We start from the raw sequence: 228526 nt of genomic DNA on the forward strand, positions 1-228526 counted from the left end.
CAAGCTCTACCAGGTCGAGCTGACCCACTTCGAGAAGATCGAGGGCATCCCCATGACCCTCGACGGCAAGGCCCGCCGGCTCGCCGCGATGATCCGGGAGAACCTCGGCCAGGCCATGCAGGGCCTCGCCGTCGTCCCGCTGCTCGCCGGTTACGACCCCAAGGCGCCGGAGGGCACGCGCGGCCGCATCTTCAGCTTCGACGTGGCCGGCGGCCTCTACGAGAAGCGCGCCTTCCACGCCGAGGGCAGCGGCTCGCCGTACGCCGGCGGCGCCCTGAAGAAGCTGTACCGTCCCGGCCTCACCCGCCGCGAGGCCGCCCTGACCGCACTCCAGGCGCTCTACGACGCGGCCGACGACGACTCGGCGACCGGCGGCCCCGACCTCAACCGCCGTATCTTCCCGCTGGTCTCGGTCATCACGGAGGACGGTTTCGAACGGCTGCCGGAGACCGAGACGGCGGAGCTGACCCGGGAGATGGTCGACCAGCGCCGCACCCGCCCCGACGGACCCGGCGCGACGTCCTGACTCACGGGGCGGTCACCGGTCTCTCCGGTAGGTCGTCCCGGGTCCACGTGTCCGGAACCCACCGGGCCGCCACGCACGCGCAGAGCGCCAGCCACCCGGCCGCGAACAGCCAGCCGCCGATCACGTCGGTGCACCAGTGCACACCCAGGAAGACCCGGGTGGCCCCGACGGCCAGTGCCCAGCAGGCGACGGCCGCGCACCACGGTGTGCGGCCGTGCGGGGCCCTCGTCCAGACCGCGAGGATCACGAGGCCGGCGGCCAGTGCGGCCGTGGTGGTGTGGCCGGAGGGGAACGACCAGCCGGAGGCCGAGGTCTGCCAGTCGGCCTGCGGCGGCCGGGGCCTGGCGACCAGCTCCATCACGGCCTGACGGAGTGTCTGGCCCAGGGCGAGGCAACCCACGCCGAGGAGCGCGGCGACCAGCCGCTGCCGCCGGGTGCGGCCCGCGACCACCCCGGCCGCCACGACCAGGGCGTACGGCACGACCCCGGTGCCGGTCGCGGTGATCCCCCGGGCCACGGCTACCGCCACGTCGGGACGATGACCGAGGGACCAGGCCAGCAGCGTGCGGTCCGGGGCGAGCGGGACGCCATGCCGGCCGGTCACGACCAGAGCCAGCACCGCGAACGCCGCCCAGGCCCCGAACGCGATACTTCCCGCGAACTCCGCGGTCCTCTTGTGGTCCATGACGCCGACGACGGCCCTCCCGTTGCGGTGACTACGAAGATGTAGACGGTCTACCCGAATGTAGACGATTGCCGTCCCGCCGGTGTTCCCGCCTGTCTGTGTCCGTGTCCGGTCACGGGCTTTGCCGCACCATTGCCAGTTCATGACCGGCTGACTACATGGGTGTAGTCATCATGGTCGGCGGAGTAAGGCATGCCTTCACTAAGTTCGAGCCAAGGGGCGGGGACGGGCCTGCCGGGGAGGGCTGCGGCGGATGTGGGACGACGCGTTTCCTAGTTTCCTGATCGGGCTGAGGGAAGGTCTCGAGGCCGGGCTGATCGTCTCGATCCTCGTCGCCACGCTGGTGCGGGCCGGGGCCAGGAACCGGCTGCCGCAGGTGTGGACGGGTGTCCTGGCCGCGATCGCGCTGGCGATGAGCTTCGGCGCGGTGCTCACCTTCACCGCCGCCTCCCTCTCCGCCACCGCTCAGGAGGCGTTCGGCGGCACCCTCAGCGTGGTCGCGGTCGCCTTCGTCACCGCGATGGTGTTCTGGATGCGCCGCTCGGCCCGCTCCCTCGCCGGCGAGATCAAGGAGAAGGTCACCGGCGCCCTGGCCATGGGCTCGGGCGTGCTGATCCTGACCTCGTTCCTCGCGGTCGGCCGTGAGGGCCTGGAGACCGCGCTGTTCCTGTGGACCACCGCCCGGGCGGCCGGGGAGTCCGCGGGCCCCCTGGCCGGCGCCGGGATCGGCCTGGTCCTGGCAGCCGGCCTCTGCTGGGGCCTGTACCGGCGCGTGCTGAAGATCAACCTCACCCGGTTCTTCACCTACACGGGCGCGGTCCTGATCGTGATCGCCGCCGGCGTCCTCGGCTACGGGCTGCGCGATCTCCAGGAGGGCGGCGTCCTTGCGGGCGACACCGCGTACGCCTTCGACCTCGGCGCCCACGTCGACGCCGGCTCCTGGTACAGCACCCTCCTCCAGGGCGTCCTCAACATCACCCCGGCGATGACCTGGCTCCAGGTGATCGGATACGCCGGCTATCTCGCCGTGGTGATGACCCTGTTCGTACGCGGAGTGCGCGGAGTGCGTGCCGGTGCGCCGAAGCCGGCCGCCGCCACGTCCGCACCGCGGCCGGCCGTCGCCGAGCCGGAGGCCGCCCCCGAGCCGGTGGCCGATACGCCGGCGCCCACGCCCGCCACCCAGCTTCCGGAGCCGGAGCCGGAGCCGGTGCCGGCCGCCCGCGAGCCCGAGCCGCAGCCCGCCACGGGCGCGCGGCGCCGCCCCGCCTGGGTGGTGCCCGTCGCCGTGGTCGCCGTCCCGGCCGTCGTGGCCGGGCTCGTGGTCGCCTTCGCCCGGCCCAAGCCCACCAGCGGCGAGACCGTCGCCGTCTCCGAGACCGAGTGCGGCAAGGGCTTCACCGCGCCCAAGCCGGGCCGGCAGACCTTCCAGATGCAGAACACCGGCGGCAAGACCTCCGAGGTGTATCTGATCGACCCGAGCACCAACGCGGTCTACGGCGAGGTCGAGGGCCTCGCCCCCGGCACCACCCGGGACCTGGTCGCCACGGTCGCCGGCGGCACCTACGCCTGGCGCTGTGTCCCCTCCGGCGGCAAGGCCGTCACCTCCGCGTCGGTCACCGTCAGCGGTGGCGGAGGCAGCACCAAAGCGGTCGTACCGGTCTCCGAGAACGACCTCGCGGCGCCGCTGAAGGCCTACAAGGCGTATGTCGGACAGGGCCTGGCCACCCTCGTCGCGCAGACCCGCACGCTCGACGCCGACATCGCGGGCAACCATCTCGACAGGGCCCGCACCGACTGGCTGACCGCCCACCTCACCTACTCCTCCCTCGGTGCCGCCTACGGCACCTTCGAGGACTTCGACAAGAAGATCAACGGCCGTGCCGACGGCCTCCCCGGCGGGGTGGCCGACAAGGACTTCGCCGGGTTCCACCGGGTCGAGTACGGGCTGTGGCACGGGCAGACCGCGGAGCAGCTGAAGGCTCCGGCGCAGGCGCTCGCGGACGCGGCGGCCGGGCTCCAGAAGGCGTTCCCCACCCAGGACTTCGACCCGGGCGACCTGCCGCTGCGCGCCCACGAGATCCTGGAGAACACCCTCCAGTTCGAGCTGACCGCCGACACCGACGAGGGCAGCGGCACCAACCTCGCCACCGCGAACGCCAACCTCGCCGGCACCCGCGAACTGCTCACCGTACTGCGCCCGCTGCTCACCACCCGGGCGCCGAAGCTGCTGCCGGCCGTCGACGCGGACATCACCCGCCTCCAGCAGCTCCTGGACGCCGAGCACCAGGGCACGACCTGGACCCCGGTCGAGCAGCTCGACACCGTCACCCGGCAGCGGATCGCCGGAGCCACCGGACAGCTCCTGGAGGACCTCGCCCCGGTGCCGGACCTCCTGGAGATCAGGAAGTCCGCCTGATGAACGCCGCACCACACCCGCACCCGCACGACGAAGGGAACCCTCCGATGTCCGCTGCCGACACCCCGTCCTGCCCGATGGGCACGGGCCGCCGCTCCTTCGTGCGGACGGCGCTGGGCGCCGGGGCCGCCGGCGCGGTCCTGGCCGGCGGCGGCTTCGCGCTCAGCCAGGCCGGCGGCACCGCCGAGGCCCAGGCCGCCGACGCGAGCAGCACCACGATGGTCCCCTTCCACGGCACCCACCAGGCCGGCATCCTCACCCCGGCCCCGGCCGCCGCCACCTTCGTCTCCTTCGACGTCATCGCCGACAGCCGGCAGGAGCTCGCCGACCTGCTGAAGACGATCACCGCACGGGCCCGCTTCCTCACCTCCGGCGGTACCCCCGACGACCTGGGCGTCGGCGCGCCGCCCGCCGACAACGGCATCCTCGGCCCCGAGGTCCCCTCCGACGCGCTGACCGTCACCGTCGGCGTCGGCGCCTCCCTGTTCGACGACCGCTACGGCCTGGCGAAGGCGAAGCCGGCCCGGCTGACGCCGATGCGGACCTTCCCCAACGACAACCTGAAGGCAGCCGAGTGCCACGGCGACCTCTCGCTGCAGATCTGCGCCAACAGCACGGACACCGTGCTGCACGCCCTGCGGGACATCGCCAGGCACACCCGGGGCGGCATGCAGATCAGGTGGCGGATCGACGGTTTCCAGAACGCCCCGCGGCCCACCGGCGCCCAGCGCAACCTGCTCGGCTTCAAGGACGGCATCGCCAACCCGGACGTCACCTCGGCCCGGGAGACCAGCCGGCTGATCTGGGTCGGCGAGGGACAGGGCGAGCCGGCCTGGACGGTGGGCGGCAGCTACCAGGTGGTCCGGATCATCCGGATGCTCGTGGAGTTCTGGGACCGGGTCTCGCTCAGCGAGCAGGAGCTGATGTTCGGCCGCCGCAAGGACACCGGCGCCCCCCTGGACGGCGCCAAGGAGACCGACATCCCGAACTACGCCAAGGACCCGAGGGGCAACGCCATCCCGCTGGACGCCCACATCCGGCTCGCCAACCCGCGCACCGCCAGGACCGACAGCACCCGCATCCTGCGCCGCGGCTACAACTACGACCGGGGCGTCGACAGCGTCGGCAACCTCGACATGGGCCTGGTCTTCTGCTGCTACAACCAGGACGTCCAGCGCCAGTTCGAGGCCACCCAGACCCGGCTGATCGACGAGCCCCTAGTCGACTACATCTCCCCGACCGGCGGCGGCTACTTCTTCGCGCTGCCGGGCGTGAAGAACGCCGAGGACTGGCTGGGGAGCGGACTGCTGGCGGCCTGAGCTCGACCGCCCCCCCTGGCCTTTACCTTCTCATGACGTTCTCTTGGTGAAGCCCTGGTATAGGCGCTACTGCGAACGATGTGCAAGTACGGGAGGATGGCACAAGGCTGCCGACGGCAGCTGCCCATCGCTCGACCGAAGGATGTCACCTCCCGATGACGGCTGCCCCTGGTTCCGCTCCGTCCCTCCCCGCCCAGGCCGAGACCAAGCGCTCGGCCTGGCACCGTGTCCGGGGCTCCATGACACGCCAGGAGTGGATCAGAGTCGGTGGGATGGCCGGATTCGTGCTGGCCCTGCACGTCATCGGCTGGGGGACGCTGGTCGGGATCATCGCGCCGCAGCACTTCAGCGTGGGCACCGAGTCGTTCGGCATAGGCATCGGCGTGACCGCGTACACGCTGGGCATGCGGCACGCCTTCGACGCCGACCACATCGCGGCCATCGACAACACCACCCGCAAGCTGATGGGGGAGGGGCAGCGCCCGCTGTCCGTGGGCTTCTGGTTCTCCCTCGGCCACTCCAGCATCGTCTTCGGCCTCTCCCTGCTGCTCTCGTTCGGCATGAAGGCCCTGGCCGGCCCCGTCGAGGACGACGGCTCGCACCTGCACGAGGTCACCGGCCTGATCGGTACGACGGTCTCCGGCACCTTCCTCTACCTCATCGCCGGCATCAACCTGGTCATCCTGGCGGGCATCTGGAAGGTGTTCCGGCAGATGCGCTCCGGCGCCTACGACGAGGCCGCACTGGAGACCCAGCTCAACAACCGCGGCTTCATGAACCGCTTCCTCGGCCGGGTCACCGGCTCGATCCGCAAGCCCTGGCAGATGTACCCGCTCGGCCTGCTGTTCGGCCTCGGCTTCGACACCGCCACCGAGATCGCCCTGCTGGTCCTGGCCGGCTCCGGCGCCGCCTCCGGCCTGCCCTGGTACGCCATCCTCACCCTGCCGGTGCTCTTCGCGGCCGGGATGTCGCTGCTCGACACCATCGACGGCTCGTTCATGAACTTCGCCTACGAGTGGGCCTTCTCCAAGCCGGTCCGCAAGGTCTACTACAACCTCACCATCACCGGCCTGTCCGTGGCCGTCGCGCTGATCATCGGCACCGTGGAACTCCTCGGTCTGCTCGCCGACAAGATGGACCTGCACGGCGTCTTCTGGGACTGGGTTTCCGGCCTCGACCTCAACACCGTCGGCTTTGTCATCGTCGGCCTCTTCTTCGCCACCTGGGCGATCGCGCTGGTGGTGTGGAAGGCGGGCCGCATCGAGGAGAAGTGGACGGCGGGGCTGAGCCCCCGGACCGCCGAGCAGACCGAGGGCTGAGCGCGCCCGCTGGAAGTGCCGCGACGTGCCGTCCTGCGACGGCGGCGCCGTCGTGGCCGGTCGCGCAGTTCCTCCCCCAGTCTTCGGCCGGGGGTACTCCCAGCGCCCCTTACGGGGCGCTCGTCAGCCGCGTACTTTCAGATCCGCCCGCCACTTGATGATCTGCTTCTCCGCGTCGCCCGTGTACGACCACGGGGTACGGGTCGCCCGCCGCCCCTGGAGCCGCAGCAGCTCCACCGCGAGGTCCGTGACGCCCGCCTGACAGGCCGCGTGCGTCAGGTAGTTGAGGTCGCGCAGCTCGCCCGGGGCGACCGGGCCCTCGGCGCGCTGGGCGATCCAGCGCTCCCAGGTGCGCCGTACGTCGCTGACCGCGCCGTCGTGCTTCCAGTGCTGGCTGAGCGCGACCGCGTTCTGCTGTCCCTGCGCCGCGTCCAGGGCATACCGGAACTCCTCGACGCGGGCGTACTGCACCAGGACGGGCAGCGCGCAGCCCGGCGGGGCGACCCCGGCCGCGTCCCGGGCGAAGTCGTACATCAGGCCGTGCGTACCGTGCCAGCGTGCCGAGTAGTAGTGGAGCACCTGGAGATGGCCCTCCACGTTGTACGGGTCGCGCCGGTGCAACTCGTCCCACCAGCGGGCGAGTTCCTGCCGGCGCACCCCGGTCGGATACAGCCGGGCCACCGAGATCAGGGAGACCCAGGGGGTCGGGTCCTGGGGGTACGCGTCGGCGGCGGCCAGGCAGGCCAGCACGGCGGTGTCGATCCGGGCCCGGTCGATCGGGACACCCCGGCCCGCCGAGATGGCCAGGGTGAACGCCCGGGCCGTCTCGGTCGCCGCCCGCAGCACCAGCGCGTCGGCGCCGTGCGGCTCGGTGGCCAGCCAGGACTCGGCCGTCGAGTTGCCCGCGCAGGCCTGCGCCAGCAGCCGTACCCGGTGTCCCCGGGCCAGCCAGTGGGGGCCGGTGGCCCGGAGCAGGTCCCGCAGGCCCTGCCAGCGGCCGATGACGATGTCCTGACGGGCCGAGGTGAGGGATTCGTCCCCGCAGTCCGGGTCGAAGTCGGGGGCGAAACGGTCGCGCGCCATCGGACTCGTACCTCAGAAGTCGGTGGGGAGGCCTTCGTAAGCCTGGGCGTGCACGGTGACTGGGTCGTCGGGCACGTAGTCGGCCTCGACCGTGCGGGTGGCGTCCAGCTTGGCCGGCCGGTAGTAGTCGCTGCCCTGCTTCCAGTACCAGAGCATCGGGACCAGGCCGACGGCCAGCCCGCCGATGCCGATCGCGATGGCCGCGGTGCTCAGTTCGCCGAGCGACTCGACGAAGATCCAGAACATGAACACCGCGCCGAGCAGCGGCCACAGCCCGCCGAGCAGGAAGTTGCCCGCCGACTTGAACAGCATCTTGCGGTAGGCCACGACCACCGCGAGGCCCGCGAGACCGTAGTAGACGGCGATCTGCAGGCCGATCGCCGAGATGGCGTCGTAGAGGATCTCGCCCACCGAGCCCAGCGCGTTGGAGGCGATGAACAGGGTCAGCGCCACCGCGCCGACCACGCCGATCGCCACGTGCGGGGTGTTCCAGGTGCGGTGCACCCGTCCCAGCGCGGTCGGCATCGTCCGGTCGCGGCCCATCGCGAACAGCGAGCGGGTGACCTGGATGAGCGTCGTCTCCAGGGTGGCGATGGTGGACAGCATCACGGCGGCGATGAGCAGTTTGCCGCCCCAGCCCGGCCAGATCTCCTCGCCCAGCACGCCGAGCACGTTGGCCTTGTTCGCATCGATCTGGTCCGAGGAGAGGATGACGTTCGAGGCGATGGTGAAGACCTCGAACAGGGCGAAGACGATGCCGACGCCGATCAGGCCCGCGAGGCCGGTGGTGCGGCGGGAGTTGCGGGTCTCCTCGCTGAGGTTGCTGGTGACGTCCCAGCCCCAGTAGTAGAACGCGGCGATGAGTGCGCCCGAGGCGAAGCCGGAGACGCCGTCGAAGTGGGAGAAGCCGAGCCAGGACCAGTCGAAGCTGCGGGCGTTGCCGGTGTGGAAGAGGGCCAGCACCGCGAAGAGCAGCAGGATCGCCAGTTCGATGCCGGACATCACCAGCTGGGCGCGGACGGTGAGGCGGGCGCCGCCGAGCACCACCGCCAGCATGATCAGGAACCAGGCGGCGCCGACCACCGTGGACAGGGCCACGTTGCCGGCGAGGCCCGAGTCGAACAGGGACAGCGTCATCGACCCGGCGGGCAGCGAGCCGGCCACCATGAAGATGGTCGCGGACACCACCAGCGCCCAGCCGCTGACGAAGCCGAGGAACGGGTGCAGGGTGCGCCCCACCCAGGAGTAGCTGGCGCCCGCGTTCACGTCGATCCGGCCGAGGTAGCTGAAGGCGAGCGCGATGCCCAGCATCGGTATCGCGCACCACAGCAGGGCGGCCGGACTGGCCAGCCCCACCGCCCCGACCAGCACCGCGGTGGTCGCGGCCAGCGAGTACGCCGGTGCGCTGCCCGCGACGGCCATGACCACGGTGTCGAGCGTGCCGAGGGCGTTGGCCTGGAGCCCTCTGCCCCTGTTGTTGCTCATGGTTGTGCTGCTTTCCGGTCGTGCAGGGCGCACGGGAGTGCAGGCCCGCGGTGGTACGGGTGGGGGGTGCACGACCCGCCCCGCACCCGGTGAGGGATGGCCTCGGGCAGGGGGCCGGTCGGAAAGAGAAAGGGGTGGTGAGGGCCGCATGCCCAGAGTCGGCGAACGGTCACACCGCGTGTGTGGGTGTGACTATAGCGGCACTCTTTGACCTTTCAAGCTGACCGACCGGTAATCACATATGCCACTTGAGGCCGACAAGTCTCACGCCGGAAGCAGTGGTTCCGTGAGCCCCTCAGTCCCCCAGCCGGTCGAGCTGCCGCAGCTTGTTGGTGGCGTCGAGGGCCGCGACCTTGTACGACTCCGCGAGCGTCGGGTAGTTGAACACGGCGTCCACCAGGTAGTCGACCGTGCCGCCGCAGCCCATCACCGACTGACCGATATGGATCAGTTCTGTCGCTCCGGTACCGAAGCAGTGCACACCGAGCAGCCGCCGGTCCTCGGGAGAGACCAGGAGCTTGAGCATGCCGTGCGAGTCGCCGATGATCTGGCCCCGGGCCAGCTCCCGGTAGCGGGCCACCCCGACCTCGAACGGCACACTGTCCCCGGTGAGTTGGTCCTCGGTCCGGCCGACGAAGCTGATCTCCGGGATCGTGTAGATGCCGATGGGCTGGAGGTTGTCCATCTGCCCGACCGGTTCCCCGTAGGCGTGGTACGCGGCGACCCGTCCCTGTTCCATCGAGGTCGCGGCGAGCGCCGGGAAGCCGATGACGTCGCCGACGGCGTAGATGTGCGGTACCTCGGTGCGGAAGTGCTCGTCCACCTTGATCCGGCCGCGCCGGTCCGCGGACAGGCCCGCCTTGTCCAGGTCGAGTCCGTCGGTCAGGCCCTGGCGGCCCGCCGAGTACATCACCGTGTCCGCCGGTATCTTCTTGCCGCTCTCCAGCACGGTCAGCGTGCCCCGCGGATGCCGCTCGACGGCGGCGACGGTCTCCCCGAACCGGAAGGTGACGGCCAGGTCCCGCAGGTGGTACTTGAGCGACTCGACGACCTCGACGTCGCACATGTCGAGCATGGCCGCGCGCTTCTCGACCACCGTGACCTTGCTGCCGAGCGCGGCGAACATGCTGGCGTACTCCATGCCGATGACACCGGCACCGACGATGACCATGGAGCGCGGCACCCGCTCCAGTGACAGCACGTTGTCCGAGTCCATGATGGTACGGCCGTCGAACTCGACGCTGTCCGGCCGGGCCGGCCGGGTGCCGGTGGCGATGATGATGTGCTCGGCGCTCAACAGCCGCTCGTTGCCGGTCGGTTCGCGCAGGGCGACGGTGTGCGGGTCGACGAACCGGCCGACGCCGGAGCAGAGGGTGACGTGGTTGCGGGAGAGCTGGTTGCGGATAACGTCCACCTCGCGGCTGACCACGTGCTGGGTGCGCGCGGTCAGGTCGGCGACGGTGATCTCCTCCTTCAGCCGGTAGCTCTGGCCGTACAGGTCGCGCTGGGTCAGGCCGGTCAGGTAGAGGACCGCCTCGCGCAGGGTCTTGGAGGGGATGGTCCCGGTGTGGATGGAGACACCGCCGACCATGTCGGGGCTGTCCACGACGGCGACCCGGCGGCCGAGCTTGGCCGCGGCGATGGCGGCCTTCTGACCGCCGGGTCCGGAACCGATGACGAGCATGTCGAAGTCGGGCACCCTGCGAAGTCTGTCAGCAGCCGCCCCCGCTTCGAAAGGGTGAACGGGCAACCTTCGCGTGAAATCCGGTACGGACCAGGCCCGTTGCGCGCCTCACGGGGCCCGGGGGCCGCCGCCGTCAGGGCAGGAGCCGCTCGATGCAGTTCGGTCCCTCGCGCTCCATCTTCTTCCTGGCCCATTCCAGCGTGGCCGGGGTGACGTCCCGGCCGGACGCCATCACCAGGTCTTCGGGCGCCACCCCGGTGCCGGGGGCGCTGTGCAGCAGGGAGTCCGGGGTGGCGCGGTCGTCGGACGGCCGGGACGCTTCGGGTTCTGAGGTCGACATGGTCCCTCCTTCGCGGAGCGGGGTGCACACTCTCACGATTGCCTGCCCGGCCGCACCCCGCATCCCGGGAGGCAATTCGCCCCTTTCAAGCTGTAAGGTGACCGTACATCCGTACCGGGGAGGCCGTCACGATGGCCGAGCAGCTGTTGTACCAGAATGCGCCCGGGAGCCCCCGCTACCTGCCGATCGCCGAGCACGGACTGATCGGCGACCTGCGCAGCGTGGCCCTGGTCGGCAGCAACGGCACGATCGACTGGTACTGCAGCCCGTCCTTCGACGCCCCCAGCGTCTTCGCCGCCGTCCTGGACGCCGAACGCGGCGGCTTCTTCGCGCTGGCCGCCGCCGTACCGGCCCGCACCAAGCAGTTCTACTTCCCCGACACCAACGTGCTGATCACCCGGTTCTACACCGACGAGGGCGTCGGCGAGGTCCAGGACTTCATGCCGGTGGCGGGCGAGTCGGCCGAGTGCGCGCGGCACCGGTTGATCCGCCGGGTGCTGTGCGTGCGCGGCACCGTGCCCTTCCGGGTCCGGGTGGCCCCCCGCTTCAACTACGGCGCCGACCCGCACACCCTGCGCACGCTCGGTGACACCGCGCTGTTCGAGTCCGCGGACATGTCCCTGCTGCTCACCTCCACGGTGGCCCTGGAGAGCGACGGCCCGGACGCCTGCGCCGACTTCAAGGTCTCCGAGGGCGAGTCCGCCGTCTTCGCCCTCGACCAGGCCGGCGAGGACATCGCCCCCCGCGGCTGCGCCCGTGCCGAGGCCGAGCGGCAGTTCGAGACCACGGTCTGCTACTGGCGGCGCTGGCTCCACCAGTCCCGCTACCGGGGCCGCTGGCGCGAGATGGTGCACCGCTCCGCGCTCACCCTGAAGCTGCTCACCTACGCCCCCACCGGCGCCATCGTCGCCGCGCCCACCACCAGCCTGCCCGAGCAGGTCGGCGGCGAACGCAACTGGGACTACCGCTACGTCTGGATCCGCGACGCCGCCTTCGCCGTCTACGCCCTGCTGCGGCTCGGCTTCAGCAGCGAGGCCGCCGCCTTCATGAAGTTCGTGACCACCTACATCAGCCCAGGCGACGGCTTCGCCTCCGGCCCGCTGCAGATCATGTACGGCATCGACGGCCGCTCCGACCTGCCCGAACGCGAGCTGACCCACCTGGAGGGCCACTGCGGCTCCGCCCCGGTCCGGGTCGGCAACGGCGCGGCCGGCCAGCTCCAGCTCGACATCTACGGCGCCCTCATCGACTCGATCTACCTCTACGACAAGTGGGCCGAGCCCATCTCCAGCGCCCAGTGGGACGACGTCACCCGACTCGTGGGCTGGGTGTGCGACCACTGGGACCAGCCCGACGAGGGCGTCTGGGAGACCCGGGGCGGCCGGAAGAACTTCCTCTACTCGCGGCTGATGTGCTGGGTCGCCATCGAGCGGGCGATCCGCCTCGCCAACCGGCGCGGCCTGCCCGCCGACCTGCCCCGCTGGCTGCAGTGCCGCGACACCATCTACCGCTGGATCATGGATCGCGGCTGGTCCGAGCGGCGCGGCGCCTTCGTCCAGCACGAGGGCGGGGACGTCCTCGACGCCTCGCTCCTGATGATGCCCCTGGCCAAGTTCATCGCCCCGACCGACCCCAAGTGGCTGTCCACCCTGGACGCCCTCACCGAGGACCTGGTCTCCGACTCCCTCGTCTACCGCTACGACCCGCAGGCCAGCCCCGACGGGCTCCGCGGCGACGAGGGCACCTTCTCCATCTGCTCCTTCTGGTACGTGGAGGCCCTGGTGCGCGCCGGGCGCGTGGACGAGGCCCGGCTCGCCTTCGAGAAGATGCTCACCTACGCCAACCATCTCGGGCTGTACGCCGAGGAGATCGGCCGCACCGGCGAGCAGCAGGGCAACTTCCCGCAGGCGTTCACCCATCTCTCCCTCATCAGCGCCGCCTTCAACCTGGACCGCGCGCTCGGCTGAGGGTCACGGCAGCGGCTGCTCCGCCCAGATGACCTTCCCGGCGGGCGTGTAGCGGGTACCCCAGCGCTCGGCCAGCTGCGCGACCAGGAACAGGCCCCGGCCGCCCTCGTCGGTGCTCGCCGCGTACCGCAGGTGCGGGGAGGTGGTGCTGCCGTCGGAGACCTCGCAGATCAGCGTCCGGTCGCGCAGCAGCCGTACCCCGATCGGTGCTCGGCCGTGCCGGATGGCGTTGGTGACCAGCTCGCTGAGGATCAGCTCGGTGGTGAACGACAGCTCGTCCAGGTCCCAGTCGGCCAGCTGACGGGTCACCTTGGACCGCACCTCGGAGACGGCCGCCGGATCGGACGGCACCTGCCATGCGGCGATCCGGTCCGCGCCGAGCGCCCGGGTCCGGGCGACGATCAGCGCCACGTCGTCGCTGGGCCGGGCCGGCAGCCGCTCCAGGACCGCCGCGCAGGTCTCCTCCGGGGTGCCGCCGGCCGCCGACTCCAGGGCGCCGGCGAGCAGTTCGAGCCCCTCGTCGATGTCCCGCTGCCTGTCCTCCACCAGCCCGTCGGTGTACAGGACCAGGCTGCTGCCCGCCGGCAGCTCCAGCTCGGCCGTCTCGAAGGGCAGCCCGCCCACGCCCAGCGGCGGACCGGCCGGCACGTCCGCGAACTCCACGCCGCCGTCCGGGCCGACCAGCGCGGGCGGCGGATGACCGGCCCGGGCCACCGTGCAGCGCCGCGACACCGGGTCGTAGATCGCGTACAGACAGGTAGCCCCGGTGATCGTGGCCGCGGTGTCCGCCTCGTCCGCGGGGATCTCGTCCTGGTCGATGCGGCCCACCAACTCGTCCAGCAGGCCCAGCAGTTCGTCCGGTTGCAGGTCCAGCGCCGTGAAGTTGTGCACCGCGGTGCGCAGCCGCCCCATGGTCGCCGCCGCGTGCAGCCCGTGCCCCACCACGTCACCGACCACCAGCGCCACCCGGGCCCCGGACAGCGGCAGCACGTCGAACCAGTCCCCGCCCACGCCCGACTGGGCCGGCAGATAGCGGTAGGCGATGTCCAGGGCGCTCTGCGCGGGCAGGCTGCGTGGCAGCAGACTGCGCTGCAGGGTGACCGCCATGCTGTGCTCACGCGTGTAGCGGCGGGCGTTGTCGATGGAGACGGCCGCGCGGGCCACCAGCTCCTCCGCGAGGGCCAGCTCCTCGGTGTCGAAGGGGGCGAGCTTCTCCGAGCGGCAGAAGTTGGCCAGGCCCAGCACCATGTTCCCGGCCCGCAGCGGCACCGTGATCAGCGAGTGGATGCCGAACTCCAGGATCCGGCCGGTCAGCTCCACGTCCTGGACCCGCCAGCCGGGCGAGTCCCGCAGCCGCGGCTCGACGACCGACTCGCCGGTCTGCAGACTCCGGCCCTGCGGCGAGGACGGCACGAACTGGAACCGCTCGCCGACCGGGTACAGCGGGGCGTCCTTGCGGATGCCGGTGAACGCCACCCGGCGCAGCGCGTCCCCGGGCTTCGGCTCCTCGCCCTTGAGGACCGCCTCGTACAGGTCGACGGTGGCGTAGTCCGCGAACCGCGGCACGGCCAGCTCGGCGAGCTCCTCGGCGGTACGGGTGACGTCCAGGCTGGTGCCGATGCCCACCCCCGCGTCGTACAGCATGTTCAGGCGCTCGCGGGCCACCTCGGCGCGACCGGAGAGGGCGCGCAGCTCGGTGGAGTCGCGCAGGGTGACGACGCTGCCGGGCGGCCGGCCGCGCACCTCGATGGCGCGCTGGTTGACGGCCAGCAGCCGGTCCTTGACCAGGTGCACCTCGTCGGTGGCGACGCGCCCCGAGGCGATCAGCGTCGCCGTCTCCGCGTCCAGGCCGAGGTCCAGGATCCGGCGGCCCTCGGCATCCGCGGGCAGGTCCAGCAGTCGCTGCGCCTCGTCGTTGGCGAGCATCAGCCGGTCGTCGCCGCCGACGATCAGGACACCCTCCCGCACGGAGTGCAGCACCGCGTCGTGGTGCTCGTACATCCGGGTCATCTCGTCCGGGCCGAGACCGTGCGTCTGGCGCAGCAGCCGCCGGCTGACCAGCGCGGTGCCCGCCGTCGCCAGGGCCAGCGCCGCGGCGGCCGCGGTCAGCAGCAGCGGCAGCTGCTGGTGGGCCGTGCCGCCCACGTGCGCGGTGGTGATGCCGGCCGACACCAGGCCCACCACCGTGCCGTTCGCGTCCCGGACCGGGACCACGGCCTGCACCAGCTCCCCGATGGTGCCGTGGACCTCCTCGGTGACGGCCCCGCCGGCCAGCGCGGGCCCGATGTTCCCGACGAACTTCTTGCCGATGCGGTCCGGCTTGGGGTGTGTGTACCGGATCCCGTCGGTGTTCATGACGACGATGAAGTCCACGCCCGTCGCCTTGCGGGCCGCCTCCGCGCGCGGCTGGAGCGCCGTCGTCGGGTCGGGCAGCCGCAGCGCCGCCGCCGTGCCGGGGGCATCGGCGAAGGTCTGGGCGACGGCCAGGGACCGGTTGCGGGCCTCCGTGCTGCTGTTGTGCCGTTCCTGGAGCACCAGGGCCACCAGGGCCGACACGATCAGCAGCAGCACGATCACCACTTGCAGGAAGAAGACCTGTCCGGCCACGCTGCGTCCGCTCAGCGCCGACCACAGCCGTCCGGACCGGATACGCCCCGGCCCGCTCGGCTCCCGCTCCCGCTGGGCGAGCGGCGCGCGCGGAGTCCCGGAACGGGACGGCCGAGTGTCGGACCGGCCGGGCTGACGGACCATGAGCCCATGTCTACACTGCCGGGCCCCGCGAGGCGAGAGCGTGCCCGGAGGTAACCGGGGCGATACCCCGTTGTGTCCCGATCACGCCCGGCCCGCGGGCCCCGGACGGCGGGTGGCCAGGAGCAGCGCCACGTCGTCGGGGCGGTCGGTGGCGTGCCGGGCCATCGCGGTGAGCCGGTCGGCCACCCCGGTGAGGGTACGGCCGCCGCGCCGCCCCGGCGCCGCCCCGGCCTCGGCCAGGGCCGCCCCCAGCGCCGCGATGCCGTCGTCGATGTCGGCGCCCGGCCGCTCCACCAGCCCGTCCGTGTACAGGGCGAGGATCGCGTCCGGCGCCAGCTCCAGCTCGGTCACCGGATACCGGGCCCGCGGGTCCACGCCCAGCACGACACCGCCGGGGACCTCCAGGACACGGGTGCGGCCGTCCGGGGCGCGCAGCAGGGGCGGCGGATGACCGGCCCGGGCGATCCGGGCGCGCCCGGTGGCGGGGTCCAGACGCAGGTAGCAGCAGCTCGCGAACTGGCCCGGGTCGAGGTCGATGAGCAGCCGGTTGGTGCCGCTCAGCACCTCGTCGGGCGGCCGGTCGCTGAGCGCGAACGCCCGGACCGCGCTGCGCAGTTGCCCCATGGTGGCGGCCGCCTGCACGCCGTGCCCCTGGACGTCGCCGATGACCAGGGCGAGGCCGTCGCCCGCCCCGACGACGTCGTACCAGTCGCCGCCCACGTCCATGCCCTGGGTGCCCGGCAGATACCGGCCCGCGGTCTCCACCTGCGGGTGCGCCGACAGCCTCCGGGGCAGCAGTGCCTGCTGGAGTCCGCGGGCGAGCGCGGCCTCGCTGTCGTAGCGCCGGGCCTTCTCCATCGCGTGCGCGATCAGGCCCGCGAGCGCCATGAGGACGGTGCGCTCCTCGGTGCTGAAGCCGCGCTCGGCCTCGAAGCCGAGGATGCAGGTGCCGACCGGGCGCCCCGAGGCGATCAGCGGCAGGAAGGCACGGGCGCCCACGTCGGCGTCCAGGGCGAGGCCCGGGTAGGTGTCCGCCAGCCGCCGCATCGACTCGAAGAACAGCGGCTTGCCGGTGGTGAGAGCCTCGACGCCGGGGATGTGGGCGTCCAGGCCGACCCCGTCGAACGGGGCGAGGAAGCCCGGCGGGAAGCCGTTCTCCCAGGCCAGGTAGAAATGCCGGTCCTGGAGCAGGTAGATGGCCAGCCGACGGCCGCCGAACGCGGGGAGCAGCTCCTGCGTCACCACCGCGGAGACCTGCCGGGCGGTCACCGCGTCGGTCAGCGCGATCGCCAGGGCGATCGGCCGGTACAGCGGCGCCATGGAGGGACCGCCGGGCCGCCCGAGCAGGGCCGCCGTGCCCGGCTCGGCCGCCGGGGGCAGGTGCACGGACGGGTCGATCCGGTTGGCCGGGACGACCGTGCAGGTGACCAGGTCCGCTCCCGGGTGCACGGACAGGGCGAGGAAGTCGCCGTCGGCGGCGTCCCCGCGCCTGACCTGGAAGTGCACCGGGCCGCTGGCGAGCAGCGCACCACGCCAGTGGTCGTCGTACGGCGGCCCGCCCAGCCACGGCATCGCCTCCCAGACGGACCGGCCGAGCAGCTCGGAGCGTGTCCGGCCGGCCAGCCGGACGACCGCCGGGTTGGCGTAGCGGACGACCCCGGAGCGGTCCAGGCAGAAGACGCCCTCGGGGAGCAGATCGGCCGCTCCGTCCGCGGCGGCGGACGGGCCCGGGTCGACGACGATCCCGGAGACCAGCGACGGGTCGACGGCGCCGGGCGGCGGCCACAGCTCCAGCAGCAGCGGGGCGCCGTCCGCGGCCCGCACCCGCAGCGGGGCGTGCGGCGGCTTGCCGGCCGCGGTCTCGTGCAGCGCGGTCAGCACGTCGCCCGCGTCGTCGGGCGTCACGGCCACGGCCAGCTCGGCGCCGGTACCGGGGAAGTCCCCCGGCGCCATGCCGAGCAGGGCGTGCAGCCGGTCGTCCGCGTGCACCGCCGAGGTGGCCGGATCCCAGGTGAATCGGCCCACCCGGGCCGCCCCGGGCCGGGGCGCGGGCGGCCGTACGCACACCGGCTCGCCCTCCCAGGCGACCGCCGCGTCGCCCTCCTCGGCCACCAGTTCGCGCAGCCCGGTCCCCAGCCGCTCGGCCAGCCGGGACAGCCGGTCCAGGTCCGGCAGCTCGTCCACGGTGTCCGCGGTACCGGGAAGCAGCACGGTGAGCACCCCGAAGGACGGCTCCGTCCCGGGCACGGGCGTGTACACCGAACCGAACTGGAACGGCAGGCCCGCCGCGAACTGGGGATAGCGGCGCACCATCTCGGTGGCGTTGGGGAGCACCACCCGCGTCCCGAGCCGGTAGGCGTCCGCGACCGGGAACGGCCGGTCCACGTGCAGCCGCCACCAGGGTCTGAACAGCGGCCCGGGGAGTCCCACCAGCGTGGCCAGCCGCAGCAGCCCGGGGGTGCCGGAGCGCAGGTACACCCCGGCGACGTGGGCGCCCGCCGCGCCCAGGGCGCCGGTCGAGGCCTCGACCAGCAGCGCGGTCAGCCGCTCACGCGCCCGGCCCACGTGCTCGCCGCTCCCGTTCATCGGGTCCTGCCTCGTCCGCGCACCGCCGGGTGGGTGACACAGCAAGAATGCGTCACGACGGCCCGAAAACGCACCCCCGCGACACGATCCGCTCGGCGCCCCGCCGGCACCGCCCGGGCCGTCACGGCGGACGCCCGTCAGGTGGACGGCGGCGGGTCAGAGCTCCGGCTCCTCCGCAGCCGGCAGGGCCGCGCGCATCGAGCGCAGGGCCAGCAGGAGGACGCCGATGTCGTCCAGGTAGATCGGGTCGGGCAGCAGGTCGGTGGGGAGCACCAGATACAGAACGGCGCCCCAGAACACCCAGCGCGAGCCGGTCGGCAGCCCGGCCCGGCGCAGGGTGCGCCGGGTGCGGACCAGCCGTACGAGCACGGCGACGGCGCCGGCCAGCAGAGCCGCGGCGACGATCGCGCAGATCACGAGCACGGTCGTGGTGGTGTCCATGGCTGTCCTGTCGTCCGGCCCCGATCCGGCCCGGGGTCTCTCACTGGTCCGTCTTCCCGGTTTCGTCCTCGGGCATGGCCGCGGGTTCGGCGCTCTCCTTCGGGGTCCGCAGCCCCTTGAAGGCGCGGGTCAACTGCTGGAAGGGAGAGGCGGGTTGGGGTGCCGGGGCGGCCGGGGCGGGGTTGTCGCGGAGAGCGGCGAGCGCCTCGTCGGCCCGCTCGGCGGCCTCCCGGTACAGGTCGCGGGACCTGGTCATGGCCTCCAGCGCCTCGGCGTACTGCGCGACCCGCCCCCGTTCGCGGGCCAGCTCCTCCTCCAGGGTCATCAGGGTCCAGTTGTCCCGCAGATCGGCCAGCGCCTCCTCGGCGCCCTGCGGCGCGGGCTTCGGAAGCGCGGCGAACCGGCGCACGGCGGCGATCAGTTCGGTGGGCTCCGAGCCGTCCAGGAAGACGCTGCGCACCGCGTACCCCTGCGCGTCGTAGCCCGACGGCGCCGGGTCCGGGGGCAGCAGCACGGCGCCGCCCCGCGGGACCTCGACACCGAGGTCGCGCAGCGCCCAGTTGACGGCACGGAACTGCTGGGGCGCGGCCCGGTGCTCCACGACGCGGTGCGCGAGGCCCGGCGGCAGCTGCCGGACCAGCGGCAGCCGGCCGAGCGCGTCGGGGGTCATCGCCTCGTGCACGACGAGGTTGACGCACCAGGCGTCCTTCGCCGCGTCCCGCAGCACGCGGCGCATGTCCTTGTCGTCGGCGGGCAGCGGGTTGACCGTGCGGAGTCTGACCCCGGCCACGACCGGGTGGTAGTCCCAGGCGGCCTCGCCGCCGTCACCGGCCTCCTCGCCGTCGGGCCAGAACATCGCCGCCGGGGAGGGCCAGGCCTCGTCCCAGGGGCGGTCGGCCTCGGCGACCAGCTGCCACTCCCGGCCCGCCTGCCGGCCCTGCGGGTCGACGGCGAGGGCCAGCCGGGCGCGCACCGTCACGGTGCCGTCGTCGACGCGCCAGCGGGCCTCGAGGACGCGCCGGGCGGAGTTCTCGGGCACGGCGGGTTCCGCGAAGTCGTCGAGGGCACCGGACTCCTTGCGGCTGCGCAGGATCCTGCGGATCACCTCCTCGGAGTCCGGACCCGTGTGACGGCCGCGGGCGGCCCAGACGGTCGGCGGAAGGACGGCACGGTCGGTGGCGGAGTTCGACATGGGCCAATCTGCTGGTGGGAGAGGAGTGCGTGCTCCAGTATCGCCGCCCGGGAGCGTGTCTCATAGGGCGGGGCCGCCCGCGCGCGTCGAGTGCGCCCCGCACCCGGGGTGCGAACCGAGTGCGCCATACGACGCCGGTTCACCCGTGCCCGTGTTCCGGCCCGCCCCGCACAATGGTGCGGCGAACGGGGCCCGCCCGCCCATCCGCTAGGGGCGGGCCCCGTTCACGCCGCCCGGCCGCGTGGGAGAGGGGCCGGCGGCGCTCCGCCCGGCCCCTCCCTCAGTGCTCACGTATCAGCGCTGCGTCATGCGCCACTCTCGCGGAGCATGTCCTCGCGCTCCACGAGCTTGACGCGCTCGCGGCCCTGCGGCTCGCCCAGCGCCTTCTCGGCGGCGTCCAGCCTGTACCAGCCCTCCCAGGTGGTGAAGCGGACGTCGCGCTCGGCGAGGAAGGCGTCCACGGCCTCCGGCGCGGGCGCCTCGGGGGTGTGCAGGCGACCGTTGGCGTAGTCGTCCAGCAGGTTGGACACCGTCTCGTTGGCGTCGCCCTTGGTATGGCCGATGAGGCCGACCGGGCCGCGCCGGATCCAGCCGGTGACGTAGGTCGACCGGAGGTGGCTGCCGGACTCCTCGATGACCCGGCCGCCCTCGTCCGGGACGGTGCCCGACTCGATGTCCCAGGGCAGCTTGGGCAGCTTGTCGGAGAGGTAGCCGACCGCGCGGTAGACCGCGGTGACGTCCCAGTCCTTGAACTCGCCGGTGCCCTTGACGTTTCCGGTGCCGTCGAGGGCGGTGCGCTCGGTGCGCAGCCCGGTGACCCTGCCGTCCTCGCCGAGGATCTCGGCCGGGGACTCGAAGAAGTGCAGGAAGAGCTTGTGCGGGCGGTCGCCGACGTCGCGGATCGCCCAGTTCTCCAGGGTCTTGGCGACCATGTCGGCCTGCTTGTTGCCGCGCCGGGTCTCGATCGAGCCCTTGTCGTAGTCGATGTCCTCGGGATCGACGATGACCTCGATGTTGGGGGAGTGGTCCAGCTCCCGCAGCTCCATCGGGGAGAACTTCGCCTGCGCCGGGCCGCGGCGGCCGAAGACGTGTACTTCGAGGGCCTTGTTGGCCTTGAGGCCCTCGTGGACGTTCGGCGGGATCTCCGTCGGGAGCAGTTCGTCGGCGGTCTTGGCGAGGATGCGGGCCACGTCGAGGGCCACGTTGCCGACGCCGAGGACGGCGACCTTCTCCGCCTCCAGCGGCCAGGTGCGCGGCACGTCCGGGTGGCCGTCGTACCAGGAGACGAAGTCGGCGGCGCCGTAGGAGCCGTCCAGTTCGATGCCGGGTATCCGCAGCTCGCGGTCGGCGGTCGCGCCCGTCGAGAAGATCACCGCGTCGTAGAAGGAACGCAGGTCGTCGAGGCTGATGTCGGTCGGGTAGTCCACGTTGCCGAAGAGGCGGATCTGCGGCTTGTCGAGCACCTGGTGCAGGGCCGTGATGATGCCCTTGATGCGCGGGTGGTCGGGGGCGACGCCGTAGCGGATCAGGCCGAACGGGGCGGGCATCCGCTCGAAGAGGTCGATGGACACGCCGGGCTCGGCGGCCACCGTGGACTTGAGCAGGGCGTCGGCGGCGTAGATCCCGGCGGGGCCGGCTCCGACGATGGCTACCCGCAGGGGGCGCGGCATGATCAGGTTCCCTTCGAGTGAGGACAAGCGATCTCGAACGGGAAGCCTAAGCTAAGGCAGTCCTAAGTTAGTACGCGGGTCCGCTCTATGACCTCATAAGCCGATCTTATGACGTGTATCGGGTCCGGCTTATGGCTTCCGGGACGTCATGGCGGCCTCCCGGTGCTTGGCGGGTGCCCGGCGCATGCACCAACCTGTCCTCTGCGGCGCACCGAGGCGCGGTGGCCGGAGGGCGAGGGGTGAGAGCGTGGAGGCACGCGGGGAGACGGCCGTCGCGGTGACCGGCGGCAGCGGATTCGTCGGGAGCCATCTGGTGCGGCGGCTGCTGGAGCGAGGGTACGGGGTCCGGGCGACGGTCCGCCGCGCGTCCGACGCGGCGAAGGTACGGCCCCTGTGGGAGCTGCAGGAGGCCTTCCCCGGCCGACTCACCCTGTTCGAGGCGGACCTGCTGGCGGACGGGTCCTTCGACGAGGCGTTCCGCGGCTGCGCGACCGTCTTCCACGTCGCCTCGCCGTTCCTGATGCCGGAACGGATCAAGGACGGTCAACGGGACCTGGTGGACCCGGCGTTGCTCGGCACCCGCAACGTGCTCGGCAGCGTGGAGCGCACGCCGGAGGTGGAGACCCTGGTCTTCACCTCCACCGTGGGCGCGATCTTCGGCGACTACGCAGACGTCCGCGCGATGGCGGGCGAGGTCCTGACGGAGAAGTACTTCAACACCACCAGCACGGTGGCGAACAACCCCTACCACTACGCCAAGACGGTCGCCGAGCGGGCCGCCTGGGACGCCGAGGCCGCCCAGGACCGCTGGCGCATGGTCTCGATCAACCCCGGCCTGATCCTGGGCCCTTCCCTCACGCCCGCCTCCGAGTCCGGCAGCCTCTTCCTGCTCGACGAGCTGTTCAAGGGCTACTTCTGCTACGGCGCCCCGGACTTCAGCTTCACCACCGCGGACGTCCGCGACGTGGCCGACGCGCACATCGCGGCGGCGGAGAACCCCGCGGCCAGGGGGCGTTACATCGTGGCCCACGAGACGATGACGTCCTTCCACGAGATGTCCCGGATCATCCGCAGCCGCCACCCCTGGGACCCCCGCCTGCCACGCACCGCGCTTCCGCACGGGCCGGTACGGGTCCTGGGCCCGCTCTTCGGCCTCACCCAGGACTACATACGCAAGCACCTCGGCATCCGCTTCCGCGTCGACAACGGCCGCAGCGTCCACGAACTGGGCCTTGCCTACCGGCCCGTCGAGGAGACCCTCCTGGACCACCACGAGAGCTGGCGCACCCGGCGGCGGAGGGTCTGACCCCGACGGCCAGGGGGTCAGGCCGGGCGGATCACCCGGTGGATCGCCGACTCCCCGGCGTTGTAGATCGACTCCTCGCGGATGAGCGCCCCGGGACTCGGCGCGTGCACCATCGCGCCGCCGCCCGCGTAGATCCCGACGTGGCTGTCGTCGTCGAAGAAGAAGACCAGGTCGCCGGGCTCGATCGCGGCCAGCGTGATCGGGGTGCCGGCCAGGGTCTGTTCCGGCGCGGTGCGCGGCAGCGTGACGCCGGCGGCGCGCCAGGCGGCCTGGGTCAGGCTGGAGCAGTCGTACGCCCCCGGCCCGGTCGCCCCCCAGACGCACGGCCGGCCGATCTGCTCCCGCGCGAACGCCAGCGCCTTCATGGCCTTGCCCGGCTCGGCCGTGACGCCCGGCTGGAGGAAGACCCCGGGTTCGGCGTAGGCGCCCGGTGCGGGCGCGGCTGCGGTGGCCACCGGGGCGGGGACCTGCGGGGGTGCGGTCGGCAGGGGGGTGGTGGGGAGCGGGGCGGTGACGACCGGGGCCGGGGCGGCCGTGGGCATCGCCATGGTGGGCGCGGCCATCATCATCGCCTCGGGCGGCGCGGTCATGGCCGTCGGCACCGCGGCCGTCGCCGGTGCGGGGGGTGCCGTCATGGGTGCCGCCATCGGTGCCGGCATGGGCGTCGGCATCGCGGCGGCGGGCATGGCCATGGGGGCCGCCATGGGTGCCCCCATCGGCGTTGGCATCGCGGCGGCGGGGTCTGCCGTCGCCGTGGGCATGGCCGTGGTGGCGGCGTAGGCGTAGGCACCGTCGGCGGGCTGCATGCCGGCCGCGTAGGCGCCGGACATGTCGGCGGCGGGTGCCGCGGCGAAGGGGGCGGCCGGCGGCATGGCGGCCACGGGCGGCACGGGGGCGGCGGCCGCTGCGCTGTACGCGCCGACGGCGTAGGCGGTGTCGGGGGTGGCCAGGGGGACGTCGCTGTAGGCGGCGGCCGGAGGCAGATCGGTGTAGGCGGCGGCCGCGTTCGGCGACATGACCCGGAATCCGCCGGCGTCCATCGGGGCCGGGGCGGGAGCGGCAGCGGGAACCGCGGGCGCCGCGGTCGGGAAGGCGCTCGTGCTCATGGGGTCCGCGGTCGGGAAGACGCTCGTGCTCATGGGGTCCGCGGTCGGGAAGGCGCCGCTGTTCGCGGGGGTGGCGGTCGGGAAGGCGCTCGTGCTCATGGGGTCCGTGGTCGGGAAGGCGCCCGCGTCGGCCGCGGTCGGCATCGGGAACGAGCCCGTGGCGCCCGGCGTCATGATGCGGAAGGAGCCGGAGTCCCCCGGGGACGGGGCCGGAGCCTGGGCGGCGCCCGCGTCCATGGGGGGCGCGGTCTGGTAGGTCCCGCCGCCCGAGCCGCCGGGGGTCATGATGCGGAAGCCGCTCGAGTCCGCCGGGGCCTGAGTCGGGGTGCTGTCGGCGCCGCCGGGGGTCATGATGCGGAAGCCGCTCGAGTCCGCCGGGGCCCGGGTCGGGGTGCTGTCGGTACCGCCCGGGGTCATGATGCGGAAGGTACCGGTGTCCGACGGGGACACGATCGGGATGCCGCCCGTCTCGGTCACCGCCGGGAGCGCGCGCGTGGCGGCGAGGGAGTCGGTGCGGGCGGAGCCGCTGCCGGTGCGCTGGTTCGGTATGCCGGCGGCCGGAGCCTGCCACTGCTGCGCCGGGGCCTCGGGCGTGGGCCAGGGGCTGGGTGCCGGCGGAGCGGCCTGGGCGACCGGCATCGGGGCCGGGGCGGGTTCGAGGGCGGCGACCGCCCGCTGCCCGGTGCGCTGGGACAGCATCTCGCGGGCCTTGGCGAGCTTGAGCTGGTTCTTGGTCTTGGAGGTACCCGGCGTAGGCCGCTGCGGCGCGGCGGCGGGCAGCGTCCTGGGCCCACCCATAGTCCCCGCGGGCAGCGCCGCCGCGGGCCCCGCCGTCAACTCCAGCTTCGGGCGCGCCGGCAGCTCACGGACGACCTCGATCTCGCTCTGCGCGGACGGCCCCGCGGTCAGCTCCAGCCGGGCCGGGCCCGAGTCCTCCAGCTGGCCGAGCAGGTCGGCGGCCATGGCGCTGACGGGCCGGCGCGGGCCGGGCCGGCTGGGCAGCCGGTCGGTGGGCAGCGCGGCCGGAACGCTCGGCCCCAGCTTCGAGCGCGCTCCCTCGAACCACTCCCGGGCGATGTTGTCGAGGCCCGGGTCGTCGCGACGGGGCCGTTTGAACAGCGGGACACCACGTGAGCGCGAGCCCCCGCTCATCGCACGGGTGGCGTTGTAGTTCCCGGTGGCGTTCTCAGCCTGGTCGTAGAGGCTGTCGATCCGCTGTCGAACCTCGTCACGGCTCTCGGGCGCCATTGAGGGGTCGTGCTCCTTCCGTACTCCGCCTACCGGGTTAGCTGTCGGGTTCGGGCGCGGTGAAGTCCGGAAGGCATGCCCTACGGCCTCTGCCCTTGCGGACGGTCGGCCGATTCACCCCAGTGGTTCGGTTGGGTCCCCGGCTCCGGATCCGCCCCTGCGGGGCACCGGACTCGGCGGAGGCCGCGCGGCCCGACGGGATTCGCCGGGGGGAGCCGAGCGGCTTGCCCGTCAACTTAGCCAACTTGTGTCACTCGTGTGAAGGTTGAAGTGGCTATTGTCCGATACGTATTTGTGATGTTCGTCTTAGCGTTCGGAACTCGACCGTACGGAACGGCATTTCGCGCGCATCCATTGCATTCGCAGGGTCACCGGGGCGTTGCCGTCGGTCGCGTTCACCCTGCTCCCGGGCACGCGCTTTCTGTGAGGTCACCGTGAATTCGTGGGTCTGTTGAACACGATGGCGCCGTGGGCCGTATAGGGCGGGGGATTTCCATGCCCGGCCGCCTACGACACGCAGGGGAACGACCTTGAGACGCAACAGGCGCAGACGCCCGACCGGCGCACAGCGCGCGACCTTTGCAGCGGTCGCCCTGATGCTCGGCGGCGGAGGACTGGTCGCGGTGAACGTCTACGCCTCGGCCACCGAGGGCGGCGGGGACCAGCAGGGCCAGGTCGCCACCGGCCAGGTGCTCTCCGCTCCCACGGTCTACTGCCCCGACGTCGGCAGCCGGCTGACGGCGGTGCCCGACGCGGCCCGGGCCGACGTCGACCGCGAACTCGCCCAGCTGGACCAGCAGATCGCGGCCGCCTACCAGCAACTCACCCAGTCCGCGGCGGCAATCGAGCAGAACCCCGGCCTCGCCGACGAGACGATCATGAATCCGCTGAAGGAGAAGCGGTCCGAGTCGATCCAGCGCATCTCCGACGCCATCGCCCGCGAGGGCGACCGCCCGCAGGGCCTCGACGACCTCGCCGCCTGCACCCTCCGCTCCTCGAACCAGGGCGACGGGCAGTCGGCCACGCCCCAGGGCAGTGCCACGCCGAGCCAGAGCGGCCAGGGCAGCGCGGCGCCGAGCCAGGGCACCGGTGCGGTCGGCCAGGGCGGCAACGGCCCGGTCGCCTCCGACTACGCGGACATCACCTCCGTCCAGCCGAACGTCGCGACCCCGGCCGAGCAACCCGGCGGCTCCACCGGCACCTTCAGCTCCAGCTGCGGCGTCAACGCGAACGGCCTGTTCAACTCGGACAACGTGATCGTCGCGCCCGGTGTCTCCAACGGCGCCCACCACTTCCACGACTACATCGGCAACCAGTCCAACAACGCCTTCGCCAGCGACCAGGACCTCGCGAACGCCGACACCAGCTGCGCGGACCAGGGCGACAAGTCCACGTACTACTGGCCCGTGCTGCGGCTGCAGAACGGCAAGCAGGAGCGGGACGCCGACAAGCCGGGCGGCGGCACCGAGGGCAACGCGGGGCAGATCGTCACGGCGAAGGAGGTCACGCTGACCTTCGAGGGCAACCCGACCTCCAAGGTCACCGAGATGCCCCGGCTGCTGCGCATCATCACCGGCGACGCCAAGGCGTTCGTCAACGGCCCGGCCAACGCCAACGCCTCCTGGAGCTGCACCGGTTACGAGGACCGGCAGCTCAAGGACAAGTACCCGCTCTGCCCCTCCGGCAGTGACGTCGTGCGCACGTTCAGGTTCCAGAGCTGCTGGGACGGCCGGAACATCGACAGCGCCAACCACCGCACCCACGTGGCGTTCGAGGCTCCCGACGGCAGCTGCCCGGCCGGTTTCCAGGCCATCCCGCAGCTGGTGCAGCGCATCGTCTACGACGTGGACGCTCCGAGCCTCCAGGACGGCGGCCGTACGGTCCCGCTGTTCGCGGTGGACTCGTTCCCCGAGCAGCTGCACAAGCCGGTCACCGACCACGGCGACTTCATCAACGTCTTCGACGAGAGCCTGATGCGGAAGATGGTCGACTGCATCAACTCCGGTCGCAAGTGCGGTGCGGGGGCCGACGAGCAGCCGCCGTCCCAGAGCGCGGAGCCGAGCGGGACCGCGAGCCCGGTCACCCCGCCGGCCGAGACGCAGAGCGCCGAGCCGTCCGCGCCGGCGACCGATCAGCCGTCCTCCGGCCGGCCGTCCCCCGATCAGCCGTCGTCCGAGCCCCCGGCCGACACCCCGGCCACGGAGACCGCCACCGCCACCGCCACCGCCACCGCCACCGCGCCCGGCTCCGGCTCCGGCGGCACCGGGCTGCCGAGGGTCTACGCGACCGCGTCGCCGAAGAAGACGTCGACCACCAAGTCGTCGGGCGGCGGTGTGATCAGCGAGCCGACGCAGCGGCCCGACACCGAGGCCCCGGCCGGCAGCACCGCCGCGCCGACCGGCACGGCGGCCGCCGTACCGGCCGGCCAGGAGACACCGGCCACCGGTTCGCAGACCGAGCCCCAGGCCGTCCAGGGCGGTCTCGCCGAGACCGGCGCCCACCTGTGGCCCGCGGTCTTCGGCGGGCTGCTGCTGGCCGCCGGGGCCGCGCTGCTGTGGCGCACCAAGCGGAACTCGGTCTGACCCTTCTCACCTGCTGCGCAGTCTGTCCTGGGCGGGCTCGGACGTGGGGAGCATCTCGTCGTGCTCCGCGCTGTCGAGTCCGCCCAGGCGCGTTACTGCGGGGGCCGTGCGGGCCTGTTGACCGACCGTCATATTACTGAACCGTAACCTGACGACTGCTACCGCCGGTAATGTGCGGCTCGTTACCGTCGGGTAAACCGCACCTGCCCCGTCGGCCGCTCCGGGGACGTCCGTTGCACCTCCCACGTCCAGCACGTCCAGGAGGTTCCCCATGCCTGTCCGCGTTCGCCTGCTGGCCACCGCCGTCGCCGCTGCCGCCTGCCTCTGTCTGCAGACCCTGCAGGCCACGGCCTCCCGGGCGGAGGTCTCCCGGGGCGTCACCATCCCCGCCTTCTACGACCCGCCGGCAGCCCTGCCCACGGCCGACGGCGCCCTCGTGCGCACCGAACCCCTCCCGCTGGCCCTGAGCCTGCCGAGCCTGTCCGGCCCGCTGCCGGGCACCGCGACCCGGCTGATGTACAAGTCCACCGACTCGGCGGGCGACCCCGTCGCCGTCACCGGCGCCTACATCGAACCCAGCGCCCCCTGGCTCGGCCCCGGCGCCCGCCCGCTGGTCGCGCTGGCCCCCGGCACCATGGGGCAGGGCGACCAGTGCGCCGCCTCCATGGGCCTGCAGTACCCGCTGCTCCTCAACGGCCGGACGGTGTCGGTAGGTTACGAGGACCTGTCGATCTACCGGTTGCTCGCCGAAGGCGTCGCGGTCGTCGTCACCGACTACGTAGGACTCGGCGCCACGGACCGGCTCCACACCTACGTCAACCGGCTCGACGGCGCCCACGCCGTCCTCGACGCCGTGCGCGCCGCCCGGAACCTGACCGGTGCCTCGGTCACCGCGGCCTCGCGGGTGGGCCTGTTCGGGTACAGCCAGGGCGGCGGCGCGACCGCCGCGGCCGCCGAGCTCCAGCCCGCCTACGCCCCGGACATCACCCTCTCCGGCACCTACGCCGGGGCGCCGCCCGCCGACCTCACCGCCGTCACCGCGGCCATCGACGGCAGCGACCTGGCCGGCGCCCTCGGCTGGGCGGTCAACGGCTTCGTCCAGGCCGACCCGGCGCTCCGGCCCATCGTCGACGCCCACCTCGGCGCGGCGGGCCGGGCGGCCCTCGCCGACCTGTCGACGATGTGCGTCGGCGACGCGCTCCTCGCGTACGGCTCCCAGCACAGCACCGCCTGGACGAACGACGGGAGCTCCATCTCCGAGGTCATCGGCGAGGAGCCCGCCCTCCAGGCCTTCCTGGGCGATCAGCGCATCGGCAGGACCGCGCCCGCGAGCCCGGTCCGGCTGGCGACCGGTGTCAGCGACGACCTCGTCCCGCACGCACAGGCCCGGCGGCTCGCCGTGGACTGGTGCGACGAGGGTGCGGACGTCACCTATGTGCCGGTCATCCTGCCGGGCGCGGGCCGCGCCCTGCTGAACCACCTCGAACCGCTGCTCACCGACCAGGGGGACGCCATCACCTGGCTCACGGCCCGGCTGTCCGGCGTACCGGCAGGCTCCAACTGCTGGAGCCTGCCGGTACAGCCATGAACGGAAAGCCCTGACGTGCGGTGCCCGCCGCCGTCGCAGTCGGCGCCCACCGCACGTCAGGGTGCTGGTGTGACCTTGCTGATCGTCCACCACACCGTTCCTGTGGACTGAGCAGGGGTGAGCCCACTCAGCCGCACGCCCCAAACGGTCTTGGGCGCACTGGTCCCCGGCGTACTCGACCCCGGGGCAGCGACACGGATCCTGTCCGTGGTCCGATCCCGGGAGGCCGGCTCCCTCCGTGACCTGGGTGTATGACTGCGGCCAGAGGCGACGGGGAGGCCTCGAACCATCACTCCGGTGGAGCGGGGGCCCCGTACGCCGACGCCGTACCCGACGTCCCAGATCACGCGATCACCGTAGCCCGAATGGCCCAGGCAACCGCAAGGCTGGGAGCTAGTCATCACGCGATCGAGTTAAACCGTCCTGGTTTCCCTTCGGCGACCAATGGGCGACTCCCTGCCCGGGCGGCACGGCAGCCCCACCGGCGCCTACGCGCACGGGGCACTGGCCACCGGACCGGCACAGCACGGCCGTACCGGCGGACACGTCACCCGGACGGACGAAGGTGCGGGCGCCGGATCGAGGGCCCACGATGGGAGCAGGCCATGTCGTCGATCCGAGGGAGCGCCGGATGGCAGCGCAGCGCCGTGCCTGCGGGCCGCCCGCGGAGGAGATGCTGCGGGAGTGCGCCCGTGACGTGGTGGCCGTCGCCGAGGGCATCCGCGAGGTCTCCGCACGGACCAGCTCCGTCCTGTTCGCCCCGGCGCTGACGGGTTCCGCGCGCCGCCGCCCGCGCACCGGCCTGGCCGCCCGCTGGGCGCTGCTGCGGACGCTCACCAACCGGCACGGCCTCGGCGGCTCGGCGATCGTCGCGCCGGACGGCGTCGGCCATCTGCTCGGCGCGGCGGGGGAGGCGCTGGGCCGGGAGAGCCTGGCCGCGCTGGTGGCGGTCACCTCGCTGCGGCTCAGGATCGCCGCCGTACTCGTCGACCACCCCGAGTTCGGGCACGACCCGGGCATGCGCCGGCTGACGGACGCCGTCACCGCCGACCGAGACCCGGAGGCGGCCGTCCGCGCGCTGCGGGCCCTCCTCAAGGACCGGGGCGCCCAGCGCTCCCTGTCCGCCCTCGCCCCGATCCTGGCGGAACTCCTCGCCGTCCGTGGCCTGCTGGACGAGGACCCGCTGAGCGACGAGACCGCCTGGGCGCTGGCCGCGGGCCGGGAGCTGACCGCCGGTCCGGTCACCGGCTTCGACGCCTCCCACCTCTCGGTCACGGACAAGGGGGAGGGCGCCGCCCAGGCCGTCGAACTGTCCGCCCAGGAGGCCCGGTCCCTCGTCACCGAGGGGTCCTTCCTCGGCTTCCTGCGCAACATCGACGCGCTCGCCGGCGAGGCCCGCGTCCTCGTCCAGGAGGTACGCGGCCCCGACGGCGTGCTCCGGTACGTCGTCCAGGCACCCGGCACGGCCCCCGGCCGCCCCCGCGACGACTCCCCGCAGGACTTCGCCGGCGCCTGGCGCAACCTGTTCCTGACCGACTCGCCGTACACCCGCTCGATCCTGCTGGCGATCCGGGACCACGGCATCCCGCGCGGCGCCGACCTCGCGCTGGTCGGGCACGGCGAGGGCGGGATCGCGCTGCTGAACCTCGCGCAGGACGACGAGTTCTGCCGCGCCTACCGGGTCACCCACGTGGTCGCCGTCGGCGCGCAGGCCGACGACCGCAGGCCCGCCGACCCGCGCACCTGGGTCGCCGGCATCACCAACCGGTACGACATCGTCCCGGCCCTGGACGGCCCCGTCGCCCCCCATCCCAACCGGTACCGGGTCGACTACACCGGCCCCACCCGCGAGTTCCCGCTCTGCCACCTGCTCCGCGTGTACATCGACCACCTGGAGACGGTGATCCCGCAGGCCCGGGCCGACGTCGACCGAGCCCTCGCCCCCTACCGCGGGCCGGTCGAGAGGACCCGTGTCTACCGGCTCAGGGACCGCGGCCGCCCGCCCGAGGGCTACCCGTTCCTGGCCGTCCCCACCACCAGCCTCGCCACGTCGGCGGGCCCGGTCGACGTGCCGGTGCGCTACTACGACTCCTCCGCCGCGCACCTGTGCTTCCCGGTCGACACCGATGTGGCCCGCAGTCTGCTGCCCGACGTCGCCTGGATGGTCCCCACCCGGCTCGGCCGCCGCGCCCTCGCCGTGCTCTCCCTCTACGAGCACCGCTGCACCACCATCGGCCCCTACACCGAGCTCGGCCTGTCGGTGCTGGTCGACGACCTGTGGCGGCCGCACGCGTACGACCTCGCCGCGGACCTGCTGCGCCGTGCCGACCTGCGCCGCACCGGGCGTTACGTGGTCGCGCTCGCCGTCGGCACCGAGGAGGCGCGGGCGGTGGCCGAGGAGGTCTGGGCCCAGCCGGCCGTGGGCGGATCCGCCGACGTGGAGCTGCAGGGGCGGGAACTGCGGGTACACGCACCCGAGTTGGGTGTCTCGGTGGAGGGCCGCCCAGGGCCCGGAGCCCGCTGTCCCGAGGCGGACTGGGTGCTCTACGGGCGCCGGGGCGAGAGCACCGTTCGCACCCTGGTCCGTGCCCACGGCAGGCCGCGCATCCATGCCCGCCCCCGGCTGCGGCTGCGGCTCGACGGCGCCCACGGACCGCTCGCCCGGCACCTCCAGATCCTCGAACTCGACGCCGTACGGCCCGGGTTCGTCCTGTCCAGTCCCCGGTTCACGGCCTACAGAAGCGCCGGCGCGGTACTGCCGCGCTAGGCATCCCTCCGAGTGCAGGGGAGCCCCATGGCGACCGAATCCCGTCCTGTCACCGCCGCCCCCGAACTCCTCGCGTACGTGGACGGCCTGAGGGTCGACGCGGACCGGATGGACGGCTACGCCCAACGGCTGCGCGGTGTCGCCGAAACGCTGAGCGGCTGCGCCGGGGCCCCGGAGTGGAGCAACGCCGCCCTGGAGCGCCAGGCGACGGCCTGCGTGACCGCGGCGATACAACTGCGGGCGGCCGCGGCCGCGCTGCTGGCGCACGCGGCGGTGTGAACGGCGGCCCTCGAGCGATGACGCGGCGCGGCCGGGACGATCGCGTCCCGGCCGCATCGTGGCGTCAGAAGGTCAGCCGGCCGGAGCGGTGTGGGGTTGTTCCGGGGCCGGGCTTGGGGCGGGTGCGGGTCCAGGACGGGTCGGCGGCGGGGTCAGGAGTGGGGGGACGGTCCATGGGGCGGGGGGCCTCCTGAGGAGCGGGGGGTGGTGAGCGGTGCGTCCGGTGCCGTCGACAGCTCGGCCCAGACGACGCGGGCGGAGGGCCGTCCCTCCGGCGCGGCCGTGACGCCCCAGTCGAGACTGAGCGCGTCGACGAGGAACAGGCCGCGCCCGTTCTGCTCGTCGGGTCTGGCCCGCCGGGGTGCCGGGAGCGTGATGCTCCCGTTCTGGTCCTCGACCTCGATGCGGATCCGGTCGGCGTCGGCGTGCACCCGGCAGACGATCCGCCGGCCGGCCGAGTGCACGATCGCGTTGGTGACCAGTTCCGAGGTCACCAGGACCGCGTTGTCGCGGGCCTCCTCGCACACGCCCCACGAGCCGAGCAGGTCGCCCACGCTCCGGCGTGCGTTGCCCACCGCACGCGGCGTCGGCGCCAGGTCGAAGACCCGGCTGAGCGGGGCGGGCCGGTCCCCGGAGGCGAACCGGTCGAGGCCTTGCGGCCCAGGGAGTCGACCGAGGCGTTCGCCTCCGGGTGGTCCGGGGATGCCCGTCGCGTCCGACGGGCGGTACGGGCCCTCGGCGGCGGCCGCCAGGGCCGGCCGGTGCAGGCCGGGTATGTGGTCCTCCGGCAGTCGGTCGAGCGGCTGGGGGAGAGAGGGCGGGGCCATCGCCGTGCGCCTTTCGTCCGGCTTCGCAGCGTGGGGCTGAGCGGTCGCGTCCGCCCCGGGCCGCTCGGGGGCAGACGACGACCCGTGCCTGGGCGGCGCCGGGCCGCAGCTCAGTCTCCCCCAACTGGACTGCTTCGCCTGCTCCTTGGTCGGCCGGAGCAGTTGAGTCCACTCTGGCATCTGCCAACATCGCCTCGCAACCGGCAAGTTGAAAATTGCAAGAAGCGAAGTGCATGCTGCTCCCGACAGGAAGTGATCGAACGCGTCCGTGATCGATCACGGGTACGTGAGACGGTGACCCTGGAACCTGGTGTGAGGGGGTAGGGCGTGACCTCGGAGACCGACTGGGGCGGAGCCCCTTCCGTCCTGCGCATGATCCTCGGCCGGCAGCTGGAGGAGATGCGGACCCGGGCCGGCCTGACCTATGAGCAGGCGGCCGCCGCGATCGGGGTCAGCCACTCCACGATCCGCCGGATGGAGGCCGCCAAGGTGGCCCGGCTCCGGCTGGCCGACGCCGAGAAACTCCTGCAGGTCTACGGCGTGACGGACTGCCAGGAGGTCGACACCTTCCTGCAGTCGGTGCGCGAGGCCAACAAGCGCGGCTGGTGGCACACCTACCGCGATGTGATGCCGGACTGGTTCGCCGCCTATCTCAGCCTGGAGCAGGCGGCGTTGCAGATCCGCGCCTACGAGAACCAGTTCGTGCACGGCCTGTTGCAGACCCGCCGGTACGCCGCCGCCCTGCTCGGCGCCGGCAACCCGCACGCGCCGGGCGAGGCGACCGAACGCATGGTTGCGCTGCGCATGCGCCGCCAGGAGCTGATCACCCGGCCGGCCCCGCCGCGGCTGTGGGTCGTGATGGACGAGACCGTACTGCGCTGGCCGGTCGGCGGCGCCGAGGTGATGCGCGCCCAGATCGACCATCTCATCGAGATCAACCGGCTCCCCAACGTCACCTTGCAGATCATGCCGTTCGCCAACGGCCCGCACCCCGCCATGCGCGCGGGTGCGTACCACCTCTTCCGTTTCAAGGCCCCCGAACTGCCCGACATCGTCTATCTCAACGGTCTGGTGGGCGCCGTCTACCTGGACAAGAGCGACGACGTCGTGGTCTATCGCGAGGCCCTGGACCGGTTGGGCGCGCAGGCAGCGCCCGCCAGAAAGACCGAGGCCCTCCTCGGTGCGATTCGCAAGGAGCTCTAAGTGCACCACCCCATACGCAACGGCATCCCGTCCCGGCAACTCGGCGCGCGCGGCTGGTCCAAGCCGTGGAGCGACGACGCCGGCGGCGCCTGCGTCGAAGTGAAGAAGCTCGCCGACGGCCGGGTCGCGGTCCGCCAGTCGACCGACCCCGACGGACCGGCGCTGGTCTTCACACCCCGTGAGATGACGAGTTTCCTGTCCGGTGTGAAGGCGGGTGACGCCGACTTCCTGATGTGATCGGATCTCCCGGAACTTCCTTGCTATAGCTGATCGTTCAACCAACCCGCCCCACCTGACGCACCACCGCGCAGCCCCCGAACACCCCCGCATCCCTCACCTGAATGGGAGACACGGCGTTGCCAGACAACGGATGGCCGGCCGACCGCATCGACACCGAGAACGCGCACTCCGCGCGGATCTACGACTACATCCTGGGCGGCAAGGACTACTACCCCGCCGACCAGGAGGCGGGTGACGCGATGTCCCGGGAGTGGCCCGCGCTCCCGATCCACATGCGCGCCAACCGCGACTGGATGAACCGCGCCGTGCGCTGGCTCGCCGAAGAGGCGGGGATGCGCCAGTTCCTGGACGTCGGGACCGGCATCCCCACCTCCCCGAACCTCCACGAGATAGCCCAGGCGGTGTCCCCGGACTCCCGGGTCGTCTACGTGGACAACGACCCCATCGTCCTCACCCTGTCCCAGGGCCTGCTCTCCAGCACGCCCGAGGGCCGGACGGCGTACATCGAGGCCGACTTCCGTGACCTGACGGACCTCTTCGACGCCCCCGAGCTGCGCGAGACCCTCGACCTGGACAAGCCGGTCGCCCTCACGGTGATCGCCATCGTCCACTTCATGCTCGACGAGGACGACGCCGTGGGTGTCGTACGGCGCCTGCTCGAACCGCTGCCGTCCGGCAGCTACCTGGCGATGTCCATCGGCACCGCCGAGTTCGCGCCCGACGAGGTGGGCCGGGTCGCCCGCGAGTACGCGGCCCGCAACATGCCGATGCGGCTGCGCACCATCGACGAGGCCCACGAGTTCTTCGAGGGCCTGGAGCTGGTCGAGCCGGGCATCGTCCAGGTGCACAAGTGGCACCCGGACGGCACCGGCGAACAGGGCATCCGCGACGAGGACATCGCGATGTACGGAGCGGTCGCCCGCAAGCCGTAGCACGGGTTCCGTGCCGGGGCCCGGCTCACCTTCCCGGCCCCGGCACGGTCGTCTCACCCCGAGGACAGCGCCCTGCTCAGGCGTTCGGGTCGAAGGAGATCCCGGACGGCATGGAGTACCCCAGGTTGGCGTTGAACGAGCCGTCCTTGATCTTGATGGTGGCGTCGCCGAAGTCCGCGTTCATCAGCTTGTCGCGGTAGCCCGCCGGGTAGCCGTCCCAGCCCACCAGGCGCGGGAAGAACCAGCCGCCGGTCACGTTCTCCGGCGGGTCGTCGTTGGAGTTGGCGAACCTGAAGTCGTGGGTGGACAGACCGTCCTTGTGGTACACGATCTTCGGGTGGGTGCCGTCGAACCGGATCGCCGAGGCCGGCTGCACCAGGTAGCTGCTGTGCTGGGACACCGAGACGTACTGCACCTGGTTGTTCTGTATCCAGACGATCACGTGTTCCCAGTCGTGCCGGTGCCCGATGGCCAACGGGCCGTACGTCGCCTGGTCCTTCTCGAAGTAGCTGGCGTACATCACCGCGCACCAGCCGTTGTTGCACTTCTCGCGCGAGTAGGTGTTGGCGTTGGCGAGCTCCGCGTAGTCGTGGCAGTGGCCGTTGACGTCACCGCCGAGCGCGAGACCGGGGTTGATGGTGCCGTCGGCGCCGATGGCCGCGGTGGCGTAGCAGCCGTCGCCGTCGTAGTCGTAGGCCGGGGAGAACGTCTGTTCCAGGCCGTCGGCGTTCTGCGGCAGCAGCGTCAGGACGTCGGCGTGCGCGGTGGCGGGCACGGCGACGACCAGCGCGAGCGCGCCGAGAGCGGCGGCGAGGGCCTGGCGGAGCGGCCGTCTGCGGGTGGGGGATTGCAGTTCGGTCATGGGGACTCCCTGTCGGTGAAAGGCGAAGCGGAGTCTCGCAGTCAGCTCCTGCCGACGACCACCCTTACGACTTAACTTTGACCCAAAGACAATTGAACAGCTCGCCCAACTTGGTTGCTGTCAGAGGCTGTTGACCTGCTGTGAGTTCCTCGGATGCGGTTGCCGCAGGGCCTTGCCGAGGTCAGGCTGCTCGTCGGTTCGTCCGCCCCCCACCACCCGAGAGGGAACCCCGTGAGCGACACAGACGTGCCTTCGGCCCCGTGGAACCGGCGCGGCTTCCTCGGTGCCGCCGCCGTGGCCGGGCTGCTCGGCACGCTGCCCACACCGGCCGAGGCGAAGACCGCGGCCGCCACGGCGATATCCACGGAGTCCGGCCAGGTCACCGGAGTCCAGGGCGGTCTGCGGGGCGTCACCGTCTACAAGGGCATCCCGTACGCCGCCACCACCGCCGGCGCCAACCGCTGGCGCCCGCCGCAGCCGGCCCCCTCCTGGGACGGGGTCCGTGCCGCCGACTCCTGGGGCCCCGCCTGCCCGCAGCCGGTCACGGGCATCCCCGGCGACCAGGTGCCCGAGCTCGGCGAGGACTGCCTGAACCTCAACGTCTGGACGGCGGCGACGGGTTCGGGGGACAACCGCCCCGTCCTGGTCTGGCTGTACGGCGGCGATCAGGCACTGTGGTCCGGCCAGGAGATCTACGACGGCTCTCTGCTCGCCTCCAAAGGCGTGGTCGTCGTCACTCTCGACTACCGGGTCGGCCCGCTCGGCGGTCTCGCCCACCCCGAGCTGAGCGCCGAGTCCGCGTACGGCGGCTCCGGCAACTGGGGGATCCTGGACGTCGTCGCGGCGCTGGAGTGGGTCCAGCGGAACATCGCCGCGTTCGGCGGCGACCCGGACCGGGTCACCCTGGCGGGCTGGGGACAGGGCGCGTCCATCGTGCACATCCTGCTCGCGTCCCGGCAGGCCAGGGGCCTCTACCACCGCGCGCTGCTCTCCTCGGGCGTCCGGTACACGAAGGACCCGGCCCTCGCCCGAGGGGCCGGCCGCTACCGGGCCCTCGCCGCCGCCGAGGCCGACGGCACCGACTTCGCGACCCGGTCGGGAGCCGCCGATCTCGCGGACCTGCGCGCGCTGGACGCCGACGACATCGTCAGCCGCGCCGCCGCCGACCCCTCCGCCGACTTCGGCCACGTCCTCGACGGACACGTCCTGCCCGACACCTACACCGCCGTCCTCAAGGCCTGCGCCGAGACCGACGTACCCGTCCTGACCGGCGTCTGCAAGGACGCGAACGGCGCCTCGCCCGACCTGAAGCTGACCCTCGACGCGTTCCAGGCCCACGCCCGGTCCGAGTTCGGTCCGCTGGGACTCGCGGACACCTTCCTGGACCTCTACCCGGCCGACAGCGACACGGCTGCCGCCCAGCAGTTCAGCGCCTACGCCCGGGACGAGGAACGCGTCTCCGCCTTCCTGTGGGCGACCCAGTTCAAGGACACGGCCGCCAACTCCAGCGCCGTCCACACCTACTTCTGGACCCGCGTCCCGCCCGGGTACGACGACACCAACCCGGTCGTCGGCACCACCGCGACCGGCGCCTTCGAGGGCTCCGACGTCTACTACCTGCTCGGCTACCTCTACAACACCGACCGCCCCTGGACCTCCAAGGACTACGACACCGCCGACACCACCGCCTCCTACGTCGCCCGCTTCGCCGCCACCGGCGACCCGAACGGCGGCTCACTGGCCAACTGGCCGGCCCTCGCCACCGACACCCCGCAGACCATGGAACTCGGCGGGAACCCCGGCACGCTCGCGGTGGCCGACAGCGACGCGAAGCTCACTTTCCTGAGGACGTATCTGGAGTCGCAGACCACGGAGTACTGAGGTCCCGGTTCCGAGGTTCCCGCTACGCCCGTGCGGAGCCCTGGGCCGAATGGTGAGCCGAGCCGTGGCCGAGGACGCGGTTGTGGTGACGGCGGTGCGCGGTCGGGGTGCGGTGCAGGGCGATCAGCGCCGCGTCGTCGCCGAGGTGTCCGCCCGCATGCCCCAGCAGGTCGCGCCGGATGTGGTGCATCAGCGCCTCCGGAGCGGCATCGGTCCACTGCGCGACCCGCTCGGCGAGCGGGTAGAAGCGGCCCTGCGCGTCCCGGGCCTCGACGACACCGTCGGTGTAGAGCAGCAGGGTGTCACCGGGCTCGAACGAGAACACGTCCACGGTGTGCTCGGTGCCGTCCGCCCCGTGTACACCCAGCGGCGGCGACGGGTGCAGGCTCGGCACGGTGACCGCGTGCCCCGGGCTCAGCAGCAGGGGCGGCGGATGGCCGCTGCTGCTCATCCGGGTGACCGGGTCCTCGTCGGGGATCTCGACCAGCAGTGCGGTGGCGAACCGCTCGCCCGCCTCCTCCGGGGGCTCCAGGTCGGCCGCGTACCGCTGCACGCTCTGCTCCAGGGCGGCCGCCAGGTCCGGCAGGGTGACATGCCGGTGGGCGGACTCCCGGAAGGCGCTCAGCAGCAGCGCCGCCTCGCCGATCGCGGACAGCCCCTTGCCCCGCACGTCGCCGATCATGACCCGGACCTCTTGGTCGCAGCGGGTCGCCGCGTACAGGTCGCCGCCGATCTGCGCCTCGTCCTCGGCGGCCAGGTACAGCGAGGCGATCCGCAGCGGGCCGATGTGCTCGGGCAGCGGCCACATCAGGACGTGCTGCGCGGCCTCGGCGACCGTGCGCACCTGGGCCAGCTGGGCACGGCGCCGCTCGCGGACCGCGCTGTAGACCACCACCATCACCGAGAGCAGCGCCAGGGTGACGATCTGCACGAGGTGGTTCGCGGTGGTCAGCCCGCCGTGGAACATGGCGATCACCACCTGGGCGATCACCGCCAGCGCCCCGACCAGCGCGGTCGCCCGGGGTCCTGCGAAGGACGGGGTGAGCGCCGGGGCGATGACCAGGGCCGGGCCCAGATGGATGTCCTGCGGCGCGCGGAGGTCCGCCACCGCGATCACCACGATGAGCAGGACCGGGAGCAGCAGCAGCGCGTGCGACGACTGCCATGACCGCCGCAGCCCCGTCGCACAGCCCTGCAGCTTGCCCATGCCACCAGCGTGCGCCACCGCCGGGGGACCGGCCACCGCGAACCGGACGGCCCGCCGGCGGTTTCACGGCACCCCGGAGGCTCCCGGCCTGCTACAGGTTCACGGACCGCATCCCGGCCTCGTCGTAGCGCTCGCCCGCCGCCCGGGGCACCTCGGCCTCGATCCGGGCCAGGTCCTCCTTGGTGAGCTCCACGTCGACCGCGCCCGCGTTCTGCTCCAGGTAGCCGACGCGCTTGGTGCCCGGGATCGGGACGATGCCGTCGCCCTGGGCCAGCACCCAGGCGAGGGCCAGCTGGGCCGGGGTCACGTCCTTCTCCGCGGCGATCTCCTTCACCTTGGCGGCCAGCCGCTGGTTCGCCTCCAGGTTGTCTCCGGTGAAGCGGGGACCGGTGCGGCGCCAGTCGCCCGCGTCGAGGTCGTCGGGGGAGGAGAACCGGCCGGCGAGGAAGCCGCGGCCCAGCGGCGAGTACGGGACGAACCCGATGCCCAGCTCCCGGCAGGCGGGCAGTACCTCGTCCTCCGGGTCCCGGGTCCACAGCGAGTACTCGGTCTGCACGGCCGCGATCGGGTGCACGGCGTCGGCCCGCCGGATCGTCTCGGCGCTCGCCTCGCTCAGCCCGATGTGCCGCACCTTGCCCTCGGCGACCAGCTCGGCCAGGGCGCCGACCGTCTCCTCGATCGGTACGTTCGGGTCGACGCGGTGCTGGTAGTACAGGTCGATGTAGTCGGTGCCCAGACGCCGCAGCGAGCCGTGGATCGAGCTGCGGACGTGCTCGGCCGAGCCGTCCTGCGGGCCGATGCTGCTCATGTCGCCGGGGACGGCGTGGTCCATCCGGTAGTTGAACTTCGTGGCGATCACGTACTCGTCCCGGTGCCCCCGGATCGCCTCGCCGACCAGCGACTCGTTGGTGAGCGGTCCGTAGAGCTGCGCGGTGTCGAGGAAGGTGACGCCGAGTTCCCGCGCGCGGTGGATGGTCCGCACGCCCTCGTCCTCGTCGGCGGTGCCGTAGAAGGCGGACATGCCCATGCACCCGAGGCCGATGCTGCTCACCCGAAGATCCCGCAGATTGCGCTGTCGCATGTGATTCCCAGCCTTTCCCGCTGACTCGTTCTCCTCCTGGACGCTACGACTTCAAGAGCACTCGAAGTCAAACGGGCGCCGCCGATCCGGTACACCTGGACCCGGAGCCCGTACCCGGTACCCCGTACCCGTCGCCGAGACCGTCCGCGGAGGCCGCATGCTGCTGCGCCAGCTCGAATACCTCGTCGCGCTCGCCCGGGAGCGGCACTTCGGCCGGGCGGCGACCGCCTGCCATGTCTCGCAGCCCTCGCTGTCCGCGGCGATACGACGGCTCGAACACGACCTGGGGGTCCCGGTCGTGCGCCGGGGCCGCCGCTACGAGGGCCTCACCCCCGAGGGCGAGGTCGTGCTGGCCTGGGCGCACCGCATCCTCGCCGAGGAGGACGCGCTCCGCCAGGAACTGTCGGCGCTGCGGGACGGCCTCACCGGCACCCTGCGCCTCGGCATCGTCCCCACCGCCGTCCCCGTCGCCTCCCTCCTCACCGGCCCCTTCTGCGACCGGCATCCGCACGCCCGGGTGGCCATGGAGTCCCTGTCGTCGGCCGACATCCGGCGCGGCCTCGCCGGATTCGAGCTGGACGCGGCCATGACCTACCTGGACGACGACGAACTGCGCCAGGTCCGCCGTTTCCCGCTCTACGAGGAGCGGTACGTCCTGCTCACTCCGGTCGGCGGGCCCCTCGGCGACGCGGCCACGGCCACCTGGTCGCAGGCCGCCGCCCTCCCGCTGTGCCTGCTCGGTCGGCGGATGCGCAACCGGCGCATCATCGACGAGTGCTTCGCCGCCGACGGCGCCGCCCCCGTCCCGGCCGTCGAGTCCGACAGCGTGGCCGGGCTCTACGCCCACCTCCCCGGCGGCCGCTGGTCCAGCGTGATCTCGCACGCGTGGCTGCACATGTTCGGCGTTCCGGAGGGCATGCGCGTGGTCCCGCTCGAGGGCCCGGCCCACGGCCCCCGGGTCGGACTCGTCGTCGCCCGCAGCGAACCCCAGTCCGTGCTCGCCGGCGCCCTGGTGAAGGTCGCCCGGGAGGCGGGGCTGAGGGACGCCCTGGACAGTCGGCTGCACGCCGTCCTGGACGGCCGCGGCCGGTGATAGAAGCGGGCTATCACGGCATAGCAACGTTCGCTTTGACCTGCGCAGTTGTTCCCGAGGATCGTGAAAGGCGCCCATCCGCAACGGAGTTGAGGAGCCGCCACCATGGCCAAGGTGCTCTGCGTCCTGTACGACGACCCGACCGACGGATACCCCACCGGCTACGCCCGCGACGGCATCCCCGTCATCGACCACTACCCGGGCGGCCAGACCACCCCCACCCCCGAGGCGATCGACTTCACCCCCGGCCACCTCCTCGGCAGCGTCTCCGGCGAACTCGGCCTGCGCTCCTTCCTGGAGAAGGACGGGCACACCCTCGTCGTCACCTCCGACAAGGACCGCGCGGGCTCGGTCTTCGACCGTGAGCTGGCCGACGCGGACGTCGTCATCTCGCAGCCGTTCTGGCCCGCGTACCTCACCCCGGAGCGGATCGCCGCCGCGAAGAACCTCAAACTGGCGATCACCGCGGGCATCGGCTCCGACCACGTCGACCTCGACGCCGCCATCGCGCACGGGGTGACGGTCGCCGAGGTGACGTACTGCAACAGCATCAGCGTCGCCGAACACGTCGTGATGATGATCCTCGGGCTGGTCCGCAACTACCTGCCCTCGCACCAGGTGGTGCTCGACGGCGGCTGGAACATCGCCGACTGCGTGAGCCGGTCGTACGACCTGGAGGGCATGCACGTCGGAACCGTCGCCGCGGGCCGGATCGGCACCGCGGTGCTGCGCCGCCTCGCGCCCTTCGACGTCAAGCTGCACTACACCGACCGCACCCGGCTGCCCGAAGCCGTCGAGCGCGAGCTGAACCTGACCTTCCACGAGAGCGCGGCCGCCATGGCCCCGCACTGCGACGTCGTGACCGTCAACGCACCCCTGCACCCGGAGACCGAGGGCCTGTTCGGCGACGAGCTGCTCGGCACGATGAAGCGCGGCGCGTATCTCATCAACACCGCCCGGGCCCTCATCGCCGACCGGGACGCCGTCGACCGGGCGCTGCGCAGCGGGCAGCTGGCCGGGTACGCGGGCGACGTCTGGTACCCGCAGCCCGCGCCCGCCGACCACCCCTGGCGCACCATGCCGCACCAGGGGATGACCCCGCACATCTCCGGCTCCAGCCTCTCCGCGCAGGCCCGCTACGCCGCCGGCACCCGGGAGATCCTGGAGTCCTGGCTGGCCGGCCGGCCGATCCGCGACGAGTACCTGATCGTCGACGGCGGGAGGCTGGCCGGCACGGGAGCCAGGTCCTACTCCGTCAACACCCGTTAGGGGTTCAGCCGGACCGGCAGCTCGAAGAGGTCGTTCTGGGTGACCACCGGCTTGTTGCGCAGCTCGGACGCCGGTACCGCGAGGTCCAGGCCGGGGAAGCGGTCGTAGAGCGCGGGCAGCGCCACGCCCGCTTCCAGCCGGGAGAGCGCCGCACCCGGGCAGACGTGCGGGCCGTGCCCGAAGGAGATGTGCCGGTTCGGCGACTCCCGGGTGACGTCGAACTCCCCGGCACTCGGCCCGTGCGCGTTCTCGTCACGGCCGATCGCGGCGTACGACACGATGAGCGCGTCGCCCGCCGGGAGCACCTTGTCGCCGACCGGCACGTCCTCGGTGGCGAAACGGATCAGCACGTGCGAGGTCGGGGTGGACCAGCGCAGGGTCTCCTCGACCACCGCCGACCAGTCCACCTCGCCGGAGAGCACCTTGGCGCGCTGGTCGGGGTGGGTGGAGAGGTTGACCACCGCGTTGACGATCAGGGAGATCGTGGTCTCGTGCCCGGCCGCCACCATCAGCTGGAGGGTGGAGACGATCTCCTCGTCGGTGAGGTGGTCGCCGTCCTCGGAGGCCAGGATCAGCGCGCTGGTGAGGTCGTCGCCGGGCTCGGCCCGTTTGGCGGCGACCGTCGACGCCATGATCCCCGCCAGCTCGGTGAGGGTCGCGATGACCTCCGCGGGCGGCGTCTGGGTCGAGAAGAACTTCTCGAACAGCTCCTTCAGCCGCGGCAGTTCGGCCTCGTCGATGCCCATCAGGTCGGCGACCACGAACATGGGCAGCGGGTAGGCGAAGGCCGCCTTGAGGTCGACGCTCTCCTCGTCGGCCGGGAGGGCGTCGAGCAGGTCCTGGGTCAGCTTCTGGATCCGCTCCCGCATCTGCTCCACCCGGCGCGGGGTTAGCGCCTGCGCGACCAGCGTGCGCATCCTGCGGTGGTCGGCGCCGTCCACGGTCAGCATCGAACGGCCGGGGTTGGCGAGGCCGATCAGCGGCCAGTCCGGCGCGATCTCCCCGCGCTGCCAGGCACCCCACACGTTGATGTCCTTGACCAGGCGCGGGTCGGTGAGCAGCGCCTTGGCCTCGGCGTGCCGGGTGACCGCCCAGACGGGCACCCCACCGGGCAGCTCCACGGCCGCGAGCGGACCGGCGGCGCGCAGCCGCGCGCTCTCGCCGTCGAGGTCGGTGACGAAGGGGTCGAGGGCGATCCGGGCTTGTCCGGTACCGGTCGTCATCGTGACGTGCCTCCCAGGGCAGGGTCGGGTAACTGCGCCATGCGGTGTGCTGCGCCTGTCTCTCGGTGCGGAGGTGCGGATCAGAGGGCGGGTACGGGCGTGAACCTGACGGGCAGTTCGGTCAGCCCCCGCAGCCACGGCGAGGGCCGTCGGGTGAGGGACTCGGCGGGCACCGCGAGGTCGATGTCGGGGAGCCGGTCGAGGACGACCTCGATGCCGGTCCGCGCGACCACCTCGGCGACCTCCTGGGCGGGGAACGGGCAGCGGTGCTCGCCGTGCCCGAAGGAGAAGTGCGCGTTGTTGCCGCCGGTCAGCGCGGAGGCGTCGGTGCGCACCTGCGGATCGGAGTTGGCGCCCTGCAGGCCGAGGATCAGCAGGTCGCCGGCGCGGATCCGGCGGCCGCCCAGCTGGGTGTCGCGGGACGCCCAGCGGCCGGCGATGTTCTGGCTGGGGGTGTCCTCCCAGAGCACCTCGTTCATCGCCTCGGCGACACTGTTGCGGCCGCCGAACAGCGAGGCGGCGAACCGGTCGTCGGTGAGCATCAGGCGCAGCGAGTTGCCGATCCAGTCGGCGGTCGGCTGGTGCCCGGCCGCCATCATGACCATCAGGTCCTGCATGATCTCTTCGTCGGTGAACCCGCTCTTGTCCTGGAGCATCCGCGACACCACGTCGTCGGCCGGGTCCGCCTTCCGGTCGGCCAGCAACTGCGCCATGGACGTGGCCAGATGCTGCTGCCCGGCGATCGCCCGCTCACGCCCGTCGATCATGTCGTTGAGTGCGGTGACCAGGCCGGGGCCGTCCTCGTCGGGGAAGCCGTACAGCCGCGCGAGCACCCGCACCGGCAGCAGCATCGCGTACTGGCCGATCAGGTCCGCCTCGCCGCTCGTGCACAGCCCGTCGATCAGCTCGTCCGCGAACCGCTCGGCGTGCCCGCGCAGTTCGAACGGGTCGACGGCCTCCAGCGCGTCGCTGATCATCCCGGCCCGCTCGCGGTGCCGTTCGCCGACGGTGTACAGGATCGACGGCTGCTTGCGGCCGATCATCGGCAGCAGCGGCCAGTCGTCGGGGATCGTGTCCCACCGGTTCCACAGGTCGGAGTCCCGGCTGAACAGCACCGGGTCCCCGGTCACCTGGTGCAGCTCGCGGTACCCGACCACGAGCCAGGCCGGCACGTCCCCGTCGAGCACGACGGGGGTGACGGCGCCGTGGTCGCGCCGCATCTCGCGGTACAGACGCGCCGGTTCGGTCTGGAACCGGGGGCCGCCGAGCGGCACGGCTTCGGGGGTCACACGAACTCCTGTCGGGGCAGGTCCGCCGGTGCGGACGGGCCGGCGTACCGGTTCTTGACGTGCTGGACGAGCGTGATCAGCACCTGCTTGCCGGACTCCCGGGAACGGGCGTCGCAGTTGACCAGCGGGACGTGCGGGTCCAGGTCGAGGGCGTGCCGGACGTCCTGGGGCGTGTGCACGGGGCCGCCGAAGTCGTTGCAGGCCACGATGAACGGGGTGCCGTGCTTCTCCAGCCGGTCGATGGCGTACCAGGAGTCGCCGATCCGCCGGGTGTCGACGAGCACGACCGCGCCGAGCGTGCCGGAGAACAGCCGGTCCCACAGGAACCAGAACCGCTCCTGCCCCGGCGCCCCGAACAGGTAGAGCACGTTGCGCGCGTCCAGGGTGATCCGGCCGAAGTCGAAGGCGACGGTGGTCGCGGACTTGCCGCGCACCTCCCGGATGTCGTCGACCCCCTCGCCTGCCTGGGTCATCGTCTCCTCGGTGTTGAGGGGACGTATCTCGCTGACCGAGCGGACCAGGGTGGTCTTGCCGACGCCGAAACCGCCCACGACCACGATCTTGAAGCCGTGGTCGGCGGAGGCACCCAACGGGGTGCGCGCGTCAGAGGTTGCGGAGTCCAACGAGCACCTGCTCCAGGATGTCGGGGTCGGTGATGGCCGGCCGGTGCGGATGGCGGGCGCTGACCCGGCCGGCCGCCTGCAGATCGCCCAGCAGGATCTTGGTGATGCTCACCGGAAGCCTCAGCTCCGCGGCGAGCTCCACCACCGAGGTCGGGAACTCGGCCAGGCGCAGGATCGCCGCGTGCTCCGACTGCATGCCGGGCGTCGGCTCCGACTCGGCGACGACCAGGGTGACCAGGTCGAAGGGGCTGTCGGGGCCGGTGCCGCTGCGGCCGCCGGTGATGGTGTACAGGCGGTCGGGCGCGTCGTCCCTGCCCGGGCGGCTCATGACGTACGGGGCTGCGCGGTCAGGTGCTCGCCGAGCTGCTCGACCAGTTCGCTCATGTTGTGCCCGACCAGGCCGGGGTCGGCGTCCTCGCTGGTCACCACGGCCAGATGGGCGCCCTCGCCGGCCTCCACGATGAACAGCACGCCCCCGTAGAACTCGGTCATCGCGGACCGCACGCCGCCGCTGCCGTCGCCGAACTCGACGGACGCCCCGTGCGACAGCGACTGGATGCCGGCGGCGATCGCCGCGAGCTGGTCGGCCTGGTCGACGGAGAGCTCCGGGGTACGGCAGAGCTTCAGCCCGTCACGGGAGAGCACCAGGGCGTGCCGCGCGCCGGGGGTGCGCTCCAGGAGGCCCTCGATGAGCCAGGTGAGCTTGTCATCGGCGGTGGTCCTGCCGGTCATGAAGTGGGGTCGCCTTCCGGGTACGCGTGCGGGTGGGAGGTGAGCTCTGGGCCGGACTCCGGGTGGGGCGCGGGGACCGGGTCGTGCGCGGGGGTGGGGGCGTACGGGGCGGCCGGCTCGTCGGCGGGGCCGGCGGTCTCGGCGGAGTCCGAGTCGTGAGAGGCCGGGCGGACGGCCTGCCGGAAGCTGTTGAAGCGGGCGGCACGGACCTGGGCGTCCGCGGCGCGGGGCGCGGGGCGCGGCTCCGCCGGCTGGGGCGCCGATCGCCGCTCGGCCTCGGCGAGGGTCCGGCCCCGGCGCCGCCTGGGCAGCCCGGTGGGCCCTTCCTCGTCCTCGTCCGGTTCGGCGGCGGACTCGTGCACGGGTACGGGGTCCGCCGCGACCGGCACCGGCTCGGCCGGCTCGGTCTGCGTCGCCGCCGCGGGCTCGTCGGTGACCGGGCGGGTCAGCAGGTCCTGCGGGACCAGCATCAGCACCCCGGTGCCGCCCCGCGCCGACGGCCGGAACGACACCTTCAGGCCGTACTTGCGGGCCAGCCGGCCCACCACCGCGAGCCCGAGCCGGGTGCCGGTGAGACCGCCCAGCTCGATGGTGTCGCCCGCGACCGCCCGCTCGGCGCGGCGCAGTTGCACGTCGCCCATCACCAGCCCGCTGTCCTCCACGGACACGATGACCCCGGCCGGCACCTCCTCCACGTACACGTGGACCTCGGCCGTGGGGGGCGAGAAGTTGGCCGCGTTGTCGAAGAGTTCGGCCAGCGCATGCATGACACCCTCGGCGGCGTGTCCGGCGACGGCCGTCTCGCTCACCGAGTGCACCCGTATCCGGCGGTAGCCGCTGATTCGTCCCATCGCGCCGCGCAGGATCGACTCCATGCTGATCGGACGTGCCCAGCGGCGGCCGGAACGCGCCCCGGTGAGTACGGCGATGGAGTCGGCGAGCCGGCCCGCCTGGGCGGTTCGGTGGTCGAGGTGGAGCAGATCGGCGAGCACGTCCTCCTCGGTGTGCCGGTCCTCCATGGCCCGCAGGTCGGCGAGGGTGGCGGTGGCCAGGGCCTGCATCCGCCCGGCCGCGTTGCCGGCGGCGGATACCGCCGCGGCCCGTTCCCGCTGGGCGCGCTCCAGTTCGGCGGTGAGCCGGGCGTTCTCCTGCTGGTACCAGTCCAGTTCCTGGCCGCTGTCCTGGTGGATCCGCGCCCGCTCTTGCTCGAAGGAGTCCGCGAACTCGCTGCGCTGCTGGGCCAGTTCGTCGATCAGCCGCTGCTGTTCCAGGCGCGCTTCCTCGGTGGTCCTGGCCTGCTGATGGAGCAGCCGCCCGATGTCCTGGCTCACCGTCTCCAGCCGGCGCCGGGCGGCTCGGGCGGTCCGTGCCGCGTGCACGGCCCAGGTCACCGCCGCACACAGCAGCAGTGCGGCCGCGCTCGCGCCGAGGGCGAGGGGGGTGCGGACCGAGGCCGGCGCGGCGGTCACCGCGGCGACGACCGCGAGAGCCGACACCACGCCGGTCAGCGCGAAGGTCGGAACGAGCGTACGGAGGGAAGGTCGTTCGCCGGGATGCGTGGGCGCGGTCATCGGTCCGGTCTGGTCCTCGGAGCAGGTAGGGATGTGTGTCCGGTGAAGGAGCTGTGACGCTCGGTGCTGAACTGGGCGTCACTATACGAGAGTTCGTGATCGAAACAGAACGGTTCCGGTCTCATTGCAGAAAACCGGCTACCGGGAAGATGACATGCTGTGCTTCGGCTGTGAACGATCTTGTGCGTCACCGCGTCCGAAGGCGTCCGCCACCACCGCGGCTGCCGCCCTGACCAGCGGGGAGTCGGACTCGGCGGCCGCGGCGGCGTGGGTGGAGAGAACGGCGACGACGACCGGCGCACGGCCGGGGGGCCAGGCGACCGCGACATCGTTGGCGGTGCCGTACCCGCCCGTTCCGGTTTTGTCGCCGACCGTCCAGTCTCCGGGCAGCCCGGCGCGGGTCCGCTCGCCGCCGGTGGTGTTGGCGAGCAGCCAGCCCGTGAGCCGCCGTCGGTCGGCGCCGTCCAGGGCGTGACCGACCGTCAGCTTCGCATAGGTCGTCGCGATGGCCAGGGGAGTGGTGGTGTCGGTGACCCGCCCCGGTTCCGCCGAGTTCAGCTCCGGCTCCCACCGGTCCAGGCGCGTCACCCCGTCCCCGAGCGAACGGCACGTCCTCGTCACCGCCACCGGCCCGCCCAGTTGCTCCAGCAACAGGTTCGCCGCGGTGTTGTCGCTGTAGGAGATCGCCGCTCCGCACAACTCCGCGACCGTCATTCCCGCGGCGAGATTCTCCGGCTTTCCGGTGACCGGAGCACCGCCGGCCCGCTCGACATCGCTCTCGTCGTAGTGGACGACCTCGTCGAGCACGTCCTCGTCGAGGTCGCGCAGCACGGCGGCCACCGCGACCGTCTTGAACACCGAGCACATCGGGAACAGCTCACCGGATCGGTACCCGAGCCGGGCCCCCGAGCCGGTGTCCCAGGCGAACACCCCGAGCCGGGCCCCGTGTTCGCGCTCCAGGGCGCGCAGTCCCGTGGTCGCCTCCGGCGCGGGCGCGGTGGTCACCGCCACCCCCAGGGCCGAGGCCAGCACCATGCGACGCGACGGTTTCCGCATTACCGCTCCTTTACCGGGACGACGGTCAGGGGGACGCAATCGCGGGCGTCCGGGTTCAGCCGTGGACCGGTGATAAATCCGACGCCGATATCCGACCACCCGTAGCTCCCGCATCGTCGCAAATGATCCAAACGTCTATACGATGGCGCGTGGAACGGCCCGTGCGCGGAGAACCTCTTGGAGGGCGCAGGCCGACGACGGGGACGGTGTCGAGGGGGCGATGCCTTTCATGAAAGGCGACTGGAGCCGGGTGGCCGCTCGGGCGGTCCGGTTCGTGCGGCGCACGCTGCGCGACGAAGGGCACGCCATCGTGGTGGAGCCGGTACGGCAGTTGGTGCGGCGCGGACTGTCCGGGCTCGTGCTGGCGTTCGTGGCCGCGTTCGGCGTCATCTTCTTCCACGGCATCGCCCAGCACCCCTTCGGCCGGCGGCTGGTGTGGCACCTCGGCGGCGTCACCGCCGACCTGCCCCTGTGGCTCTCCCTGCTGCGCACCCCGGTCTCGCTCTACGTCCCGGCGCTCGACCTGCCGGTCTGGGCGGGCATCACCCAGCTCTTCCTCGCCTTCGCCCTCGCCGAACTCACCCTCGGCCGCGCCCGCACCCTCGCCGTCGCCTACCTCACCACCCTGGCCGGCACCATGTCCGCCCGGGTGATGGTCGCGCTGGGCCCCGGCTGGTGGGGTTTCGGCCTGCCCCCGGAGGTCGGCCGGATCCTCGACACGGGCCCGTCCGCCGCCGTGGTGGGCCTCTTCACCTACCTGGCGGTGGTCCGGCGCGCCCCCGTCGTCTTCACCCTCACCGGCGGCTCGATGGTGTGGGAGTCCATCGCCGTACCGAACCTGGCCGGCCGCGAGCACCTGATCGCCGTGACCACCGCGATCGCCCTCGGCCTGCTGCACGGTCGCCGGCTGCCGTTCTCCGCCCGCCTGGCGGAACGCCTCGAGGCCACACCGTCGCCGCCCCGGTCCGACCCACCGGTGCCCCGCCCGGGCCCACCGCGCCACCCCGTACCGTCCTTCCGGCTGCCCTGAGATTCCCAACCCTCCCGGCTTCCCCGAAATCCCATATGTCACGCAGCCGCCCGCCGAACTGCTCAACCACGTCAATGTGATGGTTTTCGCACTTCAGCCGGTCCGGCCAACCCCTAATGTTGCGCGGGCTACGGCAGGGCGCGGCTGACACCATGGTGTTCGTCGCCGGCAGGCTGAAGGGATCCAGGGATGTTCCGCAAGGTGCTGGTCGCCAACCGTGGAGAGATCGCCATCCGCGCTTTCCGCGCGGGCTATGAGCTGGGTGCGCGCACGGTCGCCGTGTTCCCGCACGAGGACCGCAACTCGTTGCACCGGCTGAAGGCCGACGAGGCCTACGAGATCGGGGAACCCGGGCATCCGGTGCGGGCCTATCTGTCCGTCGAGGAGATCGTGGGCGCGGCCCGCCGGGCCGGGGCCGACGCCGTCTACCCCGGCTACGGCTTCCTCTCCGAGAACCCCGAACTCGCCCGCGCCTGCGAGGAGGCGGGCATCACGTTCGTCGGGCCGAGCGCCCAGACGCTGGAGCTGACCGGCAACAAGGCACGCGCGGTCGCCGCCGCCCGCGCCGCCGGCGTACCGGTGCTCGGGTCCTCCCAGCCCTCCAACGACATCGACGAACTGGTCCGTGCCGCCGACGAGATCGGCTTCCCGGTCTTCGTGAAGGCCGTCGCCGGCGGCGGCGGCCGCGGCATGCGCCGGGTCGAGGAGCCGGCCGCGCTGCGCGAGTCCATCGAGCAGGCCTCCCGGGAGGCGGCCTCCGCGTTCGGCGACCCGACCGTCTTCCTGGAGAAGGCCGTCGTCGACCCCCGCCACATCGAGGTGCAGATCCTCGCCGACGGCGAGGGCAACGTCATCCACCTCTTCGAGCGCGACTGCTCGCTCCAGCGCCGCCACCAGAAGGTCATCGAGCTGGCCCCCGCGCCCAACCTCGACCCGGAGCTGCGCGACCGCATCTGCGCCGACGCCGTCCGCTTCGCCCGCGAGATCGGCTACCGCAACGCCGGCACCGTCGAGTTCCTCCTCGACCGCGACGGCAACCACGTCTTCATCGAGATGAACCCGCGCATCCAGGTCGAGCACACGGTGACCGAAGAGGTCACCGACGTCGACCTGGTCCAGGCCCAGATGCGCATCGCCTCCGGCGAGACCCTCGCCGACCTCGGGCTCTCCCAGGAGACGGTGAAGCTGCACGGCGCCGCCCTCCAGTGCCGTATCACCACCGAGGACCCCGCCAACGGCTTCCGCCCCGACACCGGCCGGATCAGCGCCTACCGCTCCCCGGGCGGCTCCGGCATCCGCCTGGACGGCGGAACCACCCACGCGGGTACGGAGATCAGCGCGCACTTCGACTCGATGCTGGTGAAGCTCACCTGCCGGGGCCGGGACTTCAAGGCCGCCATCGGCCGGGCCCGGCGTGCCGTCGCCGAGTTCCGCATCCGCGGTGTCGCCACCAACATCCCCTTCCTCCAGGCCGTCCTGGACGACCCGGACTTCCAGGCGGGCCGGATCACCACCTCGTTCATCGAGCAGCGCCCGCACCTGCTCACCGCCCGCACCTCGGCCGACCGCGGCACCAAGCTGCTCACCTACCTGGCGGACGTCACCGTCAACAGGCCGCACGGCGACCGCCCCCACCTGATCGAGCCGACCACCAAGCTGCCCCCGCTGCCGGCCGGCGAGCCGCCCGCGGGTTCCCGGCAGCGGCTGGTCGAACTCGGCCCCGAGGGGTTCGCCCGCGCCCTGCGCGAGTCGCCCACCATCGGCATCACCGACACGACCTTCCGCGACGCCCACCAGTCCCTGCTCGCCACCCGCGTGCGCACCAAGGACCTCCTCGCCGTCGCCCCGGTCGTCGCCCGCACCCTGCCCGAACTGCTCTCCCTGGAGTGCTGGGGCGGCGCCACCTACGACGTCGCGCTCCGCTTCCTCGCCGAGGACCCCTGGGAGCGGCTCGCCGCCCTGCGCGAGGCCGTCCCCAACATCTGCCTCCAGATGCTGCTGCGCGGCCGCAACACCGTCGGCTACACCCCCTACCCGACCGAGGTGACCGACTCCTTCGTGCAGGAGGCCGCCGCCACCGGCATCGACATCTTCCGCGTCTTCGACGCCCTCAACGACGTCAACCAGATGCGCCCCGCCATCCAGGCCGTACGCGAGACGGGCACCGCGATCGCCGAGGTCGCCCTGTGCTACACCGCCGACCTGTCCGACCCGGACGAGCGCCTCTACACCCTCGACTACTACCTGCGGCTCGCCGAGCAGATCGTCGAGGCCGGTGCGCACATCCTCGCCGTCAAGGACATGGCGGGCCTGCTGCGCGCCCCGGCCGCCGCGAAGCTCGTCTCGGCGCTGCGCAGCGAGTTCGACCTCCCGGTCCACCTGCACACCCACGACACCGCGGGCGGCCAGCTCGCCACCTACCTCGCCGCGATCCAGGCGGGCGCGGACGCGGTGGACGGCGCGGTGGCCTCCATGGCCGGCACGACCTCGCAGCCCTCCCTGTCGGCGATCGTGGCCGCGACCGACTACTCGGAGCGTCCCACGGGCCTCGACCTGCGGGCGATCGAGGACCTGGAGCCGTACTGGGAGAGCGTCCGCAAGGTCTACGCCCCCTTCGAGGCGGGCCTCGCCTCGCCGACCGGCCGTGTCTACCACCACGAGATCCCCGGCGGCCAGCTCTCCAACCTGCGCACCCAGGCCGTCGCGCTCGGTCTCGGCGACCGCTTCGAGGACATCGAGGCGATGTACGAGGCCGCCGACCGCATCCTCGGCCGGCTGGTCAAGGTGACCCCCTCCTCCAAGGTGGTCGGCGACCTCGCCCTGCACCTGGTCGGCGCCGGGGTGCAGCCGGAGGACTTCGAGGCGACCCCCGACAGGTTCGACATCCCCGACTCGGTCATCGGCTTCCTCCGCGGCGAGCTGGGCACCCCGCCCGGCGGCTGGCCCGAGCCGTTCCGCACCAAGGCCCTGAAGGGCCGCGCCGCCGCCAGGCCGGCGCCCGAGCTGACCGCAGAGGACCGCGAGGGCCTGGCCAAGGAGCCCCGTGCGACCCTCAACCGGCTGCTGTTCCCGGCCCCGACCCGCGAGTTCGAGACCCACCGCCAGACGTACGGCGACACCAGCGTCCTCGACAGCAAGGACTTCTTCTACGGGCTGCGCCCGGGCAAGGAGTACTCGGTCGACCTGGAGCCCGGCGTCCGGCTGCTCATCGAGCTCCAGGCCGTCGGTGAGGCGGACGAGCGCGGCCTGCGCACGGTGATGTCGAGCCTCAACGGGCAACTGCGGCCGATCCAGATCCGCGACCGGGCGGCGGCCTCCGACATCCCGGCCACCGAGAAGGCGGACCGCGCCAACCCCGGCCACGTCGCGGCTCCGTTCGCCGGAGTCGTCACCCTCGCCGTGGACGAGGGCGCCGAGATCGAGGCGGGTGCCACGGTGGCCACGATCGAGGCCATGAAGATGGAGGCCACCATCACCGCCCCGAAGGCCGGCCGGGTCTCCCGGCTCGCCATCAACCGCATCCAGCAGGTGGAGGGCGGCGACCTGCTGGTCGAGATCGCCTGAGCCCGGACGGCCCCAGAGGGCGGGGGAGGGCCGGCCGGTGCCGGCCCTCCCCGGCTAGGAGCGGGAGAAGTGCGCGCGCAGCCGGGCCTTGACGAGGTTCGGGTCGCGCTGGGTGAAGTAGGCGGCGCTCGCCACGAACACGTCACGGCCGCGTACCGCCAGCGAGGTCGGGTTGGACAGCCCCTCCTGCACCGTCAGGACGCTGCTGTGGCTGCCGTCGGGGCCGACCAGCGCGACCTCGTTGGACGGGTTCAGCGCGGCGAGCACGACGTCCGAGTGCCCGGGGAAGACGAAGTCGTCGACCCCGGTGAGGCCGGTCGCCCTCGTCTGCGTCGGCCCTGCCGAGCCGTCGGCGCCGACCGGGATGCGCAGCAGCGTGCCCCGGTCGGTGTTGGTCACCCACACCGCGTCCTTGTGGACCTTGATCCCGTTGGCGCCGAAGCCGGTGGCCGACGAGAGCCCCGCGAGCGCGGTGCCCGTGGCCCAGGCCGTGGGCGTGCCGCCGGACCGCGGGACGCGCCACACCGTGCCCAGCGCCGAGTCGGCGGCGTAGAGCACGCCGTGCTTCTCGTCGAGGGCCAGCCCGTTGGGCAGGCCGTCCGCCGGCAGCTGGGCGATCTGCTCGGGCTTGCCGCCGCCCGCCGGGATGCGCCAGACGCCGGTCCGGTCGGTGCCGGTGGCGTAGTTGACGTACAGCGTGCCGTCGTGCGCGCGGGCCAGGCCGTGCGTGACCGCGGTGTTCACGAGGGGGGTCCGGGGGTTCTTCTCGTCGGGCAGGGTGGCGAGGACACGGACCCGGCGCTCCCGGGTGACCTTGACGACCTGCCGGGCGAACGCGAAGGACATGTCGACCGTGCCGCCCTGCTCGGCGACGACGCTCTCGGGCGTCTGCCCGTGGGCCAGGTCGAAATGGGCGACGGTGTGGGGGAGGGAGAGGACCGGCTCGTCGCTCGCGGCCGGAACCGCCGCGAGCAGACCGATCGCGACCGCGGCCGGGGCGACGACGGCCCGGCGGGGGAATCGGGGCATGTGACCTCTTTCGACGGGAGCGCAAGGCTCCGGCGTACCGGTCACACCAACATGACGCTTCCCCGTCCCCCGGCCGCGGCAGCCGTGGCCGCGACGTCGCCCGCCCGGCGCACGGCGTGGCCCCGCATGCCGCGCAGCCGGGTGACGGCCCCGCTCAGTTCCACATGGGGTAGTTCATGACCTGCGTGTATCCCTCCGGCCTGGCGCCGGAGTAGGTCAGGTTCATCTGCGTGAAGTGCTGCACGTTCGGGTGCTTCGTCCAGGCCGTCGGGCGGTAGAGCCGTACGGTCACCGGGTATTTGTGGAACTTTCCCGCCGCGCAGTACGGCTTGCAGTCGTTCACCAGGTTCACGCCCTGGGCGACCGCCGTGCTGTCGTTCCACTGGGTCCAGTGCATGCCGGTCAGGATGCTGTTGCCGTCGCCGCAGGCCAGCAGGAAGTCGGTCGGCCGGAACCGCTGGTGCCAGAGGCAGTCGACGAGCACGGGGTGCTGGACCGTCGCCGGCGACGCGGACGGTGTCGGCGGCGTCGCGGACGCCGTCGTCATGCCTGCCGTGAGCAGCAGGGCCGCCCCGAGTCCCATCGCCGTTCCCACCACTGGTCTGCGCATGTTCGCTCCCACCCGTTCCGCCGTACGTGTTCCCTTCGACGCTACGACCGTCCTGCGAGATGTACCACTTGCGGCGTATTCGCCATTCCGTTCATGTCATGGTCGCCGGTGGAGCGGGAGGCGATCTGGGTGAGCAGGCCGAGCGCCAGGAAGACCCAGATCAGGACCTTGGCGGCGGTGTCCAGGACCAGGGGCCGGGTGGCGGAGCGCACCTCCTCCTTCGCGGCAGGCTCGTCGCCGAGGAGCCCCTTCGGGTAGACGGGCGACAGCATGCTGGTGTAGGCGCCGAACCGCATACGGTAGCGGGCGACCGCGGCCGTCGCCCCGAAGACCGGCCCGGGCAGTCGACCCAGCACGATCCCGATGATCCAGAAGATCCAGCAGACCGCGAACCAGCCGGTCGCCGCGAGGTTGGCGATGATCGCCGCCGGGATCATCAGGATCAGCCGGAACAGCACCGCGAGCCGGTTCAGGGTGGTGGGCCGCAGCTCGATCTGCACCGGGTGGTCGGGTGCGGTGAGGGCGAACGGCGGATACCGGTCCACCAGGAGCATGGAGCTGGCCGCGACCCGGGTCTCGTAGGCGAGGTACCTGCCGAGGAACGAGGCGATGGAGTCGGGCAGCCGGCCCAGCACGAGGGCCGCGAACCAGCCGGCCACCGTGGCGAAGAAAGCCGCGATGCCGAGGAAGACGAGCACGACGTACTGTGGGACCAGCAGCGGCCAGCGCAGCAGCACCGTCCAGCGGCGCTGCCGGGCCGGCGCCGGGATGTCGAGCGCCGGCCGCCATTCGGGGCCGTCCGCCGTGGCGGGAGGACGTGGTCCCCAGCTCTGCGTCATGAGTCCTCCCGGCGTCCGGCCGCGGCGCGGATGGCCTCTCCATCGTGCGGCGGAACTACGGTCCCCGCCAGGGTGGACCGGGCGAACTCAGCCGTGTTTGACGGTCAGGCCGTAGAACGCGACCCGGGCGCCGTTGGTCGTGCTGTCGGAGGACGACTGGTTGTAGGAGCCCGCCTTGAAGTACTGCCTGTACTGGTTGAAGGAGGACGGAATGGCGTAGTGGGTCGTGGTGCCGTTGACGGTCAGGTCGATGGTGTTCCCGCCGGACACCGCGATGGTGTACGTCCAGGTCTTGCCGATCGACACATGGCCCACGCCGTGGGAGGTCTGGCCACCGTCCGGGGAGTTCTCGGTGCCGAGCACGATGTCGCCGTTGGAGTGGTAGTAGAGCTCCAGCAGCGGCTTGGTGGAGGAGCCGCCGGTGCCGAGATGGATCTGGCCCACGCAGACGTTCTTGGTCACCGAGACCACCCGCAGGGTCGCGCTCATCTTGTGGCTGCCGCTCAGCGACCAGTTCGCGGCGCTGCCGTCCCGGTTCATCTCGCGCAGTTCGGAGCGGGCGTAGTTGGAGTTCGGGGTGGTGACGCCCTTCTCGGGCGCCCAGAAGGTCATCGCCCCGTCACGGGTGTCGGTGTAGAAGTACGCGTCCTGGTAGCCGTTCGCGCCCTGCAGCCGGGACGAGGGGATGGTGGTCGGTGAACCGGGGGAGCCGACCGGCTCCTGGAGCTGCCATATGGACAGGTCGAAGTTGCCGCCGGGCGCGACGTTCGGGTCCGCCGCCTCCGCGCCGCCGCCGAACAGGATGGTGAGGGCGAGGGCGAGGCCCGTGGCGGTGGGCGCCGCGAGCATCCGGGAACGGTTCACGTGGGGGGTCCTTTCGTCAGAGGGCTGCGCCCGGAGCTCACCCACGTTCGTTCACGTGCGTGAACTCTGGACGCATACATAACCGCCGATGACCCGTGAAGCTAAAGGTCCGGACCAGTCCCGTCAAGGGGTTCAGCAGGCGCCCTCGTCCTGCCAGGGACCCCACTCCGAGGCGCCGGGCACCTCGTTCTGGGTCCACCACTTGGCCTTCCAGTTGTGGCTGTTGTACGAGACCTCGTTCCCGGCCGTGTACACCGCGGTCGAGCTCCAGGCGGTCTTGCACGAGGTGGGCGTGGGTGTCGGGGTCGGGGTGGGGGTGGGCGTGGTGGTCGGCGGGGTGACTCCGGCGAACTTCACCGAGTACTTGGCGAAGTCCCAGTCGCCCTGCGCCACGCTGGAGCAGGTCCCGGACGTGGTGCCGTTGTTGTCGACCGGGGTGCACTGGCGGTCCCGGTTCAGGGACCAGAACGTGAAGCGGTCCATGTTGTGGCTCGTCGCGTAGTCGAGCACGGTCTGGAAGTCGGCCTGGGTGAAGTACTCGCCGGTGTCGCTGCGGCCGTTCATGCCGGAGAAGCCCTCGTGGGCGTAGGCGGTCGCCTGGTCCCAGCCGAAGGTCGACTGCAGGATCGAGTTGAAGTTGGTGAGCGCGCTGGTCTGCGAGGCCGCGCCGCTGAAACCGCCGTCGAACGGCATGATGGAGAAGTTGTTGGGCGTGAACCCCTGCGACTTCGCCTCCAGCAGCATCTGCTTGCCGAACCAGCCGGTCCCGTCCGCCGTACCGGCCGTCGTCACCGACACGTACAGGCCCGGGTTGTTCTGCTGGAGTATCTTCGCGGCGCCGATCTCGTTCTTGATCGCCGCGGTGTTCTCGTACTCCGGCTCCTCCAGGTCGAAGTCGATGGCGTGCAGCCCGTACTTGGTGATGACCTGCTGGTAGGCCGCCGCGGTGGAGGCCGCGTCCGCGCAGGTCTGCCCCAGCTTGGTGCCGCCGTAGCCGCCGATGGAGACGGAGACGTCACCGCCCTTGGCTCGGATCGTGTTGATCACCGACTGGACGGCGGTGTCCGAGGAGACCGCCGACGTGCCGCCCCAGGTGGGCGAGCAGCCGCCGCCGTTGGGGGCCAGGACGAACGCCAGCTGAAAGGCCTTGAGGCCGGTGGCGTCCATGATGGCGGCCGCGCCCGGCGGGTTGTTGTCCAGCGGCATCAGGTAGGGGGCGGCCGCGTACCACCGGTTGCTCAGCGCGGTGGTCGCGCTCGAGGCGTTGCTCGCGACGAGCGCGGTGGTGCCGGCGGCGAGGGTGACGGCGGCCGCCGCGCCCAGACATGCGCGAAGGGGTCTCACTGGTGCCTCCAGGGGGCCGGGGAGGTGGGGTGTCCCAGCTTCCGGAGGTGTCGCGGTCACGTCAATGAATTGGACTGGACCAAAGCTCACTTTGGACTAGACCATACCATTTCTTTACCTGTTGGTGCGGAGCAGTTCCAGCGTCCCGAACCGCACCTTCACGCCGGGCGACCAGAGCACGCTGACCGGCGGCCCGGACATCGCGGGCAGACCCGCCGCCTCCACCAACTCATCGTCCAGATGCAGGAGTTCGGCCCGATGCAACGGCCAGGGGGCATGCTCGTTGGGGAGGTGCGCGGTACGGCCGTGCCAGGTTGCGTGCAGCCCCCAGCGCGCGGTCAGGAAGTGCTCCAGCGGCGAGGGCTCGGTGATCGGTGGCCCAATCCGCACGACCGCCCGGCTCGCGGCCGCCGGGCGCCGCCGCCGGCAGGTGTAGGTGACCACATCGCCCTCCCGGCGCAGCCGCATCGCGGACCAGATGTACGGCAGCCGGAACCCCAGCCGGCCCACCAGTACGGGGAGCAGCCGGGTCGCGTCCAGGGACCTGAACACCACCCCGCGCCGCCCGTGCTCGTCCACCGAGTACAGCCTCACGTTCGTCTCGCAGAAGGTGCCCAGATACGGCAGCCCCGGCCCCGGCCCGAACCCCGTGCCCCGCATCAGGAACGGGACGAGCCCGACGTAGGTGACCCCGTCCAGGGTGTCAGGCCGGGTGCCTGCGGGCAGCAGCGCAGCCACCTTCTCCGGCTCCACCGGCCAGTGCAGGAAGGTCAGTTGGTGCCACCCCTGCACCATCGTCGGCCACCGTACGGGCCGCGGGGTGGACGGGGTTGTGGGCTCGGTCGCCGCTGTCTCCATGGCACCGGTGATAGCACGCCAGTGCGATCCGATGCGATCCGACGAAGCGTTCCGGGAGAGCGGGGTGGCGCCGGTCCGGCCGGCGCACTTCAACGGCGACGGCCCGCTGATCAGGACTTCCGCGCCGCTCGGCCCGCCCACCCGGGTAAACTGTGGGCGACACGCAGGCCTTGAGAAGGAGGAGCCGGGATGCCGCCGCACAGCTCCTCCGCGGCCGGGGTCCCGGGCGACGCCGACGGACCCGGCGAGCCGTCGCCCGTCCGGCAGGCGCTCTCGGACAGCGTGTACGAGAGCATCAAGGCGATGGTCATGGACCACGAGATCGCCCCCGGCGCCCGCGTCGGCATCGACGCGCTCTCCCGCACCCTCGGCGTCTCGCCCACCCCGGTCCGGGAAGCGCTCGCGCGGCTGGAGTCCGACGGCCTTGTGGTCAAGCGCGCCCTGTCCGGATACCGGGCCACGGAACTGCTGACCCGTCAGGGCATCGCGGAACTCTTCGAGATGCGGCTGCTGCTGGAGCCGAGGGCCGCCGGCCTGGCCGCCGTCAACGCCACCGAGGAACAACTCGACGGTCTGGAACGGATCGTGGAGGAGATGCAGGGCCAGCCCAGCCCCGACGGACGGTACGCGTCCTACCGCGACTTCGCCGCCCTCGACCAGCGCTTCCACGAGGCGATCGGCCAGGCCGCGCACCGGCCGCTGCTGGCGGATGCGGTGGAACGCCTCCACGCCCACCTGCACATCTTCCGGCTCGGCGACGTCGCAGGCGCCGGCGGCCCGACCGTCGCCGAGCACGAGCGGATCGTGCGGGCGGTGCTCCGCCGCAACCCCGAGCGGGCGGCGGAGGCGATGACCGAGCACCTCACCCGCAGCATGGAGCGCCAGCTCCGGGACGACGGCGCGGACGACCACGGCGACTCCGCGCCGGCTACTCCATGAGGAACACCTCTTCCGCCGCGGCCCACCACGCACCCGGGGCCGCCTCCGGAACCGGCGTCTGACAGGGCGCGGTGCGCCACCACCACTCCCGGGTCGCCTCGTCGGCGGCCATCAGCGCCAGGTCGGCCGCCAGGTCGTCGCCGTGGTACTCGAAATAGGCGAACAGCCGGTCGCCGAGGAGATGGATCGAGCAGTCGGCGATGTGACAGCGCCGGAGCCGGTCCAGGACCGGCTCCGGTACCGCGCGGTGCAACTCGCGGTACTCGTCGAGGAGCGCGTGCACACTGCGCGGCCTTCGTGCCCCGGCTCATCGACGCGGCCCGCGCCCAGCGGAGTAGCCGTCGACGGTCCGGGTGCCGACGAGCCGGTACTGGGCGCCCAGGGTGGCCGGCGGGCACCTGCACCGGACGCGGCTGGCGAGGGTGTGGGCGAGCAGGACCCGACGTCCGGTGGGGATGCCGGACAGCTCGGCGGCGGCCGGGTTCGCCCCGGTGAGGAGCAGCTCCCTGCCGATGCGGGTGCAGCCGTACAGGAAGCCGAGACCGAGCATGGCCAGCACGGTGAACTGGGCCAGCTGCGGGACGGCCGGCGAGCCGCAGACCCGACCGACGCAGATGTCGGCCAGCGAAGAGGACCGCAGGGCGTCGATCCCGGCCGGCCGGCTGGTGAAGGCGGCGTCCGCGGTGAGGGCCGAGTACATGAGGGAGACCAGGCCCAGCAGGGCGAAGTCCATCGCAAGCGTGACGACGAAGGAGCTCACCCCGGTACGGGCGATCAACCAGCCCGTCACCGCGCCGATCGCCGCGCCCGCGACCAGGCAGAGCAACAGCCCGGCCTGCAGGGGCAGATGGAGCTTGTCGTAGCCGAGGCCCGCGAACATGGCGCCGAAGGCCGCCATCCGCCCGACCGCGAGGTTCATGTGCCCCACGGACAGGGCGGCCATCTGCGCGAGCGCCACCACGGTCAGCGTGGCCACGTCCCGCAGCAGCGGGAAGAGGACGAGGCGTTGGTCGAGGAAGGCGGGTCGCAGCGCGCCGAACAGGACGCTCAGCGCGATGACCAGGACCAGCAGACCGAGCCGCTGGTCGACCCAGAACGGCATCCGGTGACCGGCCGCCTTCTCCTCCGGGACGGTCGCCGGCCGGCGGACGGAGGTCGTCATGCCACCCTCCGGTCGTCGAGCGCGTCCGGGTCCCAGTCGATGCCGATGCCCGGCACGTCCGGGGCCACGGCCAGGCCGTCGCGGATGGCCAGCTCGGTCCGGGTCACCGCCCGCAGTTGCGGGATGTACTCGACGAAGCTGCCGTTGGGCACCGCGGCGGCGAGGCTGACGTGCAGTTCCATCAGGAAGTGCGGGCAGACCGGCACGTTGTGGCTCTCCGCCAGGTGCGCGACCTTCAGCCACGGGGTGATGCCGCCGATCCGGGCCGCGTCGACCTGCACGACGGAGGCGGCACCCGTCTCCAGGTAGCCGCGGAATTGCGTGAGCGAGTACATGGACTCGCCGACCGCCACCGGGATCCGGGTCGCCCGCGCGAGCCGGGCGTGGCCGCTGATGTCGTCCGCGGGCAGCGGCTCCTCCAGCCAGTACGGGTCGTAGGGCTCCAGCGCGGCCGCGAGCCGGAGCGCCGAGGACGCCGTCTGGGACTGGTTGGCGTCGGTCATGACGTGCAGCGCGGGACCGACCGCCTCGCGTACGGCGCGCAGCCGCTCCGCGTCCTCGGCGGGATGCGGCCTGCCCACCTTGATCTTGACGCCGGCCCAGCCCGCCTCCTGGGCCCGCAGGGCGCCCTTGACCAGTTCCTCGGTGCTCAGATGCAGCCAGCCGCCCTCGGTGTCGTAGACCGGCACCTCCTGGCGGTGCCCGCCGGCCAGCCGCCACAGCGGTTCCCCGGCCCGCTTGCAGCGCACGTCCCACAGGGCGGTGTCCACGGCGGCGAGGGCGAGGGAGGTGATGGCGCCGGTGGTGGTGGCCCGGGTCAGGGCGAACAGCCGCTGCCAGAGCGCTTCGACGTTGCGGGCGTCCTGTCCGGCGAGGGCGGGCAGCAGATGGTCCTGCAGCAGGGCCAGCACGGACGTGCCGCCGGTGCCGATCGTGTACGCGTAGCCGGTGCCCGCGAGACCGTCCGCCGTCGCCAGGTCGACCAGGACCGTCTCCTGTTTCACGAAGGACTGCACCGCGTCGGTGCGGTCCGTCTCGACGGCGATGTCGACCAGCCGGGCGGTCGCGGCCGTGATGATGCTCATCGATGTCCGTTCTCTCTCGGGCTCTTCGGGTTCTTGGTGCTCTCAGGTCTCTTCGCGCTCTTTCCAGGCGGTCAGCCGCACGAGAGGTACTCGTCGGCGAACTCCGTCCTCAGCTGCCTGGTCTTCTCCTGCCGGGTCTTGTCGTAGTCGGCGACGTTCGCCCTGGTGACGACGAACGAACCCGAGTCGACCTCCACCCCGGGATCGCGCATGGTGCACTGCTTCGTCTGGAGCAGCGCGAGCGCCCAGGTGCCGATCTCGGCCTGTCCCGTGGGGTTCTGCACGACGGTCGCCGTGACCGTGCCCAGCCTGATGCCGCTCAGGATCTTGGCGTCGTCGTCGATGGCGATGACCTTCGCCTTCGAGCCGGACGACTTCACGGCGTCGGCGGCGGCGACCGCCGGGTTGTAGGCGGTGGCGACGATGCCCGTGATCTGGCCGCCCTTGGCCGCCATGAGGTCGGACACGGCCTTCTGGGCGGTCTGCAGGTCCGTGTCGATGTCGGTGATGGTCTGCAGGAGCTTCACCTTGCCACCGGACTCCCTGACGGCCCGGGCCACGCCCTTGATCCGCAACTGGGTGTTGGCGTCCACGTTGTTGCCGGTCAGATGGACCAGGGTGCCCTTGCCGTCCATGGCGTCGATGGCGGCCTTCGCGGCCTTGTAGGCGGCGAGTTCGACGTCCGTGGAGAGGCAGAAGTCGGCCTCGTCCTGGTCGCCGGCCGGACAGGAGCCGAGAGACGCCACCGGGAAGCCCTGCGACCTGAGGTCGGCGAAGGTGGTGTTGATGTCGGTGGGGGAGACACCGAACACGCCGAAGGCGTTGTAGCCGCGGGCCGCGAGCGTGGACAGCAGGTTGTTCTGCTTCTGCTGGTCCCACTCCGCCGTCTCGTCGAAGGTGACGTCGCCGAGGCCGTAGGTCTTCTTCGCGGCGGCCCCCGCCGTCTTCCACGGCTGGAAGTACGGATGGGCGCCGCCGGGCACGAGGGCCACCTTGGTCCCCGACCCGTCGGCCAGGTCGGCGCCATCGCCGGTGCGTCCGGCCGCCGAGGTCTGCCCGGAGGCGGGGGCGGGTGCGTTGCGGTAGGTGCAGGCAGCGGTTCCCGCGGCGAGCAGTGTCGCCGTGAGAACCCCGGACAGGACGGATCTGGTCGGGAAGTGCATCGCCCACCCCTGCGAGATCAGATAGGAAATCAATGCGGCGATCGTGAGGCAGGGGGATGCGTGCGTCAAGGTCTGCGGCAAGAACGGTTGTTATCTGCGGAGATTCGGAGGGTGGTGCATCCGGAGCCTTAGAGGACTTTGAAAATCCTATAGGAAATGCGCCAGCTGCTCATATGGTCGGCCGGGCCGCTCGCCGCCGTCCAACTCCACCCGTTCGTACGGCAGTTCGCCCGCGATCCGGTCGCGCCCGACTCTGGTCGCCCCCTCCCACATGGGAGAATCCCAGTGCAGGCGCAAACCTCATCGACCTCGCCGACCTCAAGCGGCAGATCGAGGCCCGCGACCGCGAGATCGACAACCCGTACACCAAGGACGTCCAGGTCCAGGGCATCCGCAACGCCCTCGGTCACATCGGCGACTCGCTCAGCCGTACGGCGCCGATCCACCGGATCCTGGACACGGGCGCCGGCCCGCTGATCGCCGTCCGGCTGAACATCCTCACCCGCGCGGCGGGGTGCCCGGCCACCGCTCGCTGGAGGGCACCTTCCTCGGCGGCTGCCTCTTCTCCGGCCGTGCGGAGGGCCGCGCGGCGGCCGCGGCGACGGCGACCTGACGCAGTCGACCGGCCGGCGATCGGACGGCAACCTGACGGAAAGGACCGGGAAAGTCCGAGTCACCCACTCCCAACCTGCCCCGACAGTGGCACCCTTGACAGCGTGCGTACTGTTTCGCGACGTTTGAGCGACACCTCCGGACCGGCGACCCGGTCGCCGGTCCGGGAACGAAGGTGTACAGCGGGGAACAGGAGCTGTTCGTAGAAGCGGCAGAACGCGGAATACGCGTTATGGGGGGGAGCGGTCGCCCATGCGATCCAGAGGCCAGTGCAGTCATGCGTCACACACCTCGTCAGCCGAAGGGCGGTTGATCTGAGGTGGACATCACGATCCACAGACCCGGCGAGCTGACCCAGTCGCTCCGCCGGGCCTGGCATCACGCCATGGACGAGTCGCCGGAGTACGCCAACCCCTTTCTGGCCCCGGAGTTCACGATCGGCGTCGGCCGACACCGGGCCGGCGTACGGGTGGCGGTCCTGCGGGAGGGCGGGGAACCGGTCGGCTTCTTCCCGTACGAGCGCAACGCCCTCGGCGTCGGCCGGGCCGTCGGCCTCGGTCTCTCCGACTGCCAGGCGCTGGTGCACCGGCCCGGAGTCACCTGGGACGCCCAGGAGCTGCTGAGCGCCTGCGGGATGTCCATCTTCGAGTTCGACCACCTGGTCGCCGAGCAGAGACCTTTCGCCCCCCATGTCACCGGCACCTTCGCCTCGCCGGTGATCGACGTGAAGCCCGGCGACGGCGGTTATCCCGAGTGGCTGCGCGCCACCTACCCGGGCCTGGCGAAGACCACGCTGAAGAAGGAACGGCGCCTCGGCCGCGACATCGGCGACCTGCGCTTCGAGTTCGACGAACGCGACCCCGCGGCCCTGCGCACCCTGATGCGCTGGAAGTCCGCGCAGTACCGGCGGACCGGACGCATGGACCGCTTCGCCCGCCCCTGGATCGTCGACCTCGTGGACCACCTCTTCCACGTGCGCGAGGAACACTTCACCGGCGTGCTGTCCGTCCTCTACGCCGGCGACCGGCCGGTGGCCGCGCACTTCGGCCCGCGCTCGGGCACCGTACTCGCCGCCTGGTTCACCGCCTACGACCCCGACCTGCACTACTACTCGCCGGGGCTGATGATGCATCTGCGCACGGCCGAGGCGGCGGCGCGCGGCGGCGTCACCCTCGTCGACCTCGGGCGCGGCGACAAGGAGTACAAGGACTGGCTCAAGACCCGCGAACTGCGGGTGGGCGAGGGCTTCGCCACCCGCACCCACCCGGTGGCCGCGGCGCACCGCCTGTGGCGCCGGCCGGTCCGCGGGCTGCGCAACACCGTCCTCGCCCATCCCCAGCTGCGCGACCCCGCGGACCGGCTGCTCAAGACGGTCGGCACGCTGCGCGCGTCCCGCCGCGCGGACGGCCTGCGCAAGGAGTGAACCGAGCCGCCGCCCCGGCCACGGGCCGGACCGCCCCGGCCGGACCGTGGCCGGGGCGGCGACGGCCGACCGTGCCCGGCCGCTCGCCGTCCATGCGCACTATGATCCTGTCAAGGTAAAAACGTAGGGGTTTGTCCTGGTAAGGATGTGGCCTCGGCCGGAGTGATCCATGCCCCGCAAGCGCGCAACGGACGACGATGAACTGCTGGCCAGACTCAGGTCGCTCACCGCCCAGGCGCGCGAGCGGGCCGAGTACCAGCGGTCGCAGGTCGAGCTGGCCATCGCCCTCCAGCGCGGCATGCTGCCCCGCGACCTGCCCGACACCCCCCGCTTCCACCTGGCCGTCCGGTACGCCCCCGCCTGCTACGGGCTCAACGTGGGCGGCGACTGGTACGACGCCTTCACGCTGCGCGACGGTCACATCGGCCTGTCCATAGGCGACGTCCAGGGCCACAACATCGAGGCGGCCGCCTTCATGGGCCAGGTCCGGGCGGCCCTGCGGGCGCTCGCCTCGATGACCGGCGAGCCGGGCGAACTGCTCGCCCGCACCAACGACCTCCTGGTGTCCCTGGGCAGCGACCTCTTCGCGACCTGCACCTTCATGCGGCTCGACCCGGAGACCGGGGTGCTGGAGAGCGCCCGGGCCGGTCACGTCCCGTTCGTGTGGGCCACCGCCGACGGAAAGTCCGGGCTGGGGGAGGACGAGGGCGGACCGCCGATGGGCATCGAGCCGGGCATCGAGTACCCGGTGGTCCGGTACCGGCTCATCACCGGCGGCATGGTCGTGCTGCTCACGGACGGGGTGGTGGAGGGCCCGTCGATGCCCATCGAGGAGGGGCTCGACCAGGTGGTACGGCTCGCGGGCGTCGCCGCCGTCGCCGGCCTCGATGCGCACTCCCTGGCCGCCGCCGTGATCAAGGGCGCGGAACGGGTGGGCCACGAGGACGACGCGGCCGTGCTGGTCATGGGCCACGACGACCCGGCTTCCACGTCGTAGCCCTCGGGCAGCGGCGGCTTCCACGCCGTAGCCTCCGGGCACCGGCGCACGCGTCGGATCGGCCGTGGGCGGCTCCCGCCTCGCCGAGACGGCCGCCTCGGTGTGTGATGGCTGGTGTGGTGGGTAACCAGGAGCTGCGCCGGCCGGCCTTCCTCGCCCTCCGGACGCTGGCCGTCGCCACCTGCTACTACGCGGCAGGACGGCTCGGCCTGCTGTGCCGGCTCACCGTCGAGGGCGCCGTCTTCACCCCCATCTACCCGCCGACCGGCGTGGCGCTGGCGTGTCTGCTGGTCTTCGGCCTGGGCTGCTGGCCGGGCATCACACTCGGCGCCTTCTTCCTCGTGCTGTCGCTCGGCACGCCCGGGCCCGACGTCGTGGGCATACTGTTCGGCAACACGGCCGGGCCGGTGTGCGCCTGCGTGCTGTTGCGCCGGGCCGGCTTCCGCACCGACCTGAGCCGGCTGCGCGACGGTCTCGCCCTGGTGTTCCTCGGAGCGCTGGCCGCCATGGTGGTCAGCTCCACCGCCGACGTGGTCACGCTGATCCTGGTCGGCAAGCTCGACGCGACCCACTTCTGGCCGATCTGGCTGGCGTGGTGGGTGGGCGATGCGATGGGTGTCCTGATCGTCACCCCGCTCCTGCTGGTGCTGTTCGAGGCCCGTCGGCCCCCGTCCCTGGCGCGCTGGAAGGAGAGCCTGGCCCTCGCGGTGGTCGTGGCCGTCCTGGTCCCGCTGACCACGCTCAGCTCCCTGAGCGCGCTGTTCCTCGCCTATCCGCTGCTGATCTGGGTCGCACTGCGGTTCCGGCTGGCGGGGAGCGTGCTGTGCGCCCTGTTCACGTCGGTCGTGGCCGCGGTCGCCGCTACGAACGGGGTCGGCGCGTTCGCCCACCTGTCGGCCGTCGAGGTGATGCTGAAGCTGCAGCTGTTCAACGGTTCGCTGGCCCTCACCGCACTGCTGCTGTCGGCCGTCATCACCGAGCAGCACAACACCCGGCGCTCCGTCGCGGAGGCCTGCAAGGAACTGGCCGAGGCTCTGGAACATCTCAGCGCGCACGACTCCCCGGCCGGGCGCGCTCCGCCCCGGACGGCGGAACCGCGGCGCGAGCGCGGCGCCCGGTGACCGACCGGACGGGGGACCGGGCGAGCCGCCCGGTCCCCCGTGGAAAGGTGCCGGTCCGGGATCAGACGGTGCCGCTCGCCGTGATCTCGACCTTGGCCTTGGGGGCGCCGCTCTGGGAGCCGTAGCTCTCGATCTTGTCGACGATGTCCTGGCCCTCGACGACCTCACCGAAGACCACGTGCTTGCCGTCCAGCCAGGACGTCACGACGGTGGTGACGAAGAACTGCGAGCCGTTGGTGTTCCTGCCCGCGTTGGCCATGCTCAGCAGGTACGGACGGTCGTGCTTGAGCTTGAAGTTCTCGTCCTTGAACTTCTCGCCGTAGATGCTCTTGCCGCCGGTGCCGTCACCGCGGGTGAAGTCACCGCCCTGGAGCATGAACTGGGGGATGATCCGGTGGAAGCCGGAACCGGCGTACCCGAAGCCGTGCTGTCCGGTGGCGAGCTCACGGAAGTTGCGGGCCGTCTCGGGCACCACGTCGTCGAACAGGTTGAACACGATCCGGCCGGCCGGCTCGTTGTTGATCGAGATGTCGAAATAAACGTTGTCGCTCATGCAGGTCAACCTATCGCGAACCGTCCCCCGGTCCCTCCCGTGGGGCCGCAGAGCCCCGGGTGTCGGGGCGCGGGCGCTGCTCAGGGCCCCAGCAGAGTGTCCAGGAGCTCCCGGCCGAGAGCCCAGTCGCCGAGCCCGCTCGCGGAGTTGAGGTGCCCGTGCGCCCCGACGGAGTGCCTGCGCGCACCCCAGCCGGCGGCCAGTGCGGCGGAGGCCGCGGTGCCGCCGTACGGGTCGTCGTCGCTCGCCACCACCAGGGCCGGGCCGGGCAGTGGGCGGGCGGTCAGCTCCTGGAAGGTCGGCGCGGCCGCACCGGGGAACGCCGGTCCCCGGGGATCGGGCGGCGCGACCAGGAACGCCGGGACCCGGCCGGGCCGTGCCCGCGCCAGCCACTCGGCGGCCGCCCAGCAGCCGAGGCTGTGCGCCACCAGCGCCACCCGGCCGTCCCGCGCGACGGCGACCTCGTACGCGGCCTGCACCGCGGCGACCCAGTCCCGCAGTTCGGGCCGGGACCAGGAGCCCGGCGCGATCCGCACCGCCGTGTCGCCCCACGCCTGCTCCCACCGGCTCTGCCAGTGCCTGTCGTCCGACCCGTCGATCCCGGGGATGATGACGTACGCGACCACCGCCGACCGTCCTTTCCGTCGTGACCCCGCGTCCGCCGGGTCCGTCCTGCGGGCGATTCTGGACGGACCAGCGGCGGCGGCACGGCCCGGCAAGTGATCCAGAGGAAAGTGGGGACGACGACGATGGAATCACTCGACGAGATCGACCGGGCCATCCTGGAACTGCTCCAGACCGAGGGCCGGCTCACCGGAGCCGAGGTCGGACGGCGGGTCGGACTCTCCCAGCCGGCGGCGGGCGCCCGTATCCAGAGGCTGGAGAAGAGCGGTGTCATCACCGGCTACCGGGCCGTCGTCGCCCCCGCCGCGCTCGGGCTGAACATCCACGCCGTGGTCCGGCTGCGCACCACGCACGCACAGCTGCCGATGGCGCTCGCCCTCGCCGCCCGGACCCCGGAGGTCGTCTCGACGCTCCGGGTGACCGGCGAGGACTGCCTGCTCTTCGACGTGTACTGCACCCACGCCGAACGCCTCGAGGAGGTCGTGGACTCCCTGGCCCGCCACGGCCCGGTCACCACGTCCCTCGTCCTGCGCGGCTACCCGCCCAAGCCGCTGCCGACGAACCCCTAGCCACGAACCCCGGCCACGAACCCCTGGCTGAGAGCCCCCAGCTACGAACCGGTCGCCACGAACTCGTGGTGGCGCCGCTCCAGCCGGTTGAGCACCGCCTCGGCCATGGCCGCCTCGCCCTTGGCGTTGGGGTGGGCCGGGGCCGCCGGGGAGGTCGGCTGGAGGGGCTCGATCCAGCGGTCGGCGGGGGCCTTGCACATGTCGTGGCCGACGGTCGGGCCGTAGGTGTCCACGTACCGGGCGCCGTTCCAGGCGGCGACCAAGCGCAGCATGAGGTTCAGCCGCTTGCCGGTGTCCCGGAGGTAGGGGAAGTCCTTGGCCGCGAAGGGCACCGTCGGGTAGCAGCCGCTGCCGTCGTCGGGCAGCAGGTCGGGGTAGCCGACGACCAGGATCCGGGCGTGCGGGGCGCGGGCGCGGATCGCCCGCAGCACCTTGTCGACCTTGGGCGCGGTCTGCGCGATGTCGAGTACCAGCTGGTCGGTGCCGGACGCGTTGTAGTACTGCTGGCAGGGGTTGCCCGTCAGGTCCTTGGAGCTCAGGGCCGCGCAGGTGCCGATGATCGAGCTGAACCCGATGTCGTTGCCGCCGATCTGGACGGTCACCAGGTCGGTGCCGCGCTGTACGGCGTCGAGCTGGGGGCCGTTGGTGCCCTGCGCCTTCCACATCTCGGCGGTCGTCGCACCGGAACAGCTCACGTCCTTGAACGCGCTCACGTGCCGGGCCGCCGCCACCAGCGAGGGGTAGTTGTGGTCGGAGCGGGCGCAGTTGGCGTCCACCTGCGTCGGGATGACCGGGCCCGATGTGTAGGAGTCGCCGAGCGCCACATAACTGGTGCCGCGGTCGTCGCCGGAGCCGTGGCCGCTGCCGTGCGCCGCGGCCGGAGTCGTGGACGCGGCCACCAGGGCGCAGCCGCCCAGCGCCGCCGCCACCGTGGCCTTCCGCCGGTGCCGCCTCGCCGAACCGTCGGACGGGATGCCGTGCGCCATGAGATCCCCCCTGGAACCAGGACGCGCACGGAACCGGTCCCGACGGGCGGCCCGCACGCGTGTGTCGGGGGTCTGTATACCGCCCGGTAGGAGTCCGTAGCCAGAGGTCGGACGCAACGAACTGGATCGAGTAACCCGCCCTGCCCGCAAGGGCATCCGGTCCGGGCAACGGCCCGGTGGCACTCCAGCGATTGAAGATGGAAACCGATCGGTTTACGATGGGTGGCAACCGAGGGAAACCGATCGGTTTCCGATCTCCGTGCGCGTCTGGAGTGTGAGTGTCATGACCGCGATCAAGGATTCCGTCGTCCTCGTCACCGGCGGCAGCCGAGGCGTCGGAAAGGCGCTGGTGGAGGAGCTGTACGCGCGCGGCGCCGGCAAGGTCTACGCCACCGCCCGCGACCCCCGTACCGTCACCCACCCGGACGCCGTGGCGCTGGCCCTGGAGGTGACCGACCCCGACTCGGTGGCCGCGGCCGCCGAGCGGGCGCAGGACGTCACCGTCCTGATCAACAACGCCGGCGTCGCCTCCGGGACCCGCTTCCTGACCTCACCGCTGGAGGACATCCGCAAGGAGTTCGAGACCAACTTCTACGGTCCGCTGCTGCTCACCCGTGCCTTCGTCCCGGTCATCGAGCGCAACGGCGGCGGGCACATCCTGAACGTGCACTCGGTCCTGTCCTGGATCGCCGAGGGCGGCGCCTACAGCGCCTCCAAGGCGGCCCTGTGGTCGCAGACCAACAGCCTGCGCCTGGCGCTCCAGCCGCGCGGTATCGGCGTCACCGGCCTGCACATGGGGTACGTCGACACCGACATGGCGGCCCACGTCGAGGGGGCCAAGGCGAAGCCCGAGGACATCGCCGCGGCCGCCCTCGACGGGATCGAGTCGGACGCCTGGGAGGTGCTCGGCGACGAACTCACCCGCTCGGTCAAGGCCGGCCTGTCGGGCGACCCTGCCGACCTGTACCGGCAGCTCGGCCGGTGACCAGGGCCCCGCATCCGAACGGCACCGCCCCCTTCCGTCCGGCTCCCAGCGGGCGGGCAGTTCGGCAGGGGCTCCGGGCCGGTCGTTGAAAATTCCGCTGTCGGAAGGGTTGTCGCCTGGTTGCCTCACCACTTAAATCAAATCCTGAACTAAGCAGTGGGGTGCGCCGGTTGGAGGTGCCCCCTGCCGACCTCAGGGAGCCGCTGATGAGACTGAGATCCTTGGGCGTAGCGCTCGCCGCCATGGCAGCGCTGCTGGCCCTCCCCGTCGCGCACGCGCCGGCGGCGCAGGCCGCGGACACGCCGTTGTCCCAGGGCAGGACGGCCACCGCCTCCTCGGAGGAGAACGCCGGGACCGCCGCCGGGAACGCGGTGGACGGCAACACCGGCACCCGCTGGTCGTCCGCCTTCACCGACGACCAGTGGCTCCAGGTCGACCTCGGCGCCACCGCCCAGGTCAACCAGGTCGTCCTCAACTGGGAGACCGCCTACGGCAAGGACTACAAGGTCCAGATCTCCTCGGACGGCAGCAACTGGACCGACCTGCAGTCCGTGACCGGCGGCGACGGCGGCACCGACACCCTGTCCGTGTCCGGGCAGGGCCGCTACGTCCGGATGCTGGGCGTGCACCGTGCCACCCAGTGGGGCTACTCGCTCTGGGAGTTCCAGGTCTACGGCACCACCACCGGCACGCCCCCGGTCCAGGGCGGCGGCGACCTCGGCCCCAACGTGATCGTCGTCGACCCGTCCACACCGAACCTCCAGGCGAAGTTCGACTCCGTCTTCGCCCAGCAGGAGTCGGCGCAGTTCGGCACCGGCCGTTACCAGTTCCTGCTCAAGCCGGGCACCTACAACGGCATCAACGCCCAGATCGGCTTCTACACCTCGATCTCCGGGCTGGGCCTCAACCCCGACGACACCCAGATCAACGGTGACGTCACGGTCGACGCCGGCTGGTTCAACGGCAACGCCACCCAGAACTTCTGGCGTTCCGCGGAGAACCTCGCCATCACGCCGTCGAACGGCACCGACCGGTGGGCCGTGGCTCAGGCGGCTCCCTTCCGTCGGATCCACGTCAAGGGCGGCCTCAACCTCGCCCCGAACGGCTACGGCTGGGCCTCCGGCGGCTACATCGCCGACTCGAAGATCGACGGCACGGTCGGTCCGTACTCCCAGCAGCAGTGGTACACCCGCGACAGCTCGGTCGGCGGCTGGACCAACGGCGTCTGGAACATGACGTTCTCCGGCGTCCAGGGCGCACCCGCGACCGACTTCGCCACCGGCTCCTACACCACGCTGGACACCACCCCGGTCTCGCGCGAGAAGCCGTTCCTCTACCTGGACGGCAGTGCCTACAAGGTCTTCGTCCCGGCCAAGCGCACCAACGCCCGGGGCGTCTCCTGGCCGGCCGACGCGGGCACCTCGATCCCGCTGGACCAGTTCTACGTCGTCAAGCCCGGCGCCACCGCCGCCACCATCAACCAGGCCCTCGCCCAGGGCCTCAACCTCCTCTTCACACCGGGCATCTACCACCTCGACCAGACCGTCAACGTCACCCGCGCCAACACCGTGGTCCTCGGCCTCGGCCTTGCCACCCTGGTCCCGGACAACGGCGTCGACGCCATGCACGTGGCCGACGTCGACGGCGTCAAGCTCGCCGGGTTCCTCATCGACGCGGGCACCGTCAACTCCGACACCCTGCTGCGCATCGGCGACCCCGGCTCCACCGCCGACCACTCCGCCAACCCCACCACCATGCAGGACGTGTTCGTCCGCATCGGCGGCGCCGGACCCGGACTCGCCACCAACTCCGTGGTCGTCAACAGCAACAACGTGATCATCGACCACACCTGGCTCTGGCGCGCCGACCACGGCAGCGGCGTCGGCTGGACCACCAACCGCGCCGACTACGGCCTCAGAGTCAACGGCAACGACGTCCTGGCCACCGGCCTGTTCGTCGAGCACTTCAACAAGTACGACGTCTACTGGAACGGCGAACGCGGCCGCACGATCTTCTTCCAGAACGAGAAGGCGTACGACGCCCCGAACGCCGCCGCCATCACCCACGACGGCGTCGTCGGCTACGCGGCCTACAAGGTCGCCGACACCGTGACCACCCACGAGGCGTGGGGCCTGGGCAGCTACTGCAACTACACGGCCGATCCGTCGATCGTGCAGTCCAACGGCTTCCAGGTGCCGACCGGTTCGGGGATCAAGATGCACGACCTGCTGGTGATCTCCCTGGGCGGCATGGGGCAGTACGCCCACGTCGTCAACACCACCGGATCACCGACGTCGGGGACCAGCACGACCCCGTCGAAGGTGGTTCAGTTCCCGTAGCCGGCCAGGCCGGACCCGGCTGAGCGCTGCGCGGGAAGTGTCGCGAGATGCCGTCAGTCACTGCGGCGCCGTCGTGGCCGGTCGCGCGGTTCCTCCCCCAGCCTTCGGCCGGGTACCCCCAGCGCCCCCTTCGGGTCGCTGCCGTGCCGGACGCCGTAGCAGCAGCCGTCGTGCGGGCCGCTCCACGCCCTCGTAGAGGAGCCAGGACAGGCCCAGCGCCACGGTGAACGCGACGGCGGTGACGGTGGTGCCGGTGAGCAGGTGGAAACGCGGGCGGGTGCCGAGCAGATGGGTGCCCGCCCGCAGCACCAGCAGATGGACCATGTAGAACGCGAACGACAGTTCGCCGAGGCGGACCAGCCACCGGCGCCGCCACAGTGACGGCAGGCCGTGCAGGTCCGCGACGGCCGCCGCCGGGATGAGCAGCGCGAAGCCCGTGATCGTGCAGGCGGTGGCCGCGTACTCGGCGGTGACCTGCGGGACCAGGAAGTAGCCGATGATCGCGAGCGCCAGCGAGGCTTCCAGGCCCGGTCCGCGCCAGCGGCCGAGCAGCACAAGGCGTGCGGTGGCCGCCCCCAGCACGAACTCCGGCAGCCGGGCGGCCGGGAACGAACTGATCGGCTGCGCCCACCAGTGGTGCGCGTCCGTCCAGGCCAGCGCCAGCACCGTCAGCAGGGCCAGTGCGGCCAGCGCAGTGGCGCCCCGCCCGCCCAGACGGCGCAGCAGCAGCGCCAGCAGCGGGAACGCGGCATAGAAGAACGCCTCGCAGGCCAGCGACCAGCTGACCGGGTCCAGTGTCTGCCACCACGGCCGCCACCAGGAGTGCACCAGGAACACGTCGGCCAGGCCCTGCAGCAGGGTCGGCCGCGGCTGACGGGGCAGCGTGCACACCATCGCCAGTGCCATGGCGACGGTGACCAGGTGCACCGGGTAGACCCGGGCGACCCGCCGCCACCAGAAGAGCGTCGCCCGGTCGCCCGGCCGCGCGGACCACATCAGGACGAACCCGGAGAGGACGAAGAAGAATGAGACTCCCGAGGCGCCGGCTTCGAACCCCCAGGACATGATGCGGCCGCCGGTGCCGCCGAAATAGCGGAAGTTGTGCACGTGCAGCCCGAAGACCAGCAGCGCGGCCATCCATCTCAGTCCGGTCAGGGAGGGCAGCGAAGGGGCGGGGGCGGACGGCAGGGTGCGGGCGGGTGGCGCGGCGGCCGGAGCGGTCGGAGGGGCCTGGGTCGCCGTCGTCATCGAGTCACCTGCCGGGGGGTTCGCGCGTGGAGCATGAAACGGAGCGTTGCCCGTTCCACACCGTTCATTCCGGCCTCGTACGAAACATCACACCAACGCCGACGCGCAGCCTCGGCCATCCGGGCCGTCGCTCCCGCCATGCCCCGCACCCGCCGGAGTGGCGTCTTGACCCGCACCTTTGGGGAGCGGGCGGTACGCCGGAAGACGGGGGCACGGACGGATGACACCGGCCGCCGCCGCGTTGACGGTGCGGTTCGGCAGCGCCCGAGGGGGCGCTGGGGGTACCCCCGGCCGAAGGCGGGGGGAGGAACTGCGCGACCGGCGACGACGGCGCCGCGGAAGGCCGACGGCAGGAGGCGGCACCTCGTGCGGAGCGCTCAGCGGGTGGCCGCCGTGGCGACGGCGCTCGGCCGGTCCGCGGACGGGATGTCCCGGACCGTGGCGGACGGGGTGGTCGACGGGACCGCTGACGATCCCCGGCCGGGAGCCTGTGTGGTCCCTCGTCGTGTGGGCGCGAGACTGGGGCTCGGACGGGGCGTGACCGGGGCCGGGGATCCCGACGCGTGGTGCGGGGCGGTGGGACTGACGATCGGCGGCGCGAGGGGGACCTGGGGGGAGTGCGGCGCGGCAGGCGCCGTCAGGTGCAGCGACAGGGCGACGCAGACGGCGACGGCACAGGTCACCCCGGCTCCGGCCGCCGCGCGGACCGTGCGGCGGCGGCTCGCGGCGCGCCGGATCTCCTCGTAACGGCCCGGCGGCGGACCGAGGTGCGCGGCCGGCGGCCGCAGGATGACCGTGAGGGGGTCGTCGGGGCCGTCGAACTCGGGCTCGTCGTCAAAGCGTGTGGTCAAGGCTTCTCCTCAGATGACCGCGGAGCAGTTCTCGGGCCGCGTGCAGGTCGGCCTTGACGGTTCCTTCCTTGCGCCCGGTCAGCTCGGACACCTCCCGGATCGGCATGTCAGCGTAGTAGTGCAGGAGGATCGGCACCCGCAGCCGCTCGGGCAGCGACTGCACCAGCAGCCGTACCGACGGATCCGCCGGCTCGGTGTGCGGACGGATCGCGGCCTCCGTGCCGGCCCGGCGCACCGCCCGGCGCTCGCGCTCCAGCTTGCGCCAGTGGTCCCGGACGAGGTTGGCCGCGGTGACGTAGAGGAAGCCGCGCGGCTCCTCCACCTTCGTCCACCGGGCCCACAGCCGGGTGAAGGCCTCCGAGGCGATCTCGTGCGCCGTCTCGTCGTCGTCGACCAGACGGCGGCACCAGCCGGCCAGGCGCGGGTACAGGGCGGCGAACAGCTCGGAGGCCGCCGTGTCACGGGACCGTTTCAACGTTCTCCAGGGTCGAGGGGGCTCGCTCGTCGGGCTCGTCGGGGAGGATGCGGGACCGGTGGCGTGCGTTCCACCGGTCCCGCTGCCGTTCCGGCGGGTCAGCGTTTCGTGCCGGTCAGCGAGGCGAAGACGATCACGTTGTCGAGGTAGCCGTCGCCGCCGCGCGGACCGCCGCAGGTGATCAGCCGCAGCGCCGGGCGGTCCACGTCCCCGTACACGTCCTGCGTCGGGAACGCGGCCTTGGCGACCGTACGCACCTCGTCGACGGTGAACACCGCCGATCTGCCGTTCTCCAGGCGCGCCACGGCCTGCTCGCCCCGGCGCAGCTCCGCGAGCCGGCGGAACACCCCGTCCCCGTAGGCGCCGACCGTGACATGGCCGAGGATCACCGACGGACCGGTCTGCCCCGGGGTGGGGGAGTAGCGGTACCAGCCCGCCCGGTCGTGCGCGGTGACCGGCGGCACCTGCACCGTGCCGTCGGCGGCGAGGCCGAGCCGCAGCAGCGGGGTGTCGACCCCGATCGCCGGGATGCGCAGCCGGACCGGCGTGGACCGGCCGAGCGCGGTGGGCGTGCCGGAGGCGGTCGTGGCCGTGGCCGTGGACGGGGGCGGCGAGGACGCCGGCCGCCGGTGGGCGGCCGGGGCCGTCCCGTCCGGTGTCCGGGCCGCGCAGCCCGCCAGCAGGGAGGCCGTCGCGGCGGTGACGAAGGCGCGCCTGGAGAGCGGGGTCATGCCCCGGTCGCCCGGCGGCGACGGACGGTGAACACCACCGCGCCCGCGGCGAGCGCGGCCGCCGCACCCCCGCCGATCAGCGCGCTGTCGGAGCCGGAACCGGAGGACGGCTCCGTCACGCCGGTGTCGGGCGCACCCTTCGGCACCGCCGCGACCTGGCGCGAGTCCCGCGTCGGCGCGGGGGTCGAGGCGCGGGTGGGCTCGGCGGACGGGACGGCGGACGGCTCGGCGGAAGCCGCGGCGGAGGGGGCCACGGTGGGGACCGGGCTGGGGGTGGTGCTGTCGGCGAACGCGGGCACGGTGCCCGCCAGGACGGCGGTGCAGGCGAGTGCCGTGGCGCTCAGGACAGTTCGGCGCATGAGGACGCTCTCTTTCGTCGGCCCGCCGTGGTCGGGGCGGGCTGAGTTACGGATCGAGCGGAGAGACGACCCGGCACCGGGGCGGGTTGTAAAGAGATGGCAAAGCCGTGCGGCGGGAGGCGGCCGCTCGGGCGTCGGCCGGTTCGCCACCAGACTTGAGTGGTTTGTTTTCTTGAATCACTCGTGTTTATGGCGGTAGGTTGGCGCCATGACCGCATCCCAGCCCCCGACGACCGCCGATGAGCTGCGCGGTGCCGGCCTGCGGGTGACGGCCGCCCGCGTCGCGCTGCTGGAGACCGTCCGCCACGGCGACCATCTCGACGTCGAGGCGATCGCCTCGGGTGTCCGCGAGCGGGTCGGCCACATATCGCTTCAAGCCGTGTACGACGCGCTGCACGCGCTCACCACGGCACGACTCATACGCCGTATCGAACCGGCCGGCAGCCCGGCCCGGTTCGAGGGGCGCGTCGGCGACAACCACCACCACGTCCTGTGCCGGTCGTGCGGTGCCGTCGCCGACGTCGACTGTGCGGTCGGCGACGCTCCGTGCCTGACCGCTTCGGACGACCACGGCTTCGCGATCGACGAGGCCGAGGTCATCTACTGGGGCCTGTGCCCCGCCTGTTCCACCGTCAGTAGTTCCTGAGTACGTCCAGTAGTTCCTGAGTACGTCGATCCGCCCCTTCCGGAAGGATTTCCCCCATGTCTGAGGCCCAGGAGAACGCGGGCAAGTGCCCGGTCGCGCACGACCGCGCGCCGCACCCCACCCAGGGCGGCGGCAACCGCCAGTGGTGGCCCGAGGGGCTCAACCTGAAGATCCTTGCCAAGAACCCTGCCGTCGCCAACCCGCTCGACGAGGGTTTCGACTACGCCGAGGCGTTCCAGAACCTCGACCTCGCCGCCGTGAAACGTGACATCGCGGAGGTCCTCACCACCTCCCAGGACTGGTGGCCGGCCGACTTCGGCAACTACGGCCCGCTGATGATCCGCATGGCCTGGCACAGCGCGGGCACCTACCGCATCTCCGACGGCCGCGGCGGCGCCGGCGCCGGTCAGCAGCGCTTCGCGCCGCTCAACAGCTGGCCGGACAACGGCAACCTGGACAAGGCGCGCCGTCTGCTGTGGCCGGTCAAGAAGAAGTACGGCCAGGCCATCTCCTGGGCCGACCTCATGATCCTCACCGGAAACGTGGCCCTGGAGTCGATGGGCTTCGAGACCTTCGGCTTCGGCGGCGGCCGCGAGGACGTCTGGGAGCCGGAGGACGACGTCTACTGGGGCCCCGAGAAGGTCTGGCTGGACGACCAGCGCTACACCGGTGACCGTGACCTGGAGAGCCCGCTCGGCGCCGTCCAGATGGGCCTCATCTACGTCAACCCGGAGGGCCCCAACGGCAACCCGGACCCGATCGCCGCGGCCCGCGACATCCGCGAGACGTTCCGCCGGATGGCGATGAACGACGAGGAGACCGTCGCCCTCATCGCCGGCGGCCACACCTTCGGCAAGACCCACGGCGCAGGACCGGCCGAGAACGTGGGCGCCGAGCCCGAGGGCGCCCCGATCGAGCAGCAGGGCCTCGGCTGGAGGAGCACCTACGGCACCGGCAAGGGCGGCGACGCGATCACCAGCGGCCTGGAGGTCACCTGGACCACCAAGCCCACCCAGTGGAGCAACGACTTCTTCGGCATCCTCTTCGGCTACGAGTGGGAGCTGACCGAGTCCCCGGCCGGCGCCAAGCAGTGGGTCGCCAAGGACGCCGAGGCGATCATCCCCGACGCGCACGACCCGTCGAAGAAGCGTCTGCCCACGATGCTCACCACCGACCTGTCGCTGCGCTTCGACCCGATCTACGAGCCGATCGCGCGCCGCTTCCACGAGAACCCCGACCAGTTCGCGGACGCCTTCGCCCGCGCCTGGTTCAAGCTGACCCACCGCGACATGGGCCCGAAGTCCCTGTACCTCGGCCCGGAGGTCCCGGCGGAGACGCTGATCTGGCAGGACCCGCTGCCCGAGGCCGAGGGCGAGGCCATCGACGCCGCCGACGTCACGGCCCTCAAGGCCAAGCTCCTCGACTCGGGCCTGACGGTCTCGCAGCTGGTCAAGGCCGCGTGGGCGTCGGCCTCGACGTTCCGGGGCAGCGACAAGCGCGGCGGCGCCAACGGCGCCCGCATCCGCCTGGAGCCGCAGCGCGGCTGGGAGGTCAACGACCCGGACGAGCTCGCCCAGGTCCTGCGCGTCCTGGAGGGCGTCCAGCGCGACTTCAACACCGGTGCCAAGAAGGTCTCCCTGGCCGACCTGATCGTCCTCGGCGGTGCCGCCGCGGTGGAGAAGGCCGCCAAGGACGGCGGCGTCGACATCGAGGTGCCCTTCGCCCCGGGCCGGGTCGACGCGACCGACGAGCACACGGACGCCGAGTCCTTCGCGGCCCTGGAGCCGGCCTCGGACGGCTTCCGCAACTACCTCGGCAAGGGCAACCGCCTCCCCGCCGAGTACCTGCTCCTCGACCGTGCCAACCTGCTCGGCCTGAGCGCCCCCGAGCTGACCGTCCTCGTCGGCGGTCTGCGCGTCCTCGGCGCCAACCAGGGCGGCTCGAAGCACGGCGTCCTCACCGAGACGCCGGGCGTGCTGACCAACGACTTCTTCGTCAACCTGCTCGACATGGGCACGACCTGGAAGTCCACCTCCGAGGACCAGTCCACCTTCGAGGGCCGCGACGCGAGCGGCGCGGTCAAGTGGACCGGCACCCGTGCCGACCTGGTCTTCGGCTCCAACTCCGAGCTGCGCGCCGTCGCCGAGGTCTACGCGAGCGACGACGCCAAGGAGAAGTTCGTGAAGGACTTCGTCGCCGCCTGGACGAAGGTCGCGAACGCGGACCGGTTCGACCTGGTCTGACCGACCGGGACCCGATGCCCGGGCCGGCTCCTCGTGAGCCGGTCCGGGCATCGCCGTCTTTACGGCTCCTTGGTCAACTCCCCACCGGTACACGTGCGTAGCGTGCTGCACATGAGTCGTTCTTTACCCCACCATGACCTCGACTCCCGTTGTTCACGCGACCTTCGCAGACTCTGCACGTCCTGAGCCATCCCCCGTACCGGTCGCCCGCGGGAGTTCCGAACATGAGCCACGGTCACAGCCACGACCACGGTCACGGTCACCACCACCATCACCACCACGGGGACGGCGACGCCGCCTCGTCGCTGCCGCCCGCCCTCGATCTGTCCGTCCCCGACGCGGAGCTGACCCCCGGTCAGCTCTCGCGCCGCGCCATGCTGCGCCGCACCGGCCTGCTCGGCGCCGGCCTCGCGGCGGGCAGTGTCCTCGCCGGTGCGGGCCAGGCCGCCGCGGCGGTCTCCGCCGCCCACTCCCGGAACGGCCGTTCCGGCGGCTACCTGTGGCTGGCCGGCGACCACCACATCCACACCCAGTACAGCTCCGACGCCAAGTACCGGGTCATCGACCACGTCCGGCAGGCCAACGCGCACGGCCTGGACTGGATGGTCATCACCGACCACGGCAGCGAGACCCACGCCAAGATCGGTGTCGAGAAGGTCAACCCGGACATCGTCGCCGCCCGCGACCAGATCGACGACACGCTGGTCTTCCAGGGCCTGGAGTGGAACATCCCCGCCGCCGAGCACGGCACGGTCTTCGTCCACCCCGGCAAGAACGAGGTCGCCGTCCTCAAGGAGTTCGAGAACTCCTTCGACGGCTCGGTGAAGGGCGCCTCCTCGAGCAGCCCCGCCAACGAGGCGCTGGCCATCTCCGGGCTCGACTTCCTCGCCGAGCAGGTGCAGCGCCGCAACGTCAGGGACGCGCTGTTCCTCGCCAACCACCCGGCCCGCAAGGGCATCGACTCGCCGCACGAGATCCGCGCCTGGCGCGACGCCCAGCCGTCGATCGCCGTCGGCTTCGAGGGCGCCCCCGGCCACCAGGCGGGCGGCCTGCCCAAGCCGAACGGCCCCGGCTCGGCCCGCGGCATCTACGACAACAGCCCGAGCGCCGACTCCTTCGCCGGCTACCCGCTGGAGAGCTACCGCACCTGGGGCGGCTTCGACTGGATGACCGCCACCGTCGGCGGCCTGTGGGACAGCCTGCTCGCCGAGGGCAAGCCCTGGTGGATCACCGCCAACTCCGACTCCCACAACGTCTACGCCGACACCGCGGTGCGCGGCCCGAACAGCGACTTCAACGCCAACGGCCGCTACGAGGACCCGGTCTACGGCACCGGTATCAGCCTCACCGACACCGACTTCTGGCCCGGCCAGTACTCCCGCACCCACGTCGGCGCCTCGTCCTTCTCCTACAAGTCGGTCATGGACGGCATCCGGGCCGGCCGCGTCTGGGTCGACCACGGCGGCCTGATCAGCGGCCTCGACGCCCGGCTGCGCTCCGGCTCCCAGTCGGTGACCCTCGGCGACGTGCTGCACGTCCGCAAGGGCAGCAAGGTCGACCTGGTCATCGAGATCAGCCTCGCGGGCGGCCCCAACTGGGCCCAGTTCGTGCCGACGCTGGCCCGGGTCGACGTCATCCAGGGCGATGTCACCGGCAAGGTGAGCGACAAGGACACCTTCGCCACGCCCGCCACCAAGGTCGTGAAGTCCTTCGAGGTCAACAAGGCGACCGGCTCGGTCAAGCTGACATACTCCCTCGGCCGCCTCGACAAGCCGGTCTACGTCCGGCTGCGCGGCACCGACGGCAACCGCTCCGCGGTCGGCTTCAACGGTGCCGCCGTGGACCCGGCCGGCCCGGCCATCGACGTCCTCGGCGACGCCGACCCGTGGAAGGACCTGTGGTTCTACTCCAACCCGATGTGGGTCCTGCCCGCATGACCTCCCCGCACCACGCGTCCGGCGTCCACCCCGTCATCGGGGTGGACGCCGGTACGGCGACCCTGCGCGAGGCCGACCACCTGATCCACCGGCTGCCGGCCCCATTGGTGTTCGCTGAGGACGTGTTCGCCTGCACCCACCTGTTCCGCACCGACGAGCGCCGGGGCACGACGGTCTCGCTGGCCGTCCCGCGCGCGGACGTCGACGCGGTGTGGCGGGAGTTGATCGAGGCGCTGCCGGAGGGCACCGGCCTCGCCCTGGCCGACCGCACCCACGGCCCCGACGACGCGGTGGACGCCGCCCGGCTGGCCGCCGCCGCGCCCCCCGCCTCCGGCAGGGCCGTGGTCTACCCCGGAGTGGCGCACCTGACCGGCACCGTCACCGTCGCGGACCTGCTCGACCGCACCGCCATCCAGCACCTCGTCGTACTCGGCGCACCCGGCGTCCAACCTCCGCCCACCGCCGAGGTGCTGACCCAGGACCACGTACGCCCGGAGTGGCGCGACGGCGTGCTCACCCTCACTCTGGTCCCGGCCGCGGGCGGCCTGCTGGCCCCCTTCGAGGTCCCCAACCCCACCCCGTGCTGCGCGGACCACATCTGACGCGAGGGTAACCCCTTAGTGACATGGCCTGGTCAAATCTGTCAGGCTTCCGACTCGCACCACTTCGTCATGCGTGAGGCCGCCACCGGCGCACCCCGGCCGGACCGGCGGCCACCGAGCAGGCCGGGACCCCGGCCTCCGCAAAGGAGTTTCGTGTGAGATCGACCCCCCACAAGGCCCTCGCCACCAGCGCGTTGGCCATCGCGGCACTCGCCGCTGCCCTGCTCCCCGGCAGTACGGCGTCGGCCGCCGGCCAGGCGGCCTGCACCCCCGCCCAGGTCGTCACCAACGGCGGCTTCGAAAGCGGCACGTCACCCTGGAGCCAGTCCTCGACCAGCGTGATCACCAACCGCTCCGGCCAGTCCGCCCACGGCGGCTCCAGTTTCGCCTGGCTGGACGGCACCGGCGGCACCCACACCGACACGCTCTCCCAGAGCGTCAGCATCCCCTCCGGATGCGCCGCGACGCTCACCTTCTGGCTGCACGTCGACACCGCCGAGACGACCTCGTCCACGGCGTACGACAAACTCACGGCGAAGATCGGCAGCACCACGCTGGCGACCTGGTCCAACCTGGACAAGAACACCGGGTACGTGAAGAAGTCGTTCGACGTGTCCTCGTTCGCCGGGCAGACCGTGACCGTCGCCTTCACCGGCACCGAGGACTCCAGCCTCCAGACCAGCTTCGTCCTGGACGACGTCGCCCTCGACACCTCGGCCACCACCACTCCGGGCGACAGCACCCGCACCCCGGCCTCACCGTCGTACACCGTGAGCCTGACCAGCAACTCCACCGGCACCGGCTGGACCGGCCACGAGAGCGTGACCTTCACCAACGCCTCCGCGACCGCGCTCAGCGAGGTCTACCTCAGGCTGTGGGACAACTACCACGGCACCTGCTCGGCCCCGCCGATCACCGTCAGCAACGTCACCGGCGGCACCGCGGGCGCGCTCTCGGTCGCCTGCACGGCGCTGGAGGTCGCCCTGCCGACACCGCTGGCGCAGGGCCAGAGCACCACGATCGGCTTCGACCTGGGCATCACCGTCCCCAGCGGCGCCGACCGCTTCGGCTACGACGGCTCCTTCAGCATGATCGGCAACGCCCTGCCGGTCCTCGCGGTCCAGGACGGATCCGGCTGGCACCTGGACCCGTACACCAACAACGGCGAGTCCTTCTACTCCCTCGCCGCCGACTTCAAGGTGACCCTGGACCACCCCAGCAGCCTGCTGGTCCCGGCGACCGGCACCTCCGTCGACACCCCCGGCTCCAGCGGCCGTACCGTCACCACCGCCACGGCCTCCAAGGTCCGTGACTTCGCCTGGGCCGCCGGGCCGTTCACCAAGATCTCCGGCACCTCCCCGGGCGGGGTACCGATCAACATCTACTCGGTGTCGGGCATCAGCTCCTCCAGCGCCCAGTCCATGCTCACCACCGCGAAGTCGGCGGTCGACGCCCACGCCGGCCGCTTCGGGGCCTACCCGTACGGCGAGCTGGACGCGGTCATCGACAACAACTTCTGGTTCGGCGGCATGGAGTACCCCGGCTTCGTCCTCGACCTCGTCAGCACCACCGCCCTCACCCACGAGATCGGCCACCAGTGGTGGTACGGCATCGTCGGCGACGACGAGTACAACAGCCCGTGGCTGGACGAGGCGTTCACCGACTACGCCACCGACCTGGCGCAGGGCCTGTCCGGCACCAACTGCTGGAACAGCGTCTCCTGGGCCTCGTCGGCGGAGAAGATCACCAACTCGATGGCCTACTGGGACGCCCACTCGTCCCGCTACTCCACCGTCGTCTACGGCTACGGCAAGTGCGCGCTGCACGACCTGCGCCGCCTGATCGGCGACACCGCCATGACCAACCTCCTCAAGAGCTACGCCAGTTCGCACTGGTACGGCGTCTCGACCACCGCCGAGTTCAAGGCGGCGGCCCAGGCGGCCACCAGCACGGACCTGACGTCGTTCTGGACCACGCACCGCATCGACGGCTGACACCCGTCCGGAAGGGGCGGGGAATTTCCCAACGGGCAAGGTGCAGCTCAGGGGATCTTTCCCGCTCCGTGCGTACACCGCCGTCCTGCGTCGCAGCGAGATCGTCGTGAGTCCCGAGCGACCGGCGATGCTCGGCGACGCCGTCTTCGCGATCGCCATCACCCTGCCGGCCCTCGACATCACCGTGCCCGAAGGTCTGCAGGAGTCGGAAGTCCCGCATTCCGCGCCCTGCACCGGACGACGGCACCGGCCGCGGTGGAGGAGCAGCAGCCGTGAGCCTGCTCGGGTCGGGTGATCAGGGGATGGCCAGTTCGGCCCAGATGGTCTTCCCGGTCCCGGTGTAGCGGGTGCCCCAGCGCTGTGACATCTGGGCGACGAGGAACAGGCCGCGGCCGCCCTCGTCGTCCCGGCGGGCCCGCCGCAGGTGCGGTGCCGTGTGCGCGTTGTCGGAGACCTCGCACAGCAGGCTGCGGTCCTTGATCAGCCTCAGCATCACCGGGCCGGTGGCGTACCGGATGCTGTTGGTCACCAGCTCGCTCACCACCAGCTCCGCGGTGAACGCCAGCTCGGACAGGCCCCAGGTCTCCAGCTGACGCTCGGTGTCCGTGCGCGCCCGCGCCACCATCGCCGGGTCGGGCGGCAGCTCCAGGTCCGCCACCTGGCCGGCGCCCAGCCGCCGGGTGCGGACCAGCAGCAGCGTGGCGTCGTCCGCCTGCGGTCCGGGCGGCAGCGTCGACAGCGCCCGGTCGCACAGCTCCTCCAGCGGGCACCGCTGCCAGGTGAGCACATGGGCGAGGCGGTCGATGCCGCTGTCGATGTCGGTGCGCCGGTCCTCGACCACGCCGTCGGTGAAGAACGCCACCACACTGCCGTTGGACAGGCTCAGCTCGACGTTCTCGTAGGGCAGGCTGCCCAGCCCCAGGGGCGGCCCCGGCGCCAGCGCGGAGAGCGCCACCGAGCCGGTCGCGTCGGCCACGATCGGCGGCGGATGACCCGCGCTCGCCCAGACACAGCGGCCGCTCACCGGGTCGTAGATCGCGTACAGGCAGGTCACCCCGAGCGCCTCGTCGCCCAGCCCGTCGTCCGCGTGCGGTTCGGAGTCCTGCGCGACCAGGCCGTCAAGGCGGGTGAGCAGCTCCGCCGGGTCGAGGTCCAGCAGGGCCAGGGTCCGTACGGTGGCGCGCAGCCTGCCCATGGTCGCGGCCGCGTGCACCCCGTGGCCGACCACGTCGCCGACGGTCAGCCCCACCCGGGCCCCGGACAGCGGGATCAGGTCGAACCAGTCGCCGCCCACGCCCACCCGGCTGTCGGCGGGCAGATAGCGGTACGCCACGTCGACCGCGCTCTGCTCGGGCAGGTGCTGCGGCAGCAGGCTCCGCTGCAGCACCAGGGCCGCGGCGTGCTGGCTGGTGTACCGGCGGGCGTTGTCGATGCCGACGGCGGCGCGCTCGGTCAGCTCCACGGCGAGCGTCTGCTCCTCGGGCCCGAAAGGGTCGGGGTTGCTGCTGCGCCGGAACGTCGCGAGGCCGAGGACCGCGTCCCGCGCGAGCAGCGGGACGAACAGGCTGGAGCGCCGGTCGGCCGGTGCCGGCCCGTTCGGTGACCCGGTCGGGGCGGCGTCGACGACGGGGCGGCTGGTGGCCAGGCTCAGTGCCTGCGGCGAGGACGGCGGATAGGAGACGGGACTGGTCCGGAACTCCTCCGGGGTCCGGCCGTGCATCCGCAGCAGACTGTGCCCCGGCGCCGAACCCGTCGGCGGCTGCCGGCCCTCGATCACCGCAGGCGGGAGGTCCACCAGCACCTCGTCGGCCAGCTGCGGCACCGCCACGTCGGCGAGCTCCGCGGCTGTGCGGCGCACGTCCAGCGAGGCGCCGATGCGCTTGCCCGCCCGCACGAGCAGCGACAGCCGTTCCTGGGCGCGGTAGCGGTCGGTGATGTCCAGGGACTCCTCGAACAGCCCCAGCGGCTCGCCGCGGGCGTCCACCAGCCGGTGGTACGAGCAGGACCAGACGTGCTCGCGCCCCGGGTCGGCGGGGGCCCGGCCCCGATAGTGCATGCCCATGATCGGTTCGCCCGTCGTGAGCACGTGCTCCATGATCTGGTCCTCGTCGGGAGGATGGTGGCGGGAGATGAACTCTCCCTCGGGAAAGAGGGCCGCGGCCGGCCGGCCGACGTACTGGGCGACCCCCGCGAGCTCCAGATCGGTGGAGACGTTCCCCCAGACGACCCGCATGTCGGTGTCGAAGATGGTCAGGCCCACGGAGGACTCGGTGGCCAGCCCCTGCAACATGGCCAGCTGCGACTCCCAGCAGCGCAGCGCCTCCAGCTCCGCCGCGACCACGACGGTCGCCGCCACGCCCTGGGACGTGAGCGGGCTGAAGGTCACGGCCGCGCGGAGGGTACGCCCGTCCCGGCACGCCAGGTCCAGGACCGTGCTGCGGGGCCGGTGCGCCGTGCAGAGCGAGGAGGGCCGCGGTCTCGGATCCGCGTCCGCCGCCAGCAGCACGGCCGCCGGCCGGCCGAGCACGTCCTCGGCGGGATGTCCGAGGAGGCGCTGGGCCGAGGGGCCCCACCCCGAGATGCGGCCTTCGGCGTCCAGCACCGCGGCCGCGGCCTTGGTGAGGTCCAGGGGACTGTGGAATTCGACGTCGGCCGCGTTCGGAAAACGATCCATGGGCACCGCTTCCCTCCGTGCTCCCTCAGCATCCCGTGCCGCACGACGGACGACAACCGCACGCAGCCGTCGCCGCTGCCCGGTACCCGGCGGACGCCGACGGCCGACGGACATCGCCGCACGCTCACGCTCCCCGGCGGGGAGGCGCCGGCACCGTCATGACCGGTTCCGCACGGACTCGCGCCGGCCCCGGATCGCCGGTCCCCGGAGCGCCGGGTGCGGGACCGCCGGCCCCCGGACCGCCGGCCCCCAGACCGCCGGCCCCCGTTCCGCCGGCCCCCGTTCCGCCGGCCCCCGGACCCCCGGACCCCGGACCCCCGGACCCCCGGCCCCCCGGCCCCCGGACCGCCGGGTGCCGGCGCGAGCACCGTCGCGGGGTCAGCCCGTGTGGCCCTCGCCGTGTCCGCCGTGGGCCGCGCCGTGGTCGAACTTCATCGCCTCCTCGGGCATGACCACGAAGGGCCGCATCATGCCCATGTCCTCGTGTTCGAGGAGATGGCAGTGGTACATGAAGCGGCCGTACGCGCCGTCGAACCTCCCCATCACGCGCAGGACCTGACCGCCCGGCACCCGGAAGACGTCCTTGTGGCCGAGCTCGTTCGGCGCCAGCGGAAGCTGTGTCGCCGGGTCGAACGCGATCGGCTTGCCGGTGCCGCCCACCGCCGGGTCGAAACCGGAGACGTCGTAGGCGTCGCGGCCCAGCAGCTGGAAGTCGGCCAGGTGGATGTGCATCGGGTGCACGATCGGCGCCAGGTTGAGGAAGCTCCACTGCTCGTAGGAGCCCTCGGCGATGGTGAACCCCAGCGCGTCGTTGAAGGTCCGGGATGTGCGCCGGTAGGTCTTCGTCGTGCCGTCCGCCCCGGTCAGCTGGATGACGCCGTCGGCCGGGACCTGGACGGAGCCGGGGTCGGTGACCTCCGTCATCTCCCAGATCTCCGGGTGGCCGCCGGCGCCCTTGGTGGCCGGCGGGGTGAGCACGATCAGGCGGTGGCCGTGCGGGATGTCGTGCGTGAGCCGTCGGAAGGAGCCGGAGAGCACCTCGGGCAGCTCGAACCCGTCCGTCGTACCGCCGCAGCCGACCCGGAACTCCATGACGGCGGGATACCGCACGTCACCCGCCGGGTCGGGCACGCCCGGCGGCTGGTTGCGGCCCTTGTTGACCAGGCGCAGCTTCCTGCCCTCCAGGCCCCGGAAGTCGGCGAGCAGGTCGAACCGCTCGGCAGGGGCCACGGTGAGCGTCGGCAGCGCCGCGTCGAAGTCGACCGGGACCGGGCGGGGCAGCAGCCCGCCGTCGCTGCCGATCTGGTGCAGCACGCCCGGGACCGGGTTGCCGTCCTCGTCGACGAGGACGAGTTCGTAGATGCGCGCGTTGGACGCGTTGACCAGCCGGAACCGGTACCAGCCGTCGGTCACCTCGGCGTACGGCCAGATGCGGCCGTTGACCGTGGTGTACGGGCCGGTGAACGGGGTGGTGACCGGCTTGCCCGTCTCCGGGTTCCGCTGCTGGACGATGACGGTCTTGTGCAGCAGCCGGCCGTTCAGGCGGCCGTCCTCGTCGGTGTCCAGGTTCCGGTCGGCGAGCAGCAGCGGGATCTCCCGCTCCCCGCACGGCAGCCCGAGGGCGTCCTCCTCGTCGTCACGGACCAGGTAGGTGCCGTACAGGCCGGTGTGCACGTTCCACCGCGTCACGTTCATGGCGTGGTCGTGGTACCACCACTGCACCGCCTGGTGGTCGTTGGGGTACTCCGAGAGCTGGGCGTCGCCGGAGCCGACGGCGTTGTCCGCCCAGCCGTCGTTGCCCCCGCCGGTCTGGGCTCCGTGCAGGTGGGTCACGGTCCAGGCGGGCAGGGCGGCGACGTCCTTGTCGGGTTCGGCGCCCTCGCGGCCGGGCTCGGTGTTCGGCTGGGGACGGCCGTCCGTGCGCAGCGGCACCTGCACCGAAGTGACCGGATACTCACTGCCCTTGGGGATCCGGTTGGTCCAGGCGATGCGGACGCGCTGCCCGCGGCGGACCTCGACGGTCGGGCCCGGCACCTGCCCGTCGTACCCCCACATCAGGGTCGGCGGGAGCTGCGGGTGCAGGCGGACCCAGGTCGGGCGGAGCGCGATCTCCGTCTCGCGCAGGACGTCGCCGGTGCCGGGCCGCAGGACGGGCGGGACCGGCAACGGTGCCACGTACGGCGCCAGTTCCTCCGCCGTCGGCGCCGTTTCCCCCGCGCCGCTTTCGGTGATCCTGTCGATGATGTCGGTCAAGGTCGAACACCCCCGTGTGTTCTGTGACTCTTGTGTGTTCTGCTATGTTCTGCGGTTCTTTTCCCCTCACTCCACAGGACTCCCGAGGCCCGGACGACGTTCCAGGAATGCACCCTTCCGCCTGAAAGGGTGAATATTTCCGGCCACCCGCGTGCGGACGCGGAAACGCCGCTCGGCACGGTCCGGGGAGGAGGACCGTGCCGAGCGGGTCAGGGCGGGGGTGGCGTCAGGCGGCGGTGCGCTGCCTGCGGCGGAGCGTCAGGTACGTGCCCGTGGCGCCGGCGGCCACCAGAGCGCCCGCGCCGAGGCTGACCGGCAGGGCCGGGAACTGGCCGGAGCCGGTCGCCGCGGCCGTGTCCACCATCGCGGGGCCCGGGGTGATGTGGGTGCTCACCGCGGAGACGTGGCGGATCGGGCCGATGTGCTTGACGGAGCCGTCCGAGTTCAGCAGCACCTGCTTGTTGTTCGGGTGCCGGAAGTCGAACATGTTCGTCAGCGAGCCCGCGGTGGCGTCGAAGGAGTGGTCGCCGACGCGGCCGGTGTGCCAGTTGTCCTCGATGAAGCGGGTGATCGAGGACTGGTCGGTCTGGGTGTGGTCGACCTTGTTCACCTTGCTGTACGGCGAGATGACCAGCAGCGGCTGCCGGGTGCCGGGGCCGCAGCGGTCGGCGTAGCCGCCGGACGCGGCCGGGCCGGACTGGCAGGCGGCGCTGTCGAGGGCCTTGCCGTTGGAGCCGACCGTGGTGTCCTTGGAGCCGTTGCGGGGCTTGGCGTAGGCGTGGTCGTACCAGCCGTCGGAGTCGTCGTAGGCGACGACGATCGCGGTGGACTTCCACTGCGGCGAGTTCTGGATGGTGTTGATCTCGTTGACGAGGAAGTGCTGCTCGTCGATCGGGTCGGAGTACCCGGCGTGGCCGTCCTGGTACTCACCGGCCTTGAGGAAGCTGACGGCCGGGAGCTTGCCCGCCTTGGCGACCGCGGTGAAGTCGGTCAGGTCGTAGTTGTGGTTCGCCTGGCCGTTGTGACCGATCTCGTTCACGTTCTTCGGCGCCACGTGGTGCGGGTTGGACGTCGACTTGTAGTACGAGAACGGGTTGTGGTGCGGGCTGTAGTCGACCACCGAGGCGCCGCCGACGTTGGTGTGCGTGGTGTCGCACTTGGCGTAGGAGCCGGACGTGCCGGTGTAGGCCGTGGACGGACGGAAGCCGCCCTGGAACCAGCCCCACGTCACGTGCTTGGAGTTGAGCAGATCACCGATGTTCCTGCCCTGCAGCGACGCCAGCGCGCTGGTGCTGGTGTGGTCCTTGTCGGAGCAGTCGTCGTAGGCCGGGTCGGGGTCGTTGACGACCGTGCCGACGCCCTTCGCGTCCGGGGAGGCGATGGCGTACGAGTCCGGCGTCGACGTCTGCTTGCCGGTGACCGAGTCCACCGAGATCGCGCCGTGCGTCTGACCCGAGACCAGGTTGAGCGCGCCGGGTGTGGAGGGGCCGTAGACCGAGCTGTAGGAGCGGTCGTTGAGGGCGTACTGCTGGGCGTAGTTCCACAGACCGGTGACGGTGTTGCCGTCGTAGTAGTCCATGACCAGGCCCGGCTCGCCGAACAGGCCGCCGGAGCACTTGTCGACCTCGGTGTTCTGCACGAACTGGTCGGCCTTGCCGCCGTCGTAGGCCAGCTGCTCGGGCCCGTAGGAGTGGTTCTGGTCGCAGGTCATCGCCTGCGACGAGGAGAGCCGCTTGGGCGCGTACTGGTTCGGGTTCTTCGTCAGCAGCCCGGCGTGGGCGACGGTGTCGATGTCCTTCGGGGTCTTCTTGGACGCCGTGAACTTCGTGCCGTCGGTGTTCGCGGCCTTCGGGTAGGTCGCGAAGTAGTGGTCGAAGGAGATGTTCTCGTCGAACAGCACGACCACGTGCTTGATCGGGGTCGCGGTCGACGAGCCGCCGCCGTGCCCGGCGGGTACGGCGGCCCAGCTGGGCGCGGTGCCTCCGAGGACCGTGAGCGCGGCGGCCCCCGCGAGGGCGCCGAGGCTCCTCATCGCCGTTCGTCTTCCTGTGCTGGCCATGCTGGTTCCCCTCCGGGCATGAACGTCACTGCGTCGTACAGGCAGGGATGCTTCGCCCGCTTGCGGGCGCTACGGCGGAGCCATGATGGCGGCTGGATGAACACCGGGTCAGGGATGCTGGGGCAAATTTTGACGGTGTATTGACCGTTCGGGCTACGGAATTGCCGTGGAGTTGTTCGAACAAGCTCAGGTGAGCAGGGCGCGTCCGTACCAGTCGTCGCGGTCCCGCACCCCGGGCAGGGCGAAGAAGTAGCCGCCGCCGAAGGGCGAGATGTAGTCGACCAGCGGCTCCCCGGCCAGCCGCTTCTGCACGGTCTCGAACTGCCGGGCCAGGTCCTGCTGGTAGCAGCAGAACAGCAGGCCCATGTCGAGGTTGCCGTTGCCGTCCATGCCCCGGTCGTAGTTGTAGGCACGGCGCAGGAGCCGCTGGTCGGCGGTGGCCGTGGTGCGCGGGTTGGCCAGCCGGATGTGCGCGTCCAGCGGGATGACGTCGCCCTTGGGGTCGTCGGCGTAATCAGGCGTGTCGTGCTCGGCGTTGCCGTCCAGGGGCGCCCCGGACTCGCGGGAACGGCCGAACATCCGCTCCTGCTCGCTCAGCGAGACCCGGTCCCAGAACTCCACCAGCATGCGGATCAGCCGCACCACCTGATAGCTTCCGCCGACCGTCCAGTCCGGTTCGCCGGAGTCCTGGCCGACCCACACCAGCCGGTCCATCTCCCGGGTGCTGGTGGTCTCCGGGTTGGCGGTGCCGTCCTTGAAGCCCAGCAGGTTGCGCGGGGTGCCGGACGGGCGGGGCGGACTGGTGAAGCCGTCCAGCCGCCAGCGGACCTGCATGCCGCCCCGGGTGTGCCGGGCGATGTCGCGCAGTGCGTGCAGCACGGTGTCGGTGTCATCCGCGTGCAACTGCAAACTGAGGTCGCCGTGGCACCACGCGGGCCGGAGGTCGTCGTCCGGGAACGCAGGCATCGTCGTCAGCCGACGCGGTCTCAGTTTTTGGAGCCCGTACCGGTCGTCGAAGAGCGAGCCGCCTACGCCGACGGTCACCGCGAGCGCTCCGGAGGGCAGTTGCTCGCCGAGGACTCCGGAGTCGGCGGGCGGGCCGGTGACACCGACCGGGTCCGGGGTGCCGCCCGAGGTCAGGAAGCGGGCGCGGTCGGTGAGCGTGTGCAGCAGCTCGGTCAGGTCCGCGCGGTTCTCGGCGGTGACGTCGAAGGACGTGAACACGGTCGTCCGGCGGGGCGTGGCGATCGCGGACTGCTGGCGGGCGCCGTGGAAGGGAGCGATCGTGCTGGGGGCGGTGGGGTCCGTGCTGGGGGCGGCCGCGCCGCCCGCGGCCAGCCCGGCGCCCGCGAGGGCCGCGCCGCGCAGGAACCCGCGGCGGCCCACTCCGCCCTTGCCGGCCGTCTCGTCGGTGCTCATACCGTCCTCCGCGGATCGCACAGGGTCGCCACCGACGCCAGCCGCTCCACCAGGTCGCCGAGGACCGCGTCGACGTCCTCGCGCTGCCGGTGACCGAGCTTGCCGAGCGGTGTCCAGGTGCCGCCGTGCCCGAAGCCGTCGAGCGTCCTGCCGGCCTGCTTCAACTCGCTCTCGAGACCGGCCAGATCGGCGTACCGGGTGGCGAGCAGCGGGTGCAGCCGGGACATGACCTCCACCGTGCCGTCCAGGTTGGCGCGGGCGGTGGCGAGGTTGCTGCCGCTGCCGTAGTCGGTACGGCCGGTCAGCTCGAACTGCACCGTGTTCTCCAGGATCTCGTGCGCCCGCAGCCCCAGCTGGGCCGGGTCCATCCGGGTCTGCGCCCAGTCGTCGCGCAGCGCCGTGACCGCCTTCACCAGCTCGGCCGCCGGACCGCGCAGGCCGGCGGCGGGCTCGCCGTGCCACAGGCCGTACTCGATCCGGTGGAAGCCGGTGAAGTCCTTGTCGTGCACCCCGCCGGGCAACCCCGCGTCCGTGCCGTTGATCGCGCCGTCGGCGTCGCCGAAGGCGTCGTACGCGGCGCCCAGCCGCTCGTACTCCAGGTGCGCCGGCAGCCACGCGGTGCGGGCGGCGGCCAGATCGCCGCGGTCGACCGCGTCCCGCAGGGCGGCCGTCAGCCGTACGACGTCGGACAGGCCGCTGCCGACCCACTTCTGGTAGGCGAGCGCCGGCGGGATCAGGTCGTGCTCGGTGACCGGGGCCGCGGCCGGGCCGCTACGGCCCTTGGCGATCCGGACGGTCGGCCCGGTGACGGCGTCGGCGTCGTCGGGCACGCACTTGAACGCGTACGCGCCCCTGCCGAGCCGGACGGTCAGCTCCCGGGTGGTACCGGGCCCGATGTCCTCCACCTCGCCGTACACGGCCTGGCTCCCGGGGTCCTCCAGGAGGACCCCGGCGGCCCCGTCGGTCGGGTTGTGCAGGTCGAAGACCTGGACGCCGGAAACCGGCGCGCTCCACCCCCGGCCGCAGCGGCTGGCGGACACCTCCACGGTGGTGTGCGGCAACGCGGCCGAGTCGGCGTGTGCGGGGTGTGAGTCGTGCGTGAGCGCCAGAACTCCGGCCACCAGGCACACGACGGCGACACCGACGACCGTCCAGGGACGCAACGACCTCCAGTTGAGGCCGGACAACACCATCCCGAGCTCCCGGGGGTTCGTACCGTTCGTGATCGCCTCATGTTAGGCAGCCCTTTGTACTCGAACGGCCGTCCAGGGAAACCCATGACCAAGAGTTCCCTGCCGGTTCACCGGACCTCCGGGGGAGCCGCTCAGTCGGTACCGGGCTGGACCAGCCTGAAGACGGCGCGGGCACCGGCGCGCCGCACGGCCTGCCGCAGCCGCGCCGGGAACGGACGCGCGGCGGCGGCCGGGACGCGGGCACCTGCCAGGCGGGGAAAGAGAGCCTCGGCGTTGCCGCGGTCGACGGCGGTGAGGGTGCCGGGGTCGACGCCGCTGTCCAGCCCGTTGGCGAAGTACTGGCCCGCCGCGGCCGGCGCGAACGGCCAGTCGCTGCCGAACAGGACGTGCCCGGGCCGGGCGAAGGCGAGCAGCGTGGGCAGCGCGGCCGGACTGGAGGAGAGCGCGGTGTCGAAGTAGAAGCCGCGGAGGTCCTCCAGGATGTCCAGCGGGCTGCGCCCGGTGTCGGCCGCGAGGGCGACGGCCATGCGGTGCGAGGCGTACGGCACGAAACCGCCCGCGTGACTGAGGACGAACCGGATGCGCGGGTACCGGCGCACGACGCCGTTGCGCACCAGGAGATACGCGGCGCGGGTGGTGTCGAGGAGGAAGTCGGCGGCGAACGGCGGGATCCCCGCCACGGTGGGCCCGGGCAACTCGGCCGGGTGCACGAACGCGACGGCGCCGTGCTCGTCCAGCACCCGCCACAGGGCGTCCTGGCCGTCGGCCCCGAGGTAGTCGCCGCCGGTGTTGGCGAGCAGGGTGACGCCGTCGGCGCCGAGCCCGGCGAGCGCGCCTTCGGCCTCCCGGGCGGCCGCGGCGGCGTCCGGCAGCGGCAGGGTGGCGAACCAGCCGAAGCGGCCGGGGTGCTCGGCGGCGAGCGCGGCGGAGAAGTCGTTGAGCCGCCGGGCCAGGGCGGCGGCCTCGCCGGGGCCGGTGAGGAATCCGGTGCCCGGCGTGGAGACGGACAGGATCGCCGTCTCGGTGCCGAGCAGATCCATCTGCTCCAGCGCCGCCTCGGGACTCCAGTCGGGCAGGGCGCGGCCGCCCGCCTCGGCGATCCCGTGCCTGGCGAGGGCGTCGCGGTAGAAGGGCGGAACCAGGTGCTGGTGGACGTCGATCCGGCGAGGTGCGCTGGTCATGGGAGTGCCTTTCCCGTCGGGACGGCTCTTGACCGCCCTCTGACGGCCTGCTTACCGTAGTGGACATTCCAATTGGAGCAAACGCTACAGCAAAGAGCCGCGACGGGAGCGACATGAGGTGGTCCGGTGAGTGAGACGAGCACCGTGCACAGAGCCGACGAGGGCGCCTACGACGTGGCGGTGATCGGTTACGGGCCCACGGGGGTGACGGCCGCGAACCTGCTGGGTGGGATGGGGCTGCGGGTCGTGGTGGTGGAGCGGGACGCGGAGGTCTTCTCCCGGGCGCGGGCGATCTCCACGGACGAGGAGGTCATCCGGATCTGGCAGCGGATCGGCCTGGCCGAGCGGCTGAAGCTGGACATGCTCGCCGAGCGGCCGCTGGACTTCGTCGACGCGCGGGGCCGTACCTTCCTCAGCGCGTGCCCCGCCCCGCGTGGTCACGGGCATCCGCCGCAGATGTTCCTCTACCAGCCCGCGCTGGAGCAGGTCCTGCGCGACGGCGTCGACCGGTACCCGAACGTGGAGGTGCTGCTGCGCCACGAGTGCCTGCGGCTGCGTCAGGACACGGACGGCGTCGAGCTGACGGTCGTGGGCGCCGACGACTCGGTACGGCGGCTGCGCGCGAAGTACGTGATCGCGGCCGACGGCGGCTCCAGCCTCACCCGGGCCCAGCTGAACGTGGGGTACGAGGGGCGGACGTACGAGGACCGCTGGGTGGTCATCGACACGGAGATGCTGAAGCCGTGGCCGGACCACGACCGGCTGCGGTTCCGCTGCGACCCGGCCCGCCCGGCGGTGGACTGCCCGACGCCGCTCGGCCATCACCGCTGGGAGTTCCCGGTCCTGCCCGGCGACGACGAGAAACACCTGACCGGTGACGACGCGATCTACGCGATGGTGTCGCGGTACGGGATCGGCCGGGACCAGATCAAGATCCTGCGGGCCACCGTCTACAGCCACCACGTCCGCTTCGCCGCCCGGTTCCGGGTGGGCCGGGTCTTCCTGGCGGGGGACGCGGCGCACGCGATGCCGCCGTGGATCGGGCAGGGCATGGCGGCGGGGGTGCGGGACGCGGCCAACCTCTGCTGGAAGCTGGCCGCCGTGCTGCGGGGCGAACTGCCGGAGAGCCTGCTCGACTCCTACGAGGCCGAGCGCAAGCCGCATGTGAAGGAGGTGACCCGGCGGGCGGTGTTCGTCGGCCGCCTCATCACCGAACGCCGACTCCCGGTGGCGCGGGCCCGGAACGGCGCGCTGCGGGCGATCCGCCCGGTGTCGGGTCTCACCTCCCGGCTGGTGGACTCGAACTGGATACCGGTCGCGTCCTACGCCAAGGGCTTCCAGGCCCGGCCCCGCACCAAGGCCTCCGGGCAGCAGATTCCGCAGCCCTGGGTGATCGGCTCCGACGGGGAGCGGGTCCGCCTGGACGACGTCCTCGGCGGCCGCTGGCTGCTCCTGCACCTCGGCCTGCCCCGCCCGCAGCAGGCGTGGGAGCGGGCCGGCGTGCCCTCGCTGGCGGTCCTGCCGGCGGGTTCGCGTCCGGCCGAGGGCGCGGTCGTGGACAGCGACGGTGTGCTGCTGCCCTGGCTGGCGAAGCGCGACGTGACCACGCTCGCCCTGCGCCCCGACGCCTATGTCTACGCCGCCGCGCCCGCCGGCGTCCAACTCCCCCGGCCACCGGACGGGTTCGCACCCGTACCACGACCCGCCGCCGTCTCCGCCCAGTGAGGACCACCCCCATGACCACACACATGCAGCCGCCGTCGATGCAGGAGTCGCTGCTCGACGTCGCGGGCAAGAAGATCTTCGTCGCGGAGACCGGTGACGGCCCGGCCGTCCTGCTCCTGCACGGCGGCGGCCCCGGCGCCTCCGGCGTCTCCAACTACAGCCGCAACATCGCCGAACTGGCCAAGGAACACCGGGTCATCGTCCCCGACCTGCCCGGCTATGGCCGCAGCACCAAAGGCATCGACGGCACCGACCCGTTCGGCTACCTCGCCGACCACATCCGTGGCCTCCTCGACCGGCTCGGCCTGGACAAGGCCCACCTGGTCGGCAACTCCTACGGCGGCGCCTGCGCGCTGCGCCTCGCCCTGGACACCCCCGACCGGGTCGACCGCATGGTCCTGATGGGCCCCGGCGGCATCGGCACCACCCGCGCCCTGCCCACCCCCGGCCTCAACAGCCTCCTCACCTACTACTCCGGGGACGGTCCTTCGCGGCTGAAGCTGGAGAAGTTCATCCGCACCCACCTGGTCTTCAACGCGGCCGAGGTGCCCGCCTCGGTCATCGACTCCCGTTACCAGGACAGCATCGACCCCGAGGTCGTCGCGAACCCGCCGCTGACCCGCCCGAAGTCCCTCGGCACCGTGTGGAAGATGGACTTCACCCGCGACAGGCGCCTGGCACGCCTGCCGGTGCCGACCCTGGTGCTGTGGGGTGCCGCGGACAAGGTCAACCGGCCCTCCGGCGGCCGGATGCTGGCCGACCGGATGCCCAACTGCGACCTGTACGAGGTCGCCAACACCGGGCACTGGGTGCAGTGGGAGCGTGCCGAGCTGTTCAACAGCGTGTGCGCGGACTTCCTGGCGGGCCGGCGATGACCACGCATCCTGACGTCTTCGGGTCCGTGCACCTCGGTTATCTGGTCATCGAGACACAGAGGTTCGGTGACTGGCGTCGTTTCGGCACCGACGCCATCGGTATGCACCACGACGACCTCGACACCGGGCTGATGCGGTTCCGCCTCGACGACCACGAGTGCCGGTTCCTGCTGCGGCGCGGCCCCGCCGAGGACGTCGTCGCCCTCGGCTGGCACCTGGACGACCACACCACCTTCGAGCAGATCGAGGCCCGGGTCCGCGCCCACGGCGTCCCCGCGGTGGAGGGCACCACCGAGGAGGCGAAGCAGCGCGGCGTCGAACGCCTGCTCCGCTTCCCCGGCCCCAAGGGCATCACCCAGGAGATCTACACCACCCCCGTCCTCGCCACGGCCCCCCTCACGATGCTCGCGTCCGGCTGGGTCACCGGCGACTCCGGCATGGGCCACGTCGCCATCACCTCGGCCAAACCCACCCTCATGCGCGGCTACTTCAACACCGTCTTCGACGCCCGCCTCACCGACTACATCGACGAGACCATCAGCGGCGTCAAACTCAAGATCCGCTTCCTGCGCGTCAACGAACGCCACCACTCCATCGCCATCGCCGCCGTCCGCGCCCTGCCCATCGACCCCGTCCGCACCCGCGTCCAGCACCTCAACATCCAGGCCGCCTCCCTGGACGACCTCGCCCGCAGCTACCAACGCGTCCACGAACTCGGCTTCGACATGGCCCTGTCGGTCGGCCGGCACACCAACGACAAGGAACTCTCCTACTACGCCCGCACCCCCTCCGGCTTCGAGTGGGAGGTCGGCTGGAACCCGATCGTCGTCGACGAGTCCACCTGGGAACCCAGCACCCACCAGGGCATCAGCATCTGGGGCCACACCCCCGTCGGCCGGACCATCGTCGACAGACTCGACCAGCTCCGCGCCGGCACCCGCTCCCTGCTCCACCCGGAGAAGACCGTCCCCGCACTGAGTGGCGGCGGCATCCCCGACGAGTGACGGCCCGGCCCGTCGCCCGTGCACAAGGCCGTCGGTGTGTCCCCGTACCGCTCCCGCAGTGCCGTCAGCGTCTCGGCCGGCCGAGCTTCGCCCGGCACGCCGTCGAGTGTGTGGGGCGCCCAGCCCGGAGGCCGGTTGACGCCGTCGCTCCGCCAGGTCCACGGCGATGACGGTGCCGACGCCGAGGACGGCGGCACCGTCATCACCGGCGGCGAGGCCGACACCGGCGGCCTCCGCTTCTCCGGCGCCCCTTCGTCGCCGTCGGCCGCCGCCCCCGACCGCCGATCGGCACGCCTTTCGACGGGTCGGCGTGCTGTGGACGAAACGGACACGAGAAGATCGTCCGACGCACGCGTCCACCCCGTCCCGGAAGGAACCGACGAGATCATGCGCCTCATCGTGGCCCGCGGCCCGGCGGAGGTGTCCGGATGACCGGCGCCGAGGAACACGTCCTGCTGCACGTCGACGGACGGGCCGCGCACATCACGCTCAACCGCCCGAAGGCCATCAACGCCCTGTCCCACGCGATGGTGCGCCGTATCGACGAGGCCCTCACCGCCTGGGAGCACGAACCCGCCGTCGAGACCGTCGTCATCACCGGCGCGGGGGAGCGCGGTCTGTGCGCGGGCGGTGACATCCGCGCCGTCCACGACGACGCCCGCGACGGCGACGGGTCGGCCGCGGCCGCGTTCTGGCGTGACGAGTACCGGCTCAACGCCCGCATCGCCCGGTACCCGAAGCCCTACGTCGCGCTCATGGACGGCATCGTGATGGGCGGCGGGGTCGGTGTCTCGGCGCACGGCAGTGTCCGGATCGCCACCGAGCGGTCGCGGATCGCCATGCCGGAGACCGGGATCGGCTTCGTGCCCGACGTCGGCGGCACCTACCTGCTCGGCCGGGCGCCCGGCGGACTCGGCACCCATCTCGCCCTGACCGGCGCCCAGATCGGCGCCGCCGACGCCGTGCTCTGCGGACTCGCCGACCACTACATGCCGTCCGGCTCGCTCCGGACATTCGTCTCCGACCTCGCCGGCCTGCCCGTGTCCGAGGCGCTCGCCCGGCAGGTACGGCAGGCGCCCGACGGGGAGTTGGCCGGGTACCGGGCGTGGATCGACGCCTGCTACGCGGCCGACACCGTCGAGGAGATCGTCGAGCGGCTGCTCGCGTACGGCGGCCCGGCGGCGAAGGAGGCTGCGGACACCCTGCTCACCAGGTCGCCCACCGCCCTGAAGGTCACGCTGGAGGCGCTGCGCCGAGCCCGGCAACTCGGCTCGCTGGAACGGGTCCTGGACCAGGAGTACCGCGTCTCCTGCGCGACCCTCGCGAGCCATGACCTGGTGGAGGGCATCCGCGCCCAGGTCGTCGACAAGGACCGCGCCCCGCGCTGGTCCCCGGCCACCCTCGCCGAGGTCACCGACGCCGACGTCGACCGCTTCTTCGCCCCGCTCGGCGAGTGCGAACTGGGCCTCGCCCCACCCGTCTGACCCGCCCCACCGGCCGTCCACCAGGCGCGAGACGAAGATCACGCCTGGTGACGCGGTCTTGGCCGTGCTCCTGACACGCGGTACGGTCTGTCCGATATCGACGACGGCGAGACGGAACCCGGTGGGAATCCGGAACGGTCGCGCCACTGTATGCGAGAGCCCCCGGGCTGCTCGTGAGTCAGACCCGTGGCCGTCGTCCTGTGCACCACCGAGATGGGACGCGAACTCCCAGAGGAGGTCCTGCCATGGCGCAGACCGTCGCTTCGCCGACAGCCACCACCCCCGCCGTTCCCGCCAAGCTGCCGCTCTCCGCGATAGCTCCGTGGGCGGTCTTCTTCGGCATCCTGATGCTGATCCTGCTCTACTTCGTCGGCGCCGAACAGGGCGCCACCTCCGTGTTCAGCGGCACGGACGTCCACGAGTGGGTGCACGACGCCCGCCACCTGCTCGGCTTCCCCTGCCACTGACGCGAGGGGCGCCGTACCACCCATGAACTCCGCAACGGTCCGGAACCTCCTGGTGCGGGGCATGCTCGCCGGCCTGGCCGCCGGCCTGCTCGCCCTCGTCGTCGCCTACCTGCTCGGTGAGCCGAACGTCGACAAGGCGATCAGCTTCGAGGACGCCCACTCGCACGAGCACGAGATGGAGGTCGTCTCCCGCTCCCTCCAGTCCACCGCCGGCCTGGCCACCGGTGTCCTCGTCTACGGGGTCGCCTTCGGCGGCATCGCCGCCCTGGCCTTCTGCTTCGCCCTCGGCCGCGTCGGCCGTCTCTCGCCGCGGGCGACGGCGCTGCTGCTGTCCGGCTGCGCGCTGACGGCCGTGTACGTGGTGCCGTTCCTGAAGTACCCGGCCAACCCGCCGTCGGTGGGCGACCCGGACACCATCGGGAAGCGGACCACGCTGTACTTCCTGATGATGCTGCTCAGCGTGCTCCTCGCGGTCGCCGCCACCCTCCTCGGCAAGCGGCTCCGACCGCGGCTGGGCACGTGGTGGGCGACCGTGCTCGCGGTGTTCGCGTTCGCCGTCGTCATCGGGCTGGCGTACCAGTTCCTGCCGGTCGTCAACGAGGTGCCGGCGGACTTCCCGGCCACCCTGCTGTGGCGGTTCCGGCTCTCGGCGCTCGCCATCCAGGCGGTGCTGTGGGGCGGATTCGGCCTGCTGTTCGGCGAGTTGGCCGAGCGCGTCCTCAACCCGAAGCCGGCGAAGGCACCGGCTGCCCCGCGTACCGTGCCCGCTCCGCACTGACCGGGAGCGCGGCACGGCGAACGACACGAGAGGGCCCACCGGAACCGTCCGGGGGCCCTCTCGCGTTCGCTCACACCGTCGTGGGCCTGCGCGCCGACGGCCGGCCCCACCTGAACCGACGTCGGCATCCCGCCGAACCGGTCGCTCACCCCCGTTCCATCTTCGAACAGCGGGCGCCCGGTGAGGTACGTCTGCTGTGAACCGGCCGTGAACCCGCCGTGTCTTCGGCGCGCGGCCGGTGCCGCACTCGCGTCCGAGACCGCTGACAAGGAAAGATGGGCCGCGAGTGATCGATCAACGACTGCGGAGGAAGTGGACTCATGCCGCATGAGCGAGCGGGCCGGCCGGCGGCTCCGGAGGACCTCGTCGACGTGGCCCGGCTGGTCACGGCCTACTACGCGCTGCACCCCGACCCGTCCGACCCGGGCCAGCGGGTGGCGTTCGGCACCTCGGGACACCGTGGGTCGTCGCTGACGACCGCGTTCAACGAGGACCACATCGCGGCCACCAGCCAGGCCATCTGCGAGTACCGGAGCGGCCAGGGCACCGACGGCCCCCTCTTCCTGGGCGCCGACACCCACGCCCTGTCCGAGCCGGCCAAGGTCACCGCACTGGAGGTCTTCGCCGCCAACGGTGTGACCGTCCTGATCGACAGTGCCGACGGCTACACCCCGACCCCCGCCGTCTCGCACGCGATCCTCACCCACAACCGGGGCCGTACCACCGGCCTCGCGGACGGTGTCGTGGTCACCCCCTCGCACAACCCGCCCGCCGACGGCGGCTTCAAGTACAACCCGCCCAGCGGCGGCCCCGCCGCCTCCGACGCCACCTCCTGGATCCAGGACCGCGCCAACCAGATCATCGCGGGCGGGATGAAGGACGTACAGCGCATCCCCTACGAGCGCGCGCTCGCCGCGCCGGCCACCGGCCGGTACGACTTCATGGGCGTCTACGTCGACGACCTGCCCAGCGTCCTCGACCTCGACGCGGTCCGGGCCTCCGGGCTGCGCATCGGCGCCGACCCGCTCGGCGGCGCCTCCGTCGCCTACTGGGGCCGGATCGCCGAACGGCACAGCCTCGACCTCACCGTCGTCAACCCGTACACCGACCCCACCTGGCGCTTCATGACGCTGGACTGGGACGGCAGGATCCGCATGGACTGCTCGTCGCCGTACGCGATGGCCTCGCTCATCGAGAAGCGCGACGAGTTCCGGGTCGCCACCGGCAACGACGCCGACGCCGACCGGCACGGCATCGTCACCCGCGACGCCGGCCTGATGAACCCCAACCACTACCTCGCCGTCGCCATCTCCTACCTGTACCGCCACCGCGAGCAGTGGGCGGCGGGCGCCGGTGTCGGCAAGACCCTCGTCTCGTCCTCGATGATCGACCGGGTCGCCGCCGACCTCGGCCGTCAACTGGTCGAGGTCCCGGTCGGCTTCAAGTGGTTCGTGGACGGACTGGTCAGCGGCGCGATCGGGTTCGGCGGCGAGGAGTCGGCCGGCGCCTCCTTCCTGCGCCGCGACGGCTCCGTGTGGACGACCGACAAGGACGGCATCCTGCTCGCCCTGCTCGCCTCCGAGATCACGGCCGTGACGGACAAGACCCCGTCCGAGCAGTACGCCGCCCTCACCGCCCGCTTCGGCGAACCCGCCTACGCCCGCATCGACGCCCCCGCGACCCGCGAGGAGAAGGCGCTCCTCGCCAAGCTCTCCCCGGCCCAGGTCACCGCCGAGTCCCTGGCCGGTGAGGCGGTCACCGCGGTGCTCACGGAGGCACCGGGCAACGGCGCCGCGATCGGCGGCATCAAGGTGACCACGGAGAACGCCTGGTTCGCGGCCCGCCCGTCCGGCACCGAGGACGTCTACAAGATCTACGCCGAGTCCTTCCAGGGCCCCGACCACCTGGCCCGGGTGCAGGAGGAGGCCAAGGCGGTGGTGAACACCGCACTCGGCGGCTGACGACGGGGGCGGCGCGGTGCCGGGCCGTCAGGTCGCGAAGGTGCGGCGGCGGGCCCGGGCGTCGGCCAGGTCCGCCGCGGCCCGACGGGCGTCCGCCGCGAGGTGGGCCGATCCCCAGGCGTGCGCGGTGCGTGCGGCCAGCGCGTAGCCCTCGGCCGCCGCCCGGTCCTCGCCGAGGAGCCGGTGCAGGTCGGCCAGGGCGTGCGCGAGCGGACGGCTCGCGTACGCGGTGCCCGCCGCGCCCGCCAGCTGGTCCCGCAGCGGCCGCAGGTGCCCGAGGAGGGCGGCCGCCGTGTCGTGGTCCCGGTGGAGCACGGCGAGCTGGGCGCGGAAGTCGAGCTCCAGGCCGTAGAGATGGTCCCGCGGCGGTTCCGCGGGGACGGGTACGGCCAGGGCCTCGTCGCGTCTGCCCAGGCGCGCCAGGACCAGCGCCCACGCCACCGCGACCTGGCCGGGCGCCGACTCGTACACGTCCCGGACCAGCGGCTCGACATCGGCCGCACGGTCCTGGACGAGCCGCATGGTGATCAGCCCGAGCGTGCGCAGACCGGTGGCGTGGTGGGCGCCCACCCGTTGCAGGAGGGTGTCCGCCTCGGCGTAGGCGGCCTCCGCCGCCGCGAAGCGCCCGGTCACGCAGGCAAGCATGGCGGAGGTCGCCGCGCTGAGCCCCTGCGCCCACACCAGCCGGTAGCGGCGGGCGAGGACCAGACCCTCCGCGGTGTGCCGGTGCACGGCGGCCGGATCGTTGCGGGCGGCGGCGGTCATCGCGTCCAGGTTCTCGCAGACCCAGCGATAGGCAGGCAGGTCGTGCGCCTGGGCGAGGCCGCGCAGCTCCGCGGTGAGCGGCGGCCGGGCGCCGGCCCGGGTCTCGTGCGGCAGCAGGCGCGCCGAGGTCATCAACGCGGCCGCCATCAGGCGCGGTTCGCCGTCGGCACGGGCGAGCGCCAGCTGGGCGCGGGCCGCCTGCCTGGCCCGGGGCGGGTCCTCGGCGGCCACCGCGTCGACGAGGACCTGGAGGACCCGGGCCCGCGTCGGGCCGTCGAGCCCGGCGTCGGCGGCGAGCCGTTCGAGGCGGGCCAGCGCGGTCCGGTCGTACGGCCCTTCGAGCCGGCTGCGCCAGGGCGCGGGCTCGGTCCAGGCCCCGTACACGGCCGCGACCAGGTCGCCCCGGTCGGCCTGTTCGGCGAGTTCCACCGCGCGCTGCCGGGTACGCCGGGCCGTGTCCGTGGCGCCGGTGCGCACCTGGGCGCCCAGCAGCCGTACCGACAACTCGATCAGCCGGTCGGGCGGGGTGTCGTCGCCCGTCGCCGCGACATGGGTGTCGATCGCCTGCTGGATCAGGGTGACGGCGACGTCGTGGGCGTAGCGCCGCTCGGCCGCCTCGGCGGCCCGCAGCGCGTAGTCGACGGCGAGCGGGGCGTCGGCCGCGCTGCCGGAACGGGCGAAGTGGTGGGCCAGGGCGGCGAGTTCGCCGGGCCGGTGCTGGAGCAGGAGGCGTGCGACGCGGGCGTGCAGCCGGGAGCGCCGGGCGCCGGACAGGTCGGCGTAGACGGTGTCGCGGACCAGGGCGTGCACGAACCGCACGCGGCCGGGCCCGGGTTCGGCGAGCAGGTCGGCGGCGAGCGCCGCGTCGAGCCCCTCCAGCACCTGCTCCTCGTCCGCCTCCGCGGCATCGACGAGCAGGGCGACCTCGGCCTCCAGACCCAGCACGGCGGTGAGCTGTACGACGGACCGGGCGGCGGCGGGCAGCAGGGCGAGGCGTCTGCGCAGCACGTCACGCACCCCCTGGGGGACCTCGGAGACCGCGACCAGGGCGCCCTCGTCGGCGAGGAGCCGGGCGCTCTCCAGGACGTAGAACGGATTGCCGCCGGTGCGCTCGGCGAGCGCCGCCACGGTCGCCGGAGCCACGGGCGCGCCGCAGACGGCGTCCACCAGGGTGGCGGTGTCCTGGAGCGGCAGACCGCCCAGCGCGATCCGGTGCGGCGCGGCCGGAGCGAGATGGGCGAGGGTCTTCAGGAGGTGCTCGCCGACCTCGGCGGGCCGGTAACCGGCGACGACGAGCATCGGCACCCCGGTGACGGCGGCCGCCGCCTCGACCAGGGCGAGGGTCTCGGCGTCCGCCCGGTGCAGGTCCTCCAGCAGGACGGCGAGGGGCGCCCCGGAGGCCGCGCCGCGCAGCCATGCGGCGAAGGCGCGGTGCATACGGAAGCGGCCGGCGCTGGCCTCCCCGTCCGGGGCGGCGGCCGTGCTCTCCGGCTCCCGCAGCAGCACCGTCAGCTCCTCCGGGCTGGCCGGAGGCACCTCGCGGGCGAGCGCGCCGAGCGCCTCCACCCAGGCCCAGGCGGGCGGTGCACCCTCGTACTCGGGGCAGCGCCCGACCACCACCCGCCAGCCGGCCTCGCGCAGCCGGGCCGCGGCCCGGTCGAGGAACGCGGACTTGCCGGCCCCGGCCGCGCCCGTCACCAGCACCAGTCCACCACCCGTGTGCGCGGCCCGGGCCGCCCCGTCCAGGGCCCGCAACTCCCGGCCCCTGCCGACGAACAGACCCGGGCCGGTGCGCGCGGGAGGCTCGGCGACGGGCTCGGGCACGGCCGCGCGCAGCACGTCGAGCCGCCCGTTGAGCACGGCATGCTCCAACTCCCGCAGAGCGGGCCCGGGATCGCAGCCGAGTTCCGCGCGCAGGACGGTGCCGGCCCGGCGCACCGCGGCGAGGGCGTCGGCCTGCCGGTCGCAGGCCCACTGGGCGAGCGCGAGCAGCCGCCAGCCCTCCTCGCGCAGGGGACTGTCCCGGACGAGCGACTCGGCGTCGGCCGCGGCCTGTGCCACCCGGCCGGTGCGCAGATCCGCGGCCACGGCCAGTTCCCGGGCCTCCGCGCGCAGCCCGGTCAGCCTGGCCACCTCGGCGGCGGCCCACTCCTCGTCCGCGTGCTCGGCGAAGGCCGGCCCCCGCCACCAGCCCAGCGCCTCGGCGAGCAGCCGCCGGGCCTCCTCGGCCGGGGCGGTGCGGGCCCGCCCGACCCAGCTCTCGAACCGCCAGGCGTCCACCGCGTCCGCGGCCAGCCGCAGGGCGTACCCGGGCGCCACGGTGACCAGGACGGTGGCCGGGGCCCGAGGCGGGCGCCCCGGTTCCAGCGACCGGCGCAGATTGGACAGGTAGGCGTGCAACGACACACCGGCCTTGGCCGGCGGCTCACCCCGCCACAGCGCGTCCGTCATCCGCTCCACCGACACCACACCGCCCCGGGCCGCGATCAGCAGGGCCAGCACGGCGCGTTGCCGCGGAGCACCCAACCCGACCGGTGTCCCGTCGACTTCGGCACCCAGCGGACCCAGGACTCGCATACGCAGCACGCCGCGGGAATCTACCCGAGCGCCGCGTCGATCCCGTCAACAGGCGTTAAACGCGCGCTGGACGGGACCGCCAAGCCGGGCGCCAAGCGGACGCCAAGAGGAGTGCACCAGCCTGGGCAACTCATCGCATTCACCGGATCGTTGGAGCAAGCAAGCGTGTCCCTCAACAGCAGCCACGGCGCCTCCGCCACCGCAGAGCGTCCCCATACCCACGAAATGGTCGTGGTCCACCGGGTCTTCCGCCGCGAGTCGGCACTGCTGCCCCGGCTGGTGCGTGCCGTGCCCGACGGCGACCGGGCCGGTGCGGCGCGGGTCGCCGCCGCCCTGCGCGACTACACCCTCGGCCTGCACCACCATCACCACGCCGAGGACGAGCTGATCTGGCCGCTGCTGCGCGACCGGGCCGCGCCCGAGGGGGCGCTGGTGGAGCGGATGACGGAGCAGCACGCGGCGATCGACCACACCCTCGCGGCGGTCGCCGAGTGGACGCCCCTGTGGGAGCGGTCCGGAGACCGGATACCCGGCGAGGAACTGGCGCTGGCCCTGGACGCCCACCGGATCGCGCTCCTCGAGCACCTCGACGAGGAGGAGCGGTCGCTGCTCCCGCTGATCGCCGAGCATCTCACCGTCCCGGAATGGGAACTGGTCGGACAACGCGGCCTGGAAGGGCTGCCGAAGAACAAGCGCATGCTGGCCCTCGGCGCGATCCTGGAGGAGGCCACCCCCGAGGAGCGCGCCTTCTTCCTGGGCAAGGCCCCGCTCATCGGCCGCCTGCTGTGGCAGGCCGTCGGCCGCCGCCAGTACGACGCCTACCGGCGGAGCATGCGTGCTCCACTGGACGGAGAGTAGACCATGGCCCTTCTCGACTCCGCCCCGCTCGACGTCCTCGACGCCTACCGGACCTGCGAGTTCGCCACCCTGGGCCGGGACGGCACCCCGCTCGCCTGGCCGACGGCCGTGCTCCGCCGCCCGGACGGGACACTGCTGCTCAGTACCTCCCTGGCGTTCGCGCAGAAGGCGCTGAACATCCGCCGGGACGGCCGCGTCGCCCTGCTCTTCTCCGACCCCACCGGCAGCGGCCTGGAGAAGGCCCCGCAGATATTCGTCGGCGGCCACGCCCACTGCCCCGACGAGATCATGACCGGCCCGCAGGGCGCCGAGGACTACTGGCGGATGCTGTTCGAACGCCAGCCGCACAGCAGGTCGTACGTCACGGCACCGATGCGGCTGGTGATGGACTGGTACTACCTGCGCCTGCTGATCACCGTGACGCCGCACCAGGTCGTCGTACGGCCCCCCGTGCCCGCGTCCGAAGGGTTCGCCGCGCCCGCCGCGCCGACCGGTGCACAGGTCGGCGCCGCGCAACTCGCCCGCTACCCGACGGCGGTGCTCGCCGCGCGCGACTCCTCCGGGGCGCCGCTGCTGGCACGGACCCGGCCGGTGCCCACGAGCCAGGGGTTCACCGTCGACGTGCCCGCCGACTGCCCGGCCGCCCCGGGCCCCGCCGCCCTCCTGGTGCACCGGCACGACGACCGCCTCAACCACATGCAGAACGCGCTCGTGCGCGGCGAACTGCGCGAGGACGGCCGGGGACGGGTGCTGGTCCCCGCCAAGGTCGTGGAGCCGATGGGATCGGGCCGCGTGAGCGACGCGGTGAGCGTGCTGCGCAGCACGAGGCAGGCCACCGACCGCTATCTGCGCCGGCGCGGCCTGCCCCGGCCGAGGGTGCGGTGGGCGGAGTTCAGGGCGCTGGCGCAGGACGCGCGGCGCAGGTGACGTCCGTCGCCGGCAGCCGCCCGGTGGCGAGATACGCGTTGACCGTCGCGTCGGCGCAGGAGCTGCCATAGACGCCGAACACCGCGTGCTGGTCCGCGCCGCGCAGCGTCACCAGCCGGGAGCTCGGCCAGTCGCCGCGCACCGCCTGCGCGCCCTGGTAGACGGTGCGCGGATCGCCCGTCGCGTTGACGAGCAGGGCCGGCAGGTCGTCCCTGATGGTGGTCGGACGCTCGCGCGGCGGGTCCCAGAAGGCGCACGGCCCGATGTTGTTGGTCACCGGCCCGAACAACGGGTCCTGCGCGCGGGCCCGTTGGACGTCACGCCAGTACGTCTCCGGGTCGCGGGGCGCGCCGGCGTCCCCGCAGAGGACGGCGGTCTGCACGCTGCCGTACGCCGAATCGGATCCGGTCAGCAGGAAGCCGAGCATGTCGGCGAGCCATGCGCTCGGCGTGACCGCCTTGCCGTCGGCCGCGTCCCGCAGGTCGCGGATGCCCCGGGCGAAGTCGCCGTACGCCGAGTCGTCGTCCTGGGAGAGACCGTTGAGGACGACGAGCGGTGCGACGTTCTCGTCCACCTCGTAGCCGCCGATCCGCAGCGGCCCGTGCTCGGCGGCCGCCTCGATCCGACGCACGACGGCCAGCACCGCGTCCCGGTCACCGCCCAGGCCGTACGCCGGGTCACGGGCGGCGGCCCAGGCGGCCCAGTCCCGCAGGGCGTGCCGGTTGGCGGGCTCCGCGCCGCGCAGCAGCCGGGGGTTGTAGCGGCCGGGGTCGATCACCCCGTCCAGGACGACCCGGTCCGTGCGCTTCGGGAACATCGAGGCGTAGACCTCGCCGAGGTAACTGCCGTACGAGTAGCCGAGGTAGGAGATCCGCCGTTCACCGAGCGCCGCACGGATCACGTCCATGTCCCGCGCGGTGTTCCGCGTGGTGACGTACGGCAGGACGTCGCCCTCGTACGTCCGGCAGTCGCGGGCGAGTTCCTCGGCGAGGCCCGTCGAGCGGTCGAAGCCGGCGCGGTCGTGCCCCGCGCTGCGGAACTGCGAGCCGGTCGGCCAGTGACAGTCCAGCGGGGTGCTGCGGCCGACGAAGCGAGGGTCCACTCCGACCACGTCGTACCGCTTGCCCACGCCCTTCATCGCCGCCCGCACCCACGGCGGGTCGCCGAGCGTCTGCCCGCCCGGGCCACCGCTGTTGAGCAGCAGCGCACCTACGCGGTGGGCGGTGTCGGTGGCCTTGATCCGGGAGACGGCGACCGTGATCGTACGGCCGCCCGGGTCGTCGTAGTCCAGCGGCACGGTGACGTCGGCGCACTGGGCGCCCGCCTTCTGGAGGTCCTTGCCGGTGTCGTCGTCGGGGCCGAGCACGCAGCTCTTCCAGGAGAGGTGCTGGTGGTGGTAGCGGGCCGACGGGTCCGGGGCGTCGGTGGTCGCCGGTGGGGCGCCGAGGGCGAGAGCGCTCGCCAGGGCCAGGGCGGCCGAGGCCGCGAAGCCGGTCATGCGGGGGTCCTTTCGGAGTCGCAGAGGGACGTGTCGACGAGGTCCTGGAAGTCCAGTTCGGCCCGGAGGCTGTCCGGGACCTGGTTCAGGGCGACGGCCACGCTTCGGCCACCGGGGCCGACGGCGACCAGCGCCCGGTGTCCGCCGGGCACCGTCCCGGCGTGCCCCCACCACACCCCACCGCACGACAACGGCGACGAGATCAGCCCGAGGCCGTACCGGGCACCGGGCCACAGTCGGTCCGGTTCGGCGGCCACCGTCCGCTTCATCTCGGCGAGTCGGTCCGCCGGCAGCAGCCGCCCGCCGAGCAACGCGGTGGCGAACCGGGTGAGATCGCCCGGTGTGGAGACGAGGGCACCGCCGACCCCGCCGAAGGACATGTTCCAGTCGGTGCCGTCGACGCGCCGCCCGTCGCCGGACGCGAAGTAGCTGTGGGAATGCGGCCCTCGGAGACGGGTTTCGTCCCCCGGCCAGTAGGTGTCGTGCAACCCGAGGGGCCGGATCACCCGGCGGCTGATCTCGTCCTCGGGAGCGTGCCCGGTGACCTTCCGGACGATCAGGCCCAGGACCAGGTAGTTGGTGGTGGCGTAGTGCCAGGACTGCTGCGGGCGCGGGAGTTCGAGGGCCCGTTCGATCAACTCGCGTGCCGTGAAGTGGCGGTACCGCAGCCGCTCCGGGTGCTCCCACTCCGGTGCGTCGAGGTAGTCCGGCAACCCGCTGGTGTGCCGCAGGAGTTGTCGTACGGTGATGCGTCGGCCGTCATGGCCGTGGGCGTCGATCAGGCCCGGCAGGTAGCGGTCGACGTTCGCGTCGAGGGAGAGCCGGTGCTCGGCCGCGAGTTGCAGGACGACCGTCGCGGTGAACGTCTTGGTGACGCTGCCGACGCGCAGCCGGTCGGTGCTGTTCATCGGGCGGCCGGTGCGCAGGTCCGCCGCACCGGCGGTCTCGGTCCAGCGCCCGCACGGGCCTTCCGCGAGGACCGAGGCTCCGGCGATGTGATCGTCAGCGGTCAGCCGGGTCAGCGCCCGTCGGACGCCGTCCTGCGGACCGCAGCGCGCGGCAGGCCCCGGAGGCGACGACCGCGCGAGGGCGGCCGGTGCGGACACCAGCACGAACGCCGCCACCGATAACGCCAGGGCGGACTTCAGGGAGAACGTTGCCATGCGTCATCACGCTAGGCACGGGCCGCCCCGCGATCACTCCGGCGGGCTGCCGCATTGCCCGTGGGGGCAACCCCCGGCCGGAACCTGCGGCGAACCCCCGGTCGGCTACGCCGACCGGCACTCCGCGAGGCGCTTCGCCAGGAACCTGCGCTCCGCCGCGTTCTCCGCCAACTCCAGCGCTCGCGCGTACGATTCGGCCGCCTCCCGCGTGCGCCCCATGCGGCGCAGCAGGTCGGCGCGGGTTGCGGGCAGCAGGTGGTACCCGGTCAGGTCGGCCTCCGCCTCCAGCTCCGCCACCAGGGCGAGCCCCGCCGCGCCGCCCTCGGCCATGCCCACGGCGACCGCGCGGTTCAGCCGGACCACGGGCGAGGGGACGTACCGCTGGAGTTCGCCGTAGAGGCCGGCGATGTCGGACCAGTCGGTGTCGGCGGCGGCCGGCGCGGTGGTGTGGCAGGCGGCGATGGCGGCCTGGATCTGGTACGGGCCGGGGCGGCCCCGGCGCAGCGCGCCTTCCAGGAGCGCGGTGCCCTCGTCGATCTCGGCGCGGTCCCAGGCCGTGCGGTCCTGGTCCTCCAGGGTGACCAGGTCGCCGGCCGCGTCCACCCGGGTGTCCCGGCGGGCGTCGTGCAGCAGCAGAAGCGCGAGCAGCCCGACGACCTCCGGTTCGTCGGGCATCAGCCGGGCCAGCAACCGCGCCAGCCTGATCGCCTCGGCGCACAGGCCGGTCCGCATCAGATCGGCGCCGGCCGTGGCCGCGTACCCCTCGTTGAACAGCAGGTAGAGCACGCCGAGGACGCCCGTCGTGCGCTCGGGCAGCAGATGCCCGGGCGGCACCCGGTACGGGATGCCGGCGTTGCGGATCTTCCGCTTGGCACGCACCAGCCGCTGCGCCATCGTCGCCTCGGGCACGAGGAAGGCGCGCGCGATCTCGGGCGTGGTCAGCCCGGCCAGGGTACGGAGCGTCAGCGCGACCCGTGCCTCGATCGGCAGCGCCGGGTGGCAGCAGGTGAAGACCAGCCGCAGCCGGTCGTCGGCCACGCCGCTTTCGTCCTCCTCGCCGAACGGGTCGTACCGGTCGTACGGCCCCTCGTCCCGTGCCAGCACCGCCGCCTCCCGCAGCTTCCGGGCCCCCACCGCCTCCCTGCGCAGCACGTCCAGGGCGCGGTTGCGGGCGGTCGTGGTCAGCCAGGCGCCGGGACGGCCCGGCACTCCGTCGCGCCGCCACCGCTCCAGCGCCTGGGCGAAGGCGTCCTGCGCGCACTCCTCGGCGAGGTCCCAGTCGCCGGTCACCCGGATCAGGGTGGCGACGACCTGGGCCCACTCGTCGTGGAAGGCGGCGGCGACGGCCGCCTCGACCTCGTCCGTGGGGCTCACTCCCAGACCGGCCGTACCTCTACCGAGCCGCCGGCCAGCGCCGCGGGGTGCCGGGAGGCCAGCGCGATCGCCTCGTCGAGGTCGGCGACCTCGATGACGTCGAAGCCCGCGACGTACTCCTTGGTCTCGGCGAACGGTCCGTCGCTCAGCAGTACCGCGTCGCCCTGGACCCGCACGGTCGTCGCGTCGGCGGCGGGCCGCAACCGGGCGCCGCCCTTGACGACGCCGCGGGCCCGGACCTCGTCGATGTACGCGGTGAAGCGTGGGTCCTCGGCGATCTCGGCCGGGCTGAGCTCCTCGCCGCCCACGGGGGTGCAGACGAACATGACGTACTTCACGACGGGTTCTCCTCCAGGGGCACCGAGACGTGTTCATGGGCGATCACCCAGCTGAAACCGGTGTCCCGGTATCCCGTGGTCACCCGCACCACCCGGTCCAGGGCCTCGCCGGTCACCCGGGTGCCGTGGATCCGGACCAGGGCGTGGCTGAAGGCGCTGCCCTCCCCGGGACGCACCCGGAGTTCGAGCACTTCGCGGTGCACGGGCCCGGTCAGCGTCGCGAACCACGCCTCAACCGTCTTGCGCAGCGCGCCGATTCCCGACTGCGCCTCTGCACCGGCCAACCCGAAGACCTCCACGTCGGGCGCGTAGCAGGCCGTCATCCGGTCGGCGTCCCGGTCGTGGGCGGCCGCGGTCAGTTCGGCGTCGAGACGGCGGACGGCCGTCTCCGCGTCCTCCATGAGCCCCTCGTCCCAGAACGGGCGCACCTCCAGGGCCCCGATGGTGGCCACGGGGTGCGCGGCGGCGATCCGTACGGCCTCCTCCAGGCCGTCGCAGTCCACGACGTCGAACCCTGCCACGTACTCCTTGGTCTCGGCGAACGGCCCGTCGGTCCGCAGCACCTCGCCGTCCCGCACCCGCACGGTCACCGCCCGGTCCGGCAGTTGCAGCCGGTGGCCGTACAACCGGGTCCCGCGCCTGACGCCGTGCTCCTCCACCCAGGGTTCGACGGGCGCCATCCCGGACGCGTCGGCGGTGTCGTCGCCGCAGACCAGCAGCATGTACTTCATGGTTCCTCCCGGTCGTCATGAGCTTCCTACACCCCACCGACGAACGGCACCCGGCGCAATCGACACCCCGGTGCACCGAATTCCCGCGCCGCCGTTCACCAGCCCATGCCGTGCCCCCGGCCCAGGATGCCGTGCGGGTCGTGGCGGCTCTTGGCCTCGGCCAGGGTGCTCCACCGGCTGCCGTAGTGCAGCCGCCAGTCGCCCGGGGACATCGGCAGCGCGTTCGCCGGATAGGCGACCGCGCCCTGCGCCCGCGCGTTCTCGTACGCCGTACGGTTGGCGGCCACCATCGGGTCGGCGGTGCCCGGCGCGGCGGTGCGCAGCAGGGCGAGGAGGTGGACGACCTCGCCGGGCGGGCGGCGGAACAGCGGGGCCCGCAGGGTGCGGGTGAGGAGGGGGTAGAGCAGGACCAGCCCGGTCCCGCGCAGGTCCCGGAAGGCGGGGTCGGTGAGGACGTCGGTCACGACGGACGCGGCGGTGTCCTCGGGGAGGAGAAGGTTCAGCCAGGGGTGCGGGTGCAGCCACTCGCCGGTCGCGCGCAGGACCTCCTCGTCCGTGGCGACCCGGTTGGCGAACTCGAAGTACCCGAGGTCCGTGCTCTCGGACGCGGCGAAGGAGAGGCCGGCGAGGAGGGTCCTGTCGTCGGGCGGGATCGCTCCCTGGTGGGGGGCCACCGCCTCCACCATGTACGTCCAGTCGCCGGCGGTGTCCTCGGCGGGGCGCGCCTGGCCCTCGAGGTAGGCGAAGCGCCGGTCCGTCGCCAGCAGGTGCTGGTCGGCCAGGTAGCCGTCGAGGTCGGGGTAGTACAGGCAATACCGGCGCACCAGCGTGGGCGCGGGGGACAGGCGCAGGGTGGCCCGGACGATGACGGCCACCTGTCCGAGGCCGGCCAGGACCGCGTGGAAGAGGGCGCCGTGCTGTTCCGGCGAGCAGACCAGGTGCTCGCCGGCGCCGGTCACCACCTCCAGCTCCAGCACCGAGTCCGCGACCAGGCCGTGCCGGTGACTCGCGCCGCCCAGCCCGCCCACGGTCAGCACCCCGCCGACGCCGGCACCGAGGTAGTCGGTGAGGACGGGCGGCGCGAGCCCGTACGGCAGGGTCGCCGCGAGCACGTCCCGCCACAGCGCTCCCGCCTGCACCTCCACCCGCTCCCCGGTCACCGGCCCGACCGCGCTCAGGTCACCCAGGTCGAGGACGATGCCGCCGCCCGCCTGCCCCTGGCCGTACATCGAATGACCGCCGGCCCGCGCCGCCACCGGGATCCCGCGCGGCCCGGCATACGCCAGCGCGTCCCCGACCTCGGCCGCCGACCGGGGCCGCAGCACCCCCAAGGGCGGTGCGCACACCAGACGGCCGAAGTCCTCCGCGGCCTCCCGCAGGGCCTCCGGGCGGCTGTCCAGCAGTTCCACGAATGGTTCGGAGACACGGTCCGACGACGTCACGCGGCACGCTCCACATCAGGATCGGTCGACACGGGCGCACCCATCTTCGCGCCGCGGGCACCGCGGACGGTCCCCGTTTCCCGCCCCGACGCCTGAACACCACGGTGGGTTTACCCCGCCGGAATCCGGAGAGCAGCGTGACCGGAGTACTGCCCCCGTCCCCGCTGCTCTCCGGAGCGCATGCCGTATGAGAGGTGTTCTGGTCTGTCCGGCTCCCGCGAGACAGCAACCACGGTCGACACGTCCCCGCCCGTCGACACGTCCCCCGTGCACGCCACGGACCGCACACCGGTCCCGCCGCCCCGCCCGGGGTCGCCCCGCCCGGCCCCGGCCACCCGCGGCGGCCCCCCGCCCGCCCGCCGCGACGCCTACTTCGACAACGCGAAGTACCTGGCGATCGTGCTCGTGGCCGTCGGGCACGCCTGGGAGCCACTGCGCTCGGACAGCCGTACCGTCACCGCGCTCTACACGTTCGTGTACGCCTTCCACATGCCGGCGTTCGTCGTCATCTCCGGGTACTTCTCCCGCGGCTTCGACGCGAGCCCCGCCCGGATCAGGCGGCTGGTCACCGGGGTCGCCGTGCCCTACGTGGTGTTCGAGGTCGCCTACACCCTCTTCACCCGCTGGAGCGACCACGCCCCGGACCGCGAGATCAGCCTGCTCGACCCGCTCTACCTGACCTGGTTCCTGGCGGCCCTGTTCGTCTGGCGGCTGACCACACCGGTCTGGCGGCAGCTGCGGTGGCCGCTGCCCGTCGCCCTCGCCGTCGCGATGCTCGCGAGCCTCTCGTCGTCCATCGGCAACGACCTCGACCTGCAGCGGGTCCTGCAGTTCCTGCCGTACTTCGTGCTCGGCCTGTGCCTGCGGCCGGAGCACTTCAGCCTGCTACGGCGCTGGAGCGTGCGCGTGTGCGCCGTCCCCGTCGTCGTCTGCGCCCTCGGCATGGCGTACTGGTCGGTGCCGCACCTGGGCTACCGCTGGTTCTTCCACCGGGACAGCGCCGAGCAGCTCGGCGTACCCGCCTGGTACGGGCCCGTCATGACCCTCGCCACCTTCGGCTGCTCCCTGGTCCTGGCCGCCTGCTTCCTCGCCTGGGTCCCGGGCCGCCGCACCTGGTTCACCGCCCTCGGCGCGGGCACGCTGTACGGATACCTGCTGCACGGCTTCGTCGCGCAGGGCGCCAAGCCCGCTCACTGGTACGACCCGTCCTGGATGCACGGCCCCCTGGGTGCGGTGACCGCCACCCTCGTCGCCGCCGTGGTGGTGACCCTGCTGTGCACGCCGCCGGTGCGCCGGGTCTTCCGGTGCGTGATGGAGCCCGGGATGGAGTGGGCGTTCCGGGCCCGGGAGGGCCACCCGGCGCAGGACGGCCGGCGAAACGCCGCACGGGTCCTTTCCGGGAGCCGCTGAAGCGGCGAACATGCCGCACCATGGACATTCTGCTCGTCGCCAGCGCGTTCAACAGCCTGTCCCAGCGGGTCTACGCCGAACTGTCCGACCTCGGCCACCGGGTGGACGTCGTCCTCGCCGGCCAGGGCCCCGACGCCGTCCGCCGCGCCGTGGAGGACCGGCGTCCCGAGCTGATCGTCGCGCCGATGCTCAGGACGGCGCTCCCGGAAGACGTCTGGCGGCGGTACACCTGCCTGATCGTCCACCCGGGACCGCTCGGCGACCGGGGCCCCTCCGCCCTCGACTGGGCCATCGCCGGACAGGCGGACCGGTGGGGGGTGACCGTGCTCCAGGCCGAGGCGGCCATGGACGCGGGCGCGGTCTGGGCGAGCGAGCCGTTCCCGGTGGCACCGGTCGGCAAGAGCGACCTCTACCGCAACGAGGTGGCCGACGCCGCCCTCACCGCCGTCCACCAGGCCGTACGACGGTACGCGGACGGCTCGTACAAGCCGCGGCCGCAGAGCGATCCCGCGATCCACGGCCGGGTCGTCTGGCGGGACGCCTTCCGGCAGGAGCGGCGGCGGATCGACTGGGCGGCCGACGACACCGCGACGGTGCTGCGCAAGCTGTGCGGAGCCGACTCGCAGCCGGGGGTGCTGGACGAACTCCTCGGCCGTGAGGTGTTCCTGCACGGCGGCCATCTTGAGGACCGGCTCCGCGGGGAACCGGGTGAGCTGCTCGCGACCCGGGCGGGCGGAATCTGCCGGGCCACCCGCGACGGTGCCGTCTGGATCCCCGAGCTGCGCCCGCGCAAGAACTCCGGCGACCCGGCCCCCTTCCGCCGCCCCGCCACCGACGTCCTCACCGCCCCGGACCTCCCGGAGAGCCCCGCCCCGCTCGAACCGCCCCCGGACCGGCGCACCTGGACCGACATCCGCTACCGGCAGCACGGCGACGTCGGCCTGGTCACCTTCTCCTTCCCCGGCGGCGCGATGAGCACCGACCACTGCCGGCGCCTGCTCGCCGCCTACCGGTACGCCCTCGCCCGGCCCACCCGGGTCCTGGTGCTCGGCGGCCGCCGCGACTTCTTCTCCAACGGCATCCACCTCAACGTCATCGAGGCCGCCCCGGATCCCGCCGAGGAGTCCTGGACCAACCTCGGCGCCATGGACGACCTGGTCGAGGCCGTGCTGCGGACCACCGACCGGCTCGTCGTGGCCGCGCTCGGCGGCAACGCGGCGGCCGGCGGCGCCATGCTCGCCCTCGCCGCCGACGAGGTCTGGTGCCGCGCCGGCGCCGTCCTCAACCCGCACTACCGGCGGATGGGCCTGTACGGCTCGGAGTTCTGGACGTACTCGCTGCCCCGCCGCGCCGGCGCGCAGACCGCCCGGCGGCTGACGGAGGAGGCCCAGCCGGTGAGCGCGGCGACGGCCGCCCGGATCGGGCTCGTCGACCGGCTGGTGCCGGTCCCCGCGCAGGGCTTCACCGCCGAGGTCGAGCGACTGGCGGCCGAACTGGCCGGCTCGCCGGACCTCGGCCGCCGCATCGCCGCCAAGGCCGCGGCGCGCCGGGCCGACGAGGAGGAACGGCCGCTCGCCGAGTACCGGAGGGACGAACTCGCCCGCATGCGCGCCCTGTTCTTCGACCCGGACGCCGCCTACCACTCACTGCGCTCCGACTTCGTCCGCAAGGTCCCGGGCGGTGCCCGGTGACGCGGCTGCTGGTGGCGGGCGTCGGCAACATCTTCCTCGGCGACGACGCCTTCGGCCCGGAGGTCGTCCGCGCCCTGGAGCAGCGCCCGCTGCCGCCCGAGGCGCGGGTCCGGGACTTCGGCATCCGGGGCATGGACCTCGCCTACACCCTGCTCGACGGCTGGCCGGTGGTCGTGCTCGTGGACGCGGCCGCACGCGGCGAACGCCCCGGCACCCTCTCCCTCGTCGAGCCGGAACTCCCCGACGGCCGCCCGGCGGCCCCGCCCGAGGCGCACGGCATGGACCCGGCGAAGGTGCTCGCGCTCGCCGCCCACCTCGGCGACGAGCCCCTGCCCCGCGTCCTCGTGCTCGCCTGCGAGCCCGGGGAGCCGCCGCGCGGCGACGAGGACATCGCCCCCGGCCTGAGCGCACCCGTCCGCGACGCGGTCGGCCGGGCCGTCGCCGCCCTGCACACCCTCGTCCCGGCACTGCTCGCCGACCCGCTGGCCACGCCCGCGTTGGCCCGCCCGGAGGAATCCGCGGCCCCCGCCGCGGCCGGTCGCCCGCCGACAGCCGCCACCGGCGCGGAGGATCGCTGAGCGGACGCGCCCCGTCAGGGGCGCGGGGCTGAGCCGACGTGCGGCCACCGCCGCGTGGGCGCGACCAGCCCCCACCGGCCCGCGGCAGACGAACGGCATGACCAGAGCGGAGTCCCCATGTGTCAGTCGGAGGAGGTCGCCCGGGCCGTCCTGGCCAGGAACGACGGCCTGGCCGCAAGCCTGCGCAGCGACCTGGCCGCGCGCGGGGTCGGCGTGGTGAACCTGCTCTCCAGCCCCGGCAGCGGCAAGACCGAGCTGCTCGGCCGGGTGCTGGCCCGGGCGGGGGAGCGGGGCGTCCCCGTCGCCGCCTTCACCGCCGACCTCGCCACCGAGAACGACGCGAGACGGCTCGCCCGTTCGGGAGCGCCGGTGAAGCAGCTGCTGACCGACGGGCTGTGCCACCTGGAAGCCCGGCAGGTCCGCGGCCATCTGGAGGGCTGGCTGCCGCCGGACACCGCGCTGCTGTTCGTGGAGAACGTCGGCAACCTGGTCTGCCCGGCCTCCTACGACCTCGGCGAGCATCTGCGGATCGTGCTGATGGCGGTGACCGAGGGCGAGGACAAGCCCGCGAAATACCCCACCGCCTTCGGCTCCGCGCACCTGGTCGTGCTCACCAAGACCGACCTCGCCGGGCCGGCCGGCTTCGACGAGACCGCCTTCGCCGAGCAGGTGCGGCGGGTCAACCCCGGGGTGGAGATCGTGCGCTCCTGCGCCCGCACCGGCGAGGGCGTCGACACGGTCCTCGACCGGGTGCTCGCCGTACGGGACGGCGACCCCGCGCACCAGCCCCCGCTCGCCCCCCACCCGCACGGCCACGTCCACGCCCCGACCGCCTCGTGACCGCGCCCACCACGACGCCGGCCGTCCGCCGGCGCGTCACGGTCCGCGGGACGGTGCAGGGCGTGGGCTTCCGCCCCTACGTCCACCGCCTGGCCGCCGGCCTGGCGCTCACCGGGTTCGTCGGCAACACGGCGAGCGGGGTGCTCATCGAGGTCGAGGGCGCGGCGGCCGACGTCGAACGGTTCTGCGAGCGGCTCGCCGGTGAGCCGCCGCCGCTGGCCACCGTGACCGCAGTGGGCGTCGAGGAGGTCCCGGCCACCGGGGCCGACGCCGGCTTCACCATCCGCGCCACCGAGCAGTCGGTCCCGGGCCGCACCCACCTCCCGCCCGACACCGCCACCTGCGCCGACTGCCTGCGGGAGCTGGCCGATCCGGCCGACCGCCGGCACCGCCACCCCTTCATCACCTGCACCCACTGCGGGCCCCGCTTCACCATCGCCACCGGCATGCCGTACGACCGCGCCGTCACCACCATGTCCGGCTTCCCCATGTGCCCCGCCTGCACCCGGGAGTACGACGCCCCGGCCGACCGCCGCTTCCACGCCCAGCCGGTGGCCTGCCCGGACTGCGGCCCCCGGCTGCGGCTGGTGCCCGCCGCCGGCAGCGGGGTGAGCGCCGCTCGTGACGGTGAAGCCCTCTCACGGGCACGAGAACTGCTCGCCGCCGGACGGATCGTCGCCGTGAAGGGCATCGGCGGCTACCACCTGGCCTGCGACGCCTCCGCCGCCCGGGCCGTCTACACCCTGCGCACCCGCAAGGCGCGGGGCGACAAGCCGTTCGCGGTGATGTGCGCCGACCTCGCCGAGGCGGAGCGGATCGCCGAGGTCGGGACGGCCGAGCGGGCCGCCCTCACCAGCCCCCGGCGCCCGATCGTCCTGCTCCGCCCCCGCCCCGGCACCCTGCTCGCGCCCGGCGTCTGCCCCGGCAGCCCGCACCTCGGCGTCATGCTGCCGTACACGCCCGTCCACACCCTCCTCTTCGGTCTCCCCGGCGACCCGCCCGGCCCCCGCGTCCTGGTCATGACCAGTGGCAACCGCTCGGGCGAACCCATCGTCACGGACGACGACGAGGCGCTGAACCGGCTGTTCGGACTGGCCGACGCCTGGCTCGCCCACGACCGGCCCATCGCCTCGCCGTGCGACGACTCGCTGCTGCGGGTCCGCGCCGACGGCACCGAGCAGGTCCTGCGCCGCTCCCGCGGCTACGCGCCGCGCCCGCTGCGCCTGCCGGTCCCGGTGCGGCCCGCGCTCGCGGTCGGCGGCGACCTCAAGAACGCGCTGTGCGTCGGGGAGGGCGACCTGGCCTGGTTCGGGCCGCACATCGGCGACATGGGCGACCTGGCCACCCTGGAGGCGGCCTTCCGGGCGGAACGGCACGTGCGCCGGCTGACCGGGGTCCGTCCCGAAATCGTCGCCGCCGACCGCCACCCGGGCTACCACTCGTCCGCCTGGGCCCGCCGCCGGTCCACCCGACTTGCCCTCGGCAAACCGGTGTTCGTCCAGCACCACCACGCCCACATCGCCTCCGCCATGGCCGAGGCAGGCCTCGACGGGAGCACGCCCGTCATCGGCGTCGCCTTCGACGGCACCGGCTACGGCGACGACGGCACCGTGTGGGGCGGCGAGGTACTGGTCGCCGACTACACCCGCTACCGGCGCCTCGCCCACCTCGCCCCGGCCCCGCTGCCCGGTGGGGACGCGGGCGTCGCCAACCCCTGCCGGACGGCACTGGCCAGACTGTGGGCGGCCGGACTGCCCTGGGACGCCGACCTGCCCAGCGTCGCCGCCTGCTCCCGCGAGGAACTCCAGTTGCTGGCACGGCAGTTGCCGAGCCAGGTCGGCTGCGTGGCCACCTCCAGCATGGGGCGCCTCTTCGACGCCGTGTCGTCCCTCGCGGGCGTGTGCCATCGCGCCGGGTACGAGGCCCAGGCCGCCCTGGAGCTGGAGTCGCAGGCCTGTGCGGCCTGGGGCGAGGACCTGGCCGCCTATCCCTTCGGCGACCGTTTCAACCCGGCCCCCGCCCTGCGCGCGATCATCGCCGACCTGCGGCGCGGCACCCCGGTACCGGTGATCGCGGCCCGCTTCCACCGCGGGGTCGCCGAGGCGGTCCTGGACCTCTGCCGCGGCGCACGCCGCGGCACCGGAGTGAACACTGTCGCCCTCACCGGAGGCGTCTTCGCCAACGCGCTCCTCGAGGACGCGAGCGCGGACCTGCTGCACGGCGCCGGATTCACGGTCCTGCGGCACGGCGAAGTCCCGCCGAACGACGGCGGACTGGCGCTCGGGCAACTGGTGGTCGCGGCCCACGGACCACGACCCGACGACCGACGCAAGGCAGTCAGCGACGAGACGGAGTGACCCATGTGTTTGGCAGTGCCCGGCAGAGTCGTGAGCATCGACGACACAGCCGATCCGCTCACCGGCCTGATCGACTTCGGCGGGGTGCAGAAGCAGGCGTGTCTGGAGTACGTGTCGGACGTCGAGGTCGGCGAGTACGTCATCGTCCATGTGGGCTTCGCCCTGCAGCGCCTTGACGAGGAGTCGGCCCTCGCCTCCCTCAAGCTCTTCGAGGAACTGGGGCTTCTCGAGGAGGAGTTCGGGGACGCCTGGCAGCAGGCGGCCCGGCAGGCGGCTCAGCCGGCCGAAGGGAGCGAGACACGGTGAAGTACCTCGACGAGTTCAACGACCCCAAGCTGGCGCGCCGGCTGCTGGACGAGATCCGGGCCACCGCCACCCGCCCCTGGGCACTGATGGAGGTGTGCGGCGGCCAGACCCACTCGATCATCCGGCACGGCATCGACCAACTCCTCCCGGACGAGATCGAGTTGATCCACGGGCCGGGCTGCCCGGTCTGCGTCACCCCGCTGGAGTGCATCGACAAGGCACTGGAGATCGCCGCGCGCCCCGACGTGATCTTCTGCTCGTTCGGCGACATGCTCCGCGTCCCCGGCACCGACCGGGACCTGTTCCGGGTCAAGGGCGAGGGCGGCGACCTCCGCGTGGTCTACTCACCGCTCGACGCGCTCCAGCTAGCCCGCCGCCACCCGGACAAGCAGGTGGTGTTCTTCGCCATCGGCTTCGAGACCACCGCACCCGCCAACGCCATGGCCGTCCACCAGGCCAAGCGCCTCGGCCTGGCCAACTTCACCCTGCTGGTCTCCCATGTCCGGGTCCCGCCGGCCATCGAGGCCATCATGACCGCCCCCGCCTGCCGCGTTCAGGGCTTCCTGGCCGCCGGACACGTCTGCAGCGTCATGGGCATGGCCGAGTACCCCGAACTCGCCGAACGGCACCGGGTCCCCGTCGTCGTCACCGGCTTCGAACCGCTCGACATCCTGGAGGGCATCCGCCGCACGGTCCGCCAACTGGAGCGCGGCGAACACCGGGTGGAGAACGCCTACGCCCGCGCCGTGCGCGCCGACGGCAACCCGGCCGCCATCCGCATGATCGAGGAGGTCTTCGAGGTCACCGACCGGAACTGGCGCGGCATCGGCCGCATTCCCGGCAGCGGCTGGCGGCTGAGCGAGGCCTACCGCGCCTTCGACGCCGAGCACCGCTTCGACGTCACCGGCATCCGCACCGAGGAACCCGCCGAGTGCCGCGCCGGCGAAGTCCTGCAGGGGCTCATCAAGCCCACCGACTGCGCGGCCTTCGGCACCACCTGCACCCCGCGCACCCCGCTCGGCGCCACCATGGTCTCCAGCGAGGGCGCCTGCGCCGCCTACTACCTCTACCGCCGGATGTCCGAACCGGCGCTCCCGCACGAGGAGATGAACCCCGTTGGCTGAGCAGACCGTCGTCGACCCCGCGAACTGGAGCTGCCCGGCGCCGATCCGCGACCGGCCGGTCGTGGTCATGGGCCACGGCGGAGGCGGTGCCCTCTCCGCCGAACTGATCGAGCAGATCTTCGCCCCCGCCTACGGCAACGCCCTCCTCGCCGGGATGACCGACTCCGCCGTCCTCCACCTCGGCGGCGCCCGCCTCGCGCTCTCCACCGACTCCTACGTCGTACGGCCGCTGTTCTTCCCCGGCGGCTGCCTCGGCGACCTCGCCGTCAACGGCACCGTCAACGACCTGGCGATGAGCGGCGCCCGGCCCGCCTACCTCTCCGCCGCCTTCGTCCTGGAGGAGGGCGTCGAGCTGACCGTCGTCGAACGCATCGCGCGGGCCATGGGGGCGGCGGCCGAGACGGCCGGCGTCACCATCGCCACCGGCGACACCAAGGTGGTCGAGAGCGGCCACGGGGACGGGGTGTACGTCACCACCGCCGGCGTCGGCCTGGTCCCCGAGCGCGTCGACATCCGGCCGCAGCGGGCCCGGCCCGGCGACGCCGTCATCGTCAGCGGACCGATCGGGCTGCACGGGGTCGCCGTGCTCAGCGTGCGCGAGGGGCTGGAGTTCGGTGTCGAGATCGCCAGCGACACCGCGCCGCTGGCCGACCTGGTCGCGACCATGCTGGACGTCACCCCCGACATCCACGTCCTGCGCGACCCGACCCGCGGCGGCCTGGCCGCCTCCCTGAACGAGATCGCCCGTGCCTCGGGAACAGGCGTACGGCTCGCCGAGCGCGCCCTGCCGGTGCCGGACGCGGTCGCCAACGCCTGCGGCTTCCTCGGCCTGGACCCGCTCTACGTCGCCAACGAGGGCAGGCTCGTGGCCTTCGTCCCGCCGGCCGACGCCGACGCGGTGGTGGAGGCGATGCGCGCCCATCCGCAGGGGGCCGGCGCCACCCGGATCGGGGAGTGCGTGACCGAACACCCCGGAATGGTGGTGGTGGCGACCGGACTCGGCGGCACCCGGGTCGTGGACCTCCCGCTCGGAGAGCAACTGCCCCGTATCTGCTGACGGTATCGCTCGACGACAGGCGATGACCCCGCCGGTGCCCGGGCTGTCCCGGGCACCGGCCGGGGTCATTCGACCGCGGTGATCTCCAGCTCCCGGCCGCTGCGCAGCTCGGTGGAGGGCCGGTCGCAGCGCGGGCACCAGAAGAACGGCGGCATGCCCACCGCGAACTCCTCGGCGCACGGCCCGCACCAGGCGCGCGCGGTCACCTGCTCGACGACGAGCCGGGCCCCGGCGAGGGCGGTGCCGTCGCGGGCCACCTCGAAGGCGAAGTCCAGGGCGTCGGGGACGACCCCGGACAGTTCGCCGACCCGGACGGTCACCGCACGGACGTGGTCCGCGCCGTCCGCCCGGGCCCATTCGTCGGCCTGCTCGACGATCGCGGTCGCGATCGACAGTTCGTGCACGACCGGCTCACGGATACCGGTGACCGGCGCGCAGCCCGCCGGCGATCCGCCAGATCCTCATCTCGCGCATCATGCTGGGGATCTCGGTGACGAACAGCGCCAGCAGCAGCGCGCCCACCACGGCGACCTCGGCGGTCAGCACGCGCTGGGCCGCCGTACCTGTTCTCTTGCGTTGCATCTTCATGTGGTCCATTCGGTTCATGCGGGGGACTCCCTGTCGCTCTGGGTCATCCGGGCGGGATGTTCGGCATCACGTCCAGCAGCACGTCGTGCCGCTTCCAGTGGATGTTGGTCGAGCGCCGCGCGTCGGCGGTGCCGTCCGGGTGGTGTCCTGTCTGCTTCGTGTACGGGCCCCGGTTGCCCTGGTGCATGCCGGGCACGTGGGACGGTGTGTCGGGCCGGGCCTGGGCGCGGCCGACTCGGATGCTGCCCATGGGGTGCTCCTTCCTGTGTTGCCGTTCCTCGAGGCCGCTCGGCTCAAGGCCGCTCGGTGAGCTCCTCGAAGAAACGCTCCACGGCCGGCCACATCCGGCCACCGCCGGACAGGCCGCGCCACTCCCGGCGGACGACGGCGAGCATGCGGAAGCAGTCGTCGACCGGGACGATCCAGTGGTGGTCGAGGCCGTGCACCGTGTTGACCAGCAGTGCCTCGACATCGGGGGTCATGCCGGCCAGCGGCGGGCAGCCGGCGACCGCCCGCTGCCAGGCCGCCGCCTCCACCTCCCAGCGCATGGCCCCCGCCGGGCTCGGACCCTCCGCGGTGACCGAGCCGTCCGCGCGCGGCACGAAGAAGACCAGGCCGACCGGGACCCCGAGAGCCGCGGTGTCGACCTTCGGGAGGCGGACCCGGCGGGTGGGGATCAGCCGGAACCGGCCGTCGCCGTCGCCGGTGCCCTGCCGGGTGTCGGCGAACAGCACCGAGCAGGCGCGGCAGGCGCAGCGGACCTCGGCCTGCCCGGTGTCGTACAGATGCGGATGGTCTCCGGCCAGCGGCTCGGCGCACAGGTCGCACACCTCCGCCCCGGCCGCCGGCTGCCGGTCGGCCGAGGAACGGATGAGGCGGGCCAGGGCTCCTTCGGCGGTCACCGGGCCTCCTGTGGCCGGCGCAGGGAGTCCAGGGGGACGAAGGCGGGCGCCGGGGCCTCGGGCACCGGCTGCACGTCGGCCAGCTCGGGAGCCGCGGCGAGCACCGCCTCGCGGACGGCGTCGGTCACCTCCGTGGTACCTCCGCCGCACCCCGAGCCGCAACCGCCGCCCGTGGCCAGCCGCACCCGGCCCACCTCGCCCTCCACACCGGCCCACTCGACGTCACCGCCGCGTTCCCGCACGGCGGGGCGCAGCCGCTCGACCGCCCGGGCGGCCCGGCGCTCGGGCGCGTCCGGGTGGATGTCGTGCAGGACCATGAGGTGGTCGAGCAGCTCGTCGTCGGCGAGCCGCTCGGCCAGCGGCGCGTCCGCGTGGTCGAGGACCCGGGCGAGCGCCTCGCCGTAGACCTCGGTCAGCAGCCGTACCGCCTCGACGGCCGAGCCGCCGGTCGGCCCCGGAGCGGACTCCAGGCTCTCCAGCAGCCCGTCGAGCCGGGCCAGCCGGGACTCGACCGCCGGGCCGTCGAGCCGTCCGTCAGCCATGGTTCGCCCCGTACACCGGCGAGTGCGTGACGCTCAGCGTCTTGCCCTTGCCCGTGTACATGTGGACACCGCACGGCAGACAGGGGTCGAAGCTGCGGACCGTGCGCATGATGTCGACACCCTTGAAGTCGTCCGGGCCGTTCTCCTCGAAGATCGGCTGGCCCATGACGGCGTCCTCGTACGGGCCCGGGGTGCCGAACTTGTCACGCGGGCTGGCGTTCCACGGGGTCGGCGGGTACGGGTGGTAGTTGGCGATCTTCTTGTCCTTGATCACCAGGTGGTGCGAGAGGACCCCGCGCACGGCCTCGTGGAAGCCGCAGCCGATCGCCTCGTCCGGCACCTCGAAGTCCTCGAACACCTTGGTGTCGCCGGACCGGACCAGGCCCATCGCCTCGTCCAGGAACTGCAGGGCCATGGCGGCCGCGTAGGCGACGAAGTAGGGCCGGGCGCGGTCGCGTTCGAGGGTGTTGGACCACTTCGGGATCTTCCACTCCAGCGTCGTCTCCGGCAGGCTCGCACCCTTGGGCAGCGAGATCCGCACGCTGGTGCCGGTGGCCTTGATGTACGGCGTGTCGACGATGCCGTTCAGCGCGGTCGACCAGAGCCGGGCCAGCGGGCCGCCGCCGGTGTCCAGGGCGAGGTGGTCGCCGGTGCGCTGGTCGTACCAGCGGGGGCTCATCACCCAGCTGTAGTTGCCCTCGAAGTCCCGCTTCTGCGGCACCGGGAGGGTCGTCTGGTTCCACGGGTGGCGCATGTCGACGGGGTTGCCGAGCGGGTCGTGGGTGACGAACGGGTCCTCGTTCACCCAGTCCTCGTAGAACGAGCTGCCCAGCATGATCCTGAGGCCCAGGTTGATGTCGACCAGGTTGTTGGTCACCAGCTCGCCGTCGACCACGATGCCCGGGGTGACGTACATGGCCTTGCCCCAGCGGTTCATGTTCTCGTACTTGTAGTCGACGACCTTCGGGTCCTGCCAGGCGCCCCAGCAGCCGAGCAGGATACGGCGCTTGCCGACCTCCTCGTAGCCGGGCAGCGCCTCGTAGAAGAAGTCGAAGACGTCGTCGTTCATGGCGACGGCCTTCTTCACGAAGTCGATGACGTGCATCAGCCGGCTGAGGTAGTCGGTGAACGCGGTCGGCGACGGCATGGTGCCGACACCGCCCGGATAGAGCGTGGAGGGGTGGACGTGCCGGCCCTCCATCAGGCAGAACATCTCGCGGGTCGTCCGGGAGACCTTCAGGGCCTCCTTGTAGACCTCGCCCTCGAAGGGGTTGAAGGCCTTCATGATGTCCGCGATCGTCCGGTAGCCGTGGATGCCACCGCGCGGCGCGTTGGTCTTCTGCGCGCGGGCCAGGACGCTCGGGTTGGTGGCCTTGACCATCTGCTCGCAGAAGTCCACGAAGACCAGGTTGTCCTGGAAGATCGTGTGGTCGAACATGTACTCGGCCGCCTCGCCGAGGTTGACGATGTGCTCGGCCAGCGGCGGCGGCTTCACGCCGTACGCCATCTGCTGGGCGTAGTCGGAGCACGTCGTGTGGTTGTCGCCGCAGATACCGCAGATGCGGGAGGTGATGAACCCGGCGTCGCGCGGGTCCTTCCCCTTCATGAAGACGGAGTAGCCGCGGAAGAGGGAGGACGTGCTGTGGCACTCCACCACCTCCCGGTTGGCGAAGTCGATCTTCGTGTAGATGCCCAGGTTTCCGATGATCCGGGTGATCGGATCCCAGGACATGTCCACGATCTGCGCGGGCTTGCGCCCTTTCTGCCGGGCCTCTGTTGTCATCGGCTCGCTGCCCTTTGCTGTGGGGGAGGGGACTCGGTCGGTGGGGGTGAGGTGTGCCGGGGCGCGTCAGGGGCGCCAGCGCGGGGCGTAGCCGCTGGTGAGCTTGCGCTTGTTGTGGCGCCACTTCGGCTCGTGGTTGACCAGCTCGTTGGTGAAGCCGCGCAGCCGGCGGATGACCGCCCCGTACGGCTTGATCGCGAGCGAGGAGAGGGTGCCGCCGGGCGGCTCGTCCATGAACGGCATGAACGCGTCCGGGAAGCCCGGCATGGTGCAGCCGATGCAGATACCGCCGACGTTGGGGCAGCCGCCGATGCCGGCCATCCAGCCCCGCTTGGGCACGTTGCAGTTCACGACCGGACCCCAGCAGCCCGTCTTGACCAGGCACTTGGGCGAGTTGTAGTCCGCCGCGAAGGTCGCCTGCTCGTAGTAGGCGGCGCGGTCGCAGCCCTCGTGGACGGTGCGGCCGAACAGCCACTGCGGGCGCAGCATGTGGTCCAGCGGCGGCGGGGGAGCGGTGCCGGCGGCGTGGTAGAGCACCCAGACCAGGGTCTCCATGAAGTTCTCCGGTTGCACCGGGCAGCCCGGGATGTTCACCACCGGCAGCCCGCCCTGGGACTTGAAGTCCCAGCCGAGGTAGTCCGCGAGGCCCATGGCACCGGTGGGGTTGCCGGCCATCGCGTGGATGCCGCCGAAGGTGGCGCAGGTGCCGACGGCCACCACCGCCCAGGCCCGGGGCGCCAGTTCGTCGATCCAGTCGTTGAGGGTCTGCGGCTGCCCGGTCTCCGGGTCGTTGCCGAAGGACGTCCAGTAGCCGTCGCCCTCGATGATGTTCTGGTTCGGGACGGAGCCCTCGATGACGAGGATGAACGGCTCCAGCTCGCCCCGCGCGGCCGCCCGGTACGGAGCGAGGAAGTCCTCGCCGCCCAGGCTCGGCGAGAGCACCTTGTTGACCAGGTTGACCTTCGGCATCCCCGGAATCAGGCCCAGGACCAGGTCCTCGATGGAGGGCTGGTCGGCGGCCGTCACCGAGACGGTGTCGCCGTCGCAGCTCATGCCCTCGGAGATCCAGAGGATGGTGATCTCGTCGAACCCCTGGTGTTCGCCGGCGCGGCCGGCTTCGCCGGCGACGGCGGTGGTGCCGTTCTTGCTGGTGCTCATACGCTAGGCCTCCGATGGAGTGGGTCCCGGGGACGGCTCGGCAGCCGCCGCTGGGGCCGGGACGTCGGTGCCCCCGAGCGGCTCGACTTCGTCGGGCCGGAAGTAGTGGAAACGGCCGTACCAGCCGTGCAGTTCGGCTGCCGGGTCGTCGTCCACGGTGACGGCGAGATGGGTGCTGCCGTCCACGTCGTGGAAGACGGCGGCCACGGTCGCGGTCCGGCCGGCCAGGAACATGTCCTGGGCGTCGGCGCCTCTGCCGCGCGGGCGCAGCCGGACCGCGCTGCCGCCGCCGACCCGCACGCCGTCGACGTGGACCGTGTCGGTGGCCGGCGACAGCCCGTCGTCGCCGCCCTCCTGCCACCAGGCGGGGCGCTCGGCGCGGGGGTTCGCGTCGACGCCGGCTTCGCCGGTCGGGCTGAGCGAGCGGATGGCGCCGTGCAGCCGCTCGAAGACCTCCGGCGGCATGGTGTCGACGCGGTCGAGGATCTCGGCGGCCCGCGGGTCGGTGGCCCGGGCCTCCCGCTTCTCCTCGTCCGTCAGCAGCATGGTGCGCAGGGTGAGGATCTCGTCGATCTCACCGGCGTCGTGCAGGTCACCGGGGCTCTCCGGCGCCACCTGCGGATGGTCGGGGAGGATGATCGGCGAGGAGAGCAGCAGGGCGGAGACCGAGCCGTCCTCGGGGGCGGTGGCGGGGGGAGCGCCGCCGAGCACCGGGAAGGTGAAGTCGTTGCGGCAGCTGCGGGCGGCCTCCTGGAGGTCCCGGCCGGGGTCGATCAGGGAGACGAACTCCGCGCCCTCGACGCCGAGGAGGGTGTGGGTGGCGATGAGCGCGTGCCGCAGGGCCCGGTCGCGCGGGGCGTGCGGATCTCCCAGGTGTCCTTCGTTCGTGGTGCGCACCCGGAGCCGGAAGAGGTCCCCGCCGAGCTGCTCGGCCACGAGGACGGTACTCGCCCGCACCTCCGCCCGGCGACGTACGATCCGCCCGGCACCGGAGGGCAGCTCCTCGGTGTCGGTACCGGCAGGCGAGCCCACCGGAAACCCGTGTTCGGCCCCGTCCGGCGCGACCGTGAACTCGGCCTCGCGGGCCACCGCCTCCTCGAAGGTCAGCTGTACGGTCCCGTCGCCGCAGCTCAGCGACTCGACCGGCCGCCCGTCGGCATCCTCGACCTGTTTGTGCTGAAGCTGCAGATACCGCACCCGCAGCCGTAGGACCGCGTCCGGCCTGCGCACTCGCAGCAGGCACTCCGTCTGCTGGTACCAGGAGTCCGCCGAACCCGACACACCCGGCCTGACCGGCCCGTCGGCCTCCGCCCAGTCCCGGGGGAAGAGGACCCCGAACTGCCAGCGGGCACGATTCTTCGGCGAGGACCGCCGATAGGGGTAGAGGAGGTAGCCCTCGTAGAGCACGGCGTCGGCAACGGCACTCATCTGTTCGAAGGTCGGCGCGGGGCGGCCGGAGCCGTCCACCAGGGCAGTGCGGGGCGCTCTGCCGTCGACCAGTCCCTCGGCCATGCAGCCTCCTCGGATCCGTGCGCGCGCCCATACCTTCCACCACGGTCACACCGGTCACGCCCGCTCGCCTCTTCTGGGCGAGCGGGGTTGGGCCGGACGGGGGGTGCCCGGGAGTGAGCGGGATCAGCCGGCGGAGGCGGCCCGGGCGCACCGGGACGGTGTGGGCGGACCGGGAAGCGGACCGAGAAGACGCTGTCGCCGGCCTGGGTCGCGATCGCGTCCCGTACGGGCGTCGGGCCGGGCAGGCTGACGCGAGATCAGGGCGGTGGCGGCCGGGCGCGGTGTCAGGGGGCGACGAAGAGGGCGGGGAAGCGGGGTCCGAGCCAGGGCTTGCGTCCGAAGGCGAAAACCTGGCCGCGGGCCATGGCGAGCCACGGGTTGCGGCGGCCGAGGGCGATGAGCAGGAAGGCGACCGGGTCGATGAGGATCGTGCAGTCCGGGCGGTCCGGCGGTTCCGGTGCCACCTGGACGGAACCCTCGGTGAGGGTGACGCCGAAGGCGCCGCCGCCGCGCAGCCGGATCGTGTAGCGAGCGGTCAGACCGGCGGTGGCCGTGCCGTCCGCCACGGCCGGCATCACCGAGAGCAGGAACGGCAGGCACCATGCGACGCGTTCGGCGTCGATCATGTGCGGGCGGCGCGCCGCACGGGCGAGATCGTAGCCGTGGCCCAGCATGTGGGTGAGCAGGTAGGAGGCGAGAACGGACCGGTCCATCGGCCCGAGCGGGGTGACCGGCGCCGGACCGTCCGCCGCCGCGGCCAGCGCGTCGGCACAGCGCTCCGCCTGCTCGGTGATCATCGCCGCGAGCGGCGCCGCCCGGCGCTCCCCGAACAGGGTCAGCGACTCGGCGTTGGCCGCCGCAAGGCTCTGCGGCGTGCCGTCCCCGTACGGGCGTTCCCGGCCCTGGGCGAGGTCGGCCATCAGCTCGTTGGCCAGCGCCAGATGGGCCGCCGCCTCGCCGACCGTCCACCGCGATCCCGGTACGGCTCCGCTCGTGTCGGCGACGCCGTCGAGTACGGCCGTGATGTCTGCGGCGGTCTGCCGTATCGCCTGCCCGAGCCCTGCGGGCAGTGCCCCGCGGACGTCCTGCCGTGCCGCCTGATCCACGCCGGTCCCCCCTGTTCTGTCGCGCGGTACCCAATCAGACGCACGGGGCCGCCACAACCCCCGCGGCGATCACTGCGCCCCGAGCCCCCGCAGAAAGGTGTCGACGACCGTGTCGGCGGCCTGGGCCGCGCTGAGCTCGGGCAACTGCTGCGACGCCAGATGCATGAGCTGCGGCAGCAGTGAACCGGCCCAGGCGGGCGGCAGGTCGTCACGCAGCAGCCCCTCCTCGGTGGCCCGCCGCAGGAAGCCGTCCACCTCCTGGACCAGGGCGTCGCGCCGCGCCCGGATCGTGTCGTCGGCCTTCAGCCGGGTGAGTTCCACGGGCCACTTGCGATTGACGTCGATGATCTCCTCGACGTACCGGTGCAGTGCCACGGCGACCGGCGCCTCCCGCAGCCTGGCGTGCTCGACGGCCCGCTCGACCGCGTCGTACCGAGCCTCGTAGATGGCCGCCAGCAGCTCCTCGCGGGACGCGAACCGCCGGTAGACGGTACGCCGGTCGACACCGGCCTCGGCGGCGATCGCGGCGATGCTCGCGCCCGGATCGACGGCGAGCATACGGGCCCCGGTGGTCAGAACGGCTTCCAGATTGCGTGCTGCGTCGGCTCTCACCCGCCAGAGCATAGCCGCAGGTGTGGAACCTGCCACACCTTCTGTCACGAGGGTGAGGCTCACATCCCAGTAAGTGCTACATTGAAGTGACAGATAAAAGAACCCGTCTCTTCAACACCCCTCGGAGAGGGCACATGATCACTTACGACCGTCTCTACCTCGCGGGCTCGTGGACGGCGCCGAGCGACCCGGAACTCCTCGACATCCGCTCGCCGCACGACCAGGCGATCATCGGCCGTGCCGCCCAGGCCCGGCCCGCCGATGTCGACCGCGCCGTGGCCGCCGCCCGGGCCGCCTTCGACGAGGGCCCCTGGCCGCGTGCGGAACCGGCGGAGCGCATCGCCGCCATAAGGCGCCTGAACGCCCTGCGGGAGGCCGACGCCGAGAAGATCGCCGACCTCGTCTCTGCCGAGAACGGCTCCGCCCGCTGGTTCACCAGGGCCGGCCAGCCGGGGCTCACCCGGCAGGCCGAGGCCTACCTCAGGGCGGCGGAGGGCTTCGGCTGGGAGGAGACGCCGGCATCCGCCCCGGCGGTCCGGACGGTGGTGCGCCGCGAGCCCATCGGCGTCGTGGCCGCCGTCATCCCCTGGAACTCCCCGTTCTCGGCGGCCATGGCGAAGATCATCCCCGCACTGCTGGCCGGCAACACCGTCGTCCTGAAGGTGTCTCCGGAGAACTCCCTGAGCATGGGGCTGCTCGCCGAGCTGCTGGAGCGGACCGGGCTGCCGGAGGGCGTGATCAGCGTGCTCCCCGCCGACCGGGAGACCAGCGAGTACCTCGTCTCGCACCCCGACGTCGACAAGATCGCGTTCACCGGCTCGACCCGGGCCGGCCGCAGGATCGCCGCCATCGCGGGCGAGCAGTTGAAGCGGGTCAGCCTGGAGCTGGGCGGCAAGTCCGCCGCGATCATCCTGCCCGACGCGGATCTCGACCGCGCGGTGCCGGGACTGAAGTTCGCCTCTCTCCTCAACAACGGCGAGTCCTGCATCGCGCAGACCCGTGTCCTCGCGCCGCGCAGCCGGTACGAAGAGGTCGTCACCGCCCTCAAGGACCTCGTGGAGTCGCTCAAGGTCGGCGACCCGGCCGACCCCGACACCTTCATCGGCCCGATGGTCCGCCGGGACCAGCAGCAGCGCGTGCGCGACTACATCGAACTCGGCATCAAGGAGGGCGCCCGGCTCGTCACCGGCGGCCCCCAGGTCCCGCCGGGGCTGGAGAGCGGCAACTACGTCACCCCGACCGTGTTCGCCGACGTCGACAACTCCCTGCGGATCGCCCAGGAGGAGATCTTCGGCCCGGTCCTCGTGGTCATCCCCTACGACGACGAGGACCACGCGGTGCGGATCGCCAACGACTCCGAGTACGGTCTCTCGGGCGGCGTGTGGTCCGCCGACGAGACCCACGCCCTCGAGGTGGCCCGCCGACTGCGCACCGGCACGGTCACCGTCAACGGTGCCCCCATCTCCTTCGACGGCCCGTTCGGCGGCCACAAGGCGAGCGGCATCGGCCGCGAGTACGGCGCGGTGGGGCTCGCCCAGTACGTCGAGTACAAGACCGTCACCCTGACGGCATCCGGGGCCTGACCAGGACCGCTGTTGACCTGGGCGAACCTTTCGACGTCTCGTCGGTGGTTCCCGCGAGGGCCCTGCATTTCCCGGGATTTCCCGCCCGAGTGTGCCGTGGCTGTGCGCTGGGGCGGGGAGGGCGGTGACCAGGAGGGAAGAGCCCGGCAAGCGCCGACCTCTCGCCCGGCGACCGGCGTGGAGGCGTGGGTGCGGCCCCTGTGCGCACTTGCCGTGGTGGGAGTTGCCGCCTATGCGTCCTATGTCCATCGGTGATCGTTCGCCTTGCAGGGTGGGGTGGACCGAGTGAGCGCGTCGGGGTGGCCGTTTTCGGTGGACGGGCTGCTGTGACGGGACGAATTCCGCTGAAGACCAGCCACTGGTGCGAGCAAGGAGGCGGTGCGGCTCGGCCCCGACGGGGCCAGCGTGCGCTCGCTCGGCCCGGGCATCATCGACACCCCGCAGGGCAGGCGGGAGGAGGCCGAGCAGTCCTCCATGCCAGAAACTCGTCGACGCGACGGCGCTCGGCCCCGCCGGGGGCGGCTCCGGAGGGCTCTTCGGTTCGCGTCGCCGGAGTTGTACCGGCCTCCCCGGCCGCAGGCCGCCCGGCTGATGTGAGGACCGGGCGGCCCGCGCCTCACGAGCGGTGCGAGGATGACGGGAGACGGCGCGGGTCGCACGGTCGCTCGCCGTCGTCAGCCGTCGTGCCGAGGGAAGGGATCGCGGATGGAGCCGCCACAGGGCGACACGGCGGTCTGCGCGGGACCCGCCCGGCTGGCGGGCCGGCCGCGCGTGACCTCACGGGCCGCGCTCGAACGGCTGGGCTTCGAGCTGTTCGCCGAGCGCGGCTTCGACGACACCACGGTCGACGACATCGCCGCTGCGGCGGGCATCGGCCGGCGCACCTTCTTCCGCTACTTCGCCTCCAAGAACGACCTCGTCTGGGGTGACTTCGAGGAACAGCTGACCAGGCTCGAAGCCCTGCTGGCGGCGGCCGACCCGGAGCTGCCGATGATGGACGCGCTGCGCCACGCGGTCGTCGCGTTCAACCGGTTCGACCCGGCGGAGGTGCCCTGGCACCGGCAGCGGATGACCCTCATCCTGCGCGTGCCGACGCTCCAGGCGGACTCGGCCGTGCGGTACGAGTCGTGGCGGTCCCTCGTCACCGGGTTCGCCGCCCGGCGACTGGGCCGGCCCGCGACCGACCTGCTGCCCCAACTGGTCGGCAGCACCACCCTGGCCGCGTGCGTCACCGCGTACGAGCAGTGGCTGACCGACGAAGACGCCGACCTGGGCGAACTGCTGGATCTGGCCGTGCGGCAACTCGCGGACGGATACCGGGACCTGCCCGGGTAGCCGGCTCCGCCGCGGGGCCTCGGTCAGGTCAGGCCCCGCCGCACCGCGTCGGCGACGACCTCGCCGATGAGGACGGCGGTGGCAGCCGGGCCCCTGAGCGGCGGCGTCGGCAGGATGGACGTGTCCGCGACGCGCAGACCGGCGACCCCGTGCACCCTGCCGTAGGCGTCGACGGCGGCCCGGGGATCCTCGGCGGGGCCCATCGGAACCGTGCCGCAGGTGTGGTGGGACGTGCCGAGGTGCCCGAGGATCCACTCGTCGAGCAGGCGGTCGTCGCCCAGTACCTCGGCCACCGGCGCCACGAGCCCCGCGGAGACCTCCGCGAAGTCGGTCGTGGCGACCAACTCGGCGGTGACACGGACCACTTCGCGCATCCGGCGCCGGTCCGCCGCCGTCGACAGGTAGCCGTAGTCGAAGCCCGGGGGCGTCGCGGGGTCGGCGGAGCGGGTGCGCATCCGGCCCGTCAGTCGCGGGGTCTGGACGGAGACGAGGAACGCGAGCGGGGCGCCGGGCACGGACGCCCTGCCGCCGGTGAGGCCGGGAGGCGGGACGAGGGACTGCAGGATCTCCAGGTCGCCCCGGTGCGCCCCGTCCGACGAGGAGAGGTGCAGCGCGCCGCCGAGCCAGGAACCGACGGGCTCCGGCAGCGGCCGCCGGGGTACCCACTCCAGCACCAGCTGCGGATGGTCGCCGAACCGCCCTCCGACGGCCGGCGCGTCCCTGACCACGGGAATGCCGAGTGACTCCAGGAGGCGGCGCGGCCCGATGCCCGACAGGTGCAGCAGGTGCGGGGAGCGCAACGCCCCGGCGCAGAGCACCACTTCACCGCCGTACACCGTGTCGCGGTGTCCGTCCCGCTCGACCAGCACGCCGGTCGCGCGACCGCGCTCGACGACGACCCTGACGACCGTACTGTCCCCCCGCACAAGGAGGTTGGGGCGTCCGGACGCGGCCGACAGGCAGCCGATGCCCGTGTTGAGACGCACCCCGTCCACGACGTTGCACGGCACCGGGCCGAAACCCGGCGCGTCCTGGGCGTTCTTGTCCGGCTCCGCCGGGAAGCCCAGCCGTCGGGCCGCCGCCCGGAACGCCACGGCGGCGGGATGGCCGAGCCCGGTGCGCCGGACGCGCACATGCCCTCGATCGCCGTGCAGCCCGCTGCCGCCCTGGTCGAGGTCGGTCTCCAGCGCACGGAGGAACGGCAGTACCCGGTCGTAGGACCAGACCGGTCCGGCCGCCGCCGACCAGCGGTCGAAGTCCTCCCGCCGGGCCCGGACGAAGTACCCGCCGTTGACGGTCGTCGAGCCGCCGAGGACGCGTCCCCGTACGACCGTGTACGGGCGCCGAGGAGTGAGGTGGACCGCGTAGGGCTGGACGGCGGGGTGTCCGGGCTGCGCGCCGGGCACGAGCCGGGCGTCCAGCAACTCCGGTGCGAACGCCGCCGGATGAGACGGTACCGGGCCGGCCTCCAGCAGCAGCACCGTACGGCCGGGATCCTCGCTGAGCCGCGCCGCGAGCACGGCACCGCTGCCGCCGGCCCCGACGACCACGACATCGGGACGTCTCATCCGCACGCGCTCCGTGTCGAGCAGGAGTGACACGGCGTCAAGTACCGGTACGGCGCGCTGACCGACATCTGCGTCCCCTTCGAAGCTCCGTGCCGTCGGGCGTCTTCACTTTCGGCACCCGGTGTCATTATTCTCCGACTGTCCGATGGGAGCGCTGCCCAGGGAGAGTCACATGAACGGACCGCACGCCACCCCGCCCGTCCCGGCCACCGAGATCCCGGACGAGGGCACTCCGGACGAGGAATCGCTGATCGAGGCCGACGAACTGATCGAGGAGGTCTCCATCGACGGCATGTGCGGCGTCTACTAGGCGCCGCCCCATGACCGCCATGGACCTGGACCGCGCCTGGGACCTGCATCCGCAGGTCTCGGTGCGGCCGGAACCCTTCGGTGGGCTGCTGTACCACTTCGGCACCCGCAAGCTGTCGTTCCTCAAGGACCGGCGGCTGCTGGCCGTCGTCCAGGCCCTCGCGGAGGCGCCCACAGCCCGTGCCGCCTGCCTGGCCGCGGGCCTCGCGGAGGACGAACTGCCCCGCTACGGCCGGGCCCTCGCCGCACTCGTGCAGTCGTCGATGGTCGTCGGGAGGACCTCATGACCGCCACGCCCACGTCCGTGCCCACGCCCACGTCCCCGTCCTCGTCCCGGCTGGTCGACCTGTTCGAGCTCGGGCTCGACGCACCGATCTGCCTCACCTGGGAACTCACCTACGCCTGCAACCTCGCCTGCGCCCACTGCCTGTCCAGCTCCGGCCGCCGCGACCCGCGTGAGCTGAGCACCGCGGAGGCCAAGGCGGTGATCGACGAACTGGAGGCCATGCAGGTCTTCTACGTCAACATCGGCGGCGGCGAGCCCACGGTCCGCCACGACTTCTGGGAACTCCTGGACTACGCCACCGCCCATCACGTGGGCGTGAAGTTCTCCACCAACGGTGTCCGGATCACCCCCGAAGCCGCCGAGCGCCTCGCCCGCAACGACTACGTGGACGTCCAGATCTCGCTCGACGGCGCGACCGCGGACGTCAACGACGCGGTGCGCGGCCCCGGCTCGTACGCCACGGCCGTCCGGGCACTGGAACACCTCGCCGCCGCCGGTATGAAGAACTTCAAGATCTCCGTGGTCTGCACCCGGCACAACATCCCGCAACTGGACGCCTTCAAGGCGCTCGCCGACCGTTACGGCGCCCAGCTGCGCCTGACCCGGCTGCGCCCCTCCGGACGCGGCGCCGACGTCTGGGACGACCTCCACCCGACCGCCGCACAGCAACGCGAGCTGTACGACTGGCTGCTGGCACACGGCGAGAACGTGCTGACCGGCGACTCCTTCTTCCACCTCTCCGCCTACGGCCAGGCACTGCCGGGCCTCAACCTGTGCGGAGCCGGCCGCGTCGTCTGCCTGATCGACCCGGTCGGCGACGTCTACGCCTGCCCGTTCGCCATCCACGACGAGTTCCTGGCCGGCAACGTCCGCGAGCCCGGCGGCTTTCGCGGCGTGTGGCGTGACTCGGAGCTGTTCCGGCGGCTGCGGACACCCCAGCAGGGCGGCGCCTGCGCCTCCTGCGGGTTCTACGACACCTGCAAGGGCGGCTGCATGGCGGCGAAGTTCTTCACCGGGCTCCCGCTGGACGGACCGGACCCCGAGTGCGTCCAGGGGTACGGCGCGGAACGGCTCGCCCGGCGTGACACGGCTCGGCTGCCCAAACCGTCCGGCGACCACTCGCGGCGCCCCGTGGACCTGGTCCTCACCCGTCGCCCACCGGTGACCGAGTGCGCAGAGAGTCCTCTGGCCGGGCTGGATCCGACACCCACCGGAAAAGGCGGAACACATGCCTAGGAACCCCTGGTTCGAGTCGGTCGCCGAGGCCCGCCGCCGGGCGAAACGGCGGCTGCCCGGCTCGGTCTACGGCGCGCTCGTCGCGGGCTCGGAGCGCGGCCGCACGATCGACGCCAACACGGAGGCCTTCGCCGAACTCGGCTTCGCGCCGCGCGTCGTCGGCCACCACGCGGAGCGCGACCTGTCCACGACGGTTCTCGGCGTGCCCACCGAGCTGCCCGTGCTCATCTCACCGACCGGAGTGCAGGCCGTCGACCCGGACGGGGAGGTGGCCGTGGCCCGGGCCGCCGCCAACCGGGGTGTGATCATGGGGCTCAGCTCGTTCGCGAGCAAGCCCGTGGAGGAGGTGGCCGAGGCACAGCCCGACCTCTTCTTCCAGCTGTACTGGAGCGGCACCCGCGACACCATGGTGCAGCGCATGGACCGGGCCAGGGCCGCCGGCGCCAAGGCGCTCATCGTCACCCTCGACTGGTCGTTCTCGCACGGCCGCGACTGGGGCAGCCCCGCCATCCCGGACAAACTCGACCTCAGGACCATGCTGCGGTTCGCCCCCGACGTCCTGCCCCGGCCCGGATGGCTGTGGCGGTACGCCAGGTCGGGCCGCGTCCCCGACCTCACCGTCCCCAACCTGACCGCCCCCGGCGGCGCGGCCCCCACCTTCTTCGGCGCCTACGGCGAATGGATGCGGACCCCGCCACCCTCCTGGGAGGACCTCGCATGGCTGCGTCAGAAGTGGGGCGGCCCCTTCCTCCTCAAGGGCGTCTGTCGCGTGGACGACGCCAGACGGGCGGTCGACGTGGGCGTCTCGGCGCTGTCCGTGTCCAACCACGGCGGCAACAACCTGGACACCACCCCGGCCACCATCCGGCTGCTCCCCGCCATCGCGGAAGCCGTCGGCGACCAGGTCGAGGTCCTGCTGGACGGCGGGATCCGGCGCGGCGGCGACGTGGCGAAGGCACTCGCACTCGGCGCCCGCGCCGTCCTGATCGGCCGCGCCTATCTGTGGGGCCTCGCCGCGAACGGGCAGGCCGGTGTCGAGAACGTGCTGGACATCATGCGCGGCGGACTGGACTCGGCCGTGCTCGGCCTCGGCCACGCCTCCGTGCACGAACTGGCCCCCGACGACCTGGCGATACCGCCCGGCTTCCGGCTGACCCTGGGCGGCACGGACGTGACCTCGACGCTCGCGGCGACCGACACCGGCCCTCGGTCCACGGCCGCCGACGCCGAGTCCACGGCCGCCTGACCATGTCCACGGACTCCATGCCGCCCGTCCTGGCCGACGCCGTCTGGCCTGACCTGCCCTCCGGGGCGCTCGTCCTGGTCCCGGTCGGGTCCACCGAGCAGCACGGTCCGCATCTGCCGCTCGACACCGACACCGTCGTCGCCCGCGCCGTCGCCCGGCGCACGGCCGTCGCCCTCGCCGACGGACCGCACGGTCCGCCGCTGGTGGCCCCCGCTCTGGCCTACGGCGCGAGCGGCGAACACGCCGGCTTCCCCGGGACCGTCTCGATCGGGCACGAGGCGCTGCGCGCGGTCGTCGTGGAACTGACCCGCTCGCTGTCCCTGTGGGCGGGCCGGATCGTGTTCGTCAACGGCCACGGCGGCAACGCGGCCACGCTCGACGGTGCCCTCGCCCAGCTGCGCGTCGAGGGCCACGACGCCGTCTGGACCGCCTGCGAGGTCCCGGGCGGCGACCCGCACGCCGGCCGTACGGAGACCGCCCTGCTCCTGCACCTGGCACCCGAACGCGTCCGACTCGACGCCGCCGTCGCCGGCGACACCCGCCCCCTGCCCGTTCTCCTGCCGGAACTGATGGCCCGAGGCGTCCGCGCGGTCTCCGCCTCCGGCGTCCTCGGCGACCCGGCCGGCGCCACGGCCGAGGAGGGCGGCCGGGCCATGGCCGCGCTGGTCTCCGCCACGGTCCGCCGCATCACCGCCTGGAGCCCCGACGACCGGGGCCGTCTCACCGACCGTTGACGTCGTCCACCGCTGCGAAAGGTGCCCGCCGATGACGCTTCCCCTCGGCTTCGTCGTCGAGTTCGACCGGCACACCCGGGTGGTCGACGGTGGCCGGGCGCTGCTCGGCGGGTTTCCGACCCGGCTGCTCAAGCTGACCCCGCGGGCGCGGCGGCTGTTCACCGGGCGGGTACTGGTCGTACGGGACGCGGCGGGCGCGCTGTTCGCGGACCGCTTGCTGGAGACGGGCATGGCACATCCCGTCGTCGGCTCGCTGCCGGCGCCGGCGGACCCCCGGTACACGGTCGTCGTGCCGGTCCGCGACCGCCCGCGCCAACTCGACCGCCTGCTGCGGAGCATCGGTCCCGGCCGCCCGGTGATCGTGGTCGACGACGCGTCCCGGCAGCCGGCCGCCGTGGCCGCCGTGGCGGCACAGCACGGTGCCCGGCTGGTCGCCCTCGCGGCCAACCTCGGGCCCGCCGGGGCGCGCAACGCCGGACTGCGCCTGGTCACCACGCCGTACGTGGTCTTCGCCGACTCCGACATCGTGCTGGACCCCGACACGGTCCCCACCCTGCTCCGGCACTTCGCCGACCCCCGGGTCGCGATGGCCGTACCCCGCATCACCGGACTGTCCGCCCCGGCCACGACCTGGGTCGAGCGGTACGAGAACTCGCGGTCCTCGCTCGACCTCGGCGCGCATCCGGCGCCGGTACGGCCCGGCACCCCCGTCTCCTGGGCCTCCTCCGCGTGCGTGGTGGCCCGGACCGACGCGCTGGGGGAGGGCTTCGACGCGGGCATGCGGGTCGGGGAGGACGTCGACCTGTGCTGGCGGCTGGTGGCGGCGGGGCGCCGGGTGCGGTACGAACCCGCCGTCCGGGCGGCCCACGAGCACCGGGCACGGCTCGCGGACTGGCTGCTGCGCAAGGCCGTCTACGGCACCGGCGCGCAACCCCTCGCCGAACGGCACCCCGAGTCCGTCGCACCCGTCGTGTTCGCCCCGTGGAGCACGGCGCTGGCCGCCGCGCTGCTCGCCGGACGGCGCTGGTCGGCACCGGCCGCCGCGGCCGTCCTCGGGATCGTCACCGTGCGCATCGCCCGCAAACTCGACGGCACCGAGCACCCCTACCGGCTGGCCGTGCGGCTCACCGGCAACGGAACCCTCGCCACCCTCTCGCAGACCGCCGCGCTGCTGACCCGCCACTGGTGGCCGCTGACGGCCGTCGGCTGCGTGCTCTCCGGCCGCATCCGCCGCGCCACCGCGGTCGCCGCCCTGGCCGACATCGCCCTCGAATACCGTCGGGATCAAGCCACCCTCGACCCGCTCCGCTACGGCCTCGCCCGCCGCCTCGACGACCTCGCCTACGGGTCCGGCGTCTGGTTCGCCGCCCTCCGGGCGCGTTCCGGCACCGCGCTGCGGCCCCGCATCACCCGCTGAGACGGCCCAGTCCCGGTCAGCGGAAATCGCCCTACCGCCGCCCGTCCCCTGCCCCGACACCGGGACATCCCGCCGCCGGCGCCACGCCGCGCGTGGAGCCGGGCAGCGCTCCGTGGGGGTGGTTCCGGGGGACGCGCGGCCTGCGGGCGCATGGGGGCTGGCCGAGCAGTTCCCCGTGCCCCCTCCGGGGCGCTGCTCCGCGAGCGTCCTGCGCTGGTGCTGTAGTCATTCTCGCGTACGGTATTGGCATTCTCATTTTCTGCAAGTACGGTATCCGAACGATGAATGACTTCGTGCAGACCTCGTCCGGCATCCCGCTGAAGCCGGTCTACGGACCGGCGGACCGGGCTGCCGAGCCCCCCGCGCCGGGCACGTTCCCGTTCACCCGCGGCAACTACGCCTCCGGGTACCGGGGGCGGCTGTGGACACTCAGGCAGTACTCGGGATTCGGCACCGCCGAGGAGTCGAACCGGCGTTACCGGTATCTGCTGGAGCAGGGCGGCACCGGCCTGTCCGTGGCGCTCGACCTGCCCACCCAGTGCGGTTACGACTCCGACGACCCCGAGGTGAGCGAGGAGGTCGGCCGGGTCGGCGTGGCCGTCGACACGCTGGCCGACGCAGAGGTGCTCTTCGAGGGCATCCCGCTGGACCGCATCAGCACCAGCTTCACCGTCAACGGGACGGCGGCGATCCTCCTCGCCCTCTACGTGGCCGCCGCCGAGCGCGGGGGAGTGCCCCGGGCCAAGCTCACCGGCACCATCCAGAACGACATTCTCAAGGAGTACGCCTCCCGCGGCACCTGGATCTGGCCGCCCGAGCCGTCCCTCAGGCTCATCGCCGACACGATCGAGTTCTGCGCGGCCGAGGTGCCGAGGTTCAACGCGATCTCGGTGGCCGGCGCGCACTTTCGCGACGCGGGCGCCAACGCCGTCCAGGAGATGGCCTTCACGCTCGCCGACGGGGTGACCTACTGCGACACCGTGCTGGAGCGCGGCCGGATGACGATCGACCGGTTCGCCCCGCAGGTCTCCTTCTTCTTCTACACGCACGGCGATTTCTTCGAGGAGATCGCCAAGTACCGTGCCGGACGCAGGCGCTGGGCGACCATCGTGCGGGAGCGGTACGGCGCCGCGGCCGACAAGGCGGCCATGTTCCGCTTCGGCTGCGTGGCCGGCGGCGCCTCGCTGTACCCCCCGCAGGCCCGCAACAACACCGTCCGGGTCGCCTACGAGGCCCTGGCGTCGGTGCTCGGCGGCGTCCAGTCGATGTTCACCGCCGCCTGGGACGAGCCGTTCGCCCTGCCCAGCGAGGAGTCGGCCACCCTCGCCCTGCGCACCCAGCAGATCCTCGCCCACGAGACCGGCGTCGCCCGCGTCGCCGACCCGCTCGGCGGCTCGTACTTCGTGGAGGCGCTCACGGACGCGACGGAGGAGCGGATCGTCGGGATCATGGCCGACCTGGAGGCCCACGGCGGCATGGTCCGGGCGATCGAGGACGGCTATCTGCAGGGGCTCATCGCGGACGAGGCCTACCGGACCCACCAGGAGGTCGAGGGCGGTGAGCGGCCGGTGATCGGCGTCAACCGGTACGTCGACGAGCACGAGCCAGCCCCCGACATCGCCACCTACGCACTCGACGCGCGGGGCCGCGAGACCCAGCTGAAGCGGCTCGCCCGCGTCAAGGCCGAGCGGGACCCCGCCGACGTCCGCGCCCGGCTCGCCGCCCTGTCACGGGGCGCCGAGGGCACCGACAACCTGATGGGTCCCCTGATCGACTGCGCCAACGCCTACTGCACGGTCGGCGAGATGGTCACTGCGCTGAAGGACGTGTGGGGCGAGTTCCGGCAACCGGTGGTGTTCTGATGGGGAATCCGGTGATGCACTGATGGCGACTCGCATTCTCATCGCCAAGCCCGGCCTGGACGGCCACGACCGGGGCGCCAAGATCGTGGCGCGGGCGCTGCGCGACGCCGGCTTCGAGGTCGTCTTCACCGGCATCCGGCAGCGCGTCGACGACATCGTTGCCACCGCCGTCCAGGAGGACGTGGCGATGGTCGGCCTGAGCATGCTGTCCGGCGCCCACCTGGCGCTGACCGCACGGACCGTCGAGGGACTGCGGGCCGCCGACGCCGGTGACGTCACCGTCGTCGTCGGCGGCACCATCCCGCCGGCCGACGTCCCGCGCCTGAAGGCCGCGGGCGCGGCGGGGGTGTTCCCCACCGGCACCCCCCTGGACGTCGTGGTCGCCGAGGTGCGCGCGCTCACGTCGTCCTCCTGACCCTCCGCGTGCGCGGAGCCCCGAACCCGAGCCATCTGGAGGGAACGTGCGGATCGGTGTCATGATCGGGCCCGAGCGGGGCGACTCCGCGCGGAAGGTCTCGCGCATGATCGCGGACGTGGAGTGGGCCGAGAGCGCCGGGCTGGACACCGCCTGGGTGCCTCAGGTCCCCTCGGACTTCGACGCGTTGACCGCCGTGGCGCTGATGGGCGCGCGCACCTCCCGGATCGAGCTGGGCACCGCCGTCGTACCGCTGCAGGCCCAGCACCCCGTCGCGCTGGCCCGTCAGGCGCTGTCCGCGCAGGCGGCGACCGGCGGACGGCTCGCCCTCGGCGTGGGCCCCTCGCACCACTGGATCGTCCAGGGCATGCTCGGCCTGCCCTACGAGCGCCCGGCCGGTCTCACCCGTGACTACCTGGACGTCCTGGACGCGGCCCGCAGCGGCCCCGGCCCCGTCGACGTCGAGAACGCCACCTACACCGTGCACAATCCGCTCGACCTGGCCCCGGTCGCCCCGCTGCCGGTCCTGCTGGCCGCCCTCGGCCCCGTCATGCTGGCCCTCGCCGGCGAGCGCGCCGACGGGACCGTGCTGTGGATGGCCGACGAACGCGCCGTCGCCGACCACGTCGTCCCCCGGATCACCAAGGCCGCCGAGGCCGCCGGGCGCGCCGCGCCGCGCGTCGTCGCCGGCATCCCGGTGTGCCTGTGCCGGCCCTCCGAGATCGACGCGGCCCGGGAACGCGCGAACCGCATCCTCGGCGAGGCCGAGATCTCGCCGAACTACCAGCGGCTGCTCGGGTACGGCGACGCCGAGGACGTCGGCGACCTGTGCGCGGCGGGCGACGAGGCGGCGATCGCGGCCCGGTTCAAGCGGTTCGCCGACGCGGGGGTCAGCGATCTGTCCGTACGGCTGCTGCCCATCGGCGACGGCCGCGAGGAACTGGTCGCCTCCAAGCGCCGCACCCGGGAGATGATCGCCGGCCTGGCGGCGGATTTCCGGTGAGCCCCGGCCCCCTCGCCGGCATCCGCGTCCTGGAGGTCGGCCACATCCTCGCGGGCCCCTTCGCCACGATGCTCCTCGCCGATCTCGGCGCCGAGGTGACCAAGATCGAGCCGCCCGGCGGCGACCTCTCCCGGCAGGTGGGCGACGCCTACTTCGCCAGCATCAACCGCAACAAGCGCAGCATCTGCCTCGACCTCACGACCGAGCAAGGGCGCCTGGGACTGGGCGAGCTGGCCGCCGACGCGCACGCGCTGCTGGTCAACCTCAAGCCGTCGGTGATACGGCGCCTGGGTCTGACGTACGACGGCCTGCGCCGCCACAACGAACGGATCGTGTGTGTCGCCGTCACCGGCTACGGCCTGGACGGCGGGGACGACCCGGCCTTCGACTACGTCATCCAGGCCGCGACCGGTGTGGCCGCGCTGACCGGCGACCCGGACGGGCCGCCGACCCTGCCCGGGTACTCGTCCGTCGACAACTCCGCCGCCCTCACAGCGGCGTTGGGCCTGCTCGCCCAGATCGTCTCCGGGCGCGGCGGCCAGGTCGACGTGGCGCTGCGGGACGTGATGCTCGCCCAGCTCAACTACCGTGCCTCCGCCTACCTCAACGACGGCGTCGAGCCGCGCCGCATGCCGGGCGGCGCGCACTCCTACTACGTGCCGGCCCAGCTCTTCCCCACCCGGGAAGGGCACTTGGCGCTGTTCGTCACCCACGACGGCTTCTGGCGGAGTTTCGCCGCCGAAGCCGGGATCGACGGCTTCCCGACGATGGCCGAGCGGGCCGCCCGCCGCGACGAGGTCCTCGCCGCCGTCACCCGCGCCCTGGCCGCCGACACCGCCAAGGGCTGGGAAGCGCGGCTGCGGCCGCTCGGCATCCCGGCGGCGGCCGTGCGCACCCTGCCCGAGGCCCTGGACGCCGCCCCGGAGATGATCGTCCGGGCGGGCGGCTACCGGCTGGTCGGCAGCCCGGTCCGGATCGCCGGATACGAGCCGGAGTTCCGGCCGCCGCCCCGGCTCGGCGAGCACGGCTCACTCGTAGTGGACGGTGACTGACCCCTCGTCCGGAACGCCCTGGCAGGTGAGGACGTAGCCCTCGGCGACCTCCTCCTCGGTGAGCACGTCGTTCACCCGCATCGTCGCGCTGCCCTCCGTCAGCCTGGCCATGCAGGTCGCGCAGTTGCCCGCCTCACAGGAGGACGGCGGGGTCAGGCCGGCCCGGCGGGCGGTCTGCAGCAGGGTCTCGTTCGGGTGCTTGCGCACCGACACGCGCCTGGTGCCGAGCTGGATCGTGACGGTACCGGTGTCCTCGGCGGGAGCGGCCCCGTCCGCCACGGGCGCCGGCGCGGCGCCGCCGAACCGCTCACCGAAGACGCGCCCGGGCCCGGGCAGCGCCGACTCCACGAGCGCCATGAAGGGCTCAGGACCGCACACGTACGCGTCGGCGGCACCGTCCGGCCCGACGAACTCCCGTACCGCGGCCGGGTCGAGGAACCCGCGGTCGGCGTCGAGGTGCCGTACGACCGTCAGCCGGCCGGGATACCGCGCGGTCAGGTCCTCCAGCGCCGAGCGGAAGATCGCCGCGTCGCGGTCGCGGTCGGCACAGAGCAGCCGGACGCTCCGGTCGGTACCGGCGAGGGCGCTCTTGGTCAGGGACAGGATCGGGGTGATGCCGCTGCCCCCGCTGAAACCGAGCAGCGGCGTCGCCGCCGGGCGCAGGCAGAACCGGCCGCGGGGCAGGGTCAGTTCGAGTTCGTCGCCCTCCTCGACCCGGTCGATCAGCCAGTTGGAGACCTTGCCGTCCGGGACGCGCTTGACCGTCGTCGTCAGCTCGGCGTCGGACTCCGGAGCGCTCGACATCGAGTACGAACGCAGCAGGTCCCGGCCGTCGACCCGGACCCGGAAGACGCAGAACTGCCCGGCCTGGTACGAGAACGGGCCGTCCTGCGGGTCCAGCACGAAGGTCCGGGCGTCGGCGGTCTCCTGAACGATCTTGACGACGGTCGCGCGCCGGAACAGTGCGGGGCTCGCCATGGACGCCCTCCTCTGGCTCTGGTATCAAGGTTCTGTCGAAACGAGAATACTATTCTCTCCTGGCTGACGGGATCCTCTCAAGGGGTGGGGGCGAGAGATGAGCGAACGGGCCGCGCTGGTCTTCGAGGACCGCGGGTACAGCCGTGCCGAGCTGACGGCCCTGGCGGACGGGCTGGCGGGGGCACTGGCCCGGCGGGGTGTGCGGGCGGGCGAGCGGGTGGCGCTCATGTCCTCCAACCGGCCGGAGTTCGTGATCGCCGTGCAGGCCGTCTGGCGGCTCGGCGCGGCGGTCGTCCTGCTCAGCCCGGCCTGGAAGCGGGGCGAGGTCGAACACGCCCTGGAGATCACCGGACCCGCCCACGCGGTCGGGGACCACCCGGTGCTCGCCGGACTGATGCCGATGCTGCACCTGGACGAGCCGATCGAGCCGGGACGCGGCGTGGAGCCGTCCGTGGACCAGGACGCCGACGCGGTCCTGGTGTTCAGCTCGGGCACCACCGGCATGCCCAAGGCGGTCCGGCACACGCACGCCTCGTTCGCCGCCGCCGTCCGGCACTGGCGGGACGCCCTCGGTCTCACCTCGCTCGACCGCATCCAGGTCGCCACCCCGCCCTCGCACATCCTGGGCCTGCTCAACATCGTCACGGCCCTGGAGGCCGGGGCCTGGCTGCGCCTGCACCGCCGCTTCGACCTGGACCGGCTGCTGCACCACATCGAACTCGACCGCATCACCGTGGAGATGGCCGTCGCCCCGATCGCGCTCGCCATCGCCTCCCACCCGAAGCTGGAGTCGTACGACCTGTCCTCGCTGCGCTACATCATGTGGGGCGCCACCCCGGTGACCCCGAGCATCGCCGAGACGGTGACCCGGCGGACCGGGGTGGGCTGGGTGCCCGCGTACGGGGCGAGTGAACTGCCCGTCATCGCCTGCAACCCGCTCGACGGGGCACGCCTGGACTCGGCCGGCCGTCCCGTGCCGGGCGTGCGCGTGCGCGTGGTCTCGCTGGAGACGGGAGAGCCCGTCGGGCCGGGCGAGACCGGGGAGATCGAGGTGCGCGCGGAGTCCCTGATGGCCGGGTACCTGCCGGCCGAGGCGACGGCGGACGCCCTGCACGACGGCTGGTACCGCACCGGCGACGTCGGCAGCGTCGACGCGGGCGGGTGGGTGCGCCTCACCGACCGCTCCAAGGAGATGATCAAGGTGCGGGCGTTCCAGGTCGCCCCCGCCGAGGTCGAGGCCGTGCTGCACGGCCATCCGGCGGTCGCCGACTGTGCCGTGTTCGGCGTCCCGGACGGCGCGGACGGGGAGGCGGTCGTCGCGGCGGTCCTGCGGGCCGCGCCGGTCGAGGCCGCCGAACTCGTCGAACTGGTCGGCGGCAGGCTGGCCTCCTACAAACGACCGAGCCGTGTCGAGTTCGTGACCGAGATCCCGCGCCTGCCCTCGGGAAAGGTCCTGCGGCGAGTCCTCAAGGAACAGGTACTCAAGGAGCGCGATGGACGTACGGCTGACAGCTGAGCAACGCCAGCTCCGGGACGCGGCCGCCAAGCTGGCCGACGACCTCGGACCCGGCTCGGTCCTCGACCTGGACGACGCGGACCGGGTCGCCCGCCTGGAGAAGGCGGTCGAGGCCACCGGCTGGCGGGCGCTGCGCTCGGACGGCGCCTCCGGTGTCGAGGTGGCCCTCGTCGTGGCGGAGTTCGGGCGGAGACTGGTCGACGTACCGCTTCTAGGGCCCGTGCTCGCCGACGACCTGGCCGACGGGATCTCGTCGGCGACCGTGGCCGTCGACGGCCGGGCTCGGGACGCACGGGGCAGGCGACGGGCGCTGTCCGTGGAGGGCGACCGGGTGCTGGCCACCGAGATCGGCACGCCGGTCCCCGGCGCCGACCTCACCCGCCACGTCGCCGAACTGCGCGGCGCACCCGAGCAGATCGGCGTCCTGACCGGCGAAGCCGTCGTCCGCTGGCGGGCGTTGGCCGTGGTCGCCACCGCCGCCGACCTCGTCGGCACGGCCCGCGGCGCGCTCACCCTCGCCCGCGACCACGCCAGGATCCGCGAGCAGTACGGCCGGACGATCGGCTCCTACCAGGCGGTGGCCCACCTCCTCGCCGAAGCGCTGGCCCTCATCGAGGGCTCGGTCAGCGTCCTGCGCCACGCCGCCTGGGCCGTCGACGAACTGCCGCCCGCCGAGGCGATCCGGGCCGCCCGTATCGCCAAGCTCTACTGCGCCCGCGCCGCCCGCACCGTCTGCGAGACGGCCGTCCAGGTGCACGGCGGCATCGGCAACACCTGGGAGTGCCTCGCCCATGTCCACCTGCGCCGCGCGCTGACGTCCACCGACCTGTTCCCCGTACGCCTGGAGGAGATCGACCGTGGACTTTCGTGACTCGCCCGAGGAGGCCGCCTTCCGCGACCGTCTGCGTGGCTGGCTGACCGAGCGCGCCGGCAGGTGCCCCACCGCTGGCGACGCGTACTGGGCCCGCCAGGGCGAATGGCACCGCGCCCTGCACGCGGCCGGCTTCTTCGGCCTGTCCTGGCCCGCGAAGTACGGCGGCCACGACCTGCCGCCCGTCTACGACGTCATCCTCGACGAGGAACTCGCCCGCGCCGGCGCCCCCGCCCGCCCCGGCCTCGGCTACCTCGTCCAGGGCCTCGGCCGGCACGGCAGCGAGGAACTGCGTGAACGCTTCCTGCCCGGCATGATCGACGGCACCGAACGCTGGTGCCAGGGCTTCAGCGAACCCGGCGCCGGCTCCGACCTCGCCTCCCTCACCACCACCGCCATCCGCGACGGCGACACCTACGTCGTCCACGGCCACAAGATCTGGACCAGTTACTCCGACGTCGCCGACTGGTGCCTGCTCCTCGCCCGCACCGACCCGGCCGCACCCCGCCACCGGGGCATCTCCGCGTTCATCGTCGCCATGGACCAACCCGGCGTCGAACAGCGGCCGTTGAAGATGATGAGCGGAGTCACCAAGGAGTTCGGCCAGGTCCTCCTCGACGGCGCCACCGTGCCCGCGGACCAGATGGTCGGCGCGCCCGGCGAGGGCTGGGCGCTCGCCATGACGGTCGTCGGACACGAACGCGAACCCTCGACCCTGGGCTTCACCGCCCGCTACGGCAAGCTCGTCCGCGAGCTCGTGGACCGCACGGCCGGCGACACCCTGCCGCCCGACGTCGCCTGGGCGGTCGTCGAGACGGAGATGCTGCGCCTGCACGTGCGCCGGCGCCTGTCCGAACAGCTCGACGGCGTCTCCCACGGGCCGGAGGGCTCCCTGGACAAGCTCCTCATGACCTGGACGGAGCAGACGGTGGGCCACGCAGCCCTGGCCGTCGGCGGCGCCGGCGACCCGGACCTCCTGCACGCCTACCTCTACAGCCGCGCGCAGAGCGTCATGGGCGGCACCTCGCAGATCCAGAAGAACATCATCGCCGCACGGATCCTCGGACTGGGAGCCTGACATGACGGACGGTCGGAACAGGTACGGCATGCCGGAGGAGATCGACGTCCGCGCGGACGGCCCGCTGCGGATCGTCACCCTCAACCGGCCCGACGCCCTCAACGCCGTCAACGACCCGCTGCACACGGGCCTGGCCCGGCTGTGGCCCCGGCTGGCCGACGACCGGCAGGCCAGGGCCGCCGTCATCACCGGGGCGGGAGAGGCGTTCTCCGCGGGCGGCGACTTCGCCTACCTCGACGAGATCAGGCAGGATCCCGAACTGCGCGCGAAGACCATCGCCCACGGCCGGGACCTGGTCCTCGGCATGGTCCGCTGCCGCGTCCCGGTCGTCGCCGCCGTCAACGGGCCTGCCGTGGGGCTCGGTTGCAGCCTGGTGGCGCTCAGCGACATCGTCTACATGGCCGAGGGCGCCTACCTCGCCGACCCGCACGTCCAGGTCGGCCTGGTCGCGGCCGACGGCGGCCCGCTCACCTGGCCGCTGCACACCAGCCTGTTGCTCGCCAAGGAGTACGCCCTCACCGGCGCCCGCATTCCGGCCGAGAAGGCCGTCGCCCTCGGGCTGGCCAACCACGTGGTGGCCGACCCGCTCGCGGAGGCCACGGCCTGCGCGAAACGCATCGCGGGACTGCCGAGGCAGGCGGCGGAGAGCACCAAACGCGTCCTCAACATGCATCTGGAGCGTGCGGTGCTCGCCACCCTCGACTACGCCACGACCGCCGAGGAACAGTCCTTCCAGACGGACGACTTCCGTGACACCCTCGCCCGCCTCACCTCCCGGGAGCGGTGACCCGTCCGCCGGTGCGGGGCGCGTCCGTGCGATGCGGGGCGCGCCCGTGCGGGGCGGGAAGCCGGCTCCGCCGGCCGTCACTTGGGCGGGAAGCGCAGCGCCCCGTCCAGGCGGATCACCTCGCCGTTGAGATAGTCGTTCTCGCAGATGTGCTGGACGAGAGCGGCGTACTCGGCGGAGCGGCCCATCCGGCGGGGGTGCGGGATCTGCGGCCCCCAGTAGGCCTCCAGTTGGTCGCCGGACCTCCCGTAGGCGGGCGTCAGGAACGTGCCCGGAGCTATCGTCATGACCCGGATGCCGAGCGGGGACAGGTCGCGCGCGGCCACCAGGGTCATGGCGGCGACCCCGCCCTTCGCGGCGGCGTACGGAAGCTGGCCGATCTGGCCCTCGTACGCCGCTATGGACGCGGTGGTCACGACGACACCCCGGCCGCCGTCCTCGTTCGCCGGCTCCTGGCGGGCCATCGCGGCGGCGGCCAGCCGCAGGACGTTGAAGACGCCGGTCAGATAGATGTCGAGGGTCCGCCGGAACCCGGCGAGGTCCATCGGTTCGCCGTCCCGGCCGACCAGCCGCCCGCCGCTCGCCGGACCGCCGTGCACGTCCACCGCGATCCGCAGCGGGCCGAGCGCCTCCGCCGCCCCGATCGCGGTGCGGACCTCGCCCTCGTCGGTGGCGTCCGTCCGCACGTACCGGATGCCCAGCTCCTCCTCCAGGGCCTTGCCCTTCTCGTCGGCGAGATCGGCGACGACCACGGACGCTCCCGCCGCGCGCAGCCGGCGGACCGTGGCCTCGCCCAGGCCCCCCGTCCCACCCACCACGAGCGCGGATGTGCCCCGAACCTGCATCGCGACTCCCCTCCCGGGATATGTAGTTCTAGTATGGCGAGAGTAGCATTCTCGCAAAGTGATGTGATCCCTGCCCGCCCCGCCGAGTTGGAGACCGTCCATGCCCGAGGCAGTCATCGTGTCCGCTCTGCGCACCCCCGTCGGCACCGCCCGCAAGGGGAGCCTGCGCGACACCACCGCCTTCGACCTGGCCCACCACATCGTCCAGGCCGCCGCGGCCGGGCTCGACCCGGACCGCGTCGACGACGTGATCCTCGGCGAGGGCCTCTACGGCGGCGGTGTCCTCGCCCGCCACGCCGCGCTGACCGCCGGCCTCACCGGCATCCCGGGCGCGGCCGTCAACCGGCACTGCGCCGCCGGCCTGGCAGCCGTCGCCGACGCCGCCGCGAGCATCCGCGCCGGAATGGACGAGCTGGTGATCGCGGGCGGCGTCAACTCGGCCTCGACGGCGCCGAAGTCCGCCTTCCGCGTCGACGGCGAATGGGTCGAGCCCTGGATGCCGCCCACCCATCCGAACCGGCCGGACGCCCCCAACAACGACATGTCGATCACCATCGGCTGGAACGTCGCCCAGCGGGCCGGCGTCAGCCGCGCGGAGATGGACGCGTGGGCGCTGCGCTCGCACCAGAACGCCGTGCGCGCCATCGACGAGGGCCGTTTCGACGCGGAGCTGGTGCCCTTCGACACCCCGTACGGGCTGTTCTCGGTCGACGAACACCCGCGCCGCGACACGTCGTTGGAGAAGCTCGCCGCGCTCAAGCCGCTGCACCCCGAGATCGAGGGCTTCAGCATCACCGCCGGCAACGCCTGCGGCGGCAACGACGGCGCGGCCGCACTGGTGGTCGCGAGCGACCGGACGGCGGCCGCCGAGGGCCTGCCCGCGCTGGCCACCGTACGGTCCTGGGCGTCCGTCGGCGTGGACCCGGCGGAAACCGGGCTCTCACCCGTCAAGGCCATTCCCAAGGCGCTCTCCCGCGCCGGCCTCACCACCGCCGACGTCGACCTCTACGAGATCAACGAGGCCTTCGCCTCGGTGACCGTGGCCGCCGTCCGCCGACTCGACCTCGACCCCGAGCTGGTCAACGTCAACGGCAGCGGCTGCTCCCTCGGTCACCCCGTCGCCGCCACCGGCGCCCGCATGCTGGTCACGCTCGTGCACGAACTGCGGCGCCGCGGCGGCGGTATCGGCGTCGCGGCGATGTGCGCCGGCGGCGGGATGGGCTCGGCGATGGTCGTGGAGGTGCCGGCACCGTAGCGCACGGCGCGGCGCCGCGGGTCCGGCGTGCTCACCCCAGCGCCGCCGTGACCTGCGGCAGATCGAGCGTCGTACGGATCCCGGGAGCCGCCGCGCACACGAACGGCACGGCGTTGACCGCCCGGTGCGCCGTGTACGACGGGGACACCTCGGCCATCCGGCCGAGCGGCACCGGCAGCCTGACGCCGACGTCCAGCGGGGTGTCGCCCTCGACCGTGAGATGCCAGCCGGTGTCCTGCAGATCCCAGGCCGGGGCGAGGTCCCTCGTGCAGTACCAGGTGGCACGGAAGCGCAGCAGCGGACGGCCCGCGCGCAGCCCGGTCACCGTGAGCCGCTGGGCCGCGACCGTGCCCGCGGCCAACTCGCCCGCCGCGATGCGGACATGGCCGCGCGCGGTGGCCAGCTCGCCGGTCGGCTCGAGGGAGTCGAGCGGCAGCCGCAGGGCGTCCGCGACCAGCCGCAGCGACGGGCCGAAACTGGTGCGCGCGTGCGACAGGCGCCCCTCGTCGAACGCCGCCGGTGCGCTGCCGAAGCCCATCACGCCGAACAGCAGCTCGGGGGACGGCCGCCGGGACAGGTCGGCGTACTCGTCGATGGTGAGGAGATCCAGGCGGCGTGCGAGGGACGTCAGCACGAGCGGCACCGCCTCGGTGATGAACCCCGGGCTGCTGCCCGTGCTGTGGATCGAGGTGCCGCCCCGGGCGCAGGCCTCCGCCACCCGCTCGCGGACGACGGGATCCATGCTGCCGGGGTGGTGGAACTCGCCGCGCGTGGTCACCACGTTGGCGCCCGACGCCAGCAGCCGGCACACCTCGTCGACATCGCACCGCAGCGGCATGTAGAGCACGCAGTCCGCGCCCAGGGCCAGGACGTCCTCGACGTCGTGGGTGGCCCTGACGCCGGTCGGGCCGCTCCCGCACAACTCGCCCGCGTCGCGGCCCGCTTTGGCCGGCGTATGGACGTACACGCCGGCCAGGGCCAGGTCCGGGTGCTCGACGACGGCGCGCAGCGAGCGGGCGCCGATCGTGCCGGTGGCCCACTGGACCACCCGGTACGGCGTCATGGCGCCTCCTTCGTGAAGCGCAGCAGGGCCTCCTGGGCGTAGGACGCGACGAGGGTGCCGTCCGCGGTGAGGACGTCGCCCCGGCCGAAGCAGCGGCCGTGCGCCAGGAGGGGGCTGTGCTGCCGCAGCAGCAGCCACCCGTCCGCACCGAACGGGCGGTGGAACCAGACGGTGTGCGAGGTGACCGCGGAGGTGAACGCCGTTCCGGAGTCGTGCTGGGTGACTCCGGGCACAGGGCGCAGGGCGGTGCCGATGAGCGTGAGGTCGGTGGCGTAGGCGGTGAGTGCCGGGGCCAGGTCCGCCTCGGTGGCCGGGGTGCGCATCCACACGTCGAACTCGGGCGGCTCGGGTGCGGCGCTGTCCAGGTCGGCGGTGGTGCGGGTCTCCCAGGGGATGGGGTGGAGGTCCGTGCGGTGTTCGGGCCCGGGCAGGGCGGGCGCGGCCGGGACCGCCTGCCTGGCGGGGCCGTCCTCGGCGACGTGCAGGGACACCGACGCGGTGGCCACCACGCCCTTCGGCTGCCGGGCGACGATCGTCAGCGCGGCGAAGGAGCCCCCGTCGTGATGGCGCCGCACCTCGTAGCGGACGGGTTCCTCCGGGCGGCCCGCCCGCGCGAACAGGGCGTGCAGGGACTTCACGTTCTTGTCCGGGCAGCTGAGCTGTGCCGCCCGGACGAACTGGGCCAGCAGCTGCCCGCCGAACAGGCGGTGGTAGCCGAGTCGTTGGCTGCCCGCCTCGTAGACGGGACCGGTCTCCTCGGCGTGTCCCCGGAGGTCGAGGCAGTGCAGGAGATCGTCCCAGAGTTCGCTCACGGCAAGTGGCATGCCAGCGAGGGTAATGGAAATATTCAGATGTGAGAATGGCGCTCTCGTACATGGGTGTTCCCGGGCCGGCCGCCGGTGCGGTGGCCGGCCCGGCTCGGACTAGTCGTCGCCCGTGATCCCGTTCGCGCAGTAATCCCAGATCTCGTCCGCGGTCAGCGGATGCGCCGCGTCCTGGCCGCTGGACTGGGCGTTGAACATGACGGTCTGCATGGTCAGCGCCGCCACCCGCTTGGCCTTGAAGCCCGAGCGCAGCAGGTTCGCGTCCTCCAGGTCCTGCATCAGCTCGGTGAACAGCGCGAGCAGCGGAGCGTTCGCGACCCGCATCTCGGCCGGATGCGATATTAGAAGGCGAAGCGCGAAGTCGGTGAACAGCGGCTGCTGCTGGGTGGCCGGGTCGGGGCGGGAGCTGTTGAACAGCTCCTGGACGACCACCCTGAGTCGGTCCAGTGGGTCGGACTGATCGGCGGCGAGGGTCCGCAGCTGTTCCGCGGACTTGCTCATCGCGTCCTCGAACAGCGCGAGCAGCAGCTCGTGCTTGCCGTCGAAGTGCTGGTAGAAGCTCCGCAGTGACTGTTTGGAGCGGTCGACGACCTCCTGCACGGTGAAGTCGGTCGTGCCCTTCTCCGCCATGATCGCCTGGGCCGCGTCGAGGAACCGCTCCACCCTCTGTTCGGCCCGGCGTTTCGCCGCCTGGGTGGAGCGCTCCACGGCGCGCTGCTTCCAGGCCGGTTCCTCGGTCGGGGTGCTCACGGGCTGATCCGCCTTCTGTGCCATGCGAGAACATTACTGCACTGCATCGGGAAGCAGTCGGTGTCGAGTCTGGACAGCGCCGGAGATGTGGAGGAGACTGCTGATTGCTTATTCAGAGAATTACATTCTCATCAAAGGGGTCGTTCGTGACATGGGGCGTGCGGGCCGACCACGAGGTCAGGCAGGTGAGGGCGGTGCCGGAGGGGGCGCTCGTCGGGGCCCTGCTCACCGGAGCCGTACTGATGGGGGTGGCACCGGCCGGGGCCTTCGTGCTCGGAGGCCCCGATGCTGTTTGAGTTCGACGCCGAGCAGCGGCTGTGGCAGGACACCGTGCACAAGGCCGTCCTCAGGGAGTGCCCGCCGGCGCTGGTGCGCGCGGTGGCCGACGACGGCGCCGACCCGGCACCACTGTGGCGCGGCTACGTGGACCTCGGCTGGACCGAGCTGACCGACCCGGCCGACGCGGTCGAGCTGGCGATCGTCCTGGAGGAGCTGGGCCGGGCCACCGACCCCACGCCCTACCTGGCGACGCTGACCCAGTTCGCCCCGCTCGCACCGGAGTTCGCCGACCCCGCCCGGTCCGGCACGGCCGTCCACGCGGGCGTCACGGCGACCCCGGCCGACGGCGGCTGGATCCTGGAGGGCACCGCCCGGCACGTACTCGACGGCGACCGGGCCGACCGCCTCGCCGTGGTCACCGACGCGGGCGTCTTCGTCGTTCCCGCCACCGCGGTGAGCGCCGTACGCACCCCGGTCCTCGACCCCGTCCTGCACCTCGCCGAGGTCACCTTCGCGCAGGTCCGGGTCGGCGCGGGCGACCGTGGCGGCGCGGACCCGGCGAGCGCCCGCCACCTCGCGCTCACCGGCATGGCCCTGACCATGGTGGGCGCCTGCCGCCGGGCCCTCGACCTGGTCCTTGGCCACGTCCGCACCCGCCGCCAGTTCGACGCGCCCATCGGCTCCTTCCAGGCCGTCCAGCACAAGGCGGCCGACATGCACGTGGCCGTCGAACGGGCCCGCGCCCTGGCCTACTTCGCCGCCCTGACCATCGCCGAGGACGACCCGCGACGCCCGCTCGCGGCCGCCATGGCCAAGGCGGCGGCCGGCGAGTGCCAGGCCCTGGTGTTCCGCAACGCCGTGCAGCTGTTCGGCGCGATGGGGCACACCTGGGAGAACGACCTGCAGTTCGCGATCAAGCGGGCCAAGGCGGGCGAGTTGATGCTGGGCGGGGCCGCCGGGCACCGGGCGTCCATAGCCGACCAGTGGGTCGCCCAGGGAGTGTCATGAGACTGTCCTTCGACGAAGACGTCGAGGCCTTCCGCGCCGAGTTCGCGGCGTTCCTGGAGGCCAACCTGCCCGCCGAGGCCGCGGCCGCCGAGCGGTCCCGCTCCACCGCGCACCTGCCCGAGTGGGCCAGGCGCTGGCAGCGCCTCCAGTTCGACGAGGGCTGGCTGCTGCCCGGCAACCCGCCCGAGTTCGGCGGCCGGAACGCCACGGTCATCCAGCAGTACGTGCACCGCGAGGAGCTGTCCCGGCGCCGCATCTGCCACAGCTTCAACCCGCAGGGCGTCGGCATCATCGCCGCCTCCCTGCTCTCCTTCGGCACCGAGGAGCAGAAGCGCCGCTGGGCCGTGCCCATCCTGCGCGCCGAGATCACCGCCGCCCTCGGCATGAGCGAGCCCGGCGCGGGATCCGACCTCGCCTCCCTGCGCACCCGGGCCGAACCCGACGGCGACCACTTTACCGTCAACGGCCAGAAGGTCTGGACGTCCGGCGCCCACGACGCAGACGTGCTCCTCGCCTTCGTCCGCACCGACCCGGACGCCCCCAAGCACAAGGGCATCAGCGTCCTGCTCATCCCCACCGACACCCCCGGCGTGACCCGCCGCCCCTTCGCCTCCTACACCAGCCCCGACGACAAGGACTTCAACGAGGTCTTCTTCGAGAACGTCCGGGTCCCCGCCGAGAACCTCGTCGGCGCCCTCAACCAGGGCTGGCGGGTCGCGAACGGCTCCCTGGGGCACGAGCGGACCCTGATGTGGCTGGGCGAGGCCGAGCGCCTGGAGGCCGTCGTACGCGACTTCCGGCCCGTCGGCGACCTGCAGAAGGACTGGTACGCCACCCTGCTCATGGATCTCCAGGCGCTACGGCTGCTCGGTTCGGCCGCGCTCGCCCGCGCGGCCCGCGGCGAGCAGGACGTACCCGCGCTGTCCGTGCTGAAGGTGTTCGGGTCGGAGGCGGCCCAGCACGCCCTGGAACACGTCCTGGAGGCGTCCGGCCCGGAGGGCCTGGCCCATCCGGCGCGGACGGCGCCGTACTTCCACATGAGCTTCGACGACGACTCCGCCAGCTGGTTCAACCGCTTCGCCCGCAGCTTCGGCGGCACCATCGCCGGCGGCACGTCCGAGATCCAGCGCACGATCATCGCCGAGCGGGTGCTCGGTCTGCCCCGACGCTGAGGAGACGCCCGTGCACATCCTGTACGAGGTGAAGGACGCCATCGCCACTCTCACCCTCAACCGGCCGGAGGTCGCCAACGCCCAGAACGCCGCTCTTCTCGACGAACTCGACGCCGCCTGGACACGGGCCGCCGAGGACGCGGAGGTGAAGGTGATCGTGGTGCGTGCCGAGGGGAAGCACTTCTCCGCCGGGCACGACCTCAAGGACCGCTGGCCCGGCCCCGACGAGATCACCCTGGAGTGGATCTACCGCGCCGAGAACCGCCGGTACCTGGAGTACACGCTGCGCTGGCGCAATGTGCCGAAGCCGTCGATCGCCGCCGTGCAGGGCCGCTGCATCGCCGGCGGGCTGATGCTGTGCTGGCCCTGCGACCTGATCGTGGCCGCCGAGGACGCCCTGTTCTCCGACCCGGTCGTCACCATGGGCATCGGCGGGGTCGAATACCACGGTCACACCTGGGAGCTGGGCCCCCGCAAGGCCAAGGAGATCCTGTTCACCGGCCGACCGCTGACTGCCGAGGAGGCCGAGAAGGCGGGCATGGTCAACCGGGTCGTCCCGCGCGCCGAGTTGGACACGGCCACCCGGGAACTCGCCGAACGCATCGCCGCGATGCCCGCCTTCGGGCTGCGCCAGGCCAAGCGCGCGGTCAACCAGACCCTGGACGTGCAGGGCTTCTACGCCGCACTCCAGTCCGTCTTCGACATCCACCAGACCGGACACGGCAACGCGCTGAGCGTCAGCGGCTATCCGATCCTGGCGAAACTGGACGAGATGAAGGAGAAGCTCCGTCAGTGACGTTCGGCCAGGCTCCGGGTGCCGAGCACCGGGATCAGCTCCGGCTTCTCCGCCGCCTCGGAACCGGGCTCGGCCGAGTACACGAGGATGCGCAGGTCCTGCTCCGCGCCCCGGAGCCGGTCGCAGTCCCGCGTGAGCAGCGCCACTTGCGGGGCGCTCCCGGAGACGCGGATCAACTCCGTCGTACCCGGCTCCGCCAAGACGGACCTGCCGGCGGCTATTTCAGCGTCAACGGACGGCTGCCCTGGTGAGACACGGCCGACCGAGGCCTGCGCCCCGGGTGGGTCACAGCTGAACCAGCCGGGGCGCGGTGCCCTTCGCCCGCACCAGCGCCCCGGCCTCGCGCGTCAGCTCCCGCGCGCTGCCGAGGAGCCCGTCCAGGACGAGGGCCCGGCGGACGTGCCGGTGCAACGGGTGCTCGGCGGTGAAACCGATCCCGCCCAGCACCTGCTGGCAGTGCCGGGCCGCGGTCAGCGCCGCCTGCCCGGCCGCCGCCTTGGCGAGCAGCGACCCCAGGTCGTCCCCGGCCGCCGCGAGGGCGGCCTCGGCGCCCTCCAGGGCCACCAGGGTCTCCGCGAGCCGGTGCCGTACCGCCTGGAAGGCGGCGAGCGGACGGCCGAACTGGACCCGGTCCAGCGCATGCGTCCGGGCGAGCCCCAGCATGGCGTGGCCGCTGCCGAGCAGCCACCAGCCGACCGCCCGCCGTCCCGCCGCGAGCGGTACGGACGCTCCGGTGGACCCCGGCCGCAGCAGCAGCTCCGGGCCCGGCCCCGGACCGTCGGCCGGCACCGGTCGCAGCGGCAGGTCCTCGTCCAGTGTCCGGCCCATGGCCTCCGCACCCCGCTCCCACACCACCCATGAGCCGCCGGTGTACGGCAGCCGGGCGGTGCCGCCGCCCGGCCGCCCGGCGGCCGTGAGGACCACGTCGTTCAGCACCGGGGCATGCGCACCCGTCTCGCCCAGCAGCCGGAACACCGTCGGTATCGCCACCTGAGGGAACTCGGCCAGCAGTTCGGCCCAGCCCAGTTCGGCCAGAGCGGCGTCGAGGGCGGCGCCGGAGGCCGTGCTCGTCATCGTCTTGCGCAGGGTCTGCGCGAGCAGTTCCACCTCGGCGTGGTCCACGGTCACTCCCTCCCCAGGTCCAGGAGCCGGCGGGCGATGATGTTGCGCTGGATCTCGGCGGTGCCGCCGTAGATGGTGGCCGCCTTCGCGTAGAGGTACTCCGACCGCCAGGGCGTCCCGGTCAGCTCCAGAACCCCCGGCAGCAAGTCCCTTACCGTCTCCAGGAGTTGCTGCTCGGCGGTGGCCAGCAGCACCTTGTCGACCGAGGTTTCCGGTCCGAGCCGGACCCCGTCCGCGAGCCGGCGCTGCGTCGCGTGGGAGCGGCAGCGGACGGTGTGCAGGGCGAGGTAGGCGGCGCCGAGGGCCGCGTCGTCCGGGACCTCGGTCTCGGCGAGCAGACGGTCGAGACGGGTGTAGAGGTGGGCGACGCGGTGCCAGAAGCAGGTGGAGCGCTCGTGCGGGAGCAGGTCCATCGCCAGGCGCCAGCCGTCGCCGGGGCGGCCCAGCATCCGGTCGGCGGGCACGGGCACGTCGTCGAAGAAGACCTCGGCGAACTCGTCGACGCCGTGCATCGTGCGCAGCGGACGCACGGTGATGCCGGGGGTGTCCATGTCGACGAAGAACGCGGTGATGCCCTCGTGGCCGGGGGCGGTGCGGGTGAGCAGGACACAGCGGGCCGCGTACTGGGCGAGGCTCGTCCACACCTTCTGGCCGTTGACCACCCAGGTGCCGTCGTCCCGCGGTGCCGCCCGGGTGGTGAGGGACGCCAGGTCGCTGCCCGAGCCCGGCTCGGAGAAGCCCTGGCACCACTGCTCCCGGCCGCTCAGCAGCAACGGGACCATGTCCGCGGCCAGTTCGGGACGGGCGTAGTCGACGAGGGTCGGGGCGAGGACCTCGACCATCGAGTAGATGCCGGGCTCTGCCAGGCCCCGGGTCGCCACCTCCTCGCCGAGCACCGCCCTGAGCACCGCGGGCCCGCCGAGGCCGCCCACCTCCCGCGGCCAGCCGTACCGCATCCAGCCCGCGTCGAACAGGGCCCGGCGCACCCGTGCCAGCTGGGCGACCTGGGCGTCGAAGGAGTGGTCGGGGCCGGGGGACAGGTCGTTGCCGTCCAGCCAGGCCCGCAGGGCCGTGCGGAAGTCCGCCGCCGTGGTGAAGGCGCTCATCCGGCCGGGCGCTGATACGCGTGCGGGCGCCCCGAGTCGTGGGCGCCGCTGCGGCGGATGAAGGTCATCGCCCGGGTGCGCAGCCGCCAGCCGTCGGCGGTGCGCAGGTAGGTGTCGTTGTAGTAGCCGATGCGCAGGTCGTGGGTGGAGTGGTCGACGAAGCACAGCGGCTGGGTGCCCGTCGCCGTGTCGCCCGACAGCTCCACGGCGGGCGTACCGGTGAGGAACAGCCCCTTGGGGGCGGCCGCGACCAGCGCCGGGAACTCCGCGAGGGGGTAGGTGTCGCCGAACGCGCTGTAGGTGCCGTCCGGCGTGAAGACCGCGATCAGCCCGTCGATGTCGCCGCGGGTGATGGTCACCGCGTAACGGGCGAGGAGCTGCTGGATCTCCACGAGGTCGTCCGTGGGGTCAGTGGTCACGGGCCCGCCTCCTTTCCGCACGCTCGCGCGCGTCGTGTTCGGGACGGATGCCGAAGGTGTTGAAGGCCATCGCCATGAGGGTGTAGGTCCCCACGGTGAACACCAGGTCCATCAGCTGGTGTTCGTCGAGGTGCTCGGCGAGGGCGGCCCAGGTGCGGTCCGAGACGTCGGAGCCCTCTTCCAGCTCGTCCACGGCGTCAAGAACCGCGCTCTCCAGGGGGTCGGCCGCCTTGCCCTGTCCGGCCGCCTCGACCTCTGCCTCGGTCAGGCCGGCCTGCTGGGCGGCGTAGAAGTGGTGCGTCCACTCGTACGCGCAGTCTCGGCGCCTGGCGATCCGCAGGATGACCAGCTCACGCAGCCGGGCCGGCAGGGTCGAGCCGACCAGGAGGTAGGTGCTGTAGGGGAGGAAGGCCGCGGTGAGGTCCGGGTGCCGTACGAGCGTGGACATCGCGTTGCCCGCCGCCGCGGCGTTGCGCATGCCCCGGGGAAGCAGGGCGGAGAGCACCTCGCGAATGCGGTCGTCCCACTGGTCGTCCGGCAGCGGAGGCAGACGAGGCGGCATGCGGGCTCCCTCGGGGGCAGGATGCATTAACTTGCGATCACGCGTCGCGAGAATGCTGTTCTCAATTCTGAGTTTCAGATTTCCATCCGTGTGGCTCCGCGTCAACCGTCATGCGCGCAGCTTGCCGAAGTCCCAGCCGGCGATCCGCTCCGGGCGCAGCCGCAGCCGCAGCCGCAGCCGGCCGTGCCGGCCGTCGTACCGGAAGGTGCCGCCGCCCATGTACCTGTCCGCGAAGAGGTTCTCGGGACCGGTGAGTTCGGCCACGTGGCCGCCCTTGCGAGGGGTCTCGCCGACCGCCTCGGCCCGGCCCGGCAGCTCGACCTCGCGCAGCCGCAGGAAGTCGAGACCGCCGTCGTCGACCGGCACGCTGAGCCGTGGGTCGCGGCCGAGGTCGGTCCAGCGCCGGCTGTGCGTCAGTGAGTTGAGTCAGAGCGCCGTTCCGTCCCGGGTGAACCAGAGGGCGCCGTGGTGCGGATGGCCGCCGGGGCCGACGGTCGCCACCCGGCAGACGGCTGGGCGCGGAGAAAGGCGTCCCGTACCCCTTCGGTCATGGCGATCGCGGTCCCCCTGCGCTGACCGGGCATGATTCCTCCCACACTCGCGTGAATGCCTAATTCTCCTGCGCGACAGGTTGCTTCTCATCTGGCGAGAAGCTACTTTCCACCGCAGGCAGGGCCGTGGCAACAGGATCTGTGACACCCAGAAGAGATGGGGAGCCGTGAGTCTTTTCCATGAGGACCGGCTGTTGATCGACGGAGATCTCGTACCCGCGGGACGCAGCTTCGAGACCGTCGATCCGTCCACCGGGAAGGTGCTGGGGACGGCATCCGACGCGGACGCCGGGCATGTCGAGGCGGCCGTCGCCGCCGCCCGCCGGGCGTTCGACACGACCGGCTGGATGCGCGACCGCGACCTGCGGCTGCGCTGCCTGCGCCAGCTCCACGCCGCGCTGCACGCGCACCGCGAGGAACTGCGCGACCTGACCATCGCCGAGGTGGGCGCCCCCCGCGCCCTCACCCACGGACCTCAGCTCGACGAACCGATCGAGATGGTCAGGTACTACGCGGACCTGCTGGAGCGCTACGAGTTCCGGGAAGAGCTCGGCACCGTGGAGAGCCGGGGACGGCAGCACCGCCGGTGGGTGGAGAAGGAGCCCGCCGGAGTCGTCGCGGCCATCCTGCCGTACAACTTCCCCAACCAGCTGGCCCTCGCCAAGCTCGCCCCCGCGCTCGCCGCCGGCTGTGCCGTCGTGGTCAAGGGCGCCCCCGACACCCCGTGGACGACCCTCACGCTCGGCCGTCTCATCGCCGAGGAGACCGACATCCCCGCCGGCGTCGTCAACATCCTGACCTCGTCCGGCCCCGAAGCCGGCGAACTGCTCACCACGCACCCCGGCATCGACATGATCACCTTCACCGGGTCCACCCCGGTCGGCAGGGCCATCATGTCCGCCGCCTCCGCCACCCTGAAACGGGTCTTCCTGGAGCTCGGCGGCAAGTCCGCGATGATCGTGCTCGACGACGCCGACTTCGCCGATGCCGCGATGTTCGCGGCCTTCAGCATCTGCTCCCACGCCGGCCAGGGCTGCGCACTCACCTCACGCCTGCTCGTCCCGCGCGAGAGTCACGACGAGATCGTCTCCCTGGTCGCCGCCATGCTCGGCAAGGTCCGCTACGGCGACCCGGCCGACCCGGCGACCCACATGGGTCCCCTGATCAGCGAGAAGCAGCGCACCAAGGTGCACGGCATGGTCGAGCGGGCCGTCGCCGCCGGCGCCCGCCTGGTGACCGGCGGCCGGCCCGCCGACCGCGAAGGCTTCTTCTACGAGCCCACCCTGCTCGCCGGCGTCGACCCGGCCGCCGAGATCGCCCAGGAGGAGGTCTTCGGACCGGTGCTCGCGGTCATCGCCTACGACGACGAGGACGACGCCGTCCGGATCGCCAACGGCACGGTGTTCGGCCTGTCCGGCGCGGTGCTCGGCGCCGACGACGAACGGGCCACCGCCGTGGCCCGGCGGATCCGCAGCGGCACCTTCAGCATCAACGGCGGCAACTACTTCGCCGCCGACGCCCCGTTCGGGGGGTTCAAGCAGTCCGGCATCGGCCGGGAGATGGGTGTCGCGGGGCTGGAGGAGTTCCTCGAGCTCAAGACCTTCGCCGTGCCGGCCGGTTGACCGTCGGCGCTCAGCAGTTCGGGGACACCACCGAGGAGGAACCCCGTGAGAGTCCATGCACTTCCCGCCGCGCTGGCGGCGACCGCACTGCTGGCCGTCGCCGGATGCGGCGGCCACAGCGGCTCCGGCGACACGAGCGACGGCGGCGCGACCCCGACGAAGGCCGCACAGCAGGCCGCGTCCGGAGACTTCGGAGACCTCAAGAAGGTCTGCGGACCGGGCACCGCGAAGAGTGCGCCCGCCCAGGGCGTCACCGCCGACTCGATCGACATCGGCGTCTTCTCCGACGTCGGCTTCACCAAGAACTCCGAATTCGCCGACACCGCCAAGGTGTTCACCTCCTGGTGCAACGCGGCCGGCGGCATCAACGGCCGCAAGCTCGTGGCCACCACCCGCGACACCAGACTGACGCAGGTCCGCCAGCAGATGCTGGACGCCTGCAAGCAGGACTTCGCACTGGTCGGCGGCGGCGCGGCGCTGGACGCCCTCGGGGTGCAGGACCGGTTGAACTGTCTGCTGCCCGACTTCCCGGCACAGGTGAGCCAGATCCAGAACAACGGGTCCGGCCTCCAGCTGAACGAGACCGGTGGCGCCTCCTACGCCCGCTACGAGGGGTACTACTCCTGGCTGCTGAAGCAGGGCTACCCGGCGTCGGCGGCACATGTCGGGACGATCGGCGGCGACTCCCCGGTGACGAAGGTCATCAACGCCGAGTCCCAGGAGACGCTGCAGGCCTCCGGAGCGAAGATCGTCTACAAGGACCTCTACCCGGCGGGCGGCGTCTCGGACTGGACGCCCTACGCCCAGTCGATCAAGAGCAAGGGCGTCAAGGGCCTGGTGTTCAACGGCGACTTCGCGAGCCTGGCCAAGCTGGAGCAGGTCCTTACCGGGATGAGCTACAAGCTCGACTGGATCGACGCCAACAACAACGCCTACGGACCGGCGTTCCTCCAACTCGCGGGCAAGTCCCTGGCCGTCCAGAACAACCTGGCCGACCTCGGCGGTGTCTATCCGCTGGAGAAGGCGGCCGACAACCCTGCCACCGGGCAGCTGGTCGCCCTGTTCGAGAAGTACGACCCGAAGGCGCAGATCACGATGCCGGGCATCCGCGGCTTCGCCGCCTGGCTGCTGTTCGCCAAGGCGGCCTCCTCCTGTGGCGACGACCTCACCCGCAAGTGCGTCTACGAGGCCGCGGCCAAGGAGAACGCCTGGACGGGCGGCGGACTGCTGGCTCCCGTCGACCTGTCCCAGCAGGACGCCCCGCTGAAGTGCTTCAACGTCGAGCAGGCCACCACCAAGGGCTGGCAGCCCGCCGCATTCGAGCCCGACAACGGCGCCTACCGCTGCGACACGCCCCCGTACAAGCTGAAGGGCACCTACGGCAAGCCCCTCACCCTCGCCGACGTCGGCAAGAGCATGAACGATGTGAAGTAGATGGAGCAGTTCCTGACCTTCGGGATCGTCGGACTGAGCACCGCGGCCATCTACGCGGTCATCGGCAGCGGCCTGGTGCTCACCTACGTCACCACCGGCGTGTTCAACTTCGCGCACGGCGCGGCGGGCATGCTGGCGGCGTTCTGCTACTGGCAGTTCACCGTCGGCTGGGGCTGGCCGGTCCCGGTGGCCCTGGCGGTGGTGCTGCTCGTGCTCGCGCCCGCGTTCGGCCTCGCCGTCGAGCGGGTCCTGATGCGGCCCGTGCAACGGCTCGGCGAGGCCGAACGGCTGGTGATGACGGTGGCGCTGCTCAGCGGCGCCATCGCCGCCGCCCGCTGGATCTGGGACCCCGACGTGCCCCGGCCGCTGTCGGTGTTCTTCGCCGACAAGCAGCCCTTCCACCTCGGCCCTGCCACCCTCACCTGGCACCAGGCGATCACCATGACCGTCGCGGTGGCGGTCGCCGCCGGCCTCTGGTTCCTGCTCAACCGCACCCGTACCGGCGCCGAGATGCGCGCCACCGTCGACGACCGCGCCCTGGTGCGGCTCACCGGCGCCGACCCGGTCCGGGCGAGCCGCGTCGCCTGGATCCTCGGCACCCAACTCGCCGCGATCGGCGGCATACTGATCGCCCCCACCGTCGCCCTGGACGCCTCCCAGCTCTCCCTCCTGATCGTCAGCGCCTACACCGCGGCCGTCTTCGGCAGGCTGCGCAGCCTGCCGCTCACCTTCGCCGGCGCGGTCGTCGTCGGCTGCATGGAGAGCTACCTCGCCGGCTACCTCCCGCAGAACCCCTACCTGCCCGGTCTGCGGCTCGCGGCCCCGGCCCTGCTCCTCTTCCTCGCGCTGCTCCTGTTCCGCCACCCGGGCCTGCGCCACCGCGACCGGCGGCTGGTCCAGGTCCCGGCGCCCAGCCTGCGCGGCACCGCCTTGTTCGCCGCCGCGACGGTCGCGTTCGGGGTGGTCCTGGCCACCGTCCTCGACGAGGCGGACCTCGTCAGCTACGGTCCGGTCTTCTCCCTCGGCATCGTCGCCCTGTCGTACGTCCCGCTCGCCGGGTACGCCGGGCAGATCTCCCTGTGCCAGCTGAGCATGGCCGGTATCGGCGCCCTCGTGTGGGGACACCTCGGCGCGCACGGCGAACTCTGGGCGCTGGCCGCCGCGATCGCCGTGTCCGGGGCGGCCGGGGCGCTGATCGCGGTGCCCGCGCTGCGGTTCTCCGGCGTCTACCTGGCGCTCGGCACGGCCGCGGTCACGGTGGTCCTGGACCGGTGGATCTTCACCCTGCCGGCCTTCCACCTGTTCGGCCTGCGCATCTCGCTCTTCGACCAGGGCTCGGTGGACATGAGCGGCCCCGAGCTGCTGGGCCTGCATCTCGACTCCGCCGCCGACCTGACCGTCCTCGCCGCCGTCTGCCTCGGCCTCGCCTCCCTCTCGGTCGCCCGGCTGCGGCGCAGCGGCTTCGGGCGGCGCCTGATCGCGCTGCGGGACAGCGAGGCCGCGTACGCGACGCTCGGCGGCAACCTGCTGGTGACCAAGGTGGCCGTGTTCGCGCTCTCCTCCGGCATCGCCGGACTCGGCGGCGCCCTCTACGGCATGCAGCAACGCGCCGTCACCGCCGAGCAGTTCAACCTCGTCGCCGGACTGCCGATCTTCCTCGTCGCCGTCATCGGCGGCCTCGGCGCGGTCGGCGACGGCCTGTTCGCCGGCACCGCCTACCTCGGCCCCAACGCCCTGACCGGTGTGGCCTCCTGGACGCAGAACATCGTCACCGTCCTGCCCGCCCTCGCCGGGATGGGGCTCGGGCACAGCCCCGAGGGGATCGTGGCCAGGTTCCGGCGCCACTGGGAACCCCTCGGCCGGGACCTCGCCGCCCTGCCCGTCCTGCTCGGCGCCCTGGCCCTGGGCTGGGTGCTGAGGCTGACCGGCGCGATCAACGGCTGGACGTTCCTTGTCGGGTCACTGGCGGCAGGGGTCGCGCTGCGCTCCTGGGCCGCCGCCCGCCAGGCCCCGGAGACCGAGGCGGACGTACCGGTCGAGTGGTGGGGCGTACGACGGCCCTGGCGGCCCGAGGACGGGGAGGTGCTGACCCGTGCCACTGCTGGACGTTAGCGGCGTCACCGTCGCCTTCGGAGGCAACCGCGCCCTGGACGGGGTCGGCATGAGCGCCGACCGGGGCCGGATCACCGGCCTCATCGGGCCCAACGGCGCCGGCAAGAGCACCCTGTTCGACGTGGTCTCCGGGCTACGCCGGCCCGCGGCGGGCAGGGTCGCCCTCGGCGGCCGGGACGTCACCCGTCTCGGCCCCGCCCGGCGTTGCCGGCACGGACTGGCCCGCACCTTCCAACGCCTGGAACTCTTCGGCCGGCTGAGTGTCCGCGACAACCTCCTCGTCGCCGCGGAACTCGGCCCCGACCGACGGCGGGCGGCACCGGTGGCCGACGGCCTCCTCGACCGGCTCGGCCTGACCGGCATCGCCGACACCCCCGCCGACAACCTCCCCACCGGCGTCGCCCGCCTCGTCGAGGTCGGCCGCGCCCTGGCCGTACGGCCCGCACTCCTGCTCCTCGACGAACCCGCGGCCGGACAGGACGGCGAGGAGACCGAACGGTTCGCCGCCCTGCTGCGCTCGCTCGCCGCCGAAGGCACCGCGGTCGTCCTCGTCGAACACGACATGGGGCTGGTCATGGGCGTCTGCGACGAGGTGTACGTGCTCGACCTCGGCAAGGTCATCGCCGTGGGACCGCCCGAGGTCATCCGCAACGACGAGACGGTGCTCGCCGCCTACCTGGGGGACGTGTGAACGCTCTGCTCGAACTGCGCACCGTCCGCGCCGCCCACGAGGGCATCACCGTCCTGCACGGCGTCGACCTGGGCGTCGGCGCCGGGCAGGTCGTCGCGCTGCTCGGCCCGAACGGCGCCGGCAAGACGACCACGCTGCACGTCGCCGCCGGACTCCACCCACCACGGTCCGGGCAACTCCTGCTCGGCGGACGCGACATGACCGGCGTGGACCCCCGTGACCTGGCCCGGGCCGGAGTCTGTCTCATCCCCGAGGGACGCGGTGTCTTCCCCAACCTCTCGGTGCGCGACAACCTCCTGATGATGACCTTCACCGGCCGCACCCGCCAGGAGATCGAGGAGGTCGCCTACGCCCGCTTCCCCGTGCTCGGCAAGCGGGCGGGCCAGGCGGCGGGGACGCTCTCCGGCGGTGAGCAGCAGATGCTCGCCCTCGCCCGCGGCCTGGCCACCGACCCGGCCGTGCTGCTCCTAGACGAACTGTCCATGGGACTCGCCCCGCTGGTCGTCTCCCGGCTCTACGAACAGGTCGCCGAGATCGCCCGGCAGGGCGTCGCGGTCCTGGTCGTCGAGCAGTTCGCTGCCGCCGTCCTCGGCATCGCCGACCACGCCGCCGTCCTCGTACGCGGCCGCATCGAACGCCAGGGCCGCCCCGACGGCGGGCTGCGCGACGAACTGTCCGCCCTCTACCTGGGGAGTTCCGCATGACATCCACCGAGCCGCCTGAAGACTCCCGCGCGGACCGGTTCGTCCGCGAACTCGCCGACCTCCGGATCCCCGACCCGGCCGCCGCCCGCGCCGGCCTCTGGCTGCGCCTCGGCGCCGCCCTGATGACCGTCGGCCTGGTCCTCGCGGTCTCCGCGTACTTCGCCTCGCACAACACCCAGAACCCGCTCGACCAGAACGACGCCCTCGCGCTCGGCCTCGGCGGCATCGCGGCGACGGTCGTCGGCGCGGCCCTGTTCCTGCGCTACTCGCTCACCGGCTTCCTGCGGTTCTGGATGGCCCGCCAGTCCTACGACCTCGCCGTACTCGCCGACCGCCTGTCGGAAAGGGACCCGAACCATGACCTCACCAGCACCGACGCCACGCCCCGGTGACCAGCTCGCCAGCACGGTGTGCGGCACCCGGGTCGTCGTGGTCCGTGCCCCGGCGGACCGGCAACCGGCCCTGACCTGCGGCGGCGCCCCCATGACGGCCGCCGCCGACGCACCGCCCGCACCGCCCGCGAGCGGCGCCCCGGTCACCCTCCTCGGCAAGCGCTACGTCGACGCCGACGGCACCCTCGAACTGCTCTGCACTCACCCCGGAACCGGCGAACTCGCCTGCGACGGCGTCCCCATGACCCTCAGGGCCGCCAAACCCCTCCCCGCCTCCGACTGAACGCCCGCACCAGCGAAAAGGACTCCGCATGAACAAGGACGACCTGATCCTCATCAGCGTCGACGACCACGTCATCGAACCGCCCGACATCTTCGTGAACCACCTGCCGAAGCGGTACCTCGACGACGCGCCCAAGCTGATCCACCGCGAGGACGGCAGCGACGTGTGGCAGTTCCGCGACAACACCGTCGGAAACGCCGCTCTCAACGCGGTCGCGGGGCGCCCCAAGGAGGAGTACGGCCTCGACCCGCAGGGCATGGACGAGATCCGGCCCGGCTGCTACGACGTCCACGAACGCGTCAAGGACATGAACGCGGGCGGCGTGCTCGCCCAGATGAACTTCCCGTCCTTCCCGGGGTTCTCGGCCCGCATGTTCGCCACCGAGGACTCCGACTTCTCGCTCGCGCTGGTGCGGGCGTACAACGACTGGCACATCGACGAGTGGTGCGGCTCCTACCCCGGCCGCTTCATCCCGATGGCCCTGCCCGCGATCTGGGACGCCGAGCTGTGCGCCGCCGAACTGCGCCGGGTCGCGGCCAAGGGCTGCCACTCCATGACCTTCCCCGAGAACCCGGCCGCGCTCGGCTACCCGAGCTTCCACGACCCGTACTGGAACCCGGTGTGGCAGGCCGCCTGCGACACCAGCACCGTGCTGTCGGTGCACATCGGCTCCTCCGGCCGCCTCGCCATCCCGGCCGTCGACTCACCCCCGGACGTGATGATCACCCTCCAGCCGATCAACCTCGTCCAGGCCGCCGCCGACCTGCTGTGGTCGCGCACCCTCAAGGACTTCCCCGACCTGAGGATCGCCCTCTCGGAGGGCGGCACCGGCTGGATCCCCTACTTCCTGGAGCGGGTCGACCGCACCTTCGAGATGCACGCCGCCTGGACCCTCCAGGACTTCGGCGGCAAGCTGCCCTCCGAGGTCTTCCGCGAGCACTTCCTGACCTGCTTCATCACCGACAAGCTCGGCGTGAAACTGCGCCACGACATCGGCATCGACAACATCTGCTGGGAGGGCGACTACCCGCACAGCGACTCCCTGTGGCCCGACGCCCCCGAGCAGCTGCACGGCGTCCTCACCGAGTGCGGGGTCCCGGACGCGGACACCGTGAAGATCACCCACGAGAACGCGATGCGCTGGTACTCCTTCGACCCGTTCGCGCACATCCCGCGCGAGCAGGCCACGGTCGGCGCCCTGCGCCGGGCCGCCGACGGGCACGACGTCAGCATCCGGCCCCGCAGCCGCCAGCTCAAGGAACCGGTCGACAAGCTGGAGGCCTTCCGCCGGCGGGCCCGCGCGGCCGTAGCGGCGGCGAGCAAGTAGTGGGGCACGACAACGAGCTGTTCGACCTGACGGGACGCTCGGCGCTGGTCACGGGAGCCGCGGGCGGCATCGGCGCCGCCGTCGCCCACGCGCTCGCCCGGGCCGGCGCCGCCGTCCTCGTCACCGACGTCGACGCGGCCGCCGCGGCGGTCGTCGCCGGGAAGATCACGGCGGCCGGCGGCACCGCCGACAGCACCGGACTCGACGTCCGGGACCGCACGGCCGCGGAGGCCGCCGCGGACCGGGCCGCCGCCCTCGCCGACGGGACCCTGCACATCCTGGTGAACAACGCCGGCGTGACCGCGCCGGCCATGTTTCCCGACCTTGACGAGGACGCCTTCCGCCGGCTGCTCGACATCCACGTCCTGGGCACCTTCACCTGCTCCCAGGCCGCCCTGCCGTTCCTGCCGACGGACGGCACCGGACGCATCGTCAACGTCACCTCGTCGGCCGGGCTCGTCGGCACCCTCGGCCAGGTCAACTACTCGGCGGCCAAGGCCGCGATCATCGGCATGACCAAGTCGATGGCCCGTGAGCTGGCACGCAGACAGATCAAGGTCAACGCCCTGGCGCCGCTGGCCGCCACCCCGATGACCGAGACCATCCGCACCCACGAGAAGTTCGCCGCCACCATGCTCGCCCGCATTCCGCTCGGCCGCTGGGCCGAGCCCGAGGAGGTGGCCGGGGTCTTCGTCTTCCTCGCCTCGGACGCGGCCTCCTTCGTCACCGGCCAGGTCCTGCCGGTCGACGGCGGCCTGGTGATCTGATGACCCACCGCACAGACAGGGGACCTCTTTCCGGGGTGACGGTGGTGGCCCTGGAACAGGCCGTCTCGGCGCCCCTGTGCACCCGGGTCCTGTGCGACCTCGGGGCCCGGGTGATCAAGGTGGAGAACCCGGACGGCGGCGACTCCGCTCGGCACATCGACGACGTGGTGAACGGCTTGGCCGCCCACTTCGTGTGGACCAACCGCGGCAAGGAATCCGTCGCTCTCGACCTCAAGTCCGAGGCGGGGATGGCGATCCTGCACCGCCTGCTGGACCGCGCCGACGTCCTGGTCTCCAACCTCGCCCCGGGCACCACGGCCAGACTGGGCATCGCCCCCGACGACCTGGCGACCAGCCACCCCGACCTGATCGCGGTGGAGATCGACGGTTACGGTCCCGGCGGCCCGCTCTCCCACAAACGGGCCTACGACCTTCTCGTCCAGGCCGAGTCCGGGGTCTGCGCCATCACCGGCCACCCCGGCGCCCCGGCGAAACCGGGCCCGCCCATCGCGGACGCGAGCACCGGCCTCTACACCGCGCTGTCCATCGTGGCGCTCCTCTACGCCGGTGAGCGCCGGAGCGAGCGCGGCGGCGCCGTCGCGGTGAGCCTGTTCGACACCATGACCGAGCTGATGGGCTACCCGCTGACCTACACCCGGCACTCCGGCGAGGAACAGCAGCCGATCGGCATGAGCTCGCCCGCCGTCGCCCCGTATGGCGCCTACGACACCGCCGACGGTCACACGGTCGTCCTCGGCACCATCAACGACCGCGAATGGCAGCGCCTGGCCCGGGAGTTGCTCGAACGCCCGGACCTGGCGGCCGACGAACGCTTCCGCACCAACCCCGACCGCGTCCGGCACCGCGGCCTGCTCGACGCGGAGATCGGGGCCTGGTGCGCCCGGCACGACCTCGCCCACGTCCAGCGACGCGCCGACGAGACCGGCATCGGCAATTCCCGCTACAACACCCCGGCCGACGTCCTCGCCCACCCGCACCTCGCGGCCCGCGACCGCTGGCGCACCACCGACACCCCCGCAGGACCGGTACCGGCCCTCCTGCCACCGCCGGTGATCGCCGGCTACGAGCCTCCGATGGGCGCCGTACCGGCCCTCGGCGAACACACCCGGAAGGTGCTCGCCGAACTGGGCGTCACCGAGGCCGAGTCGAGGGGTGCCACATGACCGGCGCGCCCGAACTGCTGTCCGCCGACCGTGGCGGCGTACGGACCCTGACCCTCAACCGCCCGCACCGCAGGAACGCCGTCGACCGCGAACTGTGGGCGGCGCTGCGCCGGGCCCTCACCGAGGCCACGCACGACCGGACGGTACGGGCCCTGGTCCTCACCGGCGCCGGCGGCGCGTTCTGCTCCGGCGCCGACCTCACCAGCGGCGCCCAGGACACCCGGCACCCGCTCGACAAGGTCCGCGACCTCAACGAAGTCGCCGTCCTGCTGCACGAGTTGCCCATTCCCACGGTGGCCAAGGTGGACGGGGTGGCCGTCGGTGCGGGCTGGAACCTCGCGCTCGGCTGCGACCTGGTGGTGGCCACACCGGAAAGCCGGTTCTCGCAGATCTTCACGCGCCGCGGGCTCTCCCCGGACTGCGGCGGCACCTGGCTGCTGCCCAGGCTCGCCGGGCTCCAGCAAGCCAGGAGACTCGCCCTGCTGGCCGAGACGATCGACGCCGAGGAGGCCCGGTCGCTGAACCTCGTCACCTGGGTGGTGTCCGCCGAGGAGATCGACGGTTTCGTCACCGACCTCGCCGGCCGGCTGGCGGCCGGACCGCCGGTCGCCCTGGCGCAGACCAAGGCACTGCTCAACGAGGGGACGGGCCGCACCCTGCGCGAGGCACTCGCCGCCGAGGCCCGCACGCAGGCGGTCAACTTCGCCTCGCCGGACGTGCCGGAGGCCTACGCCGCGTTCGCCGGCAAACGGGAGCCGCGCTTCACCGGCCGCTGGTTCCGACAGCCCGCTACGGAGGACCCACCATGCGCGAAGCAGTGATCGTCGAGGCCGTCCGCACACCGGTGGGCAGACGCGACGGCGGCTTGTCCGGTGTGCACGCGGCCGACCTCTCCGCCGTGGTCCTGACCGCCATCGCCGAACGGACCGGCCTCGACCCGGCGCTCGTCGACGACGTCGTGTGGGGCTGCGTCTCCCAGGTCGGCGACCAGTCCAGCAACATCGGCCGGTACGCCGTCCTCGCCGCGGGCTGGCCCGAGACCGTTCCCGGCACCACCGTGAACCGGGCCTGCGGATCGAGCCAGCAGGCCCTCGACTTCGCCGCGCAGGCCGTCATGTCCGGCCAGCAGGACGTCGTCGTGGCCGGCGGCGTCGAGGTCATGAGCCGGGTGCCGCTCGGCTCGGCACGGGCCACCGGGACGCCGTACGGCCCCCGGGTCCTCGCCCGCTACCACGGCTTCTCCTTCAACCAGGGCATCTCTGCCGAGAGGATCGCACAGAAGTGGGGCTTCACCCGCACGCGGCTGGACGAGTACGCGGCGCTGTCCCACGAGCGCGCCGCCGCCGCAAAGGACAGCGGTGCCTTCGAGGCACAGACCGTGCCGGCGGCGGGGGTGAGCACCGACGAGGGGATACGGCTCGGCACCAGCGTGGCGAAGCTCGCGGGATTGAGGCCCGCCTTCCTCGACGACGGGGTGATCCACGCCGGCAACGCTTCCCAGATCTCCGACGGCGCCGCGGCCCTGCTGGTCACCACACCGCAGCGGGCCCGGGAGCTGGGGCTGACCCCGCTCGTGCGCTACCGCGCGGGCGCGGTGGTCGGCGCCGACCCGGTCCTCATGCTGACCGGCCCGATCCCGGCCACGGAGAAGGTGCTCGCCAAGGCCGGCGTCGGCCTCGCCGAGGTGGGCGTCTTCGAGGTGAACGAGGCCTTCGCGCCCGTCCCGCTCGCCTGGCTCGCCGAGACCGGCGCCGACCCGGCCCTGCTCAACCCGCTCGGCGGCGCCATCGCGCTCGGGCATCCGCTGGGCGCGTCCGGTGCCGTGCTGATGACCCGGATGGTCCACCACATGCGCGACCACGGGATCCGGTACGGCCTGCAGACCATGTGCGAGGGCGGCGGCACGGCCAACGCCACCCTCGTCGAACTCGCTTCCTGACCAGGGGGGTTCGGTGCGCCGAGAGATCTACACACCCGACCACGAGGAATTCCGCAGGCTGGTCAGGGAGTTCGTGGCCAAGGAGGTGGTCCCGAACCACTCCTCCTGGGAGCGGGCCGGCCGGCTGCCCCGCGAGATCTTCGAACAGCTCGGCTCGCTCGGCGTGCTGGGCATCGCGATCCCCGAGAAGTACGGCGGCGCGGGTCTCGACGACTACCGCTACAACGTCGTCCTCCAGGAGGAGGCGGCCCGCGCCCTGGTCACCCTGGGCACCGTACGCACCCAACTCGACGTCATCCTGCCCTACTTCCTCGCCTACGCCGACGCCGCGCAGCGAAGGCGCTGGTTCCCCGGGCTCGCCGCCGGCACGCTGCTCACCGCCGTCGCCATGACCGAACCCGGTACCGGTTCCGACCTGGCGGGCATCCGCACCACGGCCGTGCCTGACGGCGACAGCTACGTCCTCAACGGCGCCAAGACCTTCATCACCGGAGGTCTGCTCGCCGACCTGGTGATCGTGGTCGCCCGCACATCGAGCGACCCGGCCGACCGGCGCGCGGGACTGACGCTGCTGGTCGTGGAGGACGGGATGCCCGGGTTCACCCGGGGGCGGGTCCTCGACAAGATGGGAATCAAGGTCCAGGACACCGTCGAGCTTGCCTTCGACGATGTACGCGTCCCGGTGGCGAACCGGCTGGGGGAGGAGGGCGCCGCCTTCGGCTACCTGGGCCACAACCTTCCGCAGGAGCGGATGACGGTGGCGGTCGGCTCGGTCGCGCAGGCGCGGGCCGCGCTGGACACGACGATCGAGTACGTCAAGGAACGCGAGGTCTTCGGCAGGTCCGTGGCGTCCTTCCAGAACACCAAGTTCGAACTCGCCGCCGTCGCCGCCGAGATCGAGGCCGCCCAGGCCATGCTCGACCGCGCCGTCCTCGAACTCGTCGACGGGGAACTCTCCGGCGCCGACGCGGCGAAGGTGAAGCTCTTCTGCACCGAGATGCAGGCCCGTGCCGTCGACCGCTGCCTCCAGCTCTTCGGCGGCTACGGCTACATGACGGAGTACCCGATCGCCCGGCTGTACGCCGACGCCCGGATCACCCGGATCTATGCCGGCACCAGCGAGGTCATGAAGGTGATCATCGCCAAGTCGCTGGGGCTGTGAGAGTCCCGCCGGGAACGTGAGAACACCCCAGGGTACGTGAGAACACCCCAGGGCACGTTTGAGCGCCGCGGCCGCCGGGTGCGGCCACGGCGCTCAGGGGTCACTTGCCGTAGGGCGTCGTCTCCGCCAGGTCGGCGGCTGACTTCATCAGCTGCAGCACCATCGGGCCGAACGCGCGCAACTTCTTGTTGTCACCGGCCCGTTGGAAACCCTGTTCCAGGACGATGGCGAGCTTCCACTGGGCGAGCACCTCGTAGTAGTCCATGTCGTCGACCTGGCGGCCGGACACCTCGGCGTAGTGCTGGATCAGCTGGTGCCGTGAGGGCATGCCGAACAGGTCGACATAGGATGCGGTGGCCGCCTCCGGGGCACCGGTGTCCTCGGGCCAGCCGCGCAGCATCCAGGCCAGGTCGAGCTTGGGGTCGCCGACGGTGCCCATCTCCCAGTCCACGACGGCGGCCAGCCGGGCCGGGCCGCCGTGCCGGAACATGACGTTGGCGAACTGGTAGTCGCCGTGCATCAGGCCCGGGACGTAGTCGAGCGGCTTGTGGCCGCGCAGCCAGGCCGAGGCCTCGTCGAAGCCGGGCAGCTCACGGCCCTGCACCCGCTCCAGGTAGCGGGTCCAACGGTCCACCTGGCGCTCGTGGAAGCCCTCGGGGCGGCCCAGGTCCTCCAGCCCCTTCGCCCGCCAGTCCACCCGGCCCAGCAGGGCGGCCCCCTCGGCCAGTTGGTACGCCAGCCCCGCCCGCGCGGTCAGGTCCGTGCCGAACGGCTCCGGCCAGCCGCGTCCGCCGGTGGTGGACATGGGCGACCAGCCGTCGACGAACTCCATCAGGTAGAAGGTGCGGCCGAGGACGGCGGTGTCCGTGCAGACGGCGATCGCCTCGGTGTGAGGGACGTCCGTGCCGTTCAGTGCCTCGGTGATCCGCCACTCCCGCAGGATGCCCCCGTCACGGGCGGCCGGTGCGGTGGGCGGCGGGATGCGCAGGGCGCAGTGCAGTTCTCCGCGCCGGATCTCGTAGATCTCGTTCTGCGCGCCGCCCGAGACGTACCGCTGCTCGACCGGTTCGCCCGTGCCGGGCAGTGCGGACTCGTCCAGCCAGTCGGCCAGCCGCTCGACGTCGATCACCGGGCCTCCGTCTCCGGGTCCAGGAACTCCGCGTACCTGGCCCGCGCCGCGGCCAGCCGCGTGGGCAGGTAGCCGCTCGGCCACAGGTCCTCGCTGGGCTTGTGGTCGCGCAGCACCTGCCGGGCGACGGTGACCTTGTGCGCCTCGGTCGGACCGTCGGCGATGCCCAGGACGCTGGCGCCCAGGAGCATCCGGAACAGCGGCATGTCGCCGCTCACGCCGAGGGCACCGTGCACCTGGATCGCGCGGTGGGCGACGTCGTGCAGCACGCTCGGCAGCACGACCTTGATCATCGCGATGTCCTTGCGGACCCTGCGGTAGTCGTCGTACTTGTCGATCTTCCAGGCGGTGTGCAGCACGGCCAGCCGGAACTGCTGGATCTGGGCCCACGAGTCGGCTATGTGGCCCTGTACGAACTGCTTGTCGGCCAGGACCGTGCCCTGCGTGTGCCGGCTCAGCGCCCGCTCGCACATCATGTCGAACGCCTTGCCCGCGAGCCCGATCGTCCGCATCGCGTGATGGATACGCCCGCCGCCGAGGCGGGTCTGGGCGATGACGAACGCCTGCCCCTCGCCGCCCAGCAGCGCGTCCGCGGGCACCCGCACGTCCTCGTAGTGCACCAGCGCGTGGGAACCCCGTTCTTCGGGCTCACCGGCCAGCGCCACGTTCCGCTCGATGACGATCCCGGGCGTCTCGGCAGGGACCAGGAGCATCGACATGCTCTTGTACGGGTCCCCGGCCGGGTCGGTCACGGCCATCACGATGAAGAAGGCGGCCGTCCTGGCGTTGGACGAGAAGTACTTCCAGCCGTTGATGACCCACTCGTCCCCGTCCCGCACCGCGCGGGTGGTGAACTCCTTGGGATCGGAGCCGGCCTGCGGCTCGGTCATCGAGTAGCAGGAGAAGATCTCGCCGTCGAGCAGCGGGCGCAGGTAGCGCTCCTTCTGCGCCGCCGTGCCGTAGTGGGCGAGGATCTCCGCGTTGCCCGTGTCCGGGGCCTGGCAGCCGAACACGATCGGGGCCCAGGACGAGCGGCCCAGGATCTCGTTGAGCAGGCACAGCTTGACCTGGCCGTGTCCCTCCCCGCCCAGGTCGGGACCGAGGTGGGTCGCCCACAGCCCGTGCGTCCGCACCTCCTTCTTGAGGGGGTCGAGGACCCGGCGGAGGTTGTCGTCGGGCGGGGTGAACTGCAGGCCGTCCCACAGGAGGTCGAGGGGTTCGACCTCCTCGCGCACGAACCGGTCCGCCCAGTCGAGCTGCGCCTGGTAGTCCGGCTCTGTCTCGAAGTCCCACGGCATTGTGTCTCCTTCCGACGGATGCCAGAATAACGTTCTCGTGAATGAGAACACAATTCCCTCTTCGCGGAACGCGACTTCTGACGACGTGCCGGACCGGCCTCCGGACGGCATCGCCGACCGGATAGCCCGGCGCGCCCTGGCCCGCCGCGCCGACCAGTACGCCGACGAGGTGCGCGCCCTCCTCGACGCGGCACGCGCGGTCATGCGCCGCCTCGGCACGACGGCACGCCCGCGCGTCGCCGACATCGTGACGGCGGCCGGACTGTCCAACGAGGCCTTCTACCGGCACTTCCGGTCCAAGGACGCCCTGATCGCCGCGATCATGGAGGACGGCGCCGAGCGGCTGTGCGGCTACATCGCGCACCAGATGGCCAAGGAGCCCACGGCGCAGGGCAAGGTGCGCCGCTGGGCCGAAAGTGTCCTGGCGCAGGCGATGGACGCCGACACGGCCGAGACGACCCTCGCGGTCATGTGGAACGCCCAGAGCGTGGGGGAGGGGTTCCTCGCCGGGCCGCCCTCGATCGCCGGCCTGCTCGCGGACCTGCTCCGCGCGCCGTACACCGAACTCGGCAGCGCCGCCCCCGGCCTGGACGCCGCCCTGGCCGCCCACGCCGTGGTCGGCCGGCTCGCCGACCACCTGTGGCGGCGGACGCCCCCGACGGGCGCCGACGTCGAGCACGTCACCCGCTTCTGCCTGCGCACGGTCGCACCCGAAGGAGCGTGAGAATGAAGGCGACCGATCAGTTCCATGTCGGCCTCGTCGTCGACGACATCGCCGCCGCGGCGGCCGAGCTGACGGCCGTGTTCGGCCACCGGTGGTGCGAGGAGCTGGGCGCCCCGGCCCGGGTGAGCCTGCCCGGCGGCGACGCGGTCCTCGACCTCAGGTCGACGTACTCCATGTCCGTGCCCCGGGTGGAACTCGTCCGGAGCGTCCCGGGGACCCTGTGGCAGCCGGCCGCCGACTCCGGCATCCACCACCTCGGCTACTGGTCCGACGACGTGGCCGCCGACTCCGCCGAACTGGCCCGGCGCGGCCACGCGACCGAGGCCGTGGGCCGCCGCCCGGACGGTACCCCGTACTGGGCGTTCCTCCACGGCGAGGCCGGCCCGCGCATCGAACTGGTGACCCGCGCGCTCCAGCCCGTCCTGGAGCGGTACTGGGCGACCGGCAGGAGGCCGTCGTGACCGTCGAGAGGGAGGCAGGCCCGATGACGAGGGTGGGAATGGTGACCGGCGCCGGGCGCGGCATGGGACTGGAGTGCGCGCGGCGCCTGCTCGGCACGGTGGACCGGCTGCTGCTGGTCGACCTGGACGAGAAGGCTGTTTCCACGGCTGCGGGGGACCTCTCGACCTCCCCGCACGCGACCGTCGTGGAACCGCACACCCTCGACATTACCGACCGCGACGGCCTGGCCGGTCTCGCCGCCCGTGTCCGCGAACTCGGCACCCTGCGCGCCGTCGCCCACGCCGCCGGCATCTCGCCGGCCATGGCCGACTGGCGCCGCATCCTCACGGTCGACCTCGTCGGCACGGCCCTGCTGGCCGAGGCCCTGCGACCGCTCGTCACCCGGGGGACGGCGATGGTGTGTTTCGCCTCGATGGCGGCCCTGTTCGGCGACACCGAACCGCGGCCCGCGACCGAGGCGGCTCTGGCGGATCCGCTCGACGAGCACTTCCTCGACCGCATCCGGGAAGCCGTGGGCCCGGACGTCGAGGACCCGGGCATGGCCTGCACGTGGGCCAAGCGGGGAGTCCAGCGCTTCGTGCAGCGGGAGGCCGTGCGCGTCGGAGCGGCCGGGGCCCGCGTCTGTTCGGTCTCACCCGGCGTCGTCGCCACCCCGCAGGGGCGGCAGGAGGCCGAACACCACCCGTCGATGCGGGCACTGGTACGGCAGTCCGCCCTGGGCCGCGAGGGCCGCCCCGAGGAACTGGCCGCCGTCGTCGCCTTCCTGCTGTCGGACGATGCGTCCTTCCTCACCGGCACCGGCATCCTGGTCGACGGCGGGGTACGGGCGGGCCTGGCGGCACGCTAGCGGCACCGGGACATGACCCCGGGCCGGGGGAGCCCGACTTGCCTTCGGTGACGGCAAGTCGGGCTCCCCCGGCCGTGTTCACTCGGTGTCGGTCGCCCGTGGTGCGAACCCCGCCACGATCACGGCGTTGGTACGGGCCGCCGCCTGCCGCAGCGACTTCGCCTTCGCGTAGGCGGCCGACTCGTACCACGCCCGGGCCGCCGCCACGGACTCGAATTCGAGTACGACGGTCTGGTCACCGTGCCAGGCGCCCTCCAGAACCTGCGGGCGGGGATCCGCGGCCAGCACGGCGGCGCCGCTCTCGGCGATGGAGGGCCCGGCTGCCCTTCCGTAGGCGGCCATGCCGGCGGGGTCGTCGATGGCCTCGGTGAAGATGACGTAGCCCTTCGGCATGGCGCTCCTCGGCGTCAGCTCACGGTGATGGCGCGCTCGGGGCACAGGGCGGCGGCCGAGCGGACCGCCTCCTCGTGCTCGGCGGGCACCCCGGGGGTGTCCACCACGGCGTAGCCGTCGTCGCTCAGGTCGAAGACCTCGGGGCAGAGCGAGCAGCACACCCCGTGCCCGCGGCAGCGGTCGTCGTCGACGGTGACCTTCATCGGGCCGTGCTCCACTCCAGGTCGAGGTGGGTGAGGCCGCGGAGGATGAAGGTGGGTACGTACTGGTAGCGGCGGGCGTTCGCCGGGCCGTGCACCCGCTCGGCGATCCTGATGTCGGACGTGAGGTCCAGCAGCCGTTCGAGGGTCACCCGGGCCTCGGCGCGGGCCAGGGGCGCGCCGGGGCAGGTGTGGGCGCCGCGGCCGAACGCGAGGTGCCGGCGGACGTTCGGGCGGCCGACGTCGAAGGTCTCCGGGTCCTCGAACTGGCGCGGATCGCGGTTCGCCGCGCTGTTGAGCACCATCAGCGTGGTCCCGGCCGGGATGTCCACGCCGCCCACCGTGGTCGGAACCTTCGACAGCCGGAAGTCGCCCTTCACCGGGCTCTCGGCCCGCAGCGTCTCCTCGACGAAGTTCGGGATGCGGTCGCGCTCGGTGCGCAACAGCCGCTGCAGCTCGGGGCGTTCGGCGAGGATCCTGAGCGCCGAGCTGAGCAGCCGGACGGTGGTCTCCTGGCCGGCGGCGAACAGGTTGGCCGCGACCCGGACGACGTCGATGACCTCCGGCGTCGAACCGTCCGGGAAGGCCGCCGTCGCCAGGCCCGTCAGCACGTCCGCGCGCGGCTCGCGGCGGCGCTCCTCGATGTACGTCGTGAAGCGGCCGTAGAGGAACTCCAGCGGCGAGTGGTGCAGGGTGTCGTCGCCGGTGCTGCCGATGCCGCCGCCGTCCTGCGGGCGGCGCTGGAGCCGGTCCATGAACTCCTGCTGGTCCTCGCCGGGCACCCCGAGCAGGTCGGCTATGACGAGCAGCGTGAACGGCCCGGCGAACCCGCTGATGAACTCCCCCTCGCCCGGCGCGAGGAACGTCTCCAGCAACCCGTCGGCGAGGTGCCACATGGACGCCTCGTTCTCCTTGAGGCGCTTCGGCGTGATCAGCCGCATCAGCAGGGCGCGGTGGTCGGTGTGCACCGGCGGGTCCAGGGTGGGCAGCTGGTCGCTCATCGGCAGCTCGTGCCGGTGGCGCTCGATCAGCTCGCTGACGTCGTCGCCCTCCAGCGGGACCGGGAACCCGGGGAACGGGCCGGTGACCGAGATGCAGGCGGAGAACGCGTCGGTGTCGTTGTAGACCTGCAGCGCCTCGTCGTACCCGGTCACCATCATCACGTCGTGGTGGTTCTCGCGACGGACCGGGCACTGTCCGCGCAGGGCGTCGAAGTAGGGGTAGGGGTCCGCGACGACCTGCTCGTCCCGGAAGAAATCGATCGCCTCGAAGTCGTTCACGGCCTGTTCGGCCCCCTCTCACCGGCACCCTGACGGTCGGGAACGGTAGCACAATTCTCCACTTGCTGGAATGCTGAATGATGTTTAGGAGAGTGTCATTCTCATGTGCTGCCGGGGAGATTCATGGAAGAGACAGATGCACTGCGCGCCGCGCGCGCCATCCGCCGGCGGGTCGTCAAGCGCGTGCGCACGGAACGGGAGGCGGGGGAGTGAGCGGCGGGAGTGTCGGGTTCGTCGGCCTCGGCAATATGGGCAGCGTTCTCGCCGGGAACCTCGTGGCGGCCGGGCATGCGGTCGTGACGCATGACGCGCTCGGTCCCCGGCGGTCGCCCGAGGGGGCCGTCCACGTTCCCGCGGTCGCCGAAGTGGCCGGCCGTACCGACGTGCTGGTGCTCAGCCTTCCCGACGGCCGGGCCTGCGAGCAGGTGGCCCGGGACGTCCTGGCGGCGCCCGAACGGCGCGTCCGGTGCGTCGTCGACACCTCCACCGTCGGTCCGGCCGCCGCCCGGGCCGTCGCCGCACTGCTGGCCGCGGGCGGCATCGGCTACGTCGACGCCCCCGTCTCCGGCGGGGTCGCCGGAGCCCGTGCCCGCACCCTCACCGTCATGTACGCCGGGGAGGACGAGGCCTGTTCGCGCGCCGAGGGCGTACTGGCCGGGCTCAGTGACCGCCGTCGCCGGGTCGGCGACCGGCCCGGCCCGGCGCAGGCCCTCAAGCTCGCCAACAACTTCCTGGCCGCGACCGCGCTCGCCGCCACCAGCGAGGCCGTCGCCTTCGGCGTCGCGGCCGGACTCGACATGGCCACCATGCTCGACGTCCTGAACGAGTCCAGCGGCCAGAGCGCGGCGAGCCGGGACAAGTTCCCGGCCCAGGTCCTCACCGGCCGCTATGCCGCAGGCTTCACCAACTCCCTGATGGACAAGGATGTACGGCTGTACCTGCGCGCCGTGGCGGAGCAGGGCGGTGCGACCGCGATCGGCGAGGCGACCGGGAACGTGTGGGAGCGGTTCGCCCAGGCCGAGCCCGGGGCCGACTTCACCCGGATCTTCCCTTTCTTGCACGGATCCTGACGCACCCGCGGACGAGCCCCGCGGGCTGGTGGGCCGATCCCGGACGATCGGCCGCCGAGTCCGCCGCGGCCTCCCGCGCCTTTCCTGACAGGCGGCTGACTTGACGGCCGATCTCGGGCGAGAATAGCATTCTCATTGGGAGAGACTGAGATTATCGTAGGTCTCCTCCGAACAAGCGACTGGAGGACCAGACCCCATGGCGCACTTCAAGAAGCCCGAGGCGGGCAGCTGGACCGCACACCTGAAGATCGGCACGGAGCCGGTGTCGTACGAGGACTCGATCACGCCGGCGCACTACGAGCTGGAGCGGGACGCCATCTTCAAGCGCACCTGGCTGAACGTCGGCCGAGTCGAGAAACTCCCCAAGCGCGGCAGCTACTTCACCAAGGAACTGGACGCGGCGGGCACCTCGGTCGTCGTGGTGCGCGGCATGGACGACGAGGTGCGTGCCTTCCACAACATCTGCCGGCACCGCGGCAACAAGCTCGTGTGGAACGACTTCCCGCACGAGGAGACCAGCGGGGTCTGCCGCCAGTTCACCTGCAAGTACCACGCCTGGCGGTACGACCTCGAGGGCAAACTGGCCTTCGTCCAGCAGGAGCAGGAGTTCTTCGACCTGGACAAGTCGCAGTACGGCCTCAAGGGCGTGCAGACCGACATCTGGGAGGGGTTCGTCTTCGTCAACCTCGACCCCGGGAACAGCACTCCGCTACGGGAGTACCTGGGCGAGTTCGCCAAGGGGATCGAGGGCTACCCGTTCCACAAGCTGACCCAGGCGCACACGTACCGTGCGGAGATCGGCTCCAACTGGAAGCTGTTCATCGACGCGTTCGCCGAGTTCTACCACGCGCCGATCCTGCACGCCGGCCAGTACGTCTCCGACGAGGCCCGCAAGATCCAGAAGTACGGCTACGAGGCGCTGCACTACGACGTCGACGGCCCGCACAGCATGGTCTCCTCCTGGGGCGGCATCGCCCCGCCGCACGACCGCACGATGGTCAAGCCCATCGAAGGCGCCCTGCGCAGCGGCCTGTTCGGACCGTGGGAGGCGCCCGACATCGGTCTCACGACCGAGGAGCTGCCGCCCGCCATCAACCCCACCCGGGACCCGCGCTGGGGCATGGACTCCTTCGTGTTCTTCCCCAACTTCATGCTGCTGATCTGGCGGCCGAACTGGGTCCTGACATACCACTACTGGCCGACCGCGTACAACACCCACATCTTCGAGGCGACCTGCTACTTCGTGCCGCCCGAGAACGCCTTCCAGCGGCTTCAGCAGGAGCTGGCCGTCGTCTCCTTCAAGGAGTACGGCCTGCAGGACGGCAACACCCTGGAGGCCACACAGACCATGCTGGAGTCACGCACGGTAGGGGAGTTCCCGCTCAACGACCAGGAGGTTCTCCTGCGTCATCTGCACGGTTCCGCCCGGCAGTACGTCCGCGAGTACCAGCAGCGCACCTCCGGCGCCCCGGCCGCCGGCTGACCCGAGGAGACCGAACCATGGCCACCGTTTTCCCCGCCGAGTTCGCCGCGCTGGAACCCTTCGCCGACTGGGCGGTCCCCACCGAGAAGGCCCGGTACGCCAAGCGCATCGCCAGCACCATGGACGAGCTCGACGCCTTCTACGACGTCGCGTTCCCGCTGCTCGCCTCCGGCACGGAGTACCTGCGGCGGGCCACCATGGCGGACATCTCCGAGGAGGACAAGCACCTGCTGTGGCTGTTCTGCGCGCTGGTGACCGTCGCGTTCTCGGTGGAGGCCTGGCGACAGCCCAAGGTGCCGGACACGGGCGCGGCGAGCATCGACTCCGTCGTGGAACCGGCGGTGTGAACGGCATGCGAGTTGGCCGCGTCCCGGGAGGTGCCTGATGCCGCGTCCGCGCACCCCGCAGCCGCCGGTGCGGCTACGGGCCGCCCGCATGCTGGACGTCGACAAGGGCGAACTGGTCGAGCCGGGTGACCTGCTGATCGAGGGCGAGCTCATCACGGCCGTCGCCCCGGGGACCGTTCCGCCCGGCACCGTCGAACTCGACCTCGGTGACGTCTCCCTGCTGCCCGGCCTGATGGACATGGAGGTCAACCTGCTCCTTGGCGGACCCGACCACCGCAGTCCCCTCAACCCGGTGCAGGACGACCCCGCCGTGCGTACCCTGCGGGCCGTGGCCAACGCCCGCCGCACGCTGCGGGCCGGCTTCACGACCGTACGCAACCTCGGTCTGTTCGTGCAGACCGGCGGCCTGCTGCTGGACGTGGCGCTGAAGAAGGCGATCGACCTCGGCTGGGTCGAGGGGCCGCGGGTCGTCCCGGCCGGCCACGCCATCACGCCGACCGGCGGGCACCTCGACCCGACCATGTTCCAGGCGTTCGCGCCGCACATCATGCCGCTGACGGTCGAGGAGGGGATCGCCAACGGGGTGGCCGAGGTGCGCAAGGCGGTCCGTTACCAGATCAAGCACGGCGCCCGGGTCATCAAGGTGTGCGCCTCCAACGGTGTCATGTCGCACACCGGCCCGGCCGGCGCTCAGCAGTACTCCGACGAGGAGCTGCACGCCATCGCCGACGAGGCCCACCGGGCCGGCCTCAAGGTCGCCGCGCACTGCATGGGCGACCGGGCCGTCCGGGCCGCGCTGGACGCGGGCATCGACTGCATCGAGCACGGCTTCCTGGCCGGCGACGAGACCCTCGACCTGATGGTGGCGCGCGGCACCTTCCTGGTCGCCACGACCTACATCGCCGACGGCATGGATGTCTCCAAGGCCGAGCCCGAACTCCAGGCCAAGGCCGCCGAGGTGTTCCCGCGCGCCAAGGCGACGACCAGACGTGCGATCGAGCGCGGTGTCCGCGTGGCCTGCGGCACCGATGCCCCGGCCATCCCGCACGGCCGCAACGCCCGTGAGCTCCTCGCCCTCGTCGACCGGGGCATGACCCCGCTCTCGGCGCTGCGGGCGGCGACGACCACCGCCGCCGCGCTGATCGACGCCGAGGACCGGGGCCGCCTCGAACCCGGCCTCCTGGCCGACGTCATCGCCGTCCCCGGCGACCCGCTGACGGACATCGGGGTCACCGAGGACGTGCGGTTCGTGATGAAGGGCGGCCAGGTCTTCCGGCACGAGGAGACCGCCCGGCCCTGAGCGGACCGGGTGAGGGGGAGGGGAGGGCGGCGGCTCCGGCCGGAGCCACCGCCCTCCCGCATGCCGTGCGGCCCTCACACCTTCCGCGTGATGCCCCCGTCGACCCGGACGATTGCGCCGGTCGTGAAGCTGGACGCGGCACTGGCGAAGTGCAGCGCCAGCGGCGCCACGTCGTCCGGCAGGCCGAGCCGGCCCAGCGGCACGAAGGACGGGTCGAAGTCCGCGGCCGCCCAGGCCTGGTGGGCGTCGGTGAGCACCGGCCCGGGCAGGATGGCGTTCACCCGCACCTTCGGCGCGTACGCCTCCGCGAGTCCCACCGTGAGGGCGTTGAGTCCGGCCTTCGCGCAGGCGTACGGCAGTTCGTGGACGCTCGCCATCAGCGACCCGGCCGTACCGATGTTCACGATCGAGCCGCCGCCGTGGTCGGCCATGTGCTTCGCCGCGAGGACCGCCAGCCGGAACGGCCCTTTCAGGTTCACCGCGAGCGTCTTGTCGTAGAGCTCCTCGCCGACCGCGTCGAGACTCTCGTACACGGGGGACATCCCGGCGTTGTTGACGAGCACGTCCAGCCCGCCCAGCCGCTCCACCGTCTCGGCGACGAGCCGCTCGCAGTCGCCCCAGCGGCCGACATGGCAGGCGATCCCGACGGCCCGCCGCCCGGTCGACGCCCGCACCTGCCCGGCCACCGCGCGGCACGCCTCGCCCTTGCGGGAGGCGACGACGACGTCGGCGCCGGCCTCCGCCAGCGTCTGCACGATGGCCCGCCCGATACCGCGCGAACCACCGGTGACCACGGCCACCTTGCCCGTCAGATCATGAAGCTCAGCGAAGGTCGTCACCCGCGTCAGCCTTTCCGTATCGTCGTCAGCAGCTCGCGCCGCAGCAGCTTTCCGGTGGGCGTGTACGGCAGTTCCGCGCGGAACACGACCACGTCCGGTGTCCTGGAACCGCGCAGGTGCCCCCGCACCCAGGCGCGCAGCGACTCGGCGTCGACGGCCGCCCCCTCGTGGACCACGACGAACGCGGCGATCCGCTCGCCCCACTCCTCGTCCGGCACGCCCACCACGGCAGCCTCACGCACGGCCGCATGCCGCAGGAGAACGTCCTCCACCTCGGCGGGAGCGATGTTCTCGCCGCCGCGGATGATGGTGTCGTCGGCGCGGCCCTCGACGAACAGGTAGCCGTCGGCGTCGAAGCGGGCCAGGTCGCGGGTGGGGAACCAGCCGTCCGCGTCCAGCAGCGCAGCGGCCCCCTTGTACTCTCCGGACACCTGGGGACCGCGCACCCACAGCTGCCCCGGCACCCCGGCCGCCGCCACGGCCCCGCTCTCGTCCCGGATCTGCGCCTCGACGCCCGGCACCATGCGCCCGGCCGAGCGCAGCCGGTCACGGACGGCGGGATCGTCGGAGCAGAGCGCGGCGCGGTGGTCGTCGGGGCCCAGCAGCGCGATGGTCGAGCTGGTCTCGGTGAGCCCGTAGGCGTTGGTGAACCCGGTGTCCGGGAAGGCCCGCAGGGCCGCCTCGAGGACGGGGTGGGGCATGCGCGCGCCGCCGTACGCCAGCGCGCGCAGCGTCGGCACCTCGGCCCGGCGGCCGTCCAGGTGCTCCACGACGCGGGCCAGCATGGTCGGTACGACCATGGCGGAGGTGACGCCCTCGGAGCGGACCAGCTCCAGCCAGGCGCCCGGTTCGAAGGCGCCGAGGTGCACCATCCGGCGGCCGGCGTAGAGGTTGCTGAGCACGGATCCGACGCCCGCGACATGGTAGGGCGGGACCGCGGCCAGGACGGTGTCGCCCGGAGCGGCGGCGGCGAACTCCACGGTCCCCAGGACATAACCGGTCAGGTGCCGGTGGCGCAGGACGGCGGCCTTGGGCGCGGCCGTGGTACCGCTGGTGAACAGCAGTACGGCAGGGTCGTCCGCGGCACCCTCAAGGCCCTCGGCCGGCTCGGCCGAGAGCGCCTCGGCCAGCAGTTCCCCGGGGGTGTACACCCGTGGCCCGGCCCCGGCGAACGTCCCCGCGACGGCCTCGTCCGCGACCACCAGCGGCCGGTCGGTGTGGGTCAGCAGGCCGGTCAACGCATCCGCCGAGAGCCGGTAGTTGACGGGTACCAGCGGCACACCCGCCAGCGCCGCGCCGAACAACAGTGCCGGAAACGCCGGACCGTTGACCCCGGCGAACACCAGCTCCCGTGCCCCGGACCGGTGGACGACGGTCGCGACCCCGGCGGCGGTACGACGGAGCTGCGCCGTGGTCGTCCCGGATCCGCGCGGCCCGATCGCCACCCGGTCCGGGTCACCCGCCACGGCCATGTCGAGCAGCATCGCGATGTTCAAGGCACGCCCTTTCTTCCGCTCCCCGACTGGGAACGATATTCTACTGAGAGGGAAACATCATTCTCCATAGGTGGGTTCCAGGTTATGTTCCTGCCAAGGCCATGTCCCAGGGGGGGCCGTGTGGATTTCGAGCTGACCGAGCAGCAGGAGGACATTCGCGCGGGCGTCCACGAGCTGGCCGCCTCCTTCGGGCCCGGGTACTGGGCCGCCCAGGACGAGCGGGCCGAGTTCCCCTGGAGCTTCTACGACGCCTTCGCCAAGGCCGGCTGGCTGGGGATCGCCGTCCCCGAGGAGTACGGCGGCGGCGGACTCGGGGTCCTGGAGGCCTCCCTCCTGCTGGAGGAGGTGGCCGCCTCAGGTGCCGGCATGAACGGCTGCAGCACCATGCACCTGACCATCTTCGGCCTCAACGTCCTGGCCCGGCACGGCAGCGAGCAGCTGCGCCGCGAGGTGCTCCCGCCCGCCGCCGCCGGCGAGCTGCACGTCTGCTTCGGCGTCACCGAACCCGACGCCGGCACCGACACCACCAGCATCGCCACCTTCGCCCGCCGCGACGGCGACCACTACGTGATCGACGGCCGCAAGATCTGGATCACCAAGGCGGGCGACTCCCAGAAGATGGTCCTGCTCGCCCGCACCACCCCGCGCGACCGGGTCGACAAGCCCACCAAGGGCATCTCGGTGTTCCTGGTCGACGTCGACCGCGCGGCGATGGACATCCGCCCGATCCCCAAGATGGGCCGCAACGCCGTCGCCTCCAACGAGATCTTCATCGACGGCCTGCGCGTCCCGGCGAGCGCCCGAATCGGCGAGGAGGGCGAGGGCTTCCGCTACCTCCTGGACGGCCTCAACCCGGAGCGCATCCTGCTCGCCCACGAGGCCCTGGGCCTGGGCCGGGCAGCCCTGGACGCGGCCACCCGCTACGCCCGCGACCGGGTCGTCTTCGGCCGCCCCATCGGCCAGAACCAGGGCATCGCCTTCCCGCTCGCCGAAGCCCTCACCCGCCTCGACGCCGCCCGCCTGATGGCCCGCAACGCGGCCTGGCGTTACGACCGTGGCCTGGCGTGCGGCCGCGAGGCCAACATGGCCAAGTTCCTGTGCGCCGACGCCGGCTTCCAGGCCGCCGACCGCGCCGTGCAGACACTGGGCGGCATGGGGTACGCCCGCGAGTACCACGTCGAACGGTACTTCCGCGAGTCACGGCTGCTGCGGCTCGCCCCGATCAGCCAGGAGATGGTGCTGAACTATGTGTCCCAGCACGTACTGGGACTGCCCAGGTCGTACTGAGGAGCGTGCGGGCGGAGATCCTGGCCGAGGCGGCGCGTGTCGGCGCAGCCCGGCCCCGGTTCCCAGGAACCTTCCTTCAGTCCTCGCGGCTGGGGTCGCACAGCACCATGACCGCGCGGGCGACGAGTTCGCCGGCGCCGCCGAGTTCCTGGCGGTAGCGGGCCGTGATCCCCTGGACGGTCTCCGCGAAGGCCGGGTCGGTGGCGCGGGCGCGGGCCGGTGGCGGGAGCTCCTGGGCTATCGCGCGACGGCGGGCGAGGAGCGCGATGATCTCGTCGTCGAGCCGCTCGATCCGGGCAAGTGACATCTCCGCCGTCGGTGCGGCAACGGGGTAGGTCGTCACGTGAGATCTCCGTTCTCCAGAAGGAACCGGGGCCCGGTTCCCGTCCGCGGTCATCGCAGTTGGTCCTTCATCACTTTGCCCGTGGCGTTCATCGGCAACTCCTCCCGGAACTCCACGGACCGCGGAACCTTGAACCCGGCCATGCGCTCACGGCTCCAGGCGATCAGCTCCGCTTCGGTCACCTGCCCGTGCCGCACCACGAACGCCTTGCCCACCTGGCCCATCCGCGGGTCCGGCACCCCGATCACCGCGACCTGCGCCACCGCGGGGTGCCCGAGCAGGAAACCCTCGATCTCGGCCGGGTAGGCGTTGAAGCCGCCGACGAGGAACATGTCCTTCTTGCGGCCCACGATCCGCAGGTGCCCGCGCTCGTCCAGGGTGCCGAGGTCGCCGGTGTGCAGCCAGCCGTCCCCGCCGACGGCCTCGGCGGTCGCCCGCGGGTCGTCGAGGTAGCCGCGCATCACGCTGTAGCCGCGCACCAGCACCTCCCCGTCGCCGGCGATCCGGATCTCCACGCCGTCGCAGGGGGTGCCCACGGTGGTGGCGATGTCCTCGAAGGAGTCGCCGGGGCGGGAGGCCGTCACCGTGCCGGCCTCGGAGAGGCCGTAGCCGGTCATGATCGACCGGAAGGGGAGTTCGTCGCGCATCCGGCGGATCAGCTCCACCGGGATGTCGGCCGCGCCGGTGACCGCGCACCGCAGCGACGACAGGTCCCGGCCGCCCTTCCGCCGGGCTTCCAGGAGGGAGTGGTAGAGCGTCGGCGGCCCCGGAAGCATGGTCACCCGCTCGCGCTCGACCAGGTCGAGCACCCGGTCCACCTCGAAGACCGGCACCGGCAGGATGGTGGCCCCGCGGATCAGGGAGGCGATGCAGCCCGCCTTGTAGCCGAAGATGTGGAAGAACGGGTTGACGATCAGATAGCGGTCGCCCTCCCGCAGATCGGCCAGGTCGCACCACTCGGCGTACAGCCGGAGCGTCTGGGCGTGCGTCATCATGACGCCCTTGGGCCGGCCGGTCGTCCCCGAGGTGAAGACGATGTCGGCCACGTCGTCACCGCGCACCTCCCGCTCGAACGGCGAACCGCTCTCCAGGAGGCCGGACTTGAGGTCGATCACCGCGACGCCGGGCGGCCCGGTGAACTCCAGCCCCAGGAAACCCTGTTGGACCAGTACGGCCTTGGCGCCGCTGCGTACGACGATGTCGTGCGCCTCGTCTTCCTTGAACCGGGTGTTGACCGGCACGAGTACCCCGCCGGCGGTGAGCAGCCCGAACGCGGCCACGATCCACTCGGCGGAGTTGGGCGCCCAGATCGCCACCCGGTCGCCCCTGCCGACCCCCAGTGACGCGAAGGCGCCCGCCGCCACCCGGACCCGATCGGTGAGCTGGGCGAAGGTGAGCCGCAGGGGGCCGTCGACGACCGCTTCGGCGTCACCGAAGCGGTCGGCCGCGCTCAGCACCATCCGGGGGATGGTCTCCCACGTGGTCCGAGCCGTCATGTCACGCGGGGATCAGCCGGGACAGATTGCCGCCCATGATCTTCGCCTGGTCGGCCTGGCTCAGTCCCTGGATGGCGTCGACGTACGAGGTCGGCTGTGCCAGACCCTCGGGGTGCGGGTAGTCCGAGCCGAACAGCACCCGGTCCACGCCGATGAGGTCGACGAGATCGTTCAGGTTCTCCTCGTAGAACGGGCTGACGTGGATGCTGTCCTTGACCGCCTGCACCGGGTCGCCGAGGAACTGCTCCGGCATCTTCTTGTACACGTCGGCGAGCTGGTCGAGCAGCGGGGCCACCCAGGAAGAGCCGTTCTCGATCAGTGCGATCTTCAGTTCCGGGAAGCGGAACAGGGCGCCGTGGCACACCCAGGAGGCCACCGCGTCCTGGATCGGCCGCCATTCGTTCACCTGACGGAAGGCGTTCGACTTGAACGGCAGCATCTCGGCGCTGTCGCCCTCCCAGTCGTTGGCGTACCGCGAGTACCCGCTGTCGGACGAGTGCATCGCCACCAGCACGCCCGTCTCCACGACCCGCTTCCAGAACGGGTCGAACTCCTCCATCGCGAAGGACCGCGAGCCGCCGTACCCGGGCACCGGGGCCGGCCGGACGAGAATCGCCCGCGCGCCGCGCTCCACGGCCCAGTCGAGCTCCGCGATCGCCTTCTCGACGATGGGCAGGGTGATCACGGGGGTAGTGAGGATCCGGTCCTTGTAGTTGAACGACCAGGTCTCGTACAGCCACTCGTTGAGCGAGTGGATGACGGCGTGGATGAGCTCCGGGTGGTGCCGCATCCGCTCCTCGATGAGGCTCGCGAGCGTCGGGAACATCAGCGTCCGCTGCACGCCGAGTTCGTCGAGCAGCTCCAGTCGCGGACCCGGTTCCCGGAAGGCGGGGACGGAGCGCATCGGCTCCCCGAAGATCTCCCGGCGGGACTTGCCGTCCGGGTTGCCGACGCGGAAGTACTCCTCCATGGCGCCGGGCCGGGCGACCACCTCGAAGGTCGGGTTCGGGATGTAGTCGCTGATCTGGCCGAGGATCGCGATCTTGGTACGGCCGCGGACCTGTACGTACTCGATCGCACCCGCGTACTGCTTCGGGAGGAACTTGGTCAGCGCCTCCTCGGTCTCGTACAGGTGGTTGTCCGCGTCGAAGAGCGGATACGGCAGCGCACGCGAAGACATGAGACCCTCCTTTGCGATTTGAGAGAATCCTATTCTCTTCAGCTGCGTACGGCAATGTCCTCACGGAGCCGGAACTTCTGCACCTTGCCGCTCGCCGTCCGTGGGAAGTCCGCCACCTCGTGCAGCTCCTCGGGCCACTTCTGCCTGGCCAGGCCGGCCCGCTCGAAGTGGACGCGCATCTCGGCCAGTCGGGGCATCGGGTGTCCGGGCAGCATGCGCAGGAACCCGGCCGCGTGCTCGCCGAGGCGGGCGTCGGGGGCGGCGACCACCGCGGCCTCCGCCACACCCGGCATCGTGAGGAGCACCTCCTCGACCTCCGGTGCGCTGATGTTCTCGCCGCCCCGGATGATCAAGTCGGCCTTGCGGCCGGTGATCGTGAGGTAGCCGTCCTCGTCCACCTCGCCGAGGTCGCCGGTGCGGTACCAGCCCTGCTCGTCGAACGCCCGCGCCGTCAGGGCCGGGTCGGTGTAGCCGAGGCACAGGTCAGGACCCCGGCTGAGGATCTCGCCGTCCTCGGCCAGCCGGATCTCGACGCCCGGGAGCGCGGTGCCGTCCGTGAACAGCCGCTTGGGTTCCGGGGCGTCGTGCCGGGACGAGGTGATCGAGGGATGCTCGGTGCTCCCGTACGCCCGGAAGACCCGGATCCCCAGACCGGCCAGCCGCGTGGTGACGGCCGCCGGCACGGACGAGCCGCCGAGCCCCGCGTAGCGCAGGTACCGCAGATGGCCCTCGGTGAAGTCGGGGTGGTCGAGGAGACTGGTGACGTAGTACGGCGCCCCGCCCCCGACGTGGAGCCCGTGGCCGCTCATCAGCCGCAGGGCTCCGGCCGGGTCCCAGGCGTCGGTGAGGTGCACGGGGGCGCCGTCCAGGACGGGGATCAGGAACGCGTTGACCATGCCGATGAAGTGGCCCACGGGGGCCGCGGTGAGCTGCCTGCCGCGGTCGGGCGGGTAGCTCGCGGCGAGCTGCCGGGTCTCGTGGCCGAGGGTCTGGTGACTGTGCACGACGCCCTTCGGGTCGCGGGTCGTGCCGGAGGTGAAGGCGATCAGGGCGGTGCCGGCCGGGTCGGCCGGGAGCGTCCCGGTGAACGGGGTGTCGCCGAGCAGGTCGTCGAAACGCTCGGCGTGGGCCCGGCGCAGGCTCGCCTCGCCCACCACGCCCACCACCGGCACGTCCGCGCACAGGTCCGGCAGGAACTCCAGGTGGCCGAAGCGCTCGGCGGTGACGAAGACGCGCGGCCGGACGGCGTCGAGGATGTAGCCGACCTCCTTGCGCCCGTAGAAGTGGACGACCGGGACGACCGCCGCCCCCAGGAACGCCGAGGCCCAGAACACCGCGGCGGCCTCCATCCAGTTGGGCAGCTGGAAGACCACCGTGTCACCGGGCCCCACCCCCCGCTCCCGCAGCCCGGCCGCGAGCCGGCGCGCGACCGTCTCGACCTCCCGGAAGGTGCCCGCCCAGGGCCGGACGGCCGAGTGCACCCGGAACTCGGTGCCCGGCGCCGCCGCCAGACCCCGGGTCAGCAGGTCACCGATCGTCTCCCGGGTCCACCAGCCCTCGGCTTCATAGCGCTCCACCAACTCGACGGGGATCTTTCGCATCTGCGGCTACCTCCACTGCGACGGGCGGCTCTTCGAGGCATCGGACGGTGCTGATCAGCGGCGTATACGCTATTCTCGCTAAACGAGAATGCCAATATCTCCTGGGGGGAATCACGTGATCGATCTTGAGCTGGAGGACGGCCTGGCCGTCCTCACGATCGACCGCCCGCACGCCCGCAACGCCATCTCGCTCGCCACGATGGACGAGTTGGAGAAGGCGCTCGACGCGGCGGCGGGCGCGCGGGCACTGGTGATCAGGGGAGCCGGGGACCGGGCCTTCGTCTCCGGGGGAGACCTCAAGGAACTCGCCGCGATCCGCACCGAGGACGAGGCGGCGGCCATGGCCTGGCGGATGCGGGGCCTGTGCGACCGGATCGCCGGCTTTCCGGCCCCCGTCGTCGCCGCGCTCAACGGCCACGCCCTGGGCGGCGGGGCCGAGGTCGCGGTCGCCGCGGACATCCGTGTCGCGGCCGACGACATCAGGATCGGCTTCAACCAGGTGACCCTGGCGATCATGCCCGCCTGGGGTGGCGCCGAACGCCTCGCCGCCCTGGTCGGCCGCGGCAGGGCACTGCTGCTCGCGGGCACGGGGGCCGTGCTCGGCGCCGCCGAGGCGGAGCGGGCCGGTCTGGTCGACCGGGTGGTGCCGCGCGCCTCCTTCGAGACCGAATGGCGTTCGCTGGCGCGTTCCCTCGCCACCGGCCCCGCGGCGGAGATCAAAAGGGTGGTGGGCGGCGGCACTTCGGCGGACGGGGCGGTGCACGCCTTCGCCCGGCTCTGGGCCGCGGACGCGCACTGGGACGCCGCGGACCGGGTGCTGCGCCGCGAGAAGTGACCTGCCCGGTCCCAGGGTGCGTCCCACCACGGCGCCATCATCGACTCGGCGACGGACGCGCGCGACGGTCCGGACGCGCCGGATGCGTCACATGCGCGGAAGGGGGCCGGGGCGCGCGCGCCGGATCGCGGGGGACTCGCGCACCGGACCGCGGGGGCCGCGCACACCGGACCGCGGGGGAGTCGCGCACCGCGCGTCCCCCGCGTGACTCCCCCACGGGACTCAGGTGTTCCGGCCCCCGTTGACCCCGATCACCTGTCCGGTGATGTACCCGGCCTCCTCCGACACCAGGAAAGAACACGCGGCCGCGATGTCCTCCGGGCGCCCCGGCCGCCGTACCGGGGTGAGCTCCGCGTGGTGGTCCACCGACCCACCGAGCAGGCCGCGTTCCTCGGAGTCGCGCAGCATCGGCGTGTCGATGAAACCGGGCGGAATGGTGTTCACCGTGATCCCGTCCGGACCGAGCTCCAGAGCCAGGGACTTGGTGAGCCCGACGAGCCCGGACTTCGAGGCGACGTAGTGCGTCATGTACGGCTGCCCCGAATGCGTGCTCGACGAGGAGATGTTGACGATCCGGCCCCAGCCCGCCTCCCGCATGTCGGGCACGACCGCCTGGCAGAGATAGAACGGCCCGTTGAGGTTGACCGCCATGATCCGGTTCCAGGTCTCGTCGGTGATCTTCAGGAACCGGCCGACCTCGCTGATCCCGGCGTTGTTGACCAGCACCAGCACCGGCCCGCCCAGCGTCTCGCGCACCCGCAGCACGGCCGCGTTCACCTGCCCCCGGTCGGACACGTCGACGCCCCCGAAGGCGACCGCCTCGTGCCCCTTGCGCCGGGACTCCTCGGCGACCTCCTCGGCCGCCTCCCCGTTCAGGTCGAGGACGGCGGTGGCGAAGCCGTCCTCGGCCAGCCGCTGCGCGATCGCGCGCCCGATGCCCGAACCGCCGCCCGTGACGAGGGCCGTACGCCGCCGGCTCATACGACCGCCTCCTCGCCGAGCAGCGAGGTGCGGTGCATCAGCCGGGAGGACCCGGGGCCGTACGGCAGGGCGCGGTGCAGCATCCCGGTGTTGTCCCAGATCACCAGATCGCCCTGGCGCCGGCGGTGGCGCAGGGTGAACTCCGGCCGGGTCGCCCAGCCCAGGAGCCGGTCGAGCAGCTCGCGGCCCTCGGCCGCCGGTCTGCCGGTCACCTCGCCCGCCGTCGCGCCGATGAGCAGTGACCTGCGTCCGCTGCCGCGGGTCCACACCAGGGGGTGCTCGCGGGCCGGGTTGCGGTCCCAGGCCGCCCGTTCCCTCGGTGACGGGTCCGGTGTCACGAGCAACTGCGAGGCGGCGAAGCTGTGCACGACGCGCAGGCCGTCCAGTTCCTCGCGCTCGGCCCGGGGCAACGCCTCGTACGCGGCGAAGGTGTTGGCGAACTCGGTGTCGCCGTCGCCGTCGTCCGACACCTGGCATGCCGTCAGGAGGGTCGCCTTGTCGGGGACCTGCGCCGTCGCGCCGTCGATGTGCCAGAAGAAGGTGGACTCGCGGTAGGCGGCCAGCGGGCTCTTCGACGGGTCGCGGGTGATCCGCTGGATCTCGCGGTGGGCCGGGTGACCGCCCATCGGCAGCGGGACGACGTCGCCGAGCAGCCTGCTGAAGGTGACCAGATCGGCGTCGTCGATGTCGGCCTCGCGGTAGATCACCACTCCGCGCCGCTCCAGCGCGGCCAGGCATTCCTCCGCGACACCGCGATCGACCAGCCGGCTCCCGGAGAGCCCGGTGTTCTCCACGCCGGTGGTGGGAGTCACTTCGGTGACGGTGACGGGCATTCGGGTGCGGCCCTTCTCTTGGCTCCTGCAAGATCGTTCTTGGTGGTGAGAATCTCGTTCCGGCGGCAGGCGGCTCGGCCGGGACACGTGCCGCGCCGTCTGCATGGGCGGTGCCGGCTACGTCACCGCCCCCGCGGCCTTCAGCGCCAGGATCCGCTCCCAGTCCAGCCCCAGCTCCAGCAGGACCTCCTCGGTCTGTGCCGCGAACTCCGGCGCGGGACCCGGCCGCGGGGCCGTGACGTCGAACTGCACCGGGTTCGCGACCAGTTCGAGCTCACCGGCCCGCACGACGTACTCGTTCGCCCGGACCTGCGCGTCGTGACCGACCTGAAGGGAATCCTGCACGGGCGCCCACGGCCCGGCCAGCGTCGCGAAGCGCTCGGACCACTCGGCGAGGGTGCCCGTGGCGATCACCTCGCGCAGGATCCTGACGGCTTCCTCCGTGTTCGCGGCGAGCTGCTCGCCGGTCGCGAAACGCGGATCGTCCGCCAGTTCTGGGCGGCCAATGTGCCGGCACACGTCCGCCCAGAACTTGCCGGGCTGCATCATCACGAACGCGAGATAGCGGTCGTCGGCCGTGCGGTACAGCCCGGAGAGCGGGTTGGTGGGGGAGCCGTGCGCCCCGGTGGGCGGCGCGACCATCGGCCGGTCCAGATGGAGGGACAGGGCGATCCCGTGCCCCAGGGCCCACACACCGCTGCCCAGCAGGGAGACGTCCACGACCGACGGTTCGCCCGTGCGCTCGCGCTTCAGCAGGGCCGCGGTGATGCCCCCCGCGAGGTTCGTGCCCGAGATCGTGTCCCCGTAGGCCGGTCCGGGCGGCGGGACCATGCCGGGCGTGCCGGGCGGCGTGAGGCTGGCCGCCGTGCCGGCCCTGGCCCAGAACGCCGTCATGTCGTACCCACCCCGGTCCGCCTCGCCGCCCCGCGGGCCGAGCGCGCTGCCGCGGGCGTAGACGATGCGCGGGTTCACGGCGCGGATGTCGTCCACGTCGATGCCGAACCTCCGCCGCGCCGAGGGCAGGAAGCTGGTCAGGAACACGTCCGCGCGCCTGGCCAGTTCGTACAGCACCTCCCTGCCCTCGGGCCGCGCCATGTCCAGGCCGATGCTGCGCTTCCCCCGGTTGGCATGCTCCACGTTGGGGTTGGGGTCGCCCTCCACCTTGAAGGTGCCGGTCTGCCGCAGCCCGCGCTGCGGATCGCCGTTGACGGCGTGTTCGACCTTGACGACGTCCGCGCCCCAGTCGGCGAGCACCGCGCCGGCGGACGGGACGAAGCCGTACATCGCCACTTCCAGGACCCGTATGCCCGCCAGCGGGCCGTCGCCGCTCATCCGACCACTTCCCCGAAGGTCTTGCGCTCCATGAACTCCTCCAGACCGTCGACGCCCTTTTCCCTGCCGATGCCCGACTGCTTGTAGCCCCCGAAGGGGGTGTCGGCGAAGAAGTTGTCGGAAATCAAGTTCTCGATTTTGAGAACCATACCGGTCCGAGCATCGTGCGTCACGACCTCGGGAGCGTGATCCTGGTGCTGTCGCGCAGAGACATAAAGTCGTCAGAAGGGGGTTCCGGCCCCAGCGCTCTGAAAGTATGGTTCTCGCATCCGGAAGGGAGATTCTTGTGATCGGAGTCGTGGGCGCCGGTCGGATGGGCCTGCCGATGGTGCGACGGCTCGCCGAGGCGGGCCACCGGGTACGGGTGACCGGCAGGACGCCCGAGACCCGCCGCGCGCTCACCCGGGAACCCGCGCAGGTCGTCCCCGACGTCGCCCAGGTCGGCGAGGGGGCGGACGCGGTACTGGTATGCGTCCACACCGACGGGCAGGTGCGCGAAGTCTGCCTCGACAGTGGGCTGTTGACCACGATGCCGAGCGGCAGCACGCTCGTCGTCCACACCACCGGAAGCCCCCGCACCGTCGAGGCGGTGGCGGACCGGGCCGCGACGGGCGGGATCGGCGTCGTCGACGCACCGGTCAGCGGCGGCCCGCCCGATGTGGCGGCCGGCCGGATCACCCTCTACGTCGGGGGCGCCGACGACACCGTCGCCCGCGTCCGTCCCGTACTGCGCAGCTACGGCGACCCCGTGCTGCACGTCGGCCCGCTGGGCTTCGGCCAACGGGTCAAGCTCGTCAACAACACCGTCTTCGCGAGCCAGATCGGACTTCTCGCCCACGCCGCCCGCCTCGGCCGGCAACTGGGCCTCGACGAGCGGCTCCTGCTGGACGCCCTCACCCACGGCAGCGCATCGAGCCGCGCGCTCGCCGGCGTCGTACGCCACGGCTCGGTCACCGGATTCACCCGCTCCACAAGGGAGTTCCTGGGCAAGGACATGGACGTCGTGCGCGTGGTCGCCGGCGACCTCGGCGCCGACCTCGGCGCCCTCGCCCCCGCTCTCGACGCCCTGCCCGACGCGACCGTACCGGGGAACGGCGGCTGAGGAGGCGACCCGCGCACCGGAGCCGAGGCGGCGACGCGACCGCGACCACCGGCCACCCCGCGGCCCGGGAACGAAGTACAACCACGAAAGAAGGGACACCGCCCATGGGACGAGTCGAGGGCAAGGTCGCGTTCATCACCGGCGCGGCGCGCGGCCAGGGGCGCAGCCACGCGGTACGGCTGGCCGAGGAGGGCGCCGACATCATCGCGGTGGACATCTGCCGCGACTACGAGACGGTCCGCTACCCGATGGCCACCCCCGAGGACCTCAAGGAGACCGTCCGCCTGGTCGAGGAACAGGGCCGGCGCATCGTCGCCCGCCAGGCCGACGTACGCGACACCGCCCAGCTGCGCGCCGCCCTGGACGCGGGCCTCGAACAGTTCGGCCAACTGGACATCGTGGTGGCGCAGGCCGGCATCGCCCCGCTGCGCGGCGAACCCAGGATGCAGGCCTGGTGCGACGCCGTCGACGTCGACCTGGTCGGCACCATCAACACCATCCAGGTCTGCCTGCCGCACCTGCGCGAGGGCGCCTCCGTCATCGCCACCGGCTCCACCGCAGCCCTCATGGACCACGGCATCGTCCAGAACCCGGGCTCCAACCCCGGCGGCGCGGGGTACGCCTTCGCCAAGCGCGCCCTGTCCGAGTACGTCCACGAACTCGCCCGCAACCTGGCCCCGTTGAACCAGCGCGCCAACGTCCTGCACCCGACCAACGTCGACACCCACATGCTGCAGAACGAGTCGATGTACGAGTCCTTCCGGCCCGACCTCGACCACCCCACCCGCGCGGACGCCGAACCGTCCTTCGCCGTGCAGCAGGCCATGCCGATCCCGTTCGTGGAGCCGCGCGACATCAGCAACGCCCTGCTGTTCCTCGCCTCCGACGAGGCCCGGTACATCACGGGAACCCAGCTGCGCGTGGACGCGGGCGGCTACATCAAGTGGTACGACTGGCGCCGCTGAACCCAGGAAACCCCAGGTCAACAGGGAGGACCAGCGTGAAGGTCCGGGTCGATCCGGAGCGCTGCCAGGGCCATACGCTCTGCGCGATGATCGCTCCGAAGGCATTCCAGCTCGACGACATCGACGGCCACTCCTCGGCCGTGAGCGAAGACGTTCCCGCGGACCAGGAGGAGCAGGTCCGGGAAGCCGCGCACTCCTGCCCGGAACGGGCCATCCAGCTCTTCTGAGCCGGCTGGCTTCCCCGAACGTAAGGACTGAGCCATGAGCGAGACCGGCACCGACGACGAACGCCAGAAGAACCGGGTGCACTTCGACCGGCACACACCGCAGTACCGCCACCGGTTCGAGGAGATCACCCACGAACTGCACGGCAAGTGCCCCATCGCCTGGACCGACGCCCACGGCGGCCACTGGGTCGCCAGCGGCAACCGCGAGGTCTTCGAACTGGCCCGGTCCGCCGAGTTCCTCTCCAACGACCACGACGTCAGGGGCGAACGCCGCGGCTACAAGGGCATCACCATCCCCTCGCCCCCGCGCGCCCGCGAAGCACAGGGCGGGTTCCTGGAGATGGACCCGCCCGACCAGCGCCACTACCGCCAGACCCTCAACCCCTACCTCTCCCCGGCGGCCGTCGCCCGCTGGATCCCCTTCGTCGACGAGGTGGTCCGCGCCTGCCTCGACGAACGGATCGAGGAGGGCCGGATCGACTTCGTCGACGACCTCGCCAACATCGTCCCGGCCGTCCTCACCCTGGCGATGATGGGCATCCCGCTGGCGGACTGGACCGTCTACAACGAACCGGCCCACGCCTCCGTCTACACCCCGCCGAACTCACCCGACATGCCACGGGTCGCCGAGCTGAGCCGCGCCATGGGCCGCGGCCTGTACGCGGCACTCCTGGAGATCCGCGACAAACCCAGGCCCGGCCTGATCGACGCTCTGGTCCACGCGGACATCAACGGCAGGACCCCGCCCGACGAGGAACTGGTCGGCGTCCTCGCCCTGCTCATCGGCGGCGGCTTCGACACCACCACGGCGCTGACCGCGCACGCGCTGGAGTGGCTGTCACAGCATCCCGGTGAACGGGACCGGCTCAGCCGGGAGCGGGCAACCCTGCTGGACTCGGCGACCGAGGAGTTCCTGCGCTTCTTCACCCCCGCCCCGGGTGACGGCCGTACGATCTCCGCCGACTGCGAGATCGCCGGCCAGCGGTTCGAGGAGGGTGAACGCCTGTGGCTGTCCTGGGCGATGGCCAATCGCGACCCCGCCGTCTTCGCCGACCCAGACCGGGTCCACCTGGACCGCAAGGGCAACCGGCACAGCAGCTTCGGTCTCGGCATCCACCGCTGCATCGGCTCGAACGTCGCCCGTACGGTGTTCAAGCGGATGGCGACGGCCGTGCTCGACCGGCTGCCGGACTACCGCTGCGACCCGGACGGCACCGTCCACTACGAGACCATCGGCGTCATCCAGGGCATGCGCCACCTCCCGGCGGTCTTCAGTCCGGGCAAGCGCCTCGGCCCCTCGCTCGACGAGACGCTGGAGACGCTCCAGCAGGCCTGCGACGAACAGCGCCTCGCCGAACCGGTGACCGTACGCCCGGGCCGGGCACGCACCGCGGACTGAAGGGACGTCGCACAGTGGCCGCATCCTCGGGGCGCCCGCTGCCCCTGATCACCGACCAGAACGAGTTCTTCTGGACGTCAGGGGCGGACGGACGGCTGCGCATCCAGGAGTGCGCCTCCTGCACCGCCCTGATCCATCCGCCGCAGCCCGTCTGCCGGTACTGCCGCGGACGGGAGATGGGAGTACGGGCCGTCTCCGGACACGCGACCCTCGTCGGCTTCACCGTCAGCCACCGCTTCAGCCTCCCCGGCCTGCCGGCGCCCTACGTGGTCGCCCAGGTCGCGCTCGAGGAGGACCCCCGGATCCGGCTCACCACCAACGCCGTCGACTGCGACCCCGGCGAACTCGCCCTCGGCATGCGCATGGAGGCCGTCTTCGAGCAGGCCGGGGAGGACGTGTGGCTGCCGCTGTTCAGGCCGGCCGCGGAGCGGGGGGAACCCGCGCGGCTGCCCACCGACGAGACCGACCCGGGCTCAGTGGTATGTCACATACGACCGATGCGGACCTCGGAGAAGTTCGAGGACAAGGTCGCCCTCACCGGCATCGGCGCCTCCCCGCTCGGCCGCCGGCTGAGGGTCCCCCCGCTCTCCCTCACGGTCCAGGCCTGCGAGGCCGCGGTCGCCGACGCCGGACTCACCCTGGACGACATCGACGGCCTGGCCAGCTACCCGGGCGCCGGCGCCTACGGCGGCTTCGCCGAGGGCGGCGTCACCGCCCTGGAGTCAGCGCTCGGCATCCGCCCCACCTGGTACAACGGCGGCAGCGAGACCTTCGGCCCCGGCGGCTCCCTCATCGCGGCGATGCTCGCGGTGGCCGGCGGCCTCGCCCGCCACGTGCTCTGCTTCCGCACCGTGTGGGAGTCCAGCTTCGCCGAGCTCGTGAAGGAGGGCAGGATCCCCCTGGCCGAGCGCGCGGACGCCGGCTGGTTCAAGCCCTTCGGCGCCACCTCCGCCGCCCACACCCTCGCCCAGAACGCCCAGCGGCACATGCACCGTTACGGCACCACCCGCGAGACCCTGGGCTGGATCGCCGTCAACCAGCGCGCCAACGCGGCCCTGAACCCGACCGCGATCTACCGCGCCCCGATGACGATGGACGACTACCTGCAGGCCCGCCCCATCACCACGCCCTTCGGCCTCTACGACTGCGACGTCCCCTGCGACGGATCCGTCGCCGTCGTCGTCTCGGCCCTCGACACCGCACCCGACCTCGCCCGGCCACCGGTCCTCGTCGAGGCCGTCGGCACCCAGATCACCGAGCGCATCGAGTGGGACCAGAGCACGCTCACCCACGAACCCCAGACCCTCGGCCCGTCCGCCCACCTGTGGACCCGCACCTCCCTGCGCCCCGCCGACGTCGACGTGGCCGAGCTCTACGACGGCTTCACCTTCAACTGCCTCTCCTGGATCGAGGCGCTCGGCTTCTGCGGCATCGGCGAGGCCAAGGACTTCCTGGACGGCGGAAAGAACATCGCCCGCGACGGCGTACTGCCCCTGAACACCCACGGCGGCCAGCTCTCCCACGGCCGTACCCACGGCATGGGCCTCGTGCACGAGGCGGTCGTCCAGCTGCGCGGCGACGGCGGCGCCCGCCAGGTGCCCGGGGCCAGGGTCGCGGTGGTCAGTACCGGCGGGCTGGCGCCCGGCGGGGCCATTCTCCTCAGGACGGACACGTGACAGACAGCCATCCGGACGTGGTGCCCGGCGCGGTGAGCGTCGACGGCATCTCCCTCTCGTACCGGGCGAGTTGGGTACGACAGCCACGCGCCGTCGTCCTCGCCCTGCACGGCGGCGGAACCGACTCGGCCTACTTCGACTGCCCGGGCCGGCCACGGCTCTCGCTGCTGCGCACCGGAGCCGCCCTCGGCTTCACGGTCATCGCACTCGACCGGCCCGGCTACGGCGCCTCCCTGCCCCACGCACCCCGGCTCACCGACCCGGCACGGCGGGTCGACCTCGCCTACGCGGCCCTGGAGCGGCTGCTCGCCTCCCGCCAGGCGGGCGGCGGTGTGTTCCTGGCGGCCCACTCCGCCGGTGGCGAACTCGCGGTGCGGATGGCCGCCGACGAGCGCGGACACACCCTGCTCGGCCTGGAGATCGCCGGCACCGGACGGCATCACCACCCGCGCTCGGTGAGCTTCCTGGACAACGGCGACGAGGAGCTGCGCCGCCCCGGCCGGGCCCGCGACCGGCTCCGCGAAGCCCTCTGGGGCGCCGGCCACCTCTACCCGCCGGAGGTCCACGGCGGCGCGAGCATCGCCGCCGCCTCGCCCGCCTACGAGTCCGCCGCCCGCGGCTGGCGGCACGAGTTCCCGGAGCTGGCGGCCCGCGTGCGCGTACCCGTGCACTTCACCCTGGGCGACCACGAGGAGGTGTGGAGCTCCGGCCCCGCCGCCCTCGCCGACATCGCCTCCCTCTTCACCGCGTCGCCTCGCGTCCGGGTCCACGAACAGCGCGACGCCGGGCACAATCTCAGCCTCGGGTACTCGGCCCGGGCCTACCACCTGAGGGTGCTGTCGTTCGCGGAGGAGTGCGCGGTGACTCGGGAGGCGGGCGTCGCCGCACCCCCACGACAAGGGAGAGCGGGATGAACCACACCGATGCCGTCGCACTGCTGCTGCGCCTGGTCCTGGGCGTCGTCATGATCGCGCACGGACTCAACCACTGGCGCGGCGGCGGCCGTATCGCGGGCACCGCCCGCTGGTTCACCGGCCTGGGCCTCACCCACGGCAGGCTCCAGGCCTGGCTGAGCGTGGCCACCGAGTCGGGCGCCGGGCTGCTCCTGCTGGCCGGCCTGCTCACCCCGCTGGCGTGCGCGGCCGTCATCTCGGTGATGCTGGTGGCGGGCCTGCTCGCGCACCGGCCCAACGGCTTCTTCGTCTTCGAAGAGGGCTACGAGTACGTCCTCACGCTCGCCGTCGCCGCCCTGGCGCTGGCCGCGCTGGGACCGGGCAGCGCCTCCCTGGACGACGCGGCCGGCCTCGACCGGGACGGCTGGACGGGCGCAGGCATCGCCCTCGGGGCGGCCGTGCTCGCCACCGCCGGCCTGCTCGCCGCCTTCTGGCGCCCCCGGCCCGCGCCGGACCCGGCGCCCGCCCCCGAACCCCTTGAACAGGAGACCGGCTGATGCGCGTCGGATTCATCGGACTGGGCAGCCAGGGCGCCCCGATGGCCCGTCGGATCGTCGAAGCGGGACACGAGACGACCCTCTGGGCCCGCCGCCCCGTCACCCTCCTCCCCTTCGCGGACACCCCGGCCAGGCGCGCCGCCTCTCCGGCGGACCTGGCCGCGGCCAGCGACCTGGTGTGCGTCTGTGTCGTCGACGACGCGGACGTCGAGGAGGTCCTCACCGGCGAGCACGGCGTCCTCGCCGGACTGCGCCGGGGCGGGGTGGTCGCCGTGCACAGCACCGTGCACCCCGACACCTGCCGTCGCCTCGCCGACCGCGCCCGTACCCACGGCGTCACGCTGATCGACGCCCCGGTGAGCGGCGGGGGCCCGGCGGCGGCCGAGGGACGACTGGTGGTGATGGCGGGCGGCGAGCCCGGCACGGTGGCCTACTGCCGTCCGGTGTTCGCGACCTACGCGGACCCGGTCGTCCACATGGGCCCGCTGGGCACCGGCCAGCTGGCGAAACTCCTCAACAACGTGCTGTTCACGGCCAATCTGGGCACCGCCGCCGACACCCTCGCCCTCGGCCGGGACCTGGCGATCGACCCGGCCGCCCTCGCCCGCGTCCTCACCCACGGCAGCGCGGCCGGCTTCGCGCTCGACCGGGTCGCGGCGGCCGGGGGCACCCTGGACCGGTTCGCCGGCCACGCCGGTCCGCTGCTCCGTAAGGACGTCCGCCTGCTCACCGACGTCACCGAGGCCGCCGGTGCCGAACCGGACATCGTCCTGACGGCCGCCGGCGCGGCCCTCGCCCGAATGAACGGACAGGTGAACGGACAAGGGACGACGGACAACGGCCGACGGCCGGTTCAGGGCCGGCGATAGCGGATCCGCCCCCCGATGAGAGTCAGCCGCACCAGGTCGGCCGACGGATCCGACAGGGCCTCGGCCGACGGCACGGCGAGCAGGACGAGGTCGGCGGGCGTGCCCGGCACCGGCCGCGGAGGCCCCGAGCCGGGGGAGTGGGGCGGTGAGAGGTACGCCGCCAGCGCCTGCGCCGCGGTGACGCGTTCGGCGGGGTTCGCGGTCCGCCCGCCGGGGACCCGGCGCGTGGTGGCCGCGCGGACCACGGACCAGGGGTCGAGCGGCCCGTACGGGGCGTCGCTCGACAGCGCCAGCGGGACGCCGGAGCGCAGGAACGAGGCACAGCGGTACAGGTCGGTGTGCTCGTGCGGCGGGGTGGCGTCGAGGAAGGCGTCGCCGCGGTCGGTGAGGAAGCCGGGCTGGGTCACCACGGTCAGGCCATGGCGGCGCACGACGGGCACGGCCTCCGCCGGAACCACCGCCGCGTGCTCGACCCGGTCACCGGGCAGCACCCCGGTCCGTTCCAGCGCCGCGAGCAGCAGGGCGAGGGAGACGGCCGTGACCGCGTGCGCGGCGACGGGACGGCCCCGCCGGTGTGCGGCACCTATCTCCTCGGTCAGCTCGGTGAAGTCAGGCAGCTCCGAGTCCGCGAGGACGATCTTCCAGGGGCCGGGCGCAGGCCGGGCCGTCGACGGTGTTCCGAGGGGCGCCCCGAGCAGCAGCAGCCGTTGGGGCAGGCGACCGCTGCGCGCCTCCTCGGTGAGCCTGCCGACGGAGTCGGGGGTCAGGCGCGGGGTGGCGTCGGTGACGGCCGTGATGCCGTAACCGGCGAGTCGGCGGCCCACCGCCGCCAGGGACGGCGCGGGGGCCTCGGGCAGCCGTTCGCGCAGCCAGTCGTCGGCCCGCCACAACCGCCCCGTCGGCCGTCCGGCGTCATCGCGTTCGATGCCGGGACGGCTTTCGTGCGCCAGGCCGGCCCGTTCGGCGGCGAGGGAGTTGAGTATCCACAGGGCACCGCTTCGGTGCTGCACCCGCACCGGGACGTCCGCCCGCAGTGCGTCGAGCCCGGTGGCGTCCAGGGATCCGGCGACCCGTTCGTCGTAGCCGACGCCCCGGACCCAGCCGTGCCGGTCCGGAACCGCCCGGTGCAGTGCCGCCCGCAGCGCCGGGCGGTCGCCGACGTCCGGCGGCCCGCACCGTACGGAGGAGACCGCGGCCGCCAGCGCGAACAGGTGCAGGTGATGGTCGGTCAGGCCGGGCAGCAGGGCACCGCCCGCCGCGTCGATCTCCTCCTCACCGGGCGCCCGCACCAGCCCCGCGCCGAGTTCCGCGACCACACCGCCCCGGACCCGCACGGAGCACCGCCGGCCGTCGACCTCCGTGTCCCGGATCAGCAGCCCGCTCACGGCACCCGGATCCCCAGCTCGCGCAGCACGGTGGCGGTGTCGGCGCCGCTCGCCGGGGCGGCCGCGGCCGGACGGCGCGGACGTGGCGCGGACAGCGGATACGCCGTGCCCCCGGTCTCCACCAGCCAGCCGCCGTGCTCGACCACCCGGGCGTCGCGGGCGGTCGGCCCGGAAAGGCAGGCGGTCACCACGTCCGCCATCGACACGTCCAGCACCGCGCCCCCGCCTCCCGGTTGTTCGGACAGGGCGAGCGCGGCGGCGAGCAGGCCGGTGAGGGGGTCGGCCACGGCGTCACCGGCGAACACGGGCAGCCCGTCCGCGTCCGCGCCGAGGAGCCCGCGGGCGGCGGCCACGTCGTCGCCGAAGCCGACCCGGCCCGAGGCCCGCCCGTACGCCGTGATCGAGATCCAGGTGCAGCCGCGGGCCGCCTCGGCCTCGGCGTCGAGCCCGAAGCCCGCGAGGGCGCGGGGCCGGGAGGCCTCGACGACCACGTCCGCCCGGGCGACCAACTCGTGCAGGGCGGCACGGCCACGGGCGTCCATGGGGTCGAGGACGACCGATTCGTGCCCGGCGTGCAGCAGGTCGTAGAAGGCCGGATCGCCGAAGCGGGCGCCGTCCGGACGGGACGGGGTCTCCACCTTGACCACCCTGGCTCCCGCCGTGCCCAGCAGATGCGCGCACAGCGGGCCCGCCCACAGTGCGCTGAAGTCGACCACCAGCAGCCCTGCCCCGTCACGAGGCGTGCCCGGCAGCGGGCAGATGCGGTGGGGGCGGGGCCGGACTGCACCGCCTGCGAGACCCAGCAGTTCCACCCGCTCGTCCAGCTCGGCGCCTTCGTGCGCGACGAGCCAGCCGGCCAGCCGGTCCGGCAGCGCCCGGGCGTCGAGTTCCCGGCCGATCAGAGCGCTCCACAGCAGGGGATCGTCCGGCCGCGCGTCGGACACGGCGGCCCAGCCGTCCCTGGTGGGCAGGAGTCGGCAACTGCCGCCCACAGACAGCCGGCCCCGGCGGCCACGCCCGCTGAGCGCGGCCCGCTCGGCGAGCATCCGGGCGCCGTCGAGCCGCGTCCCACCCGCGGCGGCGACGTGGTCGGCCAGCAGGGCGGCGAAGGTGGCCGCCGCACCGGGAGGCAGCAGCGGGGGCCCGTCGGGGTGACCGGTCAGCAGGGGGACACCGCTGCGGGCCCAGTCCTCCGCGACCCGGTCTGGAACGGTGTCGGGCCAGGGAAGGGCCGATCGTGTCGGGTCGGCGCCCGGCCGGATCGAGGGCGGAGCCGGCGGACCGCCGTGGGCGCGGCGCCGGGACGCTCCCGCGGTACTGCCAGATGCCCCGTCGGCCATGCGGGGATGGTAGATCAGAGACGTGCCTGCGACCACAGCAATCTCCCTCACAGATCTCGCGGCCGGGGCGGCGGACGCCGACCTGCTGGTCACGCACGCCGAGCCGTCCCGGCCGCTGACGGTCGTCGACCTGGACCCGGTGACCCCACCCACCGCCGCCGACCTGGAGCAGGCCGTCCGCCGGGCCCGGGCCGGCGAGCGGCTGCTCGTCGGACGCACCGTCAGGCCGGTGCCCGACTGTCCCGAAACCCTGTTGAGCGCACTGGACCTGACCCTGGTACGGGCTCCCCGCGACCGCCTCCTGACAACGGACGCTGCCGGGCACCCGGCCACCGTCGCGGTCACGGACCCGGCCGCCGAGGCGGAGTTCCTGCGCGCTCGGGCGGCGGAACAACCACAAGCGGCACTGGTGCTGCACCAAGTCCTCCGCATGACCGGGCAGTTGTCCGTGCCACACGCCCTCGACCTGGAGTCGCTGGCGTACTCGACGTTGCTCGGCGGTGCCGGCTTCGCCGGATGGCTCGCAGCGCGTGGGCCACGGCCCGCGCCGCCGCGTGCGACGGGCGACCCCGTGGTGGTGCGCCGCGAGGACGACGTCCTGCGGATCACGCTCGACCGGCCCGAGCGGCGCAACGCGCACGGCGCGGAACTGCGGGACGCCCTGGTCGCGGCCCTCGACATCGCCGTCTGGGACGACACCGTGCGCGAGGTCGTCCTGGACGGCAACGGCCCCTGTTTCAGCTCCGGCGGTGACCTGGACGAGTTCGGTACGGCCCCGGATCTCGCGGCCGCGCATCTGATCCGCACCCGAGCCGGAGCGGCGGCGCGTCTGCACGCTCTCGGCGACCGGCTCACCGCGCGGATCCACGGGACCTGCGTCGGCGCGGGCATCGAACTCCCGGTCTTCGCCGCCCGGGTCCTGGCGGCCCCCGGTACCACGGTCCGGCTGCCCGAACTGGCCATGGGCCTGCTCCCCGGGGCCGGTGGCACCGTCGGCATCCCGCGCCGGATCGGCCGCTGGCGCACGTTGTACCTGGTTCTCGACGGCCGGGCCATATCGGCTGAACGGGCCCTGGCCTGGGGACTGGTGGACCGGATCCGTGCCTGAGCCGCACAAGTCCCTGCCGCCGACGCGCGATGAGCTGCGGTGACCGACCGGGGACGAGCATCTCCGGACCTGCTGAAGCCGCCTCGACACCCGGGGAGGTTCCCGGGGCCGGCGGACATACCGGAGCGCGCTGCGGAGTTCGTCGGGCAGGAGGCCCGGGTTCTGCACCCTCCACAAGATGGCCTCGAATCCTCGCGCGGAACCGCGCCGCAGTGGGCCGTTGACGGACAGGTTCGGCCGGACGGCAGCCAGTAACCGACATACGACCCGGTCCCCCGTCCCGATGCGCTGGGATGACCTGATTCATCGCAACCGGCGGGAGGGGGGCGGACATGGACACGTTTGCCGAGTCGGGTCTGGCTTGTGCGGCGGCCGGAGCGGGCCGGGAGGCCTGCCGGTACGGCCAGGTCGTGGGCACGAACGGGCCGAAGGCCGCCGAGGAAAGGTTCCGCGGGCTGCTGGAGGCGGCCCCGGACGCCATGGTGATCGTGGACGACACCGGAACCATCAGGCTGGTCAACGCGCAGACCGAGGCCCTCTTCGGCTACGGACGCGAGGAACTCCTCGGCCGTCCGGTCGAGTTGCTGATGCCGCACCGTTTCCGTGGCCAGCACACGGTGCACCGCGGCGGGTACGCCGCCAACCGCCAGGTCCGTCCGATGGGCGCGGGGCTCGACCTGCACGGGCTGCGCAAGGACGGCACCGAGTTCCCCGTCGAGATCAGCCTCAGCCCGCTGGAGACCGCGGACGGACTGCTGGTCTCCGCCGCCGTCCGCGACGTCAGCGACCGCAAGGCGGCCGAGGCCCGCATCAACGAACTCGCCGCGCTCGTCGAGTCGTCCCAGGACGCGATCCTCGCGAAGACCCTCGACGGCTACATCACCTACTGGAACGCGGCCGCCCAAAGGCTGTACGGCTACACGGCCGAGGAGGCCATAGGCCGGCACGTGTCGCTGCTCTCCCCGCCCGACCTGCGCGGCGAGATCAGCGCGCTCCTGGAGCGGCTGCTGCACGGCGAGAAGGTCGAGCACTTCGAGACGCTCCGGATGACCAAGGGCGGCGGTCTGCTCGACGTGGACGTCACCCTCTGGCCGACCCGCGACACCGACGGCACGGTCGTCGGGGCGTGCGCCATCGTGCGGGACATCAGCGACCGCAAGCGCGCGGAGGCCGAACTGACCGCGCTGTACGAGCAGCAGCGGCACATCGCGCTCACCCTGCAGCGCAGCCTCATGGGCACCCCGTCCGCGATCCCCGGCCTGGCCACCGCGAGCCGCTACCGGCCGGCCACGCAGGGCGCGGGCGTGGGCGGCGACTGGTTCGACCTGATCCCGCTGGGCGCGGGCCGGGTCGGCGTCCTCATCGGGGACGTCATGGGCCGCGGCCTCGAAGCCGCCGCGGTGATGGGCCAGTTGCGCTCGGCCGCGCACGCGCTGGCCAAGACCGGCATGCAGCCCCGGCAGCTGATGCAGGCCCTCGACACCTGCGTCGAGGACCTCGACGTACCGGACCAGCTGGTGACCTGCTGCTACCTCACCATCGCCCCGGACACGGGCACGGTGACCGTCTGCTCCGCCGGTCATCTGCCGACCCTGGTGGCCACCCCCGGCGGCACCGTCCGCAGGCTCCCGGCACAGGTCAACGCCCCGCTCGGGGTCGGTGACGTCCTCTACGAACAGTCGTCGACGGCCGTGCCGCCCGGTGCCACCCTCATCCTCTACACCGACGGCCTGGTCGAGACGCCCGGCAGCGACATCGAGCTCCGCATCGCCGAGCTCACCGAGGTGGTGGGCGGGTACTTCACCGCGCCACCGTGTCTGGACACCGCCGCCGACCACGTCCTGACCCAGTTGCTGCCGGAGGCCGACAGCCACGACGACGACGTGACCCTCCTGTTCGCCCAACTGCCGGCCGCGCCCGCGGCGGCGGTCACGACCGACCTCCCGGCCGTGCCCTCCTCCGTGCCCGAGGGCCGCGCGTTCCTCAGCAAGGCACTGCTCTCCTGGGACTGCACAGGACCGGTGGACGAGGCACTCCTGCTGCTCTCCGAGACCCTCACCAACGCCGTGCAGCACGCCGAGGGCCCCCTCGGCCTGCACCTGTGCCGCACCGCCAACGACCTGACCGTCGAGGTCAGCGACCGCAGTCCGCACCTGCCCCAGCCCCGTAACGCGGCCGAGGACGAGGAGTCGGGCCGTGGCCTGTTCCTGGTCCGCACCCTCGCCGACGCCTGGGGCGTGCGCCCCACCGACGAGGGAAAGACCACCTGGTTCACACTGAGGCTGTGACGAGTTGCCACCGGCATCTCTGGGTACGGCCGAGCCGGACAGCTCACTCGGGCGCTGCCGGACGCGATGGTGCCGGGCTGCCGGAGTCAGCCGCTCCGTTGCTGCACCGACGGATCCCCGGGACGGTCAGGCCGGCCCAGTTCGCGCCCCGTGATCATCTCGGACTCGATCCGGACGAACACCGGGTCCCGTATCGGCATCCATGAGCGGGGGCCCGCCTGCGCCAGCCTCGCGTGCTCCGCGGGATCGCTCACCACGGCCGCCCGTCCGGTGACGACCACGCTCCAGCCGGACCCGCTCTCCGCGTCGAACTCATCCGCCTCGAAGGCCACCACCACTCCTCCGATCGCACGGACCAGATCCGAACCCGCAGCGGTGCACAGCGCTACCGAGGCATCCGCGTCCAACGAGAAGTTGACGGGGAGAACCGCGGGCAGCGCTTGCTGGGTGTAGACCACGCGACCGACCGGCACCTTGCCGAGCAGGCGCAGGCACTCCTGGCGGTCGAGCGCGCGAAAGCCGTCGTTGCGGAGCATTGGTCCATACTCCTCCTGGCCTGTTCGTGGCTGTAGGGCCGACAGGCCCTATCCCGGGCCGGCCTGTAGGGACTGATGGACCCTGCCGACCGGGTGAGGGACCGGTGCGGATACCGGGCGTGGTCCTGGCCGGGAGCTTCGATGCGGTCCCCGCACCGGGCGACGGCAGCGGCACGGTGTTCGCGCTGGTGACCTTGCCCGGCCTCGCGAACAAGGTCGGCTCTGCCACAGGCGTCGTGGATGCGGCGGCGCCCTCGACACCGTCCGGACTGAACGGCCCTTGCCTCATGGGCCGTTCGGCCGTTGCCGGGGTGCCATCGGCACCTGCTGAGGGCCGTGGCGTACGAGGAGCATCGTCCGAGGAATCCGCTGGGCGGTGTCGAGTGGCGCTGCCGTCGCACTGCCGGCCGAGGGAAGGAGAGATACGACCATGACCCTGCGTCACATAGTCGTCGGAGTCGACGGCTCTCTGACCTCTGTACGAGCTCTGGACCGGGCCGCGGCCGAGGCGGTACGGCACGGTTGCACACTGCGCATGCTGTACGCGGTTCCCGACCGTGACGAGGCCGCACCGGTCCTGGCCAGTGCCGTCTCGCGCACCAGTGAGCGGTGTCCGGGGCTGTCCGTCGAGACCGTCGCGGCCGAGGGGGGCGTGGTGCAGGCCCTGGCGCGTGAGAGCGAGGACGCGGTCCTCACCGTGGTGGGCACCCGCGGCCTGGGCACGGTGGCGGGTTCGGCACTGGGCTCGGTGAGCCTGAGGCTGGCCGCCCTCGCGCAGGGACCGCTTCTGGTCGTACGCGGCGACCACCCCTGTGCAGAGGCCGGGCCCGTGCTGCTGGGCCTTTCCGACGACTCGGACGTGCAGGCGGCGGAGTACGCCTTTCAGGAGGCCGAGCGGCGCGGCGCGAGCCTGCGTGTCCTGCACTCCCGGACCCGTCGGCACATCACCCCCGAACTGCCCCCGCTCACGGGGGTTCGCAGTTCCGGTCCGGCGGGGACGGTCAGGGAGAGCCGGGCCGAAGAGGCCGTGGCGCGCTACGCCCTCGGTCACCTCCAGGACCGGCATCCCGATGTCGTCGTGGAGTCCGACACGGTCCGTACCGGCCCCGCCCCGGCACTGCTGACGGCGTCCCAGGAAGCCGCCGTGGTGGTCGTCGGTACCCACCGCCGTACCGGTGTGCTCGGACCACGCCTGGGTCCGGTCGTCCACACGCTCTTGCACCGGTCGCACTGCCCCCTGGTCGTCGTACCGGAGGGATGACAGCCCCTGCTCCTTCGCCCCCTGTTCCCTCGACCTGCGTCCCTCGACACGAGGTCCGGAGCGGCACCGCGAGGAGGCGGTGCCGCTCCGGTCGTCCGACATCTCCCGGGCCGCTCCTTCCGGAGTCCGGGACCGTGATGTCAGGCCGGGCGAGAGCTCTCGTCGGTGCCGTCCGTGTCCGTGCCGGGGGACCCCGTGCGTCCCCCGCGCCATGGCGGGGTGGCCGTACGACGTCCGTCGCTCCAGGACCGGGCGGCCCTGTCGGTCTGGCGGCGCAGTCGGTCCTGGAGCCGGTCGACGACCTCCGTGGCCGTGGCCTCCCCGGCCACCGTGACGACCAGCTGACGGCCCCCGATGTGCAGGTCCGCCGTGGCCGACCAGGGGTGGCCGGCGTGGTGGGCGGCCGCGCGCAGGATGCGCACCTCGCCGCTGACGGCGGGCAGCCCCGGCCTGCTCACCACGGCGTCGATCTTCGTCCGGGCGTACGCCAGGGTCTCCTCGTCGACGGCGCCGTCGGAGCGCAGCTCGACTGCGGGTGTCGCCTGGGCGTTGTCGGTGGTCATGGGGTTTCTCCTCGGAACTAAGGAACTAAGGAACTGAGGAACGGGAAGGACGGAGCGGTGGGTCCGTTCACGCCGTGGTGTCAGGCAGCCACAGGTCGGGGCCGAACACCTCGTAGCGGATGCGGCGCGCGGGAACACCGGCGTGCAGCAGTTGTCCGCGTACGTCCCGCATGAAGGGGAGCGGGCCGCACAGGAACACGGTGGCGTTGTCGGGAAGCCGGATGTCGCTCAGGTCCATCCGGCCGGTGCGGGCGTCGGGTTCCTCCGGCGCGGGACACTCGTACCAGAAGACGGCCCGGGCGCCCCGCAGTCGACCGACGAGGTCGTGGGTCTCGGCGCGCAGGGCGTGGTCGGCGGGGGAGCGGTCGGCGTGCAGGACCAGGACCCGGCGGATCGAGCGGAGGCCGGCCAGGTGGGCGAGGATGCCGGTCATGGGGGTGCAGCCGATGCCCGCCGAGACCAGGACTACCGGCGTGGTGGTGTCCACCGGGTCGTCGAGGAAGACGTCGCCGAACGGCGCGGACAGCAGCAGCTCGTCCCCCTCGTGGACGGTGTCGTGCAACAGGTCGGAGACCTCGCCGTCCCGCTTGACCGTGATCCGCCGCAGCCCGTCGCCCGGGTCCGAGGAGAGGCTGTACTGGCGCAGCTGGTGCATCCCGTCCGCCAGGCACACACGGACGCTGACGTACTGGCCCGCGCGGGCCCGCGAGACGCGTTCGCCGTCCGCCGGCCGGAGCAGGAAGGAGACGACGTCGGGGGTCTCGGTACGGCGTTCCACGACCGTCCAGGGCCGCCAGATCCCGCCGGGCTGGACGCCCGCGTCCTGGTAGAGGAGCGCCTCCCGGCTGATCAGGGCGCCTGCCATGAGCCAGTACACCTCGTCCCAGGCGGCCGCCACCTCGGGGGTGACCGCGTCCCCGAGGACCTCGGCGATCGTGCCGAACAGGTACTTGTGCACGATCGTGTACTGGTCGTCGGTGACGCCGACGGCGGCGTGCTTGTGCGCGATCCGGGACAGCAGCTGGTCCGGCCGGGTCCCGGGATTCTCCAGCAGTGCGCGGGCGAACCCGGCGATCGAACCGGCCAGCGCACGGCGCTGGTCGCCGCTCGCCTGGTTGCCGCGGTTGAACATGCCGTCGAGAAGTTCCGGCCGGTCGTGGAACATGGTGGCGTAGAAGCGGGTGGTGATCTCGTCGAGTGCTCCGGCCACGGCGGGCAGGGTGGCGCGTACGAGGGCGGCGGACTCTGCGGACAGCATGGAGACTCCCTGGCAGGGCGGATGAGGGGTGATGAGGGGAAAGGAGCAGCGGCGGCCGGACCGAGCCGGACGAACTACGCGTCGTGCCCGTAGTAGGCGGCTCGCATGAGCTGCCGCATGTCGTCGAGCAGGGGCATCCACGGGTTGGCGGGCGCGCACTGGTCCTCGAAGGCGTTCAGGGCCTGCTGGGGCAGTGCGTCGAGGAAGGTCCGCTCGTCGACGCCGAGAGCCCGGAACGACGGCTCGATGCCCACGGCGTCCCGGAGCCGCTCCACCGCCGCGGCCACTGACTCGACGCCCTCCGCGGGGGTGGCGGCCGGCAGGCCGAGGGCGCGGGCGATGTCCTGGAAGCGCTCGGGGGCACGGTAGTGCTCGTACTTCGGCCAGCCGGTGAGCTTTGCGGGGACGGTGCCGTTGTAGCGGATGACGTGCGGCAGCAGGACCGCGTTGGTGCGGCCGTGCGCGATGCGGAAAGTGGCGCCGAGCGTGTGGGACATGGCGTGGACGATGCCGAGAAAGGCGTTGCCGAACGCCATCCCGGCGATGGTGCCGGCGTTGTGCATCTTCTCCTGGGCCTCGGGCCGGCCCGCACGGTCGTTCACCGCCGCCTCGATGTTCCCGAAGACCAGCCGGATCGCGTGCAGGGCGAGTCCGTCGGTGAAGTCGTTGGCGTAGACGGACACATACGCCTCGATGGCGTGGGTGAGGGCGTCGAAGCCGCTGTCGGCCGCCAGGGCGGGCGGGAGTCCGGCGGTGAACAGCGGGTCCACGATGGCCACGCTCGGGGTGAGCGCGTAGTCGGCCAGCGGGTACTTCTTGCCGGTGGCCGGGTCGGAGATCACCGCGAAGGGGGTGACCTCGGCACCCGTGCCCGAGGTGGTGGGTACGCACACCAGGCGGGCGAGCTTCCCCAGCACCGGGAAGCGGAAGGCGCGCTTGCGGATGTCGGAGAACTTGTGCCGCATGTCGGCGAAGTCGACGTCCTTGCCGTCGGCCTGCTGTTCGTACAGCAGCCACATCACCTTGGCCGCGTCCATCGGGGAGCCGCCGCCGAGGGCGATGATGGTGTCCGGGCGGAAGCCGCCCATGAGGCGGGCGCCGCGCCGGACGGAGTCGATGCTGGGTTCGGGCTCGACGTTGTCGATGACCTGGATGGTGACCGGCTCCCGGCGCCGCCGCAGCACGCGCTCGACCCGGTCGACCAGACCGAGGCGGGTCATCGTCGCGTCGGTGACGACGGTGACGCGGTGGACGTCCGGCATTGAGGTCAGATAGCGGATGGACTGCGGCTCGAAGTAGATCTTCGGCGGCACCTTGAACCACTGGAGGTTGTTGCGGCGCACGGACACCCGCTTGACGTTCAGCAACTGGGCGGCGGAGACGTTGTTGGACACCGAGGTGCTGCCCCAGGAGCCGCAGCCCAGCGTCAGCGACGGCAGCAGGCTGTTGTAGATGCCGCCGATCGCGCCCTGCGAGGAAGGGGCGTTGACGATGATCCGTACCGTCTTCATCCGGCGGCCGTACGCCTCGGCGAGTTCGAGGTCCCCGGTGTGGATGACGGCGCTGTGGCCCTGCCCGTGGAAGTCGACCATGGCGGCGGCCAGGTCGAAGCCCACCTCCGTGGAGCCGGCCCGCAGGACGGCGAGGACCGGGCAGAGCTTCTCGCGGGTGAGCGGCTCCTGGGGACCGACCTGCTCGGCCTCGACCAGGATGAGCGACGTGTCCTCGGGCACGGAGAACCCGGCCTGCTCGGCGATCCACACCGGACTCTGCCCGACTGCCGTCGAGTTGACCCTGGGCTCGCAGCCCGCGCCCGCGCCGGCGGCCTTGCCGGCCGGGAACAGGAACGTCTCCAGCTTCGCCTTCTCGTCGGCGGTCGCCACGTGGGCGTGCAGGGTGCGGAATTCGGTGAGGACCGCGTCGTAGATCTGCTCGTCCAGGATGACGGCCTGTTCGGAGGCGCAGATCATGCCGTTGTCGAACGCCTTGGACAGCACCAGGTCGTTCACGGCCCGCCGCAGGTCGGCGCTGTGGTGGACGTAGGCGGGGACGTTGCCGGCGCCCACGCCGAGTGCGGGTTTGCCGGCCGAATACGCCGCCCTGACCATGGCGTTGCCACCGGTGGCGAGGATCAGCGAGACGCCGGGGTGGCGCATCAGGGCGCCGGTCGCCTCGACGGACGGGGTCTCGATCCACTGGACGCAGTGCTCCGGCGCGCCCGCCGCGACCGCCGCGTCGCGCACGACACGGGCCGCCTCCGCGCTGCAGCGCTGGGCGGAGGGGTGAAAGGCGAACACGACCGGGTTGCGGGTCTTCAGCGCCATCAGGGCCTTGAAGACGGTGGTGGAGGTCGGGTTGGTGACCGGTGTGACCGCGCACACCACGCCGACCGGCTCGGCCACCTCGATCATGTCGTCGATGTCGTCGCGGGCGATGACACCGACTGTCTTCATCGGGCCCATGCTGTGCGTGACGTACTCGCAGGCGAACATGTTCTTGGCGGCCTTGTCCTCGAAGACGCCGCGTCCGGTCTCCTGCACGGCGAGCCGTGCGAGCCCGGTGTGCTGGTCGAGGGCGGCGACCGAGGCCTTCTTCACGATGTGGTCGACCTGTTCCTGGTCGAGCCTCTCGTAGTCGGCGAGCGCCTTGAGCCCGTTCGTCACCAGGCGGTCCACCGCGACGGTGATGTCGGACGGGGCTTCGTCAAGTTCGGTGGTCGCGCTGCGGTCGTCGTGGCGGGTCATGTCGGCAGGCCTCCGTCGTGGAGAGGGCGGCAACCGCACGGGTGGCGGCGCGGGAGGAGGCGGCACCGCGAGGGACGGGCACCGCTCCCACCAGGAGCCTCTCTCGGCGGCGGCCGTGCACCCAGGTCCCGTTGGTCCCCGCGAGGGACTGGTCGGCCCCGGGCCGCGGGGCCGGGTGTCCCCTCGGCCGTGCCTAGTCGTGCCGCACCCGGGAGGAGGGCGCGTCGTCGGCGCGGCAGGCCAGGCTGTTGACGACGCCGACCACGCCGTCCACCCGATACGTCAACCGGATCGCGTTCGGAATGTCGCCGTGGTGCGGTACGGCTCCTGTGAGCGTGACCATGCCCTCCCTGACCGAGACGGTCACGGCGCCGGCCGGGAGACCGAGTGCCCGGTCCAGCACCTCGTCGTGGACCTCCTGGCCGATCTCGTCGTCCGTGCGCAGGAAGACCCGCAGCAGGTCCCGCCGGGTGGCGATGCCGATCAGCCGGTCCTCCTCGTCCACGACGGGGAGGCGCTCGACACCGTGACGCTCCATCACCCGTGCGGCGTCCGCAATCCGCTGTTCCGGATGCACGGTGATGGCGGGCGTCGACATCAGCTCCCGCGCGGTGACGGCGTGGGTGACGGCACCGGAGCGAGGACGCCTGAGGCGGTCCGGCCGCTGTCTCCGCGCCCGCCGGGTCCGGTCGGCCGGGGACGACCGGGCCGCCTGACAACGGATCAGGTCCGTCTCCGAGACGACGCCCACGACCTTGTCGTCGTGGTCCACGACGGGCAGGCCGCTGATCCGGTGCCGGTCCAGCAGCCGTACGACGTCCTTGAAGGACGTCTCCGGGTGCGCCTCGACGACGTCGGAGGTCATCACCTCACCGACGATGCGGGCCATGGCACCCACCTCCTTTCCGGTCGGGCCCGGGCTCGGGGACGCGAGCCCGGGCCCTGCTCTCACCTGTTGTCGCTCGACTCCGTCCCGCACAGTGCGGCCCGTCCGGCCTCCAGACGGGCGACCGGGACGCGGAACGGCGAGCAGGAGACGTAGTCCAGTCCGGCCTCGTGGAAGAAGTGGACGGACTCGGGATCGCCGCCGTGCTCGCCGCAGACGCCGATCTTCAGGTCGGGGCGCGCGGCGCGGCCCTCGTCGACGGCGATGCGGACCAGCCGGCCCACGCCGTCGCGGTCCAGGGTCTCGAACGGCGAGGCGGCGAAGATGCCCTTGTCGAGGTAGGCGGAGAAGAACGCCGCCTCCACGTCGTCGCGGGAGAAGCCCCACGTGGTCTGGGTCAGGTCGTTGGTGCCGAAGGAGAAGAACTCCGCCTCCTCGGCGATCCGGCCCGCGGTGAGCGCGGCCCGCGGCAGCTCGATCATGGTGCCGACCGGGCAGTGCACGGGCACGCCGGTCTCCTCGGACACCTCGGCCAGGACCCGCTCCACCTCGGCCCGCTCGATGCGCAGTTCCTCGACTGCACCGACCAACGGCACCATGATCTCCGCCTCCGGGGCGCCCCCGGCCCTCGTGCGCGCCACGACCGCCTCGGCGATCGCCCGCACCTGCATGGCGACCAGACCGGGCACCACCAGACCCAGGCGCACGCCCCGCAGCCCGAGCATCGGGTTCTCCTCGTGCATCCGGCTGACCGCGGCCAGCAACTCGACGGCGTGCGGATCCGGTTGTCCGCCCCGGGCCTCGGCGGCGGCGATCCGCACGGCGAGGTCCGTACGGTCGGGCAGGAACTCGTGCAGGGGCGGGTCGATGAGGCGGATGGTGACCGGCAGGCCGTCCATCGCCTCCAGGATGCCGATGAAGTCCTCGCGCTGGAGCGGCAGCAGCGCGCCCAGTGCGTCCTCGCGCTCGCTCTCGTCGCGGGCCAGGATCATCGCCTCGACCAGCTTGCGCCGCTCGCCGAGGAACATGTGCTCGGTACGGCACAGTCCGATGCCCCGCGCACCGAACCGCCGGGCGCGGGCGGCGTCCTCCGGGGTGTCGGCGTTCGCGCGCACCTCCAACCGCGCGGTGCTGTCCGCCTGCTCCATGGCTCGGGCCACGGACTCGACCAGCCCGGCCGACCGCTCGCCCGACTCGAAGTACCGCATCACCGCGGAGCCGACCAGTGGTGCCGCGCCCAGATACACGGTCCCCTCGGAGCCGTCGACGGAGACGACGGTGCCCTCTTCGACGACGGTGTCACCCACGGTGAAGCGACGGTCCGCGGTGTCCACGACGATCTCCTCGGCGCCGCAGACGCACACCGTGCCCATCCCGCGGGCGACCACGGCGGCGTGGCTGGTCTTGCCCCCGCGGCTGGTCAGCACCGCCTGCGCGGCGATCATGCCCGGCAGGTCGTCGGGGGTGGTCTCCTGGCGGACGAGCACGACCCGCTCGCCGGCGGCGGCCCGGCGGACGGCCTCGGCGGAGTCGAAGACGGCTGCGCCCACGGCCGCGCCCGGTGAGGCGGGGAGGCCGTGCGCGAGCGCCTCGCCGACGCCGGAGGTGTCGAAACGGGGGAACAGCAGCCGGGCGAGCCCGTCCCCGGCGACTCGGCCCAGCGCCTCGGAGGGGCTGATCAGGCCCTCGTCCACCAGCTCGGAGGCGATGGCGAACGCGGCCTCGGCGGTGCGCTTGCCGACCCGGGTCTGGAGCATCCACAGCCGGCCGCGCTCGATGGTGAACTCGATGTCGCACAGATCCCGGTAGTGCGTCTCCAGGGTCTCCATGTGACCGCGCAGCCGGCCGTACGACACCGGGTCGAGCTCCTCCAGGTCCGCCAGCGACACGGTGTTGCGGATGCCGGCCACGACGTCCTCGCCCTGGGCGTTCGGCAGGTAGTCGCCGTACAGGCCGGGTCGTCCGGTGGCGGGGTCGCGCGTGAAGGCGACACCGCTGCCGGAGTCGGCGCCGAGGTTCCCGAAGACCATGGTCTGCACGTTCACCGCGGTGCCGAGGCCGTCGGCGATGTGTTCACGGCGCCGGTAGATGCGGGCCCGCTCGCCGTTCCAGGACTCGAAGACGGCGAGGACGGCCCGGCGCAGCTGCTCGTCCGGCGACTGCGGGAAGTCCTCGCCGGTCTCCCGGCGGATCAGGGCCTTGTACGTGTCGACGAGCTCGGCCAGGTCGGTGGCGTCCAGGCCCAGATCGTCGGCCGCGCCCCGGGCGCGCTTGAGATCGGACAGGGCGCTCTCGAACACTCCGCTGCCGACGCCCATGACCGTACTGCCGAACATCTGCACGAGGCGACGGTAGGAGTCCCAGGCGAATCGCTCGTTCCCGGACACCTTCGCCAGGCCGAGCACGGAGTCGTCGCCGAGGCCGATGTCGAGGATCGTCTCCATCATGCCGGGCATGGAGAAGCGTGCCCCGGAACGGACGGACAGCAGCAGCGGATCGTCGGGCTGCCCCAGCCTCCGGCCGGCGGCGTTCTCCAGAGACGCCAGATGCTCGGAGATCTCCTCGGCGAGCCCGTGCGGCTCCTCGCCGGCGCTGAGAAACGTCCGGCAGGCCTCGGTCGTCACGGTGAAACCCGGCGGCACCGGCAGCCCCAACCGGGTCATCTCGGCCAGGTTCGCGCCCTTGCCGCCGAGCAGGCCGGCCAGGTCACGGCTCCCTTCTGCGAAGTCGTACACGTAACGGACCATGATCTCGGTCTCCTCCGTCGGGCTCCGGCTGGATGCTCTCTCCAGCGTCTGTCCGCCGGGAGCGGAGGGGGCAGGTGCTGTCGGTCCCCTCCGAGGGGCCGGTCGGCCCCGGCATCCGTCTGCCGTGCCGGCGCGCCGCCGAGGGGCCGGAGACACCTGTCGCGGGAACCCGGCTGCGGATCGGGCACGACCCGCCGGCGCCGCCGCGCACGCCCTGGGATGCGCACGCGTCCGCCGACGGCGCCCGAACCGTGCTGTCGCCCGCTAGCTCTTCTGCAGTGCGCGGGTGACACCCGCGATGACCGCGGTCGTCAGTATCCAGCCGAAGGCGATGAGCAGGTAGGCCAGCGACTGGCGGCCTTCGTCCGGCCAGTACCAGGCGGTGCGCTGACCCAGGCCGCCGATGGGGATCAGAAGGTCGAGGGTGTAGACGAGGGGCTGGAACGGAGGGCCTTCGCCTTGCTGGACCGGACGGGGGGAGTGGCCGCCGAAGGACAGGGTGCCCAGCAGGGCCAGGGCGAGGAGCCAGACGCCGGCCAGCCAGGGGCGGTAGCCGTAGCCGACGGTCACGTCGAGCAAATGCCCCCACGCCCGCGCGGCCAGGGGCAGGGTCTGACGCCGATGACGCTGTTTGGCGAGGAGCACGCGGCGGGCCTCGTCGTCGTGGCCGGCCTTCCGGTACCAGCTCGCCAACTGCTCGTAGGGCTGGGGGTTGTACCCAGGGCTGCGCCGTATCCACGCCACACGACGGGTCACGGAGTTCCGCTGCCCCGCTGCCTCAGGGCGCCCGGCCCCCTCGTCCCCCCTGATGGAGCCGTACACGAAGCCGTCCAGCTCCACCACGTCCGGCCAACTGCGCTCGCTGTCACGCAGGTACGACACCTGCGCGCCCCGCAGGTCCACGACGCCCGTCGGTGGTTCGGCGAGGGCGAAGTCGAAGTCGACGGCCTGCATCAGCGGGGCCGACAGGGACGGGCCGTTGCCGTCGGGCGGCCCGCTCAGCACGGCCCCCGCCAAGCTCAGACCGGCCGAGACCCGGGCGCCCCGCAGCTCCACGGTCCCGTTCGCGACGAACCCGCTGGAGAGGATGACCGTCGAGGTCACGGAGTTCTCCAGATTGAGCGCCAGGCCACGCGGGCTGGGCTCCTCCAACCGCGCGCCGTTCATGTACAGCCCGCCAGGCAGCTGCGCACCCGGCAACCGTACTTCGCCCCGCGCGACAAACCCGGGGCGGCAGAAGAGGCCCCCTTCCATGACCAGGCCGCCGCCGGCCAGGGCCCACCCGCCGGGCGCGTTGAGCTCGGCCTTGTTGAGGATCACGCCGCCGGCCACCCGGGCGTTGGTGAGGGACAGGGCGGTGATGCGATGGTGGAAGTGCGAGGGGGCGCCGCTCTCGACGATCGAGCGCCCCAGGTCGAGGTTCCCCTCGATGCGGGTCGCCCCGGCCTCGATGCCGGGCACCCGGCAGCCCTTGAACACGAGCGTCCGGGTCGTTGCCCCGAGCAGGTTCACCGCCTCGTCGAACCAGCACTCCTCCAGCCAGAGGGTGTGCGCGAGCTGCGCACCGGCCAGGTCGAGGGGGCCGACGATCCGCGCTCCGACCAGCCGCAGAGACGGAACGGCACCGGGCTGCCCGCCGTGCGCGCCCAGCATCAGCGCCGCGATCACGGCGGCCCGGACCGTCCGCTCCGGCCCCCATTGCCCGCCGTCGACGACGCTGTCGTCCCCGGGCACATCCGCGCGCAGATTCACCGCCCGCCCGTCGGGAAACGCGTTCCACAACTCACGCTCCGGCGCAGTCAACTCGTCGTATGAGAACACTCGTGCAGAGTAGTGATCCTCCTGAGTGTCCGCCTTGCCCCGTCGGACGGCCGGTCCCCGGCGACAGTGAACCCCCGCCGCGGCGGCGGGGGTTCAGGTCAGTTCTCGGCCGGTCCCGGTGGTGAGCCGCGCAGGACGGCCGAGCGGCGCTGGTACTCCTCCTCGTCGATCTCGCCGCGGGCGTACCGTTCGGCGAGGATCTGGTCGGCGCCCGGGTTGCCGGACGCGGGCGGCGGTCCCCAGCCCGGGTGTCCGCCCACGTGCGTACCAGGGCGCAGCACAGCACGGAAGAGCAGTACCACGGCGGTGATGAGCGCGGCCCAGAACAGCAGATTGCCGGCCGTCATCCAGAACCAGGCCCAGCCGCTCATGCCGCGTCCGTACCAGTACATCATCATGGTTCACTTCCCCGGTTCAGCGACGTCCGGGCCGACGTCCGTGGGATGGATTCGCTTCCACGGTCCCTGCGCGAGGCTGCCGGACAACAGGTCCCGGACGGCCCTCCTGAGGGCCGGTAGGCCCTGATTCTCTGGCCGGGCAGGTACCGGACGCCCCGGGCGGGCCCGGGCGGGCCTGCCGTGGTGCGTGCTTCAACGGCGGTGCATGGTCTCCAGAGCGGCCGCCAGGACATGGGGATCGTGGTGGCCCTTGTAGACGGCCGGCGGCTGCTTGTCGAGGTGGAGCAGCCGGGACACCGCCGTCCACGCCGTGCGCACGGAGTACTCGACCGTGAAGACGACGTCGTCCGGGACCTCCGCGAACTGCCCGATGAAGGCGAGGTTGACCGAGCCCTCGGGCACGACGGCAGGCCGGTCGTCGCGACGGCGGTTCAGGAACTGGCTGGTGATGTAGGGCATCACGCACGGGATGACCGTGGACGTCTCGAGGACACGGGCGCGGGTGCGGTCGTCGAAGTGCAGGTGGTGCAGGACCTCCTCGAGGATCTCCTGGCCCGAGCACATGGTCATCGGCTTGGGCGTGTGGTTGCCGGCGCGGCCGGGGAAGAGGCCGTAGCCCCACCAGACCGAGACGCCGTCCGGCTGGTCGCGGTAGACGGGCTGGCGGTTGGCGACGATGGTGAGCAGCCAGTTGGAGTCGGTGAAGGTCATCAGCCCGCCCTTGCCGGTCTCCCGGCCGCTGAACGCGGACAGGGCGTCGAGGAAGACGGGGTCCTTGGCGGTGACGGTGAACGACTCCCAGCGCGACTCCTTCACGTGCTTGTCGAAGGCATCGGGGTTCCCGAAGTTCTCGCGCCCGCGGGCCAGCCGGTGCCAGAGCAGCCACGCGTCCGAGCGCTGGGGAGGCGGGGGCGGGGGAGAGGTGTGCGTGCCGCGGCTGGAGGCGTCGGTCATCGAGCCGTTGGTGACCAGGACCAGATCCTCGGGGGCGACGGCGATCTTCTCGTCGAGGCCGCACCGGGACACGGTGACGGCCTCCACCGTTCCGCTGCCGGCGCCGGGGGCGAAGTCGAGGTCGGTGACCGTGCATCCGGGGTGGATGGTCACGCCGCGTCCGCGCAGCCAGGCGCTCAGGGGCCGCACGATCGAGTCGTACTGGTTGAACCGGGTCCGGTGGATGCCGGACATGGAGCCGAACTCCGGGAACAGGTGGATGAAGCGGCGCAGGTAGCGGCGGAACTCGATGGCGCTGTGCCAGGGCTGGAAGGCGAACGTGGTGCACCACATGAACCAGAAGTTCGTGGTGAAGAAGTGCTCGCCGAAACAGTCGGTGATCCGCTTGCCGTCCAGGTGGCCCTCGGGAGCGGCCAGACACCGGACCAGGTCCAGCCGGTCGCGCTCCGAGAATCCCATCGATGGGGTGTCGACGATCTTCCCGTCCCCGTCGACCAGGCGCGCGATGTCGTCCCAGCCGAACTCCTCGTGCCCGGCCAGGATCTCCTGCGTCACCGACACCGAGGGATCGTCCAGCGTCGGAATGCCGGACAACAGGTCGTACGTGCAGCGGAACTCCGCCTCG

The 228526-nt window shown here is 72.4% G+C and carries 204 protein-coding genes, 2 pseudogenes and 2 riboswitches (2 of these 208 cut by a window edge); of the genes and pseudogenes, 104 read left to right on the forward strand and 102 right to left on the reverse strand.

Annotated features, from left to right (window positions below):
* Window positions 1-526, forward strand: partial view of a proteasome subunit beta gene (prcB, locus tag ACFY0P_RS05845; RefSeq protein ID WP_388907768.1) — the 3' portion only. Its footprint begins 329 nt before the window's first position; 526 of the gene's 855 nt are visible here — the last part of the coding sequence; the start codon falls outside the window, past its left edge; it ends in the stop codon at window positions 524-526.
* 1 nt (window position 527) lies between these two features.
* Here the strand turns inward: prcB and ACFY0P_RS05850 are convergent, their stop codons facing one another.
* On the reverse strand, window positions 528-1211 hold the full coding sequence (locus ACFY0P_RS05850) for a phosphatase PAP2 family protein (protein ID WP_388907770.1): 684 nt from the start codon (window positions 1209-1211) through the stop codon (window positions 528-530).
* Between the two features lie 253 nt (window positions 1212-1464).
* Between ACFY0P_RS05850 and efeU the strand changes: the two genes are divergently transcribed.
* From efeU to ACFY0P_RS05865, 3 genes are all read left to right on the forward strand, one after another.
* Entirely contained in the window at window positions 1465-3627 is a 2163-nt protein-coding gene (gene efeU / locus ACFY0P_RS05855; protein WP_388907772.1) for an iron uptake transporter permease EfeU, read from the forward strand.
* Window positions 3628-3674: 47 nt separating this feature from the next.
* Entirely contained in the window at window positions 3675-4946 is a 1272-nt protein-coding gene (gene efeB / locus ACFY0P_RS05860; protein ID WP_388907774.1) for an iron uptake transporter deferrochelatase/peroxidase subunit, read from the forward strand.
* A 155-nt stretch (window positions 4947-5101) separates the two neighbouring features.
* Window positions 5102-6265: a HoxN/HupN/NixA family nickel/cobalt transporter gene (locus ACFY0P_RS05865; protein ID WP_388907776.1), complete on the forward strand. Its 1164-nt coding sequence runs from the start codon at window positions 5102-5104 to the stop codon at window positions 6263-6265.
* Window positions 6266-6388: 123 nt separating this feature from the next.
* Here the strand turns inward: ACFY0P_RS05865 and ACFY0P_RS05870 are convergent, their stop codons facing one another.
* From ACFY0P_RS05870 to ACFY0P_RS05885, 4 genes are all read right to left on the reverse strand, one after another.
* A complete protein-coding gene (locus ACFY0P_RS05870; RefSeq protein WP_388907778.1) occupies window positions 6389-7348 on the reverse strand; it encodes a hypothetical protein in 960 nt (319 codons plus the stop codon).
* Window positions 7349-7360: 12 nt separating this feature from the next.
* Window positions 7361-8833 (reverse strand): APC family permease, encoded by a 1473-nt coding sequence (locus tag ACFY0P_RS05875; protein WP_388907780.1) that lies wholly within the window; start codon window positions 8831-8833, stop codon window positions 7361-7363.
* A gap of 295 nt (window positions 8834-9128) precedes the next feature.
* The gene (sthA, locus tag ACFY0P_RS05880) at window positions 9129-10532 is read right to left on the reverse strand and encodes a Si-specific NAD(P)(+) transhydrogenase (protein ID WP_388907782.1); all 1404 of its coding nucleotides are present in this window, start codon (window positions 10530-10532) and stop codon (window positions 9129-9131) included.
* Between the two features lie 118 nt (window positions 10533-10650).
* Window positions 10651-10857: a hypothetical protein gene (locus ACFY0P_RS05885; RefSeq protein ID WP_123979411.1), complete on the reverse strand. Its 207-nt coding sequence runs from the start codon at window positions 10855-10857 to the stop codon at window positions 10651-10653.
* Window positions 10858-10988: 131 nt separating this feature from the next.
* On the opposite strand from ACFY0P_RS05885, the gene ACFY0P_RS05890 reads away from it, so the two are divergent.
* Window positions 10989-12824, forward strand: a complete 1836-nt coding sequence (locus ACFY0P_RS05890; protein WP_388907784.1) for a glycoside hydrolase family 15 protein — start codon at window positions 10989-10991, stop codon at window positions 12822-12824.
* 3 nt (window positions 12825-12827) lie between these two features.
* Here ACFY0P_RS05890 and ACFY0P_RS05895 read toward each other — a convergent pair whose 3' ends face one another.
* The 5 genes from ACFY0P_RS05895 to ACFY0P_RS05915 all read right to left on the reverse strand — a co-directional run bounded on the left by ACFY0P_RS05895 (window position 12828) and on the right by ACFY0P_RS05915 (window position 21464).
* Window positions 12828-15575 (reverse strand): SpoIIE family protein phosphatase, encoded by a 2748-nt coding sequence (locus ACFY0P_RS05895; protein WP_388907786.1) that lies wholly within the window; start codon window positions 15573-15575, stop codon window positions 12828-12830.
* 81 nt (window positions 15576-15656) lie between these two features.
* Window positions 15657-18161, reverse strand: a complete 2505-nt coding sequence (locus tag ACFY0P_RS05900; protein ID WP_388907788.1) for a SpoIIE family protein phosphatase — start codon at window positions 18159-18161, stop codon at window positions 15657-15659.
* 156 nt (window positions 18162-18317) lie between these two features.
* On the reverse strand, window positions 18318-18602 hold the full coding sequence (locus tag ACFY0P_RS05905) for a YkvA family protein (RefSeq protein WP_351962548.1): 285 nt from the start codon (window positions 18600-18602) through the stop codon (window positions 18318-18320).
* Window positions 18603-18642: 40 nt separating this feature from the next.
* On the reverse strand, window positions 18643-19794 hold the full coding sequence (locus tag ACFY0P_RS05910) for a hypothetical protein (protein ID WP_388907790.1): 1152 nt from the start codon (window positions 19792-19794) through the stop codon (window positions 18643-18645).
* A gap of 305 nt (window positions 19795-20099) precedes the next feature.
* Window positions 20100-21464: an FAD-dependent oxidoreductase gene (locus tag ACFY0P_RS05915; protein ID WP_388907792.1), complete on the reverse strand. Its 1365-nt coding sequence runs from the start codon at window positions 21462-21464 to the stop codon at window positions 20100-20102.
* Window positions 21465-21711: 247 nt separating this feature from the next.
* Here ACFY0P_RS05915 and ACFY0P_RS05920 point away from each other — a divergent pair, with 247 nt between their 5' ends.
* Window positions 21712-22770 (forward strand): NAD-dependent epimerase/dehydratase family protein, encoded by a 1059-nt coding sequence (locus tag ACFY0P_RS05920; RefSeq protein ID WP_388907794.1) that lies wholly within the window; start codon window positions 21712-21714, stop codon window positions 22768-22770.
* A gap of 17 nt (window positions 22771-22787) precedes the next feature.
* Here the strand turns inward: ACFY0P_RS05920 and ACFY0P_RS05925 are convergent, their stop codons facing one another.
* The gene (locus ACFY0P_RS05925) at window positions 22788-25124 is read right to left on the reverse strand and encodes a C40 family peptidase (RefSeq protein ID WP_388907796.1); all 2337 of its coding nucleotides are present in this window, start codon (window positions 25122-25124) and stop codon (window positions 22788-22790) included.
* A 10-nt stretch (window positions 25125-25134) separates the two neighbouring features.
* A riboswitch (cyclic di-AMP (ydaO/yuaA leader) is annotated at window positions 25135-25313 on the reverse strand.
* Window positions 25314-25720: 407 nt separating this feature from the next.
* Here ACFY0P_RS05925 and ACFY0P_RS05930 point away from each other — a divergent pair.
* Window positions 25721-27706, forward strand: coding sequence for a DUF1996 domain-containing protein (locus ACFY0P_RS05930; RefSeq protein ID WP_388908831.1), 1986 nt, complete (start codon window positions 25721-25723; stop codon window positions 27704-27706).
* Window positions 27707-27712: 6 nt separating this feature from the next.
* Here ACFY0P_RS05930 and ACFY0P_RS05935 read toward each other — a convergent pair whose 3' ends face one another.
* Complete coding sequence (locus tag ACFY0P_RS05935; protein ID WP_388907798.1) at window positions 27713-27838, reverse strand: hypothetical protein; 126 nt, start codon at window positions 27836-27838, stop codon at window positions 27713-27715.
* 139 nt (window positions 27839-27977) lie between these two features.
* Between ACFY0P_RS05935 and ACFY0P_RS05940 the strand changes: the two genes are divergently transcribed.
* From ACFY0P_RS05940 to ACFY0P_RS05950, 3 genes are all read left to right on the forward strand, one after another.
* Complete coding sequence (locus ACFY0P_RS05940) at window positions 27978-29294, forward strand: lipase family protein (RefSeq protein WP_388907800.1); 1317 nt, start codon at window positions 27978-27980, stop codon at window positions 29292-29294.
* Window positions 29295-29925: 631 nt separating this feature from the next.
* Entirely contained in the window at window positions 29926-32061 is a 2136-nt protein-coding gene (locus ACFY0P_RS05945) for a hypothetical protein (RefSeq protein WP_388907802.1), read from the forward strand.
* Between the two features lie 27 nt (window positions 32062-32088).
* Window positions 32089-32340 (forward strand): hypothetical protein, encoded by a 252-nt coding sequence (locus ACFY0P_RS05950; RefSeq protein WP_388907804.1) that lies wholly within the window; start codon window positions 32089-32091, stop codon window positions 32338-32340.
* Between the two features lie 152 nt (window positions 32341-32492).
* On the opposite strand, the gene ACFY0P_RS05955 is transcribed toward ACFY0P_RS05950, so the two are convergent.
* On the reverse strand, window positions 32493-33167 hold the full coding sequence (locus tag ACFY0P_RS05955; protein ID WP_388907806.1) for an ATP-binding protein: 675 nt from the start codon (window positions 33165-33167) through the stop codon (window positions 32493-32495).
* Window positions 33168-33494: 327 nt separating this feature from the next.
* On the opposite strand from ACFY0P_RS05955, the gene ACFY0P_RS05960 reads away from it, so the two are divergent.
* From ACFY0P_RS05960 to ACFY0P_RS05970, 3 genes are all read left to right on the forward strand, one after another.
* On the forward strand, window positions 33495-34370 hold the full coding sequence (locus tag ACFY0P_RS05960; protein ID WP_388907808.1) for a helix-turn-helix domain-containing protein: 876 nt from the start codon (window positions 33495-33497) through the stop codon (window positions 34368-34370).
* The gene (locus ACFY0P_RS05965) at window positions 34371-34607 is read left to right on the forward strand and encodes a DUF397 domain-containing protein (protein WP_177233215.1); all 237 of its coding nucleotides are present in this window, start codon (window positions 34371-34373) and stop codon (window positions 34605-34607) included.
* Between the two features lie 119 nt (window positions 34608-34726).
* A complete protein-coding gene (locus ACFY0P_RS05970) occupies window positions 34727-35542 on the forward strand; it encodes an SAM-dependent methyltransferase (protein ID WP_388907810.1) in 816 nt (271 codons plus the stop codon).
* A 76-nt stretch (window positions 35543-35618) separates the two neighbouring features.
* Here ACFY0P_RS05970 and ACFY0P_RS05975 read toward each other — a convergent pair whose 3' ends face one another.
* Window positions 35619-36404, reverse strand: coding sequence for an NPP1 family protein (locus tag ACFY0P_RS05975; protein ID WP_388907812.1), 786 nt, complete (start codon window positions 36402-36404; stop codon window positions 35619-35621).
* Window positions 36405-36635: 231 nt separating this feature from the next.
* Between ACFY0P_RS05975 and ACFY0P_RS05980 the strand changes: the two genes are divergently transcribed.
* Window positions 36636-38285, forward strand: a complete 1650-nt coding sequence (locus ACFY0P_RS05980; RefSeq protein WP_388907814.1) for a carboxylesterase/lipase family protein — start codon at window positions 36636-36638, stop codon at window positions 38283-38285.
* A 22-nt stretch (window positions 38286-38307) separates the two neighbouring features.
* On the opposite strand, the gene ACFY0P_RS05985 is transcribed toward ACFY0P_RS05980, so the two are convergent.
* Window positions 38308-39492: a PP2C family protein-serine/threonine phosphatase gene (locus ACFY0P_RS05985; protein ID WP_388907816.1), complete on the reverse strand. Its 1185-nt coding sequence runs from the start codon at window positions 39490-39492 to the stop codon at window positions 38308-38310.
* A gap of 91 nt (window positions 39493-39583) precedes the next feature.
* Window positions 39584-40573, reverse strand: coding sequence for an aldo/keto reductase (locus ACFY0P_RS05990; RefSeq protein ID WP_388907818.1), 990 nt, complete (start codon window positions 40571-40573; stop codon window positions 39584-39586).
* Window positions 40574-40730: 157 nt separating this feature from the next.
* Here ACFY0P_RS05990 and ACFY0P_RS05995 point away from each other — a divergent pair, with 157 nt between their 5' ends.
* Together ACFY0P_RS05995 and ACFY0P_RS06000 are read left to right on the forward strand one after the other, a co-directional pair.
* Complete coding sequence (locus tag ACFY0P_RS05995; RefSeq protein WP_388907820.1) at window positions 40731-41666, forward strand: LysR family transcriptional regulator; 936 nt, start codon at window positions 40731-40733, stop codon at window positions 41664-41666.
* A gap of 105 nt (window positions 41667-41771) precedes the next feature.
* Window positions 41772-42935, forward strand: a complete 1164-nt coding sequence (locus ACFY0P_RS06000) for an NAD-dependent formate dehydrogenase (protein ID WP_388907824.1) — start codon at window positions 41772-41774, stop codon at window positions 42933-42935.
* Here ACFY0P_RS06000 and ACFY0P_RS06005 read toward each other — a convergent pair.
* The 7 genes from ACFY0P_RS06005 to bla all read right to left on the reverse strand — a co-directional run bounded on the left by ACFY0P_RS06005 (window position 42932) and on the right by bla (window position 49429).
* Window positions 42932-44158: a cytochrome P450 gene (locus ACFY0P_RS06005; RefSeq protein ID WP_388907826.1), complete on the reverse strand. Its 1227-nt coding sequence runs from the start codon at window positions 44156-44158 to the stop codon at window positions 42932-42934. The two genes, ACFY0P_RS06000 and ACFY0P_RS06005, sit on opposite strands and share 4 nt — an antisense overlap.
* A gap of 80 nt (window positions 44159-44238) precedes the next feature.
* Window positions 44239-45447, reverse strand: a complete 1209-nt coding sequence (locus tag ACFY0P_RS06010; RefSeq protein ID WP_388907828.1) for a cytochrome P450 — start codon at window positions 45445-45447, stop codon at window positions 44239-44241.
* Complete coding sequence (locus ACFY0P_RS06015) at window positions 45444-46070, reverse strand: ATP/GTP-binding protein (RefSeq protein WP_388907830.1); 627 nt, start codon at window positions 46068-46070, stop codon at window positions 45444-45446. Before ACFY0P_RS06015 ends, ACFY0P_RS06010 begins: the two co-directional genes overlap by 4 nt.
* Window positions 46051-46398 carry a DUF742 domain-containing protein gene (locus ACFY0P_RS06020; RefSeq protein ID WP_388907832.1) on the reverse strand — a complete coding sequence of 116 codons (348 nt, stop codon included), beginning with the start codon at window positions 46396-46398 and terminating at the stop codon, window positions 46051-46053. The genes ACFY0P_RS06015 and ACFY0P_RS06020 overlap by 20 nt, the downstream gene beginning before the upstream one ends.
* Entirely contained in the window at window positions 46395-46802 is a 408-nt protein-coding gene (locus tag ACFY0P_RS06025; RefSeq protein WP_123979438.1) for a roadblock/LC7 domain-containing protein, read from the reverse strand. Before ACFY0P_RS06025 ends, ACFY0P_RS06020 begins: the two co-directional genes overlap by 4 nt.
* Window positions 46799-48373 carry an ATP-binding protein gene (locus ACFY0P_RS06030; protein ID WP_388907834.1) on the reverse strand — a complete coding sequence of 525 codons (1575 nt, stop codon included), beginning with the start codon at window positions 48371-48373 and terminating at the stop codon, window positions 46799-46801. Before ACFY0P_RS06030 ends, ACFY0P_RS06025 begins: the two co-directional genes overlap by 4 nt.
* A 138-nt stretch (window positions 48374-48511) precedes the next feature.
* Complete coding sequence (gene bla / locus ACFY0P_RS06035; RefSeq protein ID WP_388907836.1) at window positions 48512-49429, reverse strand: class A beta-lactamase; 918 nt, start codon at window positions 49427-49429, stop codon at window positions 48512-48514.
* 220 nt (window positions 49430-49649) lie between these two features.
* On the opposite strand from bla, the gene ACFY0P_RS06040 reads away from it, so the two are divergent.
* Together ACFY0P_RS06040 and ACFY0P_RS06045 are read left to right on the forward strand one after the other, a co-directional pair.
* Entirely contained in the window at window positions 49650-50459 is an 810-nt protein-coding gene (locus ACFY0P_RS06040; protein ID WP_388907838.1) for a hypothetical protein, read from the forward strand.
* 189 nt (window positions 50460-50648) lie between these two features.
* On the forward strand, window positions 50649-54023 hold the full coding sequence (locus ACFY0P_RS06045; RefSeq protein WP_388907840.1) for a pyruvate carboxylase: 3375 nt from the start codon (window positions 50649-50651) through the stop codon (window positions 54021-54023).
* A gap of 54 nt (window positions 54024-54077) precedes the next feature.
* On the opposite strand, the gene ACFY0P_RS06050 is transcribed toward ACFY0P_RS06045, so the two are convergent.
* The 6 genes from ACFY0P_RS06050 to ACFY0P_RS06075 form a co-directional block, all read right to left on the reverse strand.
* Window positions 54078-55052, reverse strand: coding sequence for an SMP-30/gluconolactonase/LRE family protein (locus ACFY0P_RS06050; protein ID WP_388907842.1), 975 nt, complete (start codon window positions 55050-55052; stop codon window positions 54078-54080).
* A gap of 154 nt (window positions 55053-55206) precedes the next feature.
* Complete coding sequence (locus tag ACFY0P_RS06055; RefSeq protein ID WP_388907844.1) at window positions 55207-55662, reverse strand: hypothetical protein; 456 nt, start codon at window positions 55660-55662, stop codon at window positions 55207-55209.
* Window positions 55663-55703: 41 nt separating this feature from the next.
* Entirely contained in the window at window positions 55704-56501 is a 798-nt protein-coding gene (locus tag ACFY0P_RS06060) for a DUF4389 domain-containing protein (RefSeq protein ID WP_388907846.1), read from the reverse strand.
* A gap of 87 nt (window positions 56502-56588) precedes the next feature.
* A complete protein-coding gene (locus tag ACFY0P_RS06065) occupies window positions 56589-57365 on the reverse strand; it encodes a polysaccharide lyase family 7 protein (protein WP_388907848.1) in 777 nt (258 codons plus the stop codon).
* Between the two features lie 132 nt (window positions 57366-57497).
* Window positions 57498-58709, reverse strand: coding sequence for a carbohydrate-binding protein (locus ACFY0P_RS06070; RefSeq protein ID WP_388907850.1), 1212 nt, complete (start codon window positions 58707-58709; stop codon window positions 57498-57500).
* 114 nt (window positions 58710-58823) lie between these two features.
* On the reverse strand, window positions 58824-59567 hold the full coding sequence (locus tag ACFY0P_RS06075) for a YqjF family protein (protein ID WP_388907852.1): 744 nt from the start codon (window positions 59565-59567) through the stop codon (window positions 58824-58826).
* Window positions 59568-59756: 189 nt separating this feature from the next.
* On the opposite strand from ACFY0P_RS06075, the gene ACFY0P_RS06080 reads away from it, so the two are divergent.
* Window positions 59757-60506 (forward strand): GntR family transcriptional regulator, encoded by a 750-nt coding sequence (locus ACFY0P_RS06080; RefSeq protein ID WP_388907854.1) that lies wholly within the window; start codon window positions 59757-59759, stop codon window positions 60504-60506.
* On the opposite strand, the gene ACFY0P_RS06085 is transcribed toward ACFY0P_RS06080, so the two are convergent.
* From ACFY0P_RS06085 to ACFY0P_RS06100, 4 genes and pseudogenes are all read right to left on the reverse strand, one after another.
* Window positions 60496-60789, reverse strand: coding sequence for an L-rhamnose mutarotase (locus ACFY0P_RS06085; RefSeq protein ID WP_388907856.1), 294 nt, complete (start codon window positions 60787-60789; stop codon window positions 60496-60498). The genes ACFY0P_RS06080 and ACFY0P_RS06085 overlap by 11 nt on opposite strands.
* 63 nt (window positions 60790-60852) lie before the next feature.
* Window positions 60853-61668: pseudogene (locus tag ACFY0P_RS06090) on the reverse strand (ABC transporter permease); the annotation flags it as partial.
* The gene (locus ACFY0P_RS06095) at window positions 61665-62753 is read right to left on the reverse strand and encodes a mandelate racemase/muconate lactonizing enzyme family protein (protein ID WP_388907858.1); all 1089 of its coding nucleotides are present in this window, start codon (window positions 62751-62753) and stop codon (window positions 61665-61667) included. The pseudogene ACFY0P_RS06090 and the gene ACFY0P_RS06095, both read right to left, overlap by 4 nt.
* Before the next feature lie 71 nt (window positions 62754-62824).
* Window positions 62825-63916: a sugar ABC transporter substrate-binding protein gene (locus ACFY0P_RS06100; RefSeq protein ID WP_388907860.1), complete on the reverse strand. Its 1092-nt coding sequence runs from the start codon at window positions 63914-63916 to the stop codon at window positions 62825-62827.
* Window positions 63917-64194: 278 nt separating this feature from the next.
* On the opposite strand from ACFY0P_RS06100, the pseudogene ACFY0P_RS06105 reads away from it, so the two are divergent.
* From ACFY0P_RS06105 to ACFY0P_RS06120, 4 genes and pseudogenes are all read left to right on the forward strand, one after another.
* Window positions 64195-64529: pseudogene (locus tag ACFY0P_RS06105) on the forward strand (FAD-binding dehydrogenase); the annotation flags it as partial.
* Between the two features lie 318 nt (window positions 64530-64847).
* Window positions 64848-65951 (forward strand): GNAT family N-acetyltransferase, encoded by a 1104-nt coding sequence (locus ACFY0P_RS06110; RefSeq protein WP_388907862.1) that lies wholly within the window; start codon window positions 64848-64850, stop codon window positions 65949-65951.
* Between the two features lie 169 nt (window positions 65952-66120).
* Complete coding sequence (locus tag ACFY0P_RS06115; RefSeq protein WP_388907864.1) at window positions 66121-66948, forward strand: PP2C family protein-serine/threonine phosphatase; 828 nt, start codon at window positions 66121-66123, stop codon at window positions 66946-66948.
* Between the two features lie 107 nt (window positions 66949-67055).
* Window positions 67056-68069, forward strand: coding sequence for an MASE1 domain-containing protein (locus ACFY0P_RS06120; RefSeq protein WP_388907866.1), 1014 nt, complete (start codon window positions 67056-67058; stop codon window positions 68067-68069).
* A 61-nt stretch (window positions 68070-68130) separates the two neighbouring features.
* Here ACFY0P_RS06120 and ACFY0P_RS06125 read toward each other — a convergent pair whose 3' ends face one another.
* Both ACFY0P_RS06125 and ACFY0P_RS06130 read right to left on the reverse strand, forming a co-directional pair.
* A complete protein-coding gene (locus ACFY0P_RS06125; RefSeq protein ID WP_388907868.1) occupies window positions 68131-68622 on the reverse strand; it encodes a peptidylprolyl isomerase in 492 nt (163 codons plus the stop codon).
* Between the two features lie 80 nt (window positions 68623-68702).
* Window positions 68703-69248, reverse strand: coding sequence for an RBBP9/YdeN family alpha/beta hydrolase (locus ACFY0P_RS06130; protein ID WP_388907870.1), 546 nt, complete (start codon window positions 69246-69248; stop codon window positions 68703-68705).
* A 123-nt stretch (window positions 69249-69371) separates the two neighbouring features.
* Between ACFY0P_RS06130 and ACFY0P_RS06135 the strand changes: the two genes are divergently transcribed.
* Window positions 69372-69815: an Lrp/AsnC family transcriptional regulator gene (locus ACFY0P_RS06135; RefSeq protein ID WP_388907872.1), complete on the forward strand. Its 444-nt coding sequence runs from the start codon at window positions 69372-69374 to the stop codon at window positions 69813-69815.
* 41 nt (window positions 69816-69856) lie between these two features.
* On the opposite strand, the gene ACFY0P_RS06140 is transcribed toward ACFY0P_RS06135, so the two are convergent.
* Window positions 69857-70801 (reverse strand): SGNH/GDSL hydrolase family protein, encoded by a 945-nt coding sequence (locus ACFY0P_RS06140; protein ID WP_388907874.1) that lies wholly within the window; start codon window positions 70799-70801, stop codon window positions 69857-69859.
* 283 nt (window positions 70802-71084) lie between these two features.
* On the opposite strand from ACFY0P_RS06140, the gene ACFY0P_RS06145 reads away from it, so the two are divergent.
* Entirely contained in the window at window positions 71085-71786 is a 702-nt protein-coding gene (locus ACFY0P_RS06145) for an SDR family oxidoreductase (protein ID WP_388907876.1), read from the forward strand.
* 206 nt (window positions 71787-71992) lie between these two features.
* Window positions 71993-74125, forward strand: coding sequence for a discoidin domain-containing protein (locus tag ACFY0P_RS06150; RefSeq protein ID WP_388907878.1), 2133 nt, complete (start codon window positions 71993-71995; stop codon window positions 74123-74125).
* A gap of 57 nt (window positions 74126-74182) precedes the next feature.
* On the opposite strand, the gene ACFY0P_RS06155 is transcribed toward ACFY0P_RS06150, so the two are convergent.
* From ACFY0P_RS06155 to ACFY0P_RS06175, 5 genes are all read right to left on the reverse strand, one after another.
* Complete coding sequence (locus tag ACFY0P_RS06155; protein ID WP_388907880.1) at window positions 74183-75373, reverse strand: acyltransferase family protein; 1191 nt, start codon at window positions 75371-75373, stop codon at window positions 74183-74185.
* A 377-nt stretch (window positions 75374-75750) separates the two neighbouring features.
* Window positions 75751-76224, reverse strand: a complete 474-nt coding sequence (locus tag ACFY0P_RS06160; RefSeq protein ID WP_388907882.1) for a hypothetical protein — start codon at window positions 76222-76224, stop codon at window positions 75751-75753.
* On the reverse strand, window positions 76208-76699 hold the full coding sequence (locus ACFY0P_RS06165; RefSeq protein WP_351714787.1) for an RNA polymerase sigma factor: 492 nt from the start codon (window positions 76697-76699) through the stop codon (window positions 76208-76210). Before ACFY0P_RS06165 ends, ACFY0P_RS06160 begins: the two co-directional genes overlap by 17 nt.
* 98 nt (window positions 76700-76797) lie before the next feature.
* Window positions 76798-77430 (reverse strand): class F sortase, encoded by a 633-nt coding sequence (locus tag ACFY0P_RS06170; protein ID WP_388907884.1) that lies wholly within the window; start codon window positions 77428-77430, stop codon window positions 76798-76800.
* Window positions 77427-77789, reverse strand: a complete 363-nt coding sequence (locus tag ACFY0P_RS06175; RefSeq protein ID WP_388907886.1) for a sortase-dependent protein — start codon at window positions 77787-77789, stop codon at window positions 77427-77429. The genes ACFY0P_RS06170 and ACFY0P_RS06175 overlap by 4 nt, the downstream gene beginning before the upstream one ends.
* A 208-nt stretch (window positions 77790-77997) precedes the next feature.
* Between ACFY0P_RS06175 and ACFY0P_RS06180 the strand changes: the two genes are divergently transcribed.
* The 6 genes from ACFY0P_RS06180 to ACFY0P_RS06205 all read left to right on the forward strand — a co-directional run bounded on the left by ACFY0P_RS06180 (window position 77998) and on the right by ACFY0P_RS06205 (window position 85506).
* A complete protein-coding gene (locus ACFY0P_RS06180) occupies window positions 77998-78435 on the forward strand; it encodes a Fur family transcriptional regulator (protein ID WP_351714790.1) in 438 nt (145 codons plus the stop codon).
* Window positions 78436-78491: 56 nt separating this feature from the next.
* Window positions 78492-80678 carry a catalase/peroxidase HPI gene (gene katG / locus ACFY0P_RS06185; protein ID WP_388907888.1) on the forward strand — a complete coding sequence of 729 codons (2187 nt, stop codon included), beginning with the start codon at window positions 78492-78494 and terminating at the stop codon, window positions 80676-80678.
* 224 nt (window positions 80679-80902) lie between these two features.
* Window positions 80903-82615, forward strand: coding sequence for a PHP domain-containing protein (locus tag ACFY0P_RS06190; protein WP_388907890.1), 1713 nt, complete (start codon window positions 80903-80905; stop codon window positions 82613-82615).
* On the forward strand, window positions 82612-83217 hold the full coding sequence (locus ACFY0P_RS06195; RefSeq protein ID WP_388907892.1) for a hypothetical protein: 606 nt from the start codon (window positions 82612-82614) through the stop codon (window positions 83215-83217). Before ACFY0P_RS06190 ends, ACFY0P_RS06195 begins: the two co-directional genes overlap by 4 nt.
* 155 nt (window positions 83218-83372) lie before the next feature.
* Entirely contained in the window at window positions 83373-85211 is a 1839-nt protein-coding gene (locus tag ACFY0P_RS06200) for a M1 family aminopeptidase (RefSeq protein ID WP_388907894.1), read from the forward strand.
* 106 nt (window positions 85212-85317) lie between these two features.
* Window positions 85318-85506, forward strand: a complete 189-nt coding sequence (locus tag ACFY0P_RS06205) for a hypothetical protein (protein WP_388907896.1) — start codon at window positions 85318-85320, stop codon at window positions 85504-85506.
* Here the strand turns inward: ACFY0P_RS06205 and ACFY0P_RS06210 are convergent, their stop codons facing one another.
* The 6 genes from ACFY0P_RS06210 to ACFY0P_RS06235 all read right to left on the reverse strand — a co-directional run bounded on the left by ACFY0P_RS06210 (window position 85507) and on the right by ACFY0P_RS06235 (window position 95990).
* Window positions 85507-87885, reverse strand: a complete 2379-nt coding sequence (locus tag ACFY0P_RS06210; protein ID WP_388907898.1) for a SpoIIE family protein phosphatase — start codon at window positions 87883-87885, stop codon at window positions 85507-85509.
* A gap of 378 nt (window positions 87886-88263) precedes the next feature.
* The gene (gene phsA, locus ACFY0P_RS06215) at window positions 88264-90138 is read right to left on the reverse strand and encodes an O-aminophenol oxidase PhsA (protein ID WP_388907900.1); all 1875 of its coding nucleotides are present in this window, start codon (window positions 90136-90138) and stop codon (window positions 88264-88266) included.
* A 226-nt stretch (window positions 90139-90364) separates the two neighbouring features.
* Window positions 90365-92170 carry a phospholipase C gene (locus ACFY0P_RS06220; RefSeq protein WP_388907902.1) on the reverse strand — a complete coding sequence of 602 codons (1806 nt, stop codon included), beginning with the start codon at window positions 92168-92170 and terminating at the stop codon, window positions 90365-90367.
* 213 nt (window positions 92171-92383) lie between these two features.
* Entirely contained in the window at window positions 92384-93616 is a 1233-nt protein-coding gene (gene efeB, locus ACFY0P_RS06225) for an iron uptake transporter deferrochelatase/peroxidase subunit (protein WP_388907904.1), read from the reverse strand.
* On the reverse strand, window positions 93613-94809 hold the full coding sequence (locus ACFY0P_RS06230; RefSeq protein WP_388907906.1) for an EfeM/EfeO family lipoprotein: 1197 nt from the start codon (window positions 94807-94809) through the stop codon (window positions 93613-93615). The genes efeB (ACFY0P_RS06225) and ACFY0P_RS06230 overlap by 4 nt, the downstream gene beginning before the upstream one ends.
* Window positions 94810-94940: 131 nt before the next feature.
* A complete protein-coding gene (locus ACFY0P_RS06235) occupies window positions 94941-95990 on the reverse strand; it encodes an amidohydrolase family protein (RefSeq protein WP_388907908.1) in 1050 nt (349 codons plus the stop codon).
* 126 nt (window positions 95991-96116) lie between these two features.
* Between ACFY0P_RS06235 and ACFY0P_RS06240 the strand changes: the two genes are divergently transcribed.
* From ACFY0P_RS06240 to pgm, 8 genes are all read left to right on the forward strand, one after another.
* Complete coding sequence (locus ACFY0P_RS06240; RefSeq protein ID WP_388907910.1) at window positions 96117-97715, forward strand: bifunctional 3-(3-hydroxy-phenyl)propionate/3-hydroxycinnamic acid hydroxylase; 1599 nt, start codon at window positions 96117-96119, stop codon at window positions 97713-97715.
* Between the two features lie 11 nt (window positions 97716-97726).
* On the forward strand, window positions 97727-98590 hold the full coding sequence (locus tag ACFY0P_RS06245; protein ID WP_388907912.1) for an alpha/beta fold hydrolase: 864 nt from the start codon (window positions 97727-97729) through the stop codon (window positions 98588-98590).
* Entirely contained in the window at window positions 98587-99594 is a 1008-nt protein-coding gene (locus ACFY0P_RS06250; protein ID WP_388907914.1) for a VOC family protein, read from the forward strand. The genes ACFY0P_RS06245 and ACFY0P_RS06250 overlap by 4 nt, the downstream gene beginning before the upstream one ends.
* Before the next feature lie 135 nt (window positions 99595-99729).
* Window positions 99730-100026, forward strand: coding sequence for a hypothetical protein (locus ACFY0P_RS06255; protein ID WP_388907916.1), 297 nt, complete (start codon window positions 99730-99732; stop codon window positions 100024-100026).
* Complete coding sequence (locus tag ACFY0P_RS06260; protein WP_388907918.1) at window positions 100023-101078, forward strand: enoyl-CoA hydratase/isomerase family protein; 1056 nt, start codon at window positions 100023-100025, stop codon at window positions 101076-101078. The genes ACFY0P_RS06255 and ACFY0P_RS06260 overlap by 4 nt, the downstream gene beginning before the upstream one ends.
* Window positions 101079-101145: 67 nt before the next feature.
* Window positions 101146-101287: riboswitch (cobalamin riboswitch) on the forward strand.
* A gap of 36 nt (window positions 101288-101323) precedes the next feature.
* On the forward strand, window positions 101324-101545 hold the full coding sequence (locus ACFY0P_RS06265; RefSeq protein WP_388907920.1) for a CbtB-domain containing protein: 222 nt from the start codon (window positions 101324-101326) through the stop codon (window positions 101543-101545).
* 22 nt (window positions 101546-101567) lie between these two features.
* Window positions 101568-102323, forward strand: a complete 756-nt coding sequence (locus ACFY0P_RS06270) for a CbtA family protein (RefSeq protein ID WP_388907922.1) — start codon at window positions 101568-101570, stop codon at window positions 102321-102323.
* Between the two features lie 320 nt (window positions 102324-102643).
* Window positions 102644-104284, forward strand: a complete 1641-nt coding sequence (gene pgm / locus ACFY0P_RS06275) for a phosphoglucomutase (alpha-D-glucose-1,6-bisphosphate-dependent) (protein WP_388907924.1) — start codon at window positions 102644-102646, stop codon at window positions 104282-104284.
* A gap of 27 nt (window positions 104285-104311) precedes the next feature.
* Here the strand turns inward: pgm and ACFY0P_RS06280 are convergent, their stop codons facing one another.
* A complete protein-coding gene (locus ACFY0P_RS06280; protein ID WP_388908833.1) occupies window positions 104312-107626 on the reverse strand; it encodes a BTAD domain-containing putative transcriptional regulator in 3315 nt (1104 codons plus the stop codon).
* Between the two features lie 165 nt (window positions 107627-107791).
* Between ACFY0P_RS06280 and ACFY0P_RS06285 the strand changes: the two genes are divergently transcribed.
* Window positions 107792-108484, forward strand: a complete 693-nt coding sequence (locus tag ACFY0P_RS06285) for a hemerythrin domain-containing protein (protein ID WP_388907926.1) — start codon at window positions 107792-107794, stop codon at window positions 108482-108484.
* 3 nt (window positions 108485-108487) lie between these two features.
* A complete protein-coding gene (locus tag ACFY0P_RS06290) occupies window positions 108488-109411 on the forward strand; it encodes a pyridoxamine 5'-phosphate oxidase family protein (protein WP_388907928.1) in 924 nt (307 codons plus the stop codon).
* On the opposite strand, the gene ACFY0P_RS06295 is transcribed toward ACFY0P_RS06290, so the two are convergent.
* From ACFY0P_RS06295 to ACFY0P_RS06320, 6 genes are all read right to left on the reverse strand, one after another.
* Window positions 109377-110909 (reverse strand): alpha/beta hydrolase, encoded by a 1533-nt coding sequence (locus tag ACFY0P_RS06295; protein WP_388907930.1) that lies wholly within the window; start codon window positions 110907-110909, stop codon window positions 109377-109379. The two genes, ACFY0P_RS06290 and ACFY0P_RS06295, sit on opposite strands and share 35 nt — an antisense overlap.
* A complete protein-coding gene (locus ACFY0P_RS06300) occupies window positions 110906-112072 on the reverse strand; it encodes a serine hydrolase domain-containing protein (protein WP_388907932.1) in 1167 nt (388 codons plus the stop codon). Before ACFY0P_RS06300 ends, ACFY0P_RS06295 begins: the two co-directional genes overlap by 4 nt.
* A 105-nt stretch (window positions 112073-112177) precedes the next feature.
* A complete protein-coding gene (locus tag ACFY0P_RS06305; protein ID WP_388907934.1) occupies window positions 112178-113446 on the reverse strand; it encodes an RNA polymerase sigma factor in 1269 nt (422 codons plus the stop codon).
* Complete coding sequence (locus tag ACFY0P_RS06310; RefSeq protein WP_388907936.1) at window positions 113443-113784, reverse strand: YciI family protein; 342 nt, start codon at window positions 113782-113784, stop codon at window positions 113443-113445. Before ACFY0P_RS06310 ends, ACFY0P_RS06305 begins: the two co-directional genes overlap by 4 nt.
* Window positions 113781-114515 carry a nuclear transport factor 2 family protein gene (locus tag ACFY0P_RS06315; RefSeq protein WP_388907938.1) on the reverse strand — a complete coding sequence of 245 codons (735 nt, stop codon included), beginning with the start codon at window positions 114513-114515 and terminating at the stop codon, window positions 113781-113783. The genes ACFY0P_RS06310 and ACFY0P_RS06315 overlap by 4 nt, the downstream gene beginning before the upstream one ends.
* 95 nt (window positions 114516-114610) lie before the next feature.
* Window positions 114611-115957: an FAD-binding protein gene (locus tag ACFY0P_RS06320; RefSeq protein WP_388907940.1), complete on the reverse strand. Its 1347-nt coding sequence runs from the start codon at window positions 115955-115957 to the stop codon at window positions 114611-114613.
* Between the two features lie 267 nt (window positions 115958-116224).
* Between ACFY0P_RS06320 and ACFY0P_RS06325 the strand changes: the two genes are divergently transcribed.
* The 8 genes from ACFY0P_RS06325 (at window position 116225) to hypE (ending at window position 125320) form a co-directional block, all read left to right on the forward strand.
* Window positions 116225-117367, forward strand: a complete 1143-nt coding sequence (locus ACFY0P_RS06325; protein ID WP_388907942.1) for an acyltransferase family protein — start codon at window positions 116225-116227, stop codon at window positions 117365-117367.
* Window positions 117368-117387: 20 nt separating this feature from the next.
* Entirely contained in the window at window positions 117388-119058 is a 1671-nt protein-coding gene (locus ACFY0P_RS06330) for a hydrogenase maturation protein (protein WP_388907943.1), read from the forward strand.
* A complete protein-coding gene (locus ACFY0P_RS06335; RefSeq protein WP_388907945.1) occupies window positions 119055-119636 on the forward strand; it encodes a hydrogenase maturation protease in 582 nt (193 codons plus the stop codon). Before ACFY0P_RS06330 ends, ACFY0P_RS06335 begins: the two co-directional genes overlap by 4 nt.
* A 117-nt stretch (window positions 119637-119753) precedes the next feature.
* Window positions 119754-120476 carry a hydrogenase nickel incorporation protein HypB gene (gene hypB, locus ACFY0P_RS06340; protein WP_388907947.1) on the forward strand — a complete coding sequence of 241 codons (723 nt, stop codon included), beginning with the start codon at window positions 119754-119756 and terminating at the stop codon, window positions 120474-120476.
* Window positions 120473-122833, forward strand: a complete 2361-nt coding sequence (hypF, locus tag ACFY0P_RS06345; RefSeq protein WP_388907949.1) for a carbamoyltransferase HypF — start codon at window positions 120473-120475, stop codon at window positions 122831-122833. The genes hypB and hypF overlap by 4 nt, the downstream gene beginning before the upstream one ends.
* Window positions 122834-122836: 3 nt before the next feature.
* Window positions 122837-123139 (forward strand): HypC/HybG/HupF family hydrogenase formation chaperone, encoded by a 303-nt coding sequence (locus tag ACFY0P_RS06350; RefSeq protein WP_388907951.1) that lies wholly within the window; start codon window positions 122837-122839, stop codon window positions 123137-123139.
* The gene (hypD, locus tag ACFY0P_RS06355; RefSeq protein WP_388907953.1) at window positions 123136-124263 is read left to right on the forward strand and encodes a hydrogenase formation protein HypD; all 1128 of its coding nucleotides are present in this window, start codon (window positions 123136-123138) and stop codon (window positions 124261-124263) included. The genes ACFY0P_RS06350 and hypD overlap by 4 nt, the downstream gene beginning before the upstream one ends.
* A gap of 67 nt (window positions 124264-124330) precedes the next feature.
* Window positions 124331-125320, forward strand: a complete 990-nt coding sequence (hypE, locus tag ACFY0P_RS06360; RefSeq protein WP_388908835.1) for a hydrogenase expression/formation protein HypE — start codon at window positions 124331-124333, stop codon at window positions 125318-125320.
* A 65-nt stretch (window positions 125321-125385) separates the two neighbouring features.
* Here the strand turns inward: hypE and hypA are convergent, their stop codons facing one another.
* The 10 genes from hypA to ACFY0P_RS06410 form a co-directional block, all read right to left on the reverse strand.
* Entirely contained in the window at window positions 125386-125724 is a 339-nt protein-coding gene (gene hypA, locus ACFY0P_RS06365) for a hydrogenase maturation nickel metallochaperone HypA (protein WP_388907955.1), read from the reverse strand.
* 7 nt (window positions 125725-125731) lie between these two features.
* Entirely contained in the window at window positions 125732-125926 is a 195-nt protein-coding gene (locus ACFY0P_RS06370; RefSeq protein ID WP_388907957.1) for a hypothetical protein, read from the reverse strand.
* A 25-nt stretch (window positions 125927-125951) separates the two neighbouring features.
* Window positions 125952-126158, reverse strand: coding sequence for a hypothetical protein (locus tag ACFY0P_RS06375; protein ID WP_093506980.1), 207 nt, complete (start codon window positions 126156-126158; stop codon window positions 125952-125954).
* Between the two features lie 43 nt (window positions 126159-126201).
* The gene (locus ACFY0P_RS06380) at window positions 126202-126810 is read right to left on the reverse strand and encodes a DUF5947 family protein (protein ID WP_388907959.1); all 609 of its coding nucleotides are present in this window, start codon (window positions 126808-126810) and stop codon (window positions 126202-126204) included.
* On the reverse strand, window positions 126807-127352 hold the full coding sequence (locus tag ACFY0P_RS06385; RefSeq protein ID WP_388907961.1) for a NifU family protein: 546 nt from the start codon (window positions 127350-127352) through the stop codon (window positions 126807-126809). The genes ACFY0P_RS06380 and ACFY0P_RS06385 overlap by 4 nt, the downstream gene beginning before the upstream one ends.
* The gene (locus tag ACFY0P_RS06390; RefSeq protein WP_388907964.1) at window positions 127345-129135 is read right to left on the reverse strand and encodes a nickel-dependent hydrogenase large subunit; all 1791 of its coding nucleotides are present in this window, start codon (window positions 129133-129135) and stop codon (window positions 127345-127347) included. The genes ACFY0P_RS06385 and ACFY0P_RS06390 overlap by 8 nt, the downstream gene beginning before the upstream one ends.
* 66 nt (window positions 129136-129201) lie before the next feature.
* Window positions 129202-130293 carry a hydrogenase expression protein HypE gene (locus ACFY0P_RS06395; RefSeq protein ID WP_388907967.1) on the reverse strand — a complete coding sequence of 364 codons (1092 nt, stop codon included), beginning with the start codon at window positions 130291-130293 and terminating at the stop codon, window positions 129202-129204.
* A 3-nt stretch (window positions 130294-130296) separates the two neighbouring features.
* On the reverse strand, window positions 130297-131805 hold the full coding sequence (locus ACFY0P_RS06400) for a hypothetical protein (RefSeq protein ID WP_388907969.1): 1509 nt from the start codon (window positions 131803-131805) through the stop codon (window positions 130297-130299).
* Between the two features lie 284 nt (window positions 131806-132089).
* On the reverse strand, window positions 132090-132911 hold the full coding sequence (locus ACFY0P_RS06405; protein ID WP_388907971.1) for a maleylpyruvate isomerase family mycothiol-dependent enzyme: 822 nt from the start codon (window positions 132909-132911) through the stop codon (window positions 132090-132092).
* Between the two features lie 69 nt (window positions 132912-132980).
* Window positions 132981-133469, reverse strand: a complete 489-nt coding sequence (locus ACFY0P_RS06410) for a TetR/AcrR family transcriptional regulator (protein WP_388908837.1) — start codon at window positions 133467-133469, stop codon at window positions 132981-132983.
* A gap of 188 nt (window positions 133470-133657) precedes the next feature.
* Between ACFY0P_RS06410 and ACFY0P_RS06415 the strand changes: the two genes are divergently transcribed.
* Window positions 133658-135106, forward strand: a complete 1449-nt coding sequence (locus tag ACFY0P_RS06415) for an aldehyde dehydrogenase (RefSeq protein WP_388907973.1) — start codon at window positions 133658-133660, stop codon at window positions 135104-135106.
* 705 nt (window positions 135107-135811) lie between these two features.
* Complete coding sequence (gene mftR, locus ACFY0P_RS06420) at window positions 135812-136441, forward strand: mycofactocin system transcriptional regulator (RefSeq protein WP_388907975.1); 630 nt, start codon at window positions 135812-135814, stop codon at window positions 136439-136441.
* A 23-nt stretch (window positions 136442-136464) separates the two neighbouring features.
* On the opposite strand, the gene mftG is transcribed toward mftR, so the two are convergent.
* Complete coding sequence (mftG, locus tag ACFY0P_RS06425) at window positions 136465-138009, reverse strand: mycofactocin system GMC family oxidoreductase MftG (protein WP_388907977.1); 1545 nt, start codon at window positions 138007-138009, stop codon at window positions 136465-136467.
* A gap of 172 nt (window positions 138010-138181) precedes the next feature.
* Here mftG and mftA point away from each other — a divergent pair, with 172 nt between their 5' ends.
* The 10 genes from mftA to ACFY0P_RS06475 all read left to right on the forward strand — a co-directional run bounded on the left by mftA (window position 138182) and on the right by ACFY0P_RS06475 (window position 147569).
* Entirely contained in the window at window positions 138182-138319 is a 138-nt protein-coding gene (mftA, locus tag ACFY0P_RS06430) for a mycofactocin precursor MftA (protein ID WP_388907979.1), read from the forward strand.
* A 10-nt stretch (window positions 138320-138329) separates the two neighbouring features.
* Window positions 138330-138605, forward strand: coding sequence for a mycofactocin biosynthesis chaperone MftB (gene mftB / locus ACFY0P_RS06435; protein WP_388907981.1), 276 nt, complete (start codon window positions 138330-138332; stop codon window positions 138603-138605).
* Window positions 138602-139840 carry a mycofactocin radical SAM maturase gene (mftC, locus tag ACFY0P_RS06440; RefSeq protein WP_388907983.1) on the forward strand — a complete coding sequence of 413 codons (1239 nt, stop codon included), beginning with the start codon at window positions 138602-138604 and terminating at the stop codon, window positions 139838-139840. Before mftB ends, mftC begins: the two co-directional genes overlap by 4 nt.
* The gene (gene mftD / locus ACFY0P_RS06445; RefSeq protein ID WP_388907985.1) at window positions 139833-141086 is read left to right on the forward strand and encodes a pre-mycofactocin synthase MftD; all 1254 of its coding nucleotides are present in this window, start codon (window positions 139833-139835) and stop codon (window positions 141084-141086) included. The genes mftC and mftD overlap by 8 nt, the downstream gene beginning before the upstream one ends.
* A 2-nt stretch (window positions 141087-141088) precedes the next feature.
* Window positions 141089-141820, forward strand: a complete 732-nt coding sequence (gene mftE, locus ACFY0P_RS06450) for a mycofactocin biosynthesis peptidyl-dipeptidase MftE (RefSeq protein ID WP_388907987.1) — start codon at window positions 141089-141091, stop codon at window positions 141818-141820.
* 31 nt (window positions 141821-141851) lie between these two features.
* A complete protein-coding gene (gene mftF / locus ACFY0P_RS06455) occupies window positions 141852-143237 on the forward strand; it encodes a mycofactocin biosynthesis glycosyltransferase MftF (protein WP_388907989.1) in 1386 nt (461 codons plus the stop codon).
* A gap of 281 nt (window positions 143238-143518) precedes the next feature.
* Complete coding sequence (locus ACFY0P_RS06460; RefSeq protein ID WP_388907991.1) at window positions 143519-145099, forward strand: methylmalonyl-CoA mutase family protein; 1581 nt, start codon at window positions 143519-143521, stop codon at window positions 145097-145099.
* A gap of 22 nt (window positions 145100-145121) precedes the next feature.
* Window positions 145122-145514 (forward strand): cobalamin B12-binding domain-containing protein, encoded by a 393-nt coding sequence (locus ACFY0P_RS06465; RefSeq protein WP_388907993.1) that lies wholly within the window; start codon window positions 145122-145124, stop codon window positions 145512-145514.
* Between the two features lie 46 nt (window positions 145515-145560).
* The gene (locus ACFY0P_RS06470; RefSeq protein WP_388907995.1) at window positions 145561-146517 is read left to right on the forward strand and encodes a TIGR03564 family F420-dependent LLM class oxidoreductase; all 957 of its coding nucleotides are present in this window, start codon (window positions 145561-145563) and stop codon (window positions 146515-146517) included.
* A complete protein-coding gene (locus tag ACFY0P_RS06475; protein WP_388907997.1) occupies window positions 146514-147569 on the forward strand; it encodes a CaiB/BaiF CoA transferase family protein in 1056 nt (351 codons plus the stop codon). The genes ACFY0P_RS06470 and ACFY0P_RS06475 overlap by 4 nt, the downstream gene beginning before the upstream one ends.
* On the opposite strand, the gene ACFY0P_RS06480 is transcribed toward ACFY0P_RS06475, so the two are convergent.
* Complete coding sequence (locus ACFY0P_RS06480) at window positions 147546-148547, reverse strand: 2Fe-2S iron-sulfur cluster-binding protein (protein WP_388907998.1); 1002 nt, start codon at window positions 148545-148547, stop codon at window positions 147546-147548. The two genes, ACFY0P_RS06475 and ACFY0P_RS06480, sit on opposite strands and share 24 nt — an antisense overlap.
* 97 nt (window positions 148548-148644) lie before the next feature.
* Here ACFY0P_RS06480 and ACFY0P_RS06485 point away from each other — a divergent pair, with 97 nt between their 5' ends.
* Genes ACFY0P_RS06485 through ACFY0P_RS06500 form a run of 4 tightly spaced genes read left to right on the forward strand, consistent with a single transcriptional unit; the run spans window position 148645 to window position 152799 of the window.
* The gene (locus ACFY0P_RS06485) at window positions 148645-150063 is read left to right on the forward strand and encodes a class I adenylate-forming enzyme family protein (protein ID WP_388908000.1); all 1419 of its coding nucleotides are present in this window, start codon (window positions 148645-148647) and stop codon (window positions 150061-150063) included.
* Window positions 150041-150934, forward strand: coding sequence for an acyl-CoA dehydrogenase family protein (locus ACFY0P_RS06490; RefSeq protein WP_388908002.1), 894 nt, complete (start codon window positions 150041-150043; stop codon window positions 150932-150934). The genes ACFY0P_RS06485 and ACFY0P_RS06490 overlap by 23 nt, the downstream gene beginning before the upstream one ends.
* Window positions 150921-152012, forward strand: a complete 1092-nt coding sequence (locus ACFY0P_RS06495) for an acyl-CoA dehydrogenase family protein (protein WP_388908004.1) — start codon at window positions 150921-150923, stop codon at window positions 152010-152012. The genes ACFY0P_RS06490 and ACFY0P_RS06495 overlap by 14 nt, the downstream gene beginning before the upstream one ends.
* A 1-nt stretch (window position 152013) precedes the next feature.
* Window positions 152014-152799 carry an enoyl-CoA hydratase/isomerase family protein gene (locus ACFY0P_RS06500; protein ID WP_388908006.1) on the forward strand — a complete coding sequence of 262 codons (786 nt, stop codon included), beginning with the start codon at window positions 152014-152016 and terminating at the stop codon, window positions 152797-152799.
* Between the two features lie 77 nt (window positions 152800-152876).
* Here ACFY0P_RS06500 and ACFY0P_RS06505 read toward each other — a convergent pair whose 3' ends face one another.
* Window positions 152877-153644, reverse strand: a complete 768-nt coding sequence (locus ACFY0P_RS06505; protein ID WP_388908008.1) for an SDR family NAD(P)-dependent oxidoreductase — start codon at window positions 153642-153644, stop codon at window positions 152877-152879.
* A gap of 100 nt (window positions 153645-153744) precedes the next feature.
* Between ACFY0P_RS06505 and ACFY0P_RS06510 the strand changes: the two genes are divergently transcribed.
* Window positions 153745-154899, forward strand: a complete 1155-nt coding sequence (locus ACFY0P_RS06510; RefSeq protein WP_388908010.1) for a thiolase family protein — start codon at window positions 153745-153747, stop codon at window positions 154897-154899.
* A gap of 31 nt (window positions 154900-154930) precedes the next feature.
* Here ACFY0P_RS06510 and ACFY0P_RS06515 read toward each other — a convergent pair whose 3' ends face one another.
* From ACFY0P_RS06515 to ACFY0P_RS06525, 3 genes are all read right to left on the reverse strand, one after another.
* Window positions 154931-155962 carry a dihydrodipicolinate reductase gene (locus ACFY0P_RS06515; protein ID WP_388908012.1) on the reverse strand — a complete coding sequence of 344 codons (1032 nt, stop codon included), beginning with the start codon at window positions 155960-155962 and terminating at the stop codon, window positions 154931-154933.
* The gene (locus tag ACFY0P_RS06520) at window positions 155959-156786 is read right to left on the reverse strand and encodes an acyl-CoA thioesterase (protein WP_388908014.1); all 828 of its coding nucleotides are present in this window, start codon (window positions 156784-156786) and stop codon (window positions 155959-155961) included. Before ACFY0P_RS06520 ends, ACFY0P_RS06515 begins: the two co-directional genes overlap by 4 nt.
* A 99-nt stretch (window positions 156787-156885) precedes the next feature.
* Entirely contained in the window at window positions 156886-157560 is a 675-nt protein-coding gene (locus ACFY0P_RS06525) for a TetR/AcrR family transcriptional regulator (protein ID WP_388908016.1), read from the reverse strand.
* Window positions 157561-157682: 122 nt separating this feature from the next.
* Between ACFY0P_RS06525 and ACFY0P_RS06530 the strand changes: the two genes are divergently transcribed.
* Genes ACFY0P_RS06530 through ACFY0P_RS06545 form a run of 4 tightly spaced genes read left to right on the forward strand, consistent with a single transcriptional unit; the run spans window position 157683 to window position 160791 of the window.
* Window positions 157683-157832 carry a hypothetical protein gene (locus tag ACFY0P_RS06530; RefSeq protein ID WP_388908018.1) on the forward strand — a complete coding sequence of 50 codons (150 nt, stop codon included), beginning with the start codon at window positions 157683-157685 and terminating at the stop codon, window positions 157830-157832.
* Window positions 157822-158823 carry an acyl-CoA dehydrogenase family protein gene (locus ACFY0P_RS06535; protein WP_388908019.1) on the forward strand — a complete coding sequence of 334 codons (1002 nt, stop codon included), beginning with the start codon at window positions 157822-157824 and terminating at the stop codon, window positions 158821-158823. The genes ACFY0P_RS06530 and ACFY0P_RS06535 overlap by 11 nt, the downstream gene beginning before the upstream one ends.
* On the forward strand, window positions 158820-159995 hold the full coding sequence (locus ACFY0P_RS06540) for an acyl-CoA dehydrogenase family protein (protein WP_388908021.1): 1176 nt from the start codon (window positions 158820-158822) through the stop codon (window positions 159993-159995). Before ACFY0P_RS06535 ends, ACFY0P_RS06540 begins: the two co-directional genes overlap by 4 nt.
* A gap of 10 nt (window positions 159996-160005) precedes the next feature.
* Window positions 160006-160791 (forward strand): enoyl-CoA hydratase, encoded by a 786-nt coding sequence (locus tag ACFY0P_RS06545; protein WP_388908023.1) that lies wholly within the window; start codon window positions 160006-160008, stop codon window positions 160789-160791.
* Here ACFY0P_RS06545 and ACFY0P_RS06550 read toward each other — a convergent pair.
* From ACFY0P_RS06550 to ACFY0P_RS06575, 6 genes are all read right to left on the reverse strand, one after another.
* A complete protein-coding gene (locus ACFY0P_RS06550) occupies window positions 160785-160937 on the reverse strand; it encodes a hypothetical protein (protein ID WP_388908025.1) in 153 nt (50 codons plus the stop codon). The genes ACFY0P_RS06545 and ACFY0P_RS06550 overlap by 7 nt on opposite strands.
* Window positions 160938-161076: 139 nt before the next feature.
* On the reverse strand, window positions 161077-161913 hold the full coding sequence (locus tag ACFY0P_RS06555; protein WP_388908027.1) for an acyl-CoA dehydrogenase family protein: 837 nt from the start codon (window positions 161911-161913) through the stop codon (window positions 161077-161079).
* Window positions 161914-161915: 2 nt separating this feature from the next.
* The gene (locus tag ACFY0P_RS06560; protein WP_388908029.1) at window positions 161916-163019 is read right to left on the reverse strand and encodes an acyl-CoA dehydrogenase family protein; all 1104 of its coding nucleotides are present in this window, start codon (window positions 163017-163019) and stop codon (window positions 161916-161918) included.
* Window positions 163016-163438 (reverse strand): nuclear transport factor 2 family protein, encoded by a 423-nt coding sequence (locus ACFY0P_RS06565; RefSeq protein WP_388908031.1) that lies wholly within the window; start codon window positions 163436-163438, stop codon window positions 163016-163018. The genes ACFY0P_RS06560 and ACFY0P_RS06565 overlap by 4 nt, the downstream gene beginning before the upstream one ends.
* Window positions 163428-164000, reverse strand: coding sequence for a carboxymuconolactone decarboxylase family protein (locus tag ACFY0P_RS06570; protein ID WP_388908033.1), 573 nt, complete (start codon window positions 163998-164000; stop codon window positions 163428-163430). The genes ACFY0P_RS06565 and ACFY0P_RS06570 overlap by 11 nt, the downstream gene beginning before the upstream one ends.
* Before the next feature lie 108 nt (window positions 164001-164108).
* Entirely contained in the window at window positions 164109-164366 is a 258-nt protein-coding gene (locus ACFY0P_RS06575; RefSeq protein WP_388908035.1) for a hypothetical protein, read from the reverse strand.
* Window positions 164367-164718: 352 nt separating this feature from the next.
* Between ACFY0P_RS06575 and ACFY0P_RS06580 the strand changes: the two genes are divergently transcribed.
* From ACFY0P_RS06580 to ACFY0P_RS06640, 13 genes are read left to right on the forward strand one after another with little or no spacing between them, the layout of a single operon-like run.
* Entirely contained in the window at window positions 164719-166173 is a 1455-nt protein-coding gene (locus tag ACFY0P_RS06580; protein ID WP_388908037.1) for an aldehyde dehydrogenase family protein, read from the forward strand.
* Window positions 166174-166218: 45 nt separating this feature from the next.
* Window positions 166219-167607, forward strand: a complete 1389-nt coding sequence (locus ACFY0P_RS06585) for an ABC transporter substrate-binding protein (RefSeq protein ID WP_388908039.1) — start codon at window positions 166219-166221, stop codon at window positions 167605-167607.
* The gene (locus tag ACFY0P_RS06590; protein ID WP_388908041.1) at window positions 167608-169719 is read left to right on the forward strand and encodes an ABC transporter permease; all 2112 of its coding nucleotides are present in this window, start codon (window positions 167608-167610) and stop codon (window positions 169717-169719) included. It abuts the gene before it with no gap.
* Window positions 169700-170410, forward strand: coding sequence for an ABC transporter ATP-binding protein (locus tag ACFY0P_RS06595; RefSeq protein WP_388908043.1), 711 nt, complete (start codon window positions 169700-169702; stop codon window positions 170408-170410). Before ACFY0P_RS06590 ends, ACFY0P_RS06595 begins: the two co-directional genes overlap by 20 nt.
* Window positions 170407-171114: an ABC transporter ATP-binding protein gene (locus tag ACFY0P_RS06600; protein WP_388908045.1), complete on the forward strand. Its 708-nt coding sequence runs from the start codon at window positions 170407-170409 to the stop codon at window positions 171112-171114. The genes ACFY0P_RS06595 and ACFY0P_RS06600 overlap by 4 nt, the downstream gene beginning before the upstream one ends.
* Window positions 171111-171506: a hypothetical protein gene (locus ACFY0P_RS06605; protein ID WP_388908047.1), complete on the forward strand. Its 396-nt coding sequence runs from the start codon at window positions 171111-171113 to the stop codon at window positions 171504-171506. Before ACFY0P_RS06600 ends, ACFY0P_RS06605 begins: the two co-directional genes overlap by 4 nt.
* Window positions 171472-171789: a hypothetical protein gene (locus tag ACFY0P_RS06610; protein WP_388908049.1), complete on the forward strand. Its 318-nt coding sequence runs from the start codon at window positions 171472-171474 to the stop codon at window positions 171787-171789. The genes ACFY0P_RS06605 and ACFY0P_RS06610 overlap by 35 nt, the downstream gene beginning before the upstream one ends.
* A gap of 28 nt (window positions 171790-171817) precedes the next feature.
* Entirely contained in the window at window positions 171818-173116 is a 1299-nt protein-coding gene (locus ACFY0P_RS06615; RefSeq protein ID WP_388908051.1) for an amidohydrolase family protein, read from the forward strand.
* Complete coding sequence (locus ACFY0P_RS06620; RefSeq protein WP_388908053.1) at window positions 173116-173883, forward strand: SDR family NAD(P)-dependent oxidoreductase; 768 nt, start codon at window positions 173116-173118, stop codon at window positions 173881-173883. Before ACFY0P_RS06615 ends, ACFY0P_RS06620 begins: the two co-directional genes overlap by 1 nt.
* On the forward strand, window positions 173883-175067 hold the full coding sequence (locus tag ACFY0P_RS06625) for a CaiB/BaiF CoA transferase family protein (RefSeq protein WP_388908055.1): 1185 nt from the start codon (window positions 173883-173885) through the stop codon (window positions 175065-175067). Before ACFY0P_RS06620 ends, ACFY0P_RS06625 begins: the two co-directional genes overlap by 1 nt.
* Entirely contained in the window at window positions 175064-175888 is an 825-nt protein-coding gene (locus ACFY0P_RS06630) for an enoyl-CoA hydratase/isomerase family protein (RefSeq protein WP_388908057.1), read from the forward strand. The genes ACFY0P_RS06625 and ACFY0P_RS06630 overlap by 4 nt, the downstream gene beginning before the upstream one ends.
* A complete protein-coding gene (locus ACFY0P_RS06635) occupies window positions 175873-177006 on the forward strand; it encodes a thiolase family protein (protein ID WP_388908058.1) in 1134 nt (377 codons plus the stop codon). Before ACFY0P_RS06630 ends, ACFY0P_RS06635 begins: the two co-directional genes overlap by 16 nt.
* Window positions 177007-177019: 13 nt before the next feature.
* Complete coding sequence (locus tag ACFY0P_RS06640; protein ID WP_388908060.1) at window positions 177020-178168, forward strand: acyl-CoA dehydrogenase family protein; 1149 nt, start codon at window positions 177020-177022, stop codon at window positions 178166-178168.
* 100 nt (window positions 178169-178268) lie between these two features.
* Here ACFY0P_RS06640 and ACFY0P_RS06645 read toward each other — a convergent pair whose 3' ends face one another.
* Together ACFY0P_RS06645 and ACFY0P_RS06650 are read right to left on the reverse strand one after the other, a co-directional pair.
* On the reverse strand, window positions 178269-179297 hold the full coding sequence (locus ACFY0P_RS06645) for a phosphotransferase family protein (RefSeq protein ID WP_388908062.1): 1029 nt from the start codon (window positions 179295-179297) through the stop codon (window positions 178269-178271).
* Window positions 179294-180595 (reverse strand): acyl-CoA dehydrogenase family protein, encoded by a 1302-nt coding sequence (locus tag ACFY0P_RS06650; protein WP_388908064.1) that lies wholly within the window; start codon window positions 180593-180595, stop codon window positions 179294-179296. Before ACFY0P_RS06650 ends, ACFY0P_RS06645 begins: the two co-directional genes overlap by 4 nt.
* 85 nt (window positions 180596-180680) lie before the next feature.
* Here ACFY0P_RS06650 and ACFY0P_RS06655 point away from each other — a divergent pair, with 85 nt between their 5' ends.
* Genes ACFY0P_RS06655 through ACFY0P_RS06665 form a run of 3 tightly spaced genes read left to right on the forward strand, consistent with a single transcriptional unit; the run spans window position 180681 to window position 182628 of the window.
* Window positions 180681-181319, forward strand: coding sequence for a TetR/AcrR family transcriptional regulator (locus tag ACFY0P_RS06655; RefSeq protein WP_388908066.1), 639 nt, complete (start codon window positions 180681-180683; stop codon window positions 181317-181319).
* A 2-nt stretch (window positions 181320-181321) separates the two neighbouring features.
* Window positions 181322-181780, forward strand: a complete 459-nt coding sequence (locus ACFY0P_RS06660) for a VOC family protein (RefSeq protein ID WP_388908068.1) — start codon at window positions 181322-181324, stop codon at window positions 181778-181780.
* A gap of 23 nt (window positions 181781-181803) precedes the next feature.
* On the forward strand, window positions 181804-182628 hold the full coding sequence (locus ACFY0P_RS06665) for an SDR family oxidoreductase (protein WP_388908070.1): 825 nt from the start codon (window positions 181804-181806) through the stop codon (window positions 182626-182628).
* A gap of 78 nt (window positions 182629-182706) precedes the next feature.
* On the opposite strand, the gene ACFY0P_RS06670 is transcribed toward ACFY0P_RS06665, so the two are convergent.
* Genes ACFY0P_RS06670 through ACFY0P_RS06680 form a run of 3 tightly spaced genes read right to left on the reverse strand, consistent with a single transcriptional unit; the run spans window position 182707 to window position 184501 of the window.
* The gene (locus ACFY0P_RS06670) at window positions 182707-183021 is read right to left on the reverse strand and encodes a DUF1330 domain-containing protein (RefSeq protein ID WP_388908072.1); all 315 of its coding nucleotides are present in this window, start codon (window positions 183019-183021) and stop codon (window positions 182707-182709) included.
* Between the two features lie 14 nt (window positions 183022-183035).
* Window positions 183036-183224, reverse strand: coding sequence for a ferredoxin (locus ACFY0P_RS06675; RefSeq protein WP_388908074.1), 189 nt, complete (start codon window positions 183222-183224; stop codon window positions 183036-183038).
* Window positions 183221-184501 (reverse strand): cytochrome P450, encoded by a 1281-nt coding sequence (locus ACFY0P_RS06680; RefSeq protein WP_388908076.1) that lies wholly within the window; start codon window positions 184499-184501, stop codon window positions 183221-183223. Before ACFY0P_RS06680 ends, ACFY0P_RS06675 begins: the two co-directional genes overlap by 4 nt.
* Window positions 184502-184710: 209 nt before the next feature.
* Between ACFY0P_RS06680 and ACFY0P_RS06685 the strand changes: the two genes are divergently transcribed.
* The 4 genes from ACFY0P_RS06685 (at window position 184711) to ACFY0P_RS06700 (ending at window position 188701) form a co-directional block, all read left to right on the forward strand.
* Window positions 184711-185571 (forward strand): NAD(P)-dependent oxidoreductase, encoded by an 861-nt coding sequence (locus ACFY0P_RS06685; RefSeq protein ID WP_388908078.1) that lies wholly within the window; start codon window positions 184711-184713, stop codon window positions 185569-185571.
* A 196-nt stretch (window positions 185572-185767) separates the two neighbouring features.
* Entirely contained in the window at window positions 185768-187054 is a 1287-nt protein-coding gene (locus ACFY0P_RS06690; RefSeq protein WP_388908080.1) for an aromatic ring-hydroxylating dioxygenase subunit alpha, read from the forward strand.
* Window positions 187055-187071: 17 nt separating this feature from the next.
* On the forward strand, window positions 187072-187401 hold the full coding sequence (locus ACFY0P_RS06695) for a hypothetical protein (RefSeq protein WP_388908082.1): 330 nt from the start codon (window positions 187072-187074) through the stop codon (window positions 187399-187401).
* Between the two features lie 37 nt (window positions 187402-187438).
* Window positions 187439-188701: an amidohydrolase family protein gene (locus ACFY0P_RS06700; RefSeq protein ID WP_388908084.1), complete on the forward strand. Its 1263-nt coding sequence runs from the start codon at window positions 187439-187441 to the stop codon at window positions 188699-188701.
* A gap of 74 nt (window positions 188702-188775) precedes the next feature.
* Here the strand turns inward: ACFY0P_RS06700 and ACFY0P_RS06705 are convergent, their stop codons facing one another.
* Window positions 188776-189540 carry an SDR family NAD(P)-dependent oxidoreductase gene (locus tag ACFY0P_RS06705; protein ID WP_388908086.1) on the reverse strand — a complete coding sequence of 255 codons (765 nt, stop codon included), beginning with the start codon at window positions 189538-189540 and terminating at the stop codon, window positions 188776-188778.
* A gap of 5 nt (window positions 189541-189545) precedes the next feature.
* The gene (locus tag ACFY0P_RS06710; RefSeq protein ID WP_388908088.1) at window positions 189546-191036 is read right to left on the reverse strand and encodes a class I adenylate-forming enzyme family protein; all 1491 of its coding nucleotides are present in this window, start codon (window positions 191034-191036) and stop codon (window positions 189546-189548) included.
* Between the two features lie 120 nt (window positions 191037-191156).
* On the opposite strand from ACFY0P_RS06710, the gene ACFY0P_RS06715 reads away from it, so the two are divergent.
* Window positions 191157-192323 (forward strand): acyl-CoA dehydrogenase family protein, encoded by a 1167-nt coding sequence (locus ACFY0P_RS06715; RefSeq protein ID WP_388908089.1) that lies wholly within the window; start codon window positions 191157-191159, stop codon window positions 192321-192323.
* 76 nt (window positions 192324-192399) lie between these two features.
* Here ACFY0P_RS06715 and ACFY0P_RS06720 read toward each other — a convergent pair whose 3' ends face one another.
* The 4 genes from ACFY0P_RS06720 to ACFY0P_RS06735 are packed head-to-tail and all read right to left on the reverse strand — an operon-like array spanning window position 192400 to window position 196943.
* Window positions 192400-192666 (reverse strand): hypothetical protein, encoded by a 267-nt coding sequence (locus tag ACFY0P_RS06720; protein WP_388908091.1) that lies wholly within the window; start codon window positions 192664-192666, stop codon window positions 192400-192402.
* Window positions 192667-192716: 50 nt separating this feature from the next.
* Window positions 192717-194162, reverse strand: a complete 1446-nt coding sequence (locus tag ACFY0P_RS06725; protein WP_388908093.1) for a FadD3 family acyl-CoA ligase — start codon at window positions 194160-194162, stop codon at window positions 192717-192719.
* 1 nt (window position 194163) lies between these two features.
* On the reverse strand, window positions 194164-195342 hold the full coding sequence (locus ACFY0P_RS06730) for an amidohydrolase family protein (RefSeq protein ID WP_388908095.1): 1179 nt from the start codon (window positions 195340-195342) through the stop codon (window positions 194164-194166).
* A 38-nt stretch (window positions 195343-195380) separates the two neighbouring features.
* Window positions 195381-196943 carry an AMP-binding protein gene (locus tag ACFY0P_RS06735; RefSeq protein WP_388908097.1) on the reverse strand — a complete coding sequence of 521 codons (1563 nt, stop codon included), beginning with the start codon at window positions 196941-196943 and terminating at the stop codon, window positions 195381-195383.
* 115 nt (window positions 196944-197058) lie between these two features.
* Here ACFY0P_RS06735 and ACFY0P_RS06740 point away from each other — a divergent pair, with 115 nt between their 5' ends.
* Entirely contained in the window at window positions 197059-197778 is a 720-nt protein-coding gene (locus tag ACFY0P_RS06740; RefSeq protein ID WP_388908099.1) for an enoyl-CoA hydratase/isomerase family protein, read from the forward strand.
* A gap of 222 nt (window positions 197779-198000) precedes the next feature.
* On the opposite strand, the gene ACFY0P_RS06745 is transcribed toward ACFY0P_RS06740, so the two are convergent.
* From ACFY0P_RS06745 to ACFY0P_RS06760, 4 genes are all read right to left on the reverse strand, one after another.
* Complete coding sequence (locus ACFY0P_RS06745; protein ID WP_388908101.1) at window positions 198001-198759, reverse strand: SDR family NAD(P)-dependent oxidoreductase; 759 nt, start codon at window positions 198757-198759, stop codon at window positions 198001-198003.
* On the reverse strand, window positions 198756-199571 hold the full coding sequence (locus tag ACFY0P_RS06750; RefSeq protein WP_388908102.1) for a TauD/TfdA dioxygenase family protein: 816 nt from the start codon (window positions 199569-199571) through the stop codon (window positions 198756-198758). The genes ACFY0P_RS06745 and ACFY0P_RS06750 overlap by 4 nt, the downstream gene beginning before the upstream one ends.
* Window positions 199572-199709: 138 nt before the next feature.
* Window positions 199710-200924, reverse strand: coding sequence for a CaiB/BaiF CoA transferase family protein (locus ACFY0P_RS06755; protein ID WP_388908104.1), 1215 nt, complete (start codon window positions 200922-200924; stop codon window positions 199710-199712).
* Complete coding sequence (locus ACFY0P_RS06760) at window positions 200921-201052, reverse strand: aldehyde dehydrogenase family protein (RefSeq protein WP_388908106.1); 132 nt, start codon at window positions 201050-201052, stop codon at window positions 200921-200923. Before ACFY0P_RS06760 ends, ACFY0P_RS06755 begins: the two co-directional genes overlap by 4 nt.
* Before the next feature lie 158 nt (window positions 201053-201210).
* Between ACFY0P_RS06760 and ACFY0P_RS06765 the strand changes: the two genes are divergently transcribed.
* The 8 genes from ACFY0P_RS06765 (at window position 201211) to ACFY0P_RS06800 (ending at window position 208612) form a co-directional block, all read left to right on the forward strand.
* Window positions 201211-202026, forward strand: coding sequence for an NAD(P)-dependent oxidoreductase (locus ACFY0P_RS06765; protein WP_388908108.1), 816 nt, complete (start codon window positions 201211-201213; stop codon window positions 202024-202026).
* A 104-nt stretch (window positions 202027-202130) separates the two neighbouring features.
* Window positions 202131-202991: a mycofactocin-coupled SDR family oxidoreductase gene (locus ACFY0P_RS06770; protein WP_388908110.1), complete on the forward strand. Its 861-nt coding sequence runs from the start codon at window positions 202131-202133 to the stop codon at window positions 202989-202991.
* A gap of 35 nt (window positions 202992-203026) precedes the next feature.
* Window positions 203027-203218 (forward strand): ferredoxin, encoded by a 192-nt coding sequence (locus tag ACFY0P_RS06775; protein WP_388908112.1) that lies wholly within the window; start codon window positions 203027-203029, stop codon window positions 203216-203218.
* Between the two features lie 34 nt (window positions 203219-203252).
* Window positions 203253-204617, forward strand: coding sequence for a cytochrome P450 (locus ACFY0P_RS06780; protein ID WP_388908114.1), 1365 nt, complete (start codon window positions 203253-203255; stop codon window positions 204615-204617).
* Between the two features lie 14 nt (window positions 204618-204631).
* The gene (locus tag ACFY0P_RS06785; RefSeq protein ID WP_388908116.1) at window positions 204632-206293 is read left to right on the forward strand and encodes an OB-fold domain-containing protein; all 1662 of its coding nucleotides are present in this window, start codon (window positions 204632-204634) and stop codon (window positions 206291-206293) included.
* Window positions 206290-207207 (forward strand): alpha/beta fold hydrolase, encoded by a 918-nt coding sequence (locus ACFY0P_RS06790; RefSeq protein WP_388908118.1) that lies wholly within the window; start codon window positions 206290-206292, stop codon window positions 207205-207207. The genes ACFY0P_RS06785 and ACFY0P_RS06790 overlap by 4 nt, the downstream gene beginning before the upstream one ends.
* Window positions 207204-207743 carry a DoxX family protein gene (locus ACFY0P_RS06795; RefSeq protein ID WP_388908120.1) on the forward strand — a complete coding sequence of 180 codons (540 nt, stop codon included), beginning with the start codon at window positions 207204-207206 and terminating at the stop codon, window positions 207741-207743. Before ACFY0P_RS06790 ends, ACFY0P_RS06795 begins: the two co-directional genes overlap by 4 nt.
* On the forward strand, window positions 207743-208612 hold the full coding sequence (locus ACFY0P_RS06800; RefSeq protein ID WP_388908122.1) for an NAD(P)-dependent oxidoreductase: 870 nt from the start codon (window positions 207743-207745) through the stop codon (window positions 208610-208612). The genes ACFY0P_RS06795 and ACFY0P_RS06800 overlap by 1 nt, the downstream gene beginning before the upstream one ends.
* On the opposite strand, the gene ACFY0P_RS06805 is transcribed toward ACFY0P_RS06800, so the two are convergent.
* Window positions 208597-209997: an amidohydrolase family protein gene (locus tag ACFY0P_RS06805; protein WP_388908124.1), complete on the reverse strand. Its 1401-nt coding sequence runs from the start codon at window positions 209995-209997 to the stop codon at window positions 208597-208599. The two genes, ACFY0P_RS06800 and ACFY0P_RS06805, sit on opposite strands and share 16 nt — an antisense overlap.
* On the reverse strand, window positions 209994-211337 hold the full coding sequence (locus ACFY0P_RS06810) for a CoA transferase (RefSeq protein WP_388908126.1): 1344 nt from the start codon (window positions 211335-211337) through the stop codon (window positions 209994-209996). Before ACFY0P_RS06810 ends, ACFY0P_RS06805 begins: the two co-directional genes overlap by 4 nt.
* Before the next feature lie 22 nt (window positions 211338-211359).
* On the opposite strand from ACFY0P_RS06810, the gene ACFY0P_RS06815 reads away from it, so the two are divergent.
* Window positions 211360-212445 (forward strand): enoyl-CoA hydratase/isomerase family protein, encoded by a 1086-nt coding sequence (locus ACFY0P_RS06815; protein WP_388908128.1) that lies wholly within the window; start codon window positions 211360-211362, stop codon window positions 212443-212445.
* A gap of 332 nt (window positions 212446-212777) precedes the next feature.
* Window positions 212778-214733 carry a PAS domain S-box protein gene (locus tag ACFY0P_RS06820; RefSeq protein WP_388908130.1) on the forward strand — a complete coding sequence of 652 codons (1956 nt, stop codon included), beginning with the start codon at window positions 212778-212780 and terminating at the stop codon, window positions 214731-214733.
* Window positions 214734-214819: 86 nt separating this feature from the next.
* Here the strand turns inward: ACFY0P_RS06820 and ACFY0P_RS06825 are convergent, their stop codons facing one another.
* Entirely contained in the window at window positions 214820-215269 is a 450-nt protein-coding gene (locus ACFY0P_RS06825) for a pyridoxamine 5'-phosphate oxidase family protein (RefSeq protein WP_388908132.1), read from the reverse strand.
* Between the two features lie 430 nt (window positions 215270-215699).
* On the opposite strand from ACFY0P_RS06825, the gene ACFY0P_RS06830 reads away from it, so the two are divergent.
* Window positions 215700-216530, forward strand: coding sequence for a universal stress protein (locus tag ACFY0P_RS06830; RefSeq protein ID WP_388908134.1), 831 nt, complete (start codon window positions 215700-215702; stop codon window positions 216528-216530).
* A gap of 140 nt (window positions 216531-216670) precedes the next feature.
* Here ACFY0P_RS06830 and ACFY0P_RS06835 read toward each other — a convergent pair whose 3' ends face one another.
* From ACFY0P_RS06835 to ACFY0P_RS06870, 8 genes are all read right to left on the reverse strand, one after another.
* Window positions 216671-217093 carry a hypothetical protein gene (locus ACFY0P_RS06835; protein ID WP_388908136.1) on the reverse strand — a complete coding sequence of 141 codons (423 nt, stop codon included), beginning with the start codon at window positions 217091-217093 and terminating at the stop codon, window positions 216671-216673.
* A 67-nt stretch (window positions 217094-217160) separates the two neighbouring features.
* Window positions 217161-218351, reverse strand: coding sequence for a globin domain-containing protein (locus ACFY0P_RS06840; RefSeq protein ID WP_388908138.1), 1191 nt, complete (start codon window positions 218349-218351; stop codon window positions 217161-217163).
* 74 nt (window positions 218352-218425) lie between these two features.
* Entirely contained in the window at window positions 218426-221095 is a 2670-nt protein-coding gene (gene adhE / locus ACFY0P_RS06845; RefSeq protein WP_388908140.1) for a bifunctional acetaldehyde-CoA/alcohol dehydrogenase, read from the reverse strand.
* A 193-nt stretch (window positions 221096-221288) separates the two neighbouring features.
* Window positions 221289-221984, reverse strand: a complete 696-nt coding sequence (locus ACFY0P_RS06850; RefSeq protein ID WP_388908142.1) for a CBS domain-containing protein — start codon at window positions 221982-221984, stop codon at window positions 221289-221291.
* A gap of 59 nt (window positions 221985-222043) precedes the next feature.
* Window positions 222044-224728, reverse strand: a complete 2685-nt coding sequence (gene ppdK, locus ACFY0P_RS06855) for a pyruvate, phosphate dikinase (protein ID WP_388908144.1) — start codon at window positions 224726-224728, stop codon at window positions 222044-222046.
* Between the two features lie 264 nt (window positions 224729-224992).
* On the reverse strand, window positions 224993-226549 hold the full coding sequence (locus tag ACFY0P_RS06860; RefSeq protein WP_388908146.1) for an oxidoreductase: 1557 nt from the start codon (window positions 226547-226549) through the stop codon (window positions 224993-224995).
* Between the two features lie 98 nt (window positions 226550-226647).
* Entirely contained in the window at window positions 226648-226947 is a 300-nt protein-coding gene (locus tag ACFY0P_RS06865) for an SHOCT domain-containing protein (protein ID WP_388908148.1), read from the reverse strand.
* 192 nt (window positions 226948-227139) lie between these two features.
* Window positions 227140-228526: the 3' portion of an oleate hydratase gene (locus ACFY0P_RS06870; RefSeq protein WP_388908150.1), read on the reverse strand. It continues 236 nt past the right edge of the window; 1387 of the gene's 1623 nt are visible here — the last part of the coding sequence; its start codon lies off the right edge, out of view; it ends in the stop codon at window positions 227140-227142.

The sequence above is a fragment of the Streptomyces sp. NPDC001714 genome, from assembly GCF_042892755.1.
In the GTDB taxonomy this organism is placed as follows: Bacteria; Actinomycetota; Actinomycetes; order Streptomycetales; family Streptomycetaceae; genus Streptomyces.

Coding starts and splice junctions, on each gene's coding strand:
- ACFY0P_RS06615 (WP_388908051.1), top strand. CDS start 171,818: ATGAACAAGGACGACCTGATCCTCATCAGCGTCGACGACCACGTCATC.
- ACFY0P_RS06490 (WP_388908002.1), top strand. CDS start 150,041: ATGGACGTACGGCTGACAGCTGAGCAACGCCAGCTCCGGGACGCGGCC.
- hypB (WP_388907947.1), top strand. CDS start 119,754: ATGTGTCAGTCGGAGGAGGTCGCCCGGGCCGTCCTGGCCAGGAACGAC.
- ACFY0P_RS06330 (WP_388907943.1), top strand. CDS start 117,388: ATGGACATTCTGCTCGTCGCCAGCGCGTTCAACAGCCTGTCCCAGCGG.
- pgm (WP_388907924.1), top strand. CDS start 102,644: ATGCCGCATGAGCGAGCGGGCCGGCCGGCGGCTCCGGAGGACCTCGTC.
- ACFY0P_RS05975 (WP_388907812.1), bottom strand. CDS start 36,404: ATGACCGAACTGCAATCCCCCACCCGCAGACGGCCGCTCCGCCAGGCC.
- ACFY0P_RS06005 (WP_388907826.1), bottom strand. CDS start 44,158: ATGACGACCGGTACCGGACAAGCCCGGATCGCCCTCGACCCCTTCGTC.
- ACFY0P_RS06210 (WP_388907898.1), bottom strand. CDS start 87,885: ATGGATCGTTTTCCGAACGCGGCCGACGTCGAATTCCACAGTCCCCTG.
- ACFY0P_RS06820 (WP_388908130.1), top strand. CDS start 212,778: ATGGACACGTTTGCCGAGTCGGGTCTGGCTTGTGCGGCGGCCGGAGCG.
- ACFY0P_RS05895 (WP_388907786.1), bottom strand. CDS start 15,575: ATGGTCCGTCAGCCCGGCCGGTCCGACACTCGGCCGTCCCGTTCCGGG.
- ACFY0P_RS05995 (WP_388907820.1), top strand. CDS start 40,731: ATGCTGCTGCGCCAGCTCGAATACCTCGTCGCGCTCGCCCGGGAGCGG.
- ACFY0P_RS06040 (WP_388907838.1), top strand. CDS start 49,650: ATGCCTTTCATGAAAGGCGACTGGAGCCGGGTGGCCGCTCGGGCGGTC.
- ACFY0P_RS06050 (WP_388907842.1), bottom strand. CDS start 55,052: ATGCCCCGATTCCCCCGCCGGGCCGTCGTCGCCCCGGCCGCGGTCGCG.
- ACFY0P_RS05865 (WP_388907776.1), top strand. CDS start 5,102: ATGACGGCTGCCCCTGGTTCCGCTCCGTCCCTCCCCGCCCAGGCCGAG.
- ACFY0P_RS06095 (WP_388907858.1), bottom strand. CDS start 62,753: ATGAGCATCATCACGGCCGCGACCGCCCGGCTGGTCGACATCGCCGTC.
- ACFY0P_RS05935 (WP_388907798.1), bottom strand. CDS start 27,838: ATGACGGTCGGTCAACAGGCCCGCACGGCCCCCGCAGTAACGCGCCTG.
- ACFY0P_RS06480 (WP_388907998.1), bottom strand. CDS start 148,547: ATGGCGAGCCCCGCACTGTTCCGGCGCGCGACCGTCGTCAAGATCGTT.
- mftD (WP_388907985.1), top strand. CDS start 139,833: ATGCCTAGGAACCCCTGGTTCGAGTCGGTCGCCGAGGCCCGCCGCCGG.
- ACFY0P_RS06120 (WP_388907866.1), top strand. CDS start 67,056: ATGGCTGGTGTGGTGGGTAACCAGGAGCTGCGCCGGCCGGCCTTCCTC.
- ACFY0P_RS06260 (WP_388907918.1), top strand. CDS start 100,023: ATGACCGGCGCCGAGGAACACGTCCTGCTGCACGTCGACGGACGGGCC.
- ACFY0P_RS06825 (WP_388908132.1), bottom strand. CDS start 215,269: ATGCTCCGCAACGACGGCTTTCGCGCGCTCGACCGCCAGGAGTGCCTG.
- ACFY0P_RS05890 (WP_388907784.1), top strand. CDS start 10,989: ATGGCCGAGCAGCTGTTGTACCAGAATGCGCCCGGGAGCCCCCGCTAC.
- ACFY0P_RS06460 (WP_388907991.1), top strand. CDS start 143,519: ATGAATGACTTCGTGCAGACCTCGTCCGGCATCCCGCTGAAGCCGGTC.
- ACFY0P_RS06230 (WP_388907906.1), bottom strand. CDS start 94,809: ATGGTGTTGTCCGGCCTCAACTGGAGGTCGTTGCGTCCCTGGACGGTC.
- ACFY0P_RS06400 (WP_388907969.1), bottom strand. CDS start 131,805: ATGGCCGAGGGACTGGTCGACGGCAGAGCGCCCCGCACTGCCCTGGTG.
- ACFY0P_RS06650 (WP_388908064.1), bottom strand. CDS start 180,595: ATGCCGTGGGACTTCGAGACAGAGCCGGACTACCAGGCGCAGCTCGAC.
- ACFY0P_RS06190 (WP_388907890.1), top strand. CDS start 80,903: ATGAGCCACGGTCACAGCCACGACCACGGTCACGGTCACCACCACCAT.
- ACFY0P_RS06385 (WP_388907961.1), bottom strand. CDS start 127,352: ATGGCTGACGGACGGCTCGACGGCCCGGCGGTCGAGTCCCGGCTGGCC.
- ACFY0P_RS06510 (WP_388908010.1), top strand. CDS start 153,745: ATGCCCGAGGCAGTCATCGTGTCCGCTCTGCGCACCCCCGTCGGCACC.
- ACFY0P_RS05990 (WP_388907818.1), bottom strand. CDS start 40,573: ATGCGACAGCGCAATCTGCGGGATCTTCGGGTGAGCAGCATCGGCCTC.
- ACFY0P_RS06755 (WP_388908104.1), bottom strand. CDS start 200,924: ATGAGCGGCGACGGCCCGCTGGCGGGCATACGGGTCCTGGAAGTGGCG.
- ACFY0P_RS06060 (WP_388907846.1), bottom strand. CDS start 56,501: ATGACGCAGAGCTGGGGACCACGTCCTCCCGCCACGGCGGACGGCCCC.
- bla (WP_388907836.1), bottom strand. CDS start 49,429: ATGCGGAAACCGTCGCGTCGCATGGTGCTGGCCTCGGCCCTGGGGGTG.
- ACFY0P_RS06520 (WP_388908014.1), bottom strand. CDS start 156,786: ATGCCACTTGCCGTGAGCGAACTCTGGGACGATCTCCTGCACTGCCTC.
- ACFY0P_RS05875 (WP_388907780.1), bottom strand. CDS start 8,833: ATGAGCAACAACAGGGGCAGAGGGCTCCAGGCCAACGCCCTCGGCACG.
- ACFY0P_RS06635 (WP_388908058.1), top strand. CDS start 175,873: ATGCGCGAAGCAGTGATCGTCGAGGCCGTCCGCACACCGGTGGGCAGA.
- ACFY0P_RS06625 (WP_388908055.1), top strand. CDS start 173,883: ATGACCCACCGCACAGACAGGGGACCTCTTTCCGGGGTGACGGTGGTG.
- ACFY0P_RS06280 (WP_388908833.1), bottom strand. CDS start 107,626: ATGCGAGTCCTGGGTCCGCTGGGTGCCGAAGTCGACGGGACACCGGTC.
- ACFY0P_RS06630 (WP_388908057.1), top strand. CDS start 175,064: ATGACCGGCGCGCCCGAACTGCTGTCCGCCGACCGTGGCGGCGTACGG.
- ACFY0P_RS06045 (WP_388907840.1), top strand. CDS start 50,649: ATGTTCCGCAAGGTGCTGGTCGCCAACCGTGGAGAGATCGCCATCCGC.
- ACFY0P_RS06660 (WP_388908068.1), top strand. CDS start 181,322: ATGAAGGCGACCGATCAGTTCCATGTCGGCCTCGTCGTCGACGACATC.
- ACFY0P_RS06770 (WP_388908110.1), top strand. CDS start 202,131: ATGGGACGAGTCGAGGGCAAGGTCGCGTTCATCACCGGCGCGGCGCGC.
- ACFY0P_RS06570 (WP_388908033.1), bottom strand. CDS start 164,000: ATGCCGCCTCGTCTGCCTCCGCTGCCGGACGACCAGTGGGACGACCGC.
- ACFY0P_RS05955 (WP_388907806.1), bottom strand. CDS start 33,167: ATGGCCCCGCCCTCTCTCCCCCAGCCGCTCGACCGACTGCCGGAGGAC.
- ACFY0P_RS05910 (WP_388907790.1), bottom strand. CDS start 19,794: ATGTCGAACTCCGCCACCGACCGTGCCGTCCTTCCGCCGACCGTCTGG.
- ACFY0P_RS06180 (WP_351714790.1), top strand. CDS start 77,998: ATGACCGCATCCCAGCCCCCGACGACCGCCGATGAGCTGCGCGGTGCC.
- ACFY0P_RS06780 (WP_388908114.1), top strand. CDS start 203,253: ATGAGCGAGACCGGCACCGACGACGAACGCCAGAAGAACCGGGTGCAC.
- ACFY0P_RS06145 (WP_388907876.1), top strand. CDS start 71,085: ATGACCGCGATCAAGGATTCCGTCGTCCTCGTCACCGGCGGCAGCCGA.
- ACFY0P_RS06295 (WP_388907930.1), bottom strand. CDS start 110,909: ATGACCGGCTTCGCGGCCTCGGCCGCCCTGGCCCTGGCGAGCGCTCTC.
- ACFY0P_RS05985 (WP_388907816.1), bottom strand. CDS start 39,492: ATGGGCAAGCTGCAGGGCTGTGCGACGGGGCTGCGGCGGTCATGGCAG.
- mftR (WP_388907975.1), top strand. CDS start 135,812: ATGGAGCCGCCACAGGGCGACACGGCGGTCTGCGCGGGACCCGCCCGG.
- ACFY0P_RS05950 (WP_388907804.1), top strand. CDS start 32,089: ATGGCGACCGAATCCCGTCCTGTCACCGCCGCCCCCGAACTCCTCGCG.
- ACFY0P_RS06410 (WP_388908837.1), bottom strand. CDS start 133,469: ATGCTCGCCGTCGATCCGGGCGCGAGCATCGCCGCGATCGCCGCCGAG.
- ACFY0P_RS06670 (WP_388908072.1), bottom strand. CDS start 183,021: ATGCCGAAGGGCTACGTCATCTTCACCGAGGCCATCGACGACCCCGCC.
- ACFY0P_RS06375 (WP_093506980.1), bottom strand. CDS start 126,158: ATGGGCAGCATCCGAGTCGGCCGCGCCCAGGCCCGGCCCGACACACCG.
- ACFY0P_RS06675 (WP_388908074.1), bottom strand. CDS start 183,224: ATGAAGGTCACCGTCGACGACGACCGCTGCCGCGGGCACGGGGTGTGC.
- ACFY0P_RS06265 (WP_388907920.1), top strand. CDS start 101,324: ATGGCGCAGACCGTCGCTTCGCCGACAGCCACCACCCCCGCCGTTCCC.
- ACFY0P_RS06690 (WP_388908080.1), top strand. CDS start 185,768: ATGGCGCACTTCAAGAAGCCCGAGGCGGGCAGCTGGACCGCACACCTG.
- katG (WP_388907888.1), top strand. CDS start 78,492: ATGTCTGAGGCCCAGGAGAACGCGGGCAAGTGCCCGGTCGCGCACGAC.
- ACFY0P_RS06725 (WP_388908093.1), bottom strand. CDS start 194,162: ATGACGGCTCGGACCACGTGGGAGACCATCCCCCGGATGGTGCTGAGC.
- ACFY0P_RS06025 (WP_123979438.1), bottom strand. CDS start 46,802: ATGACCGGCAGGACCACCGCCGATGACAAGCTCACCTGGCTCATCGAG.
- ACFY0P_RS06140 (WP_388907874.1), bottom strand. CDS start 70,801: ATGGCGCACGGCATCCCGTCCGACGGTTCGGCGAGGCGGCACCGGCGG.
- ACFY0P_RS06500 (WP_388908006.1), top strand. CDS start 152,014: ATGACGGACGGTCGGAACAGGTACGGCATGCCGGAGGAGATCGACGTC.
- ACFY0P_RS06245 (WP_388907912.1), top strand. CDS start 97,727: ATGACCACACACATGCAGCCGCCGTCGATGCAGGAGTCGCTGCTCGAC.
- ACFY0P_RS06390 (WP_388907964.1), bottom strand. CDS start 129,135: ATGACAACAGAGGCCCGGCAGAAAGGGCGCAAGCCCGCGCAGATCGTG.
- ACFY0P_RS06795 (WP_388908120.1), top strand. CDS start 207,204: ATGAACCACACCGATGCCGTCGCACTGCTGCTGCGCCTGGTCCTGGGC.
- ACFY0P_RS06135 (WP_388907872.1), top strand. CDS start 69,372: ATGGAATCACTCGACGAGATCGACCGGGCCATCCTGGAACTGCTCCAG.
- ACFY0P_RS06485 (WP_388908000.1), top strand. CDS start 148,645: ATGAGCGAACGGGCCGCGCTGGTCTTCGAGGACCGCGGGTACAGCCGT.
- ACFY0P_RS06465 (WP_388907993.1), top strand. CDS start 145,122: ATGGCGACTCGCATTCTCATCGCCAAGCCCGGCCTGGACGGCCACGAC.
- ACFY0P_RS06535 (WP_388908019.1), top strand. CDS start 157,822: ATGCTGTTTGAGTTCGACGCCGAGCAGCGGCTGTGGCAGGACACCGTG.
- ACFY0P_RS06835 (WP_388908136.1), bottom strand. CDS start 217,093: ATGACCACCGACAACGCCCAGGCGACACCCGCAGTCGAGCTGCGCTCC.
- mftC (WP_388907983.1), top strand. CDS start 138,602: ATGACCGCCACGCCCACGTCCGTGCCCACGCCCACGTCCCCGTCCTCG.
- ACFY0P_RS06155 (WP_388907880.1), bottom strand. CDS start 75,373: ATGACGACGGCGACCCAGGCCCCTCCGACCGCTCCGGCCGCCGCGCCA.
- ACFY0P_RS06235 (WP_388907908.1), bottom strand. CDS start 95,990: ATGACCAGCGCACCTCGCCGGATCGACGTCCACCAGCACCTGGTTCCG.
- ACFY0P_RS05885 (WP_123979411.1), bottom strand. CDS start 10,857: ATGTCGACCTCAGAACCCGAAGCGTCCCGGCCGTCCGACGACCGCGCC.
- efeB (WP_388907904.1), bottom strand. CDS start 93,616: ATGAGCACCGACGAGACGGCCGGCAAGGGCGGAGTGGGCCGCCGCGGG.
- ACFY0P_RS06695 (WP_388908082.1), top strand. CDS start 187,072: ATGGCCACCGTTTTCCCCGCCGAGTTCGCCGCGCTGGAACCCTTCGCC.
- ACFY0P_RS06195 (WP_388907892.1), top strand. CDS start 82,612: ATGACCTCCCCGCACCACGCGTCCGGCGTCCACCCCGTCATCGGGGTG.
- ACFY0P_RS06560 (WP_388908029.1), bottom strand. CDS start 163,019: ATGAGCGCCTTCACCACGGCGGCGGACTTCCGCACGGCCCTGCGGGCC.
- efeU (WP_388907772.1), top strand. CDS start 1,465: ATGTGGGACGACGCGTTTCCTAGTTTCCTGATCGGGCTGAGGGAAGGT.
- ACFY0P_RS06270 (WP_388907922.1), top strand. CDS start 101,568: ATGAACTCCGCAACGGTCCGGAACCTCCTGGTGCGGGGCATGCTCGCC.
- mftF (WP_388907989.1), top strand. CDS start 141,852: ATGACGCTTCCCCTCGGCTTCGTCGTCGAGTTCGACCGGCACACCCGG.
- ACFY0P_RS06370 (WP_388907957.1), bottom strand. CDS start 125,926: ATGAACCGAATGGACCACATGAAGATGCAACGCAAGAGAACAGGTACG.
- ACFY0P_RS05925 (WP_388907796.1), bottom strand. CDS start 25,124: ATGGCGCCCGAGAGCCGTGACGAGGTTCGACAGCGGATCGACAGCCTC.
- ACFY0P_RS05850 (WP_388907770.1), bottom strand. CDS start 1,211: ATGGACCACAAGAGGACCGCGGAGTTCGCGGGAAGTATCGCGTTCGGG.
- ACFY0P_RS06290 (WP_388907928.1), top strand. CDS start 108,488: ATGGCCCTTCTCGACTCCGCCCCGCTCGACGTCCTCGACGCCTACCGG.
- ACFY0P_RS06505 (WP_388908008.1), bottom strand. CDS start 153,644: ATGCAGGTTCGGGGCACATCCGCGCTCGTGGTGGGTGGGACGGGGGGC.
- ACFY0P_RS06315 (WP_388907938.1), bottom strand. CDS start 114,515: ATGAAGTACATGCTGCTGGTCTGCGGCGACGACACCGCCGACGCGTCC.
- ACFY0P_RS06415 (WP_388907973.1), top strand. CDS start 133,658: ATGATCACTTACGACCGTCTCTACCTCGCGGGCTCGTGGACGGCGCCG.
- mftB (WP_388907981.1), top strand. CDS start 138,330: ATGACCGCCATGGACCTGGACCGCGCCTGGGACCTGCATCCGCAGGTC.
- ACFY0P_RS06590 (WP_388908041.1), top strand. CDS start 167,608: ATGGAGCAGTTCCTGACCTTCGGGATCGTCGGACTGAGCACCGCGGCC.
- ppdK (WP_388908144.1), bottom strand. CDS start 224,728: ATGGTCCGTTACGTGTACGACTTCGCAGAAGGGAGCCGTGACCTGGCC.
- ACFY0P_RS06020 (WP_388907832.1), bottom strand. CDS start 46,398: ATGAGCCGCCCGGGCAGGGACGACGCGCCCGACCGCCTGTACACCATC.
- efeB (WP_388907774.1), top strand. CDS start 3,675: ATGTCCGCTGCCGACACCCCGTCCTGCCCGATGGGCACGGGCCGCCGC.
- mftA (WP_388907979.1), top strand. CDS start 138,182: ATGAACGGACCGCACGCCACCCCGCCCGTCCCGGCCACCGAGATCCCG.
- ACFY0P_RS06840 (WP_388908138.1), bottom strand. CDS start 218,351: ATGCTGTCCGCAGAGTCCGCCGCCCTCGTACGCGCCACCCTGCCCGCC.
- ACFY0P_RS06830 (WP_388908134.1), top strand. CDS start 215,700: ATGACCCTGCGTCACATAGTCGTCGGAGTCGACGGCTCTCTGACCTCT.
- ACFY0P_RS05870 (WP_388907778.1), bottom strand. CDS start 7,348: ATGGCGCGCGACCGTTTCGCCCCCGACTTCGACCCGGACTGCGGGGAC.
- ACFY0P_RS06605 (WP_388908047.1), top strand. CDS start 171,111: ATGACATCCACCGAGCCGCCTGAAGACTCCCGCGCGGACCGGTTCGTC.
- ACFY0P_RS06800 (WP_388908122.1), top strand. CDS start 207,743: ATGCGCGTCGGATTCATCGGACTGGGCAGCCAGGGCGCCCCGATGGCC.
- ACFY0P_RS06100 (WP_388907860.1), bottom strand. CDS start 63,916: ATGCACTTCCCGACCAGATCCGTCCTGTCCGGGGTTCTCACGGCGACA.
- ACFY0P_RS06250 (WP_388907914.1), top strand. CDS start 98,587: ATGACCACGCATCCTGACGTCTTCGGGTCCGTGCACCTCGGTTATCTG.
- ACFY0P_RS05905 (WP_351962548.1), bottom strand. CDS start 18,602: ATGGACACCACCACGACCGTGCTCGTGATCTGCGCGATCGTCGCCGCG.
- ACFY0P_RS06540 (WP_388908021.1), top strand. CDS start 158,820: ATGAGACTGTCCTTCGACGAAGACGTCGAGGCCTTCCGCGCCGAGTTC.
- ACFY0P_RS06525 (WP_388908016.1), bottom strand. CDS start 157,560: ATGGCACAGAAGGCGGATCAGCCCGTGAGCACCCCGACCGAGGAACCG.
- ACFY0P_RS05900 (WP_388907788.1), bottom strand. CDS start 18,161: ATGAACGGGAGCGGCGAGCACGTGGGCCGGGCGCGTGAGCGGCTGACC.
- ACFY0P_RS06745 (WP_388908101.1), bottom strand. CDS start 198,759: ATGAGCCGGCGGCGTACGGCCCTCGTCACGGGCGGCGGTTCGGGCATC.
- ACFY0P_RS06125 (WP_388907868.1), bottom strand. CDS start 68,622: ATGAGCGACAACGTTTATTTCGACATCTCGATCAACAACGAGCCGGCC.
- ACFY0P_RS06735 (WP_388908097.1), bottom strand. CDS start 196,943: ATGCGAAAGATCCCCGTCGAGTTGGTGGAGCGCTATGAAGCCGAGGGC.
- ACFY0P_RS06175 (WP_388907886.1), bottom strand. CDS start 77,789: ATGCGCCGAACTGTCCTGAGCGCCACGGCACTCGCCTGCACCGCCGTC.
- ACFY0P_RS06350 (WP_388907951.1), top strand. CDS start 122,837: ATGTGTTTGGCAGTGCCCGGCAGAGTCGTGAGCATCGACGACACAGCC.
- ACFY0P_RS06610 (WP_388908049.1), top strand. CDS start 171,472: ATGACCTCACCAGCACCGACGCCACGCCCCGGTGACCAGCTCGCCAGC.
- ACFY0P_RS06080 (WP_388907854.1), top strand. CDS start 59,757: ATGCCGCCGCACAGCTCCTCCGCGGCCGGGGTCCCGGGCGACGCCGAC.
- ACFY0P_RS05930 (WP_388908831.1), top strand. CDS start 25,721: ATGCTCGGCGGCGGAGGACTGGTCGCGGTGAACGTCTACGCCTCGGCC.
- mftE (WP_388907987.1), top strand. CDS start 141,089: ATGTCCACGGACTCCATGCCGCCCGTCCTGGCCGACGCCGTCTGGCCT.
- ACFY0P_RS06700 (WP_388908084.1), top strand. CDS start 187,439: ATGCCGCGTCCGCGCACCCCGCAGCCGCCGGTGCGGCTACGGGCCGCC.
- ACFY0P_RS06810 (WP_388908126.1), bottom strand. CDS start 211,337: ATGGCCGACGGGGCATCTGGCAGTACCGCGGGAGCGTCCCGGCGCCGC.
- ACFY0P_RS06220 (WP_388907902.1), bottom strand. CDS start 92,170: ATGAGGAGCCTCGGCGCCCTCGCGGGGGCCGCCGCGCTCACGGTCCTC.
- ACFY0P_RS06665 (WP_388908070.1), top strand. CDS start 181,804: ATGACGAGGGTGGGAATGGTGACCGGCGCCGGGCGCGGCATGGGACTG.
- ACFY0P_RS05915 (WP_388907792.1), bottom strand. CDS start 21,464: ATGCCGCGCCCCCTGCGGGTAGCCATCGTCGGAGCCGGCCCCGCCGGG.
- ACFY0P_RS06865 (WP_388908148.1), bottom strand. CDS start 226,947: ATGATGATGTACTGGTACGGACGCGGCATGAGCGGCTGGGCCTGGTTC.
- ACFY0P_RS06030 (WP_388907834.1), bottom strand. CDS start 48,373: ATGACCGCGCCCACGCATCCCGGCGAACGACCTTCCCTCCGTACGCTC.
- ACFY0P_RS06730 (WP_388908095.1), bottom strand. CDS start 195,342: ATGTCTTCGCGTGCGCTGCCGTATCCGCTCTTCGACGCGGACAACCAC.
- ACFY0P_RS06395 (WP_388907967.1), bottom strand. CDS start 130,293: ATGAGCACCAGCAAGAACGGCACCACCGCCGTCGCCGGCGAAGCCGGC.
- ACFY0P_RS06150 (WP_388907878.1), top strand. CDS start 71,993: ATGAGACTGAGATCCTTGGGCGTAGCGCTCGCCGCCATGGCAGCGCTG.
- ACFY0P_RS06515 (WP_388908012.1), bottom strand. CDS start 155,962: ATGACGCCGTACCGGGTGGTCCAGTGGGCCACCGGCACGATCGGCGCC.
- ACFY0P_RS06300 (WP_388907932.1), bottom strand. CDS start 112,072: ATGGCAACGTTCTCCCTGAAGTCCGCCCTGGCGTTATCGGTGGCGGCG.
- adhE (WP_388908140.1), bottom strand. CDS start 221,095: ATGACCCGCCACGACGACCGCAGCGCGACCACCGAACTTGACGAAGCC.
- ACFY0P_RS06850 (WP_388908142.1), bottom strand. CDS start 221,984: ATGGCCCGCATCGTCGGTGAGGTGATGACCTCCGACGTCGTCGAGGCG.
- ACFY0P_RS06055 (WP_388907844.1), bottom strand. CDS start 55,662: ATGCGCAGACCAGTGGTGGGAACGGCGATGGGACTCGGGGCGGCCCTG.
- ACFY0P_RS06115 (WP_388907864.1), top strand. CDS start 66,121: ATGCCCCGCAAGCGCGCAACGGACGACGATGAACTGCTGGCCAGACTC.
- mftG (WP_388907977.1), bottom strand. CDS start 138,009: ATGAGACGTCCCGATGTCGTGGTCGTCGGGGCCGGCGGCAGCGGTGCC.
- ACFY0P_RS05940 (WP_388907800.1), top strand. CDS start 27,978: ATGCCTGTCCGCGTTCGCCTGCTGGCCACCGCCGTCGCCGCTGCCGCC.
- ACFY0P_RS06000 (WP_388907824.1), top strand. CDS start 41,772: ATGGCCAAGGTGCTCTGCGTCCTGTACGACGACCCGACCGACGGATAC.
- ACFY0P_RS06075 (WP_388907852.1), bottom strand. CDS start 59,567: ATGGAGACAGCGGCGACCGAGCCCACAACCCCGTCCACCCCGCGGCCC.
- hypE (WP_388908835.1), top strand. CDS start 124,331: ATGGGCCACGGCGGAGGCGGTGCCCTCTCCGCCGAACTGATCGAGCAG.
- ACFY0P_RS05945 (WP_388907802.1), top strand. CDS start 29,926: ATGGCAGCGCAGCGCCGTGCCTGCGGGCCGCCCGCGGAGGAGATGCTG.
- ACFY0P_RS06170 (WP_388907884.1), bottom strand. CDS start 77,430: ATGACCCCGCTCTCCAGGCGCGCCTTCGTCACCGCCGCGACGGCCTCC.